This is a genomic window from Campylobacter concisus (assembly GCF_003048835.2).
In the GTDB taxonomy this organism is placed as follows: domain Bacteria; phylum Campylobacterota; class Campylobacteria; order Campylobacterales; family Campylobacteraceae; genus Campylobacter_A; species Campylobacter_A concisus_D.
The window spans coordinates 1,322,095-1,551,539 of sequence record NZ_CP060705.1; the positions used below are offsets into that span (position 1 = coordinate 1,322,095).

Consider the following 229,445-nt stretch of genomic DNA (forward strand, 5'->3'; position numbering starts at 1 on the left):
TCTAACTATATTTGAAACGATACCTTTGTTGCCGTGACGTCCAGCCATCTTATCGCCAACTTTTAGTTTGCGTTTTGTAGCTATATAAACTTTTACAAGTTTTACAACGCCGCTTGGTAAAATGTCATCTTTCTCTAAAATTTCTATCTTAGCGTCGTGCTCTTCTTTAAGCTTTTTCTTCTCATTTTGGAAGTAATTTTTTAGCTCATCATATTTCTTTTGGATATCTTTTGAAAAGCTCTTTACGATAGCATTTAGGGTAAATCTGTTGATATTCTCAAAGTCAGCTTTGTTAATCTTTGAGCCCTTTTTATACTCTTTTTTATTTACCTCTTGATCACTCGCTAGTGGGTTTTTAGAAAGAAGCGCTGTGACTTTTAGCATCTCTTCGCGATCTAGCATAAGCAATCTATCGTGGTGCTCTTTTTCTAAAAGCGTCTTTTCTTCTTCGTAGGCTTTGTTTGTTCTGCTATCTTTTTCATAACCTTTTTTGGTAAAAATTTTAACATCAACAACCACGCCTTCCATCGAAGCTGAAGCATAGAGTGATTTATTTACAACGTGACCAGCTTTTTCGCCAAAGATCGCACGCAAAAGTCTTTCTTCAGGAGTTGGCTTAACTTCGCCTTTTGGAGATACTTTGCCAACAAGGATCATGCCAGGCTTGATCTCTGTACCGATTTTAACAATACCACTTTCATCAAGGTGCATAAGCTCCTCTTCTTTGACGTTTGGTATATCTTTTGTTATCTCTTCAACGCCGTCTTTTAGCTCACGAGCCTCGATCTCTTTTTCGTAGATGTGAACGCTCGTAAAGGCATCTTCACGTATCATTTTTTCACTAATGACGATTGCGTCCTCGTAGTTGTAGCCGTTCCAAGGCATAAATGCGATTAGTGCGTTTTTACCGATAGCTAGCTCGCCTTTTTCCATGCTTGGACCATCAGCTATGATTTGATTAGTAACGATCTCATCGCCTTTTTTAACGATAGGATGTTGTGAAAATGTCGTATTTTGGTTTGTTCTCAAATTTTTCTCTAAAGAGTAGTGATCGATATATGGACCAGCTTCATCTTCACCAAGGATAAAGATATTTTTATTATCGACCTTTTCAACCACGCCGCCTCGTTTTGCTTTTACGCTCTCCCAAGCATCTCTTGCGATAACACTCTCCATACCTGTTCCAACGATAGGAGCAGTTGAACGAAGTAGTGGCACCGCTTGACGCTGCATGTTTGATCCCATAAGCGCACGGTTAGCGTCGTCGTGCTCTAGGAAAGGGATAAGCGAAGCCGCAACACCGGCTATCATACCAGAGCAAAGGTCGATCAAGGTAACATCTTCTCTACGAGCAAGCATCATCTCGCCCTCTTTTCTAACCTCGATCAAATCCTCAACAATATGTCCATTTTCATCAAGCTTAGTTGATGCTGGAGCGATAACATTGCCCTCTTCTTGAGTCGCTGTTAGATAGACTATCTCATCAGTCACTTTGCCATCGACGACCTTTTTATAAGGCGCCTCAACAAAGCCAAGGTCATTTACTTTTGCATAAGTTGAAAGAGTGTTTATAAGACCGATATTTTGACCTTCTGGGGTCTCAACTGGACAAATTCTGCCGTAGTGAGTTGGGTGAACGTCACGCACCTCAAATCCAGCACGCTCTTTTACCAAGCCACCCTCGCCAAGTGCAGATAGACGGCGCTTGTGAGTAACCTCACTAAGTGGGTTTGTCTGATCCATAAACTGGCTTAGCTGACCGCCTGTGAAAAATTCCATAATTGTCGCTGTGATCATTTTTGGATTGATAAGATCATAAGGCATGATCTCATCAGTATTGTTGCTTAGACTTGTAAATTTATCACGGATAGCCTTTTGCATCTTAACAAAACCAAGGTGAAGCTCGCTAGCAAGCAGCTCACCGATCGATCTTATACGGCGATTACCAAGGTGATCGCGGTCATCAATGTGACCTTGTCCATTTTTAACTTTTATAAGATATTTTGCAGTTTTGATGATATCTTCGCTAGTTAGTAACGTAACATACTCTGGCACATCAAGTGAGAGCTTATGGTTCATCTTCATACGACCAACTTTTGTTAAGTCATATCTTTCAGGGTTAAATAATATATCATTTACAAAGCTTTTTGCGGCCTCTTTAACTACTGGCTCGCCAGGTCTCATAACCTTATAAATTCTAATCGCAGCAAGGTCATTTTCATCATCAACGCCCTCAGTTTGTTTTAAAACTTTAAGCATGTCATTGTCAGCGATAAATGAATTTATAATAGCGTCGTCAACACCAGCTGCAGAGTTGTTTATGATCTCGATACTTTCATGCTCAGCTAAAATTTTTGCAAGTTTATTTTCATCAAGAGCAGATAGTGTGTCATATAAAATTTCACCGCTTTCTGTGTTTATCACAGGGTTTGCCAAATATCTGCCGATAAGTGCTTCGATCGGATACTCGACAAATTTAATGCCATCTTCGATTAATTTATCAGCTTTTTTCTTTGTTAGACGCTTGCCAGCTTGGTGAAGAACCTCTCCATCTTCATTTTTTATATCATATTCAACTCTTCCTAGATAATCCTCTGGATTGAAAAGAGTTAAAAATTTATTATTTTTAATAACTAAATTTTGTATCGGATAAAATAGCTTAATAATGTCTTGTTTTTTATATCCTAATGCCCTAAACAAGATAGTTACAGGCACTTTTCTACGCTTATTTATCCTAACATATAAAATGTCTTTTGTGTCATATTCAAAGTGTAGCCAAGAGCCACGATCTGGGATTATTTGGGCTGTATAGATAAGTTTATTTGCAACAGTCGCACTCTCTTCTTGCTTAAAGATAACGCCAGGGCTTCTATGAAGTTGATTTACAACAACACGCTCAACACCATTTATAATAAATGAAATTCTATCTGTCATCAACGGAATTTCACGTATGAAAATTTCTTGCTCTTTTATATCTTTAACGCCAACTTTATCACCAGTCTTATCATCTTTCTCATGGACGATAAGGCGTATTTTCATCTTTAAATTTACAGAGTATGTAAGACCTCTTTCTATGCACTCTCTGATTGTATATTTTGGTTTTCCAATCTCTGAACTAACATATTCTAAAGTCAAACGATTTTGCGGATCATGTATAGGAAAAATCGATTTAAAAACTTTTTCGATACCGCTTTCTGTCTGATTGTTATTTAGATTTAAAAAATTATCAAAGCTCTTTTTTTGTAGTTGTAGTAGGTTCGGAACGTCTATCTCTTTAACGACATTAGAGAAGTCAACTCTAAGACGATTTCCTGAGTATAAGCTATTTAACATTGCATCTACCTCGTGGTAATTTTGAAAGAAAAGTATAGCCTTTTAACAAGGCATCTAAAATTTAAAAAAGAGAGAGCCTCTGCCCTCTCTTGAAATATTAAGCCTAAATAATAAAAAATTATTTAAGTTCAACCTTAGCACCAGCCTCTTCAAGCTCTTTTTTAGCTGCTTCAGCTTCATCTTTGCTAACGCCTTCTTTAAGAACAGATGGAGTTCCCTCAACTGCGTCTTTAGCCTCTTTAAGACCAAGACCAGTAAGTGCTCTAACAACCTTAATAACGTTGATTTTCTTATCACCAGAATCAACAAGAACGATATTAAATTCTGTTTTTTCTTCAGCAGCAGCTGCACCACCAGCAGCAGCTGCACCACCAGCTACCATTACAGGAGCTGCACTAACGCCAAATTTCTCTTCAAACTCTTTAACAAGTTCGCTAAGTTCAAGTACAGAAAGATTAGATATAAACTCTAATACGTCTTCTTTTGTAATTGCCATTTTTTAATCCTTATTATTTTTTAATTTAATTAAGCTGATTGTTCTTTTTTCTCTTTAAGCGCATTCAAACCAATTGTGAAATTTTGAATTGGCGCATTCCAAACTTGCAAAAGCATCGCAATAAGCTCATCACGGCTAGGCATTTTAGATAGAGCTTTAACTTTATCAACGCTTGCAACTTCGCCATCAATATATGCTGTTTTAATTTTGAAAAGGTCAGCATTAGCCTCTTCAAATTTTGCGGCTACTTTAGTTACTGCTAATTGATCTTCACTCCAAAGATAGATGTTTGTATCTTTAAGTTCCATTCCGACTTTATCAGAATTTTTAAGAGCAATATTTGCAAGAGTATTTTTAATAACTTGAACTTTTACATTTTGTTCTTTTGCAGAATTTCTTAAAACTTCAAGTTTTTTAACTGAAAGACCACGATAGTCACAAACTACAATAGCTTCAGCAGTTTTAAATTCACTCTCTAATTTTGCAACAACTTCAGTTTTTTCGTTACGTGTCACTTTTTCTCCTTTCCGACCGGTAATTTCAAGCAGAGCGGGTCGAATCAATTAAGCCCAATGGCCTCGGCTATCTCCAATCTAAGATATAAATTTGTCTAAATTCTTATTTTAAGTCCATAACCTCTTGAGTATCAAGAGCTACAGAAGGGCTCATTGTTAATGACAATGAAGCATTTTTTACATATCTACCTTTTGCAGTCGCAGGTTTATGCTTATTAATAGCTTTAATAAATGTTGAAATATTTTCATTTAATTGTTCTTTAGTAAAATTGACCTTACCAAGACCTGCGTGTATATTTCCTTGCTTATCAACACGGAAATTTACTTGACCACTTTTTGCATTATTAACAGCTTGTGCAACATCCATTGTAACTGTTCCAGTTTTTGGATTTGGCATTAGACCTTTAGGTCCTAAAATTCTACCGACTTTACCTACAAGACCCATTAAATTTGGAGTAGCTATAAGAACATCAAAATTCATTACACCTTTTTGAATATCCTCAACTAGATCATCAGCACCAACTATGTCAGCACCAGCAGCTTTTGCCTCATCAGCTTTAGCGTCTTTTGCTATAACAGCAACTCTTACAACTTTACCTGTACCAGCAGGTAAAACAACTGAACCACGAACCATTTGGTCAGCATGTCTTGGATCAACATTTAATTTCAATGCAATCTCAACTGTCTCATTAAATTTAGCAGAAGCTAAAGTTTTAACTGTATCGATAGCCTCACTAAGGTTATAAATTTTATCTTGCTCTACTTTTTTGAGCAATTCTTGAAATCTCTTACTAGTTTTTCCCATAAATTTCTCCGCATATAAATTGCTTCCGTCTTTTGAAAATCAACCTGACGGTAAAGGTTTTAGTCTATTACTTCGACACCCATTGAACGAGCTGAACCAGCAATAATCTTAGCTGCTTGCTCTTTATCGTTTGTATTTAAATCAACAAGTTTTTTCTCAACTATTTCTAAAACTTGAGCTTTTGTTAATTTACCTACTTTATTTTTTAAAGGATTATCTGTTCCTTTTGTTATACCTGCAGCCTTTTTGATAAGGTCCGTAGCAGGTGGTTGTTTTGTGATAAATGTAAAACTTTTATCAGCATAAACAGTAATAACAACTGGGATATTAAATCCAACCATATCTTTTGTTTTTTCATTAAAGGCTTTACAAAATTCCATAATATTAACGCCTTTTTGTCCTAATGCTGGACCAACTGGCGGGCTAGGATTTGCTTTTGTTGCGGCAATTTGTAATTTTATTTCACCTATAACTTTTTTAGCCATTTCTTGCTCCTTAAATTATCTTCTCAACTTGTGAATACAAAATATCAACAGGGGTACTTCTACCAAAAATAGAAACATTGAGTCTAAGCTTGCCATGTATCATATCGTATTCTTCAACGATACCTGTAAAGTTAGCAAAAGGACCTTCTGTTATGCGAACGCTTTCACCATCCTCAAAAAATATTTTAGGTTTTGGTGCCGCTCTTTTTTGAACTTTCTCCAAGATAGTATTTATATCTTTTTCAGTCAATGGTGTAGGCTTTTTAGCCTCACCGATAAAACGTCCAACCTTTGGCAAAGACTGAATCTTATGCCAAAGAGCTGTATCAAGATCTAAACATGCAAAAGCATATCCAGGATAAAGAGTTCTTTCATTAATTTTTTGCTTACCGTTTTTTATCTCTATTACGTCTTCTGTTGGAACTATAACTTCTTTTAGTTGATCTTCAATACCGTGATCTCTAACTAAATTTTCAATTCCTCTTTTTACTGCCATTTCGCTACCAGCGTAAGTTTGTATAGCATACCATTTATGTGACATTATTTTTCCTTATCCTATATAACTTTAGAAAGAACAAAGGACATAATGACATCAACAAGAGCTAAAAAAAGTGAAACAACAGCGACCACGATAAAAACTGCAATAAAAGCATTTCTAATTTGTTCTTTAGTAGGAAAGATAACTTTCATTATTTCCAATTTAGATAGCTTTATATAATTTATAAATTTTTCCATAATCTTAACCTTAATTGTGGCAGGGCAAGAGGGATTCGAACCCCCAACCATTGGATTTGGAATCCAGCGCTCTACCGTTGGAGCTATTGCCCTAATAGCTACTTATTCTTAATTAGCTTTTTAACTTAACTTCTTTATGAACAGTATGTTTTTTTAATCTTGGGCAATATTTTTTGAGCTCAACCTTATCTGTAGTGGTTTTGCTGTTTTTTGTAGTAGTATAATTGATATCACCACACTCAGAGCATTTTAAACCGATTTTAATTCTCATATATATTCCTTATAGAAAGCCAAAGGGTTTCCCCTTTGGCATAATTTTATAAATTAACCAAGTATTTTTGAAACAACACCTGAACCAACAGTTCTACCACCTTCACGGATAGCAAAACGAGTACCTTCTTCAAGTGCAACTGGAGCGATAAGCTCAACAGAAATTCTTACGTTATCACCTGGCATAACCATCTCTGTGCCTTCTGGTAATGTAATAGAACCAGTAACGTCAGTTGTTCTTACGTAGAATTGTGGTCTATAGTTGTTAAAGAAAGGAGTGTGGCGACCGCCCTCTTCTTTAGTTAGAATATAAACCTCACCCTCAAATTTTGTGTGAGGAGTAATTGATTTAGGTTTGCAAAGAACCATACCACGTTCAACGTCTTCTTTTTTAGTACCACGAAGAAGAACACCAACGTTATCGCCAGCTTCACCTTGATCCATCTCTTTTCTAAACATCTCAACACCAGTAACTGTTGTTGTTTGTGTAGGTTTGATACCAACGATTTCTATTGTGTCGCCAACTTTTACAACACCTTTCTCAATTCTACCTGTTACAACTGTACCACGACCTGAAATTGAGAAAACATCTTCGATTGGCATAAGAAGATCTTTATCTGTAGCACGAACTGGAGTTGGGATATAGCTATCAACCGCATCCATTAGTTCCATAATTTTTGCTGACCATTCGCCGTCTTGTCCAGCTTTTGCCTCTTCAAGAGCTTTAAGTGCTGAACCAGAAACTATTGGAGTATCATCACCTGGAAAATTATACTCGTTAAGTAGTTCGCGAATTTCCATTTCAACTAGTTCAAGTAACTCAGCGTCATCAACCATATCTGCTTTGTTCATGAAAACAACGATATAAGGAACACCAACTTGGCGAGATAACAAAATGTGCTCTCTTGTTTGTGGCATTGGGCCGTCTGCTGCAGAAACAACTAGAATAGCGCCGTCCATTTGAGCAGCACCTGTAATCATGTTTTTTACATAGTCGGCGTGGCCTGGGCAGTCAACGTGAGCATAGTGACGTTTTTCTGTCTCATACTCAATGTGTGAAGTAGCAATTGTAATACCACGCTCTTTCTCTTCTGGAGCATTATCAATATTATCATAATCTTTTAGCTCAGCAAGACCTTTGCGTGAAAGAACAGCAGATATTGCAGCTGTTAAAGTAGTTTTACCATGGTCAACGTGACCGATAGTGCCTATGTTTACGTGTGGCTTGTTGCGTGAAAATTTTTCTTTAGCCATCTTTTCCTCCGTTATGATATGTGTCTTTATCTAAATTCAAATTCGTATAGTAATATAAAATCATATAAACCAGTGGAGCTCATAGCGGGACTTGAACCCGCGACCTCTTCCTTACCAAGGAAGTGCTCTACCTCTGAGCCATATGAGCGAAAAACGCTTGGCTGAGATGATTTTAATCAACATACAAACAACTAAAAATTCATGAAAATAAAGATGGAATAACTGTGTTTAGTAAAATCTAGATACAGCTCCCAGTTTACTTTCCCAAATTTTGGAGCGGGAAACGGGGCTCGAACCCGCGACCCTCAGCTTGGAAGGCTGATGCTCTAGCCAACTGAGCTACTCCCGCATAACAATGGTGGTGAGACGTGGATTCGAACCACGGAAGACATAGTCAGCAGATTTACAGTCTGCCCTCGTTGGCCGCTTGAGTATCTCACCTTAAACATTAATAAGTTATTTTGGTATTTTCTGGTCAAACACTGTTACAAAATGGAGCTGGTGAACGGACTTGAACCGCCGACCCACTGCTTACAAGGCAGTAGCTCTACCAACTGAGCTACACCAGCACCTGTTTTGTGAAGTGGCAATTATAGCCCAAAATAAAATAAAAGTCAAGGAGATTTTGAAAAATATTTTATCTAATTTTTTTGCAATCAAAAATCTATAGAATTTATAAAAAATTTCAAAAACACCCGCTAGACTGAACCACTTTTACCAAAAAACAAAGATAAATTTTACATATATAAAATTTCATATTTTCATAGTTTTATTTTTTTTAAAAGCTAAAATTTCTATAATTACGAAAAATTACAAAGGATTTAATATGCAATTTTTACCTTGGGCGGTAATTTTACTGCTAATTTATGTGATCTACTTCTTAATGATCCGCTATGAAAAAAAGATAGCGACACTAAGCAAAATGATCGAGCAAAACAGTGATGGTATCAAAGAAAATAGAGACCTTATAGGTCAAAACAGATCACTAATCGAGAAAAATAAACATAACATTGAAAAAAATACTAAAGATATTACAACAAATGTTGAAAAAATAGACATCGACTTGGAAGATTAGTTCTTCCAAAATTTCTCTTCTTTTTCCTTTTTTATCAAATTTTCGTAAGTTTGCATTCTTATATTCACTGGCTCTAAATTTATGCCATCTTTTTTTATCTTAAAATATTTCCCATCCATCAAGCAATACTCTGGCACTAAGTCGTAGCGCTTTGAAAGCGGCAAAACTCTAAAGCTTAGATTATCCAGTATCAAAGGCTCTTTGTTTAAATTTTCCCAAACAGCTAGCACCATATGATATTTTTTTGTATTTTTTTCTTGAACCACTAGAAGGCATTTTTGATTATCCACGCCAAGATCTTTTAGGCTATCACGCTTTGATATCGCGTACTCTTCGCAGTCTCCGCCACCTCGCCTTAAAAACTCGCCCCTAGTGCTCCACACATCTATATTTGTATTGTAAAAATCATCATATCTTGGCATCAAAGAATTTAAGTATGAATTTATGAGCTCTAGCTTTCTGATAAAGCTTTCGTGTTCTATTTTTTTCATAAAATTTGCATAGTGATTTAGGATATTTTTGCAAATTTGATTTTTGCATTGAGATATATTTTTTGGAGAAATTTCAAAATTATTTGCAAAAAGAAAAGAAGCAAAAAAGAAAAGAAGCAAAATTTTACGCATGCAGCTGCTTCATCAAAAGCACAAGACCTATTCTATCTTTCACATTTAGCTTGCTGTAAATCGACGTAGTGTGCGCCTTTACCGTCCTTAAAGTAATACCTGTTTGCTCTGAAATTTCATTATTTGTTAGACCTTGGTAGATTAAGTTTGCGATCTCTTTTTCACGTGAGCTAAGCTCGCTTAGATCAGACTTTTTCTCTAAGGTTTCACTTTCATTATTTATATATGAGCCAGTTAGTTCTCCGATCATCGCTTGGATAAATTCTGGATAAAGCCAAACTTTGCCATTTAAAATCGTCTCAAAGGCATCTTCAAAGTGCGTTTTTCTCATGTGTGAGTTTGCATATCCTTTGACACCAAGAGCCAGTAGATGTTTGCCTTCGCTAAATTTTGGTTCGTTTGCAAGGATTAGACATTTTATATTTGGAAAACTTTCATGAATGGTTTTAATATTTTCATCAAGACTATCTTTAAAAGCATTTGTATCGATACCGACGATATCAACCTCGTCGTTTAAATTTGCAAAAAAATCCTTTTTGTTGTGAGTAAATTTCACATCGTCATCTGAAAAATACCCTCGCCAAAGATTATTAAGCGAACCATTTTGAGTAAAAAAAACCACATTCATAATTATATTTCCTTATATCACATATAGGTTTGCTCGTAAATTTTTGACTCATTTACGAAAACGATCAAGTAGCGCTCCTTGCCACTATTTGCCTCAAATTTATAACTAAAAGTGGATAAAAATTTCTCAACCACTTCTTTGCTCTCTTTTAAAAAGATACTCATCTCAAAACAACCATTTGATATGGCGTATCTATATGGCACACTAAGAGATAGTAAATTTAGATCAAAGTCCAAGCTATCGCTGCTTTCATCGTAGCCACCAATAGATATTTTGATACTCTTTATAAGCTCATCTTTGATCTCCACGCCAGATAAATTTATGCAATTTTCACTTTTTAAATTTATCACCTCATCAAAGCTTTTTTCGCAGTCTTTAAAGAGAAATTTGACAATCTCTCTTCCGATTAAATCGCATATTTTGCCATCATTTACAATGACAAATTCATCAGTCAGCTTTGCTCTTGAAATTTGATATTCGTTAAAATTTCGCTCAAAGCTAGCTGACTTTTGCATTATCGCTCCGTTAAAGCGTTTTGTTTTGCTTTTAAGATAGGTTTTAACAGATAGTCAAGTATCGTCTTTTTACCAGTGATGATATCAGCTGAAACTATCATACCAACCTTTATCCTAAGCGGCTTCTCTTCGCTACCAAGATAGTTTTTCTCAGTTTCTATCCTGACTAGATAGTAGCTCTCGCCTGTTTTTTCATTTGTCTCGGTATCGGCACTGATCTGCGTTACTTTGCCTTTTAAGCCGCCATAAATACTAAAATCATACGCCGTAAATTTAACCATCGTATCAAGTCCAGGTCTTAAGAATGCAACGTCAGCTGGCTTAACCTTTACCTCGGCGATGAGCTTATCTTCTAGCGGGACGATCTCAGCTATGTTTTCACCAGGCTTGATAACGCCTGAGACGGTATGCACCATCATCTTACTAACGATACCATTTACCGGAGATCTTACATAAGTTCTTTCAACCCTGTCGCTTAGGCTGATTTGCGACTCGTTTATCCTTGCGATCTCAGCAGAGACTTCGTTTAGCTCTTTTTTTGCATTATTTTTAAACGCTAGCTTTGCCTCTTCTATCTTATTTTTCGCCTCTTTTATGGTTGATTCGACCCTTGGTACAGCAAGCACAGATGCGTCAAGCTCGCCCTTTAGGTCATTTACACGTCTTTGAAGCTGGATATACTCGACCTCACTAACAAGACCTTTTTTAAAGATAGGCTCCATGATCGCTTTTTCTTTTAAAACAAGGTTGTAGCTATTTTGAGTTTGAGAAATTTTATTTCTAAGCTCATTTAGCTCGCTTTGGCGCTGATGGATCTGCTCTGTTAGAATTCCTATTTGCTCATTTAAGTGATCGATGTTTGAGTTATGCAAGCTTATCTCGTATTTTATAGCCTTGCTATTGTTCGCATCTCTTGTTTCGTTATAGTCAAATTCTTTATCATTTGCTTCAGCATCAAGCCTCATAAATTTAGCCTGAAGCTCATCAAGTCTTAGCTTTGACTCGCCGTAGCTACTTGTAAAGTTTTTATTATCAAGCCTGATTAAAATTTGATCTTTTTTAACCTCATCGCCCTCTTTTACAAAAATTTGATCTACGATACCGCCCTCAAGGTTTTGTATCGCTTGGTTTTTGCCTGATGGGATGATCTTGCCACTACCTCTTGTTATCTCATCTATCTGCGCCCACGAAGCCCAAAGAAGTAGCCAAAATACAGTTATGCTAACTGCATAAAGTATCTTTTTTGAGGTTGATGGAGCTTTTGCCAAAACTGCTTCTGAGAGGCTTGACATAAATTTCAAGTCATAAGCATCGTAGTTTTTAGCTTGAATGTTTGACTTGATGCCATCTACGCTATTTAAAATTTGATCTCCAGCGCTCTCTTGATCTTTTATGTCGCTTTTTTGAACTGGCTTTTCGTCTGGCTTTAAATTTTCATTTTGTTGATTTTTTATATCTTCTTGCATAATCACTTCCCACTAAGTCTAGCTAAAACTTCGTCTCTTGGACCATCTAGTAAAATTTTACCGTTGTCCATCACTATGAGCCTATCAACAAGATCGAGCATCGATGTTCTGTGAGTTACTAAAATCATAGTTTTATTTACGGTATTTACCTTTAAATTTGCTTTTAACTTGCTCTCAACTGTATTATCAAGCGAATTTGTAGGCTCGTCAAGCAAGATGATAGGACTATCAAGCAAAAATGCCCTAGCCACGGCTATACTTTGACGCTGACCGCCACTGATGCCATCGCCTCTTTCAAAGACAGGCATATCAAAACCAAGTGGGTGAGCATTGACATATTCATCGACGCCACTTACCTTAGCCGCCTTAATGATCTGCATATCATCGACATAAGGAGCTTTTTGAACGATATTTTCTCTAACCGTTCCTTTAAATAGCACAACATCTTGTGGCACGTAGCCGATATTTCTTCTAAGGTCGGCTGGGTCTATTTGATTTATATCGATACCATCAATTAGCACTGAGCCCTCAGTCGGTGCGTAAAGACCTAGGATTATCTTTTGCAAGGTTGTCTTACCAGAGCCATTTCTACCGATGATGCCTACTTTCTCACCCGGTTGAATGACAAAATTTATCCTATCAAGTGAGCCTTTTGTGGTGTCTGGATATGTAAAGCTAACGTTTTTAAACTCTATCTTGCCATCAAAAGAATTTCTTCTAACAAATTTCTTGCCCTCAGGTCTTTCAACTGGCATCTGCATGATCTTGCTAAGGCTTTGATAAGCTGTCTTTGTCTGCTCGAAATTTGCAGCTAGTGAGGCTACTTGACCCATAGGGGCAATCGCACGAGAACTAAGCATAACAGCAGCGATCAAACCACCCATAGTAAGGTGCGTATCTTGTATCATATAGACACCAAGAACGATGATAGCGATAGTATTTAACTGCACCAAAAACGACGTAACTGTCGTGATCGAAGTGGTGATTATTTTTGATTTGATACTTCTATTTGCTATCTCGCCAGTCGCCTCTTCCCAGTTCCACTGCACATGGCCGCTAGCACCAAGAGTTTTAATGGTCTCTAAGCTACTAAGGCTCTCTATCAAAATTCCATTTTTCATAGCTGAAGCTTCAAATGTGCTTTTAATCGCGTTTTGAAGCGGATCTTTTATAAAAAATGTGTAGCACAAAATAGCTATCATAATAACGATAGGCACAAGCACAAGGTAGCTTCCTATAAAGTAGGTAACTATCAAGAAGATTAACGCAAATGGCAGATCCACAATGGCAGCAAGCGACGCAGATGAGAAGAAATTTCTAACTGTGTCAAATTCTTTCAAGTTGCTAGCAAATGAACCAACCGACTTTGGCTTATTGCTAAATTTCATATCCATTACACGCTCAAAGAGGATCGAGCTCATGATGATATCACTCTTCTTGCCTGCGATCTCAAGAAAATATGAACGAACAAATTTTAAAAATAGATCGATGCCATAAACGACGCTCACGCCAAGCGCTAGAACCCAAAGTGTCTCAACTGCGTTATTTGGCACAACGCGGTCATAGACGTTCATCGTAAAGAGCGGGCTTGCAAGGACAAATAAGTTTATGATAAAGCTTGCTATCACGACGTCAAAGTAAATTTTCTTAGAGCGCTTTAAAGTGCCCCAAAACCAGTGGTCATTGCCAGCGTCGATAAGCTTTGTCGAGCTTGTATCTTCTGGGACAAATTCACGTTTTAGATAATAAGCATAGCCTAGATATTCATCTTTTAGCTTGCTTGTTTCTATCGTGCTTGTGCCAGTTGAAAGGTCAGGCGTGATGATATTTGCCATCTTTTTGTCTTCGCTGAAAGATTGCAAGATGCAAGCTTTTTTACCTCTAAGCATCAAGATACAAGGCAAAACTAAAGGCGAAATTTGATCAAGGTCTTTTCTGACAAGCGTCGATGCAAAGCCAGCACGTGAAGCTGCACGAGAAAATAAAGACTTCGAGCTCTTTAGTGAAAAAAGCTCGATCTCTTCGCCATCTTTTACAGGCAGACCGATAGTCAAAGCATCGGCACTATATGGGTTATTATGTAGTTTGGTAAATATCACCAAACATTGAAGCAGTTCGTCTTTTATCTTGTCGCTATGCATCTATCATCCAATATTTTTGATTTCATCTATGTAAATTCCTTGCATATTTTTAATGCCAAGCTCAATTAGCTTACTCTTTTGCTCTTCACTCTCAACACCAATCGCAATCAAAATGATATCTTTTGAGCTTAAAACAACATCTAGTGATTGTTTTGTATTTGCTCCTGATTTATCACTTAAAAAGTCGATTAAGACATTTGACTGGATCTTTACGTAGTCTGGATTAAATTCTTTTAACTTCTCAATGCCTTTTGCATTAAGATCAAAGTGGTCAAATCCAAAACCAAAGCCAAGTTCTTTCAATTTTTTAGTAAGTCTAACTATACTTTCGATACTAATATCGTCTTTGTTTGGAATTTCTATATAGTTTTTAGATTTTGAAATTTGAGCGATTTTTTTAAGTGTGGCTTCAAGTTTTGAGAAATTTTCATCTGAGCTTAATATCTCTTTTCCTAAATTTATCGCCAAGCTTCCTTGAGGCAAGATATTTTCAGGCAAAATTCTAGCGATTCTATTTAGGATATGAAGATCAAGCATCGCACCTAAATTTAGCTCATTTACCATCGGCATAAAGTATGATGCCATACGCCATTTGCCTTCGCTATCAACAAGCCTTAGATAGAGCTCATACTGCTCAAAGCTTGAGTCAAAACCAACTACTTTTTGAGCTGCAAATTTAAATTTATCCTCTTTTATAGAGTCAAAGATAAGCTCCTTATATTTCTCTTTGCCGATGACTAGGGTGTTTTGATTTGCATTAAATTCCTTGCAAGTAAAGCAGCCAGCTAGTCTTGCACTAGCCAAAGTAACGTCAGCTGAAGTAAGTAGTGTCCTCATATCAGTGCTTGGTGAATACTCGACAATAGCAGTATTAACTGGGCATTCGCTATCATTTATAGAGAAATTTGCATAGAGTTTTTTAAACTCAGCCATGATCTTATCGTTTAGAGCTGAGAAATTTGATGAGTTTTTACCGTAAGAAAGCAAGATAAAGTCGTTGTCGTTTAACCTTGCGACGATCGCATTTTGGTCATTTTCGGCCGATTTTTCTTGTAAAATTTGAGCTATTTTTATGATGACACTTTGCCATTTTTCAAAGCCAAGAACGCCTTTTAATCCAGCTAGATCTTTAAAGCTAATAAGTGATGCAACACCGCTTGAATACTCTTCACTCGCTAGATACTCGCTAAATTTAGTTTGAAAAAACCTTCTATTATAAGTGCCACTCATAGAGTCTTTGTATAAAAGCTCTTGATACTTGCTAAGCGTAGCAGCCTCTCTTTCAAAGATGTCTTGAACCTTGCTAACCATCGAGTTCATGGCGAGCACCATCTTTTTAAGGTCAGTTGTGAATGGAATTCTCTTTTGAATGATAAATTTATTATCAAGTATCGCTTCAGCTTGATCTTGAACCTTAACAAGTGGTCTAAATATCGCCTTGAGGGCGAAAAAAGCCACGATAAGAGCGATGATGATCATTAAAGCTAGAAAGTTAAAAATATTTTTTGAGTTTGAGTAAAGCTCATTGTAAGCAAGTGCTGTGCTACCTTGAACATAGAGTGTGCCAAATTTTGCCCAGCCAGTCATGATCTCACTTGTTGCCACTGGAGCTTCAAATTTAGCGATCTTATAAAACCACTCGGGGATATCTTTAACGATAGTTTGTTGAGAATTTTCTATAAGTACCTTACCATCGACATCTTCAAGTTTAATGAGCTTGTATCTGCCGCTATCAAACATAGAATTTATCATCGTTTGTGCTAAAGACATATCCTCAGGATCAACAATCGGCTTTAAAGCAAGTCCAAGTGAGTTTGCTGTGTGTCTTGCGTTTTCACCGAGTTGGTCGTTGATGTATCCATTTAGGCTCTTAAAATTTAAGTAGCCAACAGCCATAAAAATCACGATGCCAAAAGCTATCACAGCGATCATAATCTGTTTAAATAGCGTCATAAATCCTCTTTTCCTATCCTATCTATTAGTTCCATCCACTTAGGATTTTGTTTTTTATTTCCACCTGGTATTGCCTGACCAAGACCTTCTTGTTTTGCCAAGTATAGCGAATCACCGTTGAAACTATAAACTGGCACGAGGTCTGTTCTTTGTGTTGCGATTTTTATTTTACCATTTATGTTGTCTAAAATTAATGGAATAGACTTTGGTGTATCATAATATGCCAAAACCATATGTGCTTGGTTGTATCTTAAGGCTTTAACGTATGTGAAGTATAATTTTTGAGTTGGAATTCCAAGTTGCTTTAGAGTAAAATATTTTGCGATAACGTAGTCTTCGCAGTCACCAGCGCCTTTTCCTACAAATTCCATTCTGGTAGCCCAGTAATCTTTTTTATGCCAAAGTTGCATATCATCAACCCACCTAAAAGAGTTAAAAAAATCATTTACTTTTATTAATTTCTCTTGTTCGGTTGCATCTTGCAATGAAGTCATTAAAGAATTTAATGCCGATGCCCTTCTTCTTGCATCTTCTCCATAAATTTTAGCCACCTTTGCTATCGTTGTTTGTTTTACAAAATCCCCAACAGCATTTAATGCTAATAACGAAAAAAGGACGCTTAAAGTAAGCGTCCAAAATTTTGCTTTGACCCTCATGGTCATCACTTTTTAAATTTTTATCTTAAGTCGTTTTGAATACTGCAAGCGCCTTGAATATATCTCTTAGCAAAGCCTGGCTCAAAACTATCTGAAACCATACCCATGTTATCTAGCAATCTATATTTTGCATAAGATAGTGCAGTCTCAGTTGTAGCGATCTCTTTTAAAGCTGTGTTGTACTCGTTTTCTGCATCAAGTAGGTTGATAAGGTCGCGGCGGCCGATTCTAAACTCATCTTGGTATGCATCAAGAGTAGCTTTTGAATATTCAACGTGTTGATTTAGATATCCCATTTTTTCTTGGTCAAGAACATAGTTTTGCCATGAAAATTCCAAAGACTCTTTAAGCTCTCTTACAAGGTTGTCCATAGTTTGTTGCTCTTGTTGAACAGCAAGTTGGCTCTTCTCTTTGTCTAGCTTATCATTACCTTTGTTGTAAAGGTTATAGTTTAGTCTTAAAAGAGCATCAAATGTTTGCTCTTCATAATCATCATATAAAACATTTGAGTGATCATAAGCACCTGATACAACAAGATCTAGTTTAGGTAAAAATGGTGCATTTTTCTCTTTTACAACAGACTCTGCCATAGCGATGTTTGATCTTTGAACTAGAAGTGTTGGGTTGCAAAGAACAGCTTTGTCATAAACAGCCTCTTTAGTGCTTGGTAATGGCAGGTTAAACTCAGGCATTACTAGATTTTTAGCAGCAACTTTTCTTCCATATAGTTTTTCAAATGTAGAAAGTGCATCCTCGTAATTGTTTTTAGCAGCTACATAGTTTGATTGAGCCAAAGTATAGCGTGATCCAGCTTGTCTCTCTTCAGAAGCTACGCCATAACCTGATCTTGCTCTATCTTTGATTTGGTTATAAATTTCTTCATGGCTTTTTACATTTTCTTCTTCAATATCAAGAATTCTCTTTGTTTGAAGAACTTGCAAATAAGCATTTGCAGCGCTTAGTGTTAGTCTATCTGCAGCTTGAGCTACTGTGTAAGCAGCTGAGTCAAGTCTTGCGCTTTGAGAGTTGATTCTATTTTTATCAGCACCACCATTGTAAAGGTTTTCAACTAAAGTTAAAGATGCGCCAGATACTCTGCCATCGCCTCTTCTTGTTGAGATACCATCATCAAGACGTTTTCTCTCATATCCTACTCTAGCAGCTGCATCGAGTGTTGGATAGTAAGCATTTTTAGCTATTTTTAGATCTTTGCCAACTTGTAAGTAGTTAAATTCTGTAGCTTTTAAACTTGGGTTTTCATTTAAAATAGTTTTTACAACTTGATCCAAAGTCAATACGCTATCATCAGCTTGTGCTGTAGCTGCTGCTTTAGGCTCAGTTGATATAGTTTGCTCTATATTAGATTTCTTAGCTGATTGAGCATTTGTGACAGGTGACTTAGCTCTCATTAAAGCATCTTTGTAACCTGACTCATTTTGAACTTTAGCTAACAACTCATTAGCTTCATTTTCAGAAACTGGAGTTGTATCAACATATAAAAACTTTCTTCCACCAACTTCATAAACGCCAGTAGTTAGTCTGCTATCTGATATTTTGCTGTTTACTTTGCTAACAGCACTATCGATTCTAGCAGCGCTATCATCTTGAGCGAATGAAGCTAGAAAAATCCTATAAGGGACATCTTGAGCAGACAGCAACGTTGCTGCGGCCAAAGCACTAATTGCTAACATCTTTTTCATAACTAGATCCTTTTACCTTTTTATTGTCAAGCTTTGGCTCGACTTTTAGTGCGAATTATACACCAAGAAATATTAAACGTATTTTAAATATCTTATGACAAAAAAATAATCTTTATATCGTCTTAGAAAATCGCCTTAAATTCTCTGGAATTTTCTTAAGATATTCATCAAAACACATTGCAATATTTCGTATTATCAGCGTTCCTGTCTCATTTACAGTGATTTTATCTGTCGTAACATCGACAAATTCACTTAAATTCTTTAGCTCTTCAAGCTCATTTTTGAAATGTTCAAAGAAATTTATATGAAATTCATCCTCGACCGCCTTAATATTAAGCCCAAAATTGCTCATCAAACTCATAATAACACTTTTTCTAAGCAAATCTTCATCGCTTAGATAAATTCCCTTTGCATATGGCAACTTTCCACTATCGATCGCCTTTTCGTACTCATCCATATCTTTGTGATTTTGTGCGTAGTGTCTTTTACACTCGCCGATGCTTGTCACGCCTATGCCGATGAGATCAGCGCCACCTTTTGTTGTATAGCCTTGGAAATTTCTATGCAAAGTGCCATTTGCCAAAGCGCCAAAAAGCTCATCATTTGGCTTTGCAAAGTGATCCATTCCTATCATTTTGTAGCCATTTTTAGTTAAAAACTCAGCTGTAAATTTTAAAATTTCAAGCTTTACTTCTGGATTTGGCAGGGTTGTCTCGTCAAATTTACGCATTGACTTTTTTATCCACGGCACGTGAGCGTAGTTAAATACTGCAAGCCTATCAGGATCAAGAGTAAGAGCAAGCTCAAGCGTCTTTTTAAAGCTCTCTAGACTTTGATATGGTAGGCCATAAATTAGGTCCATATTGATTGATTTTATGCCCTTTTCTCTAGCTATTTTTACGGCATTTTGAGTGACCTCGTATGGCTGAATTCTATGAATTTCTTTTTGCACCTTTTCGTCGAAGTCTTGCACGCCGTAGCTTATGCGGTTAAAGCCGTGAGATATGAGCACATCAAGCTGTTCGTTTGTCAAAAATCTCGGGTCTATCTCGCAGCTTATCTCAGCCTCTTTTGAGAAATTTTTAAATTTAGCCTTGATAAGTTTGATGATCTCATCAAGTTGTTTGGCATTATAAAATGTTGGTGTGCCACCGCCAAAGTGCATCTGCAAGACCTCAGTGCTTGTATCTAGATGGCGAGCTAAAATTTCAAGCTCTTTTTCTATATATCTTATATATCTCTCTTTGCGGTCCTCTTTGCTCGTGTATATGACGTTACAGCCACAAAAATAGCAAGCACTCCTGCAAAAAGGCAGGTGCAAATAGAGCGAAAGCGGTCTTTTTTTATCCCGGTTTTCAAGCTCTTTTATATAAGCCTCATAGCTAAATTTATCACTAAACTCCGGTGCTGTCGGATAGCTCGTATATCTTGGCCCTGGCCTTGAATACTTCACGTACGCACTAAAATCAATCATCTGCCCTGCTCCTTGCCATTTGGATCATCTCTTTTATATCTACAAATAAATTTGGATGCTCTTTTTTTATATTTTTTACTAATTTTTCAAGATCTATGTTAAACTGCCTGCTCTTTTTACCATGCGCGATCTTTTTGATCTCATCCATCGCAACCACCCAAACATCGCTAAAATCAACTGGGATATTTTGCCAGATCGTCTTTTCAAGTCTTAGGTCAAAATTCTCTTTTTGTGACTCTTTTAAGGCCTCTATCAAAGCTGAGAGCGATTGTACTGAAACAACCGTGTGTAAATTTTGATTTTCATCAATGCCAAACCACGGCTCTTTCGAGTCCCAAGAGCCACTTTTTAAATTTAAGATATGCTCGTTTGGATTTTTCGTTGAAACTATCTCAAAGACCGTTTTTTCAGGGCTACTTAGCCCAAGTGTAGTGCCGATCTCATCTATCTCATCATATATATTTTTCTCTTCACTCATCTTCTTCTCTCATCTAGCCAGACCATCACGCCTTTTTGAGCATGAAGTCTATTTTCCGCCTCGCTAAAAATTTCATCCGCATGCCTCTCAAAGACCGTCTCGCTCACCTCGTAGCCTCTATAAGCTGGCAAACAGTGCAAAAATATCGCATCTTTTTTAGCTAAACTCATCAAATTTTCATCCACGCAGTATCCAGCAAAGTCTTTTAACCTCTTTTCTTTCTCAGCCTCTTGCCCCATCGATACCCAAGTGTCCGTAGTCACTACATCGGCACCATCTACCGCTTCTTTTATATCATTTGTGATAAAAATTTTCGCCCCTGAAATTTTTGCGTTTTCATTAGCAATTTTTAAAATTTCAGCGTCCGCCTCATAGCCTTTTGGCGTAGCCACTCTTAGCTCAAGGCCAAGTTTGCTTGCTAGCATGAGCCACGAGTGGGTCATATTGTTGCCGTCTCCTACGTAGGCAACCTTCTCGCCTGCGCTAAATTCAAGCATGGTTAGATAGTCCGCCATGAGCTGAACTGGGTGAAATTTATCACTTAGCCCGTTTATCACTGGCACACTTGAAAATTTAGCAAATTCTTCTAGTGTCTCGTGACGATCGACCCTTAGCATCGCCATGTCACACATTCTGCTTATCACTCTAGCGGTGTCACGGATTGGCTCGCCGCGGCCTATTTGTATATCATTTTTGCTTAAAAATAGCGCATATCCGCCAAGCTCATGCATGCCCACATCAAAGCTCACTCTAGTTCTAGTCGAGCTTTTTTCAAATATCATCGCAAGCTTTTGATCTTTGAGATATGGCTTAAATTCTCTAGCCTTCGCCTCTTTTTTGATCTTGCGGGCTAAATTTATCATCTGCTCGATTTCATCTTTGCTAAAGTCATTTAGCGTCAAAAAGTGCCTCATCTTAGCTCCTTAAAATTTTAGCCGCTTCTTTTGCGTGATAGGTGATGATCAAATTTGCCCCTGCTCTTTTAAAGCCGATCAAGGTCTCCATCATAACACGCTCATAGTCGATGATACCAGCTTTTGCGCCAGCTTTTAGCAGTGCGTACTCGCCGCTTACGTTATAGACGCAAAGTGGCAGAAGTGTTAAATTTCTTAGCTCTCTAACGATGTCAAGATAGGCAAGCGCTGGCTTTACCATCAAGATATCAGCGCCTTGCGCTTCGTCCTGCAAGCTCTCATTTATAGCTTCAAGGCGGTTTGCACTGTCCATTTGGTAGCTCTTTCTATCGCCAAAGCTTGGTGCGCTTTGTGCCACGTCACGAAATGGTCCGTAGTAAGCTGAAGCAAATTTAGTCGAGTACGCCATCACTGGTAAATTTTCATAACCATTGCTATCAAGCGCCTCTCTTAGCGTTGCGATGATACCGTCCATCATACCGCTTGGTGCGATCATGTCAGCGCCATTTTGAGCGTGTATCAAGGCTTGTTTTGCTGAAATTTCAAGCGTTGCATCGTTGTCTATTGTGTTATGCACGTGGTCGATTATACCGCAGTGACCGTGATCTGTATATTCGCAAAAGCAAAGGTCTGTTATGACAAATAAATTTGGAAATTTATCTTTTATGGCACGAAGCGTCGTTGCGATGATGCCGTCATTACTTAGTGCGTCGCTGCCAACGCTATCTTTTAGGCTTGGTATGCCAAATAAAATGATCGATTTTATACCTAAATTTACTATCTCTTCACACTCTTTTAAAATCTCATCGATACTCATTTGATAGACGCCTGGCATCGAAGCGATCTCGTTTTTAACGCCTTTGCCCTCGACTACAAAGAGCGGATAGATGAAGTCATTTACGCTAAGGCTAGTCTCTCTTACCATCTCTCTTAAAGCTGGATTTATTCTTAATCTTCTAAAACGTTTAAACATATTTTTGCCTTTTCTTTGTTAAAATGCGTGATTTTTAGCTAGTTTAGCACAGTTGGAGTAAATTTAAAATGAAAATAGAAATTTCAAACGCCGCAAATCTGCCCTCGAGATTTGGTACTTATAAGGTTCAAGCATTTAAAGAAGGGACAAAAGAGCACCTCGTGATCTACAAAGAGCCTCTAAGCGAAGTGGTAAATCTTAGAATTCACTCCGAATGCCTAACTGGCGATGCGATCGGAAGCCTAAAGTGCGACTGTCGCGACCAGCTCGAAGCGAGCCTAAAATATATCGAAGAAAATGGCGGCATGGTTATCTACCTGCGTCAAGAGGGCAGAAATATCGGGCTTTTAAACAAGATAAACGCTTACAACCTGCAAGATAAGGGCTTTGATACGATAGAAGCCAACCACCAGCTAGGCTTTAAGGCTGATGAGAGGACGTATGAAGTGGTTGATTTTATCCTAAATCACTACGGCATAAAAGAGGTAAATTTACTCACAAATAACCCATTAAAACTTCACGGACTAAGCTCAGTAAAGATCGTAAAACGCGTGCCTATCGTTATAAAACCAAATAAATTTAACGAAGGCTACTTAAAGGTCAAAAAAGAGCAAATGGGACACATCTTGTGAAGAAAAATGAACTCTGCTTGCCAGCTGAATTTAACGAAAAAGTAAAGGCTTACGCTCAAATTTTTGCTAAATTTAACAAAGTTCATAGCTTAAGCAACTATAAAGATATAAGCGAGCAGGTGCTTGATAGCATAAAGCCGCTTGAAATTTTTGACCTAAGTGCCAAAACGGCGATCGATGTTGGTAGTGGAGCTGGCTTTCCAGCGATATTTTTAGCGCTTGCGATGCCTCAAACGAAGTGGCACCTTTTTGAGCCTATAGCCAAAAAGTCATCATTTCTAAGCTACGCTAAGATCGAGCTTGGCTTGCAAAATTTAGAAGTTCATAGCCAAAAGGTCGAGCTTGCAGATAAATTTACGGCTGATCTCATCACTTCAAGGGCTCTTAGCAAGACAAAAGAGCTTATAAAAATTTGCAAGGGATTTTATGATGAGAGCACTAAATTTCTCATCTACAAGGGCTCTAGCGTCATGGATGAAATTTCAGGCATCAACGCGCAAATTTATAATGAAAAAAACAGAAACTACATATATTTTAATCTCAAAAATCAAGGAGAGATACGTTGAAATACTTGCTTTTTGTAGCGATTTTGGTTGCGATTTACATCATATTTTTTAAAAATAGAAAAAAAAGCGACAAGATAAGCACCAGCAACTTCGAAGAGTGCAGCAAATGCGGTGTCTTTAGCGACATCGATCAAATGGTGTTAAGGGACGGAAAATACATCTGCAAAGAGTGCATAAAGGGTGAGAGATGAAAATTTTGGGTGATGAGCTGATCAAATTTGAACCGCTATTTCTTTGCAAAAGCGAAGATGAAATTTCAAACAACAGGCAAAATCTCTTTAAATTTGATAGAAATTTGATAAAAAAAGCGCTAGAAGCTGGAGCAAAATTTAGCATCATTGTAAATGACATAAACGAAGCTATCATCGCAAATGCCGCTGGAGCAAAATTTATTATTGCCGATATTACGCTAGCAAAAGATCTGGCAAAAGTTGCGCAAAACTACCTATTTGACGCACTTATCGCTGTTTTGATAGAGAGTGAAGCAAGCCTTTGTGAGCTTGCTAAATTTGAGATCGACGCAGCGATCTTGCCAAATGCTATAAAATAAGGAAAAAAATGGAAATTTTCAAAACCGCTTTTTTAATGGTTGCTTTAATGCTAGTCTTTATCGCTGTTGGCGGTTACGTGGGCGGCGAACAAGGCATGATGATCGCCTTTTTGATGGCGGCTGGCATGAACCTTTTTTCGTACTTTTTTAGTGACAAGCTCGTGCTTAAGCGATATAACGCCATACCAGTCGATGAGAGCAACGCTCACGGCCTTTACGAGATCGTCTCTCGTCTCACACAAAAGGCGAATTTACCGATGCCAAAGGTCTACATCATCCCAGAAGAGGTGCCAAATGCCTTTGCCACGGGGCGCAACCCAAGCCACGCAGCTGTTGCAGTGACAGAGGGTCTTTTAAAAATTTTAAATGAAAACGAGATCGAGGGCGTGCTAGCTCACGAGCTAAGCCACGTAAGACACTACGACATCCTAACTGGCTCAGTCGCAGCCATACTAGCTGGGGCTATCGCGATGGTCGCAAATTTTGCCAAGATAGGCACTCTCGCTGGTCAAAATCAAAACTCGCAGCGAAACGCCAACCCAGTGATTATGCTAATCATCGCCGTTGTGATGCCACTAGCTGCTACGATCATCCAAATGGCGATCTCAAGGGAGCGCGAGTATAAGGCAGACAAAGGCGCAGCCTATCTAACGGGACACCCAGAGTGGCTAGCTAGCGCGCTAACAAAGCTTGAGAGCTACTCAAATTCTTACGTCATGCAAAACGCAAGCGAACAAAGCGCACATATGTTTATCGTAAATCCATTTGGCTCGCTAACTAGCAAGCTTAGCGTGCTTTTTAGAACGCACCCAAGCACCAGCGACAGGATAGCTGAGCTTCAAAGGCTTGAGCAAGAGATAAAAAGAGGTATGTAGAATTTAGCTCTTAGTAAATTTGGGCTAAATTTTTCGTTTTTTGGTTTAAATTTTAAATATAGATAGTCAAATTTTAAAATTTATGAGCGAGCATATCACGGCTCTAAATTCAGTGGCGAGCTTTGCGAGACCTAAATTTAGTAGTCTGCTAAGGCGAGTGAGTAAAGTTTTAAAATTTGCAAAATAGCTTTATCAGTCTAGATAAGTGTCAGCAAATTTTAAAATTTCATGAACGAGCAATTTCGGCTCTAAAATTTGAGCTAAGCTGTAAGCGAAGCCAAATTTTAGTAGTCAATTCTTGCGAGTGAGTGAAAGTTTAAAATTTGCTTTGAGATATAAATTGATCAAAAGGGAGACAAGGGGACTTGAATTACGAAGCCGTCCCCTTATCTCCCTTTAGATCCCACAATCCCCTCGCACGTTAGAGGTGGCATGCGATAGTGCTAGCGCACTGCATGCAGTTTTTATGCTAAATAAACTCAGACAAATTTTAAAATTTGCAAAGACAACTTGGCTAAAAACTAAATTTACAAGCCAAAAACTTAAATTTAACCCCAAATTTCACTGAATTCTCTTGCAGTCTTCGTCTTTTATGGTGTATTCAAAAAGTAGTTCGCCGTTTTCTGAGTAGAAAATTTCATCCAGGCTAACGCCGATGCTTAGCATATTTAAAATTTCTTTATCCTTGCAAGCGGTTCTTAAATTCTCTTTTTTTATAGCCTCGATAAATTCCAAAAGCTCTTTTTCTTCAAGCCTTTTGATCTCTTGTTTTCTTGCGTGTTTAACGGCGTATCTGTAGATGAGCGTGTCGCCAACGTTTAAGATATCGTTAAGCGTTAGCGTCGGCGTGCAGATAAATGGGAGCTTTTTTTTGTAGTATGTTGCGTGATTTTTCGCCGCCATATCTGGCGTAAGAGCCAGAACAAGCGAGCAAAAAACCAGAGCAAAAAGGGCTACTCGCAACTACTCTTATCCAGCTTCAAATCAAAAAGATGTCTGCCCTCAAAGCCGTAGCTACCACTTAGTGTGATGCCGCGATTTAGCGCAGCTCTTGCCATACCTGAGTTACAAAGCGCCTCTTTTCCATTTTGATAAAATTCATCTTTTAAAGCCGAAATTTGAGCCTTGTTGTAGCCTTTTAGCTTCTTTGTCTTAGTCTCGTTTAAGACAAACTCGCCATGTATGTTTAGCCCGTCACTGCTTACATCTTTTAGCGTGATCATCTCATCGACCCTGCTTGGTAAATTTGGCTTTGCGGTTTGGACGACAAAGGCTGGGATCTGCTTTGTATCAAGCTGATTTAGTATCTGCTCATAAACTTTAAACTCACTCTCTTGCACACCAAAAGCAAGGCTTGCAAGAGCTAATAAAACGATCTTTTTCACATATTACCTTTATATAAATTTTCTAGTGATATTTGGCGAGAGTTTGACTAAGATGTCGTAGTTTATCGTGCCAAAAAAATTAGCCCAGACATTTGCGTCCTCAAAGACACAGACCCATTCGCCACTATCCTTGCAGCTAAAGCTATCCATCGAAATTTTGCCAAGTACTAGCTCGCCGTTTGCAAGCCTTAGCTCACCAAGTCCATTGTATCTTAGCAGTCCGTCGCCATATCCAAGATCATAAGTAGCGACGTTTATATCATCTTTTGCTATAAATTTAGCCCCATATCCCACGCTTTGACCACTTTTTAAGACCCGCCTGCTAACGCGCTTTGCCCAAAGTGAAAGCACTGGCTTTAAATTTAAAGAGCCATTAAACTGAGCATATCCATACTGAGCGATGCCCACGCGCACCATCTCATCTTTTATCTCGCTCGCTCTTTCAAGGGCGGCTGAGTTGTGAGAGTGAAAGATCGGTTTTTTTATACCAAACTCATCACAAAGAGCTAAAATTTTCGCTTTTGCGGCGTTAAAATTTTCTCTTTGCACGAAATAATCAGCATTTAACTCATCACTTGCGCGAAAGTGCGTATAAGCGCCAAGAAGCTCTAAATTTCTTCTGGCTAAAATTTCAAATGCATAATCAAGCTCGCTTATATCAAGCCCATTTCTATGCATGCCAGTGTCGATAGCAAGGTTGATTTTTGTATTTTCTTTTATCTTTAAAAGTGCGTCTATGTCGTTTATGGCGTAGGTAAATTTAGCGCTCTCATCGCCTGTTGGGATGTGCGAGAGGATCAAGATATTTTCAAAGATATCAGCGATCTCATTTGCTTCACACTCGCTCTTTACAGCGCAGTTTTTTATGCCAAATTTCTTAGCCTCGCTAGCTATGAGCCTTGCGCCGTGCCCATAAGCGTTATCTTTTAGCACGACGATAACATTTTCTTTTCCGCCAGCTTTGTCACAAATTTTAGTTAGATTGTGGATATAAGCTGCTTTGTTTAGGCGTATCTCAGACATTGAAATTCACATCATAAGCTTTATAAACGTCAGGCAAGAGCTTTCTTACGTTGTAGTCAAATGCATAAAATTTAGCGTAAATTTCTTTTAGATCAGCCTCTTTAACCTTGCTAAAGTCAAAGACATCAGTGCCATTTACCTTTGGCACTTGGCGGTCTAGCTCAGCAAAAAATGCCGACCTAGCCTCTAAAATTTTCTCTATCTTCTCTTTTACTTCTTGAGATTTTTCCACCTCTACTCCTCTATAAAAATTTTCATCTCATCGCCATAAAGCTTGACATAAAGGGTCTTTTGACCTGCAAATTTATGCGTATCAGCAGCGTAATCCTCATAAAAACTCACGCGAAAGAGCTTGTCGTTTTTAAGATTTGGATAAGGCGTGATGAGAAAATTTGAAAAAGCGATATGTTTTTTCTCTTTTTTAGAAAAGATAGCTCGTTTCATATTTTTAAAATTTTCTAAGCTCATGCCGTCATATCGCTCAAAATCTTTATCATAAAATTTCAAATAGCTATCGATGTCACTCTCGCTCCAAGTCTTTTTCCAGTTAAGAATTCCAGATATGATCACCGCTATGTCATTCACGCTTGCTTCTGGGCGCTTGTCCTCATAGATAAATGCGAGCGTTTTTTTGTGGTCTATAACTTCGTCAAATTTCATCAAGATGTCATTTTGCATAGCCACGCAGCCCTTTGTCTTTAGCTCATCTGTCCTTTGACCATCAAGCGGATAGCCATGTATCCAGATGCCACTGCCATTGCGTTTTGCAAGCTTATCAAGCAAATTTGGATATGAAAGAGAAAAGGCAAGAGGGCCCAAATATCTATCATTTGGCGTAAATCTACGCGTGAGCTGATAGACACCAACTGGCGTTTTTAGATCGCCCTCAAGCAGTTTATCGCCATTTTTGCCAACGATGACGCTTGAGCTAAAGAGTTTTTTTGTAACTCCGTCTTTATAAGAGATGACCTCAAGCTCTTTGTCAGTCTTATCAACCACGCTTAGAAGTATCTCGTTGTCGTAATATCCGTATCTAACGTCCTTGTCTTTGAGCTTGTTTAGCCAGTAGTCCTTACTTAAAATGTTCTTCTCAATGGCTTCTATGACGGCAGATGGGCCATTTTTTAAGTAAATTTCTTCGTAATTTTGGGCAAAAAGACAAGGCGCTAACGCGATGAAGAAAAATAGTATCTTTTTCAAGTGAAGTGTCCCAAAAAGTAAAATTTAGTGCGTAATTATAACCTAAAAAATTTCAATTTTTAAATTTTAAAGGGAATTTTAGTTTCTTTATATGTATAATCTGAAAACCATTATTAATTTACCATAAAGGAAAAATATGAAAAAACTTGTTTTTGGTGCATTGCTTGCGGCATCTACACTAGTGGCGGCTGACATCAGCCTAGAAAATGTCAGAGCAAGAGACACAAAGCCTGGCACAAACAACAGCGCTATTTTCATGGATATCAAAAATGCTTCAAATGCCGATGTAAAGCTAGTTGGCGTTCATTCAAGTGTTTGCAAAAGCACTGAAATTCACACTCACAAGATGGAAAATGGCATGATGGCTATGGTTCAGGTTGAAGACGCCGTTATCCCAAAAAATGGCGAGACAAAGCTAGCGCCTGGCGGTCTTCACATCATGCTTATGGATCTAAATAGACCTATAAAAGATGGCGACAAGGTTGATCTGGAGCTTAAATTTAGCAACGGCGAGAGCATCAAGCTTGATAATATCGGAGTAACCAAAAACTTTAAATAATGAAAAAAATTCTAATCATTTTTTCACTCATATTTATCGTAGCAGGTGCTTTTTGGATAGGTCATAAATTTATGGTCAGCAAAGAGGATCCGCCTGAATTTGCCGATGTAAATACATCGCTTGATCCTCTAAAATGCGATCTAAACAAAGATGCTTGCGAGGTGAAATTTAATGGCGTTAAGCTAAAGATAGACATCTCGCCAAGACCGATCTTTGCGATGAGGCCGTTTAGCTTTAAGATCATTAATGGCAAAAATTTAGGGCTAAAAGATCCAAACCTTGTAATCGATGGCATAAACATGAACATGGGTTCTATAAAGGCAAGGCTTGATCAAAGAGGCGATAATCTAATAGCGCAAGTCGTGTTAAGTGCTTGCGTGGTCGATCTTATGAGGTATAGGTTTAAGCTGCTTGATGGCGAAAAAGATACTGGGTTTTTTGTCGATCTCGATCTAAAAATGTAAGGGCAAATGATGAAAAAGACACTTTGGGGCTTAATAATAATCTTAATATGCGCAGGTCTTGCGATGCTTTTTATAAAGCCAAACAAGTATGATTTTAAGGCGCTTTCAGAGCATGGCGAAGTGAGTCTTAAAAACTATAACGGCAAGTATAAAGCGATATATTTTGGTTATCTTTACTGCCCCGATGTCTGCCCTACTACGCTCTCTCTTGTGGGCGATGAGCTAAATAAACTAAAAAGAGACGACTTTGAGCTACTTTTCATCACTCTTGATCCTGATCGTGACACGCCCGAAAATTTAACCCTAATGGCAAAAAATTTCTACAAAGATGCAGACGGACTAAAGATGAATGATCTACCAAAAGTTGCTAAAAACTACGGCGTAAAATACCAAAAAGTGCATCTTAAAAACTCTGCTATGGGCTACTCTGTCGCTCACAGCTCTGCTATCTATCTGCTAGATAAAGATGGGAATTTCTACAGCGAAATTTCAAATTTAACTAGTGAAAATATCAGAGAAAATCTTTTAAATTTGATAAAAGATAGACCTTAAATTTATCTTTTAGATCAAAACTTCTTATTTTTAAAGAAAAACTTCTTAAACAGCTATACAATTCTTTTTAAACTAGCCGATATAAAATTCAAATCATTATGTAAAGGAATTCGTGTGAAGTCAATCACCAATAAAATAGCACTAATGCTAATAGTTGCTCTATGTATTTCGTTTGTGGCTATGTCAGCTGTTAGTTACTACACTGCTCAAAACAAAACCATCGAGCTAGTCACACAAGCTCAACGTCAAATTCTAAAAGATGTTAAAAATGCAATGGATACATTTTTTAATAACAATCTTCATATCGTGGATAGCATGTCCTCTATCTTGTCAAAGCTAGACGAAAACCGCAACGGCATCGACGCCATCTTAGCTCAAGCCAAATCGATGTCAAATAAAGAGGTTGGGCTTGTTTATGCTGGCTATAATGACGGTGCGATGTACCGCTCAAATGGCAAAAATGAAACCCCAAAAGATGGCTATGATCCAAGAGCTAGAGACTGGTATAAACTAGCTAAAGAAAAAAATGGCATTACCTTTACCGATCCTTACGTATCTGCATCTTTGCAACAAATGGTGATAAGCTTCGTTGCTCCTATAAAAGACATCGGTGTAACAGCGACAAATGTTAGCATCGAAGAGCTAAGCAAAGAGATCATGAGTATCAGCAAGACTGATTATAGTTATGCTTATGTAGTAGATAAAGATGGCAAGATCATCATTCACCCTGACAAAGATCTAGTCGGCAAAGACAATCCAACCACAAGCAAGCTAGTCGCTAGATATAAAAATAAAGAATTTAATGAAAATGGACTAATTGCCTATAAAAACACAAAGGGCGAGGATAGATATGCTGACTTCATAGAGCTAAACGATCGTGGCTGGCTGGCTATATCTGCTATGCAAAAAGATGTATTTACCACAAATACTATGCCCCTCCTAAAGATCCAGCTAATCCTAGCAGTGCTATTTATCGTTATCCTTTCAGCATTTGTCTATTTCTTACTTAAAAAGTCTCTTAACCCTATAAAAACTATCCAGTCTAAGCTTGATGATCTATTTAAATTTGTAACTTACGAAGCAAAAGCACCAAGCAAGCTAGAGGTAAGATCAAATGATGAATTTGGTGAGATGAGTAAAGCGATAAATGAAAACATCGATAAAGTCGTAGCTGGCATCAAAAAAGATAGCACTATGATAGATGAGCTAAATAAGGTAGCAAATTTAATGATCAAAGGAAACCTTGGAGCAAAGATAGGCTCAACTCCAAACAACCCATCACTAAATGAATTAAAAGAGCTACTAAATAAATTCTTTACATCTATCTCAGCAAATTTAAAAGGCATAACAAACGTTCTTAGCTCATATACTAAAAACGACTTTACAGCAAAGGTTGAGATAAATGAAGAGCTAGAAGCCGATCTAAAGGCTATGATACTTGGAGTATCTAATATGGGTGAAGTAATTTGCACTATGCTAAACTCAAATTTAAATGATGCCAAGATGCTTGAAGAAAAGGCTACAACTTTGGCTTTGGCTATGAAAGAGCTTACACAAGGTGCTAGCACACAAGCAAATAGCTTACAAGAATCAGCAGCTGCAGTTGAGCAAATGTCAAGCTCAATGAATGCCATCTCTCAAAAGACAGCTGATGTCATAAGACAAAGTGATGAAATTAAAAACATCATAACTATCATTAGAGATATAGCAGATCAAACAAACCTTCTAGCTCTTAATGCAGCAATTGAAGCAGCCAGAGCAGGAGAGCATGGCAGAGGATTTGCAGTTGTTGCTGATGAAGTTAGAAAACTAGCAGAAAGAACACAAAAATCTCTAGGAGAGATAGAAGCAAATACAAATGTACTTGCTCAATCAATAAATGAGATGAGTGAATCTATAAGAGAGCAAAGTGAAGGCATAAATATGATAAATCAATCAGTTGCTCAAATAGATAATCTAACAAAAGAGAATGTTGTAATTGCAAACCAAGCAAACGAAGTAACAAGCGATGTTGATAACATGGCCAAGACAATAGTAAGTGAAGTAAGAAAGAATAAATTTTAATCAAACTACTTCATATATCTTCATAAATTTCAACCTGGTTTAGACTGGGTTGGGATTTAATCTTTTTAAATTCTAAATCTTAAATTTAATCTTTGTGTTTATCTATAAATTTCAAATTTAGTACTCAAGAATTATCTATCAAATTTTAAAATTTTATGAGCGAGCATATCACGCTTCTAAATTTAGTGGCGAATGGTTATGAGCCCTAAATTTAGTAAGTTGCTAAGGCGAGTCATATAAGATAATATTTCTCACTACTATACCTTATTATTTTTTTTTAATATGCTGAGCGTCTCACCGAATACTACACAGTCCTCTTCGTCGTCAGCGTCAGATGTGTATAATTGACAGGGAGACAAGGGGGACTTGAATTACGAAGCCGTCCCTTTGCCCCCCTTTTTAAATCCCCCAATCCCCTCGCACGTTAGAGGTGGCATGCAATGGTGCTGGCGCACTGCATGCGGTTTGCTATGTTAAATTTGAAATTTGTTTGGGCTTACTAAAGTTTAAATTTACACCCCAAAACAAAAATTTAAATTTACCTCACCTTATAATGCACGCTACCGCCATATGCGATGTCTTCGGCTTTTACGTCATCGCTTGTTAAGATTTCGCTTATCTTGCCACTTGCTTCAAGCCTTTCTCTATTTTCCTGAGCGTCTTCTTGGTAGCTATAAACCATCGCAACGCTCACCACGCCGCTAATGCCCTCTATCATCTTAAAAACTCTGATCTCATCTTCTATGCTCTCTGAGCTAACGACCACCACGATCCTATCTTCTGCATCAGTGATGATCTCGCACTCTTTTAACTTGCTTATCTCGTTTTTGACACTCTCATTTTTATTATCCGTATAGACTATCAGACTTGAAATATTCATCTAACTCTCCAAAATAAAATTTTCTTCTCATAAGCAGAGGTCACAACCTCGTTGTCGCTTATAAAAACTATGCTATTTATCGTGCTTTGCCCAGTTTTTAGCATAGCGATATTTTCCATGCTAGCACTATCAACTAAATTTACATCGCTCATCTCATCGCTCATATATGCAGCGATCTTGCCGTCACTACTAAGCCCCACGCCATAAACCAAAAAGCCAGTGTTTATCTTTTTTAGCGCTCCAGCAGAGAAGATGCCAACGATCCTGTCGGTGCCTCCACTTATCATGACGCCATTTTTATAGGCGATGTCGTAGATATTATCAGTGTGGATATCTAAAATTTTGTCCATCTTTTTAGTGCGAACATTGTAAAAATAGACCTTACCGCTCTCGCAAGCGATCGCTAGCGTGCCTCTATCCTCGCTTATCTCCATGTCTGAGAGCATTGCGATTGATATCTTAAAACTATCATAAATTTCGCTACTTTTTAGGTTTAAAAAGTAAATTTCATTGCTGATCGAGGCAAGTGCGACGTGCTCTCCGTCTAAAAATAGAGCCTTTTTTATCGCTTGATTAGCCATTTTTATGCTTCTTATCTGCCCATTTTCTCTTAGATAAAGTACCTTTGTAGCGTAGTCGCCCTCGCTTAGGATGAGTATCTTGCCATTTAGCTCATCGACATTTAAAATTTTTGGTCTTTCATGGTCGCTAACGTAGGTTTTTATATCATCCATTTTGATGATCTCGTCAAATTTAGACTCTTTTGGATCATAAATTTCAACCGTGCCACCATCAGTTGCGATAAAAAGTTTGTAATTTATCAGCGTAGTATTAAGCACATTTGCACTAGCTTCTATCTCTTTAATAGGCGTTGTGATCTCATTTGCAAAGATAAAATTTAACAAGCAAAAAAGAAAAAATAAAACTCTCATAAAGCCTCCATCTCAAGCGAATTTTTAAAACAAACATCAAAGCACTCGCCGCAGCTTACGCAATTTTGATTGATTATGGGACGAAAAACACCAAGAAACTCAACCGCTTTAAATTTACAAGCATCAAGGCAGTTGTAACAAATCGTGTCATTCCACGCTAGGCAGCTAGCGACGTTGATGCTAACCTTTGCGTTTATGCTCTTTGGCGAGTTTAAGCTTAATGCCAGGTGGCCGCTACTTTGGCAAGCTTTCGCGCACTCTTCGCAAAAGTCGCAGCCTAGCTTTTTAACTTTAAAAATAACTCTTTCATTTTCAAAGCTAAGAAGCTCTTTTTCACAGGCACTGACGCAGCTAGCCTCACAGCCAGCGCAGTCAAATTCACCGCTAAAAAATGGTGGATTTATAAATTTGGGAGCAGGTTTTGCCCCCAAAATTTTACTAATTAGCTCTCGCCTGCTTTGCATTACTTAACGCCGTCATTTAAAACGTCTAGTAAATTTGACTTATGTGAGCCGTTTTTATCTCTAAAGTCAGGCTTAAATTTATTGCCAACGAGCTGAGTTACGCCATTTTGTTGCTCGACGTGACAAGTTGTGCAGTTATATCTCTCATCATCAAGCTTGCCTGCAAGATCTTTTTTGTTTCTGATGTCATAAAGGTGAGAAGCTGGGATAGGAGTTGCTCCGCTATCTTTTGCAAACTCAGGCATGTGGCAGGTTACGCACATATTCATATCTTTTGTGATAGGCACCAAACCCTCAGTGTCATGCGGGATAAACGGAGGTGCGTTTTCAAAAGATCTGTCAAACCTCTTTGCCATACCTGCTGGCTCTTTTGTGTAGTTGATGTCTTTTAAAACAACGTCTTTATCGTCTAACAAATCGACATTTCTAAGGCCGATTTGCGAATCGCTAATGCTTGGATTATTCAATGCACATGCCGCTAAAAAGGCAGCGCATAGTGCTCCAAGCGCCATTATTTTCATTTTCATTTTTCTCTCCTTAAATTTCTAATACTAAAATTTAACGCCCCGTCGCCGCAAACGTCGATACATCTACCGCAGCTTATGCACTCGCTTGAGCTAACCGCTCGGCTCTCTTTACCGATCATATCTAGCACTTGCACCTCTGGGCATATGAGCTTGCACTTCATGCACTTTGTGCAGGCATCTGCGTCGTGTTTTACTCTGATGAGTGCAAATTTTGATATCACCGCGTAAAATGCACCAAGCGGGCAGACATGTGAGCAAATTCCACGCTTTAGCACGAACATATCAAAGGCCACTATGCCAAGGGCGATGCCAATGGTGCTAACTGAGCCGTAGATAATGCCACGCTGGATGATACCTATAAAGCTAATGCTCTCAAACGCTGGCAGCGAGAGAGCTAGGCTTAAGATAAGAGTGAGCGCTAGCAAGTAGTAGCGCAAATTTTTACTTACGTTTAAAATTTTCTCGCCCTTAAAGCCAAATTTCTCTCTTAGCTTGTAAGCAATATCCGTTAGTAAATTTACTGGGCAAACCCACGAGCAAAACGCTCTAGGAGCGATAAGTGCATAAAATACAAAGACGATGATCGCACCGATTACCCCATTTATGCCTACGCTAAAGCTTGCTAGTAAAATTTGAAGCACCGCAAATGGATCGCTTAGTGGAATTTGTCCAAAAAGCGTAGATGAGCTTAAATTTCCGCTAAGTATCTTAAACCCATAAACATTTCCTAGGATAAATAGCACTAGGATAGAAATTTGAGTTATTCGTCTTAAGATTAAAAATTTCATAGCTCACCGCCATTTAGATAGTCAGTCGCCTTTTTGATGTCGAGCTTTATCTTGCTGTTGGCATCATCCACGCGCCTTTCATCTTCTTTTATCCAGCCTTTGACGTAGTTATCGCCAACTTTGCCAAGCACAACCTCGCGGTTTAGCACAGTAATGGCTGCTTTTTCGGTGATACAGGCTCGCTCGCACACGCCACAACCCGTGCAGATATCGCTATCAACTACTGGGAGCAAAAACGCATGCTTTTGCGTCCTTTCGTTGCGGCGATACTCAAGATACAAGGCCTTATCTATGAGCGGACAAGATCTATAACAAGCATCGCACTGTATGCCCCAGTAGGCCACGCAGTTTTTCATATCGACCACTGCAACGCCCATTTTGGCTTTGTTTATGTCTAGTTTGCCAGCTGTGCTTACTAAATTTGCGTCCAGTGCCCCAGTCGGACAGACTGGCACGCAAGGGATATGCTCGCACATATGACAAGGAATTTTTCTAGGCTCAAAATAAGGCGTACCGACACTTATACCATCTTCAAGAGTAGCAAGTTTTAGCGTATCAAATGGACAGGCCTCTACGCAAAGTCCGCACTTGATACAGCTCTTTAAAAACTGCTCCTCTGCTTTCGCACCAGGCGGTCTAAGAAGTACAAGCGGTGAGGCTTTGGCACTAAGCGACCATATAAAGCCTCCACCAAGAGCTAAGATCACTGCCTTAGCTCCAAATTTCAAAGCTTCTCGCCTACTTGAAAATTCCATATCAGCCACTTTTACGCCTTGTAAATTTTAACCGCGCATTTTTTATAGTCTGTCTCTTTTGAGATAGGGCAAGTAGCGTCAAGGCAGACTTTATTTATAAATACGTTTTCATCAAAGAAAGGCACATAAACAAGACCTACTGGCGGCTTGTTTCTACCTTTTAGATCTACTCTTGCTTTTACCTTGCCGCGGCGTGACTCGACCCAAACGATCTCGTTTTGAAGCACGCCAAGTTTTTTAGCGTCATCTTCGTGCATGTAGCAAAGTGCCTCTGGAACGGCTCTATAAAGCTCAGGAACACGCATAGTCATCGTGCCTGTATGCCAGTGCTCTAGAACACGGCCAGTACATAGCCAGAATGGATAATCTTTGCTTGGCATCTCGCATGGATCCATGTAAGGGCGGAAGAAAATTTTTGCTTTGTTTGCAAGAGGAGTTTTCTCTTGATTTTTCACGCCTTTTAGATCGCCTGTTGGAAGAGCTGCGTTTTTGTTGCCGTAGAATGCAAATTTATCATTTGGAGCGGCTTTTTTAGCGTATGGGTCAAATTTGGTGTTAAATCTCCACTGAGTCTCTTTACCATCGACAACTGGCCATCTAAGACCTCTTACTCTGTGGTAAGTGTCAAAGTCAGCTAGGTCGTGGCCGTGGCCAACACCAAATTTTCTATACTCTTCCCAAAGATATTTGTGGATGAAAAATCCATATCCTTTAAATTCTTTACCATCAGAGCCGATCACCTTTCTACTATCGCCAAAGACTTCTGTGTTGTCATAGTTTTCCATGATCGGATCGTTTGCGCTAAATTTCTTAGCATCTTCATTTGCAAAAAGCACGTCAAATAGCGTATCTTCTTCGCTATATCCCATAGCTTTTGCAGCCTCAAGCACGCTTGGAAGTGTCACTTTGTCATTTAGCTTTTTCTCGCCCCAAACATCTTTTAGTTTAAAGCGCTTACTAAACTCAAGCATCTGCCAGATATCAGGCATCGCTTCGCCAACAGGAAGTACTTGCTGTCTCCAGTGCTGTGTCCTTCTCTCAGCATTACCGTATGCACCCCATTTTTCATAGATCATCGCAGTTGGGAGGATAAGGTCAGCTACTTTTGCAGAAATTCCTGGATAAGGGTCACTTACGACGATGAAGTTGTCCATTTCGCGAGCTGCTTTGATCCAGTGGTTTGCGTTTGCAGTGTTTTGCCATGGGTTATTTACTTGAACCCAGATAAATTTAACCTTGCCATCTTCAAGATCACGCATCATTTTTACGTAGTGTGAGCCTGGTACGGCATTTAGTGTGCCAGCAGGTAGTTTCCAAAGTTTTTCAGTGATCTCTCTGTGCTTTGGATTGCCAACAACCATGTCAGCTGGCAAGCGGTGAACGAATGTTCCAACCTCTCTTGCTGTTCCGCACGCACTTGGTTGGCCAGTTAGAGAAAAGGCACCTGAGCCTGGAAGTGCTTGCTTGCCAAGTAAGAAATGCACCATATAAGCTTGCTCATTTACCCATGTGCCGCGTTGGTGTTGGTTAAAGCCCATAGTCCAGAAACTCACGACTTTGCGATTTTTCTCGATGTAAAGATCAGCAAGTGCTTTTAGTTTTTTCTTAAATTCATTGATATCTTCGTTTGGATCGCCTTTTGCTACCTTAGCTGTAAAGTCAAGTGTGTAAGGCGCAAGAGCTTTTTTGAACTCTTCAAATGTTATTTGCCAGTGATCGCCAGCTTTTGCAGCATTTTTATTTTCTAGCGTATCGCCAGCCTTTAGGCCAAGATAAGAAAGCGTAACGCCCTCAGCCTCGCTTAGCACCTTTGATTTTTCAGTAGCAGCTGTGTCTAGCTCACTTGGAGCATATTTTTTGTGGTGGATGTCTGGACGAAGACCATATCCGATATCAACTGGGCCAGCTGTGAAGACGCAGTGTTTTTTGACAAATTCTTCATCTATCATCTCAGGATGGTTATAGACTATCTCACGAGCGATGTAGTTCCAGATAGCAAGGTCAGATGACGGAGCAAAAATGATCTCGATATCGGCTAAATTTGATGTTCTAGTTGAGTAAGTGCTTAAATTTACGACCTTTACTCTATCAGGATCGCTAAGCTTTCTATCACTCACGCGCGCCCAAAGGATCGGGTGCATCTCAGCCATATTTGCGCCCCAAGCTACGATAGTATCAGTTAGCTCGATGTCATCAAAGCAGCCTGATGGTTCATCGATACCAAAAACTTGCATAAAACCAAGAACCGCACTTGCCATACAGTGTCTTGCATTTGGATCGATGCTGTTGCTTCTAAAGCCACCTTTCATAAGCTTAACAGCTGTGTAGCCCTCTGGGATAGTGTATTGACCAGAGCCAAGCACGCCAACGCCGTGAGGTCCAAGCTCGTCATAAGTCTTTCTAAACTGAGCTTCCATCACGTCAAATGCTTGTTTCCAGCTTACTTGCTTGAATTTACCTTTTTTGTCAAATTCGCCCTTTTCATTTACACGCAAAAGTGGATGAGTGATCCTATCTTCGCCGTACATGATCTTAGCGTTAAAGTAGCCTTTGATACAGTTTAGACCGCGATTTACCGGTGCTTCTGGATCGCCTTTTACAGCTACTATCTTGCCCTCTTTTGTAGCAACCATGATGCCACATCCGGTTCCGCAAAATCTACAGGCAGCCTTATCCCAACGCCAGCCTTTTTCAGCTTCGTTTGCCGCACTTAGCGAGCTTGGCACAGCGATACCGGCACTAGCACAAGCAGCACTAGCTGCAGCACTTTTGATGAAATCTCGTCGATTCATTTTTTCTCCTTCAAAGATTTAAACAAATTTAAGAGATATTACTCTCATTAAACTTATTTACCCCTGATTTACGTAGATAAAAATTTCAATAAACTTAAGATGTAAAATTACATATTAGTTTAAGAAAATTTATATAAATAGCCCATTATAAAAGAAGTAAGATGATAACTTAAAGCAATTTTTTAACATATCTATAGGTATTTTACAAGTAAATCTTAAAAAAATAAATTATAAATTTATTCAAATAGTTGAGTAGAAAAGTAACACATAAATTGGGGTAAATTTATCTTTTATTTAATCAAATTTATATACGATGGAACAAGAAATTTTAAAATTTATAAACGAGCATATCACGGCTCTAAATTTAAATTTTATTGAAATTATCCACATGCAGTGCGAAGCACTGAGGCATGCTACCTATAACGTCGTCGGGCTTTACTTCGACTTCGTCTCGTAACTGCAAGCAGACAGGGGATTGTTAAGGGGGAAGGGAGCTTCTTTGCTTCGCAAGCTCACAACTGCAAGCAGAGCGTAATTCAAGCCTCTTCCCCCTTAACAATAAGTTTTGTAGCCTTGTTTAAACAAATTTGAGTTTGTTTATTAAGAAGTTAAAACCTCTTCTTCCTAACCTCTTCAACTATGGCTTTAGCCATCTCATCTACTTCTGATGTTACTTCGTTTGCTTGGTTGGCAATTACAACATTCTCTTTTGTTAGGTTATCTATTTGAGCAACTGATTGATTTATCATATTTATGCCTTCACTTTGCTCTTTGATTGATTCACTCATCTCATTTATTGATTGAGCTAGGACATTTGTATTTGCTTCTATCTCACCTAGAGATTTTTGAGTTCTTTCTGCTAGTTTTCTAACTTCATCAGCAACAACTGCAAATCCTCTACCATGCTCTCCAGCTCTAGCTGCTTCAATAGCAGCATTAAGAGCTAGTAGGTTTGTTTGATCTGCTATATCTCTAATGATAGTTATGATGTTTTTAATTTCATCTGATTGTCTTATAACATCAGCTGTCTTTTGAGAGATGGCATTCATTGAGCTACTCATTTGCTCAACTGCAGCAGCACTTTCTTGTAAGCTATTTGCTTGAGTATTTGCTGAGCTTGCTACTTTTGATACTGAGCTAGCTAGAAGTTTAGCTTTTTCTTCTAGTACTTGAGCTTGGTTTAGATTGTCATTTAGCATTTTAGATATCTCAATGCCAAGAGAGTTTATACCACTTGCTATCTTACCATCATCATCAAGTCTTTTTGTAAAGTCTTGGTTTTTATAAGTGTTTAGTAGATCAAGTACATCTTTACCATTACTTGATATTGCATTTTTAAGAGCAAGTTGTAGATCTTTAAATGTGCTTTTTAGTTGATTTAGAGCTGGGTTATTAGTATCAGCTTCTAAGCTTGCTTCATAGTTGCCATCTTTTATCTCATTTACAAAGGTGTTGGCTTTTTGGATGAAGGTGTTTTCTTTTTCTTTAGATGTTTGGATCTTTTGGATGTTGTCGTTGATAAGATTTGCCATTTGACCAAATTCATCTTTAGAAACGATATTTGACTTAACAGGTTCTTTGATCTCGTAGTTTAGGAATTTAAAGAATGAAACCAATGACTCAGATATAGCTGAAAGTGGTTTTAATGATCTACTAACTACAAATAAAAGAAGTGCAACAATGACTACGATAAATACTATTGATGATATGATTTGTGAAATAAATGTCTTATTTAAGCTCTCGTCATAGTCTGTCCATGAGTTTGCAGAGCAAATAAGCCAGTTTGCTTGATCATAAAGCTCGCAAGCAAGAAGTCTCTCTGTGCCTCTAAGATTGTAAGTAAATGTTTTATCGCCATTTTTCTTATACTCATTTGAGTAGTCATCAATGATCTTCATAGCTTCGCTAGCATCAGATAAAACAAGATCCTTATGAACGAAATGAATTATTTTTTTATGCTCTAAATCAAATAAAGCTATTGCACTACTTGGAGTTGGTTTTATCTTATTAAGCTCATTATCAAGCTTATCTATACCCATATCCACGCCAAAGACACCAATAACCTTACCACCAACTACTACCTTTTTAGCAATAGTTAAATTTAAGCCACCAGCTGAGCTTGTGTATGGAGCTGAAAAGATGATACCCTCTTTTGCAACAGCGTCCTTGTACCAGCCCTTAACCCTTGCATCATAGTTTTTTCTCTGATCAAAAACCATAAATTTACGATCTTTGCCATCAAGCACAGCGTTATAAACAGCACCATCAGCCGCATAACCAAAGTAAAATTCAGAAAAATCAGTAACCTGCGCTGCATCCATTAGCACTTTTTCTAAAGCCTCTTTGTCATCCAAAATTTGTGGATGTGCCTCGATGTAACTAGCAAAATTTTGAACGGCTGCAAGCTTATCTTCAAAAAATGCATTCATATAAAACTGCAAAACTTTTGAAGATGAAGTCTTAGACTCCTTTGCTAGATCATAAATACTCTCCTTGGTATTTGTGTAATTCACCGTTGAAAACACGCCAAGCGAGACAACTAAAAGCACTACGATGATGAGTGCTATCTTGTTTGCTGCTTTTTTCATAAACAAAATCCCTTTGTGTAAATTTTATGTTTATATCGGCAAATTTTTTTTATGATTAATAGCTATTTACAATTATTTAGGTGTGAAATTTCAAGCTAAATTTCATATAAAGCCTAGTTTCTAGCATCAGCTAAAACAAGTGCAAAAAGCACATCAACGCCTGCTTTTTGAAGTGTATCTCTAGCTTCTAGTATCGTTGTGCCAGTGGTTACGATGTCATCGACTAAGATAACTGGCGCAGTGATATTTTTTAAAATTTTAAAATTTCTTGGATTGTTTTGTCTAAATTTAAGATCCTTGCCGCTGTAGCTGACACTGCTTGTCGCATGCAAGGTGTGAAAGATGGGTTTAAGGTTTTTAGCACGAAGCTCGTTTGCCAAAATAGCCGTTTGCGAGTAGCCATTATGCACTCTATCATCTATCGGCAAGGCGTAAATTTGCTCTGGGAAGCTAAAACTCTTAGCAAATTTCTTAAATGCAAATTTGGCTAAGTTTTTATAGATAAAAAGTCCGTGCATTTGGTGCTTTGAGTGGATGAGCTCTTTGATCTCAGAGTAGCCATAGAAGCTATAAATTTTAAAGCCCTCCAGCTCTCTTGCCACAGGGCTTGGCTCGCTTAAAATTTGCGAGCAGGTTTTACAAAATGTCTTTAGCGTAAAGCTCTTGCAAAACGCACAAAACATCAGCTATTTAAGATAGCGATCGCAGAGCGTTTAACGGCGTCGTTGATGATGTCTGTTAAGAATGGCTTAAACGCTCCGCCAGTGCGAACTAGCTCAAATTTGGTTTGGTTGTTTGAGATATTTTTGATGATGCTTTGATCGCCTTTTTGAATTTTAAGAGTGATCTTTATCTTACCTCTTGTGTTGTCGCTGTTATATCCGCTCATATTTGCTTCAAATTCGTTTATGAAAACTTCAACCACAACGCCACCCATGCCATTTACATTTGCGCCACGTGCTGCAAGCTCTCTTTTAAGGGAGTCGCTAAAATAAGTCGCGAGATCGTTTTGAAGCACGACATACTCTTTTACAGTGCCTCTGCCATCGGTTATAGTTGCGATAGTACTTTTGTTTTTGCGACTATCATGCACCGCGCTTATATATACTTCAAGGCCGTTAGCTTGCTGACTTGCAGCAGTTTTGTAAGGATCAAACGCAACTACTGTCTGAGTAGGCGCACAACCGCTCAAAAATAGGACAAAAAGTCCAAAGATAGCTAGAAATTTAAATTTACTCATATTTTTCCTTTCAAAGTTTAGTGATCTCATCAGCCACTTTTATGGCAGCTTGCTTAACTAAAAGCGCGATAAAGAAGTCAAACTGACCACTTTTTGACGCCTCAAGCTCCTCCACGTGGTGTCTAGTCGAGATAGGAATTCGTTTTTTGAAATTTATATCTGAAAGCACAAGCTCGCCGTATAGATGTCCGTTTAAAATCTCCGAGCTTCTTTGGTAGTTGCCCCTAAGCTCATCAAACCTAAAATCAAGCCTGTACGTATACGGCGATGTTTGAGTATCCACGACCACGATGCCACGAGAATTTAGCTCACGCTGCAAAAATAGATAAAAAAGCACCTCTAGGCGAGGGTTTGAGCTAAAGACTACGCTACTTCCATCAAGCCTCGTGTAGTAAATCGACCTTGCGCTGCTTCTGGCATCCACTATCCTATGAAAATAGACCTTTTTTAGCCCGACATTTATGTCGATCATATTTTTTTCCAAGCAGCAGTTTATCGCCACGTCGCTTTTATACTTGACGCCATTTATAAAGACGCCATCGCCCCTGCCCTTGCACGCACTGCAGTCGGCTGGTATGCGCAAAACCTCTTCAAAATAGGTCTTATCTTGGCTACTTATACTCGCACTTTGCACGCCGTCTATGCCCTCACAAGAGAGACAAAGGCTCGCTTTTGCCGAGCAACCTGATATAAAAAATACCGCAAATATCGCTAATAACGCTGTTCTTAACATCTCGCTTCCTTTTGCTCTTTTTGTTTTTTGCGAAGGTTTTTCACGCTCTCTCCTGCTATGCCGTAGTTGTTCGTGTCGATCTCGTCGATGATGACGACCGTGTTTTTAGCGCTTCTGCCTAAAATTTCGCTGATCAAATTTGTAACTCCGCTTATCATCTTCTCTTTTTGCTCCACACTTGGGCTATCACCCTCTTTTGTCACGCAAATTTTCACAAATGGCATAGTGCTTCCTTTTTGTAAATTTAGCATTTAAATTTTAATCAAATTTTATCAACCAAAACAATCCGCAGGCAGATCTACCGCCAGATTTATATAAGGCGAAATATTTTGTGATGATTTTGAAAGCTGTGACGTGAAATTTTGGCGCAGATAGAACAGATAGTTCATTAAGCCAAAATTTTACTAACTCTTTCAAAAGGGCACAAAAGATAAGCCGTCAGTCTATTTTTAAAACGCTTAAAAAGGCTTCCTGCGGCAAATTTACCTTACCTATGGCCTTCATACGCTTTTTACCCTCTTTTTGCTTCTCAAGCAACTTTCTCTTACGAGTGATATCGCCGCCGTAGCACTTGGCTGTGACGTTTTTACCCATTGATTTTACGGTTTCACGAGCGATGATCTTGTTGCCGATACTAGCTTGTATCGCCACCTCAAAAAGCTGGCGTGGCACGATCTCTTTCATCGCCTTTACGAAGTCCCTGCCCTTCGTCTGCGCCTTGCTCTCAGGCACGATGATAGAGAGCGCATCGACCGTCTCGCCAGCCACTTTTACATCAAGCTTTACTAGATCGCCCACGCGGTAGTCGCTTGGTTCATAATCAAAGCTCGCGTAGCCTTTGGTGCTTGACTTTAGCTTGTCATAAAAGTCCATCACGATCTCATTCATCGGTATGTCATACTCGAGTAAAACGCGGTCAGTCGTGATGTAGTCCATTTTTGTTTGTATGCCACGGCGGTTGTTTAAAAGCGTGATGATGTTACCCAAAAACTCGCTTGGCGTGATGATAGTGGCCTTCACGTATGGCTCAAGGATCGAGTCTATTTTATTTACTGGCGGCAGCTGACTTGGGTTTTGAATTTTTAAATTTACCCCGTCAGTTTGTAGCACTTCGTAAGTCACGGTCGGCGCTGTGGCGATGAGATCAAGATCAAACTCGCGCTCCAATCTCTCTTTGACGACCTCCATGTGAAGAAGACCTAAAAAGCCAACCCTAAAGCCAAATCCAAGCGCCACCGAGGTCTCTGGCTCGTAGCTAATGGAGCTGTCGTTTAGCTTTAGCTTATCAAGCGCGTCACGCAGATCTTCAAATTTATCAGTTTCGATCGGATAAAGTCCCGCAAATACAAATGGCTTAGCCCTCTCAAAGCCACCAACTGGCTCTTTTAGCGGATTTCTAGCCTGCGTCACCGTATCGCCCACCTGCACGTCGCTCACGTTTTTTAGGCCAAGCACGACTATACCGACCTCGCCAGCTGCGATACTTTTTGTCTTTATCGGTGCGATCGGATTTGGGTACATGAGATCAAGCACGATATGCTTTTTGCCTGTTCCCATGACCAAAATTTCATCATTTTTAGATATTGCGCCGTCGTATACACGCACGAGTGCTAGTGCGCCAAGGTAGTTGTCAAACCAGCTATCATAAATGAGCGCCTTTGTAGGCTTGTTTGCGTTGCCATTTGGCGCAGGAATTCTCGTGATGATCGCCTCAAGTAGCTCTTTTATACCGATACCGCTTTTTGCGCTCACCTCGATCGCTCCAGAGCAGTCAAGGCCGATGATATGCTCGATCTCGTCCTTTACTCTAGCAGGGTCAGCCGCAGGCAGATCGATCTTGTTGATGACTGGGATGATCTCTAGGTTGTTTTCAAGTGCGATGTAGACGTTTGCGATAGTTTGCGCCTCCACGCCCTGAGAAGCATCCACGACAAGCAGCGCACCCTCGCAACTAGCCAAAGAGCGGCTCACCTCGTAGCTAAAATCAACGTGTCCTGGGGTGTCTATCAAATTTAGAACAAAATTTTGCTCATTTAGTGCGTAGTTTAGGCGGACAGACTGGGCTTTGATCGTGATGCCACGCTCTTTTTCTATATCCATCGTGTCCATGATCTGCGAGCTCATCTCACGGTCGCTAACAGCGCCGCACTCCTGAATGAGGCGGTCAGCAAGCGTGCTTTTACCATGGTCGATGTGAGCGATGATGCTAAAATTTCTAATGTTTTTCATGAAATCCCTAGTTAAATTTTAGGCGATTTTATAAAAAAAATCGTTAAAGTTGAGTAAAAATGAGTTTGCTAGGTCAGTAAGGTTTAAATTTAAAGCTCAAATTTAGCTCTTAAACTTTTACGCAGATCGCAAAGCACAATACAAAGTGAATATAAAAAAATAGGCGTAAGCCACAAGCGTCAAGAAGCCTAAAAATGCCGAGGCATAGACTAAAACACTAATCCCATATGTCGCATTTGCAAGCGCTGACACATGATAAGTCCAAAGCTCTGGCTGTTCGAACGGAGCATCTATGGCATTAAAATATAGAGCAAAATTTAACGCCAGCAACAAAATAAATACGTACTCTTTCTTTAGAAAAAAAGCAGCACAAATCAAGGCAACTACAAAATTTAACCCAACAAGAAAGCCAAGATATTTACCATACATAAAGGTGCAAAGCAGACCTAAGATCACGACTACCAGATATTCATTTTTTATGCGCAACATTAAATTTAAGCCTTTTGTGTCAAATTTTAGTGATGATGCCCGCAGTGATCATCTTCATCATTTAGCTCGCAGATGAGATCGTCTTTATGTCCAAGGCTCTCGCTCTCAAACTGAAGCGTGACATGGCCGATGCCTGCGTGAGAAAGCTCGTGCTCGATGCGCTTTATCATCTTTGAAATTTCAGCCACGCTTAGCGCATCATCCACCACCACATGGGCTATGAGCGCATTTGTGCCAGCATTTATCGCCCAGATATGCAGGTCATGCACGATTTTAACGCCATCTACACCCTTTATAACGCCTAAAATTTCATCCGTATCAAGCTTAAGCGGCACGGCTTCGATCAGGATATTAAAGCTATCTTTTAGCAAGCTAGCGCCACTTTTTATGATGAGTAGCGAGACGAAGATACTTGCGATGCTATCGGCCTGCGTGAAGTTAAATTTCATCACAAGAAGCGCCGCAACGATAGCGCCAACAGAGCCAAGCGTGTCGCCAAGCACGTGCAAATATGCACCTTTCATATTTAAATTCTCTTTTGTATCAGCGCTTTTATGCATATAAACAGCTACGACTAAATTTACCACAAGCCCCAAAATACTAACTAAAAGCATCGTTTTAGCATCTATCTCTGGCTCGTTAAAAAGCCTAATGATCGCTTCGACTACGACAAAGACAGCGAGTGCGATAAGAGCGATGGCATTTATGAAAGCAGCGATGATCTCGACCCTTTTGTAGCCAAAGGTCTTTTGTAAATTTGCCCTTTTTTCTGCGATCTTAAAAGCAACCAGTGACAAAAAGAGAGCCGCAGCGTCTGAGAGCATGTGAAATGCGTCACTAATAAGCGCAAGCGAGTTTGAAACGAAGCCAAAAACAGCCTCAACTATCATAAACACAAAAATGAGTAAAAACGAATTTCTAAGAACGCTCTTGTTGTGCATCATTATCCTTCTTTTCGGCGTCGATCCTCTTGCCGATATCTTTTAAATTTGAAAATTCCTCGATGAGCTTTGGCGAGTCGTCAAGGCTGATGACGAAATTCCATATATAGGTCATCACAGAGTAGATGTGGCCGGCATTTGTCTGCTGCGAGCTTAGCACTATTATCGCCACCAAAAAGAGCAGCGATGCGCTAATGCCGATGATAAAATAGCTCATCGCCTCCCTGTTTGAGATCGCTATACGAAATTTAGAAACGACATCATAGTGCCTATTTAGCGTGCTTTTGTTAAAAACACCTATCACCTTTGCCTCTTTTTCTAAGCGGTCATTTAAGCGAAGATAAAGATCGTCATTTTTCTTGATATATCTTGGCAAAAATATAAGAAAAAAGGTCATAACTACAAAGCACGCCACAGCGACCTTTGGCCGGGCAAAATGAGCATAAACGCTGAGCCGATGATCGAAATGACCGATGTAAAAAACATAGGAAAATGCGTCTCAAAGAAATTTACAAACTCTCGCGAGAGCGCTACTCTGGCGATGATGGCGGAGTCGTCTTTGGCGTTTTGCTTTTCATTCATGATGACATTTACAGCAAGCTTTGCGTAGATATTTGCAAAAACTTGCGTATCCACGCGGCGCCTAATGGCTCCAACAAGCCACGCTATAAGCACAAAAAGTGCGTAAATGAGAGCATTTAACGTATTTCCTTGCATGATTGCATTAATCGCAAAGCCCGCAAATATCGGGTAGGCTAGAAAAAGTCCGTTCTCTGCTAACACCAAAGTAAAGGTCAAAATGAGCTTTTTGTTATGCTCGGTCGCTATGCTCTTTAGCGTTTTAAAGGCGTTATTTTGCAAATTTACTCCTAAAGATTTTGCGAATTTTAGCTCAAATTTATAAATTTTGAAAAATTTTTGTTGTAACTCTTGACATTACAACAAAAAATCACTATACTTCGCTCATCGGTTGTAAATAAAAAGATTACAACACAAAAAACAAGGAGAACAAAATGAAAAATTATCAGGTTGCAAAGATCACAAATGAGCCAAGAGTCGAGCTAAAAGAGGCTTTAAATTTAACTGGCTGTGAGGTATCTATAAACGAACTTCCGGCAAACGTGAGCGTGCCATTTGTCCATGCGCATAAGCAAAACGAGGAGCTTTACATCATCACTGAGGGCAATGGCGAGCTTTTCATCGACGGCGAAGTGATAAAAGTAAGTAAAGGCGACGCGGTGCGCATAGATCCAGAGGGTAAGAGGTGCTTTAGGGCTGGCAAAAACGGCATCAAAATGATCTGCATCCAGACAAAACGCGGCAGCCTAGAGCAATACACAATGAGTGACGGTGTGATAGTTGATGACGTAAAGCCAAGCTGGCTGTAAATTTAAAGGAGAAACAATGAAAATAGCAATCATAGGTGCAAACGGCAAAAGCGGTGCAAATTTAGTAAATGAGGCGATAAAATAAGACTACGACGTCACAGCGATCGTTAGAAACAAAGAGTATAAAAACGAAAGCGTAAAGGTCATTTATAAAGATATTTTCGAGCTTACAAAGGCCGATCTAGCAGGCTTTGACGCTGTTATCAGCGCATTTGCAGCATGGAGCGAAGAGACTTTCCCGCTTCACAAAAAAGTGGCCGCTCACCTAGTAAATTTACTAGAAGGCACTAGTACAAGGCTCATCGTAGTTGGCGGCGCTGGCACGTTATTTGTTGATGGCAAGGGCACTATGCTCATGGACACCCCAGACTTCCCAGCAGCATATATGGGCGTGGCAAAGGCTACGGCAGAGTCTTATTTTGAGCTAAAAAGTAGCGCAAATGTGCTTTGGACATACGTAAGTCCAGCAGGCGACTACGACGAAAACGGCGCTCGCACCGGCAAATACGTGCTTGGCGGGGACGATCTCATACTAAACTCAAAAAATGAGAGCTACATAAGCTACGCAGACCTTGCGCTTGCGATCATCGACGAGCTAAAAAACAAGAAATTTATCCAAAAACGCTTCACTGCAGTCGGCGAGAGAGCGTGAGTTTGATTTTAGTAGGCAAATTTAAACTTATGCCTGCTAAACTTAGAGGTTTAAATATGAAATTTAAGGGAGCTTATGCAAGTTGGCATTAAATTTTCAACCGCGATACACGCGCTTTTGTGTGCTAAATTTTTTGAAAACGAGAAGGTTACAAGCGAATTTATAGCTGGTAGCATAAACACAAACCCAGTTATCGTTAGAAAGCTACTTGGCATCTTAAAGGCTGCAGGGCTCGTAAATGTCGCAGCTGGAGTTGGCGGAGTATGCCTTGCAAAAGAGCCAAAAGATATAAATTTACTTGAAATTTTTAACGCAGTAAATGATAAAGAAAAACTTTTTAAAATTCACTCTGATTCACCAAAAGCCTGCCCGCTTGGTGGCAGGATAGAGGAGCTTTTAAGCGGGCACTTTTTAAGGGCGCAAACTGCCCTAGAAAACGAGCTAAAAAGCGTTACTTTGCAAGACTTACTAGACGAACTTGCGAGATAAATTTAGGCTAGAAATTTGACTTTCTAGCCAAAACAAATTTAAAACTACTCCTGCATCGCGATCCATTTTTGTGCGATCCTGACGGCATTTGTCGCAGCTCCCACGCGGATCTGGTCGGCACTGCACCAAAGATGAAGCACATTTGATCTAAAGTTATCAACCCTGATCCTGCCAACATAAGTCTCGTTTGTATCGCTTGAGATAGTAGGCATCGGATACTCTTTTTTAGCTGGATTATCGACTACGACGACGCTTGGAGCTTTGCTTAAAACCTCTCTTGCCGCATCTGCGCTCACGTCTTTGTCAAAGTGGATAGTGATCGCCTCAGAGTGGCTTCTAAGCACCGGCACACGCACGCAAGTTGCGCTCACTTCGATATCTTTGTGAAGGATCTTTTGCGTTTCATTGACCATTTTCATCTCTTCTTTTGTATAGTCGTTATCCAAAAAGACGTCGATATGCGGGATCACGTTTAGCGCTAGGCGGTGCGCGAAGACCTTTGGCTCACACTCATCAAGCTTAAATTCAAAAAACTTTTGCATCTGTACGACAAGCTCTTCCATGCCCTCTTTGCCAGCGCCGCTTGCTGCTTGATAGGTAGAAACATCGACCCTGTTGATACCAAAAGCGTCATTTAGTGGCTTTAAAATTTGCACCATTTGGATGGTTGAGCAGTTTGGATTTGCGATGATGCCGCGGTTTTTCCATTGCGCTATATCACTTGGGTTACACTCAGGCACGACTAGCGGGATATCTTTATCCATCCTAAAATGGCTGGTGTTATCGATAACTACTGCGCCGCTGTCAGCTGCAAATTTAGCAAATTTCTCTGAAACTGAGCCGCCTGCGCTAAAAAATGCGATATCGATCTCATGCTCGCTAAAAACTTTCTCGGTTAGCTCTTTTACTTTGTAGTGTTTGCCCTTAAATTCGATCTCCATGCCAACGCTCTTTGCGCTTGCAAGCGGCAAAAGCTCGCCAACTGGAAAATCAACCTCTTCCATAACTCTAAAAAGCTCTTCGCCGACTGCTCCTGTCGCACCAACGACCGCTACGTTAAATTTTCTCATCTGCTCTCCTTGGTTTCTTTTAATTTTCTTAATTTGCATAATTTTACTAGCCAAAAACTTAAATTTATTATTATTTCTTACTTCTTGCTTGTAAAAATAGATCATTTGGTAAAATTTCATCGCCCTCGCTTAGTATCGCTGCACGCTGCACGACTGAGATGAGCTCTCTTATGTTACCTGGATAATCATAGCCCAAAAGCTCCTCTTTGGCTGCTTTTGAGAAATTTTTAGCCTCAAAGCCATACTCTTTGCAGCATTTTTCTAAAGCATCTTGTGCGATAGGCAAAATTTCATCTTTTCGCTCGCGAAGTGGCGGGATGAAAAGCGGGATCGTGTTTAGGCGGTAGAAAAGATCTTCTCTAAACCTGCCCTCTTTCATCGCAAGCTCTAAATTTGCATTTGTAGCGCAGATGATGCGAACGTCGATCTTTTCGCTCTTTGTGGCACCAAGCCTTGTTATCTCACGCTCTTGAAGCGCACGAAGCAGCTTTGGCTGTAAATTTATAGGCATCTCGCCGATCTCATCTAAAAATAGTGTTCCACCATTTGCCAGCTCAAAATGCCCTTTTTTGGTAGCCGCAGCGTCGGTAAATGCGCCTTTTTCAAAGCCAAAAAGCTCACTTTCTATCAAATTTTCAGGGATCGCTGCCATATTTAAAGCGACAAATGCAGCGTCTTTTCTTGGTGAGTTTGCGTGGATAAATTTAGCAAAGACCTCCTTGCCAACGCCACTTTCGCCACTAAGCATAACAGAAGCGTCAGTTCTTGCAGCTTTTAGAGCGATATTTAGCGTGGCTTCAAGTGCTTTTGAAGTAGCTAAAAAGCCGTTATTTTCGCTCTTGGTTTCAACTTTTTTTATGCTTTTTGGAGTCTTTTGCTTTAGCGCCTCTACCCTTTTTATCGCCTCATAAAGGGTTGAGACGTCAAATGGCTTGGTTAAAAAGTCCTTCACGCCAAGCCTAACGCTCTCGATCGCCTTATTTAGCGTGGCGTTTCCAGTCATTATGATGACGTCAAATTTGCCGTTTAGCTCTTTAATGAACTCTAGTCCGTCCATTTTTGGCATGTTTATATCGGTTATTATTAGATCAGTGTCGTCGCTTAGCTTTTTTAGAGCCTCAACTGCGCTCTTATAGCTTTTGATGTTTAGTTCTTCATACTCGCCAAGTGCGATCTCAAGCGACTTTCGCATGTTGATGTCATCTTCTACTATGACGATATTCATTTGATCTCTTTTTTATTGAAGTGTGCCGATGATAGCGGATTTTGGCTTAAATTCCACCATAAATCTAACTGGCAAAATTTTCAAATTTGAAGCGTTTGTGACCTGCGCATTTTTGACATTTAGCTCATTTTTTATCATCACTTTTTTTAAGGCAAAGCAGTCAAAAATTTCATCTTTGTGTAAATTTAAAAAGCCAAGAGTTGTGGTGTTTTCATCTTTAAAAGCGTCTATCTGGCAAAGAAATTTTGGTTTTGGATTTGGCGAAAGGGTCATCGCCTTTGAAAATGAAATTTCCTCATGAGCGATGATATGATTTGTCGTATCGACCTTTGCCCAGAAGATAAACTCCTCCAGGCAAAAGGCGAAATTTAAAAGTATCGTTAGTAAGAAAAGACTTCTCGCCACTTATCTTCGTCTATCTTAAGCTCCATATTTACCTTATAAAGCCCGTCTTTGAAATTTTCACTTACTATCCTTGCGTTTTTAACAAGACCTTGAACCTTTGAAGTGATAGATGAGTCGTTTAGCATCGCGTCTCTTACGGTGTCTTCAGCGTTGATCTTTACGCCGTAAAGCTTGCCTGCAAGCTGCGAATAAGCATCAGCCATCGCTGCTCTTTTTGCAAGAGTAACCGACTGAGCGTATGAGAGCGAATTTAGCGGAGCTATGCCCTCACCTGTGGCTCTAAATGTAGTCTCTCTTGGAGCGCTATCATATATCATCTTCTCTTTTTTCATCACCTCTCTAAGATCGTCTTTATCGACCTTTTGGATGACTACGTTGCGGTTTGATGTGTTTGTTGGCTCGCCCATAAAGCCGTTAAATGAGCAACCGCCAAAAATAGCAACCATCAAAGCAAAAAATAAAATTTTAACCTTCATAAACAACCTTTTTTATGCTTTTATTTAAAATTTAACAGCAAATTTTATTCCAAAAGCCCCATGTCTTCGCTTGGTGCTTCTTCCTCGTTCTCGCCGTCTTCAGCTTTAGGGCAGCTTGCGATACTTACAACATCATCGCCATCGACGTTTACGACGATCACGCCGCTTGTGTTACGTCCTGCTTTGCGGATGCTTTGCATATCAACTCTTATCATCTTGCCGCTTGATGTTAGAGCCATAAGGTCTTGCTCCTCATCAACCATCACAACGCCCACAAGATCGCCTGTTCTGTTTGTTAGCTTCATGCAGATGACGCCTTTGCCACCGCGGTTTGTCAAGCGGTACTCATCAGCGGTTGTGCGCTTGCCGATACCTTTTTGAGATATGCTTAAAATTTCTTGGTCATTGCTTTCGATGACCGCAGCACCTACGACCTCATCGCCTGGCTCTTTAAATTTGATACCAGTTACGCCGCGTGCAGTTCTTCCCATTTGGCGAACCTTGCTGATCTTAAATTTAAGACACATGCCTTTTTTGGTAACCACAAATAGCATTGTCTCATCGCTTGAGCTTGCGTCCTCTTCGGCATTTGCATTGTCTTCGTCGATCTCATTTTGAAGCTCTTCAACTTCAAGCACCTCTATCTCAACACTTAGCTCATTTTCAGGGTCAGTGACCGGCATATCATCGTATGTTTGAGCGATGAGTGCGGTTACTAGCTCGTCGTTCTCATCAAGGCTTATAGCTCTTACGCCAACTGAGCGGATGTTTTTAAACTCACTTAAATTTGTGCGTTTTACGATGCCGTTTTTAGTAAAGAATGCTAGCGATTTGCTCTCGTCAAAGTCAGTCGTTGGTATGATAGCTTTGATCTTCTCGTCAGGCTGCAACTGGATCAAATTTACAACTGCTTTGCCCTTTGCTGTGCGGCTTCCCTCTGGAATTTTATAAACTTTTAGCCAATAAAGCTGTCCGCGGTCAGTCACAAACATAAGCGTATCGTGGGTATTTGAAGTAAAGAAGCTCTCTATAAAGTCATCATCATATGTCGTGACTGCTACTTTGCCTTTGCCGCCACGTTTTTGCTTCTCATACTGCTTGCTTGGCACACGCTTGATGTAGCCGCGGTGAGTTATGGTTACGACCATATTTTCATTTGGTATGAGGTCTTCGATATCGATATCATCGTAGTCATCAACGATCTCAGTTACTCTTGGTACTTTAAATTTATTTTTGATCTCTAAAAGCTCTTCTTTGATCAAATTTTCAAGCAATGTCTCGCTCTTTAAAATTTCATCAAGTCTTGCGATCTCAGCCATAAGCTCGGCTAGCTCAGCCTCTAGTTTTTCTCTCTCTAGGCCTGTAAGCTTGCTTAGACGCATATCAAGGATAGCGTTTGCTTGAAGCTCTGAGAGGTTAAATTTACTCATCAAGCCTTCTCTGGCAACGGCTGTATCAGCACTATTTCTAATAAGCTCGATCACCTCATCGATGTTATCAAGTGCGATCTTTAGACCCTCTAAGATGTGGGCTCTTGCGCGCGCTTTTTCAAGCTCAAATATCGTCCTTCTAATGATAACTGTTTTTCTGTGATTTAAAAATAGCTTAAGTAGCTCGATAAGGTTAAAAACCTTTGGCTCTTTGTTATTAATAGCAAGCATAATAACGCCAAAAGTGCTCTCCATCGTGGTTGATTTAAATAGGTTGTTTAGCACGATGTCGCTCATAGCGTCGCGTTTTAGCTCGATGACTACGCGGATGCCGTCCTTATCAGACTCATCTCTAACCTCGCTAATGCCATCTATCTGCTTATCTTTTACAAGCTCGGCGATCTGCTCGATAAGTCTTGCTTTGTTTGTTTGATATGGTAGCTCGTCGATGACGATCACATCTTTGTTTGGCTTTTTTTCTATGTGGGTTTTTGCTCTTAGTTTGACCCTGCCACGACCTGTGCGGTAGGCCTCTATGATGCCCTTTTTACCAAAGATGATACCGCCGGTTGGGAAGTCTGGACCTTTGATAAATTCCATCACCTCTTCAAGTGTCGCTTCTTTGTTTTCAAGAAGGAGCAAAAGACCGTCTATTAGCTCATCAAGGCTGTGTGGTGGGATATTTGTCGCCATACCGACAGCGATACCGCTTGAGCCATTTAATAATAAATTTGGCACACGGCTAGGCAAAACATCTGGCTCAACCTCTCTATCATCGTAGTTTGGCACAAAATCAACCGTGTCTTTGTCGATATCTTTTAAAAGCTCTTCAGTAAGCATAGTCATTCTAGCTTCGGTATAACGCATCGCAGCTGCGCTGTCGCCGTCAATAGAGCCAAAGTTTCCTTGTCCATCAACGACTGGATAACGCATAGAAAATTTCTGAGCCATACGAACAAGTGCGTCATAAACCGCTGTATCGCCATGTGGGTGGTACTTACCGATGACTTCACCGACGATACGAGCTGACTTCATATAAGCACTTCTGCTGCCAACGCCGAGGTTATCCATAGCGTATAAAATTCTTCTATGAACTGGCTTTAGTCCGTCTCTAGCGTCAGGCAAAGCACGTCCAACGATGACGCTCATAGAGTAGTCAAGATAGCTATTTTTTATAGAATCTTCGATATCAACTGAAGCGATATCTTGAGTTAATTCAAGTAGATTGTCTTTCATTTTTATCCTTAAATTTAGCTTGTGGGATTTTAGCCAAAAATTGATAAAAACTTTCTAAGGGCAAAGCGGCCTGGGTTAAATTTAACCCTTAAGCGCGCTCATAATATGTAGCTCCGTTTGAAAAACGCTTTGTGTAAAGCGGGGTGTATGGCACAAGATCAGCGTGTCCTGCATAGAGCCTGCCCTCTGGCTTAAGTAGCTTATGAAGCCTTTCGACGCATTTTAGTCTAAATTCGTCGTCAAAATATATCATCATATTTCTTGAAAGGACAATGTCAAATTTACCAAGATTAAACATCGCATCATCAAAAACATTTAAAATTTTAAACTCACACCTTGGTAAAATTTCTTTTTTGATGAAAAATTTGTCATCTTTTTTTGTAAAAAATCTCTCCTTTTGAAACTCGCTTAGCCTATGTAAGCTCCTCTCGCCATAGCTTCCGACGCTACAAGCTTGTATGGCTTCTGAGTTTATGTCGATGCCAGTTAGCTGGATATCACTTTGTTTAAGACCAAATTCATAAGCAAGCATAGCAAGCGAATAGACCTCATCGCCAGTTGAGCAAGGCGCGCATAAAATTCTAGCCTCCCCAAGCTCTTTTGCGTAGTAGATCACGTCTTTTAGCTGTGCTAGCTCTCTATAAAAATATGTCTCATTTACGGTGACTAAATTTAAAAGATCTTGCCTAAGCAGCGTGTCAAATCTTATCATCGAAACTAGATCTTTAAAGCTTTTTATCTGGCGATTTTTGGCAAATATACTAACTCTTTGCAGAGTGATGTCTCTCTTTGGCTCCAGATCAACCCCGCAAAGCGTCTTTATAGTGCTCATAAATTCGTTAAATCCATCCATGTCGCTTGGTGCTTTTGCCTCTAAAACTTCGCTTTGTTTATCCACTTTGTTAAAAAGCATTTAAAAACTCCTCAAGCTCTTTTCTTATCATCATTAAATTTAACGATTTTAAATTTTGATTTAGCTCTTTAGCACGCTTTGGCATGCCATAAACTATCGCGCTCTCTTCGTTTTCAGCTATGCATTTTGCACCTGCTTTATAGAGCTTATCAAGCCCAGCTGCGCCATCATCGCCGATGCCAGTTAGCAAGATCGCAAGTAAATTTACATTTTTGGCGATCTGCGTGCCTGAGTTAAAAAGCACATCAACATTTGGCGTATATATCGTTTTTATCTCAGGTTGTGGCTTTGCACTAACTGGCAAAGTCGCTGAAATTTCAAAATTTTGATCACAGATATAGACGATATTTTCTCTTAAATTTGTCTTTTCGCTTAGAATTTCAACATTTATATTGCACTCCCTGCCCATTTGCGTGACAAATGAGTTTATAAACATCTTGTTCATATGCTGAGCTATGACGACCATCGCACCATTTAAATTTATATCTTTTAATAGTTTTTTTATATGACCTGGGCCTCCTGTAGAAGCCCCTATTAAGACCAGTTTTTGAGCCACTAATTGCCTTTAAATTTAAAATTTACCACACAAATCAAGTTCTAAATTCGCCAAGTTTTGCATTTAGCGTATCTGTCATCTTGTTTAGATGCTCAGCAGCTGAAGCTATCTCTTCTACGCTTCTTGCACTTTGAGATGAAATTTGACTTATGCCCTCCATGTTTTTTACTATATCGTCAATATCCTTGCCAGTCTTTATATAGTCCTCGATAGTTTTATCAGATAGTCCTATGGCTGATCTCATGATACCACTCATATCTCTTATGGTGTTTTGCGCGTTGTTTGCCACGCCTGTTAGCTCGCTTATTTGCTTAGAATTTATACTCATTTGCTCGCTACTTTCATTTATCGCTTGAACGATGACATTGATAGTTGCATTTATCTCAGTAAGGCTCTTTTGAGTGCGCTCAGCTAGCTTTCTAACCTCATCTGCAACGACTGCAAAACCACGTCCATGCTCGCCAGCCCTTGCTGCTTCGATGGCTGCATTAAGGGCTAGTAAATTTGTCTGATCTGCTATGTCGTTGATAACAACAAGCACTGATTTAACCTGCTCAGCATCTCGGCTAAGCTGCTCGATCTTGCCAGCCATTTGATTTTCAATATCAGATGTCTGAGCGATCTCTGAAGATAAATTTGAGATGGTATTTAGCGTCTCATCAACGTAGCTTAGCGCCTTTTGAAGATCATCTTTGCCACCTTTTGCAACTTCGATTGACTCTTTCATATATGATTGTATCTCAGTGCAATCCTTCCCAGCGCTCTCAACTATCTTGCTTGAGTTTTCTACCCCGCGACCAGTTTGGACTGAGGTTGAGCTAAGCTCATTTGCGATGGAGCTGTTTTCATTTGAGATATCTTTTGCCTCCGAGATTAAAACCCTTACTTTTTCTATAAATTTATTTATGGCTTCGCTGGCTTTGGCTATCTCATCTTTGCCGACGACTTCTAGTTTTCTTGTTAGATCGCCATCGCCACTTGAGAGGTTTGTAGCTCGCAAGATTAGCTCATTTAGAGGTTTTGTGATAGAAAATTTAGAATAAAGCATAGCAACTATTAGTGAGATGATTAAGACTACGACGGCTATGACGATGAAATTTGTAGTGTTTGCATTGGCATCATTTTGCATGGTAGCTGAAATTTTATCTATCTCTTTATACATGCCCTCAAGATCAACAACAGACATCAAAAGCACATCCTCATGAAATAAATTTAGCTTTTGTCCACGTGCTATCTTTCTTATAGTATTGCCATCCTTTGACTTCGCAACAAAATTTACAAAGTCTCCATTACTATTTTGCTTAGCCTTTTCGATAAGCTCTTTTACATATTTATAGCCATTTGCGTCAGTTGCATCAAGCCTATTTTGTCCATTAAATTCAGGTATACCAGGGTTTGCAATAACCACACCATCTATTGTTGAGAGACTAAAGTAACCAAGCTTACCATCACCAAATCTAGCCCTTGAGAGATAGTCGATAATATCTTCTTTTTGATCTTCTATGGTCTCGTTTGCGTCGTCATAGACCTCTTGAATTTTTAGCAAAATGTTTGAAACGATATCCATCTCTTCACTTAAAGCTGCCCTTTTGTCGGCCAAGACCGTTTCGGTCAGCTCTTTGGTAGAAAATTCTATCGCTTTGTTTTGCTCGTAAATGTTTAGAAAGACTAAGATGGCTCCAAGCACCAGTAGGGACGAGACGATCATCATCGTTACTTTTGATGAAATTTTCATAATACCTCCTTTTGAATGTTTAAATTTCCTTAATTTTGAGATTATAGCACTATTAAAGTGCAATATTTACTTTTTATTTGTGATCTTATATAAAAAGCTAAATATCTCGGCCACCGCTTTATATAAATTTGGCGGTATCTCTTGATCGACCTCTACCTTGCTTAAAATTTCAATGAGATCAGGATCCTCTTTGATCGGTATATCGTGCTCTTTTGCAAGGCTTATTATCTTGTTTGCTATCTCGCCAGCACCGCTTGCAAGCACCTTTGGAGCGTTATCTTGCGATCTGTTGTAGCCAAGGGCGACGGCTTTTTTCTTATTTACTTGCATCAAATTTTCTTATCAAAGCCCACATCAAGGCCGCCAAAATTTTTAAATCTATCGTTTAGCTTCACCTTTGGCAAGGTTTTGATGTTAAAATTTGAAACGATTAGTCCAAGCTTTGAGATCGCTTGCTTTAGCTCGCTTGAGCTAGATAAAATGAGCTCTTTAAACTCATTTGTCTGCGTTGCCACCGATAGATCGATATAGCGCTTATCCACAAGCCCCACCATCACATTTATCTGGCCAAATTTTTTAAAATTTAGATCGATCTGGGCATAAAATTTATCCTTTTTGCCCTGCTTAAACGCGACATTTCCGCCCTCCACGCCGTCCCAGATATATGGCATATAAGTTTGTATGCCTCCTTGCAGGCTTGAGACCATCTGATGCATCTCGATCTGCGAGATCATCTTGTTTGCAGCATTTACGGTTTGTGGGTTTTGGCTCTTTTCGCTTATGTTTAAAAGCGTGCTTTTTACATCTTGATTTAGCACATTTGAAATTTCACTGCCGCTCTTTGTCGTGATATTATTTATGTCGTTAGTGGCTAGTTTTAGCTGTTTTAAAAGCGCCTTACTCTCAGCTAGATCGCTTTTAGCTGTGCTTGCTTCTGGGTCAGCTAGACTTAGGCTATGAGCGAGACGTCTGGCCGCACTTTGGAGCTTATCTTGCAAGCTGCCATCTTTCGAGACGTCGCTAACCTCGTTAAATGCCTTTACAAGCCCAGCCTCATCGCCTATGTTATTTAGCATTTTTAGATCGTTTTTTAGGTTTTCAAGGATAGTTTTTAGCTCTTTGTGGTTTGAGCTAAAAGCCGCACTTTGATTTAGCTTTTCGCTCGCTAAATTTGCTACCTTTTCGCTTAAATTTGAGATGAAATTCTCCATCTTGCCGATCTGGCTTTTAACCGCATCTGCGCTTTGCTCTTTTGAGAAGTTTTTATCTAGAAATTTAGCCACATTATCAAGCTTATCCACATCTTTTAAAAGTGTTTTCATGTTTGAGTTATCAAGGATATTTTTAGCATCACCGCTCGCTTTTTCAAGCATGGAGGTGAGCTTCATAAATGAGTTTTGATTATCCAAGCTCTCATCATTTAGAGTTAAAATTTGACTAAGTAAATTTTGATTTGAGAGATTTTTTATATCGCTTAGTAGCTTTTGCACCGAGCTTGGCAGCTTCTCTGGAGTAAGCGCATCTTTTAAATTTGCTTCAAGCATGACGCCAGAGTTTTTGATCTGATCATTTAGTGAGCCAGCTTTAAGATCGGCTATTGGTTTTAGAAATTCTTTTAGTTTTAGTGCAAGGCTCTTTATCTCAGGACTTTCATTTTGCGCAGCTTCTGCCTCTAGGCTTTTTGCAAGGTCTGAGAGCTCGCTAGCTAAATTTGGAGCGATCTTAGTATCTTTTGCCTGAGATAAAATTTGCTCAGCTTTGCTAAGGCTTGAAGCACTTTTTAGATCATCAAGCACCCTTGCAACTAGCTTGCCAACGTTATCAAGAGCATTTGAGATGGTCTGCTCACTTGGCGTCCCAGCTGGCTGATTTTTAAAAAGCGAGCCTTCATTTTTGCGAACAGGCGCGTTTTGGGAGGCGTTTTGCCCAGTTTGAACCGAGGTGTTTGAGATATTTAGAGAATTTGCTACGTCCATTTTCTACTTTTTATTTTCTCTATCGGCAAAATTGCCATTTTGCTGAATAGTCGCGATGCCAGCCGTCCTTGCAACAAGCCTGTCGTTGTACTCTTTTCTCATGTGCTGCGGTATGGTCTTTTGCGTTAGCGCAAATAAAATGAGCCCAACATAAAGCACCAAATAGACATAGATAAAGCCAAATGCACCAAAAATTTTCATCGCATAGCTCATAAGAAGCGGCGAGAAAAGCGAGGCAAAAGAGTAGCTAAAAAGCAGTGCGCGTGCCACTTGAACGCTCTTTGTCTTGTCTGTGATCTCGTCATTTGCCCTAGCTAGCGAAAGTCCGTATGTGCAAAAAATGCCGCCGCCAAAGAAAAACGAAAGTATGTATTGAACGATTAAATTTGAGCCATTTAGCAAAAATAAAACCGCACTGATTAAAGATACAACGCTACAAAGCAAGAGCGCTGGGCGTCTGCCGTATTTATCAGAAAAGCCTCCGATAAATGTTTGAGCCAAAAAGCCCCCAGCCATCGCTATCGTCATAAAAAATGACGCCTCTTTTGCACTATATCCTTGAAGCAAGACAAAGAGGCTTGCCATAGAAAAAAAGCCATTTATCGCAAGTCCTGCAACGAGCGCTCCCACGAGTGCTAGCGGGACGATACCAAAAATTTTTGGGATGTTTATGGGTTGGCGCTGCGGGATTTGAGGCTGGTTGATGCGGATTAAATTTAAAGGTATGCTTGAGAGCATGATAAAGGCTGCGCTGATGATGAAAATTTCAAATGCGCTAAGATCAAGCGCTAAGATCAAAATTCCAAGTCCAAAGCTCGTGTAGAAAACGCACTCGTAAAAGGCGATGACGCGCGATCTTATCTTGTTTGGGATCTTAGCATTTAGCCAGCTTTCTATAACCATCAAAAGTGCGTAGTAGCAATATCCCAAAAAGGCTCGCAAAATCGCCCAAAAGATCAAATTTTCACTTATGGCGTGAAGCATGGCTGAGACTGCAAATATAGATGAAAAGATAGCAAAAGCTCTGATGTGACCAGTGGTTGAGATAACTCTGTGCGCTGTGATCGTGCTAATTAACGCTCCTATGAAAAATCCAGTGTTAATTAGTCCAATCGCAAGCTCGCCTACGCCATTTTGCTTAAGAAGCGCACTACAAGAGGCGATAACTAGGCCATTGCCTATAAAAAGCAGACTCATGCCCAAAAATAGCGGCCCCATCGAGCGAATGATCCTAAAGCTACTTGCCATCTGCGTCCTTTTTTAAATTATTTTGCATTATCCCAAAGATAAAAGCTCCAATAGGCATCGGAGCAAGCCCCACTAAAAAGCCAGGCACGTTTAGTAAATTTTCATTTTTTAAAAATATAAATCCCAAAAATAGTATCGCATAAGCGACCAAGCGGTAAGGCATAAATGCCGCCACAAAGCTTTTATCTTTAAATGAAAATTTCTGCTTTTTTAGCCTTGCTTTTTCATCTTTTAGGCTAAATTCTTTTGGCTCTTCAGTTAAATTTTCATCCTCTTCATCCTCGTCCTCTTCTTTTTGCATAGCCAAAATTTCATCTCTTGCATTTTCTAGCCTTGAATTTATGCGATTTTTATAGGCAAAAAAGCTAGCCGTTAGGATGATAAGCGAGGCAAAAAATGAAATTTGCGAGCTTATAAAAAATTGATTTGATATAAATTTGCCAACCATGCTAAGGGCTAGCCAAAGCGCAAAATAGCAAATAAAAAGCCTGCTAATTGTCCTCGTCATCATCGTCTTTTTTATAGCCTTTATATCTAGCCTCATCCTTTAGCTCATCTAGGCTTTTAACCTGCGCTTTGTAGGCCTTATAGACATTTAAAATGGCAGCTGCGATGCCAAAAGCAAGCCCTATCCAAAGCGCTGGCGTGAAATTTGTAGCCTTTTTTACAAGATACCCCAGCCCAGTGCCGATCACCACAGCTACGACCATCGATATGCCAAGGCTTAGTTGCTCAGCACCTGCTACGATATCTTTTATCTTAAATTTTGCCATTAAGCTTTTATCTCCAAAAATGCCTCTTTAGCTGCATTTATCGCTAGGTCAATATCCGCTTCACTCATCACATCGCAGATAAATCCCGTCTCAAACTGACTTGGCGCTAGATAAATTCCACGCCTAAGCATCGCTTGGTGAAATTTAGCAAAGAGTTTTGTGTCGCTCTTTAGCGCATCGTCGTAGTTTTTCACAACGTGATCTGTGAAAAAGTAGCCAAACATCGAGCCACGAACCTCGGTTTGTATAGCGATGCCAGCGCTTTTTGCTGCCTCTTTGAAGCCCTCCATTAGTTTTTTAGCTAGTTTTTCAAGTCTGGCGTATAAATTTACGTCGCTATTTATCTTAGAAATAGCCGCTATACCAGCGCTCATCGCCACTGGGTTGCCACTTAGTGTGCCTGCTTGATATACTGCACCTTCAGGGCTTAGGCAGTCCATGATCTTAGCCTTACCGCCAAATGCAGCGACGTTCATACCTCCGCCTATAACCTTACCAAATGTGACAAGATCGGCATCTACTTCGTGAAATGGATATGAGCCAAGGCGAGAAGCTCTAAAACCGCTCATAACCTCATCAAGTATAAGCACTGCACCAAATTTATCGCAAAGCGCTCTAAGCTCACGTAAGAATTTCTTATCAGCTGGCACAAGCCCCATATTTCCTGCGATTGGCTCGATAATGACAACGCCTATTTTGTCTTTGTTGTTTTCAAAGATGGCTTTTACACTCTCTATATCGTTGTAGATAGCTAAAAATGTATTTTTCACAACATCTTGTGGCACGCCGCCGCTTGAAGCGTTGCCGTATGTCGTAGCGCCACTTCCTGCCTTGATAAGAAGTGCGTCGCTGTGTCCGTGGTAGCAGCCTTCAAATTTGATAAGTCCGTCTTTTTTAGCATATCCTCTAGCCACTCTGATAGCGCTCATGGTAGCCTCTGTGCCAGAGCTAACGAAGCGAATTTTATCTATTTGTTTAAACTCATCACATATTAGCTTTGCTAGAGCGGTCTCTTTTGGAGATGGAGCGCCATATGATACGCCTTGTTTTACAGCAGAGATGATCGCTTCTTCTATGTCTTTGTCGCAGTGACCAAAGATGAGCGGACCCCAGCTTTGGATGAAGTCAAGGTATTTTTTGCCCTCGATGTCGTATAGATAAGCTCCCCTAGCATGATCTATCATCACAGGCTCGCCTCCAACACTGCCAAATGCACGAACTGGTGAATTTACGCCGCCTGGGATATATTTTTTAGCTTCGCTAAATGCCTCTTTATTTGTCATTTTTTATCCTTTTGATTTTGTGTTTTTAAATTTGTCTTTTGATTATCTTTTTGATTTATTGCTGGTTTTGCTGGTGTCTTTTGCGCCTGCGTGCTAGCTGGCTTTGCTGGTTCGGCTGGCTTTGTAGCTGGCGCTTGCTTTGCTGGCTCTGTAGGTTTTACAGCAGGCGCAGTTTTAGCAGGTTCAGGCTGTTTTTGCGTAGCAGCAGGTGCGGCTGGCTTGGCTAAATTTTGTGTTTTTGGCGCTTTTGCAGGAGGTTTCATCTGATTTGTGATGTATTCATAAAGTATAGTCGTCTCCTCGTCTGTCAAAAAGTAACTTGGCATGACGCCTTTTGGCTTTGTAAGAGCTGCTTTAAAGCTTTCAAAATCTATATCATTTATCTTTGGCGCTCTAAGCTCGTCATCGACCGTTTTGTTTGTTTTTTTGTCAAAGTGTTTGTATTTAGAGATTAGACTACCCTCGCCCTTTGCGCCGTGACATTTGTCACAGCCTATGCCACGTGGATTTAGGTAGAGCATCTTGGCGTACTCGGTCTTTGTGATAAAATCAGCACCAAAAATCGCCATGCAAAAAAGCAAAATCAAAAAAATAGACCTCATAAACCTCTCTTTTAAAAATTTAATTTATTTTTAGGTATGATACCACCCTTGTGATTAAAAAAGCTTTTAAGTAAGGATCGAATATGAAAATTTTAGACGGAAAAGCCGTATCTTTAAAGGTCAAAGAAAACGTAAAAGTAAGAGCTGATGAGCTAAAGAAATTTGGTGTCGAGCCAACCTTGGCCGTCGTCTTGGTCGGCGAAGATAAGGCATCTCAAACATACGTTAGAGCCAAAGAGAAAGCCTGCAACGAATACGGCATAAAAAGCGTGGCTCACCGTCTAAGCGAAAATACAACCCAAAACGAGCTTCTAGCGCTCATAAACGTGCTAAATTTAGACGATAGCATCCATGGTATCTTGGTTCAACTGCCGCTTCCAAAGCATATCGATACAAACGTCGTGCTCGCAGCGATCGATCCACGAAAAGATGTAGATGGCTTTCACGCTGTAAATGTTGGCAAACTTGTTAGCGGACTTGATGGCTTCGTGCCTTGCACACCGCTTGGCGTGATGGAAATTTTAAAAGAGTATGGCATAGATGTAGCTGGGCTAAATGCGGTGGTGATCGGCAGAAGTAACATCGTTGGCAAGCCTATGGCAAATTTACTCCTAAATGCCTCTGCAACAGTTACGGTGACGCACAGCAAGACTAAAAATTTAAAAGAAATTTGCAAAAATGCTGACCTCATAGTAGCAGCCATTGGCAAGCCATTTTTCTTAAAGGCTGATATGGTAAAAGATGGCGCGGTAGTCGTTGATGTGGGTATAAACAGACTTGATGATGGCAGGCTTGTGGGCGACGTGGATTTTGAAGAGGTCGCACCAAAATGCTCATATATCACGCCTGTTCCTGGCGGCGTGGGACCTATGACCATAGCCATGCTTTTAAACAACACCATCCTTGCTGCACAAGCAAAGATAGCTAAAAATTAAAGAGTGAGATAATGAAGAGAGCTTTTACTAAATTTTATGACTTTTGCTCGAGCTGGACAGGCACGGTTATCATCGTTTTGCTTGTCATTTTCTTTGTGGCTCAAGCCTTTGTGATCCCGTCTGGTTCGATGAAAAACACACTTTTGGTTGGGGATTTTTTATTTGCTAAAAAGTATGTTTATGGCATACCAACACCAAGAATTCCTTGGCTTGAGGTGAAAATTTTACCTGAGCTAAATGACAATGGTCACCTTATAACTGGCGATGGTCCTGCAAGGGGCGATATAGTCGTATTTCGCTATCCAAACGATGAGAAAACTCACTTTGTAAAGCGCTGCTTTGCCACAAGCGAGGACGAGATCGTTTTTGCTGAAAAAGCCCTCTATCTGCGCCCAAAAGAGGGAGATAGCTTTATAAAGGCAAACTGCCGTGAAAATTTAAATGGCAAAGAGAGTAAATTTGGCTACTCATGCAGCGACATAGCCGAGCTTGATGGCAAACTTTTCATAAAAGAGCCGTATAGATTTAGTGGCATCCATTACGACGAAAATGTAAATTTATTTGAGCAGATGGTTTTCATGCTAAATACAAACAAATCAAACGTTTTTATGAAGCCAGCGCTCATTAGCTCACTACCGCAAAATCCAAATTTTAACTTTAATGCATTTTACGTAAAAGTGCCAAAAGATGAATACTTTATGATAGGCGACAACCGCGATCACTCAAACGACAGCCGTTTTTGGGGAAGCGTGGCTTACAAGGACATAGTCGGTCAGCCTTGGTTTATTTATTTTAGCTGGGACAATAACTACAATGTGCGCTGGGAGCGTATCGGACGCTTTGTAGATACGATAGAAAACGATGAGTTTTTCACAAAACAAGCTCTAAAAGAGGGAGAAGTCGATGGACTTCACTAATTTTGATCCCATAAAAGTCGCCACTATCGTCATCTCTTTAATAATCGCCATCGTAGGCCACGAGATTGCTCACGGATATGTAGCTTATAAATTTGGCGACAACACCGCAAAAAGCCTTGGCAGACTTAGCATAAATCCCATAAAACACATCGATCTTGTTGGCACTATCATCGTGCCACTGGTGCTTTATCTAAGCACTGGTATGATGTTTGGCTGGGCAAAACCAGTGCCTGTAAATACCTACACAGTCGTGCGAAATGGCGGATACAAGGCAGCTATCTACGTAAGTCTAGCTGGCATTTGCTACAACATCATCCTAGGCATCTTGTCGCTTTTTGTGCTAAAGGCTTTGCTAAACATAGAAACCTTTGAAATTTTACTTCAGTTTTTATTTACGCTTGCGCTTTTAAATTTGATGTTAGCCATCTTTAACCTCTATCCGATCCCACCACTTGACGGCTTTCACGCGCTCGAGTATGCGCTTAGAAATTTTGGCTTTCACGCACTAGCAGAAAAGCTTGAGGGTATCTCAAGATATGGCTTTGTCATCCTTATCATCATCCTCATTTCGCCTTTAAAAGATACTATCTTTTATCCAACAAGATACGTTTTAGAAATCGCAAGCGCCTTTATAAATGGCTAAATTTAGAGCAAATTTGCTCTAAATTTTTGGCTTTGTGATCTTATAAGAGTACTCTTTTTTAAATTCCTCTTTTGGCGCAAGGCTAAATTTAAGCTCCACCTTGCCATCTTTGCCGATATCTTTTTTATCAAAGCCCTTTATCTCGACCTTTACTGCCTCGTCAGCAGATACTGGCACGCGGTCAACCAAAGTGACATCGACACTCTTACTTGAGTTATTTTTGACACTTATCTCATAGCCCTCTTCGCTTATGCGGTCTTTGCCAAGAAGCGAGGTCTTTTTAAATTTATTTAATCGCTCTTTTTTAAGCTCGATTAGCTCGTTTTGTCCTAAAAATAACTGCACTGGCTCATCTTTTGCTTTCATCTCAAACTCACTTGGACTACCAACACTCACACCATTAACATAAAACTGCGTTTTAGCTGGAGTTAGATCGTCATTTAGCTTAAAGCTAGCTACGTTATATGCCTTTAGTGAGCCGTAAAAATCAGCAAAAACGCTAAAATTTGCATCCATTTTTTGTGTATCGTAAGTTATATATTTGCTCTCGCCTTTTGCTAAATTTATCCCATCTATCTTCCAAATTTTGGCAAACTCGTTCTCATCTCTTTGCACACGCATATCAGCGACCTCAGCAGCGACTTTCGCAGCTCTTAGCATATTTTTTGAAGCGCCGTAACCATCAGCTTCAGCCTCGCTCTCCTCATACCAAGGGTAAAACTTGCTTGGAGCAAGCGCCTTTTGATATCTGGTCGGATAGATGGCGAGCTTTAAATTTTTAACTTCATTTGCAAAAGGGTTGGTGAGCAAAATTTCTTGTTTTATCAAGATATTTTTGTTTTTTGTATCTGCATAAATTTCATTTAGCGTCTTTGGCGCCTCATCATCCATATATGAAAGCGTCGCCTCTTTTGGGCTGCAAGCAAATTTCATATCAAGCTGCAAAAATCCGGCCATCTCGCTTTTTGGCTCATTTTCTTTAAGCGCTTCAAGCTCACTTTTAGCAGCTGAAATTTTCTCGATATTTTCTAGGCTAAATTTATAAAACTCCTCAGCTCTTTTTGTCACATCGTTACTTTTATTTTCTCCTATCAAAGCTTGCTCTATAAACCTACCTCTTGTATTTAGCGCCTCAAGTTTATTATTTAAATTTACAACTTCTTGCTTCCATTTTATGTAACTTTGGCTATTTTCTTCGCTGATCTTTTTTAGATTAGCATTCGCGTCACAATCCCCATTTATAGTGATGCTCTCACTCTCCACACCCTCTGGCACAAAGGCGCTAAAAGAGCTGTTTGCGTCACTAAATTTTTGAGTGATAATGGTTTGATCTGTGTAGATCTCTATTAGATTTTCATTTGCAAAGGCTAGTGTAGAAGCCACCAAAAAGAGCACTTTTTTCACATTTTCTCCTTTAAATTTTTGGTAAATTATAGCTTCATTTTGGCTGAGAGTAAAATTTTATTTTAATGCAACTTTGACTATAATCAACAAAAAATTTAACGGACTTTTCATGAAGATAGACAAAGTTTTCTTAGCTAGCGATCACGCTGGTTTTGAGCTAAAAAACGAGCTTAAAGAGGCTATTAAAGGGCTTGGATACGAAGTAGTTGATCTTGGCACAAACGATAAAAATAGCGTTGATTACCCTGATTATGCGCATTTGCTAGCGAGCAAGCTTGAGCCTAACTGCTACGGCGTGCTAGTTTGTGGCACAGGCATAGGTATATCAATAGCTGCAAACAGGCATGAAAACGTAAGGTGTGCTCTTTGCCACGACGAATTTACCGCTAGACTTGCCAGAGAGCACAACGACGCAAACGTGATTGCTTTTGGCGCAAGAGTTATTGGCGCTGGCGTGGCTATCTCGGCGGTTGAAGCCTTTTTAAAGACTGAGTTTGCAGGCGGCAGACACGAAAGAAGAGTCAAAAAAATAGAGCTTGAGGCAGGCAAATGATAGGTGAGTGGATCGTTTTTACCGCTCTTGTTTGTGCTGCGATCTACCTAACCGTCATGGTTTTTTACTTCAAAACGCTTCTAAAAAAAGAGCGTGCGACAAAAGATTTTATGAAAAATAATCTCCAAGACACCGAGGTCGTCATAAGAAAATTTCAGATCCAACTCCAAAGAAGTCTAGGCAATATCGACATCTTGACAGATGAGCTAAACAAAACTAAAAACGACGTAACCTCACTTCGCACAAGAAATTCCCAGTACCGCCTAGAAAACGACAAGCTAAGACAACGCATTCGTGAGCTTGAAGGCAAGATCGAAGCGCTACTATAACCTCAAATTTAAGGAAATTTATGAAAATTTTAGATCAAAAAGGCAAAGAATTTTTACTAAACTCTATTCGCTGCATAAACGATTTTCCAAAGCCTGGCATAGTTTTTCGCGACATCACGACGCTGCTAAACAACAAAGAGGCATTTAACTTTTTGATAGATCATTTGGTGGCTAGATATGAGGACGCAAATATCGACTACATCGCTGGCATCGAGTCTCGTGGCTTTATCTTTGGCGCGGCGCTTGCGGCAAGACTAAGGCTACCTTTTGTGCCTATTCGCAAGCCAAAAAAACTACCTTTTATCACGCTTTCTCAAAAATATAGCCTAGAATACGGCGTTGATGAAGTGCAAATTCACATCGATGCTTTTGGAGAAAAAGCAGGCGCTAGAGTGCTTTTGATGGACGATCTCATAGCCACTGGAGGCACTGCAAAGGCTTCAGTTGAGCTTATCAATCAAACTAACGCAACCTGCGTAGAGGCGTGTTTTCTCATAGATCTAGTCGATCTAAAAGGTAGCGAAAAGCTAAAGTCACTTACTAAAATTTACAGCGTTTTAGAGGTTTAGAATGGAAGAGTTTTTTATAGAACTACTTAAAGAGTACGGCTACATCATACTTTTTGTCTGGTGTATCATGGAGGGCGAGATGGCCTTAATAATGGCTGGAATTCTCGCTCACACCACGCACATGCATATCGCACTTGCTATCTTTGTGGCTGGACTTGGAGGCTTTGTGGGAGATCAAATTTATTTCTATCTTGGCCGTTACAATAAAAAATACATCGCAAAAAGGCTTCACACGCAGCGGAGAAAATTTGCAGTGGCGCACATAATGCTGAAAAAATACGGCTGGCCGATCATCTTTTTGCAACGATATATGTATGGCTTTCGCGTCATCATCCCGCTTTGCATAGGACTTACTGGCTATGATGCTAAAAAATACGCCTTTATAAATTTGATCAGCGCTTGGTGCTGGGCGGCGATCACCACCATACCTGCTTGGATACTTGGCGAGCATATACTTGTGCTTTTGCAAAAAGCAAAAGAGCACTGGTACGTCGCTATCCCAGTGGTTGCTATATTTATGGGGCTTTTGATCTATGCATTTAAGCGCATCGAAAATAAAATTTTAAACGAAAGGAGAGACAGAAGACATGCAGTTTCAAATAGTTGATAAGAAATTAAAAGATATAAAAGCTGATATTGAACTAATTTTCGTAGTTGATAAGGAGTTAAAACATAAATTTATAGGCGATAAAGAGGCTATTAAATTTAACAATTACAAAGGCGAGAGCGTCCTTATCCTAAGTGAGGCAAAAAGAGCCTACGTGCCACTTTCTAAGCTTGATCTTGATGAGCTTAGAGTTGCAGCCGCTAAAGCTTATAACGCACTAAAATCGCTAAATATTAAAAGCATAAAGCTAGCCTCATATATCGCGGAGTGCCAAAAACTAAGCTTTGAAGCGCTAGCTGAGGGCTTTTTGCTTGGAAGCTATGAATTTAACAAATATAAAGAGAAAAAAGAGAGATACACCCTTAAAGAGATCATCTTTTCTACTGAAGAATTTGCTGGCAAAAAGGTCGATCTAAAAGCTGCAAATGAGGGCTTTAAAGAGGCAGAGATAATAGCAAGTGCTACAAATTTCACAAAAGATATCGTAAATGAAATTCCAGAAATTTACACACCGCAAAAGATGGCGCAGGATGCTTTAAATTTAGCTAAAAACATCGCAAGCATAAAGTGCGAGGTCTATGACGAAAAATTTTTAGCTAAAGAGAATATGAACGCATTTTTGGCGGTAAATCGCGCAAGCGTGCATAAACCAAGGCTCATCCACCTAACCTACAAGCCTAAAAAGTCTAAAAAACGCATCATCTTTGTCGGCAAAGGGCTAACATACGATAGCGGCGGCCTTAGCCTGAAACCGGCTGATTATATGCTCACTATGAAATCAGACAAAAGCGGCGCAGCAGCAGCTCTTGGCATCATAAAAGGTGCAGCGGAGCTAAATTTACCATTTGAAATTCACGCCATTTTAGGCGCAACTGAAAATATGATCGGCGGCAACGCTTATAAGCCTGATGACGTGCTTATTTCAAGAAGTGGCGTTAGCATAGAGGTGAGAAACACCGACGCAGAGGGACGCTTGGTGCTGGCTGACTGCCTAAGCTACGCACAAGACTTTAAGCCAGACATCCTAATTGATATGGCAACCTTAACTGGCGCTTGCGTCGTGGGACTTGGCGAATACACAACAGGCATCATGGGCAACAGCGAGAGCCTAAAAAGCGAGTTTAAAAACAAGATAAAAGATAGCGGCGAGCTAGCGACTACGCTTGATTTTAACCCTTATCTTAGCGAGCTTATCAAAAGCCAGATCGCAGACGTTAGCAACTGCGCCTCAAGCAGATATGGCGGCGCGATCACAGCTGGCATGTTTTTAGCTAAATTTATCAAAGATGAGTATAAAGATAAGTGGCTACACCTCGACATCGCAGGTCCAGCATACCGCGAAAAGGCTTGGGGCTACAACCAAGCAGGTGCAAGTGGAGCGGGCGTGAGGATGAATTTATACTTTTTACAAGCACTTAGTAAGGAGAATTGATGGGACTTTCAGTTGGAATAGTAGGCCTACCAAATGTGGGCAAATCAACGACATTTAACGCACTTACAAAGGCGCAAAACGCTGAGAGCGCGAACTATCCGTTTTGCACTATCGAGCCAAACAAAGCCATCGTGCCAGTGCCTGATAAGCGCCTAAACGAGCTTGCAAAGATAGTAAATCCTAATAAAATTCAATACTCAACCATCGAATTTGTCGATATCGCAGGCCTCGTAAAAGGGGCTAGCTCTGGCGAGGGACTTGGCAATAAATTTCTATCAAACATTAGAGAAACCGAGCTTATTTTACACATTGTTCGCTGCTTTGAGGACGAAAACATCACTCACGTCGAGGGTAGCGTCGATCCAGTAAGAGACATCGAGATCATCCAAACCGAGCTGATACTAGCTGACATCGAGCAGCTAAACAAAAAGATAGAAAAGCTCACAAGAGAGGCGAAAGCAAATGCAAAAGGTGCTAAAGAGGCGCTTGAGATAGCAAATTTGCTTCTAGCTCACCTAAATGATGGCAAAAGCGCAAGCAGCTTTGAGCAAAGAGATAGCGAGGCGTTTTTAGCACTCAACAAAGAGCTAAGACTTCTAAGCGCTAAAGAGGTAGTTTATGGCGCAAATGTCGATGAAGAGGGACTTAGCGAAGATAATAAATTTGTAAAAGCGCTAAAAGAGTTTGCTAAAGCCTCAGATCACGAGGTGATAAAGCTTTGCGCCAAGGTTGAAGAGGAGCTAATAGGTCTAAGTGACGAAGAGGCTCACGAGTTTTTGGCATCTCTTGGCACGAACGAGAGCGGTCTTGAAAAGATCATCAAAACATCTTTTGCGAAGCTAAATTTGATAAGCTATTTCACCGCTGGCGTCGTGGAAGTTAGGGCTTGGACGATCACAAATGGTTGGAAAGCGCCAAAAGCAGCAAGCGTCATCCACAACGACTTTGAGAGGGGCTTTATCAGAGCTGAAGTGATAAGCTATGATGACTACATCGCACATGGCGGCGAAAACGGAGCTAAAGAGGCTGGCAAGATGAGACTTGAAGGTAAAGACTACGTCGTGCAAGATGGCGACGTGATGCACTTTAGGTTTAATGTCTAAATTTTACAAGGTTTTTACCTTGTAAAATTCTCTTTAAAAATATCAAATTTATTTTTTAACTACCCAAAGCAACACGGCTTTAATTTATCTAGCAGATGAAATTTTTAAAATCTACCAAATTCAACTTTTAAATTTTTATACTCGTTATATACATACAAAAATGACTAGGATTAAATTTACCATAGCATTAGTTATCCTTTTTTTGATTTATACAGGGCTTTTAGCGATACAATAAAACACTCAACCTATCAAAAACAAAATGGGATCTGTGTAAAATGTAATGAGCATTTTGATATAAGCGAGATGGAAGCTGATCACATAACACCATGGAGCGAGGGTGGAAAGACAATAACTCAAAATTGCCAGATGCTTTGTAAAAATTGTAATAGGATAAAATCAAATAGGTGATTAAGACTGAATAGATTTTTTTACTAGAGTATAGAATTCTTGTTTGTTTTTAGGTTTATTGCATTTTGTCATAGGATGAAATTTTGTTATTTCTCCTATTAATTTTTTGTCATCTGTATATACTTTGACTTTTTCTCCTATTATAAGATTGTGTAATCTACAACCATTAATGTAATCATCAAAGGCTATACAGTTATCGCATGTTTGTTTTCTCATGATTATCCTTTGAGGATGGTATAAAGTAGTATTGTAATATTATTTCATAGTATCTTACTATCAGGCGAATAGTAAGATACTATAATTATAGAAGTTATTTTCTTTCTACATTTGTTTGTGTGCTTGTAAAAAAGACATATCTTTTCATTGGTTTTACATTTTCAGGGGCTTTATCGAATGTGTCTTTTGCTTCCATACATTTTATTGGGCCTCTTACTTTTATTTTCGCATAGGCAAAATTATCATCATTTGTTATTGTAAATTGATCATAGTTTGTTAGATCTCGTCTTGCCATTCCACCTATATCATGCGTTTCATCGTTTTTGTCATATACCACATAATCTTTTTTATGTATATCGTTTTTATCTAATTGGATTAGTTTATATTTTACATCAGCTACAAGCCAGTCGTATTTAGTAGTTGTATCTTGGCATGCTTCCTTAAAACTTCTTGCCACTTTGCCGCTGACACCATCATCATTTCCGCAACCTGACAATGCTAGAGCTATGATACCACTCAATGCTAATAATGAAACTTTTTTCATATACTGTCCTTTTATATTTTTTAGATTTAAGCTCTAAAAACAACTCTTTTTTTCTAAATTTTTCTTGCGGAAATGAAAAATTTATGTTTTTTATCGCTTATTTGGCTATTTTATCCTTTTATTTTTAAAGTTTTCACTTGCGCGACTTAAATTTAAACCTCTTTTGCGCTGTTTTTAAAGACATTTACCACGCTGGCTCGTTTGTGGCAAATTTCAGCATACTCTTTTTCGCTCTTTGAGTCATAGACTATGCCAGCTCCAGCTCCGACAAAGACGTCGCTAAAGCCGTTTTTAGCTGGCACAAAGATAGCTGAGCGGATGAGGATCGCCACCTGTGCGTCGCCATTAAAATGCAAAAATCCAATGCCCCCGCCATAGATATTTCGCTCAAAAATTTCAAGCTCATTGATTATCTGCATAGCTCTGATCTTTGGCGCACCGCTTAATGTGCCAGCCGGGAAGATGCTAGCTAGCACGTCAAAAAGATTAAGCTCCCTAGCGCACTTGCCATAGACGTCGCTAACGATATGCATCACTTTTTCAAATTTCTGGATATGCATCGCATTTTTTACCGCCACGCTCTTTGGCTCTGAAACCCTGCCGATATCATTTCTTGCAAGATCGATTAGCATCTTGTGCTCAGCGAGCTCCTTTTCGTCACTTAGTAGCTCATTTTCAAGCGCCACGTCAGCATTTGCGTCACCCCCTCTTGGTCTTGTGCCTGCAATTGGTGCTACAAAAATTTGCTCACTTTTCATCTCAAAAACAAGCTCAGGCGACGAGCCAACCACATCGCCATAAGGCGTAGGAAAATGAAACATATATGGGCTTGGATTTGCAGTGGCTAGCTTTTTGTAAAAGTCCAGACTATTCATATTTGTTGAAATTTCAAGTAGCTCGCCAAGCACCACTTGAAAGACGTCACCACTTCTTATGTATTCTTTTGCCACTTCAACCATATCTTCAAAGTGTTTCTTCTCGCTACTAAGGTCAGTTTTTATGCTAAATTCACACTCTTTTTCGCCCCTGTGCTCAGCCTTTAAATTTAACAAAAAGTCATAATACCTCTCTTTATCTCCATAAAAAGTATAAATTTTACTCATCTTATCAAAGTGCAGATATGCTTTAGCATCGGCGTAGATAAATTTTGGAAATTCATATTTTTTAGTTTTCTCTTCGCCGATATATTCAAAATATCTCACGCCATCATATGCAAAGACTCCAAAAAGCCCAGCAAAAGGTGCGAGTGATCTGTTACGATTAGTATCAAAGTAGCTTCTAAGCCCGTAAAAGTCCATATCTTTTTCATCGATATATTCGCAGTCGATGCCGATTATCGTCTGTGTCTTGTCTTCAGCAAGGTAGCTATTTTTAAATTTCTCTCTGATCGCTTCATAATAAAAAAGTGGTTGTTCTAAGAGCATCTTTTTCCTTTTAAATTTTTATTGATTATAAAAAATTTTCGCTTTTACTTTTTAGAATTTTGGCTAAATTTTTAAATTTACGCCTTTTTACTATTTTTTTAAGAGCCCCTTGGCTAAAATTTGCACCAGTCAAGGGAGAAAAAATGCTTTTTGTAGAACTTTTTATATTAGGTATCGGCGTTGGTTACATAGCTGGATTTTTTGGCATCGGCGGAGGCACGGTCGTCGTTCCTATAATGGTCGCCTTCGGATACGACGTGAAAACGGCCATTGGCATAAGCGTCATGCAGATGATCTTTAGTGCGACATTTGGCTCGTATCTAAACTACAAAGCTGGACTTTTAAAGCTAAACCGCGGCGTATTTTTGGGGCTTGGGGGTCTTGTGGGAGCAAGTTTTAGTGGTATCATCGTATCACACGCACCTGCACTCTTACTTGAGTCTATGCTTCTAGCAACTTTTGTCTTCTCACTTATAAAGCTATACTTTTCGCCAAACAGCGACGGCTCAAATGCGAATAATTCGCTCTTTTTGCTATTTTTAGTTGGCGTTTTTGTTGGCGTTTTTGCCATTAGCATCGGCATCGGCGGAGGCGTCTTTATCGCTCCTATCTTGGTTGGCTTTTTACGTTATGAGCTGAAAAAAGCCGTTTCTATGGGCGTGTTTTTCGTTATGTTTGCGGCCATCGCGGGCTTCATCTCACTCTCGCTAAATGGCCATATCTCATACGCTGAGGGCGCATTTTTAGGTCTTGGCTCGCTAATAGGCGCATACTTTGGCACCAAAAAGACGCAAAATACAGACAAAAAAACACTTAAAAAATGGTTTTTGGTCTTTTACATAGCGATGATATGTTTGATATTAAAAGATATGTTTTTTGAGTAAGAGCATGGCTAAATTTGCCACGCTCTTTTTAAATTTCTTCAAAAAAGTAGGCTTCGCTTAGTTTAAAAGCAAGCTCTTTTAGCTCATCTTCGCTTAAATTTACGCCCTTTGCGATCTCTTTAAAGCTAGTCTTGCCGTCAAATTTCAAAGCGGCTTTGATCTCTTCAACGCTTAAGCTAAGCTTGCCATTTAGCTCATTTGCCAAAGAAATAACTGGCAAACTAGCCTCCAAAAAATATCCTAGATACGCTGCTGCTCTAGGCTTTAGCCTAGTTTTTTTAGGCTCATAATCAAGCGCAATAAGCTTTGATGATGAAATTTTAGTGTTTTGATCATTTAAAATTTCAAGTAGCCCCATAAAGGCTTCGCTCTCGCTCTCACCAAGTGCAGCCTTTGCTTCGTTTAAATTTAGACTTTGCGGGTAGGCCTTGCTTAAAATTTCTTGCGTTTTTGTCCTTGGTTGTTCGCTAAAGTAGGCAAAATTTAGGCTATTTAGCTCGCTCTCTCCAAGCACCGCGTCAAAATCATCAGCGCCTTCAAGCCTTTCTTTGTGAGCGATGAGGCTTTTTCTAAAGGATCTATTAAACAAAAAGTCGTTTAGCTGCTCTTTTTTGATGCGAGTGTTGTAGCTTTGCTCGATGTGCGCGTCAAATCGGTAAATCCCAGTCGAGCTTGCAAAGATATCGTTTAGTGAGGCGTCTATGACGTAGCAAAGTCCGTGTTTATCGATGTGCCTAGCAAATTTATGAAAGTAAGTTGGCTCGTTGCTCGCCTCCAAAAAGTCGTGCAAAATGTAATAATCACTCCCCTTTGCGATGATGCCTTGCAAGAAATTTAGCTGCGTCAAAAGCAGTTTCATGCTGTCTTTATAGACGACGTCGCTTTGGTTTTGCAGGCTAAATTTCAAATAATCCTGCAAGAAATTTAACTCTTCTTTGACGTGAGGAAGTGAGTCTTTATCGCCCCTATTTGCGCTCGCAAAAAGCATGAAATCTCTTAAGATATCAAGGCTCTTCCAGCCTGGGTAGGTGTTATAAGAGACGTAGGCGATGCCATCTTTGCTAAGTAGCGCCTTTATCGTTGCAAGTAGCGCGTCTCTTACGTTTGGGCTCACCCAGCTATAAACGCCGTGAGCGATGATGTAGTCAAACTCGCCAAGCTCTTTGATATCGTGCTCATTCATGTGCAAAAAGTCGCGCTCAAAAAGGGTGAAATTTTTTAAATTCATCTTCTTTGCGATCTTGTTGCCCTCTTCTACTTGGTGGCTTGAGATATCGATGCCAACGACCTTTGCCTCTTTGTGCGAAGCTGCAAATGGCAAGATGTTGCCACCGTATGATGAACCAAGCTCAAGCACTCTAGCGTCTTTTAAATTTGCCGCCTTTAGCCCAAGAAATTTAGCAACCGCCTCTATCCTAACAGGCGAGCAGTCGCTAAATGCAGCTGAGAAATAAGGAATTTCATCGTAAGCTTTTTTTGCCTTGTTCATCAGCCATGCTTTCTGGCAAATTCTCTCATAAACTCGCCAAGTTTCTCGACGTCGCTTTGGCTAACGGCGTTGTAGATAGAGGCTCTTATGCCGCCAAGATGTCTGTGACCTTTTAGTCCAAGCATGCCCTCTTTTAGCGCTTCTTCGACGAAAACTGGCTCAAGCGCATGATCTTTTGGTATCGTAAAGCTCACGTTCATATCTGATCTGCTTGATTTTTTAGCGTGACCCACGTAAAAGCCATTTGAGCTATCGATAATATTATAAAGTGTGCTTGCTTTTTTGGCGTTTATCTTCTCAACCTCAGCAAGTCCGCCAAGATCTAGTAGGTGCTGCATAGTTAAATTTAAAAGATAAATTCCAAAAGTTGGCGGTGTGTTGTAAAGCGAGTTTGCCTCTGCGTGCGTTTTGTAGCGCAAAAACATAGGGACGTTTTGGCTGCTCACGCGATCAACTAGATCTTTTCTTAAAATGATGATAGTCACGCCGCTTGGGCCTGCATTTTTCTGAGCGCCGCCATAAAGCAAGCCGATACTGCTAAAATCAAGCGGTCTAGCAAAAAAATCGCTCGAAGCATCGACAACTAGGGGCGATTTGGTCTTTGGCATAGATTTATACTGAGTGCCATAGATCGTATTATTTGAGCAGATGTAGGCGTAGTCAGCGTCATCGCTAAATTTCACCTCAGGGATATAAGAGAAATTTTCATCCTCACTGCTTGCGACGACATCTACATTTACGCCAAGCACTTTTGCCTCTTTGATCGCTTTGTTTGTCCAAACGCCGGTGTTTGCGTACTGCGCATTGCCACCTTGATATAAATTCATCGGTATCATGCTAAATTGCAAATGTGCGCCACCTTGCAAAAATAAAATTTCATACTCATCGCCGATACCATAAAGCTTTCTTATCTTCTCCATCGCACCAAAGTGGATCTCCTCGAAGGTCTTGCTTCTGTGGCTGATCTCCATGATCGAGTAGCCCTCGCCTCTATAGTCGGTAAATTCGGCCTTTGCGTGCTCTAAAACGTCTAGTGGTATCGCGCTTGGGCCTGCGCTAAAGTTGATTTTTCTACTCATTTTTACTCCTTGATAATTGCTTTTTTATGTGTATTTTGCGAGATAAGCTCGATCTCATCATTGAGATTTAAATCCCTAAGATCAGCTCTCTTGCCATCTTTTCTAACCTCGATAAGCCCCTTCGTGCTCTCAAAAAAGAGCTCCCTCATCTCGTAGGCTTTCTCCAAAGAGCCAAGGGCTGAGCCAAGAAGCAAGATCTTTCTTTGCACGGCGTTTGTTAGGGCATTTTGCTTGTTTGCTACCTCGCTAAATTTTAGCTCGATCCTAGCTTTTAGAGCGTTTGATGAAAATTTAGAAAGTAATAAATTTAATAAATTTTGCTTCTTTGTGATCTTTAAATTTAAAGCGCTATCAAGATGGTCGCTGAGCCTGTCAAGATACTGAAAAAACGCCTCTTCATCAGGCAAAAGATCAAGCATGGCTGCACTTGGCGTAAGAGATCTGCGGTCTGCTACAAAGTCGCTTATAACGTAGTCGATCTCGTGGCCGATAGCGCTTATGACTGGCGTTTTTGTAGCGTAAATTTCACGTGCCAAACCCTCGTCGTTAAAGCACCAAAGGTCTTCTTTGCTGCCGCCTCCGCGCGCCAAAACGATCACATCAACGCCGTATTTATCGGCTTTTCTCAAGGCTTTTATAAGCGAGCTTGGGGCATTTTCGCCCTGAGTTAGTGCGTCAAATATATAAATTTCACTTAGCCTCCAGCGGCTCGTGACGACTTTTAGCATGTCCTGAAGTGCAGCCGAAGTGGCGCTTGTGACAAGGGCTATTTTTTTAGGTAAATTTGGTATCTCTTTTTTTGCACCGATGTCAAAAAGCCCCTCGTTTTCGAGCTTTTCTTTAAGCTGTCTAAACGCAAGCTCAAGCTCGCCCTCGCCATCTGGCAGCATAGCACTAGCCACTAGCTGATACGACCCACTTGGCGAATAAATGGTCACTTTGCCATAAATTTTGACCTTCAAGCCCTCTTTTGGCAGGAATTTTACCTTTTGGTTATTCATACGATACATCACGGCTGAGATGCTTGACTTTTCGTCCTTTAGTGTGAAGTACCAGTGCCCAGAGGCATGCTTTGTTAGGCGCGAAATTTCGCCACTTACCTCGACGTAGTCAAGGGTTGCCTCAAGCAGTGCCTTTGCTTTTTCGTTTAGCTCAGATACGCTAAGCATTGATCTCTTTGACCTTTTTGGCGATAAATAGCGTCGAGATATCCATGCTAAAGCCCTTGCAAAGCTCTATCTCAAAGCCAGCCTCTATAAGCTCGTCGCAAAAGCTCTTTGCATCGAGGAAATTTTCTATCGAGCTTGGTAGATACTCATACGCCTCTTTGTTTTTTGAGATAAAGCCGCCTATACTTGGTAAAATTTTACTTAGGTAAAAATCTCTTAATGAGGTTATTAAGCCCTTTTTCTGGCGCTTTGTAAATTCGAGCACGACGACGTAGCCGCCATCAGCCAAGACCCTGTTAAACTCTCTTAGTGCAGCCTTTCGCTCGACCACGTTTCTGATGCCGTAGCTTATGCTTAAAATTTGAGCCTCACCGCTTGCAAGCGTTGTATTATCAGCGTAGGCCTCTATAAATTTAAAATTTGGAAATTTCGCCCTCGCCTCTTTTAGCATGCCGCTTGATGGGTCGATGCCAGTTAGGTTTTTTACCTCAACGCCAAATTCTTTTGAAATTTCACTCCAAAGCCCCATCATATCGCCAGTGCCGCAAGCCACATCCACGATATTTATGCTTTTATTTTTAAAAATTTCTAGCATATACCTGCAGGCAAATTTCCTCCAGCTCACATCCACGCCAAGGCTTAGCACCCTGTTTGCGACGTCGTAAGTCGGAGCGATCTGGTTAAACATATCAACTATCTTTTCTTGTTTTTGCATAAATTTTAGACCTTTATATGTAGTAAATTTTTAAATTTCGCGAGATCTTGCGAGTTGCTTTTATAAATTTAAGCCGTTTTTTTAGTATCTCTTCTCTAGTTTTGTAAATTTGTTTGTAAATTTTGCTCTCAAGTTTTTCTTTGCCGGCAACCTCTGGCAAGCGCTCTAAGATGCCAAGCCAAACGTCATAGTCTTGAAGCGCACCAAAGATCTCTTGCATATCTTTTAGCCGCTCTTCATACTTTTTAAGCCCGTCAAAATAAAAAATCTCACTCAAAAACTCGTAGGTATATCTCACCTTTTTAAGCTCGATCCTGATCTTGTGAAAGCTCTCATTTGGGCAGTCTTGATCTAGGCTTTTTAGCCTCTTTTGAGCCAAAACTAGAAGCGTTCTTAGCTTAAACGAACCAAGTCGCGAAAGGCTTACATCAAAGAGCTTTGATCTATAAAACTCGCCCTCGTTTAAAAATATCTCCCACTCTTTTAAAAATGCGTAGTTTTCCTCGTCACTCAGGTAGCTTTTAATGTTTTCATACTCTAAATTTAGAGCCTTTTGCACAAAGTAAATAAGCTCATTTGCGTGCTTTTGCTCGCTTAAAAAGCCTAGAAAAATGTCAAGGTCTCGCTTTTTGTTGGTTGAATTTGTCAAAATTTTAAAATTCTCTCCAAAAAAGAGCGTCACTTTCTCATCAAAAACGCCGTTAAAAATTTTAAGTAACGACCTAACTTTTCTTAAATTTACTCGCAGGTTGTGCAAAATTTCTTCGTCGTGATCTTGCAGATAGTCACTCTTTAGCCTCTTTATCTCTTTATATATGCTTAAAAATAAAGCTCTAAGTGCCTCGCCACTTTTTAAATTCGCAGTAAAATTTGGCGAAATTTCTTTGTTTTTAAAGACATTGTAGGCTCTTTTGTAGTCGATTTGTTCATTTTCGTTTGCGTGGATGGCTAGAAATTTGTTTTTATATCTTTTATCGCAGGTGACATCGGCCTTACAAAACTGCTCCAAAAATGGTGGCAGTTTAAAATAGACAGCCTCGTTTTCATCACTAAATTCTATTTCAAATGTGCAAAGTCCGTTTAAACCGTCTTTAAAAACGTCAATGTTGCATGGATTATTGTTTAGCCGAAAAATGTATCTATCTTTGGTGATTACGCGTCCGATACAGTTTTTTAGGGCCTTTTTAAACTCGGCCTTTTCGCAAAATTCCTCATTTTCTTCTCTTATAAGATCTTTGCCAACCTTGATCGTTTTTATAAATTTACCCTCTTCACTTCTGAAGCGGATCTCTTCATTTTGCGTGATCTTGGTGTAAAACTGAGAAATTTCAAGGTGCTTAAAAACTACTCCAGCATCTTTTAGAAAATCTAGAATTTGAGAATTTTTGAGTAAAAATTTACGCTCTATCTCCAAACCCACATTTTTCTCCGAAATTTTTTGTTTATTTTAGCAAGTTAGTGCTTAAAATAATGAGAAAAATGCTAATTTTAGGCTTTTTTGAAGTGTTTTATGAAGAAAAAAATTTATGTTGCATTATGCAACATAAATTTTGCCTTATCGGCAGTGCTTACAGCTTTTTACGCTAGCAACGATATTTAGGCGCTCGATGATGTTACCGATCTTTTTTTCAAGCGCTTCTTGGTATTTGCCAAGCTCTGAGTCATCATAGCTCATATCCTCGACGCTACCGCAGTTTTCGCAAACCACGTGGATGTGCGGATGCTCGTAAATGTCGTATCTCGCCTTTTGATTGACGATATTTACCTCAACTACAAGGCCTTCGTCTTTTAGAGTGTTTAGGTTTTTATAGACAGTTGCGAGCGAAACTGATGGATTTTCTTTCAAAATTTCATCATAAAGCTCATCGATCGTTGGATGTGTGTGACGATCAAGAATTCTCAAAACGCTAAGACGCTGCGGCGTTACTTTAAGCCCAGACTGTTTTAGCAACGATACATATTGCATAATTTTCCCCTATACAAATTTTTGCTTTATGCTAGCAAAAGTAATATTAAACGTTTCTTTATTAAATGATATTAATTATTCTCTAGTAATTTTTGGGTAATTTGCTCAGCACTTATGCCAAGGCTCTCTTCGACCTCAGTTGTCGAGCCATGCTGGATAAATTTATCATCATACTCAAAGCTAACAACGCTTACATTTGATATGCCATTTTCTTGCAAAAAGGCACTTATAATCTCGCCAACGCCGCCTTTTTTAGCGCTATCGCTAAAGATATACCACTTTTTAGTGCGTTTTGCTAGCTCACATAAAAGCTCTCTATCAAGCGGCTTTACAAAGACTAGATCAACAAGGATAGCTTCAAGCTTGCCAGCTAGTAAATTTCTAACCAAATTTGCCCTGCCAACGCCATTGCCATAGCCTAAAAATGCGGTCTCGCTCTTTGCATCAGCTAAAATTTCACCCTTGCCAAACTCAAGTGGCTTAGCTTTAAACTCACCTCTTAAGATAAATGCCCCGCGCGGATATCTAAATGCGCTAACGCCTTTATAAGAGTAGGCAAATTCCATAACATTTTTCATGCTCTCTTCGCACCTTGGGGCAAAAAGAACCATATTTGGCACAGCGTTTAAAAAGCTAATGTCAAAAGCACCCTGATGTGTCTCGCCATCCTCACCCACGATGCCCGCCCTATCCATCGCAAATGTGATGTTTAAATTTAAGATAGAAGCGTCGTGAATGACCTGATCGTAGGCTCTTTGCATAAAGGTCGAGTATATCGCGACAAATGGCTTAAAGCCCTCTTTTGCCATAGCCGACATCGAGGTAACTGCGTGCTGCTCGGCTATCGCCACGTCCCAAAAGCGGTCTGGAAACTCATGTATGAGCGCGTCCATACCAGTGCCTGTTGGCATCGCAGCCGTTACGCCAACGATGTCGCTGTGCTCTCTTGCCATCTTTAAAAGCTGCTCGCTAAAGATCGCCGTGGCTGACTTGTTTGACTGTCTTTTTATAAATTCGCCACTTTTTAGATCAAACGGCCCAACTCCGTGCCAATTTTCATAATAACCCTCGGCAAATTCATACCCTTTACCCTTTAGCGTCTGCACGTGCACGATGACTGGTTTTTTCATGTTTTTGGCAGTTTCAAATGTACTAAGAAGCGCTGAGAGGTCGTGCCCATCGACTGGGCCTATGTACTCAAGTCCAAGCTCTTCAAAAAACATGCCAGGAGTGATGAGCCTGATGCCCTCCTCCATGCGTCTAGCCATGTAGGCTGCAGAGTCTGGCATGTAGCTTAAAAAGCGCTCGACCCTGCCTTTAAATTTTTGATAAAACTGCCCTGCCATCATCTGGCTTAGATACTTGCTAAGTGCGCCTATTGGCTTACTTATGCTCATCTCGTTGTCGTTTAAGATGATGACGCAAGGATATTTTCTGTCCCCCAGCTCATTTAGTGCCTCGTACGCCATGCCGCCACTTAGCGAGCCATCGCCTATGACAGCCACTGGCAAGCGGTCTTCATTTTTTAGCCTGATCGCCTTTGCAGCGCCAACTGCAAGTGAAATGGACGTCGAGCTATGTCCTGCTACAAAGTAGTCAAATTTGCTCTCGCTTGGCTTTGTGTAGCCGCTGATACCGTTAAATTTCCTAAGCGTGTCAAAGCTATCCCAGCGCCCAGTTAGTAGCTTGTGTGCGTAGCTTTGGTGGCTCACATCAAAAATAAACGGATCTTTTGTAACATCAAAAATTTTATGCATCGCAACGATGATCTCGACTGCACCGATGTTTGAGCTAAGATGACCGCCATTTTTGCTAACAGTGGCTAAAATTTTATCTCTGATGTCGTGGCAAAGCGCGTTTAGCTCATCGACATTTAGGCTTTTAACGTCTTTATTCATTATTTACCAACATTTTTAGCTTTTCAAGCCTTGTTTGCATCGTCGCGTCGATGTTTCCGCCCTCGCTTATTATCACTACGCCACCTTTGCTTATAGCGTCGTCTGAGCAAACTTTAACGCGCTCATTTTTACTAAACTGCTCTCTTAGGTAGTCGCTATCCTCAGGATTTACGCGAATTTCTATGTTTTTTACGTCGCTTAGCTCTTTAATGAGTGAGCCAGCTAGGTGATGAGCGATCTGGCTAGATGCGCTTGACACCTCTTTTTCTATCACCTCTTTTGCGATCTTTATCGCAGTTTGGCCAAGCTCGTCTTCGCTCTTTTTCAAAAACTCATCAAATTTAGCGTACTGCTCATCTAACTTTGCAGCTGAAGCGTTAAATTTAGCCTCAAGCTCCCTTATCTTTGCCTCGTTTGCAGCGTTTGTTTGAGCGATGCCTTCGTTTTTGCCATCCTCTTTTGCACGGGCGATCTCAGCCTCAAGACGTTTTGCAAATTCACTCTCTTGATTTTCTATTTGCATTTGAAGCTTGATGATATTGCTGCTTAGCTCATCTGTCTTTTTAAGCAGCTCCTCGACAAAACTCGAGTCAAATCCAGGCTGGTGAGCTTGGCTATTTTGAGACTGAGGTGCAAAGTGATTTTGCATATTTGGTTGCACTGGGTGTGACATCTGAGGTGCGAAATTTTCACCACCTTGCTCTAAGCTTTGTTCATTTAGCTCTTCACTAAGATTATTTTCTTCTATCAAAACAGGTGTGCTATCTTGGGCTCTTTCGTTACTTCCAAGCACCTTAAATCTATAATTTTCTATAAAGTGAGCCGGTGAGGTCTCACTTGTTATTACGCTACTTTTCATTCTATCATCTCATCTGCTTCGCCAACTTGGAAGACACCTTGATCAGCTAGACCTTGAACGACCTCAACGATGCGTCTTTGCGCCTCTTCAACGTCTTTTACACGCACAGCGCCAAGGTATTGCATCTCCTCTTTAAAGGCTTCGGCTGCACGCTGAGACATATTTGATAAAAATTTATCCTTAATGCCATCGCTTGAACCCTTAAATGCAACCATAAGGTCCTTTTTATCGACATTTTTGAGAATTTCTCTAATCGCAGTTGCATTAAGATTGATGATATCTTCAAAGGTAAACATAAGCTCTTTGATCGTTGTAGCAAGCTTATCATCGCTTTGCTCGATGCGCTCGATCGTGCTTTTGCTAGCTTTTTGACCAAGTCTGTTAAGCACTTCTGCCACAGCTCTTGGGCCACCAACCTCGACTTTATAAGATGTGAGGCTCTCAAGTTTGCCCTCAAGCACTGTTGAGACACGCTTGATGACTGATGGGCTGATCTCGCCAAGATTTGCCATCCTGATCACAACCTCACTTCTTAGCTCATCTGAGAAGAAGCTTAGTGTCTCGGCAGCACTTGTTGAATCCATGTGGGCAAGGATTAGCGCGATGGTTTGAGGGTGCTCTTTTACGATGAAGTCTGCGAGTTGCTGTGGCTTTATCTTATCAAGATAGCCAAAACTCTTTGAGTTCTCCATGCTTTTAGCAAGCTTGTCTAAAATTTTCTGAGCAGCCTCTGGGCCAAATGTGCGGTATAAAATTTCTTTTGCATACTCTAAACCGCCACTTCTCATATATTGATTTGACTGCATGAGAGCGTAGAATTCTTCCAAAATAGCACCAGCAACTTGTTTGTCTATATTTTTTGCAGTTGCTATGTAGCCTGAAATTTCGGTGATGACATCAACATCCATATGAGAAAATATCAGAGCTGTCGCCTCTTCACCAAGCTGGATCAGTAAAATAGCGATCTTTTCTGGCATTGAAAGATCATCATATATCATCTTTTGCTTATCGGTTAGTTTTATAGACATCAAATTTCCTTACGCATGTTAAATTCACTATCGTTTTTAACCATATCTTGGAGTAAATTTGAAATTTCCTCACTTCGCTCGGTGACTACTATCTTCATCTTTTCAAGAAGGACGTCGTATTTTAGCTCGTCCTCGTTAAATTCACCACTAAGGCCAAGCTGCTCCTCGACCTTCTTGCGAGCGGCTTTAAATTTCTCGAGCGTATCTTCTGCATCCATCTCGATCTCTTCAAGATCGTCCTGGACTTGCTCCTCTTCCTCTCTGGTCTCCTCAAGCATTTTTTGCATAAATGGTACGATGACCTTTTTGTAGAAAAAGTAGAGTAAAACAAGCGCAAAGATGTATTTTAGTAGCGGCAAGAACGGCATCACGTAGTTATTCATAAAGCCATCCATCTTCTCGCCAGTGCTGACATCTTTGCCAGTTTTAAACTCGAAGTTATCTAAGCTCACCTCATCGCCTCTGTTTTGATTGTAGCCGATTGATTGTTTGATTAAATTTGTGATTGATTCTCTTTGCTCTTTGGTAAGCGGGGCAAATTCAAGCTCGCCAGTTGGCTTGCCATCTTTGTCCTTTTTGCTTTGATAAAGTCCGTCTATAACGACAGCTGCGCTTACTCTGTTTATGCTAGCAAACTGCCCTTTGACATTTGTCACTTTCTTTGAAATTTCGTAGTTTGTCTGCTGTGAGCTTTTGTTGTACTGCTCTTTTAAAGTGCTATCATCTAGTCCTTGAACTGGACCTATGTTACTAACCGCACCTGGGACGCCACCCACTTCATTTGGAGCTGAACCTTGACGCTTTTCTTCGATGTTACTCTCGCTTCTTACGACGTTATTTGGGTCATAAACCTCGCTTTTCGTATCTTTTTTATCAAAGTCAAAGTCGATATTTACCTTTGCTACGACCTTATCTGCCCCGCCTACGATAGGAGCTAGGACATTTACGATCTTTTGCTCATAATTATTTTCAAACTCGCGCTTATAGCGGATCTGCTGAGCTATGGCATCACTATCAAACTCTCCGTCCTCATCGCCAAGTGCGACGCCATCTTGATTGACGATCTTTACATTTTCTGTGCTTAAATTTGTAACAGAGGCAGCAACTAGGTTTTTAATGCCAAAAATTTGCTTCGCATTTAGACTAACGCCTGGCTTTAGCTCAACAACGATAGAAGCGGTCGGAAGTGCTTGTCTTTCAGTGAAAACGCTCTCTTTTGGTATGGCTATTCTTACGGTTGCTTTTTGGATAGATGAGAGGCTCTCGATCGTTCTAGCTAACTCACCCTCGAGCGCTCTTTGAAATTTAACTCTCTGCTCAGCATCAGTAGCTCCAAATTCTTGCTTGTCAAAAATTTCAAAACCGATCTTGCTCTCTTTTGGTATGCCAAGCGTTGCAACCGCGATACGTTCTTTATAGACATCGCTCGTTGGCACAAGGATAGTGCCTTCATTTGCTAGTTTATACTTGATACCATCTTTATTTAGCTGATCGACTATTAAGGCTGAGTCGCTTGGGCTGATGTTTTCAAAAAGGACGCTATATCCTGCAAAACTATCACTTTTGCTTTTGTAAAGCGTTAAAAATACCAAAAAAGCCACAACCAAAACGATCGAGCTGCCTGCGACGATCTTTTGTTTTAGTGAAAGCTTTTGATAAATTTGACTTATTTGATGAAGTAATGCCTTAAAATCCATATCCCTACTTTAAAATTTGCTTTAACTCTTCAAAAACTCTATCGTTTTGCCATGCCTGACCGATGGTGATTCTCACCGCATTTAAGGCATAGCTTTTTAAATCTCGTAAAATTATACCTTTTTTTAGCATCTTTTCGCATATCTGGCTTGATTTTGGCTCATTAAATTTAAATGTGATGAAATTTGTATAGCTTGGGATAAACTCAATGCCATTTTGCCTTGCAAATTCCTCATATCTATTCATCTGCTCGAAGTTGTTTTGCATAGTTTTTTGCACAAATTCATCATCACCAAGTGCTACGATCGCTGCTCTTAAGCTTGGAGTTGTGATGTTAAAAGGGGCTCTTAGCTTTGAAAGTGCGCCTATGATCTCTTCATTTGCCACGCCGTATCCAACACGCATGCCACCAAGCGCATAGGCCTTTGAGAAAGTGCCAAGGTAGATGGCATTTTTAAATTTCACCACCTCGCTTGGCTTTATCTCTTTTTTGCTATCTTTAAATTTAGCAAATTCGTTGTAGGCACAATCAAGCACCACAAGCGTATTTTCACCAATGTTTTTTATAAATTTATAGACCTCATCGGCATCAATGCACTCGCCTAATGGGTTATTTGGCAAGCAAAGAAAAATGACAGAGATTTCATCTTTGTGTGCGTTATAAATTTCTAAAAACTCATTCAAATTATGCTCCACGCTCTTTGTGCGGTAAATTTTAGCCCCAGTTTGTTTTGCATAAATTTCATACATCGCAAATGTCACGCCAGCCATCAAAACGCCACTTTGCTTGTTTGCCTTTGCATGAAGCGCATACTCTATGATCTGGTCGCTTCCAGAGCCGATGATTAGGTTTTTGCTAGTTACGCCAAATTTCTTAGCCAGCCCCTCTTTTAGCTCAAAGTAGCTATCATCTGGATAGAGATGTGCATTTTTAGCGACCTCTTTTAGCGCCTCTTCTACGCGTTTGCTAGTGCCAAAAGGGTTTTCATTGCTCGCTAGCTTTATCACATCTTTTGCCTCGATGCCAAACTCCCTAACTACAAGCTCGATCGGCTTTCCAGCCTCGTAATTTACTAGATCATCTAAAAAGTCATTAAATTTCATTACTCTTCTCCGTTTAAATAGCTTCCAAGCCACGTTATCTCAGCGCCGCTCTCTTTTGCGAGCTCAAAGGCGTTTTGCACCTTCTCATCGTCGATATGCCCTTCAAAGTCAAGGTAAAAAATTGACTTAAATTCGCGCTGCTTTATAGGACGTGACTCAAGTTTTGTGATATTGATATTCTCATTTTTAAAGATAGAAAGCAGATCAGCAAGGCGACCTGGACTGTGATCAGTCTTTGCTAGGATCGAAGTTTTTGAATTTTCAACCTTGGCGTTTTTAAAATCACTTAAGATCAAAAATCTCGTTCTATTTGCCATATTATCTTCAATAGTCTCATAGACGATTGGCACATTGTAAATTTTAGCTGCGATTTTTGAGCAAATGGCGGCTGATTCTCTATCCATAGATGCCATATATGCAGCTGCTGAGGTTGATTTTGCTGGGACAAATTCGACCTCATTTAACAAGTGATCCTCTAAAAATTTACGGCACTGGTTGTAGCCTTGCGGATGCGAGTAAATTCGCTTTATCTCTTTTAAATTTTCATTTATGCTAACAAAGCTGTGATGGATATCTACGTAGAGCTCTGCCACTATCTTTATATCATCAAATTTACTCAAACAATCAAGCGTAGCTCCAACAGCGCCTTCAGTGTTGTTTTCGATAGGCACGACACCGTATTTTGCCTCTTTTTGAGCTAGCTTTGTAAAAACTGCCTCGATCGTAGCAAGTGGTAAATATGCACTCATCGCGCCAAATCTACTTTGCGCCGCTTGATGTGTATAAGTGCCCTCAGGTCCTAGATAGACGATCTTTTGAGGCATCTCTAAATTTCTACTAACAGCAAAAATTTCAAGATAAATGGCCTCGATCGCAGCCTTATTTAAGGCTTTATCTTTGCTAAGGCTAGTTAAGCGGTTTATGATAGCTCGCTCGCGCTCAGGACGATATATAGGCGTCCCAGTGGTTTGCTTTAGCTTGCCGATCTGCTCAACAAGCTTCATCCTCTCATTTAGTTTATTTAAGATGAGATCATCGATACTATCGATCTCTTTTCTAAGCTCATTTAGCTCTTGCATCAGCGCTCTCCAAAAACTCAATCTCAGGTGCCACGACGTCCTCAAAGCACTCACGTCTTCTTATCAGCCTATCTTTGCCATCAAGCACGCAAACTTCAGCGGCTCTGTTTCTTGTATTGTAGTTTGAGCTCATGCTAAATCCATAAGCTCCAGCCCCTTTAACCACGACTAGATCGCCACTCTTACACTCTGGCAGATTGATATCTTTTGCTAAAAAGTCACCGCTTTCACAAACTGGACCGACCACATCGCAAGCGCCTAAATTTTCATCCTTGCCATCGACAAAAATTTTGTGATGCGCGCCATAAAGGCTTGGTCTTATAAGATCATTCATCGCGCCATCAGTGATGACAAATCTCTTTTTGCCGTTAAATTTTTCATATAAAACACTTGCGACAAAGTAGCCAGCATTGCCCACGATAAAGCGTCCTGGCTCACAAACGATGGTCACATCTTGACCTTTTAGTGCGCCTAAAATTCCTTGTGCGTAGTCGTATAAATTTATCTCTTTTTCATCGTTGTAGATGATGCCAAGTCCGCCGCCAACATCAAAGAATTTGATATCGATCTCAAGCGCTCTTAGCTCTCTTAAAAGCTCGCTTACGATCTTTGCAGCGTCTATTATCGGGCTTAGTGAAGTTAGCTGCGAGCCGATGTGAAAGTGTATGCCAGTTGGCTCAAGAAACTCTGATGCTTTAGCGTGGATATACATCTTTTTAGCCGTCTGCGCATCGACGCCAAATTTGTTTTCATTTAGCCCTGTCGAGATATATGGGTGAGTTTTTGCATCAACACCAGGATTTACCCTGATGCTAATCCTAGCCTTTAAATTTAGCCCTTTTGCAATCTCTTCAAGCCTTAAAAGTTCGGCAAAACTCTCAACATTTATCAGCAAAATTTCATTTTCTAAAGCCTCTTTTAGCTCTTCATCGCTCTTGCCAACGCCGCTAAAGATGATCTGATATCTCTTAGCACCTGCAAGAAGCGCTCTTTTGACCTCGCCGATGCTTACGCAGTCAAATCCAGCTCCAAGATCAGCCAGAAATTTTAAAACACTTAAATTTGAGTTTGCTTTTACAGCGTAGCAAACTAGAGATTTTCTAGCGTAAAATGCGTTTTTTAGCGCCTCATAGCGCTCTTTAATGTAGTTAAAATCATAAACGTAAAGTGGGGTTTTGTATTTGCTTGCAAGCTCTTTAAAATCCATAAAATAGCCTTTTTTAAAATGGCTTGATTTTACAAAAAAGTTGCCAAAATTTGGCTTAACGATGCGATTTTATGAGATAAATGGCGTATGCAAAAAGCAAAATAACTGGAAGCACCATGCCGATCTCTGGCAAGATGACTGAGGTTTGAGCAAATTTGGTTAAGATAAAGAGAAGTCCCCAAACTACGAGAGTTATGACGACAAAGATAAATGTTGAGAGTGCGAGGTTAAAAAACCTGCCGGTCACTGGCAAATGATAGTAAAAAATAAGCAATAAAAATGGCGCAAAAAATGGTGTGATAGCAAGGTTATAAAATGCCGTTCTTGCGCTGTCTAGCCCTATGCCTTCGTTTTTAAATGTCTTTATGAAATTTATCGCATCAGGTATGTTAAATTTCGAGTTTTCAACGCTTGCAGCACTCTCAATGCTCTTTGGCTTAAAGCCTCTTAACGCATCTAAATTTTCGCTTTTTACCTTGCTAAAGCCATTTTCGCCAAGCTCTAAGCTTTGAGGCAAAAAGGTCTGATTTACATCCTCTAAAACCCACTCATTGTCTTTAAATTTAGCGTGGTTGGCAAAGGTTGTTGAGAGCAAGTCAGTGCCATTAATGTCAAAAATTCTCACGTCATTTGCCCTTTGTTTGGCTGAGTTTAGCTCTTTTATATAGATAAATTTACCTTCAAATTTCAAAAATGAGTCGTTTGTGCTTTTTGAAAAAGCGGTATTTTTTGCAATGCTTTTTTGATAATCATGCGCATAAGCAAATGGCGTAAAATTTAGCCCGACATAAAAAATAGTCACAAAAAGTGCGATGAGAAATGGTGGCAAAATGAGCTTGTTTTTGCTGATGCCAAGAGCATAAAAGCTGATTAGTTCGTTTGAGCGAACCATATTTACATGCAAAATTATTAACGCGAAAATGAGCGAAAGTGGCAAAACGTAGCTAATGGCACTTAGCGCAGTAAGACCAACGTAGAGTAGCTGAAGGTTCGCAGATGGCGGCAGATCTTTTAAATTTGTAAGCAGATCGATGCCAACATAAAATAGCTCAAGCGCTAAAAATACGATAAGAAAAGATTTTATATAGACCCAGCCAACGTATCTGGCGTATAGTTTCATTTGATAAGACCTTTTTTTACCGTAAATTTTTGTGAAATTTCGTTGATGTCGCTCTTTAGCAGCTCACAAACCGCATTTTTTGTATAGGCTAAAATTTCATCTAAAGCCTTTTTTTCTTCATCGCTAAACTCTCCAAGGACGAAATTTTTAGCATCGCCCTCATGCCCTATGCCAACGCGCACTCTTTCGTAGTCGTTGCCTATTAGATTATCGATCGATTTTATGCCGTTATGTCCGCCGCTACTGCCGCCTTTTTTAAATTTAACCGCGCCAAAACTAAGATCAAGATCGTCGTGGATGACGATGATCCTATCTGGCTTATAAAAGTCTTTTACTGCTTTAACACTTTGACCTGAGAGGTTCATAAAGGTCGTTGGTTTTAGCAAGATAATGTCGTTAAATTTAAAAACTTCGCCTTGAAATTTAGCTGAGCTAACATCTTTGAAATTTGAGTCTTTTAGGAGGTCTATAAGCATAAAGCCTATGTTGTGTCTAGTATTTTCGTATTTGGAGCCAGGATTGCCCAGCCCCGTTATTAGTGTCACAAAAGCCCTTTTTATTTAGCTTTAATAACTCCAAGTACCGCAACACGGTCAGCGTCAATGATAGTAACGCCTTTAGGAGCTGTGATATCACGAACCAAAATCGTATCATCAATGTCAAGTTTGCTTACATCAACATCAAATGAATTTGGTAAATTTTCAGCCGTGCATTTTACGCAAAGACGTCTTTTTGACTGTATCAAAACGCCCTTATTTTTAAGACCAATAGGTGTTCCAACTGGCTTAACCGGGATCATATATTTTGATAAAACGCCTGGAAGTGCTACTTTTAGATCCACGTGTTTAAGATCGCTTGTAACAACATCTCTTTGGTAATCAACAATAACGACATTATAAACTTTTCCGCCTACTTTTACATCAAAAGCAAGGCTCTCTTTTTTGCGCGCTTCTTTAATAAAGTCATTTACTTTAAAAGCAGCTGCAACATTCTCTAATCCCTTGCCATAAATGTTGGCGATTAGATAACCATCTCTTCTCAAAGCCTTCGCAGACTTCTTACCGATACTCTCTCTAACGATTCCTTCTAACATCGTTTTCCTTTCATAAAAAATAGGTGCTGATTTTATCTAATGCTTTATAAATTTCAGATAAAGCTTACTAAATTTCTTTAAGTGCGATCACTTCAGGTTGATCTTGTTTGCTTTGAGGTTTGCCAAAATTTACACCATTTTCAAAGCTAAAACCTGCTACATTTGAGCTTTTTATCTTAAGCTGTAAATCACCCCTGTTACTAGCATTATCAAGCGCTACTTCGGCACTAATTATCTTATTTTCATAAAGTTCAAGCAGGTGCTGGTCAAAAGTTTGCATGCCGTAAGTATTTTTTGACTCAGCTATGGCAAGATCGATCTCGTCAAATTTCTCTTCAGATATGAGCTCTTTTATGCGGGTATTTTTTCTCATGATCTCGACTGCTGGGCGTCTTGTGCCAAAAAGCGTCTTAACTAGCCTTTGTGAGATGACGCAAGCAAGCACTGAAGAGAACATAAGGCTGACCTTATCTCGCTCACCTTGTGGGAAGCTATTTACTATTCTATTTACACTCTCTTTTGCATCAAGTGTGTGAAGTGTCGAAAGCACCAAGTGTCCAGTCTCAGCAGCTCTAATGGCAGTCTCAATCGTCTCAAGATCTCTCATCTCACCAACCAAAATGATGTCAGGATCTTCTCTTAATGAAGCCCTTAGCGCATCTGAGAAATTTAGCGCATCTGCCCCGATAGAGCGCTGATTTATTATGCTTTTATCGTCGTTAAATACGTATTCAATCGGATCTTCGATAGTCACGATGTGCGATCTTTTTGTCTGGTTTATGAAATTTATCATACTTGCAAGCGTTGTCGTCTTGCCACTTCCAGTTGGGCCAGTTACTAAGATGATACCACGAGTGGTCTCTGTGCAAATTTTTTCTATCACGCTTGGTAAATTTAGATCTTTTATGGTTGGAATTTTCGTTGGAGTGACACGAAATACAGCAGAAATTCCATTTATCTGCAAAAACATATTTACACGAAAGCAGTACTCATCATTTAGTTTATAAGAAAAATCTATATCTTTTTTATCCATAAACTCATCAAATTTAGCCCCCAAAAGCTCATTTGCTATAGCTACCGCATCACTTGGGTCTAAATTTTCTTCGCTAAGTGGCATGATCTCACCATTAAATCTCCCATAAACAAGGCTTGCAGACTTTAGATGAAGATCGCTGCCGCCTTTATCTACTAAAGAGCACAGATATGAGTCTAGGTCTTGTTTGGTCATTAAAGTGATTTCATAATTTCATCAAATGCTGCAACAAACTGCTTCAAACCGTCATTTAAAAGCTCTTTATAAGTAGCATTTATGTCGATATCATTATTTTTTATGATGTGGAAAAAGCTTGAGATATTTTCTTTGCTAGGAGCATTTTTTGCCTCAGCTTTTTCTTTTATAAATTCTTTTATCGTCTCTATCGGAGCTGTGTTTATAGAGTTTTTATACATTAGCTCCCTAACGTAATAATCCCCTCTTAAGCTCCCACCTTTTACACCTGTGCTTGCAAAAAGTGTTCTTACGTTCTCTAAGCCAAAATCCTCAATGATATGATAGATATTTGCAGCATTCATTATGCCGATCTGCCCTGTTGGCAAGCTCTTTGCAGACATTGTCTCATCAAGCTTTCTATCAAATCTACTAACAAAAACGCTGATAACGCCTTTTGGCATAGTGGTATCCACAAAGCGGCTTGCGTAAGCTTTACTGCCCTCTTTAAAAGCCTCTAGGCAGTTTTTAGCCTGATCTGGCGAGAAAATGAGTGTCGCATTTACGCTGATGCCTCTTGCCATGAGCGCACTCATCGCCTCATAGCCCTCTTTTGTAGCTGGGATTTTTATCATTACATTTGGCATTGAGATGAGACTATAAAGCCTGATGCCCTCTTCTATCGTAGCAGCTGTATCACCACTTAAATTTGGATCAACCTCTATACTAACAAAGCCATCATCGCCATTTGCGTAGTTTTTTAGCATTTTACATGCGGCTATCTTGATATCTTGGGTCGCTAAAATTTCATAGAGGTCTTTTGGGTGACGCTTGTTGCTATTTTGTATGATCTGTTTGTAAGCAGGTGATGCAAAAGCTGTTTTAAAGATAGCTGGGTTGCTTGTAGCTCCGTTTATAACGCCTTTTTCTAATAAAGAGTTGAATTCATTTTGTAAAAAATCTCTCTCTATAAAGTCACACCAAAGAGAAAATTTAGCTTCATTGTCATACATTTTTTTACCTTATAAAATTTAAAATTTCACGCAGATCCTTGACATCCACGCAATGCGTCGCCTCTTTTTTTAAAATTTCTTTCGCACAAAAGGCAATCTTTAGATCACATTTTCTAAACATAGACACATCGTTAGCTCCGTCGCCAACGCACATGATCTCACTTTTATCTAAATTTAATAGCTCCTTTAAGCGATCTATCATCTCACCTTTTGAGCTACCAAACATCATCTCTCCGCCAACTTCACCTGTTAAAATTCCATCTTTATGGTGCAAAATATTTGCAAAATTTGCGTCAAATTTAAGTTTTTCTTGCATCTTATCAGTCGCGATGTGAAAACCACCACTAAAAACCACGACTTTTATGCATTTTTGCTTTAGAGCGTCTATAAGCTCGCTAGCTCCTGGCATGATAGGTAAATTTTTACAAATTTCATCTGCCTTTGAGAGTGGCATTCCTTTTAAAAATTTTACTCTTGCTGTAAGACTTTCAAAAAAATCAAGTTCGCCGTTCATAGAACGCTTCGTTATGCTAGCCACCTCATCGCTGGCGTTATTGGCGGCGGCGAGAATATCGATCGTCTCGCCGTCCATTATCGTAGAGTCAAAGTCAAAAACACAAAGTTTTATCAAGCTATGCCCTAAAAATCACGCTTTAAAAGGCTTTCAACCTTTAAAATCGTAAGGATATTTTGATCGCGTTTGCCGATACCATAGATCATGCCTTTGTCTTTTACCAAAGTCTCTGGCGGCGGATCGATCCTGTTACGGTCTATTCTGATAGCCTCCGTCAAGCGGTCTATCACGAAGCCTGCGATGTTATCCTCATCTTTCATGACGATATATCTTGTGTTTGAGCTTTGTTTTGTAACATTTAGTGAAAAACGTTTTCTCAAATCAATAAGAGGGATAACGTTTCCACGCAAGTTAAATACACCAAGGACATAGTCAGGCACACTAGGAACACGGGTGTATTCGATAGGTTTGATTATCTCTTGGATATTTAAAATAGGTATCGCATACTCTTCCTCGCCAACAACAAAGCCTACTAATTGGACTATATCTTCGTTGTTTTTTATCTCAGGCTCGTCAATTTGCTGTTTTTGTTTGCTTAAAACTTGGTTTAGTTTATCATTCATCGCCTAACCCCTAACCTAATTTAATATTTTTTCTAACAACGTTTTCAAGGTATTCTGACGAATATGGTTTTGTGATATATTCAGTCATACCAACCTCTACTCCGCGCAATCTATCAGTTTTAGACGTTCTTGATGTTACTGCTATTAGCGGTAAAGTACGATACTTAGAGTATTTGCGAATTTCACCAGCTAGAGTATATCCGTCCATCCTTGGCATCTCAATATCGATTAGCACCGCATCAAAGGCATGCTCGCCTGATTTAATTATATTGAGTGCTTCTACTCCGTTAGTTGCTTCTATTATTGTGACGCCGATTGGCTCAAGCGATTTTTGCATGATGGTTCTATCCATCTTAGAGTCATCAACGATTAGGACCTTATAATCGCTTGGTTTCTCTTTTGCTTTAGCACTATCTTCCATTTCGGCTCTAATATTTACCTTAATATCCTTTGCCATCTCCATCATAGCACCAACGTCTATGATAAGAGTTACGCGGCCATCGCCTCTTATAGTAGCTCCAGCGATGCCTGGGATATTTTGTAAATAATCACCCATTGATTTAATAACGATCTCTTCTTGACCGACTAATGTATCTACTATGATGCCCAGTTTTGCCTCGGCAACGCCGATGATAACTACATAAGTTTGATCTCCGCCGTCAAAGACTTTATTGACACCAAAGACATCTGAAAGTCTAACAAGAGACAAGACCTCATCTCTTAGTCTTAAAACGTTTTTGCCATCGATCGTATAGATATCATCGATAGGTACGCGAACAGTTTCAAGAACGCTCGCAAGTGGTATCGCATAAAATTCCTCTTGTGTTCCAACAAGAAGTGATTGAATGATCGCAAGTGTAAGTGGAATTTTAAGCTTCATAACTGTGCCTTTTCCAACTTCACTCTCGATATCAATGATACCATTTAGCTTTTCGATATTTGTCTTAACGACGTCCATACCAACGCCACGACCAGATACGTTTGTAACCTTTGCTGCAGTTGAAAATCCTGGCTTAAATATAAGACCAAAAGCCTCTTTTTCGCTCATCGCATCAGCTTCTCGCTCAGTGATGATGCCTTTTTCTATAGACTTAGCTTTAAGCATATCAGCATCTAAGCCCTTACCATCATCAACTATCTCAACAACGATATGGTTGCCCTCGTTGTAAGCTTTTAGCTGAACAAGGCCTTTTTCAGGTTTGCCCATTGCCTTTCTTGTCTCAGGATCTTCGATGCCATGATCGCATGAGTTTCTGATGATATGAACTAGCGGATCGCCGATCTCTTCAACGATTGATTTATCAAGCTCAGTCTCTTCACCTGAAATTTCAAGGTCGATCTGCTTACCAAGGTCGCGGCTAAGATCACGTATCATACGTGGGAATTTATTAAAGACTTTTGCTATTGGAAGCATCCTTGTCTTCATAACAGCAAGTTGGATATCAGTCGTAACTAAACTTAGGCTTGATACTACTTGATTTAGCTCTTCTAAGAATTTCTCGCCCTCATATCTCTCTTCTACGTCATCATAAATTTTTAACAAGCGGTTTTTACCAAGAACAAGCTCACCGATTAAATTCATCAAGTGATCAAGTCTTTTTACTTCAACACGTATCGTTTGCTCTTGTGCTACTGCACTGTTACTACTAGCTGCTGGCACTTTTTTATCTGCATCTCTTTCTCTACTAGGAGCTGGCTTAGGTGCAGGTGCTGACGCAGCGCTTGTGGCTGGAGCTATCTCTTCAGGAGATTTTGGAGCTATGCCTTTTGAAGCACGTCTTGCTTGATCTTCAGCCTTTCTAACTTTTAAAAGTCTTTCTATCTCAGCTTCAACCTCAGAGTCGCTTAATTTTGAAAGCTCGGCATCGCTTACTTCAGGAGCTGCTTCTTCGGCTGGTGCGACAGGTTCTGGCTCTTTTACTGGCTCAGGTACTGGTGCGGCTGGAGCTTCTGCGGCTGCACTTGGTGCTTCACCTTCAGAAATTTGAGTAAGTCTTACACAAATATTTTTGATATCAATGCCAGCGGCTGCGTCACTACCGTTATCTCTAATGCTCTCAAGTAGTCCCTTCATCATATCAACTGACTCAAGAACAACGTCCATGATATCTGGAGTGATCTTTAGCTCGCCTTTTCTAGCTTTGTTTAAAACATCTTCCATGTGGTGAGTAAGCTCTGTTAAAACGTCAAAATTTAAAAAGCTTGAGCTACCTTTTACTGTGTGAGCAACACGGAAAATTCTATTTAAAAGCTCTAAGTCTTCAGGGTTTGCCTCTAGTTCAACAAGGTCATGGTCTATCTGCTCAATAAGTTCGAAAGCCTCTATTAAAAAGTCTTCCATTATTTCTTTCATATCATCCATACTTCACCTCACTTCGCAGATTTAGAATGTGCTTCAATCACTTTTAGCACCTCTTGATAAAATACACCAGCATCAAATTTTGTAAGATACGCAGCACCACCGGCTTCTTTACTCTTAACCTCACTAAATTCGTTGCTTAATGAAGAGTTAAACACAATCGGAACATCTTTAAATCTATCATCATTTTTAATAGTTGAAGCAAAGCGGTATCCATCCATTTGTGGCATTTCGATATCACTTAAGATAACTCTAAGCTCTTTTGTTAAGTTATCTCCATATCTTTGATAAAGCTCCTCCATCCTCTCTAAGCCCTCAACGCCGTTTTTAGCTTCAACTACGCTAAGGCCCATCTTCTCAAGTGCATCTTTTACTAGCTTTCTAGCAGTTGAGCTATCATCTAGAACTAAAGCAGCACCTTTGATCTTTTGATCGTCTGTTACGTCAAATTCGATCTTTGGTGAGTAAATTCCTAGCTCTTCAACGATGCTTTCAAGATCAAGAATGAGAAGTACTTCGTCGTTTTCTATTCTCGTTACACCTGTGATCTTGCCTTTATCTAGAGTACCAGCTCCAGCAGCAAAATTTGCAGGCTCTATGTCTTTCCAGTTTATACGTCTGATCCTCTTGGCCTCATGGACGATAAAACCGATCAATATACCGCTAAATTCAGCGATAATAACACGTGGCTTTATGACTACACCCTCAGTTGGCTCGACGATATTCATCCATCTTGCCAAATTTATAACAGGGATAACCACACCTCTTAAATCAAAAATTCCCTCGATATACTCAGGAACGCCAGGAAGCTCGGTAAGATTTGGCATCTTAATGATCTCCCGCACCTTTGCGACATTGACTCCGTATATTCCTTCATATACTTTGTTTTCGGCCTTTTTAAAGATACGAAAATCAACAAGTTCCATCTCGTTTGAGCCCGTTTTTAGTACGTTGTCTCCAAACATCAATGTCCTTTCAAACTCATTTTGAGCAAATTCAACTTTTGCTGGGCGTATTCTACAACAAAATAACTTTGCTCGCATGCAAAACAAGGTAAATTTATATAAAATCTATCGTAAATATCAAATAGCTCACCTTGATGATAGTGTCCCTCTATTACTATACTTGCGTCAAAGCCCTGCAAATGCTTGCTCATTAGCTCCTTGAAGTTTGAAATTTTATAGTGCAGATTTTTCTTAGTAAGTTTGGCTAGTATCGCTTTTGAAATTTTAAAATCCAAAATTTTATCAAGCGCGTTCATAAATTTCAAAAACCATCTAAGCCTTAAAAACCTAAGTGCGTACTTATCTATAAAAGGTAAAAATATATCTCCGTGCGCGATCTGGATGTGCTCACCGCCTATAGTTCTAAATTTCACTGGCTGAGTGCAAATGTCATAAACCTTTACCCCCTCAAAGCTTAGCCTCTCGCCTTTGTCCCAAAAATCTCTAGTTTTATTAAATAAATTTGAAAGTCTAAAATCGTGGTTGCCCTCGAAGTAAAAAATTTCAACCTTTTGTGAAATTTTATTTAAAAGACTTAAGTGCTCAGCGTAAAATTCTCTTGTATATTCGCCCTCGCCCGTTAAAAAATCAAATATATCACCAAGCAAGAAAATCTGTGGCGGCTCTTTGATCTCTCCGCTATCGACAGCGCGCAAGAATTTCAAAAATCCATCGCGGTTTATGTTTTCATGCGCATCAGCCAAAAAGATCGCGCCTTCTTTTATAACGGGGGCATATAGATATTCGCTCAAATTTTACCTTAATTAAAAATTAGCAGAGCCAAAAAGTAGTTTTAGCTCTTTGCCTCATCTTTTTAGTCAAATTTTATAGGTTTGTAGCAGATCTTAACGATCTCAACGTCGCTTCTGCCTTTTGGTAAATTTAGCGCGACCTCATCGCCCTCAGCCTTGCCTAAAAGCTGCTTTGCAAGAGGTGAGTTTATCGAGATATAGCCCTTGTCTAGGTCACTTTCGCTAACGCCAACTATCGTGTAAGTATGCTCAACCTCAGTCTCTTCGTCCATTATCGTCACACTTGAGCCAAACCTCACCCTATCATGCTCATAGCTACTTGGATCGATCACTTCTGCGTTTGCCAAAAGTGCGCTAAGCTCAGCGATCCTAGCGTCTATAAAGGCTTGCTTCTCTTTTGCGGCGTGATACTCAGCGTTTTCTTTTAGATCGCCATGGCTTCTTGCGATGTCGATCTCTGTTACGATTTGTGGGCGCTGCACTAGCCTTAGATCCTTTAGCTCAGCTTCTATCTTCTCGTATCCGTGCATTGTCATTGGTTCACTCATTTTTTACTCCATATTTTTTAAAATTTTTACTACATTTTTACTGCTGCCATGCCCTAGGTAGGCTCTTAGCTCATCGCAGCCTTTTAAGAATTTTTGCCTATCGCAGCTCTTGTAGGCTCTTAGCAAATTTTCAGCCGTTGCAAACTCTTGTATAAACTCCTCATGAAGCGGCTCTTTGCCCATGAAGTCAAACATTATATTTGCAAGTCCCGCGTGCTTGATCTTTACAAATTTTCTAGCGATGAAAACATCTATCGCTTTTGCCTTATATGCTAGCACAAATGGCGTGCCAATGAGCGCTGCTTCAAGCGTAGCAGTGCCAGAGCAAACAAAGGCAAAATCGCTCTCATACAAGGCTTCAGGCGTGTTTGAGACGATCTCAAAGTCGCTCACATCGCCATAAATTTCGCCCACTTTATCAAGCAAAAATGACGGCACTACAAGCAGTCTTTTTGCTTCTATCTTTTTAGCAAGCTCTCTATAAACTGGCATCAGCCTTGAAATCTCTGACCTTCTTGAACCTGGCAGAAAAGCCACTTTGCCGCTGCTACTTAGGCTAGTTTTTTTAAGCTTTATCTCATCCATCAAAGGATGACCCACGTAGATCGATCGGCTATAAAATTTTGCATCAAATGGCAGGATCGAAGCAAGGTTGTCACAATACCTCTCCACAACGCTCACTCTTTTTGGCTTCCACGCCCAAACTTGAGGCAAGATGTAGTATGTCACGGCTGCTTTTGCGCCAGCTGCTTTTATCGCCTTTGCAAGCGGCAGATTAAAGGCTGGACTGTCTATTAGCAGCATTGCATCAGCCTCTTTTGCCATCTGGCTCATCACTTTCATCGCCTTTTTTGCTTTAAAAATGAGTGGCAAAACCTCGACAAAGCCCATCGCTGAAAACTCGCTACTTTTCATATATGGCGTGCCAAGCTCTTCGCTAAAAATTCCCATTAGCTCAAATTCGCCCTCGAAATTTTTCAAAATTTCTTTTAAATGCAAATTTGCCGATGGCTCAAGAGCGGAGACTAAAATTTTCATTTACACACTTTCATCAGGTCTTTTTTTAGGGGCATTATACGCAAAAATTCTTTAAAATTTTAAGAAAGCTGTGATAAAATCCAAGCCTTTAAAGGATAAAATTTGAAAGAAATTTTGATAACAAATGACGATGGATTTGAGGCAACTGGCCTGCTTGCCTTAAAAGAAGCTTTGAGCGAGCTAGATGGTGTAAATGTCACGATCGTAGCTCCAAGCTCTGAAAAATCAGCCTGCGCTCACTCGCTAACTCTCACAAGGCCGCTTAGATTTATAAAACTTGATGATAACTTTTTTAAACTTGACGACGCAACGCCAAGCGACTGCGTCTATCTCGCACTTCACGCACTTTATAACAAAAAACCAGATCTAGTGATAAGCGGCATAAATCACGGGGCAAATTTGGGCGAAGATATAACCTATTCTGGTACGTGTGGAGCGGCGATGGAGGGCGTTTTACAGGGCATTAGAAGCATCGCTTTTTCGCAGTTTTATGAAAACAACTCGCTAAATGAATTTGGCTTTGAACTAGCAAAAGAGGTAGTAAAATTTATCGTACCAAAGGTGCTAAATGATGAAATTTCGCTAAATCAAAGAGAATTTCTAAATGTAAATATCCCAGCCACAACTAGCAAAAATTTCAAAGGTTATGCCGTCGTGCCAGCTGGCAGACGCACCTACGCCACGCATGCCACGCTTAATCGCAACCCAAGAGGCATCGAGTACTACTGGCTTGGAAACGCCGCACTTGAATACGAAAAAGGCGAGCCAAGCGACATCAGCAAGGTAAATGAGGGCTTTGCCACGATAACGCCCATAAAACTAAATATGACCTCATACGAGAGCTTGGAGAGCTTAAAAGGGAAATTTGATGCAAAATGATAGATTTACAAGGATAAGATGGCTCTTTGGCGAGGATGGTTTTAGCAAGCTTCAAAGCGCAAAAGTGCTAGTTTGCGGAGCTGGTGGTGTGGGCGGAATGTGCGTAGATGCGCTTGCTAGAAGCGGGGTCGGAAGCATCACGCTGATCGATAAAGACATCTTTGACGTGACAAATCAAAACCGCCAAATTTACAGCGAAAACGTAGGCGGCGTAAAGGTGGAGGAGTTTGCCAAAATTTATCCTTGCATCACGCCTATGCAGACGCTGATCACGCCTGAGTTTGTTGTTGGATTTGACTTTAGTAAATTTGACGTGGTGATCGATGCGATAGATGATATAGCTGCCAAGATCGCCCTTGCAAATGCGGTAGATCCTAACAAATTTATAGCCTCGATGGGTGGGGCAAAAAGGGTTGATCCAACCAAGATAAAGGTGGCCTGCGTTTGGAAAACATCGGTCGATCCACTAGCTAGAAAATATAGATATGAGCTCAAAAAATCAGGCTTTAGCGGTAAATTTGACGTGGTCTTTTCGGTTGAAGAGCCACTTTGCAAGCCACTTGGAAGCTTCATGGGCGTGACTGCTTGCTTTGGACTAAATTTAGCCTCATTAGCTGTTAAAAAGATAGTTGGGCAGCAAGTCTAAAATTACACTCCGAGCAAAATTTCAAATTAGAGCTGACATTTTTGGATATAAATTTAATAGTCAGCTCTACAATACACAAATTTAATAATCCAAGATGAGCAAATTCTAAAATTTCATGAATAGGCGAAGCCAAATTTTAGTAGTCAATCCTTGCGAGTGAATGAAATTTTAAAATTTGTAAAATAGTAAATTTCTATTTTTGAAATCCAGATTTTAAATTCATAAACTCTTTATCCAAAAGGGAGACAAGGGGACTCGAATTTTGCTTCTCAGGCTCACAACTGTAGGATAGACACAAAAACTCGTCCACTTATCCCACTTCTTTTTTAATCCCTCGTCTGCTTGCAGTTACAAGGTAAAGCCCGAGTAAAAACCCCTCGCACGTTAGAGGTGGCATGCGCGATAGCACTATAGTGCCGCATGCGTTTTGCTATCAAGTAAGTTTTCGCAAATTGAAAAATTTCATGAACGAGTAATTTCGGCTCTAAAATTTGAGCTAAGCTGCAAGCGAAGCCAAATTTTAGTAGTCAATCCTTGTGGGTGAATGGAATTTTAAAATTTGTAAAAATAGCTTGATTAAATTTGATTTATCCAAGAAGGAGACAAGGGGGGCTTAAATACGAAGCCGCCCCCTTATCTCCCTTTAAATACCTCAATCCTCTCGCACGTTCAAGATGTATGCTTTAATGCTGGTGCATCGCAAACCACAACAAATTTCTATTTTAAAATATGGCTTTAAATTTATAAGTCCTAAATTTTAGTAAGTAGCTTAAATAAATAAAAATTTAAAATAGGCGCAAAGTTTACATATTTATCTGATCGTATTTACTGTTTTTACAACCAAATGCGATTTATCATTTAAAATTTAACTAGCCTTTTTTATATTTTCTAAGTAGCTCATTTATCTGGTTTTCAAATTTGCTCCATCTTGCTTCACTGCCATGCTTTGCGAAGAGCCTTTTGGCATGAGAGATCAAAATTTCACTTTTGTCTTTTATTAAAAGATATTCATATATTTGATTTATCGCTGCAAGGCCGTTTTCTTCAAGTATTAGCTCTATTAAATTTTCTTCAGAGCTATTTTGCTCAAAAAATTTAAAAACAAAGCCAAGGTCATTTATTAAATTTTTATAAATTTTAGCCACGTCACTATCTGACTCTAGCTCGTAGTATGCAGCAGCTGTGCGAGTGATTTCATGTGCTCTAGCTCTAAAATGGCACTCATACTCTTTTGGCTTGCTAAGCGCTTCTTTGCCAAGAGTAGCCTCTATAAATGAGCCATAAATGCCGCAATTTATATAAAATCTCGTGCGCTCTAAGCTATTGCTGCTGCTTTTTTGAAAATTTACAACATAGATAAAATTTGGAGTATTTTTGTAGAAATTTAAAGCGCTCTTACTAAAGCCATTATCCTTAAATAGTGGCTTTAGAAGAGCGATAAGCTCGTCAAATTTCTCTTTCATAAATTTAACGTGCCAGATGTATGGTTATTTATTTGCGCGCTCGATGTACTCACCACGAACTGTATCAACGCGGATGACCTCGCCTTCTAGTACGTGAAATGGTATCTGAACTACCGCGCCACTCTCAAGAGTAGCTGGCTTTTTGCCGCCTTGTGTATCACCCTTGAAATTTGGTGGAGTTTCAACTATCTTTAGCTCGACTACTTGTGGCACTTCAACACCGATCGCGTTGCCATTGTGAAATAAAATTTCAACCATCATGCCATCGATCATCCACTTTTTAACATCACCCACATCCTCATCGCTGATCGCAACTTGCTCATAAGTAGTCGTGTCCATAAACTGGCAAAACTCGCCGTCGTCATAGAGATACTGCATCTCTTTCTCTTCAAGATGCGGCTGCTCGCACTTGTCACCTGCGTGAAAAGTCTTTTCAAGAACCTTTCCATCGACAAAAGATTTGATCTTTGCACGAACAAAAGCTGCACCCTTGCCCGGTTTAACGTGTTGATATTCTACGATTTTATAAGGAACGCCATCGATCTCGATCTTTAGTCCCTTTTTTAGATCGCCCATTGAATATGAAGCCATTTTTTATCCTTTCGTAATTTGTTATATAACTGCGTATTGAGCCCAAACACAAGCTTCAAGTGCGTTTAATCTCTCTAGCGTTTCTGTTTTTATATGTTCATCGACCAAGATGACCGCAAGCGCCATGCCGTGCTCATCTCTGCCAAGACGGAAGTCTGCGATGTTTATCTTCTCGTCAGCCAAAATTTTACTGATCTGAGCGATAACGCCCGGTACGTCGTGGTTTTTGAAGATGATCATCTTACCTTTTGGTTTAAAGTCAGTCTTAAAGCCATTTACGGTTACGATGCGTTGTTGATTTTCACCAAACACCGTGCCACCAACGCTTACGATGCCATTTTCAGTAGTAAGACGAACCGTGATCTTATTTTTAAAGATACTATCTCCACCTGTGCTAGTTTCGGTAGTTATGCCTTTTTCGTCGCATAAAAATTTAGCATTTACGTAGTTTATCGCATCGCCTAGACTCTCTTTTAGTGCGCCCACTATGGCAAATGTTAGCATTGAATTTGCATATTCGCTAATCTGCCCGTGAGTCTCTATACGGATAGCCTTGATAGCGCTTTTGTTTATCTGAGCTGCCAAGAAAGCCATCTTGCTTGTAAGATCTATATAAGGCTCAACAAACGGCGGTAGATCTTCTGTTTTTATAGGTAAATTTAAAGCGTTTGGATAGCTTATGCCGCGTGCTGCCAAGATAGCCTGCTCGACTGCCTCTACTGCGATGTTACGCTGCGACTCAAGGGTATTTGCCCCAAGATGTGGCGTGACACTTACATTATTTAGATCAAGAAGCGGATGGCTTGTCGCTGGCTCTTTTGTGAAAACATCGATACTAGCAAAAGCTACCTTACCGCTTTTTAGCCCCTCATATAGCGCCTCTTCGTTATAAAGGCCGCCCCTAGCGCAGTTTATAAGTCTTACGCCATCTTTCATCTTTGCTATCTCTTTAGCGCCGATCATATCGGTTGTCTCTTTGGTCTTTGGAGTGTGGATCGTGATGAAGTCACATGCCAAGATGTCATCAAAATTTTTAGTATAAGTGCCACCCATATCGATGACCTTAGATGGATCGATGTATGGATCGTAGGCAATGATATCCATGCCAAAAGCTTTTGCACGAGCTGCTACTCTTGAGCCGATGTTGCCAAAGCCGATCACGCCTAGTTTTTTCTTAAACAGCTCAACCCCATACCACTTCTCACGCTTCCAAATTCTATCTAGCTTTAGATCGTTGTGGGCGTATTCAAGTGATCTTGCAGCTGCCAGCATGTGAGCCATGGTTAGCTCAACTGCTGCGATAGTATTTGCGGTTGGGACGTTCATAGCGATGATGCCTCTTCTTGAACAGCCATCAATATCAACGTTATCCACGCCAACACCTGCTCTAACGATAGCTTTTAGTTTCTTACCAGCTTCTAAAAACGCCTCATTTACCTCAGTCGAGCTTCTAGTGATCGCCACATCAGCCTCGCCTAAAATTTTTAAAAGCTCATCTTTTGGAGTATTAACTGCGTCTATTACATTTATATCTTGTTCTTTTTTTAAAAGTTCAAAACCTACTGGGTGTATCGCATCGCAAACAATGATAGTTTTCATAATTTTACCTCTCTCACACTTGAGTGGATATCGTAAACTCTTAGCTGCAAAATGATATTTTGCAAAAGCCTTGAGTCTTGGGTATTTAAAAAGATCTGGCTCTTAGCCCCATCTCTTACTACAGTAAAATCAACCTCACTATTTCGCAAAGTCTGCATCAAGCAGAACATAGAGTAGATATCGTTTTTGTCTATCATAAGTTCGTATGCTGTGATCTTTGGCTTTTCTATCTTAGGTCGGTTGTATTCTATAAAAATTTCATTTACGGGCAATATGTAATCTTTTTTCTTAATAGTTGCCAGCTCGTTGATCCAGTTTTCACTGTCAGCTGTGCTTTTGGTTATATTTTGCTCGTTTGTTATATTGTTTTCTGGGATCTGGCTGAAATTTACGCTTGCAAATTTAACAAGATAAATTCCAACCAAACCTAATATCACAAAGAGCAGAACAACTACTAATAAAAGTGTGCGTCTGCCCATTTATACTAGCGTAATTGTTCTTTTATAATATCGCCAAGTGTTACTTTGTCGTCGTTATCGTTGATCTCATTTAACACTTCACGCTCTTTTTGTTTTGCTAAACGGCGTATGCTTAGGCGAATTCTATTTTTCTTCTCATCGATAAATGCGATAGCAGCCTCGATTTCATCGCCGATCTTTAACGTGCTAGCATCTACACTGCCTAGATCTTCTTTGCGGATTAGCGCATCGACGTTATCGCCAAGCTCAACAAATACGCCAAACTCTTTAATGTCACGGATCGTTCCTTTTACGATGTCGCCTACACTAAATTTATTAGCAAATGCCTGAACTGGACTTTGTTTTAGATCTTTTAGGCTTAGAGAAATTTTTTGCTCAGCGCTGTCGATTTTGATGATCTTTACCTCAAGCTCGTCGCCAGCCTTGAACATATCTTTACATTTGTCATTTCTATCCCAAGATGCATCTTCATTGTGCAGCAAGCCCTCAACGCAGCCTACTCTAACAAATGCACCAAAATTTGTGATAGTTGTCACAACGCCTTTTACTACATCGCCCTCTTTAAATTTAGCTTTAAATTCATCAAATGGCTTTGGAAGTAAATTTTTAAGGCTCACTCTTAAACGGTGTCCTTTTGCGTCTATTTCGATAACCTCAACATCGATCTCTTGGCCTTCGCTGATGTGATCTTTTGGATTTTTGATATTTTTGTCCCATGAAATTTCAGATATATGTAAAAATCCTTCAATATCATTTCCAAGATCGACAAATGCGCCATAAGGCTCGATGTTGCTAACTGTTACTTTTATAGTGTCGCCAACTTCTAGGCCGTCGCTTATGATCTCTTCCCAAGGATCTGGAGTAGCTGCCTTGATAGATAGAGATAGGTGGCGTTTTTCGTTGTCATAACTGATAACTTTAACTAAAACTTTATCACCTTCTTTATATAAAGAGCTAGGATTTACCGGGCCTTTATAGCTTATCTCACTGTAGTGAACAAGTCCGTCTACGCCGCCAACATCAACAAACATACCATAAGTTGTAATTTTCTTAACTGTGCCCTCTATAACGCTATCGTTTTCTACTATGCTTGATAGGGCTTCTTTGCGTTTTTTGCGGTCGTCATCTAAAATTTTCTTTCTTGAGACAACTATGCTGTTCTCTTCTTTATCAACTTTTATAACTCTTACTTTGTATGATTTTCCAACTACGCCCTCAGCGTTTTTAAATCCACTGTGCGTTCTTGGCAAGAAAAATTCTACGCCATTTGCGTCTTGAGTGATAAAACCACCTTTATTTTTTCCAACTACTTTTACATCGATTTCGCCAGAATTTTCAGGATCGTAAGCTTCGATGAAAGCTTTAACTTTCTCTTTTCTAAGTGCTTTTTTGTGCGACACTATAGGTCTTCCATTTCTTGATCCAGTTATTACAACTTTGATCGTATCGCCAACTTTATGCGTCAGGTTGCCGTTTGCGTCAGTGATCTCAGAAACATTTAAAATGCCTTCTGACTTCTTGCCAACGTCGATTAAAACCTCATCACCATTGATACTGACGATCTTTGCGTCACTATCTTCTTCAGTCTTTTTAAAAGACTCCTCTAACATCGCAGCAAAATCGATATCTTCGATATCTTCGTCTTTTGCTTTTCCTAATTGAACACTTTTGTTCACAGCCATCTTGATCCTTTAAATTTTATTATGCCAGTAGCGGCAAATTGGCTTATTATAGTTAATTGTGGCTTTAGCTAGGATAAATTTTATACTTTTTTGATTCTATCAACGACTTTTTGTATGATCCAGTCAGGCGTGCTAGCACCAGCACTTATGCCACACAAATTTTTGCCATCAAACCATGATTTTTCAAGCTCTTCTTCGCTTTCTATAAGATAGCTATCTTCGCAGAAATTTTTAGATATTAGGTAGAGTTGTTTTGTATTTGAGCTGTTTTTTCCGCCGATTATTATCATCACATCAGCTCTTTTTGCTAAATTTTTAGCGGCCTCTTGGTTTTCAAATGTCGCATTGCAAATCGTGTTAAAAACACGCACCTCTTTTACATGAAGCATGAGGTAGTTTGCGATCTGCATAAATTTCTCAACTTTTCTAGTCGTTTGACTAACAAGTGCGACCTTTTGCTTAAATTTAATGCCCTCTAGCTCGCTCTCTTCAAGCACGACGTAGACGTTGCCCTTGGCATATGACTTCACCCCTTTTACTTCAGGGTGGTGTACGTCGCCAAAGATCACTACATCATAGCCCTCTTCGCTCATTTTTTCACAAATTTGTTGTGGCTTTGTCACAAACGGACAAGTTGCGTCGATCACTTTTATATCAGTTTTTTTTAACTCTGCAAGGTCGTTTTTAGTGATACCATGAGTGCGGATGATCGCCTTTTTCTCGTCTTTTAGCTCGCTTATACCTTCAAGCGTCTTTACATTGTAGTTTTTCTCAAGCCTGTTTATCTCTTCGTTGTTGTGGATGAGCGGACCGATAGTTGCGGCATCTCCAGCATTTTCAGCTATCTTTATCGCCCTTTTTACACCAAAGCAAAATCCATAACTACTAGCAAGCTCAATCTTCAACTCTAGCTCCCATTTTCTTTAAAATTTCAGCAAAATTTGGAAATGAAGTGGCGATGAATTCGCTCTTTTCTATCTGCATGCCACATCTTAGCCCAAGTATGGCAAAGCTCATGGCGATCCTGTGATCTCCGTGGCTATCAATAGTGGCAAATTTAGCCTCAGAGCCATTTATGATAAAGCCATCTTCAAGCTCGCTAGCATCGATACCGCACTGCTTTAGCGCATTTATCGTCACAGCTATCCTGTCACTCTCTTTTACGCGAAGCTCCTTTGCGTTTGTTAGCTTGCTTTGACCCTTAGCGCAGGCAAATGCGATGGCTAAAGCTGGGGCTTCGTCGATGAGCCACGAGATATTTCCGCTAACCTCTACGCCTTTTAAATTTGGCGAGTACTTGACCTCGATGTCGCCGATATCTTCATATTTGCTTGAGGTTTTATGAAATTTTATCTCAGCGCCCATTTTTTCTAAAACTCTGTAAGCTTCGATGCGAGTTTTATTTAGTAAAATATTTTTTAAAATGATATGCGAATTTGGGATGATTAGAGCTGCAACTGCAAAGAAAAATGCCGAGCTTGGGTCATTTGGCACGTCTATATCAAGTGGCGCAAGTGGCGATGTCATCGGCTCCAGAGTGATATCTAAGCCGTCACGCTTTATATCAGCTCCCATGCCAGCAAGCATACGCTCAGTATGGTCTCTGCTTAGCTCTGGCTCGCTAAATTTGCAGCCATTTGAGTAAAGAGCTGCCAGCAAAAGTGCGCTTTTTACCTGAGCTGAGGCGATCTTGCTCTCAAAACTAAATCTTTCAAATTTCGTCCCTCTTATACAAAGTGGAGCGTTGTTTGCGTCGTTTGCGCCATCTAGCTTTGCCCCCATCTCATTTAGAGGTTTTGCTATCCTTGCCATCGGGCGAGAATTTAAATATTTATCGCCACTTAGCACGAAAAAACCCTTCTGTGCGGCTAATAAGCCCATAAAAAGTCTCATCGCCGTGCCTGAGTTGCCACACTCTAAAATTTCATTTGGCTCTTTTATCTTTTGTGGCGGAGTAATTATTATCTCAGCTCCGTTATCTTCGACATTTGCACCTAAGAGCTGAACGATCTTTAAGGTATTTAGCGTATCGCCTGCTCTTAGATAGTTTCTAACGCAAGATGGCCTGTCACTTAAAAGCGAAAATATCGCACATCTATGTGAGATAGACTTATCAGCCGCGATGTCGTCTATGGTTAAATTTAGACTTTTTTCTAATGGATAAATTCTCATCTTATACCGATATTTAGTTTCTCTTTTAACTCGCTTAAAATTTTATCCATAAGCGCGTTTATATCGTCATCTTCGAGCGTTTTTTCCATATCTTGGAATGTAAATTTAAGGCTAAGGCTAATAGCGCCGTTTAGTTTTGCATCTTTATAGATATCAACCGGCAAGAACTCTTTTAACTCTTTTAAATTTAGCCCTCTTATGCACTCATAAATTCGTCCAGCCTCGAAATTTTCAGGTACGATGAGACTAAGATCTCTTGTCGTGCTTTGAAATTTAGAGTATGGCACTGCAAGGATTGGCTCAAATTTAAGCTTTACAAAATCAATCTCACAAATATAAGTTTTAGGCAGATCTCTTTTTGCCTCTACCCTCGCATCAACTCTGCCGATATAGCCGATCTTTTCGCCATTTTGATAGATGTGTGCTTGTTCGTATGGGCTAAGATATGAGATCTCTTGGCAAGGTTTTAGCTCAAATTTGCCTATTACATTTTGCACCATCGCTGCAAATGCGTAGAAATTTGCCTCCTCGCCCTTTGCGCCGTTTATCAGTGTTGGCTCTTTTAAGAGACCTGATACGACAAAGCCTAAATTTATACCTTGATTTGCATTTTCGTCAAAAACTTCGCCAAGCTCAAAAAGTCTAACTGAGCGTTTTGAGTTTTTGATGTTTTTCTCGCTTGAGCTTAGAAGGTGATTAACAAGTGCTGGTCTAAGCGTGTTTAGCTCGTTGTTTATAGGATTTAATATCTTGATCTTGCAAGGTTTGAAATTTAGCTCACTTAGCTCATCAAGGCTGTCAAATACGTAGTGCACGCTTTCAAAAAAGCCATTATCGGCTGCACGGCGCCTTAAATTTAAAGCATTTTTATAGTCAAAATATGTCTTATTTAGCCTATTTTTCTCTGCGAAATTTAGCGGCGTTGAGGCGATATTGTCGATGCCTATTATCCTTACGATCTCCTCGCAGATATCATGAGAATTTACGATATCGTGGCGAAATAACGGCACTTTTACATTAAAGCTCTCTTGCTCGACATTTACGCTGATCTCAAAGCCAAGTTTCTTTAAAATTTTAACGACATCGTTTCTTGCAACCTCTTGTCCGATCATATTTTTAAGCTCGCCAAGTGAGATGCTTAGCGTGATAGGCTCGGTGTTTAGAAGTGATTGCTGTGAGCCTGCAAAAAGGCTTAGGCTATCTTTAAAGCCAGCTAGCCTTTTAAAAAGATAGTCCGCCCCGTAAGCTAAATTTGGCTCGCTACCACGGCTTGAGCGATAAACCTGATCGCCTTTTGGTAAATTTTTATTTTCAAAAATGGCTTTTGAGACAACATCTGGTTTTACATAGCTAGCCTCTACCAAGATCACCTTTGAACCCTCATCAACCCTAGCCTCATCACTTTGGTAAATTCCAGCAACGCCTAAATTTTTATCCTCACAAAAAACCACGCACTCGCCATTTTCGCCATTTTTGATGTCAAAAACAGCTTTTTCACCTTCACCCACAAGCTTAGTGTGATCATAAGCTCTAAATAAAACGCCCGTGCAAAATGTCGCGTATTCAAGCAGTCTTTCTACTAAATTTGTCTTTTGGCAATCAATTAGAGCTAGCCTCAAGCGAGTTAATAAATTTTCACTTAATGCATTTTTTAGCTCAAATGCTTTATACAAAAACGAGCCATTTACCTTATCTTCTGTTCGCACAGATGCGATCCTGCCAATGCCTAGTAAATTTTCACTATCTTCATTTTCGTGACTATCTTTCATATTTAGATCAAGCGCGGTGCAAATTTCTCTTGCGATGCCGTGTAAATTTTGGCAGTCGCCCCTATTTGCTGTGACATCGACCTCGATGATCACATCTTTAAACGCTTCAAATTCACCAAGACTTGTGCCAAGTTTTAGCTTGCCGATACTCTCATCAAGTGGCAAGATGCCGTCATTTGTCTTAGGTAGTCCTAGCTCAGTTGAAGAGCAGATCATACCGCATGACTCGATGCCTCTTAGTTTTGCCTTTTTGATCTCAAGACCATTTGGCATCGTAGTACCAATGAGCGCAACTGGAACAAACTGACCAGCCTCGACGTTTTTAGCACCGCAAACTATCTGAAGCGTTTCGCTACCAACATCAACTTGACAAACGCTTAGTTTATCGGCGTCTGGGTGTTTTTCTCTACTTTTTACGTAGCCCACCACAACACTTTTTGGTAAATTTATCTCTTTATAGCTATCAACTTCTAAGCCGATAGAGTTTAATGTCTTTGAAAGTGTCTCGCCGCTAACCTCGCTAAGGTCGATCCACTCGTTTAACCAATGCTTTGAAATTATCATTTAAACTGCTCCAACAATCTTAAATCTCCCTCAAAAAGTGACCTTAGATCAGGCACCCTATGAAGCAACATCGCAAATCTCTCAACTCCAAGGCCAAAGGCATATCCGCTTACATTTTTATAGCCAACCGCCTTAAATACATTTGGATCGACGACGCCGCATCCAAGCACCTCGAGCCAAGTAGTCTGCTTGCACACCCTGCAGCCCTTGCCGTGGCAGAATATACAACTAATATCAACCTCAGCGCTAGGCTCCGTAAATGGAAAGAAGCTAGGGCGAAAACGCACTTCAACGTCGCCAAACATGTGCTTTAAAAAGCCCTCTAGCATTGATTTTAAATTTGCAAAGCTAACTTTCTCAGCGTCCTCCACCACAAGGCCCTCAACCTGGTGAAACATCGGTGTATGCGTTAAGTCCATATCACGTCTAAAGACAGTGCCAGGCGCTATCATGCGGATAGGTGGCTTTTGATTTAACATAGTTCGCACCTGAACTGGGCTCGTATGCGTCCTTAAAAGTCTAAAATCATCCAGGTAAAATGTATCTTGCATATCCCTTGCTGGGTGGTATTTTGGTAAATTTAGCGCCTCAAAGTTGTGAAAATCATCTTCTATAAGCGGCCCAGTCTCGAGCGAGAAATTTAGAGCTAAAAAATATTCAATTATCTTATCCATCGTGGCCATCACAGGGTGCAGTGCCCCGCTAGCAACAGGCTCGTTAAAAAGAGTGATATCAGCGGCCTCTTTTTTCATTTTGTTATCTATCTCTTGCTCGCTAAGCTCGGCCTTTTTAGCTTCTATAAGCGCGCTTAGCTCATCTCTTTGCTTGTTTAAATTTGCTGCAAATTCCTTTTTCTCATCCTCGCCAAGCTCTTTTAGCTTTGCAAAACCTTGCGCCAAGATGCCCTTTTTGCCAAAAATTTCTACCCTGACCTTCTCTAAATCATCAAGAGTTGAAATTTCATTTTTGATTTTATGAATGAAATCTTGCAATTTTTTACCTTTATGAATTTTTGCATCGATTTTATAGAAAAAGAGTTAAAATCAAGATAAAAAGCGCGAAATTTAAGCACACTTTGATATAATTTCTCAAACTTTCAAAGGAGCTAAAATGACCATATTTGAAAAGATCGTTGCTGGTGAAATTCCTTGTAACAAAGTGCTTGAGAGCGAGAAATTTCTAGCTTTTAACGACATCAACCCAAAAGCGCCGATCCACATCCTCATCATCCCTAAAAAACACTACAAAAACTTCCAAGAGATGGACCCAGTTTTGATGGGTGAGATGACTAAATTTATCCAAGAAGTGGCGAGCTTAATGGGCGTTGATAAGAGCGGATACCGTCTCATAACAAACTGCGGTGAAAACGGCGGTCAAGAGGTCATGCACCTACACTTTCACCTACTTGCTGGCGCAAAACTTGGCTGGAGCGAAGGCGTAGCTGATCCACAAAGCACATTTTAAAAACAAAATTTAGACTCTTTTTGAGTCTAAATTCTTTAAATTTTCACTTCAAATCTCAACTCTTAAATTTTATAAACTTAAAGTTGTTCTTTAGTTCATTTTGGGTCGAATTTATCTCGCTAAGCTCTGATTTTACGAAGTTTGTAAGCTCTATCTTGCTAACGCTTGGAGATAGGATTTTTATATATTCTTTTTGATTTTTAAGCTCCAAGTTGTTGCTAAAAAGTAGCACTCTAGCATCTAGCTTTAGTCCCGATCTAAGCTCAGATATCGTGGCTATTAGCTCTTTTATATCAAAGCCCTCCGCTGCTTCATCCACAAGTGCTAGCGAGCAAGGTTTTGTCTTTATCTTTATCAAAAGCTCGCTAAAGCTATTTGCGATCTCAAGCGTGTTTTGAAACTCGCCAAGAGCGCCAGCAAATATCTTATTTTCAAGCTTCGTACTCTTGTAAATCACTATATTTTCATTTTTGCTAAAGTATCTATTTTCTTTGCTTGGCTTATAGTTTTTGATAAATTTAGGCAAAATTTGATTTAGATCATCTTTACTAAAAGGCTTTCTGATCTTCTCATCAAAAGCAGGTAGCAGCTCTCTTTCAGGGATATTTGAGGTGTTTGAGACCACAGCGACTAAATTTATCTTCTCTTCTTGAAGCGATCTTATCTCTTTTACGAAATTTGCCACGCCATTTTCAAAAAATGAAGCATCGATAAAAACCGCGTTAAATCTATTTAAAAGTAGTGCTTGCTTAAGCTCTTTATGGCTGCTAACGCCTATGACTTCGCAGTCTAAGAAGCTAAAAGCGCGCGAAAACATCTCAAGACTAAGCGGATTTTTATCGCATAGTAGAAAGAGCACTTTCTCTTCAGTCAAGCTCTCGCCCCTATTTTTCTCCATATAGACAAGCCGCGCAACGCTAAGTGGCGTGAGTGGATCTTTTAGCAAGACCACATTTTTTATATTTATATTTTTACTAGCACTCTGCCTTGCAAAGACGATGTCGTAGTTTTTCGCTAGTGCTTGGTTGTTTGAGATGATATTTTGAAACCTAAGCCCCATATCTTCTAAAGTGGCTGCGAAAAATTCATTATATTTTGCATTTATATCAGGCAGATACGCGATCCTTAGCTCGTGATTTAGGCTGAAATTTTGCAGTTTTTGCACCTTTTTTAGGCTAAGGATAAATTTAAATTCATTGCCAGCTCCGCCAAGCGTGCTTATGTCAAGGCTTGAGTTAAAAAGCTTTAGATAAAAGCCGGCAAGTCTTAGATAAAACTCGCTCTCTTCGTCATTTATCTCATTTTCATCTTCTGCGTTTAGTGCTTTTATCTGCTCTTCATTTATGAAAATTTGATTTGTCCTTATCTTTGTTTCGATTAGCAAAAGACCACTTTGGCTAAGAGCGTCGCTGACATTTTTTATCTCCACTATCAAGTTGGCAAATTTATCGCATTTTGTCACGACAGCTTGCATGATAGAACCAAAGACGACGCTTATCTTCTCGCTATCGCCCTCTAGCTCGTCGCTAATGTTTGCATCAAGATAGGTTAAGAAATTTAGCTTTTTTTCTTGCGTAAAAGGCATCTGCGCTTCAAGGATGTTTGAAAACAAAATTTGTGGGTTAAATGGCTTTAAATTTAGTCCAACTTCGCCATTTTTGCTATCAAGCAAGCCTTTTATATTGCTATAATTTAGCGCGATTATTTGGCTATTTTTTTCTAAATTTTCAAAAAGAAGCTCATTTTTTACCACGTTTTCATCTTTTTTTAGGGTAGCGACCGAGCTTAAAATTTGCTCTTTTGAGAGGTAAAATTTCTTATTTAGCCTAACTAGTAGCCTATCTTTTATCGCTGTAAAGCTTCTTTCTTGCTCATACTTTTGAAGTAGCTCTTTATATAGGGTTATGAAGCTTTCTATTAAATTTTGTGGATTTCTATCCCCTCTTTTTAAAACCTCATCTCTTACAAGCTTCATTTTTTTGTTTAAAATTTCTAGAGCTTTTAGCCAGATGTATGTTTTATAGCCAGCGTAAAAGAGCCAAAGCGATAGAAAAAACATCAAAAATATTAGACTAAGCACCTTTACTCTAAAGTTATCATTTAGTCTCTTTAGCTCGTCACTTAAGACATTTGCTATCTTGCTAAAGAGCTTGGCTCTATTGCCTTCAAAGGTATATATCTGCAAAATTTCATCACGTGTTAGCTCATTGTTTAGCCTTAGCTTAAGGCGGATCTCGTCATAGCCCTGCGTGGTCTCTATGTTTTCAAGCCTATCTATATCTCTTATTATGTTGTCTTTTATGTCGCCATTTGGGAGTAAATTTGCATTTATATCGTTGTATTTAAGGCTATCTAGAGATTGTTTTAGCGAACTTTCGGTAATTTTTTCTTTGCCCATAAGCACAGCCAAGATATGCTCTTTTGTGGTATTTACATTTTGAAGCAGCTCATAGGTTCTAAGTAAAGAGAGTATATGACGCTTGATATCAATGTCTAAAGCAACATCTCTAAATAAAATTTGCCCACTTTCAACAGCAGAATTTGCTAACTCAACAAAGCTAAGAAACGAGAGATTAGAGCTCTCCCAGCTTGCATTTGCGTTTTTTAAAACCTCATTTAGCCTATCTCTCATTCTTATGTCATCTGGTGTGTTAGAAAGGCTATTTAATAAATTTTTTACTACCAAATTTTTAGCAGCATTTGCCTCTCTTAAAGCCATCTCATCTTGTGGCGACCTAGTTTTTTCATATCTTTCGTAAGCAATTCTTTCTGAAACGATAGCATCTGTGACTTTTCTTATTAAACTTTCTCTTTTTACCTCGCTATTTATGCCATAAGAGATCTTAAATTTATCAAAGTAGAGCACGCCATTATAAAAGCAAGTGATAGCAGCCAAAAATATCGGCAAAAGAACCAAAAATTTACTAACCCTCATGGCCAAGCCTTTTTGAAAATTTATTGCAAAGCGTGCTTATTTCGCCTAGTCTTTCATTGATATGAGCGATCTTTTTCATTTTGTTTGGTCTGGTAAGTAGCGCATCGAAATTTGCCACAAGCGGAGTGATCTTTAAATTTAGAGCCGGCTCTTTTAATATCTTTATGCTCTCTTCTAAAAATTTAGTATCTCTTGCTTGCACCGCACTTTGGATAAAGATCATCTTGTCTTTTGCCTTGCTTAAAAATATACCAAGGTAGGTCGCAAACTCGCTTTTGCTTAAATTTAAAAAGCTAGCCGTCTCGCTAAACCAGCTCTCGTTTAAAACCTCTTCTTCTTTGTCTAAAAGCTCTTTTTCATCTACCTTTAAATTTGGCAAGCGAAGCTTTGTCTTTGCTTTCATCGCAGCTTGTTGGTTTTGGCTGTAAATTTCTGTTTGATCTAGGATTAGAAGCTCGAAATACTCTTCGTTTTTTACTGAGCTGATCTTTGAAAATTTAAGCGTCGCATTTAAAATTTTGCCGTTTTTAGTCTTTAAATTTACTCTTAAATTTGGTCTTTTAGCTAGATAATCTATAAAAACTCCAGACTCTTTGTAGTCTAAAACTAGCTCGTCAATGTCTTTATGCTCGCTTAAAAACTCCCTTATATCTTTAAATTCAAGCAGACCAAGAGAGATATCCCCCATCGCTAAAATTTGACCGTTTTTGTCGTATATTATCACTTCAAATTTCCTTCTTTGAGCGTTAAAAGCTTTGCCGCTACGCTTTTGTTTATTATTTTTGCCACTTCGTCTAAATTTGCTTCGCTGATTTTATCAAAACTTCCGTAAAAGCTGATTAATTTTGCGATACTGCCCTCAGATACGCCAGCTTGTCTTAGCACTGATCTTTGCATATCGTTTTTCTGCCTTGTTTTTCTGTGAAAACTGATGACAAATCTATGGCTCTCATCGCGCATTTTTTGGAAAAACTGCAGCTTTTTATCACTCGTGCTTAGGCTAAAACTGCCATTTTTTGTATAAATTTTATCTTTCGCCTCGCCTTTTGCGCGGTGAGCTTTGGCGTCTATTTTCTCTTTTGAGATAGCGATCACATCGACGTTTGCGCCACTGCTTGCTAAAATTTCGCAGGCTAAGCTTAAAAGTGCTTCGCCACCATCAATGACCCAAAGATCAGGCGGACTAAGCTTGTCAAACCTAAGTGCTCTAGCAGTGAGGCTCTCTCTCATCTGATCGTAGTCGTTTTTGGAGCCAAGATGCATGTGGCGGTAGTTTTGCTTCGCCCACTCGCCATGCTCATAGCGCACCATCGCCCCGACACTCGCCTCGCCAAAAAGGTGTGAGTTGTCGTAAGCTTCGACCACGTAAGGCGTGTGAGCTAGATTAAAATACTCTTTTATCTCGTTTAGTAGCTCGTTATCGTGTGTTTTTAGGTATTTTTCGATGCTAACTTCAGCGTTTTTTGTAGCGATCTCGCAAATTTTACGCTTATCGCCTATTTTTGGGCAAGTGATGCTAAATTTACGCCCAAATCTCTCGTTTAAAATTTCCTCCACCAGCTCGCTATCTTCAAAGCTTTCATTGACGTAAATTTTGGTGCTGATTATTGGCTGACCAGCGATGAAGCTTTTTAAAATGGCCTGCTTATAAGCCTCGTTTATCTCGTCTTTTTGAGCGTTTTTAGCTTGCGTGATATCGGTTTTTACGCCTGTTATCTTGCCACTTTGCACGCTAAATCTCACCGCGCAGATCATATCATGCACGCAAGCGACTGAGTAGGCCTCAAAGTCCTCAAGCTTGGCTAGATCAACTTCAACCTTTGTTTGCATATTTTTAAGCGTTTGCATCTTATCTCTAGTCGCGGCTGCTTGCTCGTAGTCTTCGGCTTTGGCGTAGTTTAGCATGAGCTCTTCAAGGCGAGCGATTAGCAAATTTGGATTTTGCAAAGCGGCTGTAGCGTCAGCGACTATTTTGGCGTAGTTTTCTTTTGAAATTTTACCCTCACATGGGGCGTAGCAGCGTTTTAGCTGGTAAAAAAGACAGGCTTTTTTGCCTTTGATGCAAGACTTTTTCTGAACTAGGTTGAAATTTAGATAAAGCGCCTCAAGAAGCTCTCCTGCTCCACTAAAATATGGCCCAAAATAGCGTATATTTGAGCCTTTTACCACCTTTCTGGTGATCTCAAATCTCGGAAATTCATCGTTTAAATTTATAAAGATATAAGGGTAGGTCTTGTCGTCACGAAGCAAGATGTTGTATTTTGGCTTAAGCTGCTTGATGAATGAATTTTCAAGTATGAGCGCGTCTGCCTCGCTTGGTGTGACGATGTATTCAAGATGCACGGCCTCGCTTATCATTTTTGAAATTCTTGGGCTTAGCTTTTCAGCTGGGGCTAGGCTTGGAGTAAATTTAAAGTAGCTTTTGACCCTGTTTTTTAAAATTTTGGCCTTGCCGACATATAAAAGTCTGTTTTGTGCGTCAAAATATTGATATACACCAGGCTCATTTGGAAGCGTTCTTATCTCGTCTATTAGCATCTTGCCTGCTCGTTTTTCTTTAGCAAAATTTCTCTTAGCTCTTCAAATTTCTTATAAATTTGCTCATTTGTGGCTAAATTTTTAAACTCACCCTTGCTTGCTGGCGTGATAAAATTTGACCTTTGCGTAGGTTGCGGCGTGAAAAATTTTAGATATTTGCTCACGATAAATCTTATATTTTCTTCTTTTTTATTTTTTATGTAGTTGATCTCACTAAGAGGTTTTGACTTGATGACGCTTGCAAAAATGCTATCTTTTTTGACCTTGCAAAATGTTTTTAATAACTCTTTTATATCATTTATACTACTATCACGTCTAAGCTCCAAAAGCCCTGAGGGATGAGTGAGAACGAAGGTTAATATACCTTCTCTAACGTAGCAAAAAGCTATGTAAAATCGCTTTGCTTTACCCATGAGGCGCAGAAGCTCTCGGCACTCGTCTGCCATGCTTAATTTTTCTTTATACAAAGGATTTTCGTGGATAGCATCTATCATAAATTTGGCGTCTTTCATAAGGCAATCTTATCATCTTTTATTTTAATTTTCGCTCTTTTTGCACTTAGTGGTTGCGGCTACAAGGACGATCCATTTTATGGCGATGCACCTGTAAAAGAGAAAAAAACTGACAAGATCAATAAAATTTGATCTTAAATTTGGCGTAAGATAAAAATGTAATGCAAGCTTAATAAATTTAACTAACCTAAATTTTAGGCTCATTTAAGTAAAATACGCAAATTTTTATCTTACAAGGAGAGTATATGAGGTTATTTGGACTTCTAGGCTTGTTTTTTGCTTTAGCCTTTGGTGCTGATGGAGAAGCTGCGGCTATTGACTTAACTACTACATGGGCGGGAATTTTATCGCTTATCATTTTTGTTGTTGGATACTTTTTCATAGCAGCAGAAGAAAATTTTCACATCGACAAGGCAAAACCTGCCATCTTTATCGGCACTTTTATGTTTTTGCTAATCGGCGTTTATATGCTTATAAATGGCATGGATGTGCATTTGCTAGAGCACGAGGTAAATCACCTGATCTTAGAGATAGCTCAGATCGTTTTTTTCTTGATGGTAGCGATGACATTTATCGAGGCACTTGTTGAAAGAGATGTGTTTAACGCACTTAAATACAACCTAGTTTCAAAAGGCTACACTTACAGAAAGCTATTTTGGCTAACTGGAATTTTAGCGTTTTTCATTAGCCCAGTGGCTGATAACCTAACAACAGCGCTTATCCTATCAACCGTTCTTTTAACGATAGATAGAAATAATACAAATTTCCTAGTCGCAGGTGCGATAAATATCGTCGTAGCAGCAAACGCAGGCGGAGCGTGGAGTCCATTTGGCGACATCACTACACTTATGGTTTGGGCAGCTGGCAAGTCACCATTTTTAGACTTTTTTGCACTTTTCCCAGCTTCATTTATCGGCTGGTTTGTGACAGCGTTTTTACTTTCACGCATCGTGCCAAATACTGCACCTCATTTTGATGTGGCAAATGAGCCAAAAGTGGTTATGAAAAAGGGTGGTAAAGCGGTTATCTTCATAGGTGCATTTACTATCTTTTGTGCAGTTATGATGCACCAGCTATTTCACTTGCCAGCGATGTGGGGCATGATGTTTGGCTTCTCACTACTTAGCCTTTATACATATTATTTCAAAAAAGCTCACAAAGACGAAGAGCCTATGAATGTCTTTCACTATATGTCAAAGATCGAGAACAACACGCTATTTTTCTTCTTTGGAATTTTAGCTGCAGTTGGCGCTCTTCACTTTGCTGGATTTTTAAATTACGCTGTGTCACTTTATGATAAATTTGGCTCAACACCTGTAAATATCGGTGTTGGCTTCCTCTCAGCAGTCGTTGATAACGTCCCTGTTATGTCAGCTGTGCTAAAAGCAAATCCAGCCATGGGAGCTGATGTAGGCGAGTCTATGAGTCAGTGGCTACTTGTGACACTTACAGCTGGTATCGGCGGTTCGATGATTAGTTTTGGCTCAGCAGCTGGCGTTGGAGTAATGGGTAAATTAAAAGGAATTTATACCTTTGGTGCGCATATGAAATATGCATGGATGGTAGTTTTGGGATACATCGTATCACTCATTGTTTGGTATGTGCAGTTTGAAATTTTTCATATCTACTTTTAAAAGGTTATAAATGAACAATACGATTATAGTTTTGGACTTTGGTTCGCAGTATACTCAGCTAATAGCTAGAAGGCTAAGAGAAGAGGGAGTTTATACTGAAATTTTGCCATTTAACGCAAAACTAAGCGATATAAAGGCGAAAGATCCAAAAGGTATCATTTTAAGTGGTGGTCCAGCTAGCGTTTATGCTAAAGATGCTTACTTTTGTGATAATGGCGTTTTTGAGCTAAATATCCCTATACTTGGCGTTTGCTACGGTATGCAGCTGCTTGCTCACACGCATGGTGCTGAGGTTTTAGCAGCTGATCACAAAGAGTACGGCAAGGCTGAACTTAGCGTCGTAAAAGAGCACGATCTTTTTAAAGATACACCTTCAAAACAAATCGTATGGATGAGCCATAGCGACTATGTAAAAGACCTACCAAAGGGCTTTGAGTCGATTGCAGTCAGCGAAAATTCGCCTTATTGTGCTTTTGGTGATGATAAACGTAAATTTTATGCGATCCAGTTTCACGCAGAGGTACAACACAGCGAGTATGGCACGCAAATTTTAAAGAATTTTGCTAAATATATCTGCGGCTGCGAGAGCACTTGGAATATGGGAAGCTTCGCTAAAAATAAGATAGAAGAGATAAGAAAAACAGTTGGTACTCACAAGGTGCTTTGCGCGGTTAGTGGTGGCGTGGATAGCTCTGTGACTGCAGCACTTTTAGCAGCCGCTGTGCCTGAAAATTTGATCCTTGTTTTTGTCGATAACGGACTTCTTAGAACAAACGAAAAAGAACAAGTTGAAGCTACATTTAGAACAAAGCTTGGCGTTGAGCTAGTTAGCATAGATGCGAGCGAGACATTTTTAGGTCGCTTGGCTGGCGTCGTTGATCCTGAGAAAAAACGCAAGATCATAGGCGAGACATTTATAGAAATTTTTGAGCAAGAGGCTAAAAAGCATGGCGATGTAAAATTTCTAGCTCAAGGCACTCTTTATACTGACATCATCGAAAGCTCAGTCGTTGGCTCAAGCAAGACCATAAAGAGCCACCACAACGTTGGGGGCTTGCCTGATTGGATGACTTTTGAGCTGATAGAGCCTTTAAGAGAAATTTTTAAAGACGAGGTTAGAAAACTAGGACTTGAGCTTGGACTAAGCCGCGAGCTAGTCTTCCGCCATCCTTTCCCTGGACCTGGTCTTGCGATCCGCATCATGGGCGAGGTGAATAAACCAAGCCTTGAGCTACTTCGCAAAGCCGACGTGATCTTGCGCGATGAATTAAAAAGTAGTGGCTGGTATAACAAAACTTGGCAGGCATTCTGCGTACTTTTAAATGTAAATTCTGTTGGCGTAATGGGCGATAATCGCACCTATGAAAATGCTGTTTGTGTGCGCGTGGTCGATGCGAGCGACGGCATGACTGCAAGCTTTTCAAGGCTTCCTTACGACCTACTTGAAAACGTAAGCCGCCGCATCATAAACGAAGTAAACGGCATAAACCGCGTAGTTTATGACATCTCAAGCAAGCCACCTGCAACTATCGAGTGGGAATAGTTAAAAACAGGCTCTAAAGCCTTATAAATAGCCACTTTGTGAGCCTTGTGCTTGCAAAATGCTTGCAAATTTTAGAAATACGTCACCTGAAGAATAATTCTTTGGGTGATTTTTTTGTATTTAAAAATGCTACAGGGAGTTCCCATAGCATTTCTTTTTATAGCAAATTATTTTCTTTCAAATACTCGATTCTCTTCTTTAAAATCTCATCACGGCTCAGTTCTTCAAATTCTTTCTGTGTAAGTGGTAGAGAATAATACTCTACGGATTTATTTTTCATAGAATCAAACTGTTCTTTTGTAATAGAGTAGGACTCCAAGTCAAACAGATTATCAGACAATTCTTTTAGGATATTACATACGTCAGCATTAAAAGCGTGTTCTTTATCATTACCATAGAACACAAGCTTAACATTCCATTTATTTTCATCAGTTTCAATGTCATTATCAGGGAATTTATCTTCCACAATTATTTCAAATCCGATTTCTTTTTTCATTGCCAGTTCATACATAAATAATACAAAATCTCTCATGCTTGAAAGACCGAAAGTATAGTCACTTCTTCCGGCAAGCCAATCTAAAGATACATTGCATTTATCGGCAATCTCTATAAGCACATCTATTGTAGGATTATTTTTTCCGTTTTCGTATGCAGACATGGACGGTTGAGGGATTCCTAAAAATTCTGCAAACTCCTTTTGTGTTTTTTTATTTATAGAACGAAGATATTTTAATCGTTCCGATACAGTTTTATTGTTCATATTGCATTCTTTTATATTTATTATATCTTATTATATCAAATCGTATACTAAAAATAAAGATAAATTCTGATAAAAATTATAAATAACTATTGACATCTGCTATATAAATCAGTATACTAATATATATCGTAAGTCTAAATAAATGAGAAAGGAGGAAAAATATGAGAAAGATGTATGTTGATGCTGATGAAGTCAGCAAAGATTGGGGAGTTTCCAAACCCAAAGCATACAAAATGATAAAAGAATTAAATGAGAGAATGATAAAAGACAATCCTAACCTGATAGTGATTGCAGGTAAGGTTAATCGAAAATTTTATGAAGAAAACTGTTATGGACAAACGAAGGAAGTATAGGAGGTGATGATGTGTCAGCCAGCAAGGATAAAGAAAGAGGCACATGGAAAATCTATTTAAGGTATGTTGATTGGCAAGGGATGAAACAGATTCACACAAAGCGTGGATTCGCTACAAAGAGAGAGGCTTTGGAGTATGAACGAGAGTTTTTGGCAAGTAAGTCGAGAGATTTGAATATGCTTTTTGAGTCATTTATTGAAATCTATTTGAATGATTTAAGACCGAGAATTAAATACAACACCTACTTAACAAAGGTGCATATTATAGAAACGAAAATAATACCTTACTTTGCCAAAAAATCTATAGCTGAAATAACGGCTCCGGATATTTTACAGTGGCAGAATGAATTACTTAAAAAATCTGATAGTGAAGGAAAGTCATATTCTCAAACTTATTTAAGAACGATTCAGAATCAATTAAATGCAATTCTTAACCATGCAAATAAATATTACGGATTAACAAGCAATCCCGCTCATAAAACAACTAAGATGGGAAAATCAAAGGCACAGGAAATGTTGTTTTGGACGAAAGAAGAGTATGAAAAATTTGCTGAAAGTCTTAAAAGCAAACCTGTCTCATATTATGCCTTTGAGATACTTTATTGGTGCGGCATTAGAGAAGGTGAATTGTTGGCATTGTCAAAAGATGACTTTAATCTGGAGAAGAAAACTCTAACAATTACTAAATCATTTCAAAGGTTAAAAGGAAAAGATTATATTACAAGTCCAAAGACAGAAAAAAGTAATAGAACAATTCAATTACCACAATTTCTATGTGATGAAATGTCAGATTTCTTTGAAATGCATTATCATCTGAATGCAAAGTCAAGACTCTTTAATTTTACAAAATCATATTTACATCATGAAATGGATAGAGGCTGTAAATTATCAGGAGTAAAAAGGATTAGAGTTCATGATTTAAGGCATTCTCATGTTGCTTATTTGATAGAGCAGGGTTTTTCTCCTGTGGTAATTGCAGAAAGATTAGGGCATGAAAGTATCTCGATAACCTTAAACTATGCACATTTATATCCGTCAAAGCAGTTGGAAATCATTGAAACGATAGAGAAAGAAAGGAATTAAATTGATTAAGATGAGTAAGATATTTAAAAGAGAAAGTCTACAGTCAAAAGGTAGAAAACTGAAAGTCGATAAAAACAGAAAAAGAAATATTATAGTGAATTTTAGAATGTCTCCGGAAGAAAAAAGTTTATTGGAAGAGAAAATAGCATTATCGGGATTAAACAAACAGGATTATATGATTAAAATGAGCTTAAATCATGGTGTTGAAGTATTTGGAAATATAAGAGTGTTTGATGAATTAAGAACAAAATTGAAGATGCTTGAAGAATATTTTAAAAATGTTAATTTGGACTGCGATATGGATGAAAATAAACTTGAACTTCTTGCATATATTCTGGAAATGTTTGAAACGGTAAATAGAAATAAAAATGACTCTACCTACGGCAATAGATAGAGCCAAGAATCAACCTGATAAGATTGCAACTCTTAAAAATATTTTATCAGGTTATACTTCTATTATCAACAAAAATATGGAGGTAAAAAATGATAAACAAAGAAAAATATATTAACAATATTCCGCAGGAATTAAAAGAACGTAAACAGTGGTTATGGTTCAAGATTTACCATAACGAAGATAAAAACGGAAATATAAAAATGGTGAAGATTCCAATCAGTCCAATTACTTGTGAATCGAATGAGTGGAACAAAGAAGAAAACTGGACAAGTTTTGAAACAGCCTCAGAGGGACTAGAAAGAAGCGGTTGCAACGGACTATCATTTGTTTTAACTGAGGATGATCCATTTGTCTGCATTGATTTAGATAATGTTAAGGACAGGTTTGAGGATGTTCAAGACATCATAAGTGATTTTAGAGAAACATATAAGGAAATTTCTGTATCAGGAAATGGAGTTCATTTATTTGCTAAGGGAATAATTCATAAGAATATCAACAATCAAACTGATCATTTTGAAATGTATAAGTCAAATAAGTGCATTGCTATGACAGGTGATGTTATAGGAACTTGCACATAAGTACATGATGAACAGTATAAGCTGAAGCTTTATTATGAAAAATATACTCTTAAAGAAACGATAAGAGAACGAATTTCCTATTATAAAAATATAGATAGTGATGTTCCTGATATAGAGGACATTTTAAAGGCAATCTACATGACTAATCGCAAAGGCAGAGAGCTTTTTAGAGGTGAATATTCTACAGGTGATGCAAGTAAAGACGATTTTCAATTACTTCTTATCTTAAACAGCTTTACACATGGAAATGCAGATTTAATGCTTGAGATCTTCCTGAAATCAGCATTGAACCGAATGGGTGATATGAGTAAGAGAAGAACTGTGGCTGCGTATATTAAATACTTAAATCAAAGTATTCAAAAGGCACAGGAAGTTGGCGGAACGAATTATTGGGATTATAACTATCACAGAAAAACAAGGGAGGCAGTTCGTTGAAAGCATATACAATAAACACTGAGTTTGATGCCTCTGATAAGTATATTGTTGATAACATTATTGCAAGAAAAAGCATTACATTGATTGTAGCCTCACCTAAAAAAGGTAAGACGGCATTAGGACTGAATCTTGGGATATGTATCAATGAAGGAATTGATTTTCTTGAAAACAAGGTGCGTAAAACAAATGTTGTTTACTATTGTAACGAACTATCCGGAAAACTTATTCAAGAAAGAATTAAGAGATTAGATATACCTTGTTCAAACACTATGAAATTTTATGAAGGCACAAGTTATGTAGACTTTGATGAGTTTGAAAAAATTATAAAATCTGATGTTGAATTGGGTTATGAGGTGTTCGTAGTTGATACCTTTTCTAAGATAAAATATGACAGAAAATATAATGCCAATGATTACAATGATACCTATGATGTTATGGCAAAGTATTATGAGCTTATAGAAAAATATGGTTGCACTTTTATTATGATGTATCACACAAAAAAGGATTCATCTATCAAAAGTGTGAGTGAAAAAGTGATAGGTTCTCAAGCATTATCGGGTTCAGTAGACACTATAATAGCTATAAATAAATCATCGGAATTTGATACAGAGTTTAGCTTAGATGTAACCAGTAGGCTTTTTGAATCAAGGGTATATCAAGTAAAATTCATCCATCGAAAAAAATATTGGAGTTTGATAAAGTGGATCCGATTGAAATGCTGGAACCGTCCATTCAAAGATTAGTTCAACTTATGCCTAAATTAAAAGAAATAGATGGAACAATAGTTGATATTTGCTCAAAGATAAAATTAGAGATAGAAAATCCGCAGCAATTCGGCAAGACCTTAAATCGTAATAAAGAAGTTCTCAGAAAAAATGGAATCAGCATTACAATGAAGCGAGGCAAAAACAACAATAACTATCAAGTTAAATATAATTCAGAGGATGTGATTTATTAAAATGCCGTTCAAACCGTTCGTACCGTTTGATGTTTCGTATATAAGAGAATGTCGTACGGTATGAACGGTGCAAACGGTAAATGAAGAATTTACATCTATTTTTTCTGTGCAAGTTAAAGATGAATTTATAAAAATCATGAATTATAGGTAGATAGCAAGCATATACTTTTTGACCACAGTCCAAAAAGTAGACTTGTAAGCTGCAAATTCAGCTTAATCAATTTTACCCTCGCCTAATTATCTCAGCAACTCAAATAAATTTTCGTTGGAGATAATTGGCTGGGACAGACCCTAGGGAGAACCCTAAGACCCCAAAGAAGAAAGGAGATGTAAAAAATGTCAAAGAGTGTTAATAGAAAAAATAATTGTACCATTCATTTTATGGTGAATGAAGAAGATATTAAGGAACTTAACCGAAGATTTGCATTAACAAATTTTAAGAATAAACGAGAATTTTACAGAGACAGTATTTTTAAAAATAGAATTATCAGCATTGATATATCCGGGGAATTTAGAAAAGAATTAAGGGAATTATCTTCTCTTGTCAGTCGTAACTCAGCGAATCTGAATCAGATTGCAAAGGCAGTAAATAGCACAGGAGTTATTTACAAAGATGATATTGAAGGTATCAAGAAAGCTTTACAAGGGGAACTACTTTTTCTATCAGAATTTAGAGAAAAAGTTTCGGATTATATCATCAATGAGGTGATCGGCTGATGGCTGTTACTAAAATACATCCGATTAAAACTACTCTTAAAAAGGCGATAGACTATATCTGTAACGGAGACAAGACAGATGATGAAATCTATGTTACAACGCACCTATGCAGCAGAGAAAATGCTCATAAAGAATTTGAACTTACAAAGAAGCAGTTTAACTCAAAAACAAAGACTTTGGTTCATCATCTAATTCAATCCTTTGTTCCTAAAGAAGTTAGTTTTGAAGAAGCCCATCAAGTGGGAATTGAACTTTGCGATAAGATTTTAGAGGGGAGATATGAGTATGTTTTAGCTACTCATATTGATAAAGATCATATTCATAATCATATCATTTTCAATTCCATAGATGTGGATGAGGGCAAGGTATATCATTCCTATTACGGTTCCTATATGAACATCAGAAATCAAAGCGATAGGCTTTGCAGGGAACATAACTTATCTGTGATCGACCAAGAAACGCAAAAAGAAATCAACGAGATTAGGCGAAGAAAATATGTGAATTGGTACGACTGGAATGAAGATAAAAAGGAAGTAGCTATAAATCAAGGCTTCAATTTGATATTGATAGAACTATAAAGCAGTCAATCAATTGGCAGGATTTTTTATCAAAAATGGAAAGCTGTGGTTATGAAATTAAACAAGGAAAACACATAGCTTTCAGAAGTAAAAATCAGCAAAGATTTACTAGGGCAAAGACAATTGGAGTTAATTATACTGAAGAACGGATTAAGGACAGAATCCTAAATAAAGAAAAAGAAATTGGCAATATCATTGATATTAAGAAGAACGAAAAAGCAAAGTCGAGCAAAGGATATGAACATTGGGCAACGAAACACAATCTTAAAACAGCGGCTTCTACGCTTGTTGAAATCAGGGATAAAGGTTTTAACTCAATGGAAGAATTGGAGCGTGGTATTAGTCGAATAGCCAATGAAAAGAATGAACTAAGACAGGAATTTGACAAACTTTCATGGGAACAAAAGAGGATAAAGGAAGTTGTAAAGCATATTCAAATCTGCATCAGCAAGCGAGAACACTATGAAGGCTATCGTAAAAATCCAAATGATAAAATTTATATGATGATGAACAGAAAAGATGTAGAAGCCTATCAGAAGTCTTATGAGGAAATAGATGTTTTTCTTAAGCAATTTCCACACTTGAGACATACTGTAGTAGGAGAGTTAAAGACAAAATCAAGTAAAAATCTTTTCAGGAAATTAAATGAGCATTCTAAAGAATTACAAGCTAAACAAGAAGAGATTACGAAGAATCATAATTCATTAGCAGTGCAATATGATGAATTGGAGCATTTAAAAAACAATATGAATGATTATCTTGGTAGGGATAAAACTGAAAAGAAAAAGGAATCGGTTATTGGTGCAATTAAGAGGCGTCAGGCTGAAGATAAAGAAAAACCAAAAGAAAAGAAAGAAGCAAGCAAAGAAGCTGAGAGATAAATTTATGGTCGGTGTGGTCTTAGGACTGCACCGATTATTTTTTTATGAAAAATAGCTCTGGAATAGATTTTTCATGGCTGGTATAATAAAAGATAATAGTTTTTGAAGTGGGTGATTAATATGGAGGTAAATACCTTTTTTGATTTTTGCTCTGGAATTGGTGGAGGAAGATTAGGATTAGAAAGATGTGGATTAACTTGTGTGGGATCTTCTGACACAAGTAGACTTGCAAACAGAACATATGATTTATTATTTGATGATAAAACGGATATTAATTATGGTAATTTAAAAAGAATAGATTGTAACAACATTCCAGACTTTGATGTTATGATTGCTGGATTTCCGTGTCAAACATTCTCTGTAATTGGTAGGCAAGAAGGTACGAAAGATCCGAGAGGTCAGATAATTTATTACCTTATTGACATTCTGGAAAAGAAGAAACCAAAGATTTTTATTTTTGAGAATGTAAAAGGACTGCTGACACACGATAAAGGTAAAACATTTAATGATATAATTGGTACTTTATCTAAATCAGGATATTCAATTTACCATAAAGTGCTGAATAGTATTGATTACGGTGTTCCACATATGAGACAAAGGATTTATATTATAGGATTTGAAAATTCTTTGGGAATAGCAGACTTTATTTGGCCGGATGTAAAAGAGCGGGTTCAAATTGATTCATACTTTAATCCAACTGACAATTATATGTTGGAAGAGGATTATAAGTGGTTTTCATCAAGATATCTGAATAACGAAAAAAATATTGGTAAATTTAAATTGGAAGAAATACTAGAAATGAATAATGTGGTAGTAGATACTAGAATGTCTGATTTGCGTTTATATCATAATAGAATGCCAACTTTAAGAGCACATAGGGATGGTGTCTATTATGTTAGAGATAAAAAAATATACTATCTAAAAGGTGAAGAAGCTTTAAAATTTCAAGGTTTTGATGATTGTTTTATAAAAAAAGTGTCTGGTAAAGTAAGTAATCGTCATTTGCTTCAACAGGCAGGAAATGCAATGACAGCAAATGTAGTTCAAAGTATTGGCAAAGCTATTTTAGATAGATTGGAGGAGGTATAACAATGAGTTGGAGAACTTTTGAAGAAGAGTGTACAGCATATTTAAATGAAAAATATGGAATTAAATTTGAACAACAAGGAGAATCTGATTCAACTGTAAGCGATATACTTTATCGCGGGGAGAGAAAAGCTTTTTATATAGAAGCGAAAATGCATAGTGCTCAATGCGGGCAATTTGTATTATTGCCAGATTTAAAAAACGGTGTATTCAGGTATTCTCCTAAAAACAAAACAAATGAAAATGAATATACCAGAATGATTGTTGATTTTATGGATAGTAATTTTTATGAATTTTGTGATTCAGGAACAGCTGGATTAGATATTAATATGCCAAAATCAGTATTTTATAATTGGATAATTAATTATTATAAAGAAAAAGGTGCAGAATTTTTTATAACTAAAGATAGGGGGGAGTTTTTGATATTTCCCATAGATCAATTCCCTAAATACTTTAATGTGACAGCGAAGTATAGAGAAAAGAAGAGTGGTTCATCCAGCTTAAATAATTCTAATAGATTTGATTTCGAGTATGCAATGGGTATTGCAGACATAGATTTTAGCTTTAGCGGGTTAGATATTATTTCTGATAGGTATTTAGATGGAACAAAGGTCAGTGGCGATAAATACGACTATCTTATTAAAGAGAATGGCAGTAATTATAAAGTGAGAAAATTATCTAACACTAGAAATGCAAATGTAATATTTTCAATAGAATTAATGAATTATGATGTTGAACAGCAAAAAAGGGATCTTATTAAGTTTGAAAAGGCAATTAGCAAATAAAAGGGGTTACCCGTCAGGGTACTCCTTCTTAAATGCTATATATTTAGTCAATGATAGTTTGTATGTGTGTATATATCTTTCACCAATAGGAAGTGGATATAATTGAAATGAATCCATAATTGGGTTTTTCCCGTTCTTAGAAAAACATTTTAAAAGCTGCTTACAAGCGTCTTTGTTAAATTCAGAGTCTACTGATGAAGAGATAGGAGATTCAATTAAGGCTCTATCTAACTTTTTCAATCTAGAGATAGTATCTGAAGCGACTTTGGATGAATTACCATTTTTAACCAACCAGGTTTTAAATATAGCTGTATTCATGATTTAAAGCCTCCCCCATGTTTTTAGCAATATATTGTAAAACATTAATTACAACGGAATTGCCAAATTGTTTATATGCTTGACTTGATGATGGATGAATTAAATATGAATCAGGATATCCCATAATACGAGCACATTCACGAGGGTGCAATTTCCTTGTTTTACCATTTATTAAGTATCCACCTGTTTTAGAGAAGACACCACCACCATAAGCGGACAAAGTAATCGCAATTCCTTTAGGGCTGTAAATTCTTTCACCTTGTCCACCTTTGCCAACAGTTCCTATTCTTATTGTTTTATTTGAATTTTCTTTAATTTCTATATCTCTCAGTTCCAGATCTGATCTATTTATTATAAGATTTGATACGTCTTCGTCAGGCAATAATAAGTCTTCGACAAATGTAGAAAGCTTAAAAGGCTTCGGGAAAGAGAAATTCTTAATGTTTAAATCCTTTCTAAAACAAATCATATAGATACGTTCTCTCTTTTGAGGGATGCCAAAGTCAAGAGAATTTAAGACGTCAGAGTAGAAGTCATATCCTAAATCTATCATAGTATTTCTAACAACCTTTAGTGTATTGCCATTGTCATGAGATGCAAAATTTTTAACATTTTCCATGAAAACCACTTTTGGATTTTTAGTTTTTACAATTCTAGCCACATCAAAAAACAAAGTTCCCCTGCTATCTTCAAAACCTTTTTGTTTTCCACTAATTGAAAAGGCTTGACAAGGAAAACCTGCACATAAAATATCGTGCTCAGGGATACTGTTTTCGTCAACAAGTGTAATATCACTTTCAGGCATATCTCCAAAATTCATTTGATATACTTCCTGTGCGTATTTATCCCATTCGTTGGAGTAAACACACTCAGCACCAAAGGATTCCAGTGCGAGCCTAAATCCACCTAATCCAGCGAATAAATCTATAAATTTTAAACCAGTAAGATTTTTATTTTTTACTTCAATCATAAGATACCTCCCTTTTGATAGCGCATTGCGCATTATTATTTTATATAATTATTAAGCTTCTGTCAATATAATAGTGTATAAAATTATACTAAAGTATGATATAATGAACTATAAATCTAAATAATGATTTTAATAGGGGTTATAAAGATGAAATTTAGTTATAAAAAATTGTGGAAATTATTGATAGACAAAGATATAAAGCATAAAGATTTAATCAATAAAACAGGAATTAGTAGAAGTACGTTTTATAAGTTAAAGAAAGACGAAAATGTAACGACAGATGTATTATTAAAAATATGTGAAGAACTTAACTGTGATATATCTGAAATTGTGGAATGTATAGATTAGGGAGGCGTTTTATGTGGAAAGATAGTGAAACCGAACTGGATTTTCTTGACTACGATTACTTAATACAAACGCTTCAAAGTATCATCACAGATGATTCTCTTTTACCAGCGAGTATTGGAGTATACGGTGAATGGGGGAGTGGAAAGTCAAGCTTGATGTATATGTGCAAAGAGCGTTTGATTAAGGGAGATGAAAAAATTAAATGTTTAGTATTTAATGGTTGGCTATTTGAAAATTATGAAGACGCAAAAACGGCGATATTAGGTACTATTCTTGATGAGATTAGTAAAGAAACACACTTAACTAAAAAGGCACAAGAAATTATTAAAGGGTTATATAAAAGTGTTGATAAATTTAAATTGGTAAAAGGTGCATTGAAATATGGAACTGATTTTTTAGTGACAGGAGGGATTGGCTCTTTGCTTGACATAACAATGAATCAGGTCTTGAAATATGGTCAAGAAAAAATAGAAGTCAGTGATTTAGAAAAAATTAAATCTAGTATTGAAAGCGAATTAAATAACAAAGAGTTACGTGAGGATATTAGAAAATTTCAAAAAGCATTTGCATCTTTGCTAGAAGAAACAAAAATTAGTCGTTTAGTTGTTTTTATAGATGAGTTGGATAGATGTAGACCAGATACTATTTTAGAAACGCTTGAAGCAATAAAATTATTTCTTTTTAATGGAAAAGTTGCTTTCGTTATTGGTGCTGATGAACGTCATATTTCGTATGCAGTTAAAAGTAAATTTAGAGATATAGAAGGCATTCAGATTGATATTGGGAAAGAATATCTTGAGAAATTAATACAATATCCTATTCGCATCCCACAATTAAATGCAGATGAGGTGGAAATTTATATTGCATGTTTACTTTTACAGTCGGAATTATCGGAAGAAAATTTTCAAAAGGCTCTATCATGGATAGTTGAGAAGAAAAAAGAGGATTTCGAGAGATTTAAGATCGAATCAATTATAACTTTATTTTCAGATAAAAAAGATATTTATTCAAATATTATAGAATCACTTTCTATTGCAAATCAGCTGGCATTTGTTTTATCTAATGGATTGCATGGAAACCCTCGTCAGTGTAAACGCTTCTTGAATTCCATGTATATGAGATTGCAAATGGCATCTTATAAGAATAAGAAATTGGATAGAAAAATTCTTGCAAAGATAATGATGTTGGAATATATAAAACCAAGAATTTTCAATAAAATAGCAGAGATGGCAGCGGATAATAGTTTAAGTAAAGAATTAACACTATTCGAGAATGGTACACCAGAGAATAGCGATAAGTTAAAAATTTGGAGAGAAGATAATTGGTTTTTAAATTGGTGTAAAATAGATCCTAAATTATCTGATGAAAACCTCAATACATATTTTTATTTTACAAGAACCTCATTGGATGAAAAAATTAGTCGTATATCATCTTTTCTTTCACCAGAAGCCCAAGAAATATTGGAACAACTTCTTTCAAAATCAGACGTTAAAATTCAACAAGCAATTAAATCTGTTGCAAATATATCAGATGCTGATGCGGCTGCAATTCTTGAGGCTATGAATTCTTCCATGATATCTGAAACAACAATAGCCAAAGAATTGATGAAATCATTTCTACTGTTTGCACAGCAAAGAACTGAGTTAACCAATGATACTCTCAGTTATTTACAATCACTTAGTGGCTCGCAAATTAATCTTGGTTGTATAAGTTATATAGCTGAATATGCAAATAAAATGAATAAGAAAGTAGAAATTTTAGAGATAGCATCTCAATGGGATAAGAACAAACAAGGCTTAAAAATTGGAATAGAAAAACTGTTAGAAAAATAGTATAAGAGGAGGGGCTTATGGGAACATCAAGTATTTTTAATGGTAGGAATGATAGAAATCCCTTGTTACCAGAAGATTATAACCCTAATCAAGATGAAGACACTGATGTAACGGAACCAGTTAAATGGAAGACAGTTAAGTCAGATATGTCAAAGTTTGTAAAGAGTGGTGGTACATACAGTTCCGCAAAACATATAGCAAGACAATATGTTAAAGCAGCTGGTGGAGCTAGAAGTTTGGCTTCACAGTCATACTCTGGAAGGAAAGCTGGAGGAAATCTGGGGAACTTTTTTAATGGTATTGTCACTAATGGCGTGAAGGTAACTTTTAAAAATCTCGGAATTGAATACGAAGGTAAATCTGTAGAGGCGATTTTTTCTAGGTTAGTAGATGTAATTGCACCTAATTCAAGCACTAAAGAAGATATTGTGGCTAAGGAAGCTACACAAGCAGCTCTATCTAAAGTATTTGATTATGTTGAAAATAATTCGATGGATATAGACTCTCTAAATAATATGTCAATTGAATTAATGCATGAAGCCTTAAAAGAATACGTTGGTGCATATATTTGGATTACAATGATGAAAGACTTAGGTAGTCGTTTAGAAATGTATATAACAAATGCAGATGATTCATATGCTACGGAATGCGAATTTAAAGATATGATTATGGGAATTGTAGATGTTGAGTTTAATAAGCAAGGTAATATAATAAATAAAAATATTTCGTCTACGATTAGAGATATGCATGAATGCTGTTTGAAAGTTATGGAGGGAATCTTATGAAAATAGTTTGTCACATAAATAAAACAGATACTTTTGAAGTTGATGAACAAGCAATAAATGTTGATTTTTTCGACTCCAATTCTTTTTCATATACATTTTGGAAGAATAAAAACAAGTTACCGTATTGGTACAGTCAACAAGCGTTAGATTTGCTTTACATTTCTATGGCTGTTTTTGCGGCGGATAGATTATGTTTAAGAAAAGATGTGCATGATGGATGGAGTAGAGAATTCTCTATATACATGCCTATTTTAGAATATGATATGTGGCAAAATGCAAAATCAACACTTGAGGAAATGTTGAATTTTTTAAGCGGCGATAAATGGACTTTTATTTTTAGAAGAAGAGAGCAATCTGAAGAGGAAAAGATAAACAACAATAAATGGGAAAAATCAAAGCAAAAAATAAAAAGTTATGATCAAATTTGTATGTTTTCAGGCGGAATGGATTCGTTTATTGGTGCAATAGATTTGTTGGAAAGTAATAGTGATAAAACATTATTTGTGAGCCATTATGGTGGCGGGAAAGGAACAAAGGAATTTCAAGATATTCTTAAAGAAAAGTTTATTAATCAGTATTCATTAGAATTAAGAGATTTCCATCAGTATTATGCAAAGGTTGTGTCAGGTATTGAAGATACTACAAGAACACGTTCCTTCATGTTTTTCTCTCACGCATTAGCAGTTGCATCATGTTTGAGAAAGAAAGTTCATTTGGTTATACCAGAAAATGGTTTTATTTCATTAAATATTCCTAGCACATTTTCTCGAATAGGTACAAGTAGCACAAGAACAACACACCCACATTATATGGGCTTGTTTCAAAAGTTGTTAGATTTAATTGAATTAAAAGTAACGTTAGTTAATCCGTATCAATTTAAAACAAAAGGTGAAATGTTGTTGAACTGCAAAAATCAATCTTTTGTTAGAGAAAATTTGGATAATACTATGTCCTGTTCACATCCGGATAATGGTAGAATGCAAAAAGAAAAGGAAGCTAGGCATTGTGGTTACTGTTTACCGTGCGTAATAAGACAAGCAGCAATCGTGCGTGCAGGCATTATAGATCAAAGTTCATATAGGGATAATAAATTTAATGGAGGCAAGGTTTCTAGAACTTGTTTAAATTCGTATCGTTTAGGATTAAGAAAATTTAATCCTAAATACGCTTTTATGACAATTCAATCTAGTGGCTCTATAGAGAATAATATTGAAGATTATGCAAATCTGTATATTAGAGGTATGGAGGAATTAAAAACATATTTGGAGGAATTGGATGACTAACTTTTATATGGATATGCATATGCACTTTGACCTATACAAAAATAAATATGAAGTTTTGAAATATATTGAAGATAAGAAGTCTTATACTCTTGCAGTAACCAACCTACCAGATTTGTATAGGAAATACTATGCCGAGAATTGGGATTATAAATATGTAAGATTAGCATTAGGTTTTCATCCAGAGTTGGCCGCACAATATTATGCTCAAATTAATATTTTTGAAAAATATATTAAAACGACACGTTATATTGGAGAAATTGGGTTAGATTATTCTGCCCAAAATATAGAAAATGTAGATAAGCAAAAAGAAGTATTTAAAAAAATTGTTGATTTATGTAAAGCTGATAACAAAAAGATAATAAGTGTTCATACAAGAAAGGCAGAAAATGACTGTTTGAAAATTCTTGATGGATTTGAGGGAAAAGTAATATTGCATTGGTACACTGGTAATTTAAGTAATTTAAAAATTGCAATATCGAGAGGTTATTTTTTCTCCATAAATCAACAAATGATAAAGAGTAAAAATGGGAGAACTATTATTGATATGATTCCAATAGATAGAATACTCCTTGAAAGCGATGCACCCTTTACCGAGGGACTTCATACAACTTATAATATATCTTTTATGAATGATATTATTGAATATTTAAGCGTTAGTAAAAATTTAGAGAAACAGTTTATTTGCACAAAACTAAAAGAAAATTTTAAAACAATTATTCTGTAATTTCATAGAAAAACTTACTTTTCCATTTCTTTATTCATTTATTTCTAACTGTGGCTATTAAAAATAATATTGGATTTTTAGGGAAAATGGATATATAAAGCAAGTATGTTCTAACAAGTTGGATTATTGGAAAATTAAGGAATAGTTTTATGCTTGCAATATGCTTGCAAAAAAATCGGATAAACAGAAATAAAATGGATAATAAGGCTAAATCCGATAACAAAAACCTTGATTTTATGCCATTTATATAAAATAAAATCAATGGACATATCGAGTGGGAGTAAGAACCTCTTAAATAAAGCTGGCCGATATATGATATCTTACGCCAGCTTTAATCCTAAAATCAAAATATAAAATTAGCTCTAAATAAATAACAAAAGAACACGCTTAATTTATATACATTTCTTGTTTTGAAATACAAGAAAAAAGTAAAGTTACACAATAAAGTGCCCTCTGGATATAGGCAAATACAGCACCTCCTCCTAGCTTTTTTAAGTAAATTTGCAGATATCATAGACGGTCATAAAAAATTTATGAGCTAAAAACATTTTGCATCATCTTATAAATATCACTTAAAATATTATGCAAGTATCAAAAAATGTTTTTCTAAATTTATGCGTTTTTACAAAAACACCAAACACTTTTTGTTTTATTAATAAGTTTAAACCAAGTTTTTAAATTGGCTGTAAATTTATATTTCTCTGATCCTACCTATAGCTTCAGCAAATTTAAGCTCTTTGTTTTCAAAGAGATTGTACTCGATCGCATCTTTTTCGCTAAGTATGACGATAGTTGAGCCAAGCTCGAAATTTCCAAGGCGCTCACCCTTTTTGATATGTAAATTTTCATACTCATAAATTTGCGTAAAATTTGCCATCGCATTTGTTTGAATGCGCTCATCAAAGCTAAATTTCATCTTGCCAACGTTTAGCGCACCAACGAAGACTAGCCAAAGTTTTTTGCCATTTTTCATCTCGCAAAGTAGCGCCACACGCTCGTTTTTAGTATAAAGGCTATCGACCTTGCCAAGCCATTTTACTGCCACACTGTAAAGCTTACCAGGGATATAGACCGCTTTTTTTATCGTAATGTCGCAAGGTGCATGATAATGATGGTAGTCTCTTGGGCTAAGATAGATGTTTGCAAAGTCAAACTCGCCTTCAAGCTCGCCCTGCCCCAAAAGCTCCTTCACGCCGTAGCTCATGCCCTTTATACTAAAGGCTTTTAGCTCGCTTGTGCTACCAAAACTAAGGCAGGTGCCATCAACTGGGCTAATAAATATCTCGTCTGCTGCGTCAAATTCCCTTGGTTTTATAAGCTCTCTGGTAAAAAGCTCGTTTAAATTTTTATACTCATTTGCCGGCTTAAACTCACTCATATCGATCTTAAAAAGCTTTACGTAAAAGGAGTTGATGAGCTCTTGAAGCGGTTTGAAAAAATTTAATTTTGCAACTTTACCAAAAATTTGAGAAAAGAGATTGTCCTTGTTCATTTTATTCCTTGCTTAAATTTAAAATAGCGATCTCACTTGGAGCAAAGATCCTAACTGGAGGTCCCCAAAATCCTGCGCCACTACTAACATAAGCTTGCATTTTATCATTAATCTTATAAAGCCCATGTAAAAAACCTTGATCCAGCAAAACTAAGAGGCTAAAAGGGAAAATTTGTCCAGCATGCGTGTGACCACAAAGGACTAGATCGACATCTTTTTGCATAGTTTTTATAAATTTTGGCTGATGAGAGAGTAGGATGGTCGGCAAATTTGGGTCGCATCCTGCTAGCGCTTCATCTAAATTTGGCTCTAAATTTTTAAATCTTATGCCAGCTAGATCATAAACCCCTGCCAAATTTATACCAGCTATTTTTTCATTTTTATTGCCAAGCACCCTAATGCCTAGAGCGCGAATTTTTTCTAATATCCCATCAACTCCGTGGTAGTATTCGTGATTGCCAGGGACATAAAAAGTGCCATAGGTGCTTTTAAGATTTTTTAATGGATCTAAAAAATCACCTATAAGCTCAGCTCTCATATCAACCAAGTCGCCAACTATCACCACCAGGTCTGGTCTAGCTAAATTTATCTCTTTCACAAGCTCAGCCACAAAGTCCTTTTGCAAAAACTCACCAATATGCACATCTGTTATCATGGCTATTTTTAGATCATTTTGTAAATTTTTTATTTTTATACTAATTTGTCTAATTTTTGGCGGAGTAAGTGCATTAAAAATTCCTTTTAAAAAGCAAGCAACTATAAAAACAACAAATGTCACATCAAAGCAAAATTTAATAAATTTTCGTCTTGTGGGATTAAAATGAGCTTTTGAACAAATAGATCTAACAACATCATAAAACAAACTAACACCAAATAAAAATAGTGAAAAGCCAATGAGCGTCCCTGCTATCAGATATAGCTCTATATTTAAAAAAGAAAATCTTAGTTGAAGAACAAAGACAAACTCAAGCGCACTAATAATGTAGAAGAATATGCGAATTTTTTTAAGGTGTGGGGCAAAAAAAGATACCTTTTTTATAAAACGTTTATATGAGTATAAATTTGTAAAAACACTAAAGATAAATGCCCCAATAATGATCCGAAAAAGTCCCAAAATATCTCCTTGAAAACAAAGATTATATTTTATATTTTTAAATTTACATTATAGATTTTATTGATTTTATAATTTAAATTTACAGAAACGGTTGTTAAAAGGTATTTGCTTTAGGATAATAACTAAAAGATAAAATTTTGGAATTTAAAAATAAAAAGGTGGGAAAAACTCCCACCTTAAAAAGCATTACTCTACTTTACCAGATTCCATTCTTTTTTTGTAGATCTTGCGAAGTTTTCTTATATCATTTTTAACTTCGAATACACCATGCCAGTGTGAGTAGTCAGGGCCACCCATTAGAGCGCCTTGTCTCATACGACGACCTTCATGGTGCCACATATGATAATAGACATCTTGGAATTCATCTGACCAAGCATCTTCTAGTAGTAGGTTTTTAGCTTTCAACTCTTCAAGCATCTTAGTTGCTTCAGCGCTATAAACGTTATAAAGCTCTACTTGCTTATCACCCATAATGAAGAAGTTATCTGTATGAGTTGATGTATGGCAAGCTTTACAAACTAGCTTCATCTCAGCTCTTGCTGCTTCTGGTCCATTTGGATGACCTGCAAGTGGCGTTCCTATGGTTAGTTTGCCAGTTTTTTCGTAAACAACAGCAGCTTGTTCATCACCAGCTGTTCTTAGCTTACTGCTGACGCCCCATAGGTTCCATTTTAGTCTTCTTGAAACATTGTGAGTTGTTGTTGTTTCACCAACACCACTCATGTGGCAAGCTGCACAAGTTGGAGCTCTAAAGTCTGGTACATCCCATGTATCAGGAGCAGCATCAAAATTCCATTTGTGAGCTTCGCTATTATAGATATGTCCGTGCATTGAGTTGTTAAAGATCTCGATATCTGGGTGATCAGGTCCAAGGTGGCAAGATGCACAAGCAGCTGGTTTTCTAGCTTCAGCTATGCTAAATGTGTGTGCGCTGTGGCATGATTTACAGTTACCTACGCCACCATCAGGATAAACATTACCTATACCGTAGTTTGGCCAAGTCTCTTTTGTAGGTTTGTGATCAGCGTCTAGTTTGATGACGGTTCCGTGGCACTGTGTACAACCAGTAGCGTCTGGAGCCATTTTGTATTCTGGATGATCCATACCTTCATAGTGATACATTAGTTTTACCATCGCAGGGTTAGCATACATTTGCATAGCACCTCTTGCGTGACCACTCTTAACAGATTCTTCAACCTCATTTTCGTGACACTTAGCACAAGTTTTTGGGCTAACTAGCATTGAAACATGGTTGTTAGAATCTTTTGGATGCACCTTAACTGAAGCCATAGGATTATCTGCATTTACAGAGTGGCAATCCATACAACTTACGCCAACGTGAGCGTGGCGACTATTTTTCCAATCGGCAACTATGCCGGGTGTCTCTTTAGCGTGGCACTCAACACAGCTTTTTGATAAGTCTGACATTTTGTGAGCAACTTTAATGTTTTTTACAACATTAAGGTTTAAAGCGTCAGATTTATTTGCATCCATGTTTGCGGCAAAGCCAAAAGACATTAGACAGGCTAATAACATTAGCGACTTTTTAAACATCTCTCCTCCTTACTTGGTTTTATTGTTTTCTTGTTTTTTAATTGCTTCAAATTTATCGATTTGTAGTCCTAAATTCTTGTGACCAACATGCTCGTGGCAGTCAACACATGATTTTTTATTAGGATTTCCAAGAACGAAATAATCTCTATGTGGCAAGAATGATTTACCAGCTTGAATAACATTTTTTAAATTTGAGTGGCAAGTCATACAACCACTATCATAGACAAAGTGAGATGCATGCTCGCGTTTTTTACGCCAGTCGATCTTGTCTGTATCTGTAAAAAATGTCTTATAGCCATCATTTATCGATACTTTAAGTTTTGTAAGCACATAGGTATAGGCACTTGTATGATTTAGGTGACAGGCTGAACATTCAGCTTTTATGCCAAGCTTGTTATTGCCGCCGTGCGCGTCTTCATGATATGCAGCATTCATAGGATCCATCGTGTGGCAAATGGTACAGATGTAGCCGCTACCAGTCGCGTGAAGTGCATCAGCTATGCCCATAGAAGCGATAAGGCCGATTACGATGCCTATTATCACAGATGACCAAACAAAAAATTTCTTCTTAACTTCAGCCAAAATTTCCTCCTGAATTTATCAATATATCGTAAATTTTTACGAAAATTTTAGACGAATACTATCCAAAAATATATAAATTTTTTCTTTAAGTAAATGAAAATATTTATTTGATATTAACTTTCAATAAGAATAAATTTCTTGTAGCCCACCTACATTTTTTTCTAGAATTTGGTTCTTCTCATCAAGTTTGACTAAACCATTTGTTTTAAATTTATTTAAAATTCTCGAAAAAGTTTCTGGAGTCATATTAAGTATTGATGAAATTTTTGTATGCTTTAGCTCATTAAATAGATCTTCGTGATTTAAAATGAACCTAGCCACCTTCTCTTCGGAGCTTAGTATTAGTTCTTGGTGGAGTAAATTTGTTGTTATTCTTATCTTTTGAGCCATTGATTTTAGAAATTTCATGCAAATTTCTGGCTTTGTTAAAAATTGTGATTCAAATTTTTCATAATTTATCTTTAAAACCTCGCCAGAGATAGTAAAAATGGCGCTTGCTGGATAAGGGATATTTTCAAAATTTACAACTTCAGCTACAAAATTCATAGGTGCAAGCTGATGGATAAAAATTTCCTTGCCATTTGCCGTAGTTTTATAAAGCTTAACTGAGCCAGTTATCAAAAACGTAAGCCACTTTGGCTCCTCGCCTTCTATAAATAAAAACTCGCCTTTTTTGTATTTTTTAACAACACTGATTGCTTCAAGTTTGGCTAAGTCCTCTGCGTCAAGGCCTTGGAAAAATGGGATTTGTTCTATCATATTTTACTCGCTTTTAAGATGAAAAAGCATTTTAGCATAAAAAATAGGACAAAATTTAACGGATTTCAAAGGGAGCTTTCTCCCTTTGATTAAAGAAATTATTTTTTTAGAAGGTCTCTGATCTCAGTCAGAATTGCTATATCAGCTGGAGTTTCAGGCTCTGCAGGAGCTGCCTCTTCTTCTTTTGGTAGTTTATTTTTAAGTGTATTTAAAGCTTTGATGACGCAAAAAATACAAAACGCAATGATTAAGAAATCAACCATTGTTTGTATAAATGAGCCATAGTTTATCGTAACAGCTGGCGCGCCTTCTACTGCTTCTTTTAGTGTTAGCTTAAGATCAGTGAAATTTACACCGCCTGTTATAGCGCCAACTACTGGCATGATAATATCGCCAACTAGTGATGAGACAATCTTTCCAAATGCTCCACCGATAACAACACCAACTGCCATATCTATGACATTTCCGCGCATCGCAAATTCTTTAAATTCACTGATAAAACTCATTGCTTTCTCCTATAAATAGTTAAATTTTCGTGCGGATTTTATAAAAACTATGCTTTGCTTAGCCTAAAAATTTAAAATTACATAACTTTAAATTTATCAAGCTAGTGTTATAATCCAAACTTCAAATTTAACGTAAGGAATGAGCTTATGTATCGTTTTGCACCCTCTCCAACAGGAGATATGCACATAGGAAATTTACGTGCTGCTATTTTCAACTATATTTGTTCTTTGCAAGATAAAAGTGGCTTTATTTTACGCATAGAAGATACCGACAAAGAGCGAAATATAGAGGGAAAAGAGAAAGATATCTTAGAAATTTTAAGCAAATTTGGCATAAAACCAGAGCAAATTTACATCCAAAGTGAAAATTTAAAATTCCACAGACAGCTTGCATCAAAGCTTCTCATCGACAAAAAAGCCTTTGCTTGCTTTTGCACTGAAGAAGAGCTAGAAGCTAAAAAGCAAAAAGCAAAAGAGCAAGGCGTGGCATATAGATATGACGGCACCTGCGAGAGGCTAAGCGACGCTGAAGTTTTAAACTGCGAGAAGCCATTTGTTATCCGCATGAAAAAACCAACACGCACGATGAGCTTTACAGATGCGATCAAAGGCGAGCTAAGCTTCGAGCCAGACGCAGTTGATAGCTTTGTCATCATGAGAGCGGATAAGACTCCAACTTATAACTTCGCCTGCGCGATTGATGATATGCTAGAAGGCGTGACCTTTGTCATACGCGGCGAGGATCATGTGAGCAACACACCAAAGCAAGACCTCATACGCGAGGGGCTTGGCTACACTGGCAAGATGAACTACGCGCATTTGCCTATCCTTTTAAATATAGAGGGCAAAAAAATGAGCAAACGCGAGAACGAATCAAGCGTAAAATGGCTCTTTGAGCAGGGTTTTTTGCCTGAGGCGATCGCAAACTATCTGATACTTCTTGGCAACAAAACTCCAACTGAAATTTTTACGATAGAAGAGGCAGTGAAGTGGTTTGATATAACTAAAATTTCACGCTCACCCGCTAGATTTGACGTGAAAAAGCTTGAACAGATAAATAGAGAACACATCAAACTTGCCTCAAAAGAGCGCATAAAAGAGATCTTTGGCGTGGATGAGAGCAAGGTTGAGCTGGTTAAATTTTACACTCAAGAAAGCTCGCTAGTGCCTGAGATAAAGGCAAAAGTTGAGGCTATTTACTCACCAAAAATAGCTCCAGATGAGTATAAAAACGAATTTGAGATCATAAAAGAAGCAGCTCGTAATTTAAAAGCGTGCGAAACATTTGATGAGTTTAAAAAAGAGCTTATGAGCGCTACAAATTTAAAAGGTAAAAACTTTTTCATGCCGCTACGTGCGCTTCTTACAAACGACCTTCATGGCCCTGAGCTAAGTGAGCTCTATCCGCTCATCAAAGATGATCTAGGCAAAATTTTAATCTAGGAGCAAAAATGATACTTTCGACACTATTTACAGCGATCGCAAACATCTTAAGCATCATCGTCAATGTCTATACTTGGGTCGTCATCGCAGCAGCGCTTGTTAGCTGGGTCAAGCCTGATCCTAGCTCGCCGATCGTGCAACTACTTTACAGACTGACTGATCCTATTTATAGCTTCATTAGACGCTATATAAAAACAGAATTTAACGGCATCGACTTTGCCCCACTCATCGTGCTTTTGGCACTTCAATTTTTAAGTCAATTTCTAATAAGGCTTTTATTTGTTTTTGCTGCGTCACTTTAGTATCCTCTCTTTAGCCTGCGTTGCTCTTTTAGCTAAAATTTACACCTACGAGGAGCTAAAAAAAGAGCCAAAAAGCCTTGCAAAAGACTACTATATAAACCGCCTCATCAACGAAGGTAGCTACACAAAAGAGCAGATAGCTGAGCTTTCACGCGACGTTTTTAGAAAAAGTGGCTTAGTTCAAAAATCAATCAATAAAATTTTACCTCCAAAAGCAGCCCCTAGCAAATGTCCTGGCATAAACGCAAGCAACATCACAAGTGCTAGCTTGGCTTGCCAAAATTTACTAACAACGATGAGTTTTTCTCTAAAGCTTGATAGCAAAACTCGTGAAATTTTAGCGGCAAATCTTGCAAGCACAAACCCGGAAAAAGCTAGGATTTTACGCACTTTAAACGAGGCAAATCCTGCTCTTAGCTTTGCAAGTGCAAACGATACAAAGAGCTTTTTAGAGCTTTTTAACGCTTCAAACCCACAAAGTAAAAATGCCCTTTTTAGCGCAAGCTTTGAAGCAAATTTTATGAACAAGCTCTACATGCAAAAGGGCTTTACAAATTTATTAAACGATGTCGTGTTTAATAAAAAATATGAAAGCTTTAGAAGAAATTTACTTAGCATAGATCCAGCTGTCACTGAAAAAAGCGACGCATTTACGCTTGGACTAAACGCTATCTTGCTTAGTCAAAATGACGTTGCATTTAGTTTTTTCACAAGAGCTAAAAATACCTTTGATAGGGCTTGGCAAAGGGACAATGCAACCTTTTGGCAGTATGAGCTAAGCGGCGATGAGAGCTTTTTAAAAGAGCTAAGTGCTAGCAAAGATGCAAATATCTACTCACTTTACGCAAGAGATTTGGTCGGTGGCGAACCGCTTGAAGTGATCGTGCCAAGGCCTAGCAAGCAAAATATCGAAAATTTTGATGTAAGCGATCCATTTTTATGGAACAAAACCACGTCCCTTGCAAAGGATATGAACGCCACGCAGGCAAGCGAATTTGCGATGAGATTTTACACAAACGAAAGTATCGGCGCATATGCATACTTCATGCAAAAAGCGCATGGCTGGGAGAAGCAGTACTTTTTGATGCCAAGCTCACCAGAGCTTGAGGGCATCAGCACCGAGCGAAAGTCGATGATCTACGCACTTGCAAGGCAAGAGAGCCTCTTTATCCCAAGTGTTGTCTCAACCTCATACGCCCTTGGCATGATGCAGTTTATGCCATTTCTTGCAAATGCGATCGGTAAAAAAGAGCTAAAAATTCCAAATTTTGACCAGGACGATCTTTTTAAAACAGATGTCGCCTTTAAATTTGCAAATCACCATCTAAACTACCTTGATAAATTTCTTTTTCATCCGCTCTTTACCGCATACGCATATAACGGCGGTATCGGCTTTACAAAAAAAGTCATCACAAGAGAAGATATGTTTAAAGAGGGGAAATTTGAGCCGTTTTTATCGATCGAGCTAGTACCTGTTGCAGAGACTAGAAACTACGGCAAGAAGGTGCTTGCAAACTACGTGATCTATAGGGCGCTTAATGGTTCCAGTATAAAGATTTCGCAACTTTTCGAAAATTTAACAAAACCGGCTTTGACTGATAAATTTCGAAACTAAGCGCGAGATCGTCGCTTTGCTTACTTGGTGCGGTCACTTCATAATAGACCGCCCAAGGCATAGAAAATCCAGCAAATTTAAGCATCTCGTCACTTTCATCAAGCAGCCTTGCATTTGTGGCATTTGAGTCGCCATTTACCTTTATATTGCTCAAATTTTGCGCATGCTCTTTTGGGTTTATGGCTACTAAAAAGTGCTCTTTGCTCTCGTCTAAATTTGAGTTATATATAGGATTTAGATAGGTTGCAATTATAAGCGTTCTATCGGTGCCATCGATGATCTCGCTCTTACTTGTGTAGGCTAAAAGCTCATTTTTTAGTGGCTCATGCACGATCACTTTTTGATCAGCACAACCAAATATCATCAAAATAAATATAAAAAATAGTGTAAATTTTCTCATAAAAAACTCTTAAAACATTAATTTTTCTCGCATTTTAGCATTTTATTTTTTAAATTTCACTCATAAATTTTAAAGCCAATATGAGCTATAATCGCAAGAAATTTTAACGAAAAAAGGCTCTTATGAAAAGACTTGCCATTGCTTTTTCTGGCCCTTCAAATAGCGGAAAAACGACGCTTATCTTAAAAGTCGCAAAAAAATTTATAGATGACGGGCTAAAGGTCGTTGTAGTCAAGCACGACCCAGGCGACAAGGCCAAATTTGACGTTGAAGGCAAGGATAGCTTTAAATTTTCTCAGGCAGGAGCTGACGTAGTCGTGATGAGTCCGACTAGAACGACTTACTTTTCACAAAGCTCGCAAGGCATAGACGAGGTCATAAGGATGATCGGCGAGTTTGACATGCTCTTAGTTGAGGGGCTAAAGACACTGCCACTGCCAAGACTAAGCGTCTTTAGAGGTGAGATCGATGAAGCTTATCTTAGCTTTTCAGACGCGATCGCCACTTATAAAAAGCAGATCCCCTACGAGATAACAAATCTAAATTTAGACGATATAGACGCCATTTGTGCGTGGATAATCAAAAATGCAAAGGCTGTATAATGCAAGAACTAAACCAAATTTTTAACACCATTAAAGATATCGCAAAAGAGATAAGCGAGGTCATAAAATACGCCGATCTTGGCTACACAACTCACGAAAACGCAACTGGCGACACCCAGCTAAAGCTTGATGTAAAAAGCGACGAGATCATCACGGCTAAATTTAAGCAGCTTTCATGCGTAAAAGCGCTAATTAGCGAAGAGAAAGAGGACGAGCTTGAGATAAATAAAAATGCTAAATTTATCATCGCTTACGATCCACTTGATGGCTCAAGCTTAGTTGATGTAAATTTCGCTGTTGGTTCGATCTTTGGCATCTACGAAGACGAGGTAAAACCAGAAAATTTAATAGCCGCAGCTTACAGCATCTATGGTCCAAGACTTGAGCTGGTAATTGCCGAGAAAAAGGGCGCTTTGCCTAAATTTTATAGGCTTGGCAAAGATGGCGAGTTTAAATTTGTAAAAGAGCTTGAGCTAAAAGAAAAAGGCAAGCTAAACGCCACGGGAGCTACGCAAAAGGGCTGGAGTCAAACGCATAGAAATTTCATAAACGAGCTATTTAACGAGGGCTACAGGCTAAGATATTCAGGTGCGATGGTAAGCGACTTGCATCAAATTTTACTAAAAGGTGGCGGTCTTTTTAGCTACCCAGCAACGAGCGATCATCCAAATGGCAAGCTAAGGGTTGTCTTTGAAGTGTTGCCATTTGCCTTTATATATGAAAACGCAAAGGGCGCAACCTCAAACGGCAAAAACCAAACACTCTTTGATATAAAAATAGAAAAAATTCACCAAACTACGCCATGCTTCTTTGGTTCGCGTGATGAAATTTCACTTTTGCATAAATTTTACGAGCAAAAATAATGCAAGAAACACAAGCAAACGAGCCACTTGACGCATTTGAGCTAGCCCTAAAGCAAAAGGCAAAAGTTATGCAAGAGTGCCAAGAGCAAAAAGGTCGCAAAAGCTGTTTTAACTGCGAGGCATTTTTTGACTGCGAGACGAGAATAGAGTATGTAAATAGCTGCTACAACTCGATGTCAAAAGGCAACACCGGCAGTGACGGCGGATTTGATTTTTAAATTTAAAGGAAAAATATGAAAGAAAAAGCTTATATAACCACTCCGATTTATTACGTAAATGATGTGCCACACATCGGTCACGCCTACACGACTATCATCGCTGATACACTAGCTAGATTTAACCGCTTGCAAGGCAAAGAGACCTACTTCATGACTGGCACAGACGAGCATGGTCAAAAGATCGAGCAAGCAGCTCGCGCTAGAGGCAAGACGCCAAAAGAGTACGCTGATGAGATCAGTGCGAAATTTAGATCGCTTTGGGATGAATTTGAGATAAGCTACGACCATTTTATAAGGACAACCGACGAAGAGCATAAGCAAACCGTGCAAAATGTCTTTGAAAAGATGCAAGCAAACGGCGATATCTACAAGGGCGAGTACGAGGGCTTTTACTGCGTTAGCTGCGAGACATTTTTCAACCAAAGAGACTTGCTTGAGGACAACCGCTGTCCAGACTGCGGCCGCGTGACATCTTTAGTTAAAGAAGAGAGCTACTTTTTTAAGCTTTCAAAATATGAAGACGCTCTTTTAAAATGGTATGAAAATGACGAGCTTTGCGTCATCCCAAAGGGTAAGAAAAACGAGGTCGTAAGCTTTGTAAAAGGCGGATTAAAAGACCTCTCAGTGACAAGAACGAGCTTTGACTGGGGCATAAAGCTACCAAAGAGCGCAAACGACGACAAGCACGTTATGTACGTCTGGCTTGACGCGCTCATAAACTACTTAACAACACTAGGATACTCAAGAGATAACGCTAGAATGGACTTTTGGCCGCATACAACACACATTGTTGGCAAGGATATCTTGCGCTTTCACGCAGTTTATTGGCCGGCATTTTTGATGAGCCTTGGCTTGCCACTGCCAAAACACGTCGCAGCGCACGGCTGGTGGACGATAGATGGCGAAAAGATGAGCAAAAGCAAGGGCAACGTCATCAACCCAAGAGAGGTCGCAAACGCTTATGGACTTGAAAATTTCAGATACTTTTTGCTTAGAGAGGTGCCGTTTGGACAAGATGGCGACTACAGCCAAAAGGCCTTGATCGAGCGCATAAACTCAGAGCTTGGCAACGGACTTGGCAACTTGCTAAGCCGCATAGTAGGCATGAGCGCAAAGTATAGCGACTACAAGATCGACTCAAAAGATGTGATCAAATTTCACAAAGCCGAGCTTGATGAGGCGAAGGGCTATCTTGATGAGGCGATAAAAAATTTAGAAAATTTAGCAACAAACCGCTACTTAGAGGATCTTTGGAAGGTCGTAACGCTTGCAAACGCAGCCGTTGCGAAGTATGAGCCATGGTCGCTTGTAAAAGCTGGCAAAAGTGACGAAGCAAACGCACTTGTGGCACTTTGTGCAAATTTACTTGCAAAAGTGGCGATACTGCTTAGCCCAGCTATGCCAAAAACTTGCACTAAGATAGCTGATACGCTTGGCTTTAGCATAGATACGGCCTCTTATGAAACTCTTGTATTAAAAAATGAAATTTCAAATTTTGTGGCAAAAGCTACTGAGCCACTCTTCCCAAGGATAGAAAAAGAGCTAATGGGCGAGGCAAGAGACCTAAAAGAAGAGCCAAAAGCTGAGCCAAAAGAGGAAAAAAAAGAAGAAGGCATTATTAGCATCGATGACTTTGCCAAGATCGTAATAAAAGTAGGCGAAGTGCTCGAGTGTGAGAGAGTTGAGGGTAGCGAGAAACTGCTTAAATTTAAGATAGATCTTGGCGAGGAGCAGCCACGTCAAATTTTATCTGGCATCGCCAAATACTACGAGCCTAGCTCGCTTGTGGGCAAGCAAGTTTGCGTTTTAGCAAATTTAAAAGAGCGAACGATGATGAAAAAATATGTCTCGCAAGGCATGATCCTAAGCGCATCAGACGGCTCGCTAACGCTTCTTGGCACGCAGGGCAAGGTCAAAAACGGCGCGATCGTTGGCTAAATGACGATAGAAAATTTAACCCACATAATAAATGGACAAATTTTAAATAACCCAAGCATCTCAAGCGTGACTAGCTTCGCGTTTGAGGCTAAAAATATAAAACGAGGCTACGCTCTCATCGCCACGCAAAGCGATCAGATTGCACCTGCGATAAAGCAAGGCGCCTACGCTATTATTAGTGAAGAGGATGTCACGCCAAGCGACGAGGAGATAGCCTTTATCAAGGTAGCAAGCCTGCAAACTGCCATCATTAAGCTCATGCGCTTTGAAGCGATCCACAAAAATATCAAATTTTGCGCGGTCAATCCCTTCATAAAAGCGCTTTTAGAGAAGTCACACCTTGAAAAAAACGCCCACGTCATACCTGAAAATTTAACTGAGCTTTTTTATAAAATTTTCCATGCAAATTTGTTTGACACATTTTTTAGCGACGATACGAGGATACTTCAAAGGCTCTCGCTACTTTACGAGACGGCCTGGACTGATACAAATATAAGCGTGCTAAATCCAAGCTCGATCTTTTTTACAACGCTCATTTACGATGACAAATACTATCAAAATTTAAGCATCCCAAGGGTTTTTGCTGGGATGTTTTGCGGACTTCTTGGCTATCTTAAGAAAAATAATATCGGCTTTAAAGTAACAGAGAGTAGAATTTCATCGCACTTTGACCCAGTCTTTATCGACAAAGACTTTAAGCCAGTTGGTTTTGGTAGTAGTTTTAGAGCGGTGATAGCCGAAGAAGACGAAGAGCTATTTTTGACTGAAAGCATATTTCTAAGGCGAAATTTCAGCGAAAGCGAGCTTAAATTTTGCCTGCCAAAAGATAGCACGCTAAAGGTTGAAAACGCCATTTTTTATGAAAATTTAGACGAGATAAAAGAGCTACAAAATTTCGTCTATGCCCTTGTGCTTTGCAAAAAAGAAGATCTGCTTGATAGTCTAAGCCAAAGCAAAGAGCAAAGCGGACTCTTTTAAATTTAGGGCCAGAGCCTAAGCCCTGGCAGTTTTTTACTCACCTAAGAAGTATTTTAGATCAGCTTGAGCGTCGCCGCTAATTGGTCTAACGTTAAATTTATCCACTAAGAAATTTATGATCTCTTCATTGAAAAATTTAGGTAAGCTAGGTCCTACGTTGATATTTTTGATACCAAGGCTAAATAGCGCTAGCAAGATGATGACCGCTTTTTGCTCCATCCACATTAGCACGATAGAAACTGGTAGGTCATTTACTGCGATGCCTGTTGCCTCGCTAAGCGCAAGGGCGATTTTTACCGCGCCGTTGCTGTCGTTGCACTGACCAAGGTCGATGTAGCGTGGTAGCTCGGTGCCTAGAACGTTGCCAAAGTCAATATCGTTAAATCTAAATTTACCACAGCTTGAAGTAAGTATCACGCAGTCTTTTGGAAGGCTAGCAGCTAGCTCCCTATAGTACTCGCGTCCCTTGCCAGGCGCGTCACAGCCAGCGATCACGAAAAATCTGCGGATCTTGCCAGTGTTTATCGCATCTAAAATTTGTGGGGCTAAAGTTAGGATAGTCTTGTAGTGGCCGCCAGTTACTAGGCTCTCGTCGCTATCAAAGCCGCTAACGTCGCCACAGGCTAGTGCGCACTCGATAAGTGGAGTGAAGTCGTCGTTTTCGATGTGTTTTACGCCGTTTGTGCCTGCAATCGAGTAGCCAAATAGCCTGTCAGCGTATGTGCAGTTTGAGCGTAGTGGCACGATGCAGTTTGTTGTCATTAGTATCGCACCTTTAAATTCATTAAATAGCTTAGTTTGGTCAAACCACGCCTTGCCGATGTTGCCTTTTAGGTGGCTGTACTTGCGTAGTTCTGGGTATCCGTGAGCTGGGAGCATCTCTGAGTGAGTGTAGATATTGATGCCCTTATCTTTTGTCGCCTCAAGTAGCGCTTTTAGAGCGTGCAGGTTGTGTCCGCTTACTAAGATCGCCTTGCCCTCGACCTTGTTTTGGCTCACTCTAACTGGTGTTGGGATGCCAAATTTAGCCGTGTGAGCCTCGCTTAGTAGGTTCATCACCTCAACGCCAGCACCGCCTACTTCAAGAAGCTGCTTGATGTGCTCATCGAAGTTGAAATTTGAGTTTGTAAGCGTGAAATAAAGCGTATCAGCCATAACGCGATCAACGTTGCTAGTATCAGCGCCAAGCTCGTGTGCGTGGTGGCGGTATGCGCTAAGGCCTTTTAAGCCAAAAACCATCGTATCTTGCAAAAGTGCTAGCGTGTCACTCTTGCCACAGGTGCCCATAGGCTGGCCCTTTGCACCGCATCCATCCTCAGCGCTCATCTCGCACTGATGGCAAAACATCTTCATATCTTTCATTGTCTCTCCTTGTGAATTTAAAAATTTAAGCGGATTTTATCCTAGGTGGCTAGCTATTTTGGTTGATAGCAGTCAAGAAAAGTTAAATTTAAATTTAAATTTTAGTTATTAAATTTAAGGTTTTATGATTATGGATATCAAAATATAAATTTGAAATTTAGCACAAAGAGTTAATAAAATTTACAAAAAAAACGATTTACATTTGAAATTTATTTAAAAGGATGAAAATGAAAAATTTATTACTAGTGGTATTTGCTGCCTTTATGCTTTGTGGCTGCGCTCCAAAGGGGATATTTGTGACCTTGCCAGACGAGCAAGCACCTTCAAACATTAGCAAAAAGACAAAAATTTACATCGAAAGTGTCAAAGATGTGAGGGCTTTTGAAAACGACCCAAAACAAGCCAGCACCCCATCTTTATACAAGCACAATGTAAATGAAGTTAGCGCAAAAGAGAAACAAAAATACATCGGCAGAATGAGAAATAGCTATGGCAGAGGGCTGTGGAACGTCATTTTAGAAAATAAACAAAGAACAACTAGCGTAGTAAGGGCGCGCATAGAGGACGCCTTTAGAAGCAACGGCTTTTTGGTCGTAAAAAATGAAAATGAGATAGATAAGGATACGATAAGCGTTAATGCAAGAATAGAAAAACTTTGGACTTATATGACGCTTGGTGCGGTAAAAGTTGGTCTAAACGCTGATATAAGCACCAGTTTAAGCGTAAATAATAAAGAGCTAAGTACGGTCATAAACCGCAAAGAGGAGTACTTTTTGGTAAATCAAAATGACTATGCAAATATCATCAAAAGCTCTTTGGCTGAGTATAAAGAGAAGCTTGCAAAACAGATAAGCGAGCTAAATTTGGAGTAAATTTTAGGCTAGCTGCTAAATTTATAGTGGCTAGCTTTTAAATTTCAAGGTAAATTTCATTTTTTATAAGGGATTTTATCAACGGCGTTTGCTTTTTTAAAGCCATTTAGCCTTAGCCTGCAGCTATCACAAAGCCCGCACGCCTCGTCCTCGCTCTCGTAGCAGCTCCATGTTAGCTCTATTGGTGAATTAAGCTCAAGCGACTTTGAGACGATATCAGCCTTGCTTAAATTTACAAGCGGCGTGATGATCTCACAAGAAAAATCAGCCGACGTGCCTAAATTTATCGCCTCATTTATGCTTTTTATAAAGCTCTCTTTGCAGTCAGGATACCCAGAGCTATCCTCCTCTACCACGCCTATGTAAATCGCCTGCGCCCCCTCTTTTTCGGCAAGTGCGGCGGCGATTGAGATAAATACGCCATTTCTAAACGGCACATAGGTGTTTGGCACGTCCTTGCTAACGCCATCTTTTCTTATCTGCATGCTCGCATCAGTTAGCGAATTTCCGCCTATTTGAGCGATGAAGCTAACGTCTAAATTTATCTTTTTAACCGCGCCCAGTTGCTCACATATCTCGTCAAACGCGCGCTTTTCTCGCTTCATAGTTCTTTGTCCGTAGTCAAAATGAAGTGCGACCAAATCATATCCAGCCCTCTTTGCCATCACAGCGCAAAGCGTGCTATCCATACCGCCGCTCATTATACAAACTGCTTTTTTCATATTTTGCCCTTTAAATTTGCTAAAATTATACAAAAATTTACTAAGGACAAGCCAAAAATGATACTTTGCGAAGAGAGTTATCCTGAAATTTTAGATCAAATTTGCTCATATCTAACGCCTGGTGAAGTTGAGTTAGTTTTCATCAACAAAGATGAGATGAGAGAGCTAAACAGATCTGAGCGAGGCATAGATAAAACCACTGACGTCTTAAGCTTCCCCCTTGAGCTCATCGTCCATGCCCCACTTGGCTCGGTAGTCATAAACAAAGATATGGTAAAAGAAAAAGCAGCTGAGCTAAATCACAGCGAAGATGCCGAAACTGCGCTACTTTTCACACATGGCTTGCTGCATATCTTAGGCTTCGATCACGAAAAAGATGATGGGCAAATGAGAGAAAAAGAGTGCGAAGTGATAGCTAAATTTAACTTGCCAAAGAGCCTAATCGTAAGAAGCGAGGACGTTAGGCTAATTGATTTTATAAACAAAAAGGGCTGATAAAGCCCCTACATTAAAGAGCCTCTTTTTTTGTCTCTAAATTTTCAACTTTTGGCGTAAAAGCCTTATTTATCTTTCTTATCCAAATAACAAGCGAGATAAATAAGATAAAGTAAAGCACGTAGCTAGCGATAGGCCAGCTGGTGTTTGTGCCGCTATCTTTTATCGAGATGGCGTTTCTAAACTCATTTAGCATAGAAATTCTATATCCGTAGTATTTGATAGTGACGTTTTTATCGCTATTTGTAAAGCCTTGAGCCTTGGCTTGGATGTCGGCTGAGTTAAATTTAAAATAAAATGGAAAGCCCCACGCCGTATCTTCGTTTCTATAAGCCATAACTTTTTCAGCGTTTTTCGCATCTTTTGTGTAGATGAAGTAGACATCTCTTACAGGGCCGTCGGCTGGGTTTTTAGCGTCTATTATGCCATCTTTGTCCATGCGTTTTACGTCGCCGCCAGTTATCTGCACGCTTGCGTAGTGCGGAAATGAAAAATCAACCAAAAACGCCAAAAACAGGTGCAAAAGCACAACAAATGTAACGCAAATTCTCTTTAAAAATGTCATCATTTCTATCCTTTAAATTTGCACTATTTTATGAAAAGATAGCTTAAATAAAGGGGCAAAGCGCCCCCATAAATTTAAGCCTTTTTATTAAGCATAAATTTTAAAAGCTGAGCAAAGAAGCAGATGCCGCCGATTATTAAAATCGTATCGCCAAGCATCCTTAGCCATCTTAAATTTTGCAAGTGTGACTGTTGTAAAAGCTCAGCACTTCTTGCATACCACATGCCCTGCTCCAAGCTTGCAAATGCTTGATAAATTCCTATTGGAAGTAGTGAAAGCACGATCATTAGCATAAGTCCTGCATTTAGTCCCCAAAAGCCAACTTTCATCAGATTTTCATCAAATTCTTGCCCTTTAAATAGATAAGTAGCCACAAGCCAAACAAAGCCAAGTGCCAAAAATCCATAAACACCAAATAGTGCCGCGTGTCCGTGAACTGGCGTTGTATTTAGTCCCTGAATGTAAAATAGTGAAATTGGAGGATTTATCAAAAATCCAAAGACACCAGCACCTAGCATATTCCAAAAGGCAACTGCGATGAAGCAGTAAAGTGGCCACTTAAGCGTTTTAGCCCAGCTTTGAGCAAACTGGAGTTTGTAGTGTTCATATGCCTCAGCTCCAAGCAAGACCAAAGGCACGACCTCAAGCGCTGAAAAGCTTGCACCAATAGCCATTATAGGCGTTGTAGTGCCTGCAAAGTAGAGGTGATGGAAGGTGCCTGGGATCCCACCTACCATAAAGAGTGACGCACTTGCAAGCGTTGAAAATGTCGCAAATCTTTTTGAGACAAGGCCCAAAGAAACAAAGACAAAGGCAAGTGAGGCTGTCGCAAATACCTCAAAAAAGCCCTCAACCCAAAGGTGTACAACCCACCAGCGCCAGTACTCCATCACTGGAAGCGGACTTCTTTGACCATAAAATAGCCCTGCTCCGTAAAACAAGCCAACCGCAACCGCTGACATAGCAAAGATAGCAAGTAAATTTTTATCGCCTTTGTTTTTAAACCCGCCTGCAAATCCGCGAAGAAGCAGAAGCATCCAGATGACAAGACCGACAAACAAAATGATCTGCCAAACACGTCCAAGATCGATATATTCATATCCTTGATGTCCAAGCCAGAAGCTTAAATTTATAGGCATGATGTTTGCGATAGCTAAATATTCGCCCACAAAACTGCCAACTACAAGGAAAAGTAGCGCGTAAAAGAGCAGATCAACGCCAAGCTTTTGAAATTTTGGATCCTTGCCGCCATTTATGATAGGGGCTAAAAATAGTCCAGCTGCTAAAAATCCTGTCGCTATCCAAAAGATACTAGCTTGTATATGCCACGTTCTAGCAAGCGAATAAGGAATGTAGGCTGATAAATTTATGCCATAAAATTCTTGTCCTTCGACTGTGTAGTGAGCTGTAAAACCGCCTATTAAAATTTGAAACGTAAATAGCGCTAGCGTGACAAAGAGATACTTTTTAAGCGCCTTTTGTGATGGTGTTAAATTTAGCTTTTTAAGCGGATCTTCGCTGATAGGCTCAAGCTTTTCATCGTCTTTTTTGCCATAAAACGAGCTAAACCAAACAAGCAAGCCAATGCCAGCTAGAAGTATCACGACGCTTGCAATCGACCAAAAGACATTCTCACTTGTTGGCACGTTATCGATTAGTGGTTCGTGCGGCCAGTTGTTTGTATAGGTTGCCTCGCTACCAGGTCTGTTTGTGGCTGTCGCCCAGGCTGACCAGAAGAAGAAGTTGTTTAGATCAGCTCTGTCGCTAGCATTTGGAAGCGTATTTTCTTTCATCGCATAAGCTTCTCTTAAAGGCTTAAATTTATGGTCATTACCAAAAAGCGCAGCATACTCGCTAGCTACTTGACTTATTGCCTTTAGCCTATCAGCACTTAGCACAAATTTATCGTCCTTTACGCTATTTTCTCTATACTCTTTTTTGAGCAAAACCTTTAAATTTGCTTTTTGCTCGTCATTTAGATCAGCGTATTTTAGATGATAAATTTCATCAGCTTTGATCTCTAAAAAGGCAACTAGCTCTTTGTGAAGCCAGTCCGCACTCCAATCAGGCGCTTGATATGCCCCGTGTCCCCAAACAGAGCCAACCTGCATACCGCCTATGCTTTGCCAAGCCTCTTGACCTTTGTAGATACTCTCTTTGTCGATCACGACCTTGCCATTTTCGTCAGTGAAATTTACAACTGGAGGCGAATTTCTATAAACCTCAACGCCATAGTAGCCTAAAATACTAAAGCAAACTACCAGCACAGCAACAAGTGCGAGCCAGTATCTTTTGTATTCACGCATTGATTCTCCTTTTTTAAAATTTAGGAGAAAGTTTATCTTATTTCAAAATAGTGACTAATGACATATATCAATAAAAGGAGAATATTTATCCTATTAGTTTTATAGAAATTTACAATAATATGCAAATTTTTCACAATGTATATGCAAATTTTACATAATATTAATGTAAATAGCGGTAATATATCAACCAAACTATTTCACACGAAAAAAGGAAAAAATATGCAAATGAATTTCATGCACAAAGTGGCTAAAATAGGCCTTGTTGCTTCACTTTTTACAGCTCTTAGTCTAAGCGCTGCTGACTCTGCTAGAAGCATAACCGATATGCAAGGCGTAAAAGTAAGCGTGCCTGAGAAGGTTGAGAAGATCGCAGCACTGTGGAATGCAAACAACGAGATCATCCTAGCACTTGGCGGTATGGATAAGGTTGTAGCCACAACTGATCTGATCAAAAACAACAAGTGGTTTGAGCACATCTATCCAAGACTTAAAAATTTACCAGCTGCACTAAATGGCAAAGACCTTCAGATCGAAGAGCTTGTTAAACTTGCACCTGACGTTATCATAGTGTATAACAAAAATTTTCAAGATGAACTTATCAAAAATGGCTTTAGCGCGGTAAATTTGATCTTTAGAGACTATCCAGATATGGAGAAAAGCATCTACGCAACAGCTGAAGTCATAGGCACTGATGATGCTAGAAAAAAAGCTGAAAAACTTGCTAATAAAATCCACGATAACTCTGAGTTTGTAACAGCAAGAACAAAAAGCATCCCTGACGCTAAACGTCCAAAAGTACTTCACCTTCTTGGTGGTGCAAATTTGCTAAAAGTTGATGGTACAAACACCATCCAAAACACTTGGATCAAGCTAGGTGGCGGTGTAAATGCTATCAATACTGAGGGTTCAATGATCGAAATTAGCGCTGAAGAGATCATCAATGCAAATCCTGATATCATCATCGTTGGCGGCAATGACACAGACGCACAGATCAAAAAGATAAAAGAGCACCCTGCATTCTCTGGTTCAAACGCTGTTAAAAACGGCAAAATTTACGGCAACCCAAAAGGTGTATTTAGCTGGGATAGATATGGTGCTGAAAACGTACTTCAAATTTTATGGGCAGCAAAAACTATCCAACCAGATCTATTTAAAGATGTCGATATGAAAGTAAAAACAAAAGAGTTTTATAAAGAGTTTTTAAATCACGAGCTTACCGACACAGAGTATGGCTATATCTTAAAAGGCCTAAATCCAGACGGTAGCAGTAAGTAAGATATGAAAAACGCAAATTTTTCAATAGTTGTTATCTTTTTAGCTCTACTAACGCTTGTTTGCGCCTTTGTCGCACTGGGCGTTGGTAGATTTTACATACCATTTAACGACGTCTTTAGCGTGCTAGCTCACGGCTTTGGCTACGGCGAGGGTGCAGCTAGCAACATCACAAACGTGATAGAAAATTTACGCATCCCACGTATCATCGCAGCCATCCTTGTTGGAGCTGCTCTTAGCGTGAGTGGTGCAGCCTATCAAGGCGTCTTTAAAAACCAGCTAGTAAGCCCTGATCTTCTTGGCGTCTCGGCTGGTGCTTGCGTGGGAGCTGCAACTGCCATTATCTTTGATCTATCGCTATTTTGGATACAAATTTTTGCATTTGGCTTTGGCCTAGCAGCCGTTGCTATCACTCTAGCCATACCTAAGATGATGGGGCGCGCGAGCACGCTTATGCTGGTTCTTTCTGGTATCATCGTAAGTGGCCTCATGGGCTCAATAATCGGCTTTTTAAAATATGTCGCAGACCCTGAGACAAAGCTACCTGACATTGTTTATTGGCAGCTTGGTAGCCTTGCTAAGCTTGATAGCGATAACTTAATATACGTAGCTCCAGTGATGATCATCTGCGCCATTTTGCTAATCGCCATGAGCTGGCGTATAAATTTGCTCTCTCTTGGCGACGAGAGTGCGGCAAGACTTGGCGTAAATGTCTCATTTGAGCGCGCTGTCATCATCATCTGCGCTACGCTTCTTACAGCCTGCAGCGTCTGCATAAGCGGCATAGTCGCTTGGGTGGGACTTCTCATGCCTCACTTAGCGCGCATGCTAGTTGGCGCAAATAACATAAAAAGCATGCCTGCAAGCATATTTATGGGTGCGATATTTTTGCTATTTGTTGATACCTTAGCGCGCAGCATAAGCGTGAGCGAAGTGCCTCTTGGCGTACTTACTGGCTTTATCGGCACGGTATTTTTCGTCTGGGTTTTATGGCGAAATAAAAAGGTTGCATGATGCTTGAAGTTAGAAATTTAAACTTTAGCTACCCAAATGGGGCTGGCAAACTAGAAAATGTAAATTTAAAGATAGGCGCGGGTGAGATTTTAACCATTCTTGGTCGAAATGGAGCTGGCAAATCAACAACTTTAGGCTTAATAAGTGGCTCGCTAAAGCCAGTTTCAGGAGAGATCTTTCTTGATGGCAAAAACGTAGATAGCCTAAGCAACAAAGAGCGCGCTAAGATCATGGCATACGTCGCTCAAAGCGAGGTTACCGAGTATGACTACACGGGGCTTGAGTTTATCACGATGGGCCGTGCGGCGCACCTTGGTATCTTTGCAAGACCTAGCAAAGAGGACGAGGAGATCGCTAGAATTTACACCAAAAAGCTTGAGATCGAGTATCTTGAAGATCGCTTCATCACGCAGATGAGTGGCGGTCAAAAGCAGATGTGTATGATCGCTCGTGCGATGGCTGCGCAGCCAAAGATGATCATATTTGACGAGCCAACGAGCGCGCTTGATTTTGGCAACCAGTATAAATTCCTACGCACAGTTAAGTGGCTAAAAGAGCTTGGCTACTCGGTCGTGCTAACCACTCACAACCCTGACTTTGCCGTGCTTCTTGGCGGATATGTCGCTCTTGTAAAGGGTGATGGCGAGGTTGGATTTGGCACGGTTGATGAGATAATTAGAAGCGAGAATTTAAGCCAGCTTTATGGACTAAATTTAAACGTGAGCTACATCGACGAAGTAAAAAGAAACTGCTGCCTCACTTATCCACTCTAAAATTATCTGCTCTTAAATTTTTAAGGGCAGATAGTCGTTTTATCTAAAAATATCTACTTAAATTTACTAACCATAAATGCTAAAAGGCAAAATAAATTTGAAAGGATAACAATGGCTTACCCACTACTAGGCACAAAGATCGTGATCGATGAAGAAAAGGTTTTAAGAGAGAAAAAGTATAAGCTAGATGTGATCTATGAGTATTTAGACCAACTTGCCAAGCAGTGCGACTTGATCAAAATTGATAAAAACACCTTTCACGCAAAAGGCAATGAAAATGACTTGGCAAATTTGGGTCTGTTTGTTTATAAACACGCCATTAAAAACGAGTGGATAACTAAAAATGTCAAAGAGTGGGTTTGGATTAGTCAAAAAGAGGGCAACAGCGATATAGTTGGTGATGATATGGGAGTTTGGAAGTGAGCGATAAAAAAGAGAAAATTTATCCCGCCATATCAAATTTCATATAAATTTTAAAAAGAGCTTGCGAAAGGTTAAATTTTGCTAGGCAAGATAAATTTAGGTATAGCGCAAAAGCAAAGACATTTTTAAAACCATGAGCCATTTTGCCACAGAGAACCAGACTGGTTTGCTAGCAACCTTTTTATTAATAGCGATATTAAAAAAGACAAGACCAGTCGCGATAAAGCTAAAACAAAGTGCGTAATAGTTGTCATTTTCTATCAAATTTAAAGCTAGCCATAAAAGCTTGCGCCCTCATCTTAAATTTGACGCAAATTTAAATCCTCTTAGCCAAAAGTAAGTCTCTACTCTAAATTTAACACAACCCACAAGATCAAATTTGAGCTTTATTGTTAATTTCCGCCACCCTCGCCTTTGCAGCCTGCGTGATATCATCCTCGTAGTCGTAGAAGTTAAAAGTCGCTCCGTGTTGGAAAAAGCCATTTAGTATATCGCCACTTTGGCGGTTTTTCAGATCAAGCTCGGCCACCTTAAAGCCGTCATTTGTCGCGCAAAATTCCTTCAGTCTTGCAGGCGCCTCTTTTAGCTTGGTAAATAAAAAGCAGTATCCATCGCCGCCGTTTCGCCCCACCCTGCCTCGCAGCTGATGAAGCGTGGCAAGACCGAGCCTCTCAGCACCCACGATCACTATCGTATTTAGCCTTGGTAGCGAGATGCCGACCTCAACAACAGTGGTTGAAAGCAAAATTTCGCCCTCTTCTCTAAATCGCCTTAAAATTTCCTCTTTTTCTTTGTCTTTGCCATGCGTGACGAAGACATTTTTGAAATTCTTTAGCCAAAAGCCCTGCGCCTCGCTTAGACTTTGGTAGTTTGAGCTCTCACTACTCTCAACGAGCGGGTAGATGATAGCTACTTGAAAGCCGCTCTCAAGCTGCTTTTTGATGTGAGTTAGCAAAAAGCCAAACTCGCTAGCGCCTAAAATTTGGCTCATTATATTTTTCTTAAACGGCATCTGCTTTAAAAAGCTAAAATTTACGATCTCAGACTGGATTAAACTTAGCGTCCTTGGTATGGGCGTAGCTGAAAACTGCACGAAATTTGCTCGCTCGTCCTCGTTTGAGGCAAGCTCTTCTATCTTTTTGCGCTGATTTGAGCCAAAGCGGTGCTGCTCATCGACCATGACAAGTGGCGAATTTGGTAGCTCGTGAAAGAGCAAAGCATGCGTGCCAACGATCAAATTTACCCCGCTAAAGTCTATCTTTTTCTCCCCGCTTCGCACCAGCATCACATTCATAAATGGCGGCAGCAACCTCTTTGCTTCATTATAAATTTGCTCGCTTAAGATGCTTGTTGGCGCCATCAAAATGGCACTTTTCGGATAGACGCTAAGAGCAGCCGCTAGGATAACAAGCGTCTTGCCGCTTCCCACATCACCCATTATGACGCGCCTTTTTGCCTGTGTGGCAGCAAGGTCGTCTCTGATGTCATTTACCGCATTTAGCTGGTCATTTGTCGGCGTAAATGGCAAGCTCTTAAGCCAAGAGCTTATGTCAAAAAGTTTAATTTTAGGGCTTTTAAAGTAGGTTTTTTTAGCACTTAGCTTTTTTATGTAGTTAAAAATTTCTACAAATTTTAAGATTTCCACGCCCTCGCCATCATTTTTTAGGCGGTATAAAATTTGCACGCTTTGCTCGTCTAGCCGCTGCAAATCAGCTAGAAATTTAGCCTCTTTTTCATTTAAGCCCTCGGCCAGTAAATTTTGTAAATTTAGATATTTTAAGATGATTTCTTTTAGTTCTTCGTCTTTTAGCTCGGTCTTAAATTTAGGCACGATCTGGCCTATTTTTGTGGTGATTTTTGGATTTACTATCTGCCACGAGCCAAAGGCGTAGGAGCAAAGCCCATATATCGCCATCTCTTTGCCGACCTTAAAAGCGCCGTAGTGCCAAGACTTTGCGTTAAAAATGACGATCTTTACGCTACTTTGCCACTGCTCGCAAAAGGCAAGTGCTGTTAGCATACCAGGGCGTGAGGCGAGCGAGGTGATCTTTACATTTATGCAGACCTGCCCTTCTCTTGGGCTCTTAGCGATCGTCGTATCCTCAAAGCCCTTTGGCAGCACAAGAGCAAGGTCGAGCAGGCTAAGCACGCCTATTTTTAGAAGTTTTGCCCTATCGCTTGCTTCAAATTTCATTTTTTAGGACGCAAAAACTTAGCTGATTGATCTCTGCGTGGGCTTTTATGAAGCTATTTAGTTCGCTTAGCGAAAGGGCTGAAATTTTATCCAAGTCCTTTAAAAATGCTCCAAGCTCGCCATGTTCGTAAAACTCGCCTTGCGCGATGTCAAGTCGCTTAAACAGCGTCTCAAGCCTAAGCGGCAACGAACCAAGTAAAAATTTCTTCGCCTGCTCAAGCTCGGCCTTGCTAACGCCTTTTTTACTAAATTTTAAAATTTCCTCTTTTATAACGGCGATCGCCTCGTCTTTTTTCTCATTTTTTGTCTGCATGTAGCCGTAAAGCTGGCTGTAAGAGAGATTTAGCAAATTTCTAGCGTAGGCGCTGTATGCAAGCCCTCTTTTCACGCGGATCTCCTCCATAAGCCTCGAGCCAAAGCCACACTCGCCTAAGATAAATGTCGCCACTGTGGCCTTGTATTTCTCCTCAGGTTTTACGTTAAACGGCGCACCAAAGTAGATATATGCCTGCTCGCTTTGCCTGATGATCTCGCTACTTTCGCACTTGTTACTTGGGCTAAAGCGCTCTAGCTTTCTCACCTTGCCAGGTTTTAGGATTTCTAAAACGCTAGCTAGCTCTTTTGTCTGCTTCTCGTCGATGTCGCCACCAAGCACGCAAAGCAAATTTGAAAGGTCTAAATGCTCGTTTAAAAATTTCCTCACATCTTCAAGCGTGATCGCTTTTACGCTCTTTTTCGTGCCGATACTTGGCTGTGCAAGCACGCTTTTTGGGTACAAAAGCTCAAAAAGTCCCTGCCTTGCCACATAGTCAAAGTCGTTTTCATTTGCTGCGATCTCGCCAAGTGTGACGGTCTTGCACCTATTTAGGATCTCATCTGTCAAATTTGGAGCGAGTAGTAGCTCTTTTAACTTGCCACACGCAAAAGCAAAGTGCTCTTTTAGGCAGTTTAGGTCTATGCAAAATGTCTCAAAGCCACAGCTTGCATTTAGGCTAATCGCTCTTACTTCAAGCTCTTTGGCAAATTTAGCCGAGCCTAGCTTCATATCGCCCTCGTTTAGTAAATTTGCACTTAGCCTTGCAAGACCTGCTAGCTTGCCATTTTGCGAGCTACCAGCTGCTTTGAAAACTAGCTTTAGGCTCACTACTGGCATCGCTTTTGAGCTTTCAAAAACGACTGGAATTTTTATATTTTTTACATTGATATCTAAAATTTTCATCTAAAATTTCTCCAAAATATCGTAGTTTGTGTTGCGCTTAGCTGGAATTTCTCCGACATCTTTTATAAGCTCGATCATCTGCTCTTGATTCATCCTAAAGCTCGCTCCTGCGGCCTTTACGACGTTTTCTTCCATCATCGTGCTACCAAGGTCGTTTGCGCCAAAAAGAAGCGCTAGCTGGCCTACGTAGCTGCCCTGCGTGACCCAGCTGCTTTGGATATTTTTAAAGTTATCCAAAAAGAGCCTTGAAACCGCAAGAAGCCTTAGATAGACGTTTGAGCTTTGCTTTTTGATCTCTGGAAACTCTTGCATGAGCTTTGTATTTAGCCCTTGAAAGCTCCAAAGTATAAAGGCTCTAAATCCAGCCGTTTCATCTTGTAAATTTCTGATGTGCTCCCAGTGCTCCACGATCTCACGAGTGCTCTCAACCGTGCCAAACATCATCGTAGCAGTCGTCTTCATGCCAAGCTCGTGCGCCTCTTTGTGTATGCGAAGCCAGTCTGCGGTGTCGCACTTTTTAGGAGCGATGATGTCGCGAACGCGGTCGCTTAAAATCTCCGCTCCAGCTCCTGGCATCGAGTATAAGCCCTTTTCGTTTAGGCGTCTTAAGACCTCTTTTGTAGAAATTTTTGAAACTCTTGCGATGTAGTCGATCTCAACGGCAGAAAAGCCATGTATCGTGATGCTTGGATAGTGCTTGCTGATGTAGCCCACAAGCTCCTCGTACCACTCGATCTTTAGCTTTGGATGCACGCCACCTTGAAATAAAATTTGCGTGCCGCCGATGGCGATAAGCTCCTCGATCTTCTTGCCGATCTCCTCAAAACTTAGCACATAAGCGTCTTCCTCTTTTGCGTGGCGGTAAAATGCGCAGAATTTACAATCCACCCAGCAGACGTTTGTATAGTTGATGTTACGATCTACGATGAAGGTCGTAATGCCCTCTGGATGAAGCTCTTTTTTTCTAGCTAGCGCCATCTTGCCAAGCTCGTAAAGCGGTGCATTTTCTATAAGATCGATGGCTTCATTTACACTAAGTCTTTTCAAATTTAACCTTTTATTTTGCTTATTTTTGGGCGAAAGTTTAGCCAAAAATGCTTTTAAATCTGATAAATCGTTTCGTTACCAAATTTTAACCTTGAGTAGATAGAATATGGCACTTTTTTGAAGGAGTAAATATGAAAAAGATCGTTTTAGCCGTAGTTGTAGGCCTATTTTTAGTTGGTTGTGCTAAAAACGAGCCAAAGCCAGCTGAGCCACAAGGTGCAAGTTGCGGATGTGCTCATCATCAAAAAATGATGCAAGAAAATATGCCAAGCTGCCCACATCATGGCATGCAAGGGGCGATGCATGGGCAAATGCCAACAGGCTGCCCAGCCCACGCAAAATAGATAAAGTGCCAAATGGCACTTTATTTTAATATAACTTTGTCGCCTTTAGTGCCTAAAACCTGCACTTTCTCGCCATTTTTTAACGATCCGTCATACTTCCAAAGAGTGCCTTTGAAATAGACCATATTTTCTCTGATCTCACCAACGCCAGCTTCATCTAAAAATTCCTCATTAAAGCTCTCTTTTCTAGACATAAATTTGCTCTTTAATGGCGCTTTTAAAAGCACAAGCAAAATAAATGCAAGCACTAGGACAGCCAAAATTTGAAAGCTCCACTCAAAACCAAAGCCAAAATTTATCGCCCCAACGATGATAAAAGCTAAGCCAAAAAAGAGCAGATAAAATGAAAATAGCATAAGCTCAGCCACGCACAAAATCGCGCCTATGGCTATCATTATAAAAGGACTTATCACGCCTTATCCTTAGCTAAGAAATTTTTTAAAACACTAAGCGAGCCGATGAGTTCAGCCGCCTCATAAGGGACTAAAATTTTATCTTTTGAGCTATTTTTAGCTAGCTCGCTAAATGCCCCGACCCTGTCGCGCGCAAGCAAAAATTCAGCCGCATTTGCGTTTTTGCTCATGCTGTCATTTATCATATCCATGGCCTCTTTTTGAGCCGTTGCGATGGCGATTTGCTCGTATTTTTTCGCATCAGCCATACGCTCTATTGCCTCTGCTTGAAGCACTTTTTCTTGTTTTAGTGCCTCTGCGTTGCGGATGAGTGCCTCTTTTTCAGCCAAGGCTTTTAGCTCTATCGCACGCTTTTCACGCTCAGCCTTCATCTGCATATTCATCGCTTCTTCGATGCCAAGTGGGACAGAAATTTCAGAAATTTCCACACGCATGATCTTTACGCCCCAGTTGCCAGCTGCGTCGCCAAGAGCTACTTGAAGTGCGGCATTTAGGCGGTCACGAGAGCTTAGCGTATCATCAAGGTTCATAGCACCTATCTCGCCACGAAGCGTTGTCATGGCTAAATTTGCAATAGCGCGCTTGTAGTTATCTACGTTATAAACCGCCATTTTTGCGTCAAATACCTTTAAAAAGACGATGCCATCGACACTTATATTAACATTATCTTTTGTGATGACTTGCTGTTTTGTGATATCAACAAGCTGCTCTTTTATAGTTATGATCGCTCTTATCTGATCAACAAATGGGATGATGATGTGAAATCCCCCGTCAAGCACCTTGTGAAATTTACCAAGTCGCTCGATGAGCAGGTTATCTGCTTGCGAAACGATCTTAATGCCAGCTTTTAAAAACAAAAATGCAAAAATAACCAAAACAACGACTAAAACGCCAAATGTCTCAACTTGCATCTTCTCTCCTTTAATTTATAATTTGTTATTTTCTTAAGTATTATAATACATTTTCAAACTTTATTTTTAAAGGATTAGCATGAAAAATTTTATCTTTGCACTAAGTGCGGCTCTACTTTTAGCAGGTTGCGCTACGTCAAACCAAAGCGCAAGCGTCCCACAAGGCAAATGTGAAGTAAAAGGTAGCTGCATGGCTCCAGTAAGCAGCGTCGAGGGCACTTACAAGGCGTTTTTACCTTGCGCTAGCTGCATGGGCATAGACTCAACCCTCACACTTAAAAAAGACGGCACATTTGAAAGTGTGATGAACTACAAGTCAAAAGACAACTACAAAGCCGTTAGTAAGGGCAAATACTCAGTCAAAAACGGCGTTATCACAACAGTTGATGAGTATAAAGAGAAGAGCTTTTATAAGATCGAGGGAGAGAGCCTAAAGATGCTTGACATGGATCAAAAAGAGGTCACTGGCGAGCTAAAAGACAAATACATCTTCAAACGCGTAAAATAAATTTTAAAGGCAAAATGATATAATTTTGCAATTTTTAAGGAGTTGCAAATGAAATATCTTTTTGCCATACTTATCTCATTTTTCATCATTGGCTGCGCGAAAAATGAAAATTTAAAGCCACAAAACCAAGAGCAAACACAAAAATCGAAAGAAGAAAAACCACTTCTTAGAGACGAAAAACCCAAAAAAACAGAAAAACTAATACTTTCAAACTCTATCTACACGAGCTACTACACCACCTTACCATGCTCAAACTGCGAGGGCGTGAAGACTATCTTGACTCTAAATAAAGACAAAACCTACACAAAAACTATGCTTACGATGGATAAGGCTGCTACCTTGGTAGAAAAAGGCGGCACTTTCGATGTCGATGAGAGCGCTATCGTGCTAAAAGATGAAAGTGGCGTACTTAGCTACTTTGTGCCAAACAAAAACTCACTTCTTCAGCTTGATGATAAGAAAAATAAGCGAGTTGGCGTGCTAGCTCAAATTTATAACTACGAGCCAGTAAATAAGGCTTATAAAGATAGTTTTTTTGCTAGATTTTCTAAATTTAAAGACAAAAATGGCTTTTTAGAGCTTGTGCTTGTGCCTAGCAAAAACGGCGCAAAGATAAGCTTTTACTCATCACTAAAAGATGGCTCGCCACTTTGTAAATTTAACTCAGAGCTGCTTTACGACAAGGGCATTTTTTACCTTTTGGACGAAAAAGGCGTGGCTTTAAGCGTGCATAAAACTGCTAATGACATCTTCGTAATCGCAAACGATAAAATTTGCAAAAACGCTCACATAAGCGGACACTACAAAAGAGAAAAAGGCAGATCTAGCCTCTTTGGCAAGGGCTTTTTTGCAAAACTTACAAACGAGTCAGCAAATGCTGATGTGATGAAATTTTACGGCGCAAAAAACATAAAAAGAGACAATACAAAAAAAGAAAATAGCTACATCGTCACAAATAAAAACGAGAGAATTTTTGAATACACCTTACTAAATGGCATCATTACAAGTATTGAAATTTACTCAAATGAGTTTAAAACTCCAGAAAACATCAGCCTAAAATCAAATTTTAAAGATATAAAAAACGCACTTGTCATCTCTAAATTTCAAAGCGACGCAAACAATATCTATCTAAAAATAGACAGCCACGACATGCTCATAAAGCTTAAAAATCCACTCGCACAAGAGATAACAAACTTAAGCCAGATACCAGACGAGGCGCAAATAGAGCAGATAACTCTGATGTGGAACCAGTAGTTTGAAAGAGTATCTTAAGCTTTTAAGGGATGAGAGAAATTTCCGCCTTTTAAGCACCATCCAGCTTATGTGCTACTTTGGTGTGTGGTTCTCGCACACTGGCATCTTTACGCTACTTATCTCGCTTGACGCTCCTGTATGGGCACTCACGCTAAGTGCGGCGATGGCATTTATCCCAGGTGTTGTCATCGCTCCATTTAGTGGCATTTTGGTGGATAAATTTAGCCCAAAACCAATGCTTGTCATCATGATGGCGGTTGAGACCATAAGCGTTTTTATGCTGCTTTTTATAAACTCACTTGATTTTTTATGGCTACTTTTGCTTATCATTTTTGTTAGAAACGGCGTTGGTGGGATGTATTTTCAAGTAGAAATGAGCGTGCTGCCAAAAATTCTAAGTAAAGAGAGCCTAAAGCTTGCAAACGAGATCCACTCGATCATCTGGGCGGTCTCATACACCGCTGGCATGGGGCTTGCAGGCGTCTATATACACTTTTTTGGCATCAAAAGCGCCTTTTTGCTTGACGGAGCTCTTTATCTTTGCAGTTTTGGCTTTTTATATCTTCTAAAACTAGACGGGCTAAAGCCAGAATTTATAGAAAAACCTCTAAAAATGCTAAAAAATGGGCTTAAATATCTAAAAGAAAATAGGCTCATCGTACATCTTATATTTTTGCACGCCTTTGTTGGTATCACAGCTTATGACGCACTGATCGCGCTTTTGGCCGACTATAAATACACAAATTTACTCTCAACCTCGCTAGTTATTGGCCTATTAAACGCCTCAAGGTCGATCTCGCTTATGTTTGCGCCAGCCTTGCTTAGTAAATTTATGAATAAAAAAACGCTCATCTACATCTACATCGGTCAAGGAGTTGGCATCATCATCTGGGCGCTCTCTTTGCAAAATTTTTATCTCTCGCTAATTGGCATCATCTTTGCTGGATTTTGCACATCAAGCCTTTGGAGCTATACCTACACGCTGCTTCAGCAAAACTGTCAAAAAGAGTTTTACGGCAGAGTGATCGCGTATAATGATATGGTTTTTCTTGGATTTAGCGCGCTTATCTCATTTGCGATCGGCTTTTTATACGAGCTTGGACTAAGCGTGGAGATGATCGCAGCCTTTATGGGAAGCCTCTTTTTCATTGGAGCCTTTTACTACCACGTAGTTTCAAAAAGGTACGAGATAAAATAGTTGCGTCTAAATGGCTAGAAATCCAGCCATTTATTTTTGCTTACTTTCTAGCAGCTTTTACCGCTTCAAGTAGCTCTTCAAAGCCTGCTTTACTTGAGTGCTCGACATCTTTTAGTATCTCGACACCTGCTAAATGTCCCTTATCTTTGTCAGCAAAAATCGCCATAGCCTTATCTAGTCCATGATGGACATTTTCGTGGTGCGCAGCTATGCTTGAGAGGGTTCTTGGATCTTTGATGATGGTATTTTTCACATCCTTTTCATACCACTTGCCAAATCTACACTCATGCACGTCTTGAATTTTATTTATCTCGCCAAGCAAGACGCCTCGATAGCCATTTAGCTTCATGTTGATGTGATCTATCTTACCGTTGCTTACATTTACTTCGTTTGTGACATTTAGAGCTTGGTTTAGGATGTTTTGAGTGTTGGCATTTACGCTTGAGATGTTGCCCTCAAAGCCTCCTAAAATTTGCATCGCATTTGCTGAAATTTTAGAGAAACTCTCACTCATTTCGATCATCGTGTTCGCACTTTGTTTAAGGCCATTTATATTTACTTCAACTTCAAGTGTCGCCTTTTGCGTGCGCTCAGCAAGTTTTCTAACCTCATCTGCAACAACTGCAAAGCCTCGTCCATGCTCGCCCGCACGAGCCGCCTCGATAGCAGCATTTAGCGCTAGCAAATTTGTCTGATCTGAGATGTCTTTTATGAGATTTATGATCTCAACGATAGAATTTACGCTTCCATCAAGCGAAGAGGCGTCGTTTGAGAGATCGCCGCTCATCTGGCTCACTTGCTCGATCGAGCTTAAAATTTCAGCCGTTTGAGACTTTAGCTCGCCTGTTTCTTTGAATGTTTTTTCATTTAAATGGTTTATATTTTCAAGCATTTTTAAATTTTCTTCGATGGTTGATTGCAAGAAGTTCATACCATCTTGATAGCTAGTAAGGAGCAAATTTACAGCCTCTTGCTTATCCTTAGCTTGCTCTTTTGGCTCACTAGTTTTGGCATTTTTTAGCTCATTTTTAAGTGCTAAAATCTCAGCCTTTAAAGCTTCATTTTCTCTTTCTAAAGCTTCATTTTTACTACCAAGCTCTTTATTTTTGCTGTCAAAAAACATTTTTCATCCTTTAAAATTTGTAAATTACGCGCAATTATAACTCTTTTTACTTAAGCCAGTCGTCTAAAATTTGAATTTGCTCTTCAACACTTTTATTTGCCGTGCCACCTTTTGAAGTGCGAGCCTCTTTTGAAGCATGAAGATCTAGAAATTTAATGGCATTTTCATCTAAATTTTCATCGACACTTTTTAGCTGCTCTTTGTTTAGCTCACTTAGGTCAAGCCCCAAGCTTTCAGCCTTTGCCACAGCTTTACCGGTGATAAAGTGCGCCGTTCTAAATGGGATATTTTTCTCACGCACTAGATAGTCCGCCAGATCGGTCGCACTTAGATGTCCAGTTTTTGTCGCTTTTAGCATATTTTTTTCATTAAATTTAGCCGTTTTTATCATCTCATTTAGGATAGTAGCCGAGCTTAAAATGGTCGCAACGCTGTTAAAAACACCCTCTTTATCTTCCTGCATATCTTTATTGTAAGCAAGTGGCAAGCCCTTCATCGTAGTTAGCAGCGCTACTAAATTTCCATTTACACGCCCAGTTTTGCCGCGTATAAGCTCGGCGACGTCTGGGTTTTTCTTTTGTGGCATTATGGAGCTGCCTGTACTATAAGCGTCGCTAATGCTTACAAAACCAAATTCTTGCGAGCTCCAGAGTATGAGCTCCTCGCAAAGCCTAGAAGCGTGCGTCATAAAAACGCTAATGTTAAATAAAATTTCAAGCGCAAAGTCGCGGTCACTCACGCTATCCATCGCATTTTGCGTGCAGTCTGCGAAGCCAAGCTCGCTAGCCACTATACTCCTATCTATCTTGTGCGGCGTGCCTGCGAGGGCTGCTGAGCCAAGCGGACTTAGGTTGTTTCGCTCGTATGAGCTAACAAATCGCTCAAAATCCCTCTTAAACATAAAGGCATACGCTAGCAAATGGTAGCTAAGGCTTACTGGCTGGGCATGCTGAAGGTGCGTGTAGCCTGGCATTAGCGTATCTTTGTGGTTTTTGGCTAAATTTGTAAGCGTGGCGATGAGCTCTTTTATAAGAGAGGAAATTTCTAAATTTTTCTTCAAAACATAAAATTTAAAGTCAAGTGCGACTTGGTCGTTTCTGCTTCTAGCTGTATGTAGTCTGCCGCCAAGCTCAGCTCCGATGATCTGGCTAAGACGCTTTTCAACGGCCATATGGATATCCTCATCCTCTATCTTAAAAGCAAATTTACCAGCTCTTATCTCAGCCAAAACCTCATCAAGCCCTTTTATGATCGCCTCTGACTCATCTTTTTTTAAAATTCCGCAAATCCCAAGCATCTTTGCGTGCGCCTTACTACCAGCGATGTCCTCTTCAAAAAGATTTTTATCAAAATTTATAGAAGCGTTAAATTCCTCGAGCAACTTCGAGCTAGCCTCGCTAAATCTACCCTCCCACATCTTTTTATGTGCGTTTTCATCTTTTTTCATAGCTTTGCCTTTGATTATGATTTATTTTGCGTGATTTTAACAAAATGGTGCTTAACTAGGCTTTTACGAGCATTTTAAAAATAAATTTTTTGCTCAAAAAAGGGAAATGTAATATAAAAATTATGCTAGAGTAGTAAAAAAGTTATATATATAATTTACATTTAAGGTTATTAAAATATAATTCGCCCAGCAACTTTTTAAAAACTATTTCAAGTTTTTTGATTTATTGCCGATATAGTTATAAATGAAGAAATAAACTAAAAAGGAAGGACGATATGCAAATAGATGCAAATATGAACTCAAATGTTTTCTATCATAACGGCTACACATCTATATCATCAAGTAGCGCTAAAACTAGCATATTAGTATCTTCTGGCTATGGTACAAAAGATATCGTTAGAAGTAATGATGTGCATGTTGAACAAAGAGAAGAAGTTAGACAAAAACCTACAATTATTAGAAAAGAAGATGTCACAGAGTTACAAAAAAATTTAGAAAAATTACAAGATCAAAGAAGCGATATAGCTGATCAAATTTCAAGCATCCAGCACCTGAAAGATCGTGATTCTATGCAGATGCTTCATCATCTAAATTTAGAACAATCAAGCATTCAGAATAACATTTTAAGTATTAAAACTCAGATGACAGAAATGGTATAGGCTTAAGACTAAGCCTTACCGATAATAGTTTTTAAAACCAAACAAAAATCCTCTAAAAAGTATCCCATTGACTTATAGAAGTTACTGCTAGCGTTTTGCTCAAGCTCTTTTGCAAGTTGCTCGGCATATGGCAAGAAAAAAGAGAGGCTAAAAGCAGCAAGAAGCTGCATAGACTCTTTTGTCGCCTCTTTTTTTAAGATATTTGCTATCAAAATGAGCTGATTTGAGATGCTATCAACCTCGCCCATTTTTGGCTCAAAATTTATAGCTTTATAAAATTGCGCCAAATCATCTTTTGCACTTGAAAAATAGTAGCTTGCTTCAAATTTTGCCTTTAAAATGACAAAATCATCACACAAGGCCGCACTACTCTCATCTTTGATAAATTTAGCGTAAAGCTCATTTCCTTTTACGTTCGCATCACTCTTTGTCTGCGTTATCCACGCACTTGTCTTTTTGATACGCATAAAAGATGAGACGCCCAAGATGCCATTAAAATTTGTAGCAAGTGCAGCCGCTACGACGCTGTAAAGCTCTCCAAGTCTCAAATTTAGTCCTTAAGCTTCAAATATCTAAGTCTAAGCGCATTTAGCACGACAGTGACCGAGCTTAAGCACATCGCCATAGAGCCATAAACTGGGCTTAAAAGCAGCCCAAATACCGGATAGAGCACGCCAGCAGCCACTGGTATGCAAATGGCGTTATACATAAATGCCCAAAACAAATTCTCTTTTATGTTAGCAATAGTCGCATTTGCAAGTTTTACAAGCCCGCTCACGCCACGCAAGTCATTTTTTACAAGCACGATATCGCCTGCGCCTTTAGCGATGTCTGAGCCTGAGTTCATAGCGATGCCAACACTTGCTTCTTTAAGCGATGGCGAGTCGTTTATGCCATCTCCCACGAAGATCACGCCACCTCGGCTCATTAGCTCTTTTACCTTGTTAAATTTATCCTCAGGTAGCATATTTGCGTAGTATTCACTCACATTTAGCTTGCTAGCGATATTTGCCACTACTTTTTTATCGTCACCTGATAGGATCACACTTTGTAAATTTAACCTTGAAAGCTCGTTTATAACGCTATTTGCTTCATTTTTTAGCTCATCGCTTAGCGTTAAAAAGCCACTAAATTTTTTATTTAGCGCACAAAGTATGACGCCACTTCCATCACTTGTAGCCTCTTTTATCGCTTTACTATCAGCTTCATTTAGCAAGATATTGTTTGCTGCAAGCAGTTTTTCGTTGCCTATTATTATCTTTTCACTCTCATCTTCATAGACGATGCCTTGACCAACTACATTTTGAAATTTGCCATTTAGCTTTTGTAAATTTATGCAATTTTGTTTTGCATATCTTACGATCGCTTTTGAGATCGGATGCTCGCTTAAATTTTCAGCAGATGCCACTAGCTCTAACTCTTTTTCACTCAAATTTGAGCTTTTGACGCTGATTAACCCCTTACTTAGCGTGCCAGTTTTATCAAATGCTACAAATTTAGCATCTTTTACAAGCTCCAAAACCTCTGGATTTTTCACCAAAATCCCAGCTTTTGCACCACGCGAGAGGGAGCTTACGATTGCTATTGGCGTGGCAAGTCCTAGTGCGCATGGGCATGAGATGATAAGCACGCAGATCGCGCTAGAGATCGCATAGGCGAAATTTCCACTAAAGATTATCCATATTAAAAATGTAAGAACTGAGATCGCCACGACACTTGGCACAAAGATGTTTGCTATCTTATCAGCCAAACGTCCGATAGGCATCTTTTTAGAGCTAGCGTCGCTTAGTAGGCTTAAAATTTGAGATAGCAAGCTCTCGTAAGAACTCTTTGTCACCTTGACGCTTATGTAGCCATTTGTGTTTAGAGTGCCGGCAAATACGCTATCTCCCACCTCTTTATAAACTGGCAAGCTCTCTCCTGTAAGCATAGAAGCATCTATCTCAGCACCGCCTTGGACTATCACGCCATCACTTGGGATGTTGTAGCCATTTTTTACGATGACGATGTCGCCTACTTTTAGCTCATTTACATTTACCTCTTTGCTCTGTCCATCTGGCATGACCAAAAAGGCGGTCTTTGGTGAAATTTTAAGTAGTGTCTTTAGGTAGTCGCCTGCCTTTGCCTTTGAGCGCTCTTCAAGATACTTGCCAAGCAAAACAAAGGCTATTATCATCGCTGCACCTGAGACATAGACATTTTTTAGATCATCTGGGATGAAATTAGAAAAGATCACAACAAAAAGCGAGTATAAAAACGCACTGCCGCTTCCAAGAGCTACAAGCACGTTCATATCGTAGTTTTTATTTTTAACAGCCTCTATGGCGTGAGCAAAGAAGTCTTTGCCACTAAAAGCTAGCACCAAAAACGCTAAAACTAGCATGAGTAAATTTACTAGCACGCTGTGAGGCGCGAACATCTCAAGCGCCATTATCACGATGCTTGCGATAAATGCAAATATAAATTTTTTTCTTATCGAGGTTATATGCTCGTCTCTTTTGGCTTCGAATTCATCAATATTTGTCGCCACAAAGTAGCCAAGCTTCTTTATCTTTTGCTCTAAAGCTTCACGCACGCTGGCGTCTTTTAGGACAAACTCACCGCTTGCGTTTGCAAAATTTACATTTGCTTCAAGCACCCCATCTATCTTTTTAGAAACCTTCTCGATAGCGTTTGAGCAATTTACGCAGCTCATTCCCGCTATATTTAGCTTGACTTTTAAAGGCATATCAAAGCTCTTTTATAACGTCAAATCCCAGATCAGCCATTTCTGATTTAAATTTCTCTACATCGCCATCTTTTATATCAACGCTTACTTGTCTTGGCTCTTTGCTAAGATCGACTTTTATCTCGCCAAAGTCATCCTCAAGTGCGTTTTTTATGGTGTTTGCGCAGTTTTGGCAATGCACGTTATTTACCTCAAATGTTTTCATATTATCTCCTTTATCATGTGGTTGTATTCGTGTAAATTTATGATCTTTTTGGTGTTAAATTTAAAGCCAAGGCTCTCGTAAAATTTACGAACTTTTGGCTTATTTATATCAACTATCAGCGAGACCTTTTTATGTCCTAGCTCTTTTGCTTTGGCAAATGAGTGCAAGATAAGCTCTTTTGCAAGACCTTGGCCTCTAAATTTCTCATCCACTGCGATGCTATCTATATAAAACTCATCGTCAAAGCACTCTTTTTCTACCTTGGCATCTTTGCCAAGCGCCTTTAGATGCTGAGAAATTTCTCTATCAAACTGCCACGCGTCGCCACCAAAATAAGCACACATAGCAGCAATGATATGCTCGTCACGCCTATAGACATAGACATTTTTATAGCTAAGTCTGTTTGTCTCGCTTTGAAAAAATTTCTCTAAAATTTCATCGCTTTTTGCAGGATCGTCGTAGCCACTTAGCTTGTAGGCGATATCCTCCATCGCTAAATTTAGTAGTTTTATGCAGATTTTTGCATCTTGTTTTTGAGCATTTTTTATCATGAGTATGATTATATGCCTTTAGCTTAAATTTTTACCAAATATTATTTTCAAATTTGCAAATTATGCACTTTAACAGGCAAACTAAAAATGTTTTAAAAAAGTATAAAATTTTTTTAGTTATAATCCGTAAAAAATTTATTTAAGGATATTTATGGGACGAGCATTTGAGTACCGAAGAGCAGCAAAAGAAGCTAGATGGGATAAGATGAGCAAGGTATTTCCAAAACTTTCAAAGGCTATAACAGTAGCGGCAAAAGATGGCGGATGTGATCCGGATATGAACCCAAAACTTCGTGCAGCCATCGCAGCAGCAAAAGCTGAAAATATGCCAAAAGACAACATCGATGCGGCTATAAAAAGAGCAAATGGCAAAGATAGTGCAGATATCAAGACTATCTTTTATGACGGCAAAGCGGCTCACGGCGTGCAAATCATCGTCGAGTGCGCTACTGACAACCCAACAAGAACAGTCGCAAATGTAAAAGCGATATTTAGCAAAAATGGCGGAGAAATTTTACCAAGCGGCAGCCTTAGCTTTATGTTTACAAGAAAGAGCGTTTTTGAGCTTGAAAAACCAAGCGCAGATGTCGAAGAGATCGAGCTTGAGCTGATAGACTACGGCCTAAGCGATATCGAAGCTGACGATGATACGCTATATGTTTATGGCGACTATGCAAATTTTGGCACACTACATGAAGGGATAGAAAAGCTAAATTTAGTAGTTAAAAAAGCTTCACTTCAATACCTACCAAACCAAGCTGTAAATTTAGACGAAGAGCAGATGCTTGAGGTCGAGAAGCTTCTTGATAAGCTAGAAGACGATGACGACGTTCAAGCAGTTTATACAAATATAGAGTAAAAAAGGAGATACATGCGTTTTGATGAGTTAAAAGTTTATGATATAAATTTAGACGAGCTTAAAAAAGATAAATTTGCAGTTTTAGAGACAGACAAAGGCGAGATAAGACTTGAGCTTTTTGCCGAGGAAGCGCCGCAAGCTGTTGCAAATTTTGTCCATTTGATAAAAACAGGCTTTTATAATGGCCTAAATTTCCACAGAGTTATACCAAATTTCGTCATCCAAGGCGGCTGCCCAAACGGCACAGGCACAGGCGGTCCTGGCTGGAGGATAAAATGCGAATGCGATAATCAAAAGGTAAAGCACGAGCGTGGCAGCCTTAGCATGGCTCACGCAGGTCGCGACACTGGCGGATCGCAGTTTTTCATCTGCCACAGCAAGCAACCTCATCTTGACAGCGTGCATACAGTCTTTGGAAAGTGCACTGATGACGAGAGCTTAAAGGTACTTGATGCTATCAAGCAAGGCGACAAGATCCTCTCAGCAGAGATCAAGCAGAACCTATAAAAGGGGGATTTATGGATAGTGCAAAAACGCAAAAAAGTCTCTTTGTGAGGCTATTTACCAATCTCGCCATTTGGGTTGTGATAGGTATAGTTGGCGGTGTTATTGTCGGTATGGTGGCACCTGAGCTTGGCATAGCGAGCAAGCCAGGCATTGATTATTTTATAAAAGCCCTTAAAATTTTAATCGGCCCTATCATCTTTTTAACGATCGTTTCAGGCATCGTCGGACTTGAGAGCTTAAAAGATCTTGGCACTATCGGACTTAAGGCGTTTATCTACTTTGAGATAGTTAGCACGCTCGCTCTTGCTGTTGGTATCATCTTTGGCGAGACGCTTCGTCCGGGGCACGGCATGAACCTTGACTACACTCAGCTTGATGCCTCAAGTGTTGCTAAATTTACATCTCAAGCTGGCAACATGGACGCAAATAGCGGCTTTTTAGCGCATACGCTTCATCTTTTAAGAGGCGCTGTGCCAGTAGATGACATCTTCCCTTACGTGCATATACTTGATCCATTTATAAAGTCAAACACACTTCAAGTGCTTTTCATGGCGATAGTCGTTGCCATCGTGCTTTCGCTACTTGCTCATGATAAAAAGCAAGCTTGTCTAAAACCGCTTGAATTTATCCAGCACTACGTCTTAAAGCTACTTACTTGGCTTATGCTATTTAGCCCAGTGGCAGCCTTTTCAGCGATGGCTTATTTGATCGGTAAATTTGGCATCGGAACGCTTCTTGGTATGATGGAGCTTCTTGTTGTTATGGCACTTGCGAGCTGCTTTTTCATCTTTGTCGTACTTGGCATCATTTGCTACTTTGCCAAAGTCAATGTCTTTAAATTTATGCGCTTTATCTCAAAAGAGGTCTTGGTCGTTTTTGCGACAAGCTCGAGCGAGACAGCCCTTGCACCACTTATGCAAAAGCTAGAAGCAGCTGGCATAAATAGAGGCGCAGTTGGCCTTATAATCCCAACTGGCTACTCATTTAACCTTGACTGCACCAACATCTATCTAAGCTTAAGCGTTATCTTCTTAGCGCAAGCCTTCAACATCCCGCTAAGTTTTGAGCACCTAATAAGCATACTAATCGTGCTAATGATCACAAGCAAAGGCGCTGTTGGCGTTACAGGATCTGGCTTTGTCGTCCTTGCTGGCACATTAAGCGCACTTCCAAGCACTGGCATACCAGTCGTCACCGTAGCTGTGCTACTTGGCGTTGATAAATTTATGTCAGAGATGCGTGCTGTTGGTAACCTTTGCGGTAATGCCGTTGGCTGCATGATCGTATCTATCTGGGATAAAAAGGTCGATATGGAGAAATTTAGATACGCACTAGATCATCCAGACGAATTTCACTTCCACTCATAATAGAATTTTTTAAGGGGCAAATCGCCCCTTTTTATCTTAAAATTTACTTCAAAACTTAAAGTGCTTATCCCCTATTTTTACAATACCCAATGAAAATTTAGAAATTTTATTTTTAAATATAGAAACTAATATTATAATTATTGAAAATTTTAATTTGGAGGAGTTATGAAGACATTAGGCATCATAGGCGGCATGGGACCACTTGCCACGGCTGATTTATACAAGAAGATCATCGATATAACCCCAGCAACTTGCGATCAAGAGCACCTACACATCGTTATCGACTCATACGCTCAGATAGAAGATAGGACAAAATTCATCATGGGCGAGGGAGAAAGTCCGCTTCCAAAGCTAATTCAAAGTGCCAAACTTTTAAAAAATGCAGGATGCGAGGCAATGCTAATGGCTTGTAACACAGCTCACTACTTTGCCCCAAGTATCGAAAAAGAGGCTGGAGTGAAAATTTTGCACATTGCAAAAGTTACCATAGATGCCTTGCAAAAGAAATATCCACACGCTAAAAATATCGCTGTCATCGCAACAAGTGGCACAAAAAAAGCTGGCGTTTATGATCAAATTTTAAAAGAGCGCGGGCTAAAGAGCGTCGATTTTAGCAAAGAGACGCAAGATGTCATCATGGAGTGCATCTACAAAGGCGTCAAAGCTGGCAAGCTAGAAGAGTATGTGCCAGTGTTTTATGAAGTGCTTTCTAACATTGAAGCTGACGTTTATATCGCAGGCTGCACCGAGATACCGATGTTTTTACCATTTATCAGCAGCGAGTATAAATTTATAGATGCGACATTTGAGCTAGCAAAAGCTGGCGTAGAATTTGGACTAGAAAAGAGAGTATTTTGATTAAATTTAGCCAGATATCTGGCTAAATTTTTGTTTTAACTACAAAAAACCCTACAACTTATACTAAAAACAACAGCGACTTTTTATAGTTGAAATTTGAGATCAAATTTAGCTGGAGTGTTCTGGCTAAATTTTAAATTTTTAACTTCAAAGACCACGCTACTTACAATAATTTTTTATATTAGGAATTTTGAAATTTAAAGAGATTGCAAAATATTTTAAATTTAACTGGGGCATTCAGGCTGAAATTTGATTTTTAACTAAAAGGATCGCTTGTATTAAAATTTCTGATATTAGGCAATTAAATTTTTCAAGCTTTTACAAAAAGCAAATTTTATAGTGAAATTTAGAAAGTATCTTTAAATTCTGATTGAGGTATTTTATAAAAATTTTCAAATTTCATATTAGAAATTTAAAAGTGAGCTATATTTTTACTATTTGATAGTTTAAATTTAAAAAGCCTTGTAGGCAAAATACCCACAAGGCTATAAATTTATGCTGTTGGGCCAGCTTTGGCGTACTCAACGCCCTCTTTTACATCTTCGTAGCGTTTGAAATTTTCAACAAACATTTTAGCGAGCTTGTCGCGTGAAATATTGTACTCAGCTGGGTGTGTCCATGTATTTATTGGATTTAGCAGTTTTGTCTCTACACCATCAAGCTCTTTTGGGATAGCGAAGTTAAATTTATCAAAATTTTCAAATTCGCATTTTGTGATGCTACCGTCTAAGATCGCATTTATGCAAGCACGTGTTGCTTTTATGCTCATACGCTTGCCAACGCCGTAAGCACCACCGCTCCAGCCTGTATTTACAAGATAGACATTAACACCGTGCTTATCGATCTTCTCGCCAAGCAATTTTGCATAGACAGTTGGGTGAAGCGGCATAAATGGCTCGCCAAAGCAAGCGCTAAAAGTAGCGACTGGCTCGGTGATACCGCGCTCTGTGCCAGCAACTTTTGCTGTGTAGCCACTTAAAAAATAATACATCGCCTGCTCTTTTGTTAGCTTTGCAACTGGAGGAAGCACGCCAAAAGCGTCAGCGCTTAAAAAGATGATATTTTTTGGATGGCCAGCGCTTGAGCTTGGCTCGTAGTTGTCGATGTGATAGATCGGATAGCTCACGCGTGTGTTTTCGGTCTTTGAGCCATCTTTATAATCAACCACGCCATTTTCGTCAGCCACGACGTTTTCAAGTAGCGCGTCACGCCTGATCGCTGCGTAAATTTCTGGCTCACTGCTTGGATCAAGGTTGATGCATTTTGCGTAGCAGCCGCCCTCAAAGTTAAACACGCCATCATCGTCCCAACCGTGCTCGTCATCGCCTATTAGTTTGCGTTTTGGATCGGTTGAAAGTGTCGTTTTACCAGTGCCAGATAGGCCGAAAAATAGCGCTGTATCGCCCTTCTCGCCTACGTTTGCAGAGCAGTGCATGCTTAGTTTGCCCTCAAGTGGCAACCAGTAGTTCATCATAGAAAAAATACCCTTTTTCATCTCGCCGCCATACCATGTGCCGCCGATCACTGCGACATTTTCCTCGACGTTAAAGATGACAAAGACTTCTGAGTGCAGCCCATCAGCCTTGTAGTCCTCATTTTTTGTCTTGCAGGCGTTATATACTACAAAATCAGGCTCAAATTTAGCCAGCTCTGCTTCACTTGGACGGATGAACATATTTTTTACAAAGTGCGCTTGCCACGCTACTTCAGTGACAAAACGAACTGATTTTTTGCTCTTTTTACTAGCTCCACAAAATGCGTCTTGTATGAAAATTTCCTTGCCACTTAGTTGCTCTTTTGCTTTTTTAAGAAGCTTATCAAATAGCTCTTTTGTGATAGGCTGATTTATCTTGCCCCAAGCGATGTATTTTTGACTTGGATCTTGCTTGACAAAATACTTGTCTTTTGGGCTTCTGCCTGTAAAAATTCCAGTATCGACCATAAATGTGCCATTACTTGAGACTCTGCCCTCGTTATTTGCCTTTTCAAGCTCAAAAAGCTCGTCGTAGCTTAGATTGTGATTTATCTTTTTGATCTCTTTTAGACCTAGCTCGTCTAGCTTATTTATCATGTTGTTTCCTTTTAAATTTTCGTTTCTTTATAAATTTGACCTAAAAGTCATCAAAATGTTAATCAAATTTCGCTTAACACTATCTTTTTAAAAGTGGCAAATTTATTTAAATCTAGCCACCACTTGATTGTTCGCGACACTTTGACCTTTACTAACCTCTATAGAGCCTATGATGCCATCTTTTGGGGCTTTGACCTCTATCTCCATCTTCATCGCTTCAAGCACAACTATGGCCTGACCTTTTTTGACATGATCTCCTGCGCTAACTAAAATTTTATGCACAGCGCCTGGCAAGCTTGCAACGATATCATTTTCTGTTGCGCCTGCTACTGCACTTTTGGCACTTTTTACGCTCTTGCCTTCAACTTCAGTGATTGATTTTACTTGGATGCTGTCGTTAAAGCCTTCGCTTACTTCAACGTTGTAGCGGCTACCATTTACCACGACGCTATATCTGCCGCTTTGAGTTTGTCTGCCATCGTTTGCCTTAGTGTTTGGATCAACTTTTCTTACATTTACTTTGGCTTCGCCTTTTAAGAACGCGATACCTTTTTCTTTACAAGCTGCTGCTATAAAGACGTTTTCTTCGGTAACCTTGATCTTATTTTGTTTTAAAATTTCTTTCACATGCGCAAGCGACTTACTCTCATCTTTATCGGCTATATCAACTGCATGTTTTGTAGTTGGTTTTAAGCCTAGTTGCTCACTAGCAAGCTTAATGATCTCTTTATCAGGCGTAACTGGGGTCTTGCCAAAGTAGCCAAGCACCATTTTACCGTATCCCTCAGCGATCTTTTTCCACTTGCCAAACATCACGTTGTTAAATGCTTGTTGGAAGTAAAACTGGCTAACAGGGGTTACTGAAGTGCCGTATCCGCCCTTTTGCACCACTTCGCGCATAGCAAGGATGACCTCTGGGAATTTATCTAAGATGTTGTTATCTCTCATCATCTGAGTATTTGCAGTGAGCGCGCCACCAGGCATCGGTGAAAATGGTATTAGAGGGCTTACTTGCACAGCTTCAGGTGGTAAGAAATACTCTTTTAAACAATCATTCAAAACGCTTTCGTATTTTAAAATTTTCTCCACATCAAGGCCGCCAAGATCGTAGTTTTTGCCTTTTACTGCGTGAAGCATGGTTAGGATATCTGGCTGACTTGTACCGCCACTTACTGGGCTTGCGGCTAGGTCTATACCATCGACACCAGCTTCAAGCGCTGCAAGATAGCAAGCCACGCTTACGCCTGCAGTTTCATGCGTGTGAAGTCTGATGTGGGTTTTTTCTGGGAGTAGCTTTCTAGCCATTTTTATGGTTTCATAGACCTTTTGTGGGCTACTTGTGCCACTTGCATCTTTAAAGCAAACGCTGTGATAAGGGATACTTGCATCTAAAATTTCTCTTAAAATTTTCTCATAAAATTTAACATCATGAGCTCCCACACAGCCACTAGGCAGATCCATCATAGTAACGACGACTTCGTGTTTTAGCCCGTGATGAGCGATCCTCTCGCCTGAATATTTTAAATTTTCAACATCATTTAGTGCGTCAAAATTTCTAATAGTAGTGGTTCCATGTTTTTTGAAAAGTTTTGCGTGAAGGTCAATTAGTTCGCGGCTACCGGTGTCAAGTGTGACGGTATTTACGCCCCTGCTTAGGGTTTGAAGGTTTGCTTTTGGTCCTACGATGCTTCTAAATTTATCCATCATCGCAAAAGCGTCTTCATTTAGGTAAAAATAAAGGCTTTGAAATCTCGCTCCTCCGCCAAATTCAAAATGCTCTATGCCAGCCTCTTTGGCTGCTTCAAGCGCGGGCAAAAAGTCGTTCATAAGCACCCTAGCGCCATAAACCGACTGAAAGCCATCTCTAAAGGTCGTATCCATAACATCGATAAATTTCTTTGCCATATTTCACCTCATTAAATTTATAAATTTACTAAAAAGCGATCATAAAAAATGGCTAAATTTGACAGAAACTCAAATTAGCCATTTTGCTTGTTTTTGGTATTTTACAACCAAAAACTTTTATATCATTTAAAAAGTGAGAGTAAGAAGTTAAATAATCCGCCGTGGCTCGCATCTAGCATCGGCTTTATCTCCATTAAAAATACGCAGAAAAAGACTAAAACTGCTACTTGGATGATGATGTAAGGCACCACGCCTTTATAAATAGCAGCTGTTTTTATCTCAGCAGGTGCGACTGATCTTAAGAAAAATAGACTAAAACCAAATGGCGGTGTCAAGAATGAAGTTTGTAAATTCATAGCAACTAGGATCGCTAGATAGACTGGATTTATGCCAAGTTTTGCGGCGATTGGCACCAAGATAGGAAGCACGATATATGAAATTTCAACAAAATCGATAAAAAAGCCAAGCACAAAGATAACAGCCATACTAAAGATGATAAAGCCCCACTTCTCGCCTGGTAAATTTGTCATGAAATTTTCAACTATCTCATCGCCTCCAGTGTAGCTAAAGACCATAGAAAAGGCAGTCGCGCCAACAAGTATGGCAAAGACTAAAGCTGTAGTTTTCACGCTCTCAGCCAAAGCCTCTTTCATCATAGAAAATGAAAATGTCCTATAAAACATAGAGAGAATGATAGCGCCCACGCAGCCAAATGCTGAACTTTCAGTCGGCGTAGCGATACCTGCAAAGATAGAGCCAAGCACGCAGATGACTAGTAAAAGTGGCGGGAAGATCGCGGTTAGCGCTCTAATGATCTGCTTAAATTTACTAACGCCACTCTCATCTTTTACGATAGGAGCGACCTCTGGCTTAAGATAAGCAACTATCAAAATATAAACTATATAAACGGCAACTAGCGTAAGTCCTGGCACAACAGCTTGGTGAAAAAGCTCGCCAACTGGCACTGAGAAGATATCGCCCAAGATGATAAGCACGATAGAAGGAGGGATGATCTGACCAAGCGTACCAGCAGCGCATATCGTGCCACAACCTAGGGATTGATCATATTTATACTTTAGCATTACAGGCAAGCTTATAACGCCCATAGCAACGACGCTAGCTCCTACGACGCCAGTAGATGCTGCAAGAAGCGCACCAACCAAGATAGTGCTAATAGCGATACCACCACGAATTTCTCCAAAGAGCATACCCATACTCTCAAGTAGTCTCTCAGCTAGCTTTGACTTTTGAAGCACTACGCCCATAAAGACAAAGAGTGGAACTGCTATAAAAATTCTACTCTCCATGATAGAAAAAATTCTATAAGGCATGAAGTTAAACATATCTTTAAATACTTCTATACTGCCAAGTAGGCCATCGCCATCGCTAAGGCTCTCTACAACGCTGCCGACCATGCCAAATATCATCGCAACCGCACCAAAGGTAAATGCCACTGGAAAGCCAATGCCAAGCATCAATAGTGCGGCTATAAACATTATCAAACCAGCCATTATTCCCCCTTTTTAGCTTTTTTGTAAAGATTGAAATTTCTTATAAAAAAGCCAATCGCAAAAAATACAAGTATGTAAAATGAAACAGGGATCATCGCTTTTATGATCCATCTGTGAGTAAGACCGCCTGGATCTGCGCTAGCCTCTGCTGAGCTATAAGCATCTCCTACAAATCCAAATGATAAATTTGAAACCAAAAGCGCAAATGGTATGACAAAAAATATAGTGCCAAGCATATTTACAAGGGCTTTGTTTTTTGGCGAAAATTTAGCATAAAAGATATCAACTCTAACATGTGCGTCCTCTTTTAGAGCATAGCTCATGCCAAGTAGAAATATCACAGCAAAAAAGTGCCACTCAAGCTCCTGAAATGCAACGTTGCCGTAAGAGAAAAAGTATCTTGCCACAACGTTAAAAAATACGTCTATTATCATCAAAGCCATAATAAACATACAAATATAGCCGACTATATCACCAGCTTTGTCAAAAAATCTCTCAATCTTATCCATTAAAAACCTTTAATAGTTCATTTATCATGATGATGAGCACACAAACTGGTGCTACATATCTTAGTAAAAAATACCATGTATTAAATACAAAATCACTCATATATGGGCTAAATAGCACATATAAAGCATCTTTTTTCATAAAATATCCTACAAATATCGCTCCACCGATACCGCTAATTGGTAGCAAGATATTTGAAGCAGTAAAGTCAAGGAAGTCAAAGAAATTTTTACCAAATATCATAAATTTATCGCCAACATTTTCTATATTTGATAAAAGACATAAAAATCCAACTATGAAAATCCCAGCTCCAACTATGCAAAGCGCTTTTTTCCTACTCATGCCATACTCTCTGATCAAGAAAAAGACAAATGGCTCAACGATGGAGATGGCTGAAGTGATACCAGCAAAGATAAGTGCAGCAAAAAATGCTACAGCCAAAATTTGACCGATCGCGCCAAGCTTTGCAAATAGCGTTGGTAGCGAGATAAAGACAAGACCTGGTCCTTGAGACGGAGTAGCGCCAAATTCAAATATAAAGGTAAAAATAACAAGACCTATCATAATAGCAAGCGCGATATTTATGAAGACGATACTAAGCGTTGAAGTGGCTAAATTTGTATCATCGCTTAGGCTAGCTGAATAAGTAATGATCGCTGCCATACCAAGAGATAGCGTCCAAAATGCAAGTCCAAGAGCAAGCAAGAGTGAGTTAAATGAAATTTTGCTAAAGTCTGGGATGAGTAAAAACTCGGCTGATTTTACAAAGCCATCCATCGTTATAGAGTAAAAAAGCATGATCAAAACCATGATAAATAGGCTTGGCATCATCCAAACATTTAGCTTCTCTATGCCGCTTTTTACGCCTTTTGACAGGATGAAAAAGCAAGCTGCAAATGCTATAACAAAGTAAAGTGTCTGCTCGCCAAGACCATGCGTCAAAAGATCGTTAAATATCACTTTTGAGCTATCTATATCGCTTGGGAGGCCAGTAAATGAGAGCGTGAAATATTTAAAGACCCAGCCGATGATCACGATATAGTATGATGAGATGATGGCCGCTGTCACCATGGCTAAAATTCCAACTAGTTGCCATAAATTTTTATTTTTAGCTGCTAGCTTTCTAAAAGCATTTACACTGTCGCTCTCGCTAAGCTTGCCGATACTAAGCTCTGCCATAAAGATAGGCACACCAACTAGAAAAGTTATCAAAAGATATAGGATAATAAACGCCGAACCGCCGTTTTCACCAACCATGTATGGAAATTTCCACGCATTACCAAGTCCGACCGCCGATCCAGCGACTGCTAAGACATAGCCTATTTTAGAAAATTGTTCTTTTGCCATATTATGAGATCTCCCTTATTAACACCACCAGAACTAAAAGTGGAGCCACAAATCTAATTAAAAAATACCAAATGTTAAATACAACCTTGCCCATATAAGGCAAAAATAGCTCTTTTAAAAGCTCAAATTTTACAAAGTATCCAACAAAGATAGCAAACAAGATGCCACCAAGCGGGAGCATGATGTTTGAGCTGAGATAATCAAGCAGGTCAAAAAAGCTCTTACCAAAAAATGTAAGTACATCTTTAAATTCGTTTGTGCCACTTAATGCGCATAAAATTCCTAAAATATAAACCACGCAAGCGACGATTAGGATCGATTTGTTTCTACTAAAATTTAGGCTTTTGCTTAAGAAAAATATAAACGGTTCAACCATCGAGATAACCGAGGTGATGCCAGCAAAAAATAGCGATATAAAAAATGTAAATGCCAAGAAATTTCCAAGCAAGCCAAGCTTAGCAAATAGCGTTGGTAGCGATATGAAAGCAAGCCCTGCGCCTTTTGATGGCTCTGAGCCAAACTCAAATGTAAATGTAAAGACGATAAGGCCGATGATGACGCTTATTATGATATTTGCAAAGACGACATAGAGCGATGAGGTAAATAAATTTGTATCGTCGCTTAGACTTGATGAGTAAGTAAGTATGCAGCCAATGCCAACGCACATCGTAAAAAAAGCAAGTCCAAGAGCGTTTAAAACAGCTGCTTGATCTATCTTTGAAAAATCGGGCACTAGTAGAAATTTAGCCGCTTTATCAAAGCCCTCCATGCCAAAAGAGTAGCCAAGCATAAGCAAAAGCAAGATAAAAAGAGCTGGTATGAGATAGACATTTATGCGCTCTATGCCGCTTTTTACGCCTTTTGTAAGGATGAAAAAGTAGGCAAAAAATGCGATACTAAAGTATAAAATTTGCTCTCCTATGCCATTTGAGGTGAAATTTACAAAAAGCGTCTCTGAACTTGCGATATCTTTAGGTAGCTCGCTAAGACTTAAAATGACGTATTTTAAAACCCAGCCAATGATGAGTGTGTAAAAAGATGCGATAAATAGCCCAGTCACCATGATAATACCGGCAAATTTCCAAGAGCTTGCCCCTTTTGTAGCTAGAGATTTAAACGCTCCAACCGTATCAAGGCGTGAAATTTTACCCATCGCCATCTCAGCAAAAAATATGCTAAGACCAACAGCAAAGGCAAAAAATAGATATATAAGGATAAATGCCGAACCGCCGTTACTGCCAACCATGTATGGAAATTTCCAAGCATTACCAAGGCCAATAGCCGCTCCAATTATAGAAAGGATAAAGCCAATTTTACTAAATCTCTCTGCCATTATTTACCTGCCATCTGATAGATCATTATCGCACAAATGGCAACTGGCACGACATATCTTAAGAAAAAGTACCAAATTTCAAAAAAAGCTCTTCCCATAAAATCGCCAAAAAGCAGATACAAACTCTCTTTTTTAAGCTTATAGCCAACAAAAAAGCTAAATACGATAGCGCCTATTGGCATCATGATATTTGATGTGAGAAAGTCAAGCGCGTCAAAAAATGGCTTGCCACAAACGCTAAAAGCACTTGATGTGTCTGAATAATATGAAAGTATGCAAAAGATGCCTAGGATATAGACAAAGGCGCCGATGTAAAGAAGCGCCATCTTTCTTGAAATTTCAAATTTTCTAACCAAATAATAAGCAAAAGGCTCGATCATCGAAACCGCGCTTGTGATGCCAGCAAACAATAGCGATACAAAAAATGCGACTGCCATGACGTTGCCAACGATGCCAAGCTTTGCAAAAAGCGTGACAAGCGAGATAAAGATAAGACCTGGACCACTTGCCGTGCTATCAGCCCCATAAGCAAATATAAATGTAAATACGACAAGCCCCATCATAATGCCTATTAAGATGTTTATAAAGATGATCGAGAGCGTTGATTTTATTAAATTTGTGCGCTCTGGTAAATTTGCAGCGTATGTCGGTATGACGCCAACACCCATAGATAGCGAGAAAAACGCAAGGCCTAGAGCCTGCAAGATAACATCTGGCGTGATCGCACTAAAATTTGGTACAAATAAAAATTTAGCCGCCTTAACAAAGCCATCACCCATGCTAAGTGCGTAAAAAAGCATGCAAACTAGCAAGACAAAAAGGCTTGGCATCATCCATATATTTAGCTTTTCGATGCCACTTTTTACGCCTTTTGAAACGGCAAAAAATACCATTAAAAAAACCAAACTAAAGCAAAGCACAGCGCTGCTTAAATCATTTGATAAAAGTGTGTTAAACTGCTCACCTGCTGCTTTTGAGTCTGCTAAAAGCGGCGAAAAACTAAGATATATATACTTTAATATCCAGCCAATAACAACCATATAAAATGAAGCTATAAGTATCGCTCCGATCATGAAAAAGCCAGAGAGAGACCACGCTTTTTTATTTTTTGGAGCGAGTTTGTAAAGAGAGCTTACGATGTCGCTTTCGCCAAGTTTGCCAATGCTAAGCTCCGCTAAAAATGCCACAAACGCGATAGCAAAAGTAAGAAGCAAGTATAAAATTATAAATGCCGAACCGCCGTTATTTCCCACCATTGTAGGAAATTTCCAGGCATTGCCAAGACCCACAGCAGAACCAGCCATCGCAAGAACAAAGCCTATCTTTGAAAATTTTTCGTTCATTGAAAACCTAAGATTAAGAATAAATTAAATTCTTTCAAAGATAGCATAAAAAAACTTTCATTTTTCTAAGCCAAGAATTTTTTATAGGCAATTTAAATTTTTAGTGTTTTTATTTGAAACAAAGTTTTGTTTTTGTAATATTACGGCTCATAAAGTTTAAGTAGGGGACAGATCCGAAAGAGCTTTAAAATTTTAAAGGAGCAACGATGAAAAAGATCGTGTTTTTAATTCTTGGTCTTGCTGCATTCGCATTTGGCGCTGACGGCGAGATGATCAGATCATATTCAGTTATCGCTGGCGGTATCGGCCTTGGCCTTGCAGCTCTTGGCGGTGCTATAGGTATGGGTAACACAGCTGCTGCAACTATCAGCGGAACAGCTAGAAACCCAGGTGTAGGTAGCAAACTTATGACTACAATGTTTATTGCTCTTGCGATGATCGAAGCACAAGTTATCTACGCACTTGTTATTACACTTATCGTTCTTTACGCAAACCCAATGCTTGGCTAAGCGTAAAGCTTAAAATTTAGCCCCTCTTTTGGGGCTTTTGTTCTTTTTTGCGATCATGGTGGAATTGGTAGACACGCTATCTTGAGGTGGTAGTGCCGCTAGGTGTGCGAGTTCGAGTCTCGCTGATCGCACCATCTTATCTCTCTTTCTAAATCAAAATCTTAAAATTTCTAAGCTATAAAAAAGGAAAATTTTATGTTAGATAAAAAACGTGCTTTAAAACAATTACAAAATGAAGCAGATGATGCTGCTATATACTCTCTTCTTGAAGCTAGCGAAAAAGTCGAAGAGAATAAAAAAATACTTCGCAAATTAATCACCGAAGAGAGACGCCACTATGCTTTTTGTCAAAAGATAACTGGCGAAAGCAGAAGCGCAAATTTATTCAAAGTCATCTTCTATACGATACTTGTTAAAATTTTTGGTACCTCTTTTACTCTGAAATTTATGGAGTCACGCGAAGAAAATGCAGAGAAATTTTATCTTAACATCGTAGATGAATATCCTGAAGCTCGTGATATTTACGAAGAGGAGATGAAGCACGAAAATAGTCTAATCTCCATGTTAAAAGACACAAAGCTCGTAAATGCTGGTGGTATCGTGCTTGGCATGAATGATGCTTTAGTTGAGCTAACAGGCACACTTAGCGGCATCGCGCTTGCATTTTCAAATACAAAATCAGTTGGCGCAACAGGCCTTATCATGGGCGTGGCAGCTGCACTCTCTATGGCTGGCTCAGCATATCTCGAGTCAAAAGAAAATCCAAGCGAAGAGATCAAACCACTTACCTACTCGCTCTACACAGGCGGTTCATACATCATAACAACGGCATTTTTGATACTTCCATTTTTTATCTTTACAAGCGGTCTTTACGCCGTCTTGTCGATGTTTTTCTTTGCGCTAGTTGCTATCATCACTTACAACTTTTATATAAGCGTGGCAAAGGAGCTTAAATTTTTACCAAGAGTGATTGAGATGTGCGTGATAACTTTTGGTGTTGCGATCATATCTTTTGGCATCGGCTTTTTAGTCAAACACTATTTTGGACTTGATGTCTAACCTAAATTTCATACCAAGTGTAACTATCGTCCCCAAAATTCCCACTAAAAAGTGGTTTTAAATTTAGATCAAGCCTTAAATTTTCACCAATTTTGAAATTTGAGCTTTGATAGATAAGTAGCCATTTTACATTTGCTAGCTTGCCCTCTTTTGCAAGTTTTAAAAACTCGCCAGCTCCTTCAAACATGCAAAGTCCTTTTAGATCAAGCTCTTTTTGAATGCTAACTTTGCGATCTGGCACGCTAAAAAGTGGCAATGTTTCATCAAATTTATCGCTTCTTGAGTAGATTATGACATCTGGGTTTTTGCCATTTTTTATAAGTCTGGTATCGAGCCTTGGTCGGTCTGTCCGCACTGTGTTACCACCGATCACCAACGTATCTATGACGCTTCTTAGTTTATGCACATGCGTGCGGCTAAGCTCATTTGTGATGATGCCCCCACTTGCCACGCCGTTTTTACTAATGGCGATTTTTAAAAAGCTAAATCCACCATTTTGATATGCCAAAAATGGCTCAAGCAGCTTATCGCAGCGCTCTTTTAAAACGCCAAATTTAACATTCACTCCCGCACTCTGAAGCAAATTAGCGCCACCACTTGCTATTTTATTTTCATCGTGGCTGCCAATTATGACCTCGCTAAAGCCAAGCTCTTTTAGCAAATTTGCACAAGGTGGCGTTTTACCGTGATGCGAGCAAGGCTCAAGAGTGACATAGGCTTTTGCATTTTTTAGTAAATTTGAGTGGTTTTTTAGTATAAATTTATAGGTAAATTTTGGCTCTAAAAGGCCAAATTCGCCCTCTTTTATCTTAGAGCTAAATTTAGCGTTATACGCTTTTATAAAATCATCTTTAAATTTTTCACTTTTTTTGCAAAGCGCAAAAAGTATCGCTGTCGGTTCAGCGTGTAAATATCCAGCCTTTTCATGAGCATTGCAAGATAAAATTTGCCCATTTTCATCAAGGACAAGGCACCCAACGGCTGGATTTGGATAGGTCAGGATCTGAAATTTCCAAGCCTTGCTTAAAGCAAGATCCATGTAAAATTCGTCGTTCATCCATGCCTCTTTAAAAAACACACTAGCCTTTGCCAGTGTGTTTTCATAAATTTACGACAAGCCGTCGATCTTGCCGTCTGCGTCTATCCTCATATTGACCGCAGCTGGTACTTTTGGAAGTCCTGGCATTAGCATGATCTTACCGCAAACCGCGACGATAAAGCCAGCTCCCGTTCTAATGTCAAGGTCTTTTACGCTAAATGTAAAGCCCTTTGCCCTGCCCAAAAGCTTCGCATCATCACTAAATGAATACTGAGTTTTTGCGATACAAACTGGCAAATGGCTCAAATTTAGCTCTTTTATCATCTCAAGCTTTTTAAGAGCGGCCTCTTCAAAGACCACCTCGCCAGCTCCATAAATTTCCTTAGCAACCTTTTCTATTTTGGTTTTCGTATCGTCGCTCATCTCGTAGGTGAAATTTATCTTACTTGGCTTATCGCACGCTTTTAAAACTAGCTGGGCAAGCTCAAGTGCACCTTTGCCACCTTTTAAGAAATTCTCGCAAACTGCCACTTCTACGCCAAGCTCACGGCAGTACTCTTTTACGAAATTTATCTCTTCATCGGTGTCAAAGCCAAATTTATTAAGCGCCACAACCACGTTTTGACCAAATTTACCTTTTAAATTTTCGATGTGGCCGCCAAGGTTTTCGATACCTTTTTTAAGGGCATTCATATCTGGTTTTGTGATCTCGTCTTTATTTGCTTCGCCGTTATATTTTAGCGATCTGATCGTGCTTACAAGCACCACAGCGCTTGGTTTGATGTCAGCGATCCTGCATTTTATATCTAAAAATTTCTCCGCGCCAAGCTCCGAGCCAAAGCCAGCTTCTGTTATGACGTAGTCAGCTAAATTTAGAGCTGTTTTTGTTGCGATGACTGAGTTGCAGCCGTGTGCGATGTTTGCAAATGGGCCGCCATGCACGAGCGTAGGTGTGTGCTCTAGTGTTTGAAATAAATTTGGCTTGATCGCATCTTTTAAAAGTATGCAAACAGCATCTTCGCAGCCTAGATCACGCACATAGATAGGCTTTTTATCGCTATCGTAAGCAACCATGATGTTTGCCACGCGCTCTTTTAGATCAGAAAGGCTTGTGGCTAGACAAAGCACAGCCATGATCTCGCTTGCGGCGGTGATGTTAAAGCCATCTTCTCTTGGCACGCCATCCGTTCTGCCGCCCTGACCCACAGTGATAAATCTAAGCGCACGGTCGTTCATATCCATACAGCGCTTCCATAAAATTTTCTCTATTTTTAGTGGGTTTTCTTGATAGAGGCTATTATCTATCATGGCAGAAATGAGGTTATTTGCCGATGTTATCGCGTGAAAATCGCCAGTGAAGTGTAAATTTAGATCCTCCATCGGCGCAAGCTGCGAGTAGCCACCACCTGCTGCTCCGCCCTTTATGCCAAAAACTGGTCCCAAAGATGGCTCGCGAAGTGCTAGGCAAACCTTTTTATTAAGTGAATTTAGTGCGTCAGCAAGACCTATTGACATAGTCGTTTTGCCCTCGCCGTATGGGGTTGGGTTAGTCGCGGTGACTAAGATGAGCTTTGAGTTTGATGGCTCAAGTCTAGGAGAAATTTTGGCCTTAAATTTGCCGTAAAGCTCAAGCTCGTCTTCGTTTAAGCCTAATTTTGCGGCAACTTTACTGATGTGTTCAAGTTTCGTTTGGTGAGTTATCTCGATGTCGCTTAGCATTTTACCACTCCAAATATGTTTTTGCTTTTTTTATCTCACTGATGTTGATCTCAAAAATTCCCTCTTCGTTTTCTACTGCGATGCTCTCTTCGTCCGCTTTTACGAGCCTTCCTGCAAATTTCTCAGCCTCGGTTTGAACTTTAACTAGCTCTCCAACGCTCGCTTTAAAGTGTGAAGGCTTGCTAAGCTTTCTCTCAAGACCAGGTGAGCTAACCTCAAGGTTATAATCCCCACTAACTGGCGGTGTCACGTCAAAAATAGGCGAGAGCAGACGGCTCACTTTTTCGCAGTCATCAAGGCTCACTCCGCCATCTTTTGTGATATAAACTCTAAAAATAGCCCTGCCATTTTCATTTGCGATCTCGCTGTCGTAAAGCTCTACACCGCATTCGCGTACTAATTTGTCTAAATTATCCATTTTTGTTTAAATCCTTTGAAATTTTATCAAACAACTTATCCATATGGTTTTGATACTCTAATCTATCGTCAAATTTAAAGTGAAAATTTGGACATCTATACCAGCCCTCAGCAGCCATGCAGTGGTTTTGCAAATGCCTGCAAACTCGCTTTAAATGCCCCAAAATATACTCTTGCTCGCGCTCGTCAAACATCATCTTATCAAGATAGACAAAGGCGTCGTATCTGCCCTTTTTGCACTCGACGTCAGTGACACAAAGACCTTTTAAAATGCTATCTTCAAGAGTGGCTAGAGCCTCTGGTATGAGCTCTTTTAGCACGCTCTCTGTTCTCATACGCTTTATTTCGTTAGCGTTCATAGAGTAGCTTTCTCCTTGACTTCTTTGAAGCTTTCGATGTAGTCATTTTCTCTGATGTCGTTGAAATTTTCGATGCCAACGCCACACTCGTAGCCTTTAGCAACCTCTTTTACGTCATCTTTGAAGCGTTTTAATGAACTAACTAAGCCCTCATAAACGACCACACCTTCTCTAATAAGACGAATTTTTGCTCCTCTGTTTATCGTACCCTCAGTGACGATACATCCAGCGATAGTGCCAACTTTTGGCACATGGATCACTTGGCGAACCTGAGCTTGACCAAGCTGCTCTTCTCTGATGATAGGTGACATTAGTCCGCCCAAAATCGCCTTCACATCGTCGATTAGGTTATAAATAACGTTGTAAGTTTTTATCTCGACGCCACTCTCTTTTGCTTTCTCTTTTATCTCGCCAGTTGGTCTTATATTAAAGCCAAGGATGATACAGTCGTTGCTTGCACCTGCAAGCGCAACATCGCTTTGCGTGATACCGCCAACGCCTGAGTGGATCACATTTACTCTGATCTCGTCATTTGCTAGTTTTTCTAGGCTCGCTTTTAGCGCTTCAAGTGAGCCGCCAACGTCAGCTTTGATGATGACTGGAAGTGTCTTTAGCTCGCCCTCAGCGATCTTAGCACTAAGCTCATCGATACTAACCTTTGTGGTCTTACTAAGCTCTTTTTGACGGATATATTCAGCCTTTTTCTGTGCGTACTCACGAGCTTCTTTGTCGGTTTTGACACCTATTAGCGTCTCGCCAGCCTCCGCTATCTCGCTAAGACCAACTATCACGCCACATTCGCCTGGTTTTATCTCTTTTAGCGGCCTGCCCTGATCATCAAGCAAGCTTCTTATCTTACCGTATGCAACGCCAGCTACAACAGTGTCTCCGACATGAAGCGTGCCGTTTTCAACAATGATGGTAGCTACTGGACCACGGCCTTTTTGAAGTGAGCTCTCGATGACAGTAGCCTTTGCGTTTGCCTTTGGATTTGCCTTTAGCTCCAAAAGATCAGCCTGCAAAAGCACGATCTCAAGTAGATCATCTATGCCCATGCCTGTTTTTGCAGAGATAGGCACAAATTCATACTTGCCGCCCCACTCTGTTGGCATGATGTCAAGCTCAGCAAGACCGGTTTTTACTAGATCAGGATTTGCTGACTCTTTATCCATTTTGTTTATCGCGATGATTATTGGCACACCAGCGGCTTTTGCGTGGCTGACCGCCTCTTTTGTCTGTGGTTTTACGCCGTCATCTGCTGCAACAACGATGATAACTATATCAGTTACGCCAGCGCCCCTTGCACGCATAGCCGTAAATGCCTCGTGGCCTGGAGTGTCGATAAATGTGATGTTTTTGCCGTTTTTATTTACCATATAAGCGCCCACGTGCTGTGTGATACCACCAGCTTCGCCAGCTGCTACGCGAGACTTTCTTATGTAGTCAAGTAGCGAGGTTTTGCCGTGGTCGACGTGACCCATAATGGTTATGACTGGTGCTCTTGGCTGGAGATTTTCATCATCTTTTATCTCCTCTTCATAGGCTGCAACGTAGTCAAATTCTTTTTGATCATCGATAATATTTACCTCGACATTAAACTCATCAGCCAAAATTTCTATCGCATCTTCATCCAAAAAGTCGTTTTTAGTTGTCATCATACCGAGCATAAATAGCTTGCCTATGACCTCGCTAGGCTGCTTGTTTAGCTTTTCAGCAAATTCGTAAACGCGAATTTCTTTTGGGATATTTATAGAAGTTACAGCCTCGTTATTTTGCTTGTTTTCAGGCTTTTTATGTTTTTTTCTAGCCCTTCTTTGTATGCCACCCTCGCCAAATGAATTTATCGTATTATTGACGGTTGTTTTCATCGCATTTGGCTGTTTTGTCCTTTGCATAGGAGCTGGCGCTGGTGTTTTGAAGCTAAAATCAGGCAATACAACCACATCTTCATCTTCAAGCACGATATCACCAAAGTCGCTTCCACCGAGCAAGTCCATCTTCTCAGCGCTATCTTTTTTGCTTACAACTGTTACTTTTTTCTCTTTTTTCTTTTTTCTAGCCAAATTTTCATCGCTAGCAGAGAACATACTCTTAAAATCGCTGATGTTAGCCACAGCTGCCTCAGCCTTTTTCTCCTCTTTTACCGGAGCTGGCGCCTCGAAATCTTTTTTCTTTTTAACTATCACAAGGCCACGTCTTTTTTGAGTCACATCAGCCAAGCTCTCTTTTGGTTTTGGCGCTTCAGCTAGTTTTTGCTCAACCTTTACAGGCTCTTCTTTTTTAGGCTCAGCTTTAGGTTTATCCTCTGAAATTTGCGCCTCTTTTTTAGGCTCAGTCTTTGCCTTTTCAGGCTTTGACTCAGCCTTAGCAGCCACCTTTTTAGGCTCAGCTTTAGGCTTTTCTTCTTTTTTAGTTGGCTCTTTTTCTGCCTCTTTTTTAGGCTCTTTTTTTGCTTTTGGCTCGCTCTTTTTCTTTTTAAATTTATCTGGTATTACACCACTTTGAACGTACTCATATATTGCTTCAGCCTCTTCAAGGCTAACAGCGTTTGAGTGAGTTTTGACCTTTAGGCCTAGTTCTTGAGCTTTTTCGACTATCTCTTTACTTGGGTAGCCAAGCTCATTTGCGATCTCTGAAATCCTAACATTGCTCATTTAAGAGTATCTCCTTTAACTTCGGTGCATCAAGTCCGAGAGCACCTTTAGTTTGTTTATCAATTATTTTTTTTAAAATTTTGTCGTCTTTTTGCAAACAGCCATCACACAGATAGAAACTGCGACCATTTCCTTTGCCGCACTCCAAATTCTTGCCTACCAAGCGGTATCTTTTTAGCAAGTTTTGAGAAAATTTGACTTTGCAAGCGACGCATGTCCTTACTGGATTATTTTTATTCATTATACCTTTTTAAACTTGTTTCTAGCTTTGCGTGATTTCGTATCCATCGTTATCAAATGAAAAAATTTCCACTCTAAAATCACCAAATTTACTCTTTAAAACGTCTTGTAAATTTTTAGCGTCATCTTTATAAGCGATGTTTAAAAAACTTGAGCCTGAGCCTGAAAGTATGCTCATTAGCGCTCCATTTTCATAAGCTACCTTTCGCACCTCAAAAAGCTCTTTTAAAACGCTCATTCTGCGCTCTTCGTGCATCATATCCTCACTTGCTACCCTTAAAAGATCATATCTTTTTTCATAAAAACAAGATGTCAAAAATGCAGCGTGAGAGAGGTTATTTACGCACTCTTTCATGGTGTAGTTTTTTGGCAAAATTTGTCTTGATGATGCCGTACTCATCGGCTTATTTGGGATAACAATAACCGCTTTTATATCATCGCTTAAATTTATTTTATTTGCATAAACATTGCCGTTTTTTACGATAGCACTGATAAATCCACCATGAACTGCTGGCGAGATATTATCTGGATGAGTTTCATAGATGATAGCTTTATTTAAAACAACACTTTTACTAGCCTTAAACCCAGCCATCTCGTAAGCTGAAGCTATAGCTCCAACGATCACTGCAGAGCTACTACCAAGCCCTCTTGAAAATGGGATATTGTTTTCAAAAACTACTCTAAAATTTTCATTTTTTCCAGTTAGCTCTAAAAAAATTTCATTAAAAATGCTTAGAAAAATGTTGTTTCTCTTTAAATTTACGCTATCGCTTCCCTCGCCATTTATCGAGACCGAGCTAAATTTAGATGGTTCGATCTTTACGCTATTAAAAAGCTTTAAGCTAAGCCCCAAAGCGTCAAAACCTGGTCCTAAATTTGCACTTGTTGCAGGGATTAAGATATTCAAATTTTCTCCTAAACAGCTTGGATGATATAATCTGGAAGTGTATCTGAATTTAGTTTTAATTCATCTAAATTTAAAGGCAACACAAATCTCACTGGCTCAACTTTTTCAAGTGAAATTTCGCCATTTTTTAGAACAAAACTTAAATTTTTATTTGCCCTGATCGCTTGGCCGCCATTTAGACTAAAGCCACTAACTGCGTAAAACTCACAGCCCTTTGCCAAAGAAAAAGTTTCTAAGATGACGTAAGCTACCTTTAACCCCATGAAGCTGCCTGGTGTGTTTGCGTAGATGATCTTTGTGATATTAAATTTAGAGGATAAATTTTCTAGGATTTTTATCAGAGCTTCACTGACATGCTCGTCAGTTGTGATCTCATCAAATTTTACGCCATCTTTATAGACTCCAACTAAAAGCGGAGTCGATAAAGAGACTACTAAAATTTCAATATTTTTTATGCAAATACCTTTTGATACTCTTTTAAAAGCTCGCCACTAAGCGTTGCGATCTCATAATTTTTCTCATCTGCCATTAAAGCAAGCGTTAGTTTGTGATTTAGATCGTGGCTACCAGCAAATGCTGTGTAATCCCCTAACAAAGGTGCTCCAAGCAAGCTCAAATCGCCAACTGCGTCTAAAATTTTATGTCTTACAAACTCATTTTCAAATCTCAAACCCTCTGGGTTTAAAATATGCGTATCATCGATAGCTACGGCGTTATCAAGCGATGCGCCAAGGGCTAAATTTTGAGCTTGCAAGCGTTGCAAATCTTTTAAAAAGCCAAAAGTTCTAGCTCGAGCTATATTTTTTACAAATGAACTCTTGCTAAATTCAAAAACATATCTTTGTTCGCCGATAACTGGGTGGTCAAATTTGATCGTATAGTCAAATTTTGGATTTCTTGAAGGCGAAGTTCGCACAAATTTTGACCCCTCAACCACCTCGACCTCGCGGCGGACAAGGATCACTTTTTTACCAGCATCAAGATGTCTTATACCAGCTTCATCAAGCAGCATACAAAAGCTTATCGCACTGCCGTCCATGACAGGAATTTCGTTTGCATCAACTGAAATTCTAATATTATCAATGCCGTATCCATTTACAGCTGCCATTAAGTGCTCTATCGTGCTGATAAAACCCTTTTCGTTGCCAACGACGGTTGCCATTTGCGTATTTATAACGTTTTTAGGCTCAGCTTTAAAACTAATACCAAGATCTTCGCGGTGCAAAATAATACCTGAATTTGCATCAAGAGGTTCTAGTATAAGTCTTATCGGCTCACCCTTATGAAGCCCTATACCAACGGTCTCAACGCGTCTTGCGATAGTAGTTTGTTTCAAAAATTTTCCTTATATTTTTTTGTTTGCTTATGATAGCACTAAAAAATCAAATTTGCAAATTTAATTCTTATCTATCATCGCCTTTGCGGCATCTAAGACACTTGTCACATTGTCTTTTATCCACTTTTTATCCATCCATTGTTGAGGCCTTACCTCTTCGCCTTGGACTAAAATTCCAAAGTGAAGGTGATCTCCAAGAGCAAGGCCACTCGTTCCAGTTGCGCCTATTTGATCGCCAGCAGCAACCATGTCGCCCTCTTTTACCTTCGCACTTGAGCAGTGTCCGTAAAGTGAGTAAAGTCCAAATCCATGATCGATCACAATGTTTAAACCATAAATTCCATTCTCAGATGCTAACACGACGCGGCCCGCATTGCTAGCTATTATCGGAGCTGATGCCACGCTTGCAAAATCTATACCCATGTGCCATGACTCACTTACTTGTTCATTATTATATGTATAGAAGCGGTGGTCAGCAAAATCAGCCACTTTCTTGCCATTTCTAAGTGGATAAAATGGAATTATATTAAAGCCATTTGTGATGTCAGTATCGACGTTTGAAGTGAGTGCTGCTATCTTCTCTTCATTTGAGTTTCTTAGTGTTTCATTGACAAATTTCATCTTATCAAGCCTAGAAAGAGCGTTTGGATCTTTGGCGTATTGATCTGTTAGATCAACGATCTTTCCGTCTAAAAATCTATCATTTAAAGCAATGGTTGAAGTTTTGTATTTTACATTTTCATAAAAATATCTCACGTGAGATTTGCTCTCATTGCCCGCAAAGTCCCTGGCAATGACCTCTGCGCTAAAGTTTTCAACTTGCACTGGCCAAGCAACAAGTGCTGCATAAAAGCCCTCTTTGTAAAATGGCACGGCCTTAAATTTCTTACCAAAATTTGTCTGGACATAAACCTCTTTTAGCTGATTATCAGTCGCTCTAAAGACGACAACTGCACTACCGCCTTTTGAGATAGAGTAAGACTGTGAAAGCACGTAAAGATCAGGCTTTGATGTATCAAGTACGACTTCAACTTTTTTGCTTGCTTTATTTCCAGTAAAAAAACCCCATTTGCTAGTATCGACCGCTTCTATACTCATCTCATAAGTATCTTTTTGAGCAAAAAATCCAGTCTTTGGGAAGGTTAAATTTACATCAAGCTCAGTGCTTGGGTTTTGTATAATTTGATTTAGTAAATTTAGGTCATTTTTGCCGTCATTTATGCTAATGCGCACAAATTTTATGCCGCTGTCATCTTTAAATTTGATATTCATAGGCGAGCGAAGGTTCCAATAAACCTTATCAGCAACTCCGATAATTGGCTCGTTTCGCTCAAAGTCTTTCGACATTAAAGCATAACCAAAGCCACCAGCCAATATCAAAACAAGTAAAACCACAACAATGCCAAAACCACCTATTCCACGTCTATACATATATTATTACCTTAAATTTTATTTGCGAAATTTTACATATAATCAATAAATTTTTAGTTAATTACAAAATTTCTCTTACGGCTCTAGCTTCGCTCATCCAGTCAAAAAGCTCATCCCAGCGCTCATCTTTTATAAGATCTTTGCATAAATTTAGCTCTTTTTCAAACATATTTATCGCGGCAACGACATTATTTTTATTTTGCTTAAAGATATCGCTCCACATAAATGGCGAACTCTTTGCGACACGTATCATGCCCTTAAATGTCGGTCCGCCAAGAGCAACGATATGCCTTTTATCCTCTTCTTTTAAGATCCCACTAGCAAGCGAAAATGCAATAGCGTGAGGCAAATGTGAGATGAGACCCACGTGATGATCATGCTCTTTTGCACTCATGAAAATGATCTTCATGCCAAGGCAAGAAAATAGCTCAACACTCCTTTTTACATGTTTTTCTGCACTCTCAGCAAAGTCACAAACTATGACAGTTGCGCCTGTGTAAAGCGACTTAAATGCAGCCTCAGGACCAGAGTACTCAGTACCTGCCATCGGGTGAGCTGGGATGAAATTTTTACGAATTTTTTCTGGCACGGCTTCTATTATCTTTTGCTTTGTCGAGCCAAAGTCGATGATCGTCGTATCTTCACTAATGTCAGTTAAATTTTGCACGATGCTTACGATAGCCTCAACTGGAACAGCCAAAAAGATGATGTCACACTTCTTTTTCATCTCATCAATGCTTAAAATTTCATGCACCAGTCCAAGTTCTAGTGCTTTTTTGCTGTTGTTTTCATCTTTGTCATACCCGCTGACACAAGAGATCAGCTTCTCATCTTTTAGTGCAAGACCAAGCGAGCCACCCATAAGACCAAGTCCGATGATACCTATTTTCATAAAAAACCTTTAAAATTATAAAATTTAAATTTTTTAAAAATAAAATATGATATTATACGCACTTATACTAAAACTCTAGGTTAAATTTAATGAAAAAGAAATTATTTTTACTAGCACTAGCTTTAAGCGGTCTAAATGCGCAAACGATTCAGTCAATAAATTTCAAAGGTCTAATCCACCTTTCACCTGATGTAGCCACTCAGATAATGGGGCTAAAAGTCGGTCAAGAGCTAACTCCAAAGCTTAGCGATAAGGCCATCACAAATTTATACAAGCAAAATTATTTTGATGATATCTACATAGAGGATACAGGTAGTGGCAATCTTTTAGTAAAAGTAAAAGAGAAGCCAAGTGTGGCTAGAGTCGATCTAAAGGGTATTGTGACAAATGACAAAACTGCGATCGAATCGCTAATCAACATCAAACCTGGCAATATGTATGATGAGCTAACTATAGAAAAAACAAAAGAGAGAATTCGCCAGTACTACGAGTCAAAAGGCTATTTTGACACAGTTGTCGATGTAGAAAAACAGCCAGTTGCAGACAACGACAGCTCACTTTTCATCACTCTAAACATAAACCGTGGCGAAAATATGATAATCAAAAAGGTAAATTTAGTCGGGGCAAAAGAATTTGACTATGACGATATCGAGCCAGTAGTTGCAAACAAAAGTAGAGAATTTATGGGCTGGCTTTGGGGCAGAAACGACGGCAAAGTTAAACTTTTTGAGCTTGAAAACGACCCAGCAAGGATTCAAGATAAATATTTTCAAAAAGGCTACCTAGACGCGACTGTTTCGTCACCTTACCTAAATGCGTCATTTGATAACTACACAGCTGATCTTACATACTACATCCACGAGGGTGAGCCTTATAAGGTTTCAAATGTAAGCATCACAGCACCTGAAGAGCTAGGACTTGATACTAAAAAGATCATAGATGATTTTAGACTTGAAGCTGGCGATACGATGAACTCAGCAAGACTTCGCCAAGATATGAAAAAGCTTGACGATATGGTCGCTGACAAGGGCTATGCATTTGTCAAAGTCTATCCAAAGACTGATAAATTTGATGAAAATAAAACAGTTGATATCGACTACGAAGTAGATCCTGGCGAAAAAGTATATATAAGAAATGTTCAAATTTCAGGAAACGACAGAACAGTTGATCGTGTCGTAAGACGTGAGCTATATCTAACTGAGGGAAATTTATATAGTAGAACCGACCTTCAAGACTCAAAAGATGCATTAAAAAGAACAAGCTACTTTGACGATGTCGAGATAGAAGAAGATCCAGTTGATAAGAACACAGTCGATCTAAAAGTAAAAGTAAAAGAGGCATCAACTGGCTCAATAAGCGGCGGTATCGGATACGGAAGTAGCGATGGCTTGCTACTAAACGCTGCTCTTTCTGACACAAACATCTTTGGCTCTGGCCTTCAAGGACAAGTAAGCGTTGATAAGAGCGATAGAGAGCTTTCTGGTCAGATAAGTCTTACAAATCCAAGAATTTTTGACTCAGAGTATAGCCTTGGCGGAACACTCTATGCAAACGACTATGACTGGAGAACATATAAGGAGAGAAGTTACGGCTTTAGCACAACACTTGGTAGAAAATTAACTAGAAATTTAAGTGCATCACTTACTTATAATATCGAACAAAGTAAAGTTACTCTAAAAGATGATAAGCTAAGAGATATCAACACAAGAACCAAAAAAGAAATTTATAGAGAAGGCAAAGCTATAAAAAGCGCTATAACTCCAGCTTTAACATATAATAGTACTGATGATTACTACTTGCCAAGACGCGGTATCATAGCTAGCACATCATTTGAGATAGCAGGACTTGGTGGCGATATAGACTTTGTTAAAAACCGCACAAATTTCAACTACTATCTAGGTCTTAGAGAGTACATAGACTACGATCTTATCTTAAGATATAAAGCAAGTTTTGGCAAAATTTGGGAGAGAGGCTATACTCCGATTAACGAAAGACTTTACCTTGGTGGCATAAGAAGCTTACGTGGCTACGAGAGCAGAACCGTATCTCCAAAAGTAGAATACAAAGGCGACTACTATGAATACGGCGGAGAAACATCATTTAACAACTCAGTTGAGATGAGCTTCCCTATAATAGAACGTGTCAAAATGCGTGGCGTTGTATTTTATGACTATGGTATGATCGGCGAAAATAGCCTAAATGAGATAAAAAGATCATCAGTTGGCACAGGTATCGAGTGGATAACACCGATCGGACCACTTCAACTAATCTTCGCAAAAGCTCTTAAACCTAAAGAGGGCGATGATACAAATACATTTGAATTTACTATCGGAAGACGCTTCTAATAAAATACTTTTAAGGGGCTAGCTTGCCCCTTAAATCCCCCGCAAACAAACAAACTTTAAGTCATATAAGAAAAAGCAAGGCTAACATTAGATATAATCCCACAATTTTTAATATAAGTGGGTAAAAAGATGAATTTCTCAGACATTTTTTCAAAGATAAGAAAAGCTCAACCTCGTCCAGAAGAAGCACCTACACACTGGGTAAAATGCGACAACTGCCACTCACTGATGTATTACAAAGAAGTTGAAGCTTGTTTTAATGTATGCCCAAAATGCGGCTACCACATGAGATTAAAAGCTGATGATCGCATAAATTTAATCTGCGATGAAGGTAGCTTTGTAGAATTTGACGCAAATTTAAAACCAGTAGATCCTTTAAATTTTGTCGATAAAAAATCATACAAAAAAAGAATTACAGAAAATAAAGAAAAAACAGGACACACAAGCTCAGTGATATGCGGCGAAGGCAAATGCAACGGACAAGAGATCCAGCTAGTTGTTTTTGACTTTGGCTTCATGGGCGGCTCACTAGCTTCAGTTGAGGGCGAAAAGATCGTAAGAGCGATAAAACGCGCGATCGAAAAACGCCAAGCCTTGATCATCGTAAGCGCATCTGGTGGCGCTAGAATGCAAGAGAGCACATTTTCTTTAATGCAGATGTCAAAGACTTCAGCAGCCCTAAAACTTCTTGATGAAGCAAGACTACCATATATTTCTATCCTTACAGATCCGACGATGGGCGGCGTTAGTGCATCATTTGCATGGCTTGGAGATCTAATAATCGCTGAACCTGGCGCGCTAATAGGTTTTGCAGGACAAAGGGTCATCAAACAAACCATAGGTGCTGATCTTCCAGAGGGCTTTCAAAGGGCTGAATTTTTGCTTGAGCATGGTCTTATAGATGATATCGTGCCAAGAAGCGAACACAAAAAATATATAAGCGATATGGTTAAATTTCTTACAAATAGCAAAGCTATGATCTCTAAAAGCGAAGTGACTACTGGAAACAAAGCTGGCTTTGAGCTAAAGCTAAAAACCAAAGGGTAAGTTTGGAAATTTCGGTTTTTAGCATTCAAAAATCATCGCGTGACAACTTTGAAAACGAGATACAAGAATATATAAAAATGAGTGCAAAATTTGCCAAGATAAACGACAAAATAATATTTAATGAAAAGATAGCAAAGGCTCAAAGCAGTGGCAGAAGCGATGCGCTAAGAGCTTATGATGAAATTTACGAGCCAAATTTAAAAGGCTTTTGTGTGATGCTTGATGAAAATGGCTCACAGCTTGACAGCCAAGAATTTGCTCAAATTTTAAACTCAAATTCACAGATCAATTTTTTCATAGGTGGAGCTTATGGGCTTAGCCAAAATTTAAAAAACAAGGCACAAAAAGTCGTAAGCTTAAGCAAGATGACTATGGCGCACAAAGTCGCCAAGCTCGTACTTTTTGAGCAAATTTTTAGAGGGCTTTGTATCAATGCAAACCACCCATATCACAAATAAAGGAATATAAAATGACTCAAAACGAGCTAAATTTTTTCAAAAAACTACTTGAAGATAGAAAGCTACAAATCAAAAAAAATATTTATGACTCATCAGTTGAAGTAAGCGGCCTAAGAGATAGTGGCGTAAGCGATGAATTTGACATCGCTTCAGTAAATACCGACCAGCTTATAGAGCAGTCTATATCAACCCAGCAAAGAGCCGAGCTTCACGAGATCGACGAGGCACTTGAAAAGATAGCAAACAAGACTTATGGAATTTGTGACATGTGCGAAGAGGAGATCGGCGTCCCTCGCCTAAAAGTAAAACCGCATGCAAAATACTGCATAGCTTGTCGTGAGATAATAGAAAAAACAGCAAAAAACTAAGGAGAAAATATGAAAACTAGAAAATTTCTCGTCTACTGCATCATCTACACAGCAGTTGTTGCAGGACTTACCTATTCTCTTAATAGTTCAGACTTCACCTTTGAGCTCTTAGGTCAAGCCATAACCTTGCCAGCAGCTGTCTGGGTGGCACTTCCAGTGGCCATTTTGGCGCTCCTTGCCCTACTTCACATCGCATATCACGGATACGCCTTTTATAGATATAAAAAATGGATAAAAAAAGATAGCCAACTCTACAAAGACCTTGCAAAAGAGACGCTTCTTGGCTTTGAGAGCAACAAAGACTTTAAAACCGATACTTACAAGATCGCCTCACAACTTACACGCTCTATCTCACCAGTAGGCGAGCTTAAAGATGTTGGTGTTGATGACGGCGAGATAAACAATATCTTACAAACCATAAAAAGCATAAAAAACAAAGAGATCGTCGATCTAAAGAAATTTAGACTAGCAAAAGATAGCAAGCTAAACATCCTAAACGAGCTAAACAAGATCGAGCAGCTGCCAACTTACTACCTTGACCTGCTTAAAAATCACGACCTAAACGATACGCTTAAAAAAGCAGCCGTTGCCAAACTAATAAAAACAGCAAATTTTAGCGATATAAAAAGGGCAAATTTAGACCTAGCAAGCGAAGATATAATGACCATTATCACACGTTTTATAAATGATGAGATTGACCTAAGTAGCGATGAAATTTTCGATCTTTTAAATAATGCAAAAGTAACAAAAGCACAATACGACAAAGCAGCTATAATGCTTAAAAATAAACTAAAACCAGACGCATTTATCGGCATCTTTGAGAAGCTAAAAAGCATCCATGCTGACGCTGATGAAGCCTACGTATATGTGCTATTTGAGCTTCAGATGCTTGATAAAGTAAGAGAAGCTATCGAGGGCAGCGACCCTGATGAGTTTAAAGAGATAAAGGTTTTACTATTTTTGCGAGATAACGGCAAAATGGTGCCTAGCTCGCTATTTTTTAAATGATAGACTTTAGTAAAAAGCCACTTTTCTTAGCGCCACTTGCTGGCTTTTCTGACCTGCCGTTACGAAGCGTCGTCAAGAAATTTGGCTGCGACGTCACTGTTAGCGAGATGATCAGCGCAAATGCCTTGGTCTATGAGCGCAGTGACAAAACTCTTGAGATGCTTAAAAAATCTCCAAACGAAGAGCCCTACGTCGTCCAAATAGCTGGCAGCGATATAGAAAATCTAAAAAAAGCCGTGCAGATAGTCAATAAATTTGATGGAATTTATGGGCTCGATCTAAACTGCGGCTGCCCTGTGCCAAAGGTCGTTAGACAAGGCGCAGGATCGGCTTTGCTAAACGATCTTGACAAACTTCAAAGTATAATCGAAGCCGTAAAAAGCGTCTCAAACAAAGAGAGCCTAAGCGTTAAATTTAGACTTGGTTTTAACGACAAAAATGAAGAGAAAATCGCAAAAGCCTGCGAAGAAGCGGGCGCAAACTACATCGCAGTGCATGGTCGCACCAGAGCTGGTGGATACACTGCAAAGGTTGATTATGAAGCGATCGCTAGAGTAAAGGCGAGTGTGAAAATTCCAGTCGTTGCAAATGGCGATATAAACGCGCAAAATGCAGATAAAATTTTAAATCTCACAAAATGTGACGCCCTAATGATCGGCAGAGCAAGCATCGGCAACCCTTGGATATTTCACGAGATAAAGACCAAAAGTAGCGTGGATAAGGCGCTAAAACAAGAGATCATCTTAGCTCACTTCGACGCTATGATCGAACACTACGGCGAGTACGGACTTTGTATATTTAGAAAGCATCTGCACCAATACAGCAAGGGCATAGATGGCGCTACGAGCTTTAGAAATGAGGTAAATTTCATCAAAGATGCCCACGTGATGAGAGAGCGTATAAGGGAGTTTTTTGCCTAGATGCAAGGCTACATCCTGCGCGTGCAAAAGGTCAGAGACGAGGACCTTTTAGTCTTTGTGCTAACGCCAAATTTGCTCGTAAAGTCATATAGATTTTTTGGCGCACGCCACTCAAACATCATGACTGGCTACAAGATCGACTTTGAGCTAGAGCAAGAGGCGAAATTTCTACCAAAGCTTAGAAGCATACTTCACCTTGGCTTTAAGTGGCTGTTAGAGCGTGACAAACTCATCATTTGGCAGCAGTTTATGCGCCTACTTTATGATCATCTAAAAGAGGTCGAGCAGCTCGATGAAATTTACTTTAACGAGCTTGATCGCTGCGCCAAACAGATGCAGCTACAAAACCCAAAACGCCTTATCATCGAAAGCTACGTTAAAATTTTAGAGTATGAAGGCAGGCTTCACAGCGAGCTTGAGTGCTTCATCTGCGACGAGGAGATAGAAAGCGAGCTTTGCCTCACTCGTGGCTTTTTGCCATCTCACAAGCACTGTCTTGATAGGAGCGAATTTGACGCTAGCAAGATCAAAAATTTGTTTGACACAAAAAGCACGATCGAGCTAAATGACGATGAGATAAACCGCCTTTATAAAATTTTACTTGACGGGCTTTAGGCTTACCTTCGTCCTCTCATCAAATTCTTTTAAAACGTCCATTATCTTGCTTGCTAGCCCCTCAAGCGTTTGATCTTTTTTAAGCTCTAAATTTCTAAGCTTTAAAATCCTGGCTAGTATATCTTTTAGATCTTTCTTGCCAGATAGTATCTCATCATAATAAGCCTTTGGTATGCCTATCTCACTTCTATCTTGTTTTGTAAGTATTAATGAACTTTTATACACATTAAGAGCCTCGTCAGTTATTCTTGTTGTGCCACCTTGCAGCACAAGACCTTGCTCGTTTTTTAAAAATGCAACAAAGATTTGTTCCTTTGTATAGCCTTGTTCGTTATCATATACAGACATGTCAGGCTTAAAGTCATATCCAGCACTACTAACCCACATATAAGGGATAGTATGCTCAGTTGTCATCACTTCTGGAGAAAAGTCAAGGAAATTTCCATTGACTTCTACATTTATATCGCTTAGATCATCCCATAACCTATGTGCATCTTCTGCGTCTTGTGCTGTCCTAAAGATATGAGTTACCTTCTCATTACTCCTATCAGTTAGTCCATCTATCTCGTCACTTGTCATCCTACCCATTAGATATTCGAAATGATCCATTTTTTTATCTTTTGAAAAGTAGCCCTTTGGCATCTTTGCTAGGTCCTCGGCTGAGTAAAATTCTTTACCCTTACTAATAACTCCAGCTGAAATTTGATCAAAAATTTTATAGTATTGCTTGATAGTATTTGCTAGATCGATATTTGCAAAGCTATCCTCTCCAAAGAGTTGGTTATCTTTTTTGTTTCCATTGAAAAATTTATACTATTTGGGTGCTTTTGATTGTGTAGCACTATCGCATCAAGTGTGCTTTTGTGAATTTTAAAGTCCTGTGGCAAGCCTGCTGCTTTGTTAAAATCAGCTCCCATAAATCCTTTAGCATCTACACTATATCCATAACCCTCTTGTGAAGTAAATTTAGCCTGATAAAGAGAGTCGATACTGCTAGATGAAACAAAGTCATTCTTAGGAATAGTGGTTTGGCTGATCGAATTTATATTTGGAGTGTTAGGCAAGAAATTTGCAAAGCCTTCGCTTTTTGTCTGCTTTTGGTAGTGCTGTTTTGTTAAGATGGAGTTATAAGAGACTTTCATAGCTTACTCCTTGAAATTTAGCTTCAAAGAGTAAGCAAAAGTTGTGCCGAAAATTTTATCAACAGGGGAGCATTTTGTGTAGAGATAAGTTATATATAAACTAAATTATTTAAAAGACGATTTACCAATTAAGAAAATTTCACTCAAAATTTTGAAAAATCGTTGAGTAATTTAAAATTTACTAAGGATAGTAAAATGCAAATTTCTAGCTCGCCATATCCTTATCTGTCTAGAGAGCATATAGCTAGTGAGATGGGGTTTAAATTTAACGATATAAACGAGATCCTTGATAACAATATGGGATATGGTATGAGCTTTCCTAAATACGCAAGGCTAGATAGAAAAGCTCAAGCTGCGTCTTATGATAGACATATATATCCACTATCTGGCTTTACAAAAGGCGATGAAGCAAAAGTCTCTATCATAGGAAAGCTTAGAGGCTATGATCCTGACTTTACAAGTGAGCAGCTATCAGATCTTAAAAATTTCATAAATGAAAGCAAGGGTTTATTTGTAGAATACATACAAGGTCAGCAAGCAAAACCAGACAATGATAAGCCAAAAATTTTAAGAGATATCCCATACACTGTAAATGAATTTTTAAATGAATATCGTGGCGATCGCCAGCTGCTATTTATGCAAAACTCAAGGACTGTTGATCTGCTTGATAGCGATATGAGCGTTGATGAGTTTAAAGAGGAGTGGGCTAAATATGCATTAAAAGAGCGGTTTAATATAACTTTATCTGGCGAAGATGCCAAAAATGCTGTCAATATACTAAAAGAGATGAATGAAAAAGGTCTTCAGGATATAGAGAGCGTTGAAGAAGAAAAAGACGACACCAAAGAGAAAAAATTTACTCCTATCCAAGCTGAAAGCAAAAACACTGAAACTTATGACATTACTAAGGATGAGAAATTTTCATATTTGCTCAAGCTTCAAAAACTTGAGAGAGAACGAGGTATCGATGTGCTTCGTATCATGCAAAAACTTGAAGAAAATGGTAAAAAGGTTGTCGATAAAAAGGTTTAAATTTATCTTTATATCTAGCACAAACCACTGCTATGTTATCCTATAACAAGCTCGTTTTGCTTTACCTATCAAGCCATCTTATTTAAAATTTGCTTCTTATCTATCTTTTGCATAAGCTCTAAGACGTCTATGCCTCTTTTTTCTTTAAATTTTAAAAGCTCTCTTGCAAAGAGAAATTTTTGATCCTTATTTATATCATAGGTCTCATACTTCTTTTTAACCTGCATAGGTTTAAATTTCTTCTCACTTTGCTCTTTGGCAAAATTTGCATTGTATTCTTGCTCTTCTTTGATTATCTGCTTTCTTTGTTCTTCAACATCTTTTGTTGCTTTCTCTCTTGCTTTGGCAAATAACGTTTTAAATTCATCTATGCTTAGGTCGGTTCTATCTAAAAGACTAAGCGACTCCTTGTTATTATTCGGATAAAGAGAAGACATGCTATCTATAAAGGCTCTTAGGTCAGCCTCCTCTTCTTTTGTGCCAAGACCAGCCACCTTTCCAGATATTGTTGGCCTGCCATCAACAGAGTTATCCCTCAGCCAGTCCATATAGCCTTGAAGTTCCCAATCTATCGCTTTTTCTATGGTTTCTGGATATTTTCCGTATAGAGCTCTTCGCTCTTCTAGAGAGTATTTGTTTGATAGCATACTATCTATTTTATCTATGGTTTTTGTTATCCAGTCTTCCGTTCCTTCCTCTATACCGATTATCTTATCTAGTCCAACACCAAATGGTCCTTGCATATAAGCATCAACTTTAGCTTTCTCATCTTCTGCAGATAAATTTTTATTGCCGTGAGCTATGTAGTCATCTAAAATTTCTTTATATTGCATCGATCCATTATAGGTAGTAATAAACATTTCAGCCCCCTACGCCTTTATATCAACATCTCTTTTTATACCAAGCATATCTACTAGATATTTTCCTGCTGGGTTTTCATTTAGCTCTTTTACTAAATTTAAAGGTGGCATACTAAATCTCAAAAAGCTATCCATAAAGTCCTTGCTCTTTTTACCATCTTTGTCTATCTCGCCAAAGAGTAGCTTTAGCATTTTTAGATTATGCTCCATCATCTTTTTAAATGAGAGTTCGTCTTCTTCATATCCCCTACGTCTATCTTCAGGAGTGCTGACAAAGCCACTTTGTAAGTCGATATAGACAAAGTCTCTTTTAGATCTGATGTAGTCTTGCATATATTTAGGCATGCCAGCTATATCGTTATCAGTAGCATTTATAAAGCCAGGTCCAAATTTCATCTCACCCATTAGATCAAACAGCTCAAATGCTCTATTAAATTCTTTACTATCTACGCTCTTATCATAGCCTTCTCTTTTGCCTTGTGCTGTTGTCTCGCCCTCTCTTACATCAAGGTTGTTGTTTATAACGGCTGCTATAAGTCCGCCTTTGGTTATTGAGCCGTCTTTATTTGTGTATTTCTCTCCGTGCGGATCCATAAATACACCAATGACCGTGTTTTCTTTGCCGCCATTGTTGTTATTAAAGATATCAGTTGTTGGTTTTAATGGCTGTCTGCCGTCTCCACCATTAAAGCTTGGGTTGAAAAAAAGCGTGCTTATCATCTGCTTATTTGACTCTTTGCCGTTAAAATCAGCCGCAGCCGAGCCAAATTCATGAATGGAGTTATGGATCTTGGTTACTTGCATACTTTGGCGGTTATAAGAAAAGCCTTGAGGGAAATTTCTTATCTCATCTAAGCTAAAGCTATCTTTTGAGTTTAGTGTGTCTTCGCCAACTACTTGGGAGAGAATTTTATAGGCATTATTTACGGTTTTTAGTATGTCGATGCTGTCAAAAGCCCTTTGCATATAGTCAGGCTGCGTCTCTATCCTTACTAACGACTCCAGCGTGCTTGAGTGAATTTTATATCCGCTTGGTATGCCAGCTTGTTTATTAAACTCATCTGTAAAGTAGCCATCTTTATCTACCTTATAGCCTAAAACTAGAGAGCTAGTTTGGTTTGTAGAAGCTTTGGTTGATGTTTTTATGTTCTGCTCTAAATTCAAGGGATAGCTACCAAGTGCGTTTATCATCTAATATCCTTTTAGCTTCATACCAAAGATATCGTCTTTTTTGTGAAAAGATTTACCTAGTAAATTTAGCTACTTTGGCTAGAGCAAATGCCGATCTTAAGAGATGCCTAAACTACTTTTGTCTGCCTAAAGCATAAATTTGATTTAGCTCATTAAAAGCTAAATTTATATTATCTTCGCTTGGCTTTACGGCGCTGTTTTTTAGTAGCTCAAGCACTAAATTTTTAAAATTTTCTCTATCTTCTGCTAGCTTTTTAAGGCTAGCCACATCGCTCAAGCTTTTGTTTCTATGATCCTTCGTCTGGGCAGCGATGAAGGCGTTATTTAGCAAGACTTCAGGCTTTAGCGCAGTCTCTCCACCTTCTAGGATCGCAGGACTTTCTGACTTTAGAAAACTAATAAACAAAGCCTCTTTTTTGTAACCAGACTCCGTTTTATAGTAAGAGAGGTCTGGGCTAAAGCCACCACTATTTTCCTGCTCTAAATTTGCAAAATTTAGCTTTTTAAGGTTTGTTTTTATGCCTAGTTTTGATAGATCTTCGCTTAAATTTGATGCAAGCTTCATTTCATCTTCGCTACTAAAGATGTTTGTAACAACCTCGTTTTTGCGACTATTTAAAAAGTCAATATTTGATCTATCGCTCAAATCTGCGTTAAAATCGATACCTTTCATCCCTTGCGAGATGTAGCCTTTTGGCAGATTTGCTAAGTCACTCTTTGTAAAACCATCTTTGTTTAAACTCTTACCCATTACCTGAGAAAAGATAGCGTAATACTGACCTATCGTGTCTGCTATGTCGATATTTTCAAAGACATCATTGTCAAAAAGCTTGCCGCTTGCGTTGCTATAAAGGACGCTATTTATATTATTTTGCTTTGTTGCGAAGTTTAGAAATTCTTTTATAGTGCTTTTGTGAAGCTTAAAGTCCTGTGGCAAGCCGGCTGCTTTATTAAAGCTAGCGTCCATAAAGCCAGCCTTATCGCTTTGATAGCCAAGCTCGTTTTTGTCTTTAAATTTCACGCTATAAATGCTTTGCTGTGTATCTTTTGTAAGTTCAAGTCTTTGTAAATTTTGTGCAATGTCTTTTGTTTTTTCATTATTTGCAAGAGCGTTTTGAAATTTGACACTTTCAGACTGCTCTTTTTGAAGTTTCCTTGCTTTTGCCTCAGTAGCTACTGAGCTATACTTTTGCGTGCTAACACTAAAAATGCTCATTTACGATCCTTGCTTATCAAATTTATATTTAGTAAGCAAGGAGTGTTCCTACTTCAAAATGAGTTTTTACTTTTTGGATGTGTTGTAATAAATTTGGTTGCAAATTTAGCTTTAAGGGCAGAAACGAAGAGTTAAATTTACTCTTCACTGCCTTCGTTGATACCAAAAAATGTATCTGTGTGGATATTTTCAAATGCTGCTTTAAGCGATGTAAAGAGCTTTGGATTTTCTTTTTCTAAATTTGCCAAAAGCTGCTTGGTCTCATATCTAGCGTGCGGCATCTTCACGTCAAATCTCATCGCAGGACACGCCTCATCGCCAACAACTCTTAGCTCATTTTTGATCGCATTTTCGCGAAGTTGTCTTTCGCGCACAAAGATAAATGGCCTGATCACGACGATGCCATTTTTGGCTCTGTATTTTGGAGCAAGCGTCCTTAGCGCGCCATTGTAGGTAAAATTCATAAAAAAGCTCTCGGCTGCGTCGTCTAAATGGTGAGCGATCGCAAGCTTGTTAAAGCCGTGCTTTAGCGCATATGTATAGAGATAGCCTCTTCTCATGCGTGAGAAAAAGCTGCAAAAGCTAGAATTTTTGCGGATCTTCTCCTTTGATATCTCAAATATCGAGCTATCTATCACCTCGTGCTCTATGCCGTGCTCGTTGCAGTGTTTTGTAAGATACGCGTAGTCTTCGCCCATGCCGTAGCTTAGCGTCACAGCCTTAAACTCAAATTTCTCAGGCGTGACGTTTTGCACATGTTTTAGCACGTGAGCGAGCGCGAGGCTATCTTTACCGCCACTAAGGCCGAGTAAGATCTTATCTCCGCCCTCTATCATCTTGTATCTAGCGTTTGTCTGACCAACCTGCCTTAGTAGCCTTTTGCTAAGCTCTATCATAAGCTCTCCACTATTTCTAGGATAAATTTAGCGCTCACGTTTGCTGAGTCTTGCAAGAATTTATCAAAGTCAAACTCAGCCTCGTTGCCAGCTCCGTCGCTGATGGCTCTAAGGATGAAAAATGGCACGCCAAGCGTCTCGCAAACTAGCGCAACGCTCGCACCCTCCATCTCGGTAGCACTAGCGTTAAATATCTTTTTTATCCACTCTTTTTTCTCGTTGTCACAGATGAACTGATCGCCAGTTGCAATGATGCCTGAATTTAGCCTCATGCCCTTTTTACTAGCGACATTTTTAGCTAGCTCATTTAGATCCTCATCACTCTTGACAAAGATACTTGTCCCTGGCACAAAGCCGTATGGATGTCCAAAAGCTGTGATGTCAAGGTCGTGCTGCACAAGGCTGGTGGCATATAGCATATCGCCTATTTTCAAATTCTCATCAAGCGAGCCAGCAACGCCTGTAAAAAGCAGCTTTGAAGCCTTAAATTTCTCTATCATCAAGGTCGCAGTGATCGCCGCATTTACCTTGCCGATCTTCGAATAGGCGATGACTAGGTTCTTACCTTTGTAGTTTGCTTCATAAAATTTATTATTTGCATATTCGGTAGTTTTATACTCGCCAACCATCTCAAGGATCGGCGTTATCTCCTCTTGCATCGCTCCAAGTATAGCTATCATCTCTCCTCCAATATCTTCACAACCTCTTCAAGGCTCGCCATGTCAGTGACGCTATATGTCGGTTTTTCTGTGATCTTTTTGTTTATTCCTTTTAGTGTCGTAGCACCTAGCTCGATAAAGCAATCAACCTCGTTTTCGTAATTTTTGATGCTTTGCTTGTAGCAAACAGGCTTTATGAGCTGCTCTTTTAAAAGCACTAATGCTTCGTTTTTATCAGTATAAATTTTCGCATTTACGTTTGAAACGACTGAGTCAAAATTTGCAGCCAAAACTCCCTCAAGCTCGCTTGCCAGCCTAACGCTAGCTGGCTCAAGTATCGGGCAGTGGCTAGCTACTGACATATTTAAAAGCATCGCTCTTTTGGCACCTGCTTCTTTAAATTTAGCTTCATAGCTTGCGAGATCAGCCCTCACGCCAGCTACTACTATCTGGCCGTCGCAGTTATAGTTTGCAGCATAAATTTTCAAGCCCTCATTTTGTGCGTTTTTGCAAATTTCCTCAACGACCTCGTCGCTAAGACCTAGCACTACCATCATGCCAGCATCTTTACCAACACAAGCCTCTTGCATAAATTTACCACGTAAATTTACAAGTCTAATGGCATCAACAAAGCCAAATGCACCACTAACCGCAAGGGCTGTAAACTCACCAAGTGAGTGGCCTAGGCTAAATTCTGGCTTGGCCTTGATAAAATTTGAAAATGCCAAGTAGCTCATAAGCGAGTTTAAAACGATAGCGGGTTGGGTAAATTCTGTCTTGTCTAGTTTGTCATTTTGTGTAAATAAAAGCTCTTTAAAATCAATGCCAGTTTGGTTAGAAGCGTCGTTTAAAAGTAGCTGGGCTGAAGAGAAATTTTCGTAAAATTCTTTTCCCATACCAATATTTTGCGAGCCTTGGCCCGCAAAAATAAAAGCAAATTTCTTCATTTTGGTTTCTTAATGGTGGTGATGTCCGTGTCCGCCACAACCGCAGCCGCCTTCGCCGTGTCCGTGACCGCCGCAGCACTCATGCTCGTGACCATGGTCATGACCGCCACAACCGCAAGTGTGTGTGCCAGCTACCATGCCAGTAGCTTTTTCATCTTCAGTAGCTTCTCTAACTTCTACGATCTCGACATTAAATAATAAGTCTTTGCCAGCGTATGGGTGGTTAAAATCAACTGTCACTTCGTCATCTTTGATTTCTTTAACGATGACGCGAACACTTGAGCCATCTTCATTTTGACCAAAAAGCTCCATGCTTTCATGTAGGTCTATACCGGCAAATTGCTCTTTTGGAAGTGATTGGATGGCGTCATTATTGTATTCACCACAACCCTCAGCTGCTTTGATATTTATAGTAGCTTTGTCGCCTGATTTTAGTTTGCTAACTTCTTCTTCAAGCTTTTCTATAATGTGACCATGTCCTGTAATAAAAGAAATTTGACCACCTTCTTGCATATTTGACTCTAAAATTTCGCCAGTATTAGCGTCTTTTAGCTCATAAAACATAGTTATAACTTGATCTTTACTCACAATAATCTCCTTGGAATTTAGTTTTGATTAATGTGAGATTATATCTAAAAAAGAGTAAATTTTAGTTTCTGTTGGGAGCAGCTTTGGCTTCTTTGCTATCTGGATAGCCTACTTTTAAAGCCTTATAAAATCTATTTGCACTTTGAGTATCGCCGATCTTATCAAAGCTTATAGCTGTGTGATACAAAAGTTTTGGAGTGTAGTCAGCCTTATCTTCACTTTGTATACTTTTTTTATAGTATTGTATGGCTGTGCTGTATGATTTTTGACTATAAGCAACTTCACCTAGATAATAATTTGAAGCACCAGTTTTATAGCCTTTTTTATTTAAGTATTCAAAATATTCAGCTGCTTCTGTACTATTACCAGAATTTAATAGTTTAATGCCGTCAGCTAAAATATCCTTGTCGCTTTTGCCACTAAAATTTGAAGTTGGCTTATTTTGTTGTTTTGGATTTGCATTTTGCTTTGGTTGAGCAGCATTTTTATCCATTATCGCACCTAATTTATTTAAGGCAGCAGTAATGTTTCTATAGTTTTTATCTTGTATATCTCTAGTCTCATCAACGTAAGCTTTTAGCGATGTTAAACTTACACCAGAATCGCTTATACCACCATTTACTTTGGTTTCAATATCGTTCATTCTTTGCTCAAGCTTATTCATCCTGGCACTCATGCTCTCAATTAAGCTTTGCAAACCTTGAAGTTGTTCTGAAACATTATCCATGTTTTCTTCGATATTTTGAACGCTTCTTTTGTTGCTCAGAGTTGCTTTTTCATCATCTGTTAGTCCATACGGATTTGCGCTGTCCATATTGCCTGCGTCAAATGCTGAAACTTCTTGGGCTGAACCTATAGAGAAAGCGGCTCCAAGAAGAGCCGCAATGATTATTTTTTTATTCATTATTACTTACAGATTAAGGAAGTACTTTGAAATCTGCACGTCTGTTTTGAGCGTCGCAAGCTTTTGTTTTGTCTGTACAAACTGGGTTGCTTTCGCCAAAGCTTACTACAGCGATTCTATCAGCGCTAACGCCATTTCTTACAAGAGCATCTTTAGCACTTTTAGCACGTTTTAGACCAAGAGCATAGTTATACTCATCTGTACCCCACTCATCGCAGTTACCTTCTACTTTTATAGAAAGAGCTTGAGCGTCAGCTTGGTTGAATACTGATGCATTTGAGCTAACAACACCTTGTTGATCAGCTTTGATGTTAAATTTATCAAAGTCAAAGTATACACTTTTAACTTGGCTCTCGATGTTAGCGATAAGAGCTGCTAATCTATCAGCATCACTCATGCTACCTGAGTTATCTGCAGATTGATTTGAATTTGCATTCATATCAACTTCAGGGTTTTTAGAGCTACAACCGCTCAACAATAAAGTTGCAACTGCAACACTTGCTAGAACTACTTTTTTCATTCCTTATCCTTTTTGAAAAATTTGGTCGAATTATAGCATATTTTTTTAAATATTATCAGAATATTACCAATCAATAGATTGAATTTTACCTACTTTTAGTGGAAATTGGAAACTTCTGTTCTCATTTAATCTAACAACGCCAAGCGAGCTTTGACCGCCAAGTTCTTTGATAAATACGACACTTTGACCATCACTTGAAAATCTTGGATAGTTATTTTTACCATTTGCTGTAAGCTGACGGATAAAATCTGTTTGAGTTGAGATCAGATAGATATTAAAGCCACCACTAGCCTCTCTACTTGAATAAACTACATAGTTTTCAAAAGTGCTTACTGAGTTGTTGTTTTTACCATGAAATACCATTTGCTCAACACTTCCGCCTGAAGTTGCAGGTGTTGCGAAGATGTTAGGATATCCAAGTCTATCTGAGACAAAAACTATTCTGCTGTCATTATCTACAAAATTTCCATTTACGTCAATGCCTGGATAGTTTGTTATCTGAGTTAAATTCTTACTACCTGTGTTGTAGATAAAAATATCTGGCTGATCTTTTGGCGCCATAGTTAATAAAATTTTGCTTCCATCTTTGCTAACGTCTGAAGCTATAAGCATACCAACGCTGTCGATTATCTTCGTTTTTGTGCCTGAATTTAGGTCATATCTAAACAAAGTTGGTTTGTTATTTACATAAGATGTATAGTAAAATTTACTTTGATCAGCGCCTGCCCATTTAGGGAAGATGTTTAGACCACCGCTTACGATTGTCTTTTGATATGTAAGCGTGTAATCAGCCACTATAATAGAGCTTTGGCGAGCAGAGGTATATTTAGCTAGGATGATAAATTTCTCCATCCAACCAACTGGTGGTAAATTTAGCTCATTTGTTAGCTCAACTATACTTTTGTGTGCTAAAAACGGATACTTCGCACCATCAGGCATGTTATATACTCTCTCATACCTTGTAGTTGCAGTCTTTGCATCGATGAGTTTTACTCTTAAAGTAAGAGGTGAGCCCATAGAACCCTCAAGAGCATATCTAAAGATAAGCTCAACACCTTTGTCGCTCATTGTATTTGTAGCTGCAGTTCCTTCATAGGTTGAAGGCACGTGATCTTCGATAACTTCAAAGTCAGAGCTAACTTTCAAGTCGCCTAGCATGATCTTAAAGAATTTATCTTTAAAGCCTGCATCACTAACAGCTGTAGTTGCATCTTGCAAAGCTATCTTTGGCAAAGCAACACCTTGGTTTACAACAGATATCGTCGCATCAGCAGCATAAAGCCCTAGAGCAACGCACAAAAAAAGAAAAATTTTCTTCATCTCTACTCCGTAAATTTATAAATTTTAGTTTATTTTATCTTCTAAATTTAAATTAAAAGTAGTACTTTTGTCTGGATTAAATGGAAATTTCTCTGCAGTAAGCTTTTCCAGGCACTCTCTAACCTTTGCATTAAACTCTTCATTGTATGATAGCTCTAAAATTTCATAGTTGAAATTTCCACTTTGATCTATCATGACTTTTACCTTAGCTATATTTGCAGAGTCAGCTTTATAGCTTTGCCATCTTCTTTGAATTTGTTTTGTTATGGCTCCCATCAATGGATCATAAGTGCCGGTCATTTGTGACTTTGGAGCTGTTGGGTTTTGATCTATCTTTAAACTCTTAATTATGTCGCTAGCCTCTTTTGCAGCTTTTGAGCTAGAAGCCTCGCTTTTTTTGCGGCTTTGCACTTTATTTTCAGCCTTTTTTATACCATCATCTTTTTTAAGCTTAGTCGAGTCTATGTCACTAAAAAGGTCTTTTATATTTGGCTCTTTCGGTTTTGGCTTTTCAACTGGCTTTGGTGTAGGTTTAGGCTCAGGTTTAGGCTCTGGCTTAACATCCTCTTTAGGCTCTTCGCTAGGTTTTGGGATTTCAGGCTTTGGTTCTGGTTTTTTAGGCTCAGGCTTTGGCTCTTCTTTTGGAGGAGTTGGCAAGCTTGGGGTTGGCAATGGCTCATCTGGCACAACAGGTTTATTTGTGGTCTCTTGTTTATCTTCTTCTGACTCTTTTTTTGGTTCTGGCTTTGTCTCTTTTACGACCTCTTTTGCTTGTTTTGGCGCTTTTATGGTTTGATCAACTTCTCTATCAACCATAACTACATCCATAATAGCATCTTTGTCATCAGTATATTTTTTAGGAGGTTCGCTAAAAAAAGTAAGCTTTATAAACAAAGCAAGCACAATGATAATGTAAATACAAAACGCTACAAAAAATGAACTAAGCGTTGGAAATTTAACTTTATTAGGCATCTTAACCGTTTGTCTCTAAAGCTACTTTATTAAAACCAGCACCTTTTAAGATCTTTAATACAAACATAACATCATCGTATTTTAAATTTTTATCAGCCTTTATGTATATAGGCGAGGTTTTGTCATATTTTGCACTCATCAGCGCAATATTATCTGGGAGTTCAGCAAGGCTCATTGTACTTTGATCTATCCTAACTTGTCCTTGTGCATTTATAGAGACTATAAGATCTTTTTGTTTGGATGTAGATGTCTTTGCCTTTGAGCCGTCTGGCAATGTTATATCTTCTTGATATGTTATAGTTGGCATTGTAACCATTAAAATAGCCAACAAAACAAGCATGATATCAACAAGAGGCGTTATGTTTAGCTCTGGTGTTTCGTCATCAAATTTAAGAGCCATCTATAACGTCTCATCATCTTTTTTAAGTGCTATCATAACGTCAGCTTGACGCTCGATAACGCTCATTAATTCATAAGCTTTTCTTTTTATAAGCAAGTTAAATGTATATGCTGGGATGGCAACAAAAATTCCACAACCTGTCGCAACAAGTGCTTCAGAGATAGCTGGGGCTATAACTCCAAGAGATGAACCTGCGCCATTTCCTAGCTGTGAAAATGTCTCCAAGATAGATACAACTGTTCCAAAAAGACCGATAAAAGGAGAAGTAGAAGCTATTACGCTAAGCCATGTAAGCCCACTTGTAGCATTCTTTTCTGCAATGCTTATGCAGACATTTAGCTTTTCTTTTGAAATTCTACCGCTTGCGCATTTCTTTAAAGACGAGTCATTTGGTATATTCTTAGCACCCATAAGTAGTGCTTCAAGCGCATTTTGCTCGCGTTTTTGCCAAGCTCCTATGCCAGCCATTCTTGAAAAAAGAATTGTAAAACTAACTATAAAATATATTGACAACCAAGTTAAAACTATAATTGTAATAAAACTACTTCTTTGAATGTAATTTAAAAATATATCTATTCCGCCCACTTATCTTGCTCTCACTACATTTTCCATTTTTGATATAGTTGCTGCAAAAGCATTTGTATCACTACTCATACTCTCTATCAAATTTCTAGCAGCTTCTAATGAATTTGCAAGCTCGCTTTCGCTATTTCCAGAGACATAGACCGCGCCGTCAGCTAGTATAACTACTTTGCCCTCGTCAATCTTTGCATAGCCCCAGTTGATAGCAACTACATCGTGCTTTTTATGCTTATCTTCTATATCTATAATACCTGCTTTTAAAAGAGATATTAATGAGGCGTGGTTTGGTAAAACACCAAACTCACCCTCGCTACCTGGAAGCACTACACTACTCACGTCATCATTAAATATCTGACCTTGAGGAGTTACGATTTCTAAATGTAATTTATCCATTACGCTTCCTTTTTAAATTTAAGCCTTAAGTTTCTCAGCTTTAGCTAAAGCCTCATCTATATTTCCGACCATATAAAATGCTGCTTCAGGTAGATGATCATATTTACCTTCTAAAATTCCCTTAAAGCCAGCGATATTTTCATCAAGACTTACATATTTACCAGGGCTGCCTGTAAATACTTCAGCAACGAAGAATGGTTGAGATAAAAATCTCTCTATCTTTCTTGCTCTATCAACTGTAAGCTTATCTTCTTCACTAAGCTCGTCCATACCAAGGATAGCGATGATATCTTGAAGGTCTTTATATTTTTGAAGCACAGCTTGAACGCCGCGAGCTACCTTATAGTGATCCGCTCCTAAAATTTGAGGATCGAGCATTCTTGACGTAGAATCAAGCGGATCAACAGCTGGATAGATACCTTTTTCTGCAATCGATCTGTTAAGAACTGTCGTGGCATCAAGGTGAGCAAAAACAGTCGCAGGAGCTGGGTCTGTAAGGTCGTCAGCTGGAACATAAACAGCTTGAACAGATGTGATTGAACCTTTTTTAGTTGATGTAATCCTCTCTTGGAATTTGCCCATTTCACTTGCAAGAGTTGGTTGGTAACCAACAGCTGATGGGATACGTCCAAGTAGAGCTGACATCTCTGCACCAGACTGAGAGAAACGGAAGATGTTATCGATAAACATCAAAACGTCAAGTCCCATCTCATCACGGAAGTACTCAGCCATTGTAAGACCAGTTAGTGCGATACGGTTTCTTGCTCCTGGTGGCTCGTTCATTTGGCCGTAGCACAAGGCAACTTTATCCAAAACGTTACTTTCTTTCATTTCGTGATAAAGGTCATTTCCTTCACGAGTTCTCTCACCAACGCCTGCAAATACAGAATAACCGCTGTGTTTAAACGCAACGTTGTGGATAAGCTCCATAATAATAACCGTTTTACCAACACCAGCACCACCAAATAGACCTACTTTACCACCCTTCGCATAAGGAGCTAGAAGATCAACTACCTTGATACCAGTTTCAAAAATTTCACTCTTTGTACTTTGCTCTTCAAATGGAGGAGGATCGCGGTGGATAGACCAGTGCTTATCGAAATTTATACCCTCACCCTCGTCGATCAAATCGCCAACTACGTTAAAAATTCTTCCCAAAACTTTTTCGCCAACCGGCACACTTATAGGTGCACCAAGCGCCTTAGCCTCTAAGCCACGAGTCAGACCCTCACTCATATCCATAGCGATAGTTCTAACTCTATTATCACCTAGGTGAGCAGCAACTTCTAATATTAGTTTATGTTTCTTGCCCTCAACCTCAAAGAAAACTTCGATAGCTTCATTGATCTTCGGCAAGTAGTCATTAAAGTCAACATCGACCACAGGGCCCATAACTTGACTAATAACACCCTTCATTCATACTCCTTTTATTTCATTGATTCAACACCACTGATAATCTCGATAAGCTCAGTGGTAATAGACTCTTGTCTTGCTTTATTATAAGCAAGATTTAACTGTTTTACGCGCTCTTTAGCATTGTTTGTTGCATTATCCATAGCTTGCATTCTAGCGCTGTGCTCAGCCGCCAAAGAATCAACCAAAGCATAATACATACTATACTCAAAATATTTATTGAGCAATTCATCCATAATCTTAGTATAGTTGTCTTCTGGTTCAAATTCCATCAAAGAATTTGTCTCAACCGCAACTATCTTAGACGGCTCAATAGGTACAATATCATTTACTCTAATCTCTTGAGAAATCATATTTTTATAGCCATTGTGTATTAGCACGACCTTATCTGTTATGCCGTTTGTAAAATCATCAATGGCATCTTTTATGATCTTTTGAGCTTTTTCATAAGTAGGAGAAGAGCTAGCTCC

At 39.1% G+C, this 229,445-nt stretch carries 240 protein-coding genes, 6 tRNA genes and 4 pseudogenes (2 of these 250 only partly in view); 82 read left to right on the forward strand and 168 right to left on the reverse strand.

Going from position 1 to position 229,445, the window contains the following annotated elements; translation table 11 throughout:
- The 14 genes from rpoB to CVT08_RS06675 form a co-directional block, all read right to left on the reverse strand.
- On the reverse strand, positions 1-3,333 hold the 5' portion of the coding sequence (gene rpoB, locus CVT08_RS06610) for a DNA-directed RNA polymerase subunit beta (protein WP_107856675.1). It extends 813 nt beyond the left edge of the window; 3,333 of the gene's 4,146 nt are visible here — the first part of the coding sequence; it begins with the start codon at positions 3,331-3,333; the stop codon falls past the left edge of the window.
- Between the two features lie 118 nt (positions 3,334-3,451).
- Positions 3,452-3,829: a 50S ribosomal protein L7/L12 gene (gene rplL / locus CVT08_RS06615; RefSeq protein WP_009294518.1), complete on the reverse strand. Its 378-nt coding sequence runs from the start codon at positions 3,827-3,829 to the stop codon at positions 3,452-3,454.
- 29 nt (positions 3,830-3,858) lie between these two features.
- Positions 3,859-4,344 (reverse strand): 50S ribosomal protein L10, encoded by a 486-nt coding sequence (gene rplJ, locus CVT08_RS06620; protein WP_103567743.1) that lies wholly within the window; start codon positions 4,342-4,344, stop codon positions 3,859-3,861.
- A 103-nt stretch (positions 4,345-4,447) separates the two neighbouring features.
- Positions 4,448-5,149, reverse strand: coding sequence for a 50S ribosomal protein L1 (gene rplA / locus CVT08_RS06625; protein ID WP_107856676.1), 702 nt, complete (start codon positions 5,147-5,149; stop codon positions 4,448-4,450).
- A 59-nt stretch (positions 5,150-5,208) separates the two neighbouring features.
- Positions 5,209-5,634 carry a 50S ribosomal protein L11 gene (gene rplK, locus CVT08_RS06630; RefSeq protein ID WP_021092996.1) on the reverse strand — a complete coding sequence of 142 codons (426 nt, stop codon included), beginning with the start codon at positions 5,632-5,634 and terminating at the stop codon, positions 5,209-5,211.
- A 10-nt stretch (positions 5,635-5,644) separates the two neighbouring features.
- Entirely contained in the window at positions 5,645-6,178 is a 534-nt protein-coding gene (nusG, locus tag CVT08_RS06635) for a transcription termination/antitermination protein NusG (RefSeq protein WP_180385147.1), read from the reverse strand.
- Positions 6,179-6,189: 11 nt separating this feature from the next.
- Positions 6,190-6,369, reverse strand: coding sequence for a preprotein translocase subunit SecE (gene secE / locus CVT08_RS06640; RefSeq protein WP_002941070.1), 180 nt, complete (start codon positions 6,367-6,369; stop codon positions 6,190-6,192).
- 17 nt (positions 6,370-6,386) lie between these two features.
- Positions 6,387-6,462 (reverse strand) — tRNA-Trp (locus tag CVT08_RS06645).
- Positions 6,463-6,481: 19 nt separating this feature from the next.
- Positions 6,482-6,640 carry a 50S ribosomal protein L33 gene (gene rpmG, locus CVT08_RS06650; protein WP_002941157.1) on the reverse strand — a complete coding sequence of 53 codons (159 nt, stop codon included), beginning with the start codon at positions 6,638-6,640 and terminating at the stop codon, positions 6,482-6,484.
- Positions 6,641-6,693: 53 nt separating this feature from the next.
- Positions 6,694-7,893: an elongation factor Tu gene (gene tuf, locus CVT08_RS06655; RefSeq protein ID WP_002941132.1), complete on the reverse strand. Its 1,200-nt coding sequence runs from the start codon at positions 7,891-7,893 to the stop codon at positions 6,694-6,696.
- Positions 7,894-7,966: 73 nt separating this feature from the next.
- Positions 7,967-8,041 (reverse strand) — tRNA-Thr (locus CVT08_RS06660).
- Between the two features lie 124 nt (positions 8,042-8,165).
- A tRNA-Gly gene (locus CVT08_RS06665) sits at positions 8,166-8,242 on the reverse strand.
- 7 nt (positions 8,243-8,249) lie between these two features.
- A tRNA-Tyr gene (locus CVT08_RS06670) sits at positions 8,250-8,334 on the reverse strand.
- A gap of 52 nt (positions 8,335-8,386) precedes the next feature.
- Positions 8,387-8,462 (reverse strand) — tRNA-Thr (locus tag CVT08_RS06675).
- A 257-nt stretch (positions 8,463-8,719) separates the two neighbouring features.
- Here CVT08_RS06675 and CVT08_RS06680 point away from each other — a divergent pair.
- Positions 8,720-8,968 carry a hypothetical protein gene (locus CVT08_RS06680; RefSeq protein WP_002941090.1) on the forward strand — a complete coding sequence of 83 codons (249 nt, stop codon included), beginning with the start codon at positions 8,720-8,722 and terminating at the stop codon, positions 8,966-8,968.
- Here the strand turns inward: CVT08_RS06680 and CVT08_RS06685 are convergent.
- From CVT08_RS06685 to hemB, 12 genes are all read right to left on the reverse strand, one after another.
- Positions 8,965-9,459: a transglutaminase-like cysteine peptidase gene (locus tag CVT08_RS06685; protein ID WP_230855916.1), complete on the reverse strand. Its 495-nt coding sequence runs from the start codon at positions 9,457-9,459 to the stop codon at positions 8,965-8,967. The two genes, CVT08_RS06680 and CVT08_RS06685, sit on opposite strands and share 4 nt — an antisense overlap.
- Positions 9,460-9,583: 124 nt before the next feature.
- Positions 9,584-10,219, reverse strand: coding sequence for a response regulator transcription factor (locus CVT08_RS06690; protein WP_021085439.1), 636 nt, complete (start codon positions 10,217-10,219; stop codon positions 9,584-9,586).
- A 17-nt stretch (positions 10,220-10,236) separates the two neighbouring features.
- Positions 10,237-10,734 carry a DUF5416 family protein gene (locus CVT08_RS06695; protein ID WP_107856818.1) on the reverse strand — a complete coding sequence of 166 codons (498 nt, stop codon included), beginning with the start codon at positions 10,732-10,734 and terminating at the stop codon, positions 10,237-10,239.
- Entirely contained in the window at positions 10,734-12,200 is a 1,467-nt protein-coding gene (locus tag CVT08_RS06700) for an HlyD family type I secretion periplasmic adaptor subunit (RefSeq protein ID WP_103570822.1), read from the reverse strand. Before CVT08_RS06700 ends, CVT08_RS06695 begins: the two co-directional genes overlap by 1 nt.
- Before the next feature lie 2 nt (positions 12,201-12,202).
- The gene (locus CVT08_RS06705; protein ID WP_021085509.1) at positions 12,203-14,341 is read right to left on the reverse strand and encodes a type I secretion system permease/ATPase; all 2,139 of its coding nucleotides are present in this window, start codon (positions 14,339-14,341) and stop codon (positions 12,203-12,205) included.
- Between the two features lie 3 nt (positions 14,342-14,344).
- Complete coding sequence (locus CVT08_RS06710) at positions 14,345-16,294, reverse strand: bifunctional diguanylate cyclase/phosphodiesterase (protein WP_107856819.1); 1,950 nt, start codon at positions 16,292-16,294, stop codon at positions 14,345-14,347.
- Complete coding sequence (locus CVT08_RS06715; protein ID WP_103567736.1) at positions 16,291-16,950, reverse strand: transglutaminase-like cysteine peptidase; 660 nt, start codon at positions 16,948-16,950, stop codon at positions 16,291-16,293. The genes CVT08_RS06710 and CVT08_RS06715 overlap by 4 nt, the downstream gene beginning before the upstream one ends.
- Positions 16,951-16,970: 20 nt before the next feature.
- Positions 16,971-18,650: a TolC family outer membrane protein gene (locus CVT08_RS06720; RefSeq protein ID WP_107856820.1), complete on the reverse strand. Its 1,680-nt coding sequence runs from the start codon at positions 18,648-18,650 to the stop codon at positions 16,971-16,973.
- 112 nt (positions 18,651-18,762) lie between these two features.
- On the reverse strand, positions 18,763-20,124 hold the full coding sequence (gene hemN / locus CVT08_RS06725; protein ID WP_107856821.1) for an oxygen-independent coproporphyrinogen III oxidase: 1,362 nt from the start codon (positions 20,122-20,124) through the stop codon (positions 18,763-18,765).
- Positions 20,117-20,602: a DUF2603 domain-containing protein gene (locus CVT08_RS06730; RefSeq protein ID WP_107856822.1), complete on the reverse strand. Its 486-nt coding sequence runs from the start codon at positions 20,600-20,602 to the stop codon at positions 20,117-20,119. Before CVT08_RS06730 ends, hemN begins: the two co-directional genes overlap by 8 nt.
- Positions 20,599-21,516 carry an ornithine carbamoyltransferase gene (gene argF, locus CVT08_RS06735; RefSeq protein WP_107856823.1) on the reverse strand — a complete coding sequence of 306 codons (918 nt, stop codon included), beginning with the start codon at positions 21,514-21,516 and terminating at the stop codon, positions 20,599-20,601. Before argF ends, CVT08_RS06730 begins: the two co-directional genes overlap by 4 nt.
- 1 nt (position 21,517) lies before the next feature.
- Positions 21,518-22,489: a porphobilinogen synthase gene (gene hemB / locus CVT08_RS06740; protein WP_107856824.1), complete on the reverse strand. Its 972-nt coding sequence runs from the start codon at positions 22,487-22,489 to the stop codon at positions 21,518-21,520.
- Positions 22,490-22,557: 68 nt separating this feature from the next.
- Between hemB and ribA the strand changes: the two genes are divergently transcribed.
- The 5 genes from ribA to htpX are packed head-to-tail and all read left to right on the forward strand — an operon-like array spanning position 22,558 to position 25,112.
- Complete coding sequence (gene ribA / locus CVT08_RS06745; RefSeq protein WP_107856825.1) at positions 22,558-23,121, forward strand: GTP cyclohydrolase II; 564 nt, start codon at positions 22,558-22,560, stop codon at positions 23,119-23,121.
- Entirely contained in the window at positions 23,118-23,687 is a 570-nt protein-coding gene (rsmG, locus tag CVT08_RS06750) for a 16S rRNA (guanine(527)-N(7))-methyltransferase RsmG (RefSeq protein WP_107856826.1), read from the forward strand. Before ribA ends, rsmG begins: the two co-directional genes overlap by 4 nt.
- Positions 23,684-23,878, forward strand: coding sequence for a hypothetical protein (locus CVT08_RS06755; protein WP_009294554.1), 195 nt, complete (start codon positions 23,684-23,686; stop codon positions 23,876-23,878). Before rsmG ends, CVT08_RS06755 begins: the two co-directional genes overlap by 4 nt.
- Positions 23,875-24,237 (forward strand): hypothetical protein, encoded by a 363-nt coding sequence (locus CVT08_RS06760; RefSeq protein WP_107856827.1) that lies wholly within the window; start codon positions 23,875-23,877, stop codon positions 24,235-24,237. The genes CVT08_RS06755 and CVT08_RS06760 overlap by 4 nt, the downstream gene beginning before the upstream one ends.
- A gap of 8 nt (positions 24,238-24,245) precedes the next feature.
- A complete protein-coding gene (gene htpX, locus CVT08_RS06765) occupies positions 24,246-25,112 on the forward strand; it encodes a zinc metalloprotease HtpX (protein WP_107856828.1) in 867 nt (288 codons plus the stop codon).
- A 561-nt stretch (positions 25,113-25,673) separates the two neighbouring features.
- Here htpX and CVT08_RS06770 read toward each other — a convergent pair.
- Genes CVT08_RS06770 through CVT08_RS06790 form a run of 5 tightly spaced genes read right to left on the reverse strand, consistent with a single transcriptional unit; the run spans position 25,674 to position 28,720 of the window.
- Entirely contained in the window at positions 25,674-26,075 is a 402-nt protein-coding gene (locus tag CVT08_RS06770; protein ID WP_107856829.1) for a flagellar protein FlaH, read from the reverse strand.
- Entirely contained in the window at positions 26,066-26,497 is a 432-nt protein-coding gene (locus CVT08_RS06775; RefSeq protein WP_021088382.1) for a hypothetical protein, read from the reverse strand. The genes CVT08_RS06770 and CVT08_RS06775 overlap by 10 nt, the downstream gene beginning before the upstream one ends.
- Before the next feature lie 9 nt (positions 26,498-26,506).
- The gene (locus tag CVT08_RS06780) at positions 26,507-27,520 is read right to left on the reverse strand and encodes an alanine racemase (protein WP_107856830.1); all 1,014 of its coding nucleotides are present in this window, start codon (positions 27,518-27,520) and stop codon (positions 26,507-26,509) included.
- Positions 27,513-27,752: a CmeU family protein gene (cmeU, locus tag CVT08_RS06785; protein ID WP_107856831.1), complete on the reverse strand. Its 240-nt coding sequence runs from the start codon at positions 27,750-27,752 to the stop codon at positions 27,513-27,515. Before cmeU ends, CVT08_RS06780 begins: the two co-directional genes overlap by 8 nt.
- A 2-nt stretch (positions 27,753-27,754) precedes the next feature.
- Positions 27,755-28,720, reverse strand: a complete 966-nt coding sequence (locus tag CVT08_RS06790; protein ID WP_004317576.1) for a L,D-transpeptidase family protein — start codon at positions 28,718-28,720, stop codon at positions 27,755-27,757.
- A 136-nt stretch (positions 28,721-28,856) separates the two neighbouring features.
- On the opposite strand from CVT08_RS06790, the gene CVT08_RS06795 reads away from it, so the two are divergent.
- The 5 genes and pseudogenes from CVT08_RS06795 (at position 28,857) to CVT08_RS10455 (ending at position 32,359) form a co-directional block, all read left to right on the forward strand.
- The gene (locus CVT08_RS06795) at positions 28,857-29,279 is read left to right on the forward strand and encodes a copper chaperone PCu(A)C (protein WP_107856832.1); all 423 of its coding nucleotides are present in this window, start codon (positions 28,857-28,859) and stop codon (positions 29,277-29,279) included.
- Positions 29,279-29,743 (forward strand): hypothetical protein, encoded by a 465-nt coding sequence (locus tag CVT08_RS06800; RefSeq protein WP_103581939.1) that lies wholly within the window; start codon positions 29,279-29,281, stop codon positions 29,741-29,743. The genes CVT08_RS06795 and CVT08_RS06800 overlap by 1 nt, the downstream gene beginning before the upstream one ends.
- A gap of 9 nt (positions 29,744-29,752) precedes the next feature.
- The gene (locus CVT08_RS06805; protein ID WP_107856833.1) at positions 29,753-30,295 is read left to right on the forward strand and encodes an SCO family protein; all 543 of its coding nucleotides are present in this window, start codon (positions 29,753-29,755) and stop codon (positions 30,293-30,295) included.
- A gap of 273 nt (positions 30,296-30,568) precedes the next feature.
- Positions 30,569-31,090 (forward strand): annotated as a pseudogene (locus CVT08_RS10450) (PDC sensor domain-containing protein); the annotation flags it as partial.
- An 828-nt stretch (positions 31,091-31,918) separates the two neighbouring features.
- Positions 31,919-32,359, forward strand: a complete 441-nt coding sequence (locus CVT08_RS10455) for a methyl-accepting chemotaxis protein (protein ID WP_413784347.1) — start codon at positions 31,919-31,921, stop codon at positions 32,357-32,359.
- A 538-nt stretch (positions 32,360-32,897) separates the two neighbouring features.
- Here the strand turns inward: CVT08_RS10455 and CVT08_RS06815 are convergent.
- From CVT08_RS06815 to CVT08_RS10320, 18 genes and pseudogenes are all read right to left on the reverse strand, one after another.
- A complete protein-coding gene (locus CVT08_RS06815) occupies positions 32,898-33,239 on the reverse strand; it encodes a chaperone NapD (RefSeq protein ID WP_107856835.1) in 342 nt (113 codons plus the stop codon).
- Positions 33,236-34,171 carry a WD40 repeat domain-containing protein gene (locus CVT08_RS06820; protein ID WP_107856836.1) on the reverse strand — a complete coding sequence of 312 codons (936 nt, stop codon included), beginning with the start codon at positions 34,169-34,171 and terminating at the stop codon, positions 33,236-33,238. The genes CVT08_RS06815 and CVT08_RS06820 overlap by 4 nt, the downstream gene beginning before the upstream one ends.
- The gene (locus tag CVT08_RS06825) at positions 34,168-34,635 is read right to left on the reverse strand and encodes a 4Fe-4S ferredoxin (RefSeq protein ID WP_107856837.1); all 468 of its coding nucleotides are present in this window, start codon (positions 34,633-34,635) and stop codon (positions 34,168-34,170) included. Before CVT08_RS06825 ends, CVT08_RS06820 begins: the two co-directional genes overlap by 4 nt.
- Positions 34,635-35,162 carry a nitrate reductase cytochrome c-type subunit gene (locus CVT08_RS06830; RefSeq protein ID WP_107856838.1) on the reverse strand — a complete coding sequence of 176 codons (528 nt, stop codon included), beginning with the start codon at positions 35,160-35,162 and terminating at the stop codon, positions 34,635-34,637. Before CVT08_RS06830 ends, CVT08_RS06825 begins: the two co-directional genes overlap by 1 nt.
- The gene (gene napH, locus CVT08_RS06835) at positions 35,159-35,950 is read right to left on the reverse strand and encodes a quinol dehydrogenase ferredoxin subunit NapH (RefSeq protein WP_107856839.1); all 792 of its coding nucleotides are present in this window, start codon (positions 35,948-35,950) and stop codon (positions 35,159-35,161) included. Before napH ends, CVT08_RS06830 begins: the two co-directional genes overlap by 4 nt.
- Positions 35,947-36,705, reverse strand: a complete 759-nt coding sequence (gene napG, locus CVT08_RS06840; protein WP_413784348.1) for a ferredoxin-type protein NapG — start codon at positions 36,703-36,705, stop codon at positions 35,947-35,949. Before napG ends, napH begins: the two co-directional genes overlap by 4 nt.
- Positions 36,706-36,716: 11 nt before the next feature.
- A complete protein-coding gene (napA, locus tag CVT08_RS06845) occupies positions 36,717-39,497 on the reverse strand; it encodes a nitrate reductase catalytic subunit NapA (protein ID WP_107856841.1) in 2,781 nt (926 codons plus the stop codon).
- A gap of 608 nt (positions 39,498-40,105) precedes the next feature.
- The gene (locus tag CVT08_RS10460; RefSeq protein ID WP_430622456.1) at positions 40,106-41,029 is read right to left on the reverse strand and encodes a methyl-accepting chemotaxis protein; all 924 of its coding nucleotides are present in this window, start codon (positions 41,027-41,029) and stop codon (positions 40,106-40,108) included.
- A gap of 279 nt (positions 41,030-41,308) precedes the next feature.
- A pseudogene (locus CVT08_RS10465) lies at positions 41,309-42,085 on the reverse strand (cache domain-containing protein); the annotation flags it as partial.
- Positions 42,086-42,198: 113 nt separating this feature from the next.
- Positions 42,199-42,768, reverse strand: a complete 570-nt coding sequence (locus CVT08_RS06860; protein ID WP_107855984.1) for a ComF family protein — start codon at positions 42,766-42,768, stop codon at positions 42,199-42,201.
- On the reverse strand, positions 42,768-43,325 hold the full coding sequence (locus tag CVT08_RS06865; protein ID WP_021090028.1) for a YajG family lipoprotein: 558 nt from the start codon (positions 43,323-43,325) through the stop codon (positions 42,768-42,770). Before CVT08_RS06865 ends, CVT08_RS06860 begins: the two co-directional genes overlap by 1 nt.
- Positions 43,326-43,335: 10 nt before the next feature.
- Complete coding sequence (locus CVT08_RS06870; RefSeq protein WP_107855985.1) at positions 43,336-44,058, reverse strand: hypothetical protein; 723 nt, start codon at positions 44,056-44,058, stop codon at positions 43,336-43,338.
- A complete protein-coding gene (locus tag CVT08_RS06875; protein WP_107855986.1) occupies positions 44,052-44,282 on the reverse strand; it encodes a 2-hydroxymuconate tautomerase family protein in 231 nt (76 codons plus the stop codon). Before CVT08_RS06875 ends, CVT08_RS06870 begins: the two co-directional genes overlap by 7 nt.
- Before the next feature lie 214 nt (positions 44,283-44,496).
- Positions 44,497-46,287: a translation elongation factor 4 gene (gene lepA, locus CVT08_RS06880; RefSeq protein ID WP_107855987.1), complete on the reverse strand. Its 1,791-nt coding sequence runs from the start codon at positions 46,285-46,287 to the stop codon at positions 44,497-44,499.
- A 117-nt stretch (positions 46,288-46,404) separates the two neighbouring features.
- Positions 46,405-46,776, reverse strand: a complete 372-nt coding sequence (locus tag CVT08_RS06885) for a transporter (RefSeq protein WP_230855917.1) — start codon at positions 46,774-46,776, stop codon at positions 46,405-46,407.
- Positions 46,777-46,802: 26 nt separating this feature from the next.
- The gene (locus CVT08_RS06890; protein ID WP_230855918.1) at positions 46,803-47,720 is read right to left on the reverse strand and encodes a cation diffusion facilitator family transporter; all 918 of its coding nucleotides are present in this window, start codon (positions 47,718-47,720) and stop codon (positions 46,803-46,805) included.
- A complete protein-coding gene (locus tag CVT08_RS10315) occupies positions 47,695-48,114 on the reverse strand; it encodes an ABC transporter six-transmembrane domain-containing protein (RefSeq protein ID WP_265094275.1) in 420 nt (139 codons plus the stop codon). Before CVT08_RS10315 ends, CVT08_RS06890 begins: the two co-directional genes overlap by 26 nt.
- A 2-nt stretch (positions 48,115-48,116) precedes the next feature.
- Positions 48,117-48,578 (reverse strand): ABC transporter six-transmembrane domain-containing protein, encoded by a 462-nt coding sequence (locus CVT08_RS10320; RefSeq protein ID WP_265094274.1) that lies wholly within the window; start codon positions 48,576-48,578, stop codon positions 48,117-48,119.
- Positions 48,579-48,730: 152 nt separating this feature from the next.
- Between CVT08_RS10320 and CVT08_RS06900 the strand changes: the two genes are divergently transcribed.
- From CVT08_RS06900 to CVT08_RS06910, 3 genes and pseudogenes are all read left to right on the forward strand, one after another.
- Positions 48,731-49,105, forward strand: coding sequence for a cupin domain-containing protein (locus tag CVT08_RS06900; RefSeq protein WP_107855989.1), 375 nt, complete (start codon positions 48,731-48,733; stop codon positions 49,103-49,105).
- 97 nt (positions 49,106-49,202) lie between these two features.
- A pseudogene (locus CVT08_RS06905) lies at positions 49,203-49,757 on the forward strand (NAD(P)-dependent oxidoreductase); the annotation flags it as partial.
- Between the two features lie 75 nt (positions 49,758-49,832).
- Complete coding sequence (locus CVT08_RS06910; RefSeq protein ID WP_107855990.1) at positions 49,833-50,246, forward strand: Rrf2 family transcriptional regulator; 414 nt, start codon at positions 49,833-49,835, stop codon at positions 50,244-50,246.
- A gap of 44 nt (positions 50,247-50,290) precedes the next feature.
- On the opposite strand, the gene CVT08_RS06915 is transcribed toward CVT08_RS06910, so the two are convergent.
- The 15 genes from CVT08_RS06915 to CVT08_RS10470 all read right to left on the reverse strand — a co-directional run bounded on the left by CVT08_RS06915 (position 50,291) and on the right by CVT08_RS10470 (position 65,174).
- A complete protein-coding gene (locus CVT08_RS06915; protein ID WP_107856076.1) occupies positions 50,291-51,316 on the reverse strand; it encodes an aspartate-semialdehyde dehydrogenase in 1,026 nt (341 codons plus the stop codon).
- A gap of 70 nt (positions 51,317-51,386) precedes the next feature.
- On the reverse strand, positions 51,387-52,541 hold the full coding sequence (locus CVT08_RS06920; RefSeq protein WP_107855991.1) for a sigma-54-dependent transcriptional regulator: 1,155 nt from the start codon (positions 52,539-52,541) through the stop codon (positions 51,387-51,389).
- A gap of 12 nt (positions 52,542-52,553) precedes the next feature.
- Positions 52,554-52,946: a hypothetical protein gene (locus CVT08_RS06925; RefSeq protein ID WP_103637100.1), complete on the reverse strand. Its 393-nt coding sequence runs from the start codon at positions 52,944-52,946 to the stop codon at positions 52,554-52,556.
- Positions 52,922-53,422: an LPP20 family lipoprotein gene (locus CVT08_RS06930; protein ID WP_107855992.1), complete on the reverse strand. Its 501-nt coding sequence runs from the start codon at positions 53,420-53,422 to the stop codon at positions 52,922-52,924. Before CVT08_RS06930 ends, CVT08_RS06925 begins: the two co-directional genes overlap by 25 nt.
- A gap of 44 nt (positions 53,423-53,466) precedes the next feature.
- Positions 53,467-56,088: a DNA gyrase subunit A gene (gene gyrA, locus CVT08_RS06935; protein ID WP_107855993.1), complete on the reverse strand. Its 2,622-nt coding sequence runs from the start codon at positions 56,086-56,088 to the stop codon at positions 53,467-53,469.
- Between the two features lie 88 nt (positions 56,089-56,176).
- Positions 56,177-57,001 carry a CheR family methyltransferase gene (locus CVT08_RS06940; RefSeq protein WP_107855994.1) on the reverse strand — a complete coding sequence of 275 codons (825 nt, stop codon included), beginning with the start codon at positions 56,999-57,001 and terminating at the stop codon, positions 56,177-56,179.
- Positions 56,991-57,557, reverse strand: a complete 567-nt coding sequence (locus CVT08_RS06945) for a CheB methylesterase domain-containing protein (protein ID WP_021092891.1) — start codon at positions 57,555-57,557, stop codon at positions 56,991-56,993. Before CVT08_RS06945 ends, CVT08_RS06940 begins: the two co-directional genes overlap by 11 nt.
- Before the next feature lie 34 nt (positions 57,558-57,591).
- Positions 57,592-59,292, reverse strand: a complete 1,701-nt coding sequence (locus tag CVT08_RS06950) for a methyl-accepting chemotaxis protein (protein WP_107855995.1) — start codon at positions 59,290-59,292, stop codon at positions 57,592-57,594.
- A 66-nt stretch (positions 59,293-59,358) separates the two neighbouring features.
- On the reverse strand, positions 59,359-59,625 hold the full coding sequence (locus CVT08_RS06955; RefSeq protein ID WP_223227339.1) for a FlhB-like flagellar biosynthesis protein: 267 nt from the start codon (positions 59,623-59,625) through the stop codon (positions 59,359-59,361).
- Positions 59,622-61,268, reverse strand: a complete 1,647-nt coding sequence (locus tag CVT08_RS06960) for a flagellar hook-length control protein FliK (RefSeq protein ID WP_103635367.1) — start codon at positions 61,266-61,268, stop codon at positions 59,622-59,624. The genes CVT08_RS06955 and CVT08_RS06960 overlap by 4 nt, the downstream gene beginning before the upstream one ends.
- Positions 61,269-61,271: 3 nt before the next feature.
- Positions 61,272-62,516 carry an MFS transporter gene (locus CVT08_RS06965; RefSeq protein WP_103558738.1) on the reverse strand — a complete coding sequence of 415 codons (1,245 nt, stop codon included), beginning with the start codon at positions 62,514-62,516 and terminating at the stop codon, positions 61,272-61,274.
- Positions 62,506-63,024 (reverse strand): hypothetical protein, encoded by a 519-nt coding sequence (locus tag CVT08_RS06970; RefSeq protein ID WP_230855919.1) that lies wholly within the window; start codon positions 63,022-63,024, stop codon positions 62,506-62,508. The genes CVT08_RS06965 and CVT08_RS06970 overlap by 11 nt, the downstream gene beginning before the upstream one ends.
- Positions 63,008-63,289: an AtpZ/AtpI family protein gene (locus tag CVT08_RS06975; RefSeq protein WP_107855997.1), complete on the reverse strand. Its 282-nt coding sequence runs from the start codon at positions 63,287-63,289 to the stop codon at positions 63,008-63,010. The genes CVT08_RS06970 and CVT08_RS06975 overlap by 17 nt, the downstream gene beginning before the upstream one ends.
- Positions 63,289-64,572, reverse strand: a complete 1,284-nt coding sequence (gene hemL / locus CVT08_RS06980) for a glutamate-1-semialdehyde 2,1-aminomutase (protein ID WP_107855998.1) — start codon at positions 64,570-64,572, stop codon at positions 63,289-63,291. The genes CVT08_RS06975 and hemL overlap by 1 nt, the downstream gene beginning before the upstream one ends.
- A complete protein-coding gene (locus tag CVT08_RS10470; RefSeq protein WP_107855999.1) occupies positions 64,569-65,174 on the reverse strand; it encodes a c-type cytochrome in 606 nt (201 codons plus the stop codon). The genes hemL and CVT08_RS10470 overlap by 4 nt, the downstream gene beginning before the upstream one ends.
- A gap of 83 nt (positions 65,175-65,257) precedes the next feature.
- Between CVT08_RS10470 and folD the strand changes: the two genes are divergently transcribed.
- Genes folD through CVT08_RS07000 form a run of 3 tightly spaced genes read left to right on the forward strand, consistent with a single transcriptional unit; the run spans position 65,258 to position 67,669 of the window.
- Positions 65,258-66,109, forward strand: a complete 852-nt coding sequence (gene folD / locus CVT08_RS06990; protein ID WP_107856000.1) for a bifunctional methylenetetrahydrofolate dehydrogenase/methenyltetrahydrofolate cyclohydrolase FolD — start codon at positions 65,258-65,260, stop codon at positions 66,107-66,109.
- Between the two features lie 11 nt (positions 66,110-66,120).
- The gene (lepB, locus tag CVT08_RS06995) at positions 66,121-67,026 is read left to right on the forward strand and encodes a signal peptidase I (RefSeq protein ID WP_107856001.1); all 906 of its coding nucleotides are present in this window, start codon (positions 66,121-66,123) and stop codon (positions 67,024-67,026) included.
- Entirely contained in the window at positions 67,013-67,669 is a 657-nt protein-coding gene (locus tag CVT08_RS07000; protein WP_107856002.1) for a site-2 protease family protein, read from the forward strand. Before lepB ends, CVT08_RS07000 begins: the two co-directional genes overlap by 14 nt.
- 18 nt (positions 67,670-67,687) lie before the next feature.
- Here the strand turns inward: CVT08_RS07000 and CVT08_RS07005 are convergent, their stop codons facing one another.
- Positions 67,688-69,073 (reverse strand): DUF4139 domain-containing protein, encoded by a 1,386-nt coding sequence (locus tag CVT08_RS07005; protein ID WP_107856003.1) that lies wholly within the window; start codon positions 69,071-69,073, stop codon positions 67,688-67,690.
- Positions 69,074-69,182: 109 nt separating this feature from the next.
- Between CVT08_RS07005 and rpiB the strand changes: the two genes are divergently transcribed.
- From rpiB to CVT08_RS10190, 7 genes are all read left to right on the forward strand, one after another.
- Positions 69,183-69,626 carry a ribose 5-phosphate isomerase B gene (rpiB, locus tag CVT08_RS07010; RefSeq protein WP_021086444.1) on the forward strand — a complete coding sequence of 148 codons (444 nt, stop codon included), beginning with the start codon at positions 69,183-69,185 and terminating at the stop codon, positions 69,624-69,626.
- Positions 69,623-69,955, forward strand: a complete 333-nt coding sequence (locus tag CVT08_RS07015) for a hypothetical protein (protein WP_002939538.1) — start codon at positions 69,623-69,625, stop codon at positions 69,953-69,955. Before rpiB ends, CVT08_RS07015 begins: the two co-directional genes overlap by 4 nt.
- Before the next feature lie 20 nt (positions 69,956-69,975).
- Positions 69,976-70,524, forward strand: coding sequence for an adenine phosphoribosyltransferase (gene apt, locus CVT08_RS07020; RefSeq protein ID WP_002939787.1), 549 nt, complete (start codon positions 69,976-69,978; stop codon positions 70,522-70,524).
- Position 70,525: 1 nt separating this feature from the next.
- The gene (locus tag CVT08_RS07025) at positions 70,526-71,131 is read left to right on the forward strand and encodes a DedA family protein (protein WP_021086394.1); all 606 of its coding nucleotides are present in this window, start codon (positions 70,526-70,528) and stop codon (positions 71,129-71,131) included.
- The gene (locus CVT08_RS07030; RefSeq protein WP_107856004.1) at positions 71,112-72,563 is read left to right on the forward strand and encodes a leucyl aminopeptidase; all 1,452 of its coding nucleotides are present in this window, start codon (positions 71,112-71,114) and stop codon (positions 72,561-72,563) included. Before CVT08_RS07025 ends, CVT08_RS07030 begins: the two co-directional genes overlap by 20 nt.
- Entirely contained in the window at positions 72,563-73,666 is a 1,104-nt protein-coding gene (gene ychF / locus CVT08_RS07035) for a redox-regulated ATPase YchF (protein WP_107856005.1), read from the forward strand. Before CVT08_RS07030 ends, ychF begins: the two co-directional genes overlap by 1 nt.
- Positions 73,667-73,930: 264 nt before the next feature.
- Positions 73,931-74,074, forward strand: coding sequence for an HNH endonuclease (locus CVT08_RS10190; protein ID WP_265094278.1), 144 nt, complete (start codon positions 73,931-73,933; stop codon positions 74,072-74,074).
- Here CVT08_RS10190 and CVT08_RS07045 read toward each other — a convergent pair whose 3' ends face one another.
- From CVT08_RS07045 to CVT08_RS07055, 3 genes are all read right to left on the reverse strand, one after another.
- Positions 74,075-74,290 carry a hypothetical protein gene (locus CVT08_RS07045; protein WP_107856007.1) on the reverse strand — a complete coding sequence of 72 codons (216 nt, stop codon included), beginning with the start codon at positions 74,288-74,290 and terminating at the stop codon, positions 74,075-74,077.
- 94 nt (positions 74,291-74,384) lie between these two features.
- Positions 74,385-74,834, reverse strand: coding sequence for a hypothetical protein (locus CVT08_RS07050; protein ID WP_107856008.1), 450 nt, complete (start codon positions 74,832-74,834; stop codon positions 74,385-74,387).
- Between the two features lie 152 nt (positions 74,835-74,986).
- Positions 74,987-76,258 (reverse strand): anthranilate synthase component I family protein, encoded by a 1,272-nt coding sequence (locus CVT08_RS07055; RefSeq protein ID WP_107856009.1) that lies wholly within the window; start codon positions 76,256-76,258, stop codon positions 74,987-74,989.
- Positions 76,259-76,401: 143 nt separating this feature from the next.
- On the opposite strand from CVT08_RS07055, the gene CVT08_RS07060 reads away from it, so the two are divergent.
- Entirely contained in the window at positions 76,402-77,142 is a 741-nt protein-coding gene (locus CVT08_RS07060) for a sulfite exporter TauE/SafE family protein (protein ID WP_103598330.1), read from the forward strand.
- Positions 77,143-77,170: 28 nt separating this feature from the next.
- On the opposite strand, the gene CVT08_RS07065 is transcribed toward CVT08_RS07060, so the two are convergent.
- The 25 genes from CVT08_RS07065 to lpxB all read right to left on the reverse strand — a co-directional run bounded on the left by CVT08_RS07065 (position 77,171) and on the right by lpxB (position 103,701).
- On the reverse strand, positions 77,171-78,631 hold the full coding sequence (locus tag CVT08_RS07065; protein WP_107856010.1) for a class I SAM-dependent methyltransferase: 1,461 nt from the start codon (positions 78,629-78,631) through the stop codon (positions 77,171-77,173).
- The gene (gene serC, locus CVT08_RS07070) at positions 78,631-79,710 is read right to left on the reverse strand and encodes a phosphoserine transaminase (RefSeq protein ID WP_107856011.1); all 1,080 of its coding nucleotides are present in this window, start codon (positions 79,708-79,710) and stop codon (positions 78,631-78,633) included. The genes CVT08_RS07065 and serC overlap by 1 nt, the downstream gene beginning before the upstream one ends.
- Positions 79,711-79,712: 2 nt before the next feature.
- Positions 79,713-80,879 carry an exodeoxyribonuclease VII large subunit gene (gene xseA / locus CVT08_RS07075; protein WP_107856012.1) on the reverse strand — a complete coding sequence of 389 codons (1,167 nt, stop codon included), beginning with the start codon at positions 80,877-80,879 and terminating at the stop codon, positions 79,713-79,715.
- Entirely contained in the window at positions 80,872-81,594 is a 723-nt protein-coding gene (ubiE, locus tag CVT08_RS07080; protein WP_107856013.1) for a bifunctional demethylmenaquinone methyltransferase/2-methoxy-6-polyprenyl-1,4-benzoquinol methylase UbiE, read from the reverse strand. Before ubiE ends, xseA begins: the two co-directional genes overlap by 8 nt.
- A 13-nt stretch (positions 81,595-81,607) precedes the next feature.
- On the reverse strand, positions 81,608-83,014 hold the full coding sequence (locus CVT08_RS07085; protein ID WP_230855921.1) for a CHAD domain-containing protein: 1,407 nt from the start codon (positions 83,012-83,014) through the stop codon (positions 81,608-81,610).
- Between the two features lie 135 nt (positions 83,015-83,149).
- Positions 83,150-83,560 (reverse strand): Fur family transcriptional regulator, encoded by a 411-nt coding sequence (locus CVT08_RS07090; protein ID WP_009294652.1) that lies wholly within the window; start codon positions 83,558-83,560, stop codon positions 83,150-83,152.
- Between the two features lie 71 nt (positions 83,561-83,631).
- Complete coding sequence (gene dxs, locus CVT08_RS07095; protein WP_107856014.1) at positions 83,632-85,458, reverse strand: 1-deoxy-D-xylulose-5-phosphate synthase; 1,827 nt, start codon at positions 85,456-85,458, stop codon at positions 83,632-83,634.
- A complete protein-coding gene (gene fliH / locus CVT08_RS07100; RefSeq protein ID WP_107856015.1) occupies positions 85,451-86,317 on the reverse strand; it encodes a flagellar assembly protein FliH in 867 nt (288 codons plus the stop codon). Before fliH ends, dxs begins: the two co-directional genes overlap by 8 nt.
- Positions 86,314-87,345, reverse strand: coding sequence for a flagellar motor switch protein FliG (fliG, locus tag CVT08_RS07105; RefSeq protein ID WP_012001435.1), 1,032 nt, complete (start codon positions 87,343-87,345; stop codon positions 86,314-86,316). Before fliG ends, fliH begins: the two co-directional genes overlap by 4 nt.
- Positions 87,345-89,042: a flagellar basal-body MS-ring/collar protein FliF gene (gene fliF / locus CVT08_RS07110; RefSeq protein ID WP_103573179.1), complete on the reverse strand. Its 1,698-nt coding sequence runs from the start codon at positions 89,040-89,042 to the stop codon at positions 87,345-87,347. Before fliF ends, fliG begins: the two co-directional genes overlap by 1 nt.
- A gap of 4 nt (positions 89,043-89,046) precedes the next feature.
- Positions 89,047-90,144: a histidinol-phosphate transaminase gene (gene hisC, locus CVT08_RS07115; protein ID WP_107856016.1), complete on the reverse strand. Its 1,098-nt coding sequence runs from the start codon at positions 90,142-90,144 to the stop codon at positions 89,047-89,049.
- Positions 90,144-91,223, reverse strand: coding sequence for a prephenate dehydratase (gene pheA, locus CVT08_RS07120; RefSeq protein WP_107804942.1), 1,080 nt, complete (start codon positions 91,221-91,223; stop codon positions 90,144-90,146). The genes hisC and pheA overlap by 1 nt, the downstream gene beginning before the upstream one ends.
- Positions 91,207-92,430 (reverse strand): diaminopimelate decarboxylase, encoded by a 1,224-nt coding sequence (lysA, locus tag CVT08_RS07125; RefSeq protein ID WP_103597389.1) that lies wholly within the window; start codon positions 92,428-92,430, stop codon positions 91,207-91,209. The genes pheA and lysA overlap by 17 nt, the downstream gene beginning before the upstream one ends.
- A 55-nt stretch (positions 92,431-92,485) precedes the next feature.
- Entirely contained in the window at positions 92,486-93,550 is a 1,065-nt protein-coding gene (locus CVT08_RS07130; RefSeq protein ID WP_107856017.1) for an LptF/LptG family permease, read from the reverse strand.
- The gene (gene pth, locus CVT08_RS07135) at positions 93,547-94,095 is read right to left on the reverse strand and encodes an aminoacyl-tRNA hydrolase (RefSeq protein ID WP_107856018.1); all 549 of its coding nucleotides are present in this window, start codon (positions 94,093-94,095) and stop codon (positions 93,547-93,549) included. Before pth ends, CVT08_RS07130 begins: the two co-directional genes overlap by 4 nt.
- A gap of 11 nt (positions 94,096-94,106) precedes the next feature.
- A complete protein-coding gene (locus tag CVT08_RS07140; RefSeq protein ID WP_002939542.1) occupies positions 94,107-94,643 on the reverse strand; it encodes a 50S ribosomal protein L25/general stress protein Ctc in 537 nt (178 codons plus the stop codon).
- Between the two features lie 67 nt (positions 94,644-94,710).
- Entirely contained in the window at positions 94,711-95,871 is a 1,161-nt protein-coding gene (locus CVT08_RS07145) for a type IV pilus twitching motility protein PilT (RefSeq protein WP_021087845.1), read from the reverse strand.
- Positions 95,871-96,863 (reverse strand): transaldolase, encoded by a 993-nt coding sequence (locus CVT08_RS07150; RefSeq protein ID WP_107856019.1) that lies wholly within the window; start codon positions 96,861-96,863, stop codon positions 95,871-95,873. The genes CVT08_RS07145 and CVT08_RS07150 overlap by 1 nt, the downstream gene beginning before the upstream one ends.
- Before the next feature lie 4 nt (positions 96,864-96,867).
- Positions 96,868-97,494 (reverse strand): phosphoserine phosphatase SerB, encoded by a 627-nt coding sequence (serB, locus tag CVT08_RS07155; RefSeq protein WP_107856020.1) that lies wholly within the window; start codon positions 97,492-97,494, stop codon positions 96,868-96,870.
- A gap of 8 nt (positions 97,495-97,502) precedes the next feature.
- Positions 97,503-98,000 (reverse strand): chemotaxis protein CheW, encoded by a 498-nt coding sequence (locus CVT08_RS07160; protein ID WP_021087872.1) that lies wholly within the window; start codon positions 97,998-98,000, stop codon positions 97,503-97,505.
- Between the two features lie 10 nt (positions 98,001-98,010).
- Positions 98,011-100,362, reverse strand: a complete 2,352-nt coding sequence (locus CVT08_RS07165) for a hybrid sensor histidine kinase/response regulator (protein WP_107856021.1) — start codon at positions 100,360-100,362, stop codon at positions 98,011-98,013.
- Positions 100,363-100,370: 8 nt separating this feature from the next.
- Positions 100,371-101,324 carry a chemotaxis protein gene (locus CVT08_RS07170; protein ID WP_012001425.1) on the reverse strand — a complete coding sequence of 318 codons (954 nt, stop codon included), beginning with the start codon at positions 101,322-101,324 and terminating at the stop codon, positions 100,371-100,373.
- Positions 101,324-102,115: a UDP-2,3-diacylglucosamine diphosphatase gene (locus CVT08_RS07175; RefSeq protein WP_107856022.1), complete on the reverse strand. Its 792-nt coding sequence runs from the start codon at positions 102,113-102,115 to the stop codon at positions 101,324-101,326. Before CVT08_RS07175 ends, CVT08_RS07170 begins: the two co-directional genes overlap by 1 nt.
- Before the next feature lie 62 nt (positions 102,116-102,177).
- The gene (gene greA, locus CVT08_RS07180; RefSeq protein WP_012001423.1) at positions 102,178-102,663 is read right to left on the reverse strand and encodes a transcription elongation factor GreA; all 486 of its coding nucleotides are present in this window, start codon (positions 102,661-102,663) and stop codon (positions 102,178-102,180) included.
- A 3-nt stretch (positions 102,664-102,666) separates the two neighbouring features.
- A complete protein-coding gene (lpxB, locus tag CVT08_RS07185; protein ID WP_107856023.1) occupies positions 102,667-103,701 on the reverse strand; it encodes a lipid-A-disaccharide synthase in 1,035 nt (344 codons plus the stop codon).
- 102 nt (positions 103,702-103,803) lie between these two features.
- Between lpxB and surE the strand changes: the two genes are divergently transcribed.
- Together surE and CVT08_RS07195 are read left to right on the forward strand one after the other, a co-directional pair.
- Positions 103,804-104,580: a 5'/3'-nucleotidase SurE gene (surE, locus tag CVT08_RS07190; protein ID WP_107856024.1), complete on the forward strand. Its 777-nt coding sequence runs from the start codon at positions 103,804-103,806 to the stop codon at positions 104,578-104,580.
- Positions 104,570-105,226 (forward strand): tRNA threonylcarbamoyladenosine dehydratase, encoded by a 657-nt coding sequence (locus tag CVT08_RS07195; RefSeq protein WP_103607942.1) that lies wholly within the window; start codon positions 104,570-104,572, stop codon positions 105,224-105,226. Before surE ends, CVT08_RS07195 begins: the two co-directional genes overlap by 11 nt.
- Before the next feature lie 869 nt (positions 105,227-106,095).
- On the opposite strand, the gene CVT08_RS07200 is transcribed toward CVT08_RS07195, so the two are convergent.
- From CVT08_RS07200 to pheS, 9 genes are all read right to left on the reverse strand, one after another.
- Positions 106,096-106,689 (reverse strand): DUF4304 domain-containing protein, encoded by a 594-nt coding sequence (locus tag CVT08_RS07200; RefSeq protein ID WP_103642954.1) that lies wholly within the window; start codon positions 106,687-106,689, stop codon positions 106,096-106,098.
- A gap of 24 nt (positions 106,690-106,713) precedes the next feature.
- Positions 106,714-107,280: an elongation factor P gene (gene efp, locus CVT08_RS07205; protein ID WP_004317246.1), complete on the reverse strand. Its 567-nt coding sequence runs from the start codon at positions 107,278-107,280 to the stop codon at positions 106,714-106,716.
- Positions 107,281-107,301: 21 nt separating this feature from the next.
- Complete coding sequence (serA, locus tag CVT08_RS07210; protein WP_230855973.1) at positions 107,302-108,882, reverse strand: phosphoglycerate dehydrogenase; 1,581 nt, start codon at positions 108,880-108,882, stop codon at positions 107,302-107,304.
- Complete coding sequence (locus CVT08_RS07215; protein ID WP_107856026.1) at positions 108,876-109,358, reverse strand: hypothetical protein; 483 nt, start codon at positions 109,356-109,358, stop codon at positions 108,876-108,878. Before CVT08_RS07215 ends, serA begins: the two co-directional genes overlap by 7 nt.
- Before the next feature lie 5 nt (positions 109,359-109,363).
- The gene (locus CVT08_RS07220; protein ID WP_103572093.1) at positions 109,364-111,040 is read right to left on the reverse strand and encodes a 30S ribosomal protein S1; all 1,677 of its coding nucleotides are present in this window, start codon (positions 111,038-111,040) and stop codon (positions 109,364-109,366) included.
- An 80-nt stretch (positions 111,041-111,120) separates the two neighbouring features.
- Complete coding sequence (locus CVT08_RS07225) at positions 111,121-111,945, reverse strand: 4-hydroxy-3-methylbut-2-enyl diphosphate reductase (protein ID WP_107856027.1); 825 nt, start codon at positions 111,943-111,945, stop codon at positions 111,121-111,123.
- Entirely contained in the window at positions 111,935-113,212 is a 1,278-nt protein-coding gene (gene aroA / locus CVT08_RS07230) for a 3-phosphoshikimate 1-carboxyvinyltransferase (RefSeq protein ID WP_107856028.1), read from the reverse strand. The genes CVT08_RS07225 and aroA overlap by 11 nt, the downstream gene beginning before the upstream one ends.
- Positions 113,209-115,545, reverse strand: a complete 2,337-nt coding sequence (pheT, locus tag CVT08_RS07235; RefSeq protein ID WP_107856029.1) for a phenylalanine--tRNA ligase subunit beta — start codon at positions 115,543-115,545, stop codon at positions 113,209-113,211. Before pheT ends, aroA begins: the two co-directional genes overlap by 4 nt.
- Entirely contained in the window at positions 115,542-116,537 is a 996-nt protein-coding gene (pheS, locus tag CVT08_RS07240; RefSeq protein ID WP_103652136.1) for a phenylalanine--tRNA ligase subunit alpha, read from the reverse strand. The genes pheT and pheS overlap by 4 nt, the downstream gene beginning before the upstream one ends.
- 118 nt (positions 116,538-116,655) lie before the next feature.
- Between pheS and CVT08_RS07245 the strand changes: the two genes are divergently transcribed.
- On the forward strand, positions 116,656-117,009 hold the full coding sequence (locus tag CVT08_RS07245) for a histidine triad nucleotide-binding protein (RefSeq protein ID WP_004317216.1): 354 nt from the start codon (positions 116,656-116,658) through the stop codon (positions 117,007-117,009).
- 55 nt (positions 117,010-117,064) lie between these two features.
- Here CVT08_RS07245 and CVT08_RS07250 read toward each other — a convergent pair whose 3' ends face one another.
- From CVT08_RS07250 to CVT08_RS07265, 4 genes are read right to left on the reverse strand one after another with little or no spacing between them, the layout of a single operon-like run.
- Entirely contained in the window at positions 117,065-119,944 is a 2,880-nt protein-coding gene (locus tag CVT08_RS07250) for a histidine kinase (protein WP_107856030.1), read from the reverse strand.
- Positions 119,934-120,668, reverse strand: coding sequence for a hypothetical protein (locus tag CVT08_RS07255; RefSeq protein WP_021089652.1), 735 nt, complete (start codon positions 120,666-120,668; stop codon positions 119,934-119,936). The genes CVT08_RS07250 and CVT08_RS07255 overlap by 11 nt, the downstream gene beginning before the upstream one ends.
- The gene (gene uvrC, locus CVT08_RS07260; RefSeq protein ID WP_107856031.1) at positions 120,665-122,482 is read right to left on the reverse strand and encodes an excinuclease ABC subunit UvrC; all 1,818 of its coding nucleotides are present in this window, start codon (positions 122,480-122,482) and stop codon (positions 120,665-120,667) included. Before uvrC ends, CVT08_RS07255 begins: the two co-directional genes overlap by 4 nt.
- Positions 122,476-122,928: a hypothetical protein gene (locus tag CVT08_RS07265; protein ID WP_103635377.1), complete on the reverse strand. Its 453-nt coding sequence runs from the start codon at positions 122,926-122,928 to the stop codon at positions 122,476-122,478. Before CVT08_RS07265 ends, uvrC begins: the two co-directional genes overlap by 7 nt.
- A gap of 30 nt (positions 122,929-122,958) precedes the next feature.
- Between CVT08_RS07265 and CVT08_RS07270 the strand changes: the two genes are divergently transcribed.
- The 3 genes from CVT08_RS07270 (at position 122,959) to guaA (ending at position 126,171) form a co-directional block, all read left to right on the forward strand.
- Positions 122,959-123,126 (forward strand): LptM family lipoprotein, encoded by a 168-nt coding sequence (locus tag CVT08_RS07270; RefSeq protein WP_012001408.1) that lies wholly within the window; start codon positions 122,959-122,961, stop codon positions 123,124-123,126.
- Between the two features lie 113 nt (positions 123,127-123,239).
- Positions 123,240-124,628 (forward strand): sodium:proton antiporter NhaD, encoded by a 1,389-nt coding sequence (gene nhaD, locus CVT08_RS07275; protein WP_107856032.1) that lies wholly within the window; start codon positions 123,240-123,242, stop codon positions 124,626-124,628.
- Between the two features lie 10 nt (positions 124,629-124,638).
- Entirely contained in the window at positions 124,639-126,171 is a 1,533-nt protein-coding gene (guaA, locus tag CVT08_RS07280; RefSeq protein ID WP_107856033.1) for a glutamine-hydrolyzing GMP synthase, read from the forward strand.
- 157 nt (positions 126,172-126,328) lie between these two features.
- Here the strand turns inward: guaA and CVT08_RS07285 are convergent, their stop codons facing one another.
- Entirely contained in the window at positions 126,329-126,931 is a 603-nt protein-coding gene (locus tag CVT08_RS07285) for a helix-turn-helix domain-containing protein (protein ID WP_107856034.1), read from the reverse strand.
- A 161-nt stretch (positions 126,932-127,092) separates the two neighbouring features.
- Here CVT08_RS07285 and CVT08_RS07290 point away from each other — a divergent pair, with 161 nt between their 5' ends.
- The 12 genes from CVT08_RS07290 (at position 127,093) to CVT08_RS07330 (ending at position 134,778) form a co-directional block, all read left to right on the forward strand.
- Entirely contained in the window at positions 127,093-127,284 is a 192-nt protein-coding gene (locus CVT08_RS07290) for a hypothetical protein (protein WP_107856035.1), read from the forward strand.
- A gap of 11 nt (positions 127,285-127,295) precedes the next feature.
- A complete protein-coding gene (locus tag CVT08_RS07295; protein ID WP_107856036.1) occupies positions 127,296-128,366 on the forward strand; it encodes a site-specific integrase in 1,071 nt (356 codons plus the stop codon).
- A 10-nt stretch (positions 128,367-128,376) separates the two neighbouring features.
- Positions 128,377-128,760 carry a plasmid mobilization protein gene (locus CVT08_RS07300; RefSeq protein ID WP_107856078.1) on the forward strand — a complete coding sequence of 128 codons (384 nt, stop codon included), beginning with the start codon at positions 128,377-128,379 and terminating at the stop codon, positions 128,758-128,760.
- 89 nt (positions 128,761-128,849) lie between these two features.
- A complete protein-coding gene (locus CVT08_RS10195) occupies positions 128,850-129,338 on the forward strand; it encodes a hypothetical protein (protein WP_199906309.1) in 489 nt (162 codons plus the stop codon).
- Positions 129,339-129,476: 138 nt separating this feature from the next.
- On the forward strand, positions 129,477-129,773 hold the full coding sequence (locus tag CVT08_RS10200) for a hypothetical protein (RefSeq protein WP_199906308.1): 297 nt from the start codon (positions 129,477-129,479) through the stop codon (positions 129,771-129,773).
- The gene (locus tag CVT08_RS07310; RefSeq protein ID WP_199906307.1) at positions 129,770-130,516 is read left to right on the forward strand and encodes an AAA family ATPase; all 747 of its coding nucleotides are present in this window, start codon (positions 129,770-129,772) and stop codon (positions 130,514-130,516) included. The genes CVT08_RS10200 and CVT08_RS07310 overlap by 4 nt, the downstream gene beginning before the upstream one ends.
- Positions 130,474-130,731 carry a hypothetical protein gene (locus CVT08_RS10205; RefSeq protein ID WP_199907302.1) on the forward strand — a complete coding sequence of 86 codons (258 nt, stop codon included), beginning with the start codon at positions 130,474-130,476 and terminating at the stop codon, positions 130,729-130,731. The genes CVT08_RS07310 and CVT08_RS10205 overlap by 43 nt, the downstream gene beginning before the upstream one ends.
- Positions 130,732-131,067: 336 nt before the next feature.
- Positions 131,068-131,448: a plasmid mobilization relaxosome protein MobC gene (locus CVT08_RS07315; protein ID WP_007590795.1), complete on the forward strand. Its 381-nt coding sequence runs from the start codon at positions 131,068-131,070 to the stop codon at positions 131,446-131,448.
- A complete protein-coding gene (locus CVT08_RS10210) occupies positions 131,448-132,026 on the forward strand; it encodes a relaxase/mobilization nuclease domain-containing protein (RefSeq protein WP_199906305.1) in 579 nt (192 codons plus the stop codon). Before CVT08_RS07315 ends, CVT08_RS10210 begins: the two co-directional genes overlap by 1 nt.
- A gap of 35 nt (positions 132,027-132,061) precedes the next feature.
- A complete protein-coding gene (locus CVT08_RS10360; RefSeq protein ID WP_199906304.1) occupies positions 132,062-132,907 on the forward strand; it encodes a hypothetical protein in 846 nt (281 codons plus the stop codon).
- A gap of 120 nt (positions 132,908-133,027) precedes the next feature.
- Positions 133,028-133,996 carry a DNA (cytosine-5-)-methyltransferase gene (dcm, locus tag CVT08_RS07325; RefSeq protein WP_159070988.1) on the forward strand — a complete coding sequence of 323 codons (969 nt, stop codon included), beginning with the start codon at positions 133,028-133,030 and terminating at the stop codon, positions 133,994-133,996.
- 2 nt (positions 133,997-133,998) lie between these two features.
- Positions 133,999-134,778 carry a hypothetical protein gene (locus tag CVT08_RS07330; protein ID WP_199906303.1) on the forward strand — a complete coding sequence of 260 codons (780 nt, stop codon included), beginning with the start codon at positions 133,999-134,001 and terminating at the stop codon, positions 134,776-134,778.
- 6 nt (positions 134,779-134,784) lie between these two features.
- Here the strand turns inward: CVT08_RS07330 and CVT08_RS07335 are convergent, their stop codons facing one another.
- Both CVT08_RS07335 and CVT08_RS07340 read right to left on the reverse strand, forming a co-directional pair.
- Positions 134,785-135,096, reverse strand: coding sequence for a hypothetical protein (locus CVT08_RS07335; RefSeq protein WP_107856038.1), 312 nt, complete (start codon positions 135,094-135,096; stop codon positions 134,785-134,787).
- Positions 135,077-136,066, reverse strand: a complete 990-nt coding sequence (locus tag CVT08_RS07340) for a DNA cytosine methyltransferase (RefSeq protein ID WP_107856039.1) — start codon at positions 136,064-136,066, stop codon at positions 135,077-135,079. Before CVT08_RS07340 ends, CVT08_RS07335 begins: the two co-directional genes overlap by 20 nt.
- A gap of 147 nt (positions 136,067-136,213) precedes the next feature.
- On the opposite strand from CVT08_RS07340, the gene CVT08_RS07345 reads away from it, so the two are divergent.
- The 5 genes from CVT08_RS07345 to qatD are packed head-to-tail and all read left to right on the forward strand — an operon-like array spanning position 136,214 to position 141,038.
- The gene (locus CVT08_RS07345) at positions 136,214-136,414 is read left to right on the forward strand and encodes a helix-turn-helix domain-containing protein (protein WP_107856040.1); all 201 of its coding nucleotides are present in this window, start codon (positions 136,214-136,216) and stop codon (positions 136,412-136,414) included.
- 11 nt (positions 136,415-136,425) lie between these two features.
- Complete coding sequence (locus tag CVT08_RS07350) at positions 136,426-138,246, forward strand: KAP family P-loop NTPase fold protein (protein WP_107856041.1); 1,821 nt, start codon at positions 136,426-136,428, stop codon at positions 138,244-138,246.
- A 17-nt stretch (positions 138,247-138,263) separates the two neighbouring features.
- Entirely contained in the window at positions 138,264-139,031 is a 768-nt protein-coding gene (locus CVT08_RS07355; RefSeq protein ID WP_046159430.1) for a hypothetical protein, read from the forward strand.
- On the forward strand, positions 139,028-140,314 hold the full coding sequence (qatC, locus tag CVT08_RS07360; RefSeq protein ID WP_107856042.1) for a Qat anti-phage system QueC-like protein QatC: 1,287 nt from the start codon (positions 139,028-139,030) through the stop codon (positions 140,312-140,314). The genes CVT08_RS07355 and qatC overlap by 4 nt, the downstream gene beginning before the upstream one ends.
- The gene (gene qatD / locus CVT08_RS07365) at positions 140,307-141,038 is read left to right on the forward strand and encodes a Qat anti-phage system TatD family nuclease QatD (protein WP_107856043.1); all 732 of its coding nucleotides are present in this window, start codon (positions 140,307-140,309) and stop codon (positions 141,036-141,038) included. Before qatC ends, qatD begins: the two co-directional genes overlap by 8 nt.
- Positions 141,039-141,729: 691 nt before the next feature.
- On the opposite strand, the gene CVT08_RS07370 is transcribed toward qatD, so the two are convergent.
- The 6 genes from CVT08_RS07370 to mscL all read right to left on the reverse strand — a co-directional run bounded on the left by CVT08_RS07370 (position 141,730) and on the right by mscL (position 147,045).
- Positions 141,730-142,530 (reverse strand): phosphatidylserine decarboxylase, encoded by an 801-nt coding sequence (locus CVT08_RS07370; protein ID WP_107856044.1) that lies wholly within the window; start codon positions 142,528-142,530, stop codon positions 141,730-141,732.
- Position 142,531: 1 nt separating this feature from the next.
- Complete coding sequence (locus CVT08_RS07375; RefSeq protein ID WP_107856045.1) at positions 142,532-143,644, reverse strand: metallophosphoesterase; 1,113 nt, start codon at positions 143,642-143,644, stop codon at positions 142,532-142,534.
- Positions 143,645-143,830: 186 nt separating this feature from the next.
- Entirely contained in the window at positions 143,831-145,198 is a 1,368-nt protein-coding gene (locus CVT08_RS07380; RefSeq protein WP_107856046.1) for a multiheme c-type cytochrome, read from the reverse strand.
- A gap of 9 nt (positions 145,199-145,207) precedes the next feature.
- Positions 145,208-145,780, reverse strand: a complete 573-nt coding sequence (locus tag CVT08_RS07385; protein WP_087581080.1) for a cytochrome c3 family protein — start codon at positions 145,778-145,780, stop codon at positions 145,208-145,210.
- A 120-nt stretch (positions 145,781-145,900) separates the two neighbouring features.
- Positions 145,901-146,539: a Crp/Fnr family transcriptional regulator gene (locus CVT08_RS07390; RefSeq protein WP_107856047.1), complete on the reverse strand. Its 639-nt coding sequence runs from the start codon at positions 146,537-146,539 to the stop codon at positions 145,901-145,903.
- A 98-nt stretch (positions 146,540-146,637) separates the two neighbouring features.
- Positions 146,638-147,045 (reverse strand): large-conductance mechanosensitive channel protein MscL, encoded by a 408-nt coding sequence (gene mscL / locus CVT08_RS07395; protein ID WP_107856048.1) that lies wholly within the window; start codon positions 147,043-147,045, stop codon positions 146,638-146,640.
- 147 nt (positions 147,046-147,192) lie between these two features.
- On the opposite strand from mscL, the gene gltX reads away from it, so the two are divergent.
- From gltX to CVT08_RS07410, 3 genes are read left to right on the forward strand one after another with little or no spacing between them, the layout of a single operon-like run.
- Entirely contained in the window at positions 147,193-148,488 is a 1,296-nt protein-coding gene (gene gltX, locus CVT08_RS07400; RefSeq protein WP_107856049.1) for a glutamate--tRNA ligase, read from the forward strand.
- Positions 148,489-148,496: 8 nt separating this feature from the next.
- Entirely contained in the window at positions 148,497-148,790 is a 294-nt protein-coding gene (locus CVT08_RS07405; RefSeq protein ID WP_107856050.1) for a YggT family protein, read from the forward strand.
- The gene (locus CVT08_RS07410) at positions 148,768-150,405 is read left to right on the forward strand and encodes a lytic transglycosylase domain-containing protein (RefSeq protein ID WP_107856051.1); all 1,638 of its coding nucleotides are present in this window, start codon (positions 148,768-148,770) and stop codon (positions 150,403-150,405) included. Before CVT08_RS07405 ends, CVT08_RS07410 begins: the two co-directional genes overlap by 23 nt.
- Here the strand turns inward: CVT08_RS07410 and CVT08_RS07415 are convergent.
- Positions 150,326-150,805, reverse strand: a complete 480-nt coding sequence (locus CVT08_RS07415) for a hypothetical protein (protein WP_035145228.1) — start codon at positions 150,803-150,805, stop codon at positions 150,326-150,328. The two genes, CVT08_RS07410 and CVT08_RS07415, sit on opposite strands and share 80 nt — an antisense overlap.
- A gap of 122 nt (positions 150,806-150,927) precedes the next feature.
- On the opposite strand from CVT08_RS07415, the gene mobB reads away from it, so the two are divergent.
- The 5 genes from mobB to CVT08_RS07440 are packed head-to-tail and all read left to right on the forward strand — an operon-like array spanning position 150,928 to position 155,404.
- Positions 150,928-151,407, forward strand: coding sequence for a molybdopterin-guanine dinucleotide biosynthesis protein B (gene mobB / locus CVT08_RS07420; RefSeq protein ID WP_021092954.1), 480 nt, complete (start codon positions 150,928-150,930; stop codon positions 151,405-151,407).
- On the forward strand, positions 151,407-152,270 hold the full coding sequence (locus CVT08_RS07425; protein ID WP_002940090.1) for a class 1 fructose-bisphosphatase: 864 nt from the start codon (positions 151,407-151,409) through the stop codon (positions 152,268-152,270). The genes mobB and CVT08_RS07425 overlap by 1 nt, the downstream gene beginning before the upstream one ends.
- Entirely contained in the window at positions 152,270-152,488 is a 219-nt protein-coding gene (locus CVT08_RS07430; RefSeq protein WP_103636528.1) for a hypothetical protein, read from the forward strand. The genes CVT08_RS07425 and CVT08_RS07430 overlap by 1 nt, the downstream gene beginning before the upstream one ends.
- Before the next feature lie 15 nt (positions 152,489-152,503).
- On the forward strand, positions 152,504-154,426 hold the full coding sequence (gene metG / locus CVT08_RS07435) for a methionine--tRNA ligase (RefSeq protein ID WP_107856052.1): 1,923 nt from the start codon (positions 152,504-152,506) through the stop codon (positions 154,424-154,426).
- A complete protein-coding gene (locus tag CVT08_RS07440; RefSeq protein WP_107856053.1) occupies positions 154,427-155,404 on the forward strand; it encodes a ferrochelatase in 978 nt (325 codons plus the stop codon).
- Positions 155,405-155,437: 33 nt separating this feature from the next.
- Here CVT08_RS07440 and hcp read toward each other — a convergent pair whose 3' ends face one another.
- Positions 155,438-156,766: a hydroxylamine reductase gene (gene hcp, locus CVT08_RS07445; protein WP_107856054.1), complete on the reverse strand. Its 1,329-nt coding sequence runs from the start codon at positions 156,764-156,766 to the stop codon at positions 155,438-155,440.
- Positions 156,767-156,993: 227 nt separating this feature from the next.
- On the opposite strand from hcp, the gene CVT08_RS07450 reads away from it, so the two are divergent.
- Complete coding sequence (locus CVT08_RS07450; RefSeq protein ID WP_107856055.1) at positions 156,994-157,638, forward strand: flagellar biosynthesis protein; 645 nt, start codon at positions 156,994-156,996, stop codon at positions 157,636-157,638.
- A 56-nt stretch (positions 157,639-157,694) separates the two neighbouring features.
- Here the strand turns inward: CVT08_RS07450 and queC are convergent, their stop codons facing one another.
- Positions 157,695-158,393 carry a 7-cyano-7-deazaguanine synthase QueC gene (gene queC, locus CVT08_RS07455; protein ID WP_107856056.1) on the reverse strand — a complete coding sequence of 233 codons (699 nt, stop codon included), beginning with the start codon at positions 158,391-158,393 and terminating at the stop codon, positions 157,695-157,697.
- Positions 158,394-158,417: 24 nt separating this feature from the next.
- Between queC and ybeY the strand changes: the two genes are divergently transcribed.
- Complete coding sequence (gene ybeY / locus CVT08_RS07460) at positions 158,418-158,855, forward strand: rRNA maturation RNase YbeY (RefSeq protein ID WP_107856057.1); 438 nt, start codon at positions 158,418-158,420, stop codon at positions 158,853-158,855.
- Positions 158,856-158,868: 13 nt separating this feature from the next.
- On the opposite strand, the gene CVT08_RS07465 is transcribed toward ybeY, so the two are convergent.
- Entirely contained in the window at positions 158,869-159,423 is a 555-nt protein-coding gene (locus tag CVT08_RS07465; RefSeq protein WP_107856058.1) for a DUF1523 family protein, read from the reverse strand.
- Between the two features lie 71 nt (positions 159,424-159,494).
- Positions 159,495-161,726 (reverse strand): nitric-oxide reductase large subunit, encoded by a 2,232-nt coding sequence (locus CVT08_RS07470; protein ID WP_107856059.1) that lies wholly within the window; start codon positions 161,724-161,726, stop codon positions 159,495-159,497.
- 219 nt (positions 161,727-161,945) lie between these two features.
- On the opposite strand from CVT08_RS07470, the gene CVT08_RS07475 reads away from it, so the two are divergent.
- The 4 genes from CVT08_RS07475 to CVT08_RS07490 all read left to right on the forward strand — a co-directional run bounded on the left by CVT08_RS07475 (position 161,946) and on the right by CVT08_RS07490 (position 165,208).
- On the forward strand, positions 161,946-163,001 hold the full coding sequence (locus CVT08_RS07475) for an ABC transporter substrate-binding protein (protein WP_107856060.1): 1,056 nt from the start codon (positions 161,946-161,948) through the stop codon (positions 162,999-163,001).
- Positions 163,002-163,004: 3 nt separating this feature from the next.
- Positions 163,005-164,012: a FecCD family ABC transporter permease gene (locus CVT08_RS07480; protein ID WP_107856061.1), complete on the forward strand. Its 1,008-nt coding sequence runs from the start codon at positions 163,005-163,007 to the stop codon at positions 164,010-164,012.
- A complete protein-coding gene (locus CVT08_RS07485; RefSeq protein WP_009294599.1) occupies positions 164,012-164,785 on the forward strand; it encodes an ABC transporter ATP-binding protein in 774 nt (257 codons plus the stop codon). The genes CVT08_RS07480 and CVT08_RS07485 overlap by 1 nt, the downstream gene beginning before the upstream one ends.
- 111 nt (positions 164,786-164,896) lie before the next feature.
- Positions 164,897-165,208 (forward strand): hypothetical protein, encoded by a 312-nt coding sequence (locus CVT08_RS07490; protein ID WP_107856062.1) that lies wholly within the window; start codon positions 164,897-164,899, stop codon positions 165,206-165,208.
- A 373-nt stretch (positions 165,209-165,581) separates the two neighbouring features.
- Here CVT08_RS07490 and recG read toward each other — a convergent pair whose 3' ends face one another.
- From recG to CVT08_RS07510, 3 genes are read right to left on the reverse strand one after another with little or no spacing between them, the layout of a single operon-like run.
- Entirely contained in the window at positions 165,582-167,402 is a 1,821-nt protein-coding gene (recG, locus tag CVT08_RS07500) for an ATP-dependent DNA helicase RecG (RefSeq protein WP_107856063.1), read from the reverse strand.
- The gene (locus tag CVT08_RS07505; RefSeq protein ID WP_107856064.1) at positions 167,392-168,621 is read right to left on the reverse strand and encodes a M16 family metallopeptidase; all 1,230 of its coding nucleotides are present in this window, start codon (positions 168,619-168,621) and stop codon (positions 167,392-167,394) included. The genes recG and CVT08_RS07505 overlap by 11 nt, the downstream gene beginning before the upstream one ends.
- Complete coding sequence (locus CVT08_RS07510; protein WP_107856065.1) at positions 168,622-169,668, reverse strand: dehypoxanthine futalosine cyclase; 1,047 nt, start codon at positions 169,666-169,668, stop codon at positions 168,622-168,624.
- A gap of 131 nt (positions 169,669-169,799) precedes the next feature.
- On the opposite strand from CVT08_RS07510, the gene CVT08_RS07515 reads away from it, so the two are divergent.
- Positions 169,800-170,012 carry a hypothetical protein gene (locus CVT08_RS07515; protein WP_107856066.1) on the forward strand — a complete coding sequence of 71 codons (213 nt, stop codon included), beginning with the start codon at positions 169,800-169,802 and terminating at the stop codon, positions 170,010-170,012.
- A gap of 20 nt (positions 170,013-170,032) precedes the next feature.
- On the opposite strand, the gene CVT08_RS07520 is transcribed toward CVT08_RS07515, so the two are convergent.
- Complete coding sequence (locus tag CVT08_RS07520; RefSeq protein ID WP_107856067.1) at positions 170,033-170,425, reverse strand: NfeD family protein; 393 nt, start codon at positions 170,423-170,425, stop codon at positions 170,033-170,035.
- A complete protein-coding gene (locus CVT08_RS07525; RefSeq protein WP_021089647.1) occupies positions 170,422-171,336 on the reverse strand; it encodes an SPFH domain-containing protein in 915 nt (304 codons plus the stop codon). The genes CVT08_RS07520 and CVT08_RS07525 overlap by 4 nt, the downstream gene beginning before the upstream one ends.
- Positions 171,337-171,415: 79 nt before the next feature.
- Between CVT08_RS07525 and CVT08_RS07530 the strand changes: the two genes are divergently transcribed.
- Genes CVT08_RS07530 through CVT08_RS07540 form a run of 3 tightly spaced genes read left to right on the forward strand, consistent with a single transcriptional unit; the run spans position 171,416 to position 174,296 of the window.
- Entirely contained in the window at positions 171,416-171,844 is a 429-nt protein-coding gene (locus CVT08_RS07530; protein WP_021086417.1) for a copper resistance protein NlpE, read from the forward strand.
- Between the two features lie 48 nt (positions 171,845-171,892).
- Entirely contained in the window at positions 171,893-173,098 is a 1,206-nt protein-coding gene (locus CVT08_RS07535) for a copper resistance protein NlpE (protein ID WP_107856068.1), read from the forward strand.
- A 1-nt stretch (position 173,099) separates the two neighbouring features.
- Complete coding sequence (locus tag CVT08_RS07540; protein WP_107856069.1) at positions 173,100-174,296, forward strand: MFS transporter; 1,197 nt, start codon at positions 173,100-173,102, stop codon at positions 174,294-174,296.
- A 40-nt stretch (positions 174,297-174,336) separates the two neighbouring features.
- Here the strand turns inward: CVT08_RS07540 and CVT08_RS10475 are convergent, their stop codons facing one another.
- The 3 genes and pseudogenes from CVT08_RS10475 to argH form a co-directional block, all read right to left on the reverse strand.
- Positions 174,337-174,645 carry a CZB domain-containing protein gene (locus CVT08_RS10475; RefSeq protein WP_375338548.1) on the reverse strand — a complete coding sequence of 103 codons (309 nt, stop codon included), beginning with the start codon at positions 174,643-174,645 and terminating at the stop codon, positions 174,337-174,339.
- Positions 174,646-174,702: 57 nt separating this feature from the next.
- Positions 174,703-175,008 (reverse strand): annotated as a pseudogene (locus tag CVT08_RS10480) (methyl-accepting chemotaxis protein); the annotation flags it as partial.
- Between the two features lie 457 nt (positions 175,009-175,465).
- Positions 175,466-176,866: an argininosuccinate lyase gene (gene argH / locus CVT08_RS07550; RefSeq protein ID WP_107856071.1), complete on the reverse strand. Its 1,401-nt coding sequence runs from the start codon at positions 176,864-176,866 to the stop codon at positions 175,466-175,468.
- 275 nt (positions 176,867-177,141) lie between these two features.
- Between argH and CVT08_RS07555 the strand changes: the two genes are divergently transcribed.
- The gene (locus CVT08_RS07555; protein ID WP_021087597.1) at positions 177,142-177,525 is read left to right on the forward strand and encodes a hypothetical protein; all 384 of its coding nucleotides are present in this window, start codon (positions 177,142-177,144) and stop codon (positions 177,523-177,525) included.
- An 8-nt stretch (positions 177,526-177,533) separates the two neighbouring features.
- On the opposite strand, the gene CVT08_RS07560 is transcribed toward CVT08_RS07555, so the two are convergent.
- The 4 genes from CVT08_RS07560 to CVT08_RS07575 are packed head-to-tail and all read right to left on the reverse strand — an operon-like array spanning position 177,534 to position 181,009.
- Complete coding sequence (locus tag CVT08_RS07560) at positions 177,534-178,073, reverse strand: oxidoreductase (protein ID WP_103567568.1); 540 nt, start codon at positions 178,071-178,073, stop codon at positions 177,534-177,536.
- Between the two features lie 2 nt (positions 178,074-178,075).
- A complete protein-coding gene (locus CVT08_RS07565) occupies positions 178,076-180,253 on the reverse strand; it encodes a heavy metal translocating P-type ATPase (RefSeq protein ID WP_107856072.1) in 2,178 nt (725 codons plus the stop codon).
- A 1-nt stretch (position 180,254) separates the two neighbouring features.
- Positions 180,255-180,458 (reverse strand): heavy-metal-associated domain-containing protein, encoded by a 204-nt coding sequence (locus CVT08_RS07570; protein WP_009294304.1) that lies wholly within the window; start codon positions 180,456-180,458, stop codon positions 180,255-180,257.
- Positions 180,455-181,009, reverse strand: coding sequence for a GNAT family N-acetyltransferase (locus tag CVT08_RS07575; protein ID WP_107856073.1), 555 nt, complete (start codon positions 181,007-181,009; stop codon positions 180,455-180,457). Before CVT08_RS07575 ends, CVT08_RS07570 begins: the two co-directional genes overlap by 4 nt.
- A gap of 151 nt (positions 181,010-181,160) precedes the next feature.
- On the opposite strand from CVT08_RS07575, the gene CVT08_RS07580 reads away from it, so the two are divergent.
- From CVT08_RS07580 to CVT08_RS07595, 4 genes are all read left to right on the forward strand, one after another.
- Complete coding sequence (locus tag CVT08_RS07580) at positions 181,161-181,868, forward strand: YebC/PmpR family DNA-binding transcriptional regulator (RefSeq protein WP_107856074.1); 708 nt, start codon at positions 181,161-181,163, stop codon at positions 181,866-181,868.
- 12 nt (positions 181,869-181,880) lie between these two features.
- The gene (locus CVT08_RS07585) at positions 181,881-182,375 is read left to right on the forward strand and encodes a peptidylprolyl isomerase (RefSeq protein ID WP_107856075.1); all 495 of its coding nucleotides are present in this window, start codon (positions 181,881-181,883) and stop codon (positions 182,373-182,375) included.
- Between the two features lie 11 nt (positions 182,376-182,386).
- Positions 182,387-183,742 carry a cation:dicarboxylate symporter family transporter gene (locus CVT08_RS07590; protein WP_103590072.1) on the forward strand — a complete coding sequence of 452 codons (1,356 nt, stop codon included), beginning with the start codon at positions 182,387-182,389 and terminating at the stop codon, positions 183,740-183,742.
- 165 nt (positions 183,743-183,907) lie between these two features.
- The gene (locus CVT08_RS07595) at positions 183,908-184,600 is read left to right on the forward strand and encodes an aspartate/glutamate racemase family protein (RefSeq protein ID WP_012001368.1); all 693 of its coding nucleotides are present in this window, start codon (positions 183,908-183,910) and stop codon (positions 184,598-184,600) included.
- Positions 184,601-185,093: 493 nt separating this feature from the next.
- Here CVT08_RS07595 and pckA read toward each other — a convergent pair whose 3' ends face one another.
- The 7 genes from pckA to CVT08_RS07630 all read right to left on the reverse strand — a co-directional run bounded on the left by pckA (position 185,094) and on the right by CVT08_RS07630 (position 194,617).
- The gene (pckA, locus tag CVT08_RS07600; RefSeq protein WP_196381039.1) at positions 185,094-186,668 is read right to left on the reverse strand and encodes a phosphoenolpyruvate carboxykinase (ATP); all 1,575 of its coding nucleotides are present in this window, start codon (positions 186,666-186,668) and stop codon (positions 185,094-185,096) included.
- A 105-nt stretch (positions 186,669-186,773) separates the two neighbouring features.
- Complete coding sequence (locus CVT08_RS07605; protein ID WP_107855882.1) at positions 186,774-188,576, reverse strand: biotin/lipoyl-containing protein; 1,803 nt, start codon at positions 188,574-188,576, stop codon at positions 186,774-186,776.
- Between the two features lie 122 nt (positions 188,577-188,698).
- The gene (locus tag CVT08_RS07610) at positions 188,699-190,087 is read right to left on the reverse strand and encodes a TRAP transporter large permease (RefSeq protein WP_107855881.1); all 1,389 of its coding nucleotides are present in this window, start codon (positions 190,085-190,087) and stop codon (positions 188,699-188,701) included.
- Complete coding sequence (locus tag CVT08_RS07615) at positions 190,087-190,596, reverse strand: TRAP transporter small permease subunit (protein ID WP_103607572.1); 510 nt, start codon at positions 190,594-190,596, stop codon at positions 190,087-190,089. Before CVT08_RS07615 ends, CVT08_RS07610 begins: the two co-directional genes overlap by 1 nt.
- Positions 190,589-191,941 (reverse strand): sodium-dependent transporter, encoded by a 1,353-nt coding sequence (locus CVT08_RS07620; RefSeq protein WP_103621145.1) that lies wholly within the window; start codon positions 191,939-191,941, stop codon positions 190,589-190,591. The genes CVT08_RS07615 and CVT08_RS07620 overlap by 8 nt, the downstream gene beginning before the upstream one ends.
- A 1-nt stretch (position 191,942) precedes the next feature.
- Complete coding sequence (locus CVT08_RS07625; protein ID WP_107855880.1) at positions 191,943-193,274, reverse strand: sodium-dependent transporter; 1,332 nt, start codon at positions 193,272-193,274, stop codon at positions 191,943-191,945.
- Entirely contained in the window at positions 193,274-194,617 is a 1,344-nt protein-coding gene (locus CVT08_RS07630) for a sodium-dependent transporter (RefSeq protein ID WP_103630130.1), read from the reverse strand. Before CVT08_RS07630 ends, CVT08_RS07625 begins: the two co-directional genes overlap by 1 nt.
- 206 nt (positions 194,618-194,823) lie before the next feature.
- Here CVT08_RS07630 and CVT08_RS07635 point away from each other — a divergent pair, with 206 nt between their 5' ends.
- From CVT08_RS07635 to CVT08_RS07645, 3 genes are all read left to right on the forward strand, one after another.
- The gene (locus CVT08_RS07635; RefSeq protein ID WP_004317263.1) at positions 194,824-195,126 is read left to right on the forward strand and encodes a F0F1 ATP synthase subunit C; all 303 of its coding nucleotides are present in this window, start codon (positions 194,824-194,826) and stop codon (positions 195,124-195,126) included.
- Between the two features lie 49 nt (positions 195,127-195,175).
- Positions 195,176-195,260 (forward strand) — tRNA-Leu (locus tag CVT08_RS07640).
- Positions 195,261-195,321: 61 nt separating this feature from the next.
- Positions 195,322-196,185: a VIT1/CCC1 transporter family protein gene (locus CVT08_RS07645; protein ID WP_107855879.1), complete on the forward strand. Its 864-nt coding sequence runs from the start codon at positions 195,322-195,324 to the stop codon at positions 196,183-196,185.
- Between the two features lies 1 nt (position 196,186).
- On the opposite strand, the gene ribD is transcribed toward CVT08_RS07645, so the two are convergent.
- From ribD to CVT08_RS07700, 11 genes are all read right to left on the reverse strand, one after another.
- Positions 196,187-197,242 carry a bifunctional diaminohydroxyphosphoribosylaminopyrimidine deaminase/5-amino-6-(5-phosphoribosylamino)uracil reductase RibD gene (gene ribD, locus CVT08_RS07650; protein WP_107855878.1) on the reverse strand — a complete coding sequence of 352 codons (1,056 nt, stop codon included), beginning with the start codon at positions 197,240-197,242 and terminating at the stop codon, positions 196,187-196,189.
- A gap of 51 nt (positions 197,243-197,293) precedes the next feature.
- Complete coding sequence (locus CVT08_RS07655) at positions 197,294-198,943, reverse strand: formate--tetrahydrofolate ligase (protein ID WP_107855877.1); 1,650 nt, start codon at positions 198,941-198,943, stop codon at positions 197,294-197,296.
- A gap of 1 nt (position 198,944) precedes the next feature.
- Entirely contained in the window at positions 198,945-199,361 is a 417-nt protein-coding gene (gene rimP / locus CVT08_RS07660; protein WP_021089627.1) for a ribosome maturation factor RimP, read from the reverse strand.
- Positions 199,354-199,719: a 30S ribosome-binding factor RbfA gene (gene rbfA, locus CVT08_RS07665; protein WP_004317240.1), complete on the reverse strand. Its 366-nt coding sequence runs from the start codon at positions 199,717-199,719 to the stop codon at positions 199,354-199,356. Before rbfA ends, rimP begins: the two co-directional genes overlap by 8 nt.
- The gene (gene infB, locus CVT08_RS07670; protein ID WP_107855876.1) at positions 199,716-202,373 is read right to left on the reverse strand and encodes a translation initiation factor IF-2; all 2,658 of its coding nucleotides are present in this window, start codon (positions 202,371-202,373) and stop codon (positions 199,716-199,718) included. The genes rbfA and infB overlap by 4 nt, the downstream gene beginning before the upstream one ends.
- On the reverse strand, positions 202,360-202,614 hold the full coding sequence (locus CVT08_RS07675) for a hypothetical protein (RefSeq protein WP_021085774.1): 255 nt from the start codon (positions 202,612-202,614) through the stop codon (positions 202,360-202,362). The genes infB and CVT08_RS07675 overlap by 14 nt, the downstream gene beginning before the upstream one ends.
- 21 nt (positions 202,615-202,635) lie before the next feature.
- Positions 202,636-203,520, reverse strand: a complete 885-nt coding sequence (gene thrB / locus CVT08_RS07680; protein ID WP_107855875.1) for a homoserine kinase — start codon at positions 203,518-203,520, stop codon at positions 202,636-202,638.
- A gap of 8 nt (positions 203,521-203,528) precedes the next feature.
- Positions 203,529-203,861, reverse strand: coding sequence for a glycoprotease (locus CVT08_RS07685; protein WP_413784342.1), 333 nt, complete (start codon positions 203,859-203,861; stop codon positions 203,529-203,531).
- 110 nt (positions 203,862-203,971) lie between these two features.
- Complete coding sequence (gene lpxC / locus CVT08_RS07690) at positions 203,972-204,856, reverse strand: UDP-3-O-acyl-N-acetylglucosamine deacetylase (protein WP_004317248.1); 885 nt, start codon at positions 204,854-204,856, stop codon at positions 203,972-203,974.
- A gap of 60 nt (positions 204,857-204,916) precedes the next feature.
- Positions 204,917-206,287 (reverse strand): M23 family metallopeptidase, encoded by a 1,371-nt coding sequence (locus CVT08_RS07695; RefSeq protein WP_103598958.1) that lies wholly within the window; start codon positions 206,285-206,287, stop codon positions 204,917-204,919.
- A 61-nt stretch (positions 206,288-206,348) separates the two neighbouring features.
- Positions 206,349-207,179 (reverse strand): prephenate dehydrogenase, encoded by an 831-nt coding sequence (locus tag CVT08_RS07700; protein ID WP_103598959.1) that lies wholly within the window; start codon positions 207,177-207,179, stop codon positions 206,349-206,351.
- An 89-nt stretch (positions 207,180-207,268) separates the two neighbouring features.
- Between CVT08_RS07700 and bamA the strand changes: the two genes are divergently transcribed.
- From bamA to recO, 7 genes are all read left to right on the forward strand, one after another.
- Positions 207,269-209,524 (forward strand): outer membrane protein assembly factor BamA, encoded by a 2,256-nt coding sequence (bamA, locus tag CVT08_RS07705; RefSeq protein ID WP_107855873.1) that lies wholly within the window; start codon positions 207,269-207,271, stop codon positions 209,522-209,524.
- A gap of 129 nt (positions 209,525-209,653) precedes the next feature.
- Complete coding sequence (gene accD, locus CVT08_RS07710; RefSeq protein ID WP_107855889.1) at positions 209,654-210,571, forward strand: acetyl-CoA carboxylase, carboxyltransferase subunit beta; 918 nt, start codon at positions 209,654-209,656, stop codon at positions 210,569-210,571.
- A 2-nt stretch (positions 210,572-210,573) separates the two neighbouring features.
- Positions 210,574-211,029, forward strand: coding sequence for a 23S rRNA (pseudouridine(1915)-N(3))-methyltransferase RlmH (locus tag CVT08_RS07715; RefSeq protein ID WP_009294328.1), 456 nt, complete (start codon positions 210,574-210,576; stop codon positions 211,027-211,029).
- Positions 211,030-211,040: 11 nt separating this feature from the next.
- Positions 211,041-211,397: an RNA polymerase-binding protein DksA gene (dksA, locus tag CVT08_RS07720; RefSeq protein WP_021085778.1), complete on the forward strand. Its 357-nt coding sequence runs from the start codon at positions 211,041-211,043 to the stop codon at positions 211,395-211,397.
- Between the two features lie 9 nt (positions 211,398-211,406).
- On the forward strand, positions 211,407-212,405 hold the full coding sequence (locus tag CVT08_RS07725; RefSeq protein WP_107855872.1) for a uroporphyrinogen III synthase HEM4: 999 nt from the start codon (positions 211,407-211,409) through the stop codon (positions 212,403-212,405).
- The gene (locus CVT08_RS07730) at positions 212,402-213,325 is read left to right on the forward strand and encodes a tRNA dihydrouridine synthase (protein WP_107855871.1); all 924 of its coding nucleotides are present in this window, start codon (positions 212,402-212,404) and stop codon (positions 213,323-213,325) included. The genes CVT08_RS07725 and CVT08_RS07730 overlap by 4 nt, the downstream gene beginning before the upstream one ends.
- Positions 213,326-213,940 carry a recombination protein RecO gene (gene recO / locus CVT08_RS07735; protein WP_021087592.1) on the forward strand — a complete coding sequence of 205 codons (615 nt, stop codon included), beginning with the start codon at positions 213,326-213,328 and terminating at the stop codon, positions 213,938-213,940.
- On the opposite strand, the gene CVT08_RS10220 is transcribed toward recO, so the two are convergent.
- Together CVT08_RS10220 and CVT08_RS10225 are read right to left on the reverse strand one after the other, a co-directional pair.
- Positions 213,923-214,690 (reverse strand): Cj0814 family flagellar-dependent secreted protein, encoded by a 768-nt coding sequence (locus CVT08_RS10220; protein ID WP_430622457.1) that lies wholly within the window; start codon positions 214,688-214,690, stop codon positions 213,923-213,925. The two genes, recO and CVT08_RS10220, sit on opposite strands and share 18 nt — an antisense overlap.
- Entirely contained in the window at positions 214,681-215,082 is a 402-nt protein-coding gene (locus CVT08_RS10225) for a hypothetical protein (protein ID WP_230855923.1), read from the reverse strand. Before CVT08_RS10225 ends, CVT08_RS10220 begins: the two co-directional genes overlap by 10 nt.
- A gap of 195 nt (positions 215,083-215,277) precedes the next feature.
- Here CVT08_RS10225 and CVT08_RS07745 point away from each other — a divergent pair, with 195 nt between their 5' ends.
- Positions 215,278-216,114 (forward strand): polyribonucleotide nucleotidyltransferase, encoded by an 837-nt coding sequence (locus CVT08_RS07745; RefSeq protein WP_107855870.1) that lies wholly within the window; start codon positions 215,278-215,280, stop codon positions 216,112-216,114.
- Positions 216,115-216,182: 68 nt separating this feature from the next.
- On the opposite strand, the gene CVT08_RS07750 is transcribed toward CVT08_RS07745, so the two are convergent.
- From CVT08_RS07750 to atpG, 16 genes are all read right to left on the reverse strand, one after another.
- Positions 216,183-216,974, reverse strand: coding sequence for a cell surface protein (locus tag CVT08_RS07750; RefSeq protein ID WP_413784337.1), 792 nt, complete (start codon positions 216,972-216,974; stop codon positions 216,183-216,185).
- Between the two features lie 9 nt (positions 216,975-216,983).
- Positions 216,984-218,165 carry a Cj0814 family flagellar-dependent secreted protein gene (locus tag CVT08_RS07755; RefSeq protein WP_107855869.1) on the reverse strand — a complete coding sequence of 394 codons (1,182 nt, stop codon included), beginning with the start codon at positions 218,163-218,165 and terminating at the stop codon, positions 216,984-216,986.
- A 112-nt stretch (positions 218,166-218,277) separates the two neighbouring features.
- The gene (locus CVT08_RS07760; protein ID WP_107855868.1) at positions 218,278-219,381 is read right to left on the reverse strand and encodes a Cj0814 family flagellar-dependent secreted protein; all 1,104 of its coding nucleotides are present in this window, start codon (positions 219,379-219,381) and stop codon (positions 218,278-218,280) included.
- Between the two features lie 137 nt (positions 219,382-219,518).
- Complete coding sequence (locus tag CVT08_RS07765; RefSeq protein WP_103558850.1) at positions 219,519-220,277, reverse strand: tRNA 2-thiocytidine biosynthesis TtcA family protein; 759 nt, start codon at positions 220,275-220,277, stop codon at positions 219,519-219,521.
- The gene (locus tag CVT08_RS07770) at positions 220,274-220,957 is read right to left on the reverse strand and encodes a 5'-methylthioadenosine/adenosylhomocysteine nucleosidase (RefSeq protein ID WP_107855867.1); all 684 of its coding nucleotides are present in this window, start codon (positions 220,955-220,957) and stop codon (positions 220,274-220,276) included. Before CVT08_RS07770 ends, CVT08_RS07765 begins: the two co-directional genes overlap by 4 nt.
- Positions 220,954-221,883 carry an ACP S-malonyltransferase gene (gene fabD, locus CVT08_RS07775; protein ID WP_107855866.1) on the reverse strand — a complete coding sequence of 310 codons (930 nt, stop codon included), beginning with the start codon at positions 221,881-221,883 and terminating at the stop codon, positions 220,954-220,956. Before fabD ends, CVT08_RS07770 begins: the two co-directional genes overlap by 4 nt.
- A gap of 9 nt (positions 221,884-221,892) precedes the next feature.
- On the reverse strand, positions 221,893-222,477 hold the full coding sequence (locus CVT08_RS07780) for an FKBP-type peptidyl-prolyl cis-trans isomerase (RefSeq protein WP_230855975.1): 585 nt from the start codon (positions 222,475-222,477) through the stop codon (positions 221,893-221,895).
- Positions 222,478-222,532: 55 nt separating this feature from the next.
- Entirely contained in the window at positions 222,533-223,375 is an 843-nt protein-coding gene (locus tag CVT08_RS07785; protein ID WP_107855864.1) for a tetratricopeptide repeat protein, read from the reverse strand.
- Between the two features lie 13 nt (positions 223,376-223,388).
- Positions 223,389-223,895 (reverse strand): OmpA family protein, encoded by a 507-nt coding sequence (locus CVT08_RS07790; RefSeq protein ID WP_002939415.1) that lies wholly within the window; start codon positions 223,893-223,895, stop codon positions 223,389-223,391.
- Between the two features lie 63 nt (positions 223,896-223,958).
- Positions 223,959-225,215, reverse strand: coding sequence for a Tol-Pal system protein TolB (gene tolB / locus CVT08_RS07795; protein WP_107791006.1), 1,257 nt, complete (start codon positions 225,213-225,215; stop codon positions 223,959-223,961).
- A 24-nt stretch (positions 225,216-225,239) separates the two neighbouring features.
- Complete coding sequence (locus CVT08_RS07800) at positions 225,240-226,187, reverse strand: TonB C-terminal domain-containing protein (RefSeq protein ID WP_103558855.1); 948 nt, start codon at positions 226,185-226,187, stop codon at positions 225,240-225,242.
- 1 nt (position 226,188) lies between these two features.
- Positions 226,189-226,587 carry a biopolymer transporter ExbD gene (locus tag CVT08_RS07805; RefSeq protein ID WP_107855863.1) on the reverse strand — a complete coding sequence of 133 codons (399 nt, stop codon included), beginning with the start codon at positions 226,585-226,587 and terminating at the stop codon, positions 226,189-226,191.
- Positions 226,588-227,172: a MotA/TolQ/ExbB proton channel family protein gene (locus tag CVT08_RS07810; RefSeq protein WP_009294341.1), complete on the reverse strand. Its 585-nt coding sequence runs from the start codon at positions 227,170-227,172 to the stop codon at positions 226,588-226,590.
- Positions 227,173-227,562, reverse strand: a complete 390-nt coding sequence (gene atpC / locus CVT08_RS07815; RefSeq protein ID WP_002939398.1) for an ATP synthase F1 subunit epsilon — start codon at positions 227,560-227,562, stop codon at positions 227,173-227,175.
- Positions 227,563-227,580: 18 nt separating this feature from the next.
- Complete coding sequence (gene atpD, locus CVT08_RS07820) at positions 227,581-228,978, reverse strand: F0F1 ATP synthase subunit beta (RefSeq protein ID WP_002939420.1); 1,398 nt, start codon at positions 228,976-228,978, stop codon at positions 227,581-227,583.
- An 11-nt stretch (positions 228,979-228,989) separates the two neighbouring features.
- Positions 228,990-229,445: the 3' portion of an ATP synthase F1 subunit gamma gene (atpG, locus tag CVT08_RS07825; protein ID WP_107855862.1), read on the reverse strand. It continues 432 nt past the right edge of the window; only the last 456 of its 888 coding nucleotides appear in the window; its start codon lies off the right edge, out of view; its stop codon occupies positions 228,990-228,992.

What these genes read in the sequence shown, in the direction of transcription:
- rplL (WP_009294518.1), bottom strand. Translation starts at nt 3,829, where the DNA reads ATGGCAATTACAAAAGAAGACGTATTAGAGTTTATATCTAATCTTTCT.
- rplA (WP_107856676.1), bottom strand. Translation starts at nt 5,149, where the DNA reads ATGGGAAAAACTAGTAAGAGATTTCAAGAATTGCTCAAAAAAGTAGAG.
- rplK (WP_021092996.1), bottom strand. Translation starts at nt 5,634, where the DNA reads ATGGCTAAAAAAGTTATAGGTGAAATAAAATTACAAATTGCCGCAACA.
- secE (WP_002941070.1), bottom strand. Translation starts at nt 6,369, where the DNA reads ATGGAAAAATTTATAAATTATATAAAGCTATCTAAATTGGAAATAATG.
- rpmG (WP_002941157.1), bottom strand. Translation starts at nt 6,640, where the DNA reads ATGAGAATTAAAATCGGTTTAAAATGCTCTGAGTGTGGTGATATCAAT.
- tuf (WP_002941132.1), bottom strand. Translation starts at nt 7,893, where the DNA reads ATGGCTAAAGAAAAATTTTCACGCAACAAGCCACACGTAAACATAGGC.
- CVT08_RS06680 (WP_002941090.1), top strand. Translation starts at nt 8,720, where the DNA reads ATGCAATTTTTACCTTGGGCGGTAATTTTACTGCTAATTTATGTGATC.
- CVT08_RS06685 (WP_230855916.1), bottom strand. Translation starts at nt 9,459, where the DNA reads ATGAAAAAAATAGAACACGAAAGCTTTATCAGAAAGCTAGAGCTCATA.
- CVT08_RS06690 (WP_021085439.1), bottom strand. Translation starts at nt 10,219, where the DNA reads ATGAATGTGGTTTTTTTTACTCAAAATGGTTCGCTTAATAATCTTTGG.
- CVT08_RS06695 (WP_107856818.1), bottom strand. Translation starts at nt 10,734, where the DNA reads ATGCAAAAGTCAGCTAGCTTTGAGCGAAATTTTAACGAATATCAAATT.
- CVT08_RS06700 (WP_103570822.1), bottom strand. Translation starts at nt 12,200, where the DNA reads ATGCAAGAAGATATAAAAAATCAACAAAATGAAAATTTAAAGCCAGAC.
- CVT08_RS06705 (WP_021085509.1), bottom strand. Translation starts at nt 14,341, where the DNA reads ATGCATAGCGACAAGATAAAAGACGAACTGCTTCAATGTTTGGTGATA.
- CVT08_RS06710 (WP_107856819.1), bottom strand. Translation starts at nt 16,294, where the DNA reads ATGACGCTATTTAAACAGATTATGATCGCTGTGATAGCTTTTGGCATC.
- CVT08_RS06715 (WP_103567736.1), bottom strand. Translation starts at nt 16,950, where the DNA reads ATGAGGGTCAAAGCAAAATTTTGGACGCTTACTTTAAGCGTCCTTTTT.
- CVT08_RS06720 (WP_107856820.1), bottom strand. Translation starts at nt 18,650, where the DNA reads ATGAAAAAGATGTTAGCAATTAGTGCTTTGGCCGCAGCAACGTTGCTG.
- hemN (WP_107856821.1), bottom strand. Translation starts at nt 20,124, where the DNA reads ATGATTGATTTTAGTGCGTACGTGAAGTATTCAAGGCCAGGGCCAAGA.
- CVT08_RS06730 (WP_107856822.1), bottom strand. Translation starts at nt 20,602, where the DNA reads ATGAGTGAAGAGAAAAATATATATGATGAGATAGATGAGATCGGCACT.
- argF (WP_107856823.1), bottom strand. Translation starts at nt 21,516, where the DNA reads ATGAGGCACTTTTTGACGCTAAATGACTTTAGCAAAGATGAAATCGAG.
- hemB (WP_107856824.1), bottom strand. Translation starts at nt 22,489, where the DNA reads ATGTTTAAACGTTTTAGAAGATTAAGAATAAATCCAGCTTTAAGAGAG.
- ribA (WP_107856825.1), top strand. Translation starts at nt 22,558, where the DNA reads ATGAAAATAGAAATTTCAAACGCCGCAAATCTGCCCTCGAGATTTGGT.
- CVT08_RS06760 (WP_107856827.1), top strand. Translation starts at nt 23,875, where the DNA reads ATGAAAATTTTGGGTGATGAGCTGATCAAATTTGAACCGCTATTTCTT.
- htpX (WP_107856828.1), top strand. Translation starts at nt 24,246, where the DNA reads ATGGAAATTTTCAAAACCGCTTTTTTAATGGTTGCTTTAATGCTAGTC.
- CVT08_RS06780 (WP_107856830.1), bottom strand. Translation starts at nt 27,520, where the DNA reads ATGTCTGAGATACGCCTAAACAAAGCAGCTTATATCCACAATCTAACT.
- CVT08_RS06795 (WP_107856832.1), top strand. Translation starts at nt 28,857, where the DNA reads ATGAAAAAACTTGTTTTTGGTGCATTGCTTGCGGCATCTACACTAGTG.
- CVT08_RS06800 (WP_103581939.1), top strand. Translation starts at nt 29,279, where the DNA reads ATGAAAAAAATTCTAATCATTTTTTCACTCATATTTATCGTAGCAGGT.
- CVT08_RS06805 (WP_107856833.1), top strand. Translation starts at nt 29,753, where the DNA reads ATGAAAAAGACACTTTGGGGCTTAATAATAATCTTAATATGCGCAGGT.
- CVT08_RS10455 (WP_413784347.1), top strand. Translation starts at nt 31,919, where the DNA reads ATGAATGCCATCTCTCAAAAGACAGCTGATGTCATAAGACAAAGTGAT.
- CVT08_RS06815 (WP_107856835.1), bottom strand. Translation starts at nt 33,239, where the DNA reads ATGAATATTTCAAGTCTGATAGTCTATACGGATAATAAAAATGAGAGT.
- CVT08_RS06820 (WP_107856836.1), bottom strand. Translation starts at nt 34,171, where the DNA reads ATGAGAGTTTTATTTTTTCTTTTTTGCTTGTTAAATTTTATCTTTGCA.
- CVT08_RS06825 (WP_107856837.1), bottom strand. Translation starts at nt 34,635, where the DNA reads ATGCAAAGCAGGCGAGAGCTAATTAGTAAAATTTTGGGGGCAAAACCT.
- CVT08_RS06830 (WP_107856838.1), bottom strand. Translation starts at nt 35,162, where the DNA reads ATGAAAATGAAAATAATGGCGCTTGGAGCACTATGCGCTGCCTTTTTA.
- napH (WP_107856839.1), bottom strand. Translation starts at nt 35,950, where the DNA reads ATGAAATTTTTAATCTTAAGACGAATAACTCAAATTTCTATCCTAGTG.
- napG (WP_413784348.1), bottom strand. Translation starts at nt 36,705, where the DNA reads ATGGAATTTTCAAGTAGGCGAGAAGCTTTGAAATTTGGAGCTAAGGCA.
- napA (WP_107856841.1), bottom strand. Translation starts at nt 39,497, where the DNA reads ATGAATCGACGAGATTTCATCAAAAGTGCTGCAGCTAGTGCTGCTTGT.
- CVT08_RS10460 (WP_430622456.1), bottom strand. Translation starts at nt 41,029, where the DNA reads ATGGCAAATCTTATCAACGACAACATCCAAAAGATCCAAACATCTAAA.
- CVT08_RS06860 (WP_107855984.1), bottom strand. Translation starts at nt 42,768, where the DNA reads ATGTTTTGTGCGTTTTGCAAGAGCTTTACGCTAAAGACATTTTGTAAA.
- CVT08_RS06865 (WP_021090028.1), bottom strand. Translation starts at nt 43,325, where the DNA reads ATGAGTAAATTTAAATTTCTAGCTATCTTTGGACTTTTTGTCCTATTT.
- CVT08_RS06870 (WP_107855985.1), bottom strand. Translation starts at nt 44,058, where the DNA reads ATGTTAAGAACAGCGTTATTAGCGATATTTGCGGTATTTTTTATATCA.
- CVT08_RS06875 (WP_107855986.1), bottom strand. Translation starts at nt 44,282, where the DNA reads ATGCCATTTGTGAAAATTTGCGTGACAAAAGAGGGTGATAGCCCAAGT.
- lepA (WP_107855987.1), bottom strand. Translation starts at nt 46,287, where the DNA reads ATGAAAAACATTAGAAATTTTAGCATCATCGCTCACATCGACCATGGT.
- CVT08_RS06885 (WP_230855917.1), bottom strand. Translation starts at nt 46,776, where the DNA reads ATGTTGCGCATAAAAAATGAATATCTGGTAGTCGTGATCTTAGGTCTG.
- CVT08_RS06890 (WP_230855918.1), bottom strand. Translation starts at nt 47,720, where the DNA reads ATGATGCACAACAAGAGCGTTCTTAGAAATTCGTTTTTACTCATTTTT.
- CVT08_RS10315 (WP_265094275.1), bottom strand. Translation starts at nt 48,114, where the DNA reads ATGACCTTTTTTCTTATATTTTTGCCAAGATATATCAAGAAAAATGAC.
- CVT08_RS06900 (WP_107855989.1), top strand. Translation starts at nt 48,731, where the DNA reads ATGAAAAATTATCAGGTTGCAAAGATCACAAATGAGCCAAGAGTCGAG.
- CVT08_RS06910 (WP_107855990.1), top strand. Translation starts at nt 49,833, where the DNA reads ATGCAAGTTGGCATTAAATTTTCAACCGCGATACACGCGCTTTTGTGT.
- CVT08_RS06915 (WP_107856076.1), bottom strand. Translation starts at nt 51,316, where the DNA reads ATGAGAAAATTTAACGTAGCGGTCGTTGGTGCGACAGGAGCAGTCGGC.
- CVT08_RS06920 (WP_107855991.1), bottom strand. Translation starts at nt 52,541, where the DNA reads ATGAATATCGTCATAGTAGAAGATGACATCAACATGCGAAAGTCGCTT.
- CVT08_RS06930 (WP_107855992.1), bottom strand. Translation starts at nt 53,422, where the DNA reads ATGAAGGTTAAAATTTTATTTTTTGCTTTGATGGTTGCTATTTTTGGC.
- gyrA (WP_107855993.1), bottom strand. Translation starts at nt 56,088, where the DNA reads ATGAAAGACAATCTACTTGAATTAACTCAAGATATCGCTTCAGTTGAT.
- CVT08_RS06940 (WP_107855994.1), bottom strand. Translation starts at nt 57,001, where the DNA reads ATGCTTTTTAACAAAGTGGATAAACAAAGCGAAGTTTTAGAGGCAAAA.
- CVT08_RS06950 (WP_107855995.1), bottom strand. Translation starts at nt 59,292, where the DNA reads ATGAAAATTTCATCAAAAGTAACGATGATGATCGTCTCGTCCCTACTG.
- CVT08_RS06960 (WP_103635367.1), bottom strand. Translation starts at nt 61,268, where the DNA reads ATGGACGTAGCAAATTCTCTAAATATCTCAAACACCTCGGTTCAAACT.
- CVT08_RS06965 (WP_103558738.1), bottom strand. Translation starts at nt 62,516, where the DNA reads ATGGCAAGTAGCTTTAGGATCATTCGCTCGATGGGGCCGCTATTTTTG.
- CVT08_RS06970 (WP_230855919.1), bottom strand. Translation starts at nt 63,024, where the DNA reads ATGACGAGGACAATTAGCAGGCTTTTTATTTGCTATTTTGCGCTTTGG.
- CVT08_RS06975 (WP_107855997.1), bottom strand. Translation starts at nt 63,289, where the DNA reads ATGGCAAAATTTAAGATAAAAGATATCGTAGCAGGTGCTGAGCAACTA.
- hemL (WP_107855998.1), bottom strand. Translation starts at nt 64,572, where the DNA reads ATGACAAATAAAGAGGCATTTAGCGAAGCTAAAAAATATATCCCAGGC.
- CVT08_RS10470 (WP_107855999.1), bottom strand. Translation starts at nt 65,174, where the DNA reads ATGAGGTCTATTTTTTTGATTTTGCTTTTTTGCATGGCGATTTTTGGT.
- folD (WP_107856000.1), top strand. Translation starts at nt 65,258, where the DNA reads ATGAAAATTTTAGACGGAAAAGCCGTATCTTTAAAGGTCAAAGAAAAC.
- lepB (WP_107856001.1), top strand. Translation starts at nt 66,121, where the DNA reads ATGAAGAGAGCTTTTACTAAATTTTATGACTTTTGCTCGAGCTGGACA.
- CVT08_RS07000 (WP_107856002.1), top strand. Translation starts at nt 67,013, where the DNA reads ATGGACTTCACTAATTTTGATCCCATAAAAGTCGCCACTATCGTCATC.
- rpiB (WP_021086444.1), top strand. Translation starts at nt 69,183, where the DNA reads ATGAAGATAGACAAAGTTTTCTTAGCTAGCGATCACGCTGGTTTTGAG.
- CVT08_RS07015 (WP_002939538.1), top strand. Translation starts at nt 69,623, where the DNA reads ATGATAGGTGAGTGGATCGTTTTTACCGCTCTTGTTTGTGCTGCGATC.
- apt (WP_002939787.1), top strand. Translation starts at nt 69,976, where the DNA reads ATGAAAATTTTAGATCAAAAAGGCAAAGAATTTTTACTAAACTCTATT.
- CVT08_RS07025 (WP_021086394.1), top strand. Translation starts at nt 70,526, where the DNA reads ATGGAAGAGTTTTTTATAGAACTACTTAAAGAGTACGGCTACATCATA.
- CVT08_RS07030 (WP_107856004.1), top strand. Translation starts at nt 71,112, where the DNA reads ATGCAGTTTCAAATAGTTGATAAGAAATTAAAAGATATAAAAGCTGAT.
- ychF (WP_107856005.1), top strand. Translation starts at nt 72,563, where the DNA reads ATGGGACTTTCAGTTGGAATAGTAGGCCTACCAAATGTGGGCAAATCA.
- CVT08_RS07045 (WP_107856007.1), bottom strand. Translation starts at nt 74,290, where the DNA reads ATGAGAAAACAAACATGCGATAACTGTATAGCCTTTGATGATTACATT.
- CVT08_RS07050 (WP_107856008.1), bottom strand. Translation starts at nt 74,834, where the DNA reads ATGAAAAAAGTTTCATTATTAGCATTGAGTGGTATCATAGCTCTAGCA.
- CVT08_RS07055 (WP_107856009.1), bottom strand. Translation starts at nt 76,258, where the DNA reads ATGCTCTTAGAACAACCACTTTTTTATTATGAAGCGATCAGAGAGAAA.
- CVT08_RS07060 (WP_103598330.1), top strand. Translation starts at nt 76,402, where the DNA reads ATGCTTTTTGTAGAACTTTTTATATTAGGTATCGGCGTTGGTTACATA.
- CVT08_RS07065 (WP_107856010.1), bottom strand. Translation starts at nt 78,631, where the DNA reads ATGAACAAGGCAAAAAAAGCTTACGATGAAATTCCTTATTTCTCAGCT.
- serC (WP_107856011.1), bottom strand. Translation starts at nt 79,710, where the DNA reads ATGAGTAGAAAAATCAACTTTAGCGCAGGCCCAAGCGCGATACCACTA.
- xseA (WP_107856012.1), bottom strand. Translation starts at nt 80,879, where the DNA reads ATGCTTAGCGTATCTGAGCTAAACGAAAAAGCAAAGGCACTGCTTGAG.
- ubiE (WP_107856013.1), bottom strand. Translation starts at nt 81,594, where the DNA reads ATGCAAAAACAAGAAAAGATAGTTGATATGTTTAACCAGATCGCTCCG.
- CVT08_RS07090 (WP_009294652.1), bottom strand. Translation starts at nt 83,560, where the DNA reads ATGCAATATGTATCGTTGCTAAAACAGTCTGGGCTTAAAGTAACGCCG.
- dxs (WP_107856014.1), bottom strand. Translation starts at nt 85,458, where the DNA reads ATGAATAAAGACGTTAAAAGCCTAAATGTCGATGAGCTAAACGCGCTT.
- fliH (WP_107856015.1), bottom strand. Translation starts at nt 86,317, where the DNA reads ATGAAAAGTAGCGTAATAACAAGTGAGACCTCACCGGCTCACTTTATA.
- fliG (WP_012001435.1), bottom strand. Translation starts at nt 87,345, where the DNA reads ATGTCTATAAAACTAACCGATAAGCAAAAGATGATATATGATGATCTT.
- fliF (WP_103573179.1), bottom strand. Translation starts at nt 89,042, where the DNA reads ATGGATTTTAAGGCATTACTTCATCAAATAAGTCAAATTTATCAAAAG.
- hisC (WP_107856016.1), bottom strand. Translation starts at nt 90,144, where the DNA reads ATGAAATTTAATGACTTTTTAGATGATCTAGTAAATTACGAGGCTGGA.
- pheA (WP_107804942.1), bottom strand. Translation starts at nt 91,223, where the DNA reads ATGCAAGAGCTAAATGAGCTTAGAAAAGAGATCGATAGTATCGATGAT.
- lysA (WP_103597389.1), bottom strand. Translation starts at nt 92,430, where the DNA reads ATGGATTTTAAAGAGCTTGCAAGCAAATACAAAACCCCACTTTACGTT.
- CVT08_RS07130 (WP_107856017.1), bottom strand. Translation starts at nt 93,550, where the DNA reads ATGAAACTATACGCCAGATACGTTGGCTGGGTCTATATAAAATCTTTT.
- CVT08_RS07140 (WP_002939542.1), bottom strand. Translation starts at nt 94,643, where the DNA reads ATGTTAGAAGGAATCGTTAGAGAGAGTATCGGTAAGAAGTCTGCGAAG.
- CVT08_RS07145 (WP_021087845.1), bottom strand. Translation starts at nt 95,871, where the DNA reads ATGACCAAACAAGACCTAGACTCATATCTGTGCTCTTTAGTAGATAAA.
- CVT08_RS07150 (WP_107856019.1), bottom strand. Translation starts at nt 96,863, where the DNA reads ATGTATGACAATGAAGCTAAATTTTCTCTTTGGTGTGACTTTATAGAG.
- CVT08_RS07160 (WP_021087872.1), bottom strand. Translation starts at nt 98,000, where the DNA reads ATGAATGATAAACTAAACCAAGTTTTAAGCAAACAAAAACAGCAAATT.
- CVT08_RS07165 (WP_107856021.1), bottom strand. Translation starts at nt 100,362, where the DNA reads ATGGATGATATGAAAGAAATAATGGAAGACTTTTTAATAGAGGCTTTC.
- CVT08_RS07170 (WP_012001425.1), bottom strand. Translation starts at nt 101,324, where the DNA reads ATGTTTGGAGACAACGTACTAAAAACGGGCTCAAACGAGATGGAACTT.
- greA (WP_012001423.1), bottom strand. Translation starts at nt 102,663, where the DNA reads ATGAGTGAACCAATGACAATGCACGGATACGAGAAGATAGAAGCTGAG.
- lpxB (WP_107856023.1), bottom strand. Translation starts at nt 103,701, where the DNA reads ATGAAAATTTTAGTCTCCGCTCTTGAGCCATCGGCAAATTTGCATTTA.
- CVT08_RS07195 (WP_103607942.1), top strand. Translation starts at nt 104,570, where the DNA reads ATGCAAAATGATAGATTTACAAGGATAAGATGGCTCTTTGGCGAGGAT.
- CVT08_RS07200 (WP_103642954.1), bottom strand. Translation starts at nt 106,689, where the DNA reads ATGAAAGAGAAATTTGACGAGCTTATCGCTCTTCTAAAGCCACTATTT.
- efp (WP_004317246.1), bottom strand. Translation starts at nt 107,280, where the DNA reads ATGGCTTCATATTCAATGGGCGATCTAAAAAAGGGACTAAAGATCGAG.
- CVT08_RS07215 (WP_107856026.1), bottom strand. Translation starts at nt 109,358, where the DNA reads ATGGGCAGACGCACACTTTTATTAGTAGTTGTTCTGCTCTTTGTGATA.
- CVT08_RS07220 (WP_103572093.1), bottom strand. Translation starts at nt 111,040, where the DNA reads ATGGCTGTGAACAAAAGTGTTCAATTAGGAAAAGCAAAAGACGAAGAT.
- aroA (WP_107856028.1), bottom strand. Translation starts at nt 113,212, where the DNA reads ATGAGAATTTATCCATTAGAAAAAAGTCTAAATTTAACCATAGACGAC.
- pheT (WP_107856029.1), bottom strand. Translation starts at nt 115,545, where the DNA reads ATGATAATTTCAAAGCATTGGTTAAACGAGTGGATCGACCTTAGCGAG.
- CVT08_RS07245 (WP_004317216.1), top strand. Translation starts at nt 116,656, where the DNA reads ATGACCATATTTGAAAAGATCGTTGCTGGTGAAATTCCTTGTAACAAA.
- CVT08_RS07250 (WP_107856030.1), bottom strand. Translation starts at nt 119,944, where the DNA reads ATGAGGGTTAGTAAATTTTTGGTTCTTTTGCCGATATTTTTGGCTGCT.
- uvrC (WP_107856031.1), bottom strand. Translation starts at nt 122,482, where the DNA reads ATGCTAATAGACGAGATAAGAACGCTTCCAAATGAGCCTGGTGTATAT.
- CVT08_RS07265 (WP_103635377.1), bottom strand. Translation starts at nt 122,928, where the DNA reads ATGGCAGACGAGTGCCGAGAGCTTCTGCGCCTCATGGGTAAAGCAAAG.
- nhaD (WP_107856032.1), top strand. Translation starts at nt 123,240, where the DNA reads ATGAGGTTATTTGGACTTCTAGGCTTGTTTTTTGCTTTAGCCTTTGGT.
- guaA (WP_107856033.1), top strand. Translation starts at nt 124,639, where the DNA reads ATGAACAATACGATTATAGTTTTGGACTTTGGTTCGCAGTATACTCAG.
- CVT08_RS07285 (WP_107856034.1), bottom strand. Translation starts at nt 126,931, where the DNA reads ATGAACAATAAAACTGTATCGGAACGATTAAAATATCTTCGTTCTATA.
- CVT08_RS07290 (WP_107856035.1), top strand. Translation starts at nt 127,093, where the DNA reads ATGAGAAAGATGTATGTTGATGCTGATGAAGTCAGCAAAGATTGGGGA.
- CVT08_RS07300 (WP_107856078.1), top strand. Translation starts at nt 128,377, where the DNA reads ATGAGTAAGATATTTAAAAGAGAAAGTCTACAGTCAAAAGGTAGAAAA.
- CVT08_RS10195 (WP_199906309.1), top strand. Translation starts at nt 128,850, where the DNA reads ATGATAAACAAAGAAAAATATATTAACAATATTCCGCAGGAATTAAAA.
- CVT08_RS10200 (WP_199906308.1), top strand. Translation starts at nt 129,477, where the DNA reads ATGACTAATCGCAAAGGCAGAGAGCTTTTTAGAGGTGAATATTCTACA.
- CVT08_RS07315 (WP_007590795.1), top strand. Translation starts at nt 131,068, where the DNA reads ATGTCAAAGAGTGTTAATAGAAAAAATAATTGTACCATTCATTTTATG.
- CVT08_RS10210 (WP_199906305.1), top strand. Translation starts at nt 131,448, where the DNA reads ATGGCTGTTACTAAAATACATCCGATTAAAACTACTCTTAAAAAGGCG.
- CVT08_RS10360 (WP_199906304.1), top strand. Translation starts at nt 132,062, where the DNA reads ATGGAAAGCTGTGGTTATGAAATTAAACAAGGAAAACACATAGCTTTC.
- dcm (WP_159070988.1), top strand. Translation starts at nt 133,028, where the DNA reads ATGGAGGTAAATACCTTTTTTGATTTTTGCTCTGGAATTGGTGGAGGA.
- CVT08_RS07330 (WP_199906303.1), top strand. Translation starts at nt 133,999, where the DNA reads ATGAGTTGGAGAACTTTTGAAGAAGAGTGTACAGCATATTTAAATGAA.
- CVT08_RS07335 (WP_107856038.1), bottom strand. Translation starts at nt 135,096, where the DNA reads ATGAATACAGCTATATTTAAAACCTGGTTGGTTAAAAATGGTAATTCA.
- CVT08_RS07340 (WP_107856039.1), bottom strand. Translation starts at nt 136,066, where the DNA reads ATGATTGAAGTAAAAAATAAAAATCTTACTGGTTTAAAATTTATAGAT.
- CVT08_RS07345 (WP_107856040.1), top strand. Translation starts at nt 136,214, where the DNA reads ATGAAATTTAGTTATAAAAAATTGTGGAAATTATTGATAGACAAAGAT.
- CVT08_RS07350 (WP_107856041.1), top strand. Translation starts at nt 136,426, where the DNA reads ATGTGGAAAGATAGTGAAACCGAACTGGATTTTCTTGACTACGATTAC.
- CVT08_RS07355 (WP_046159430.1), top strand. Translation starts at nt 138,264, where the DNA reads ATGGGAACATCAAGTATTTTTAATGGTAGGAATGATAGAAATCCCTTG.
- qatC (WP_107856042.1), top strand. Translation starts at nt 139,028, where the DNA reads ATGAAAATAGTTTGTCACATAAATAAAACAGATACTTTTGAAGTTGAT.
- qatD (WP_107856043.1), top strand. Translation starts at nt 140,307, where the DNA reads ATGACTAACTTTTATATGGATATGCATATGCACTTTGACCTATACAAA.
- CVT08_RS07370 (WP_107856044.1), bottom strand. Translation starts at nt 142,530, where the DNA reads ATGAACAAGGACAATCTCTTTTCTCAAATTTTTGGTAAAGTTGCAAAA.
- CVT08_RS07380 (WP_107856046.1), bottom strand. Translation starts at nt 145,198, where the DNA reads ATGTTTAAAAAGTCGCTAATGTTATTAGCCTGTCTAATGTCTTTTGGC.
- CVT08_RS07390 (WP_107856047.1), bottom strand. Translation starts at nt 146,539, where the DNA reads ATGATAGAACAAATCCCATTTTTCCAAGGCCTTGACGCAGAGGACTTA.
- mscL (WP_107856048.1), bottom strand. Translation starts at nt 147,045, where the DNA reads ATGAGTTTTATCAGTGAATTTAAAGAATTTGCGATGCGCGGAAATGTC.
- gltX (WP_107856049.1), top strand. Translation starts at nt 147,193, where the DNA reads ATGTATCGTTTTGCACCCTCTCCAACAGGAGATATGCACATAGGAAAT.
- CVT08_RS07405 (WP_107856050.1), top strand. Translation starts at nt 148,497, where the DNA reads ATGATACTTTCGACACTATTTACAGCGATCGCAAACATCTTAAGCATC.
- CVT08_RS07415 (WP_035145228.1), bottom strand. Translation starts at nt 150,805, where the DNA reads ATGAGAAAATTTACACTATTTTTTATATTTATTTTGATGATATTTGGT.
- mobB (WP_021092954.1), top strand. Translation starts at nt 150,928, where the DNA reads ATGAAAAGACTTGCCATTGCTTTTTCTGGCCCTTCAAATAGCGGAAAA.
- CVT08_RS07425 (WP_002940090.1), top strand. Translation starts at nt 151,407, where the DNA reads ATGCAAGAACTAAACCAAATTTTTAACACCATTAAAGATATCGCAAAA.
- CVT08_RS07430 (WP_103636528.1), top strand. Translation starts at nt 152,270, where the DNA reads ATGCAAGAAACACAAGCAAACGAGCCACTTGACGCATTTGAGCTAGCC.
- metG (WP_107856052.1), top strand. Translation starts at nt 152,504, where the DNA reads ATGAAAGAAAAAGCTTATATAACCACTCCGATTTATTACGTAAATGAT.
- CVT08_RS07440 (WP_107856053.1), top strand. Translation starts at nt 154,427, where the DNA reads ATGACGATAGAAAATTTAACCCACATAATAAATGGACAAATTTTAAAT.
- hcp (WP_107856054.1), bottom strand. Translation starts at nt 156,766, where the DNA reads ATGAAAGATATGAAGATGTTTTGCCATCAGTGCGAGATGAGCGCTGAG.
- CVT08_RS07450 (WP_107856055.1), top strand. Translation starts at nt 156,994, where the DNA reads ATGAAAAATTTATTACTAGTGGTATTTGCTGCCTTTATGCTTTGTGGC.
- ybeY (WP_107856057.1), top strand. Translation starts at nt 158,418, where the DNA reads ATGATACTTTGCGAAGAGAGTTATCCTGAAATTTTAGATCAAATTTGC.
- CVT08_RS07465 (WP_107856058.1), bottom strand. Translation starts at nt 159,423, where the DNA reads ATGATGACATTTTTAAAGAGAATTTGCGTTACATTTGTTGTGCTTTTG.
- CVT08_RS07470 (WP_107856059.1), bottom strand. Translation starts at nt 161,726, where the DNA reads ATGCGTGAATACAAAAGATACTGGCTCGCACTTGTTGCTGTGCTGGTA.
- CVT08_RS07475 (WP_107856060.1), top strand. Translation starts at nt 161,946, where the DNA reads ATGCAAATGAATTTCATGCACAAAGTGGCTAAAATAGGCCTTGTTGCT.
- CVT08_RS07480 (WP_107856061.1), top strand. Translation starts at nt 163,005, where the DNA reads ATGAAAAACGCAAATTTTTCAATAGTTGTTATCTTTTTAGCTCTACTA.
- CVT08_RS07485 (WP_009294599.1), top strand. Translation starts at nt 164,012, where the DNA reads ATGCTTGAAGTTAGAAATTTAAACTTTAGCTACCCAAATGGGGCTGGC.
- CVT08_RS07490 (WP_107856062.1), top strand. Translation starts at nt 164,897, where the DNA reads ATGGCTTACCCACTACTAGGCACAAAGATCGTGATCGATGAAGAAAAG.
- recG (WP_107856063.1), bottom strand. Translation starts at nt 167,402, where the DNA reads ATGAAATTTGAAGCAAGCGATAGGGCAAAACTTCTAAAAATAGGCGTG.
- CVT08_RS07505 (WP_107856064.1), bottom strand. Translation starts at nt 168,621, where the DNA reads ATGAAAATTTTAGATATCAATGTAAAAAATATAAAAATTCCAGTCGTT.
- CVT08_RS07515 (WP_107856066.1), top strand. Translation starts at nt 169,800, where the DNA reads ATGAAAAAGATCGTTTTAGCCGTAGTTGTAGGCCTATTTTTAGTTGGT.
- CVT08_RS07525 (WP_021089647.1), bottom strand. Translation starts at nt 171,336, where the DNA reads ATGCAAGTTGAGACATTTGGCGTTTTAGTCGTTGTTTTGGTTATTTTT.
- CVT08_RS07530 (WP_021086417.1), top strand. Translation starts at nt 171,416, where the DNA reads ATGAAAAATTTTATCTTTGCACTAAGTGCGGCTCTACTTTTAGCAGGT.
- CVT08_RS07535 (WP_107856068.1), top strand. Translation starts at nt 171,893, where the DNA reads ATGAAATATCTTTTTGCCATACTTATCTCATTTTTCATCATTGGCTGC.
- CVT08_RS10475 (WP_375338548.1), bottom strand. Translation starts at nt 174,645, where the DNA reads ATGAAGCTAAATGGCTATCGAGGCGTCTTGCTTGGCGAGATAAATAAA.
- argH (WP_107856071.1), bottom strand. Translation starts at nt 176,866, where the DNA reads ATGAAAAAAGATGAAAACGCACATAAAAAGATGTGGGAGGGTAGATTT.
- CVT08_RS07555 (WP_021087597.1), top strand. Translation starts at nt 177,142, where the DNA reads ATGCAAATAGATGCAAATATGAACTCAAATGTTTTCTATCATAACGGC.
- CVT08_RS07565 (WP_107856072.1), bottom strand. Translation starts at nt 180,253, where the DNA reads ATGCCTTTAAAAGTCAAGCTAAATATAGCGGGAATGAGCTGCGTAAAT.
- CVT08_RS07570 (WP_009294304.1), bottom strand. Translation starts at nt 180,458, where the DNA reads ATGAAAACATTTGAGGTAAATAACGTGCATTGCCAAAACTGCGCAAAC.
- CVT08_RS07575 (WP_107856073.1), bottom strand. Translation starts at nt 181,009, where the DNA reads ATGATAAAAAATGCTCAAAAACAAGATGCAAAAATCTGCATAAAACTA.
- CVT08_RS07580 (WP_107856074.1), top strand. Translation starts at nt 181,161, where the DNA reads ATGGGACGAGCATTTGAGTACCGAAGAGCAGCAAAAGAAGCTAGATGG.
- CVT08_RS07585 (WP_107856075.1), top strand. Translation starts at nt 181,881, where the DNA reads ATGCGTTTTGATGAGTTAAAAGTTTATGATATAAATTTAGACGAGCTT.
- CVT08_RS07590 (WP_103590072.1), top strand. Translation starts at nt 182,387, where the DNA reads ATGGATAGTGCAAAAACGCAAAAAAGTCTCTTTGTGAGGCTATTTACC.
- CVT08_RS07595 (WP_012001368.1), top strand. Translation starts at nt 183,908, where the DNA reads ATGAAGACATTAGGCATCATAGGCGGCATGGGACCACTTGCCACGGCT.
- CVT08_RS07605 (WP_107855882.1), bottom strand. Translation starts at nt 188,576, where the DNA reads ATGGCAAAGAAATTTATCGATGTTATGGATACGACCTTTAGAGATGGC.
- CVT08_RS07610 (WP_107855881.1), bottom strand. Translation starts at nt 190,087, where the DNA reads ATGGCTGGTTTGATAATGTTTATAGCCGCACTATTGATGCTTGGCATT.
- CVT08_RS07615 (WP_103607572.1), bottom strand. Translation starts at nt 190,596, where the DNA reads ATGGATAAGATTGAGAGATTTTTTGACAAAGCTGGTGATATAGTCGGC.
- CVT08_RS07620 (WP_103621145.1), bottom strand. Translation starts at nt 191,941, where the DNA reads ATGGCAAAAGAACAATTTTCTAAAATAGGCTATGTCTTAGCAGTCGCT.
- CVT08_RS07625 (WP_107855880.1), bottom strand. Translation starts at nt 193,274, where the DNA reads ATGGCAGAGAGATTTAGTAAAATTGGCTTTATCCTTTCTATAATTGGA.
- CVT08_RS07630 (WP_103630130.1), bottom strand. Translation starts at nt 194,617, where the DNA reads ATGAACGAAAAATTTTCAAAGATAGGCTTTGTTCTTGCGATGGCTGGT.
- CVT08_RS07635 (WP_004317263.1), top strand. Translation starts at nt 194,824, where the DNA reads ATGAAAAAGATCGTGTTTTTAATTCTTGGTCTTGCTGCATTCGCATTT.
- CVT08_RS07645 (WP_107855879.1), top strand. Translation starts at nt 195,322, where the DNA reads ATGTTAGATAAAAAACGTGCTTTAAAACAATTACAAAATGAAGCAGAT.
- ribD (WP_107855878.1), bottom strand. Translation starts at nt 197,242, where the DNA reads ATGAACGACGAATTTTACATGGATCTTGCTTTAAGCAAGGCTTGGAAA.
- CVT08_RS07655 (WP_107855877.1), bottom strand. Translation starts at nt 198,943, where the DNA reads ATGCTAAGCGACATCGAGATAACTCACCAAACGAAACTTGAACACATC.
- rimP (WP_021089627.1), bottom strand. Translation starts at nt 199,361, where the DNA reads ATGGATAATTTAGACAAATTAGTACGCGAATGCGGTGTAGAGCTTTAC.
- rbfA (WP_004317240.1), bottom strand. Translation starts at nt 199,719, where the DNA reads ATGAACGCTAACGAAATAAAGCGTATGAGAACAGAGAGCGTGCTAAAA.
- infB (WP_107855876.1), bottom strand. Translation starts at nt 202,373, where the DNA reads ATGAGCAATGTTAGGATTTCAGAGATCGCAAATGAGCTTGGCTACCCA.
- CVT08_RS07675 (WP_021085774.1), bottom strand. Translation starts at nt 202,614, where the DNA reads ATGAATAAAAATAATCCAGTAAGGACATGCGTCGCTTGCAAAGTCAAA.
- CVT08_RS07695 (WP_103598958.1), bottom strand. Translation starts at nt 206,287, where the DNA reads ATGTATAGACGTGGAATAGGTGGTTTTGGCATTGTTGTGGTTTTACTT.
- CVT08_RS07700 (WP_103598959.1), bottom strand. Translation starts at nt 207,179, where the DNA reads ATGAAAATAGGTATCATCGGACTTGGTCTTATGGGTGGCTCGCTTGGT.
- bamA (WP_107855873.1), top strand. Translation starts at nt 207,269, where the DNA reads ATGAAAAAGAAATTATTTTTACTAGCACTAGCTTTAAGCGGTCTAAAT.
- accD (WP_107855889.1), top strand. Translation starts at nt 209,654, where the DNA reads ATGAATTTCTCAGACATTTTTTCAAAGATAAGAAAAGCTCAACCTCGT.
- dksA (WP_021085778.1), top strand. Translation starts at nt 211,041, where the DNA reads ATGACTCAAAACGAGCTAAATTTTTTCAAAAAACTACTTGAAGATAGA.
- CVT08_RS07725 (WP_107855872.1), top strand. Translation starts at nt 211,407, where the DNA reads ATGAAAACTAGAAAATTTCTCGTCTACTGCATCATCTACACAGCAGTT.
- CVT08_RS07730 (WP_107855871.1), top strand. Translation starts at nt 212,402, where the DNA reads ATGATAGACTTTAGTAAAAAGCCACTTTTCTTAGCGCCACTTGCTGGC.
- recO (WP_021087592.1), top strand. Translation starts at nt 213,326, where the DNA reads ATGCAAGGCTACATCCTGCGCGTGCAAAAGGTCAGAGACGAGGACCTT.
- CVT08_RS10225 (WP_230855923.1), bottom strand. Translation starts at nt 215,082, where the DNA reads ATGAAAGTCTCTTATAACTCCATCTTAACAAAACAGCACTACCAAAAG.
- CVT08_RS07745 (WP_107855870.1), top strand. Translation starts at nt 215,278, where the DNA reads ATGCAAATTTCTAGCTCGCCATATCCTTATCTGTCTAGAGAGCATATA.
- CVT08_RS07750 (WP_413784337.1), bottom strand. Translation starts at nt 216,974, where the DNA reads ATGTTTATTACTACCTATAATGGATCGATGCAATATAAAGAAATTTTA.
- CVT08_RS07755 (WP_107855869.1), bottom strand. Translation starts at nt 218,165, where the DNA reads ATGATAAACGCACTTGGTAGCTATCCCTTGAATTTAGAGCAGAACATA.
- CVT08_RS07760 (WP_107855868.1), bottom strand. Translation starts at nt 219,381, where the DNA reads ATGAGCATTTTTAGTGTTAGCACGCAAAAGTATAGCTCAGTAGCTACT.
- CVT08_RS07765 (WP_103558850.1), bottom strand. Translation starts at nt 220,277, where the DNA reads ATGATAGAGCTTAGCAAAAGGCTACTAAGGCAGGTTGGTCAGACAAAC.
- CVT08_RS07770 (WP_107855867.1), bottom strand. Translation starts at nt 220,957, where the DNA reads ATGATAGCTATACTTGGAGCGATGCAAGAGGAGATAACGCCGATCCTT.
- fabD (WP_107855866.1), bottom strand. Translation starts at nt 221,883, where the DNA reads ATGAAGAAATTTGCTTTTATTTTTGCGGGCCAAGGCTCGCAAAATATT.
- CVT08_RS07785 (WP_107855864.1), bottom strand. Translation starts at nt 223,375, where the DNA reads ATGAATAAAAAAATAATCATTGCGGCTCTTCTTGGAGCCGCTTTCTCT.
- CVT08_RS07790 (WP_002939415.1), bottom strand. Translation starts at nt 223,895, where the DNA reads ATGAAAAAAGTAGTTCTAGCAAGTGTTGCAGTTGCAACTTTATTGTTG.
- tolB (WP_107791006.1), bottom strand. Translation starts at nt 225,215, where the DNA reads ATGAAGAAAATTTTTCTTTTTTTGTGCGTTGCTCTAGGGCTTTATGCT.
- CVT08_RS07800 (WP_103558855.1), bottom strand. Translation starts at nt 226,187, where the DNA reads ATGCCTAATAAAGTTAAATTTCCAACGCTTAGTTCATTTTTTGTAGCG.
- CVT08_RS07805 (WP_107855863.1), bottom strand. Translation starts at nt 226,587, where the DNA reads ATGGCTCTTAAATTTGATGACGAAACACCAGAGCTAAACATAACGCCT.
- atpC (WP_002939398.1), bottom strand. Translation starts at nt 227,562, where the DNA reads ATGGATAAATTACATTTAGAAATCGTAACTCCTCAAGGTCAGATATTT.
- atpD (WP_002939420.1), bottom strand. Translation starts at nt 228,978, where the DNA reads ATGAAGGGTGTTATTAGTCAAGTTATGGGCCCTGTGGTCGATGTTGAC.